Annotated in this window: 151 protein-coding genes and 1 tRNA gene; 120 read left to right on the forward strand and 32 right to left on the reverse strand. The window is 62.0% G+C overall.

The genetic code is table 11. The annotated features are described in order from the left end of the window. Window positions 1-233 precede the first annotated feature (233 nt). Window positions 234-1664 (reverse strand): aldehyde dehydrogenase family protein, encoded by a 1431-nt coding sequence (locus ISO4_RS06600; protein ID WP_194855606.1) that lies wholly within the window; start codon window positions 1662-1664, stop codon window positions 234-236. Window positions 1665-2031: 367 nt separating this feature from the next. On the opposite strand from ISO4_RS06600, the gene ISO4_RS06605 reads away from it, so the two are divergent. The 8 genes from ISO4_RS06605 (at window position 2032) to exaC (ending at window position 9801) form a co-directional block, all read left to right on the forward strand. Further along, window positions 2032-2820 (forward strand): SDR family NAD(P)-dependent oxidoreductase, encoded by a 789-nt coding sequence (locus ISO4_RS06605; protein WP_194855607.1) that lies wholly within the window; start codon window positions 2032-2034, stop codon window positions 2818-2820. 187 nt (window positions 2821-3007) lie between these two features. Then, on the forward strand, window positions 3008-3814 hold the full coding sequence (locus ISO4_RS06610) for an IclR family transcriptional regulator (RefSeq protein WP_142948351.1): 807 nt from the start codon (window positions 3008-3010) through the stop codon (window positions 3812-3814). Between the two features lie 9 nt (window positions 3815-3823). Further along, on the forward strand, window positions 3824-4294 hold the full coding sequence (locus tag ISO4_RS06615; protein WP_083209795.1) for a PaaI family thioesterase: 471 nt from the start codon (window positions 3824-3826) through the stop codon (window positions 4292-4294). A 98-nt stretch (window positions 4295-4392) separates the two neighbouring features. Continuing rightward, window positions 4393-4818, forward strand: a complete 426-nt coding sequence (locus tag ISO4_RS06620; RefSeq protein WP_194855608.1) for a host attachment protein — start codon at window positions 4393-4395, stop codon at window positions 4816-4818. Between the two features lie 110 nt (window positions 4819-4928). Next, window positions 4929-5618, forward strand: a complete 690-nt coding sequence (locus tag ISO4_RS06625) for a response regulator (protein WP_142948354.1) — start codon at window positions 4929-4931, stop codon at window positions 5616-5618. Then, window positions 5615-6778, forward strand: coding sequence for a nitric oxide-sensing protein NosP (gene nosP / locus ISO4_RS06630; RefSeq protein WP_194855609.1), 1164 nt, complete (start codon window positions 5615-5617; stop codon window positions 6776-6778). The genes ISO4_RS06625 and nosP overlap by 4 nt, the downstream gene beginning before the upstream one ends. Further along, window positions 6750-8195, forward strand: a complete 1446-nt coding sequence (locus ISO4_RS06635; RefSeq protein ID WP_228547969.1) for an ATP-binding response regulator — start codon at window positions 6750-6752, stop codon at window positions 8193-8195. The genes nosP and ISO4_RS06635 overlap by 29 nt, the downstream gene beginning before the upstream one ends. Window positions 8196-8280: 85 nt before the next feature. Next, window positions 8281-9801, forward strand: coding sequence for an acetaldehyde dehydrogenase ExaC (exaC, locus tag ISO4_RS06640; protein WP_142948356.1), 1521 nt, complete (start codon window positions 8281-8283; stop codon window positions 9799-9801). A gap of 100 nt (window positions 9802-9901) precedes the next feature. Here the strand turns inward: exaC and ISO4_RS06645 are convergent, their stop codons facing one another. The 5 genes from ISO4_RS06645 to ISO4_RS06665 form a co-directional block, all read right to left on the reverse strand. Next, window positions 9902-11986, reverse strand: coding sequence for a TonB-dependent receptor family protein (locus ISO4_RS06645; protein ID WP_194855610.1), 2085 nt, complete (start codon window positions 11984-11986; stop codon window positions 9902-9904). 49 nt (window positions 11987-12035) lie between these two features. Beyond that, window positions 12036-12575: an acyloxyacyl hydrolase gene (locus ISO4_RS06650; protein ID WP_194855611.1), complete on the reverse strand. Its 540-nt coding sequence runs from the start codon at window positions 12573-12575 to the stop codon at window positions 12036-12038. 268 nt (window positions 12576-12843) lie between these two features. Continuing rightward, window positions 12844-14274 (reverse strand): efflux transporter outer membrane subunit, encoded by a 1431-nt coding sequence (locus ISO4_RS06655; protein WP_194855612.1) that lies wholly within the window; start codon window positions 14272-14274, stop codon window positions 12844-12846. Beyond that, window positions 14271-17423, reverse strand: a complete 3153-nt coding sequence (locus ISO4_RS06660; protein ID WP_194855613.1) for an efflux RND transporter permease subunit — start codon at window positions 17421-17423, stop codon at window positions 14271-14273. The genes ISO4_RS06655 and ISO4_RS06660 overlap by 4 nt, the downstream gene beginning before the upstream one ends. Before the next feature lie 12 nt (window positions 17424-17435). Further along, window positions 17436-18704 carry an efflux RND transporter periplasmic adaptor subunit gene (locus ISO4_RS06665; protein ID WP_194855614.1) on the reverse strand — a complete coding sequence of 423 codons (1269 nt, stop codon included), beginning with the start codon at window positions 18702-18704 and terminating at the stop codon, window positions 17436-17438. 124 nt (window positions 18705-18828) lie between these two features. Between ISO4_RS06665 and ISO4_RS06670 the strand changes: the two genes are divergently transcribed. From ISO4_RS06670 to vapC, 20 genes are all read left to right on the forward strand, one after another. Beyond that, window positions 18829-19464 carry a TetR family transcriptional regulator gene (locus ISO4_RS06670; RefSeq protein WP_067610008.1) on the forward strand — a complete coding sequence of 212 codons (636 nt, stop codon included), beginning with the start codon at window positions 18829-18831 and terminating at the stop codon, window positions 19462-19464. 110 nt (window positions 19465-19574) lie between these two features. Beyond that, entirely contained in the window at window positions 19575-20777 is a 1203-nt protein-coding gene (locus ISO4_RS06675) for an acyl-CoA dehydrogenase family protein (protein ID WP_194855615.1), read from the forward strand. Between the two features lie 94 nt (window positions 20778-20871). After that, complete coding sequence (locus ISO4_RS06680) at window positions 20872-21636, forward strand: SDR family NAD(P)-dependent oxidoreductase (RefSeq protein ID WP_194855616.1); 765 nt, start codon at window positions 20872-20874, stop codon at window positions 21634-21636. A gap of 199 nt (window positions 21637-21835) precedes the next feature. Then, window positions 21836-22891 carry a phosphotransferase family protein gene (locus ISO4_RS06685; protein WP_194855617.1) on the forward strand — a complete coding sequence of 352 codons (1056 nt, stop codon included), beginning with the start codon at window positions 21836-21838 and terminating at the stop codon, window positions 22889-22891. 136 nt (window positions 22892-23027) lie between these two features. Then, complete coding sequence (gene surE / locus ISO4_RS06690; protein WP_267254087.1) at window positions 23028-23801, forward strand: 5'/3'-nucleotidase SurE; 774 nt, start codon at window positions 23028-23030, stop codon at window positions 23799-23801. Window positions 23802-24168: 367 nt separating this feature from the next. Beyond that, window positions 24169-25845: a long-chain fatty acid--CoA ligase gene (locus ISO4_RS06695; RefSeq protein ID WP_194855619.1), complete on the forward strand. Its 1677-nt coding sequence runs from the start codon at window positions 24169-24171 to the stop codon at window positions 25843-25845. 117 nt (window positions 25846-25962) lie between these two features. Beyond that, on the forward strand, window positions 25963-26826 hold the full coding sequence (locus tag ISO4_RS06700) for a branched-chain amino acid ABC transporter permease (protein WP_142948366.1): 864 nt from the start codon (window positions 25963-25965) through the stop codon (window positions 26824-26826). Further along, the gene (locus tag ISO4_RS06705) at window positions 26826-27860 is read left to right on the forward strand and encodes a branched-chain amino acid ABC transporter permease (protein WP_194855620.1); all 1035 of its coding nucleotides are present in this window, start codon (window positions 26826-26828) and stop codon (window positions 27858-27860) included. The genes ISO4_RS06700 and ISO4_RS06705 overlap by 1 nt, the downstream gene beginning before the upstream one ends. Then, window positions 27853-28620, forward strand: coding sequence for an ABC transporter ATP-binding protein (locus ISO4_RS06710; protein ID WP_142948368.1), 768 nt, complete (start codon window positions 27853-27855; stop codon window positions 28618-28620). The genes ISO4_RS06705 and ISO4_RS06710 overlap by 8 nt, the downstream gene beginning before the upstream one ends. Then, window positions 28607-29314 carry an ABC transporter ATP-binding protein gene (locus ISO4_RS06715; protein ID WP_142948369.1) on the forward strand — a complete coding sequence of 236 codons (708 nt, stop codon included), beginning with the start codon at window positions 28607-28609 and terminating at the stop codon, window positions 29312-29314. The genes ISO4_RS06710 and ISO4_RS06715 overlap by 14 nt, the downstream gene beginning before the upstream one ends. Before the next feature lie 66 nt (window positions 29315-29380). Next, window positions 29381-30544 (forward strand): ABC transporter substrate-binding protein, encoded by a 1164-nt coding sequence (locus ISO4_RS06720; RefSeq protein ID WP_194855621.1) that lies wholly within the window; start codon window positions 29381-29383, stop codon window positions 30542-30544. 227 nt (window positions 30545-30771) lie between these two features. Then, window positions 30772-32856 (forward strand): 3-hydroxyacyl-CoA dehydrogenase NAD-binding domain-containing protein, encoded by a 2085-nt coding sequence (locus tag ISO4_RS06725; protein ID WP_194855622.1) that lies wholly within the window; start codon window positions 30772-30774, stop codon window positions 32854-32856. Between the two features lie 39 nt (window positions 32857-32895). Then, on the forward strand, window positions 32896-34095 hold the full coding sequence (locus ISO4_RS06730; protein ID WP_142948372.1) for an acyl-CoA dehydrogenase family protein: 1200 nt from the start codon (window positions 32896-32898) through the stop codon (window positions 34093-34095). A gap of 275 nt (window positions 34096-34370) precedes the next feature. Then, on the forward strand, window positions 34371-35522 hold the full coding sequence (locus ISO4_RS06735) for an acyl-CoA dehydrogenase family protein (RefSeq protein ID WP_142948373.1): 1152 nt from the start codon (window positions 34371-34373) through the stop codon (window positions 35520-35522). Window positions 35523-35727: 205 nt separating this feature from the next. After that, the gene (locus tag ISO4_RS06740; RefSeq protein WP_194855623.1) at window positions 35728-36759 is read left to right on the forward strand and encodes an NADP-dependent oxidoreductase; all 1032 of its coding nucleotides are present in this window, start codon (window positions 35728-35730) and stop codon (window positions 36757-36759) included. Window positions 36760-36771: 12 nt separating this feature from the next. Further along, window positions 36772-38205, forward strand: a complete 1434-nt coding sequence (locus ISO4_RS06745) for a DHA2 family efflux MFS transporter permease subunit (protein ID WP_194855624.1) — start codon at window positions 36772-36774, stop codon at window positions 38203-38205. Window positions 38206-38217: 12 nt separating this feature from the next. Further along, the gene (locus ISO4_RS06750) at window positions 38218-39138 is read left to right on the forward strand and encodes a ketopantoate reductase family protein (protein ID WP_194855625.1); all 921 of its coding nucleotides are present in this window, start codon (window positions 38218-38220) and stop codon (window positions 39136-39138) included. Between the two features lie 86 nt (window positions 39139-39224). After that, entirely contained in the window at window positions 39225-39707 is a 483-nt protein-coding gene (locus tag ISO4_RS06755) for an REP-associated tyrosine transposase (RefSeq protein WP_067608354.1), read from the forward strand. Window positions 39708-39756: 49 nt separating this feature from the next. Beyond that, window positions 39757-39993, forward strand: coding sequence for an antitoxin (locus ISO4_RS06760; RefSeq protein WP_228547970.1), 237 nt, complete (start codon window positions 39757-39759; stop codon window positions 39991-39993). Further along, on the forward strand, window positions 39990-40397 hold the full coding sequence (gene vapC, locus ISO4_RS06765; protein WP_067608358.1) for a type II toxin-antitoxin system tRNA(fMet)-specific endonuclease VapC: 408 nt from the start codon (window positions 39990-39992) through the stop codon (window positions 40395-40397). Before ISO4_RS06760 ends, vapC begins: the two co-directional genes overlap by 4 nt. A gap of 4 nt (window positions 40398-40401) precedes the next feature. Here vapC and ISO4_RS06770 read toward each other — a convergent pair whose 3' ends face one another. Together ISO4_RS06770 and ISO4_RS06775 are read right to left on the reverse strand one after the other, a co-directional pair. Continuing rightward, complete coding sequence (locus ISO4_RS06770) at window positions 40402-41160, reverse strand: class II aldolase/adducin family protein (RefSeq protein WP_194855626.1); 759 nt, start codon at window positions 41158-41160, stop codon at window positions 40402-40404. 167 nt (window positions 41161-41327) lie between these two features. Continuing rightward, window positions 41328-42293, reverse strand: a complete 966-nt coding sequence (locus ISO4_RS06775; protein WP_194855627.1) for an NAD(P)H-quinone oxidoreductase — start codon at window positions 42291-42293, stop codon at window positions 41328-41330. 29 nt (window positions 42294-42322) lie between these two features. Between ISO4_RS06775 and ISO4_RS06780 the strand changes: the two genes are divergently transcribed. Then, window positions 42323-43348, forward strand: coding sequence for an MBL fold metallo-hydrolase (locus ISO4_RS06780; protein WP_194855628.1), 1026 nt, complete (start codon window positions 42323-42325; stop codon window positions 43346-43348). 257 nt (window positions 43349-43605) lie between these two features. Here the strand turns inward: ISO4_RS06780 and ISO4_RS06785 are convergent, their stop codons facing one another. Both ISO4_RS06785 and ISO4_RS06790 read right to left on the reverse strand, forming a co-directional pair. Then, complete coding sequence (locus ISO4_RS06785) at window positions 43606-44994, reverse strand: hypothetical protein (RefSeq protein ID WP_228547971.1); 1389 nt, start codon at window positions 44992-44994, stop codon at window positions 43606-43608. A 98-nt stretch (window positions 44995-45092) separates the two neighbouring features. Next, window positions 45093-46244: an acyl-CoA dehydrogenase family protein gene (locus tag ISO4_RS06790; RefSeq protein ID WP_194855629.1), complete on the reverse strand. Its 1152-nt coding sequence runs from the start codon at window positions 46242-46244 to the stop codon at window positions 45093-45095. Window positions 46245-46547: 303 nt separating this feature from the next. On the opposite strand from ISO4_RS06790, the gene ISO4_RS06795 reads away from it, so the two are divergent. Continuing rightward, window positions 46548-47753, forward strand: a complete 1206-nt coding sequence (locus tag ISO4_RS06795) for a 3-oxoadipyl-CoA thiolase (RefSeq protein WP_194855630.1) — start codon at window positions 46548-46550, stop codon at window positions 47751-47753. Between the two features lie 81 nt (window positions 47754-47834). Here the strand turns inward: ISO4_RS06795 and ISO4_RS06800 are convergent, their stop codons facing one another. Continuing rightward, window positions 47835-48566: a nucleotidyl transferase AbiEii/AbiGii toxin family protein gene (locus ISO4_RS06800; RefSeq protein ID WP_228547972.1), complete on the reverse strand. Its 732-nt coding sequence runs from the start codon at window positions 48564-48566 to the stop codon at window positions 47835-47837. Next, window positions 48559-48783: a hypothetical protein gene (locus ISO4_RS16970; RefSeq protein ID WP_228547973.1), complete on the reverse strand. Its 225-nt coding sequence runs from the start codon at window positions 48781-48783 to the stop codon at window positions 48559-48561. The genes ISO4_RS06800 and ISO4_RS16970 overlap by 8 nt, the downstream gene beginning before the upstream one ends. A 194-nt stretch (window positions 48784-48977) precedes the next feature. Here ISO4_RS16970 and ISO4_RS06805 point away from each other — a divergent pair, with 194 nt between their 5' ends. The 5 genes from ISO4_RS06805 (at window position 48978) to hepT (ending at window position 51789) form a co-directional block, all read left to right on the forward strand. Next, entirely contained in the window at window positions 48978-49430 is a 453-nt protein-coding gene (locus ISO4_RS06805) for a MarR family winged helix-turn-helix transcriptional regulator (RefSeq protein WP_194855631.1), read from the forward strand. A gap of 100 nt (window positions 49431-49530) precedes the next feature. Beyond that, window positions 49531-49959: an organic hydroperoxide resistance protein gene (locus tag ISO4_RS06810; protein WP_194855632.1), complete on the forward strand. Its 429-nt coding sequence runs from the start codon at window positions 49531-49533 to the stop codon at window positions 49957-49959. Between the two features lie 49 nt (window positions 49960-50008). After that, window positions 50009-50983, forward strand: coding sequence for a quinone oxidoreductase family protein (locus tag ISO4_RS06815; protein WP_142948381.1), 975 nt, complete (start codon window positions 50009-50011; stop codon window positions 50981-50983). An 18-nt stretch (window positions 50984-51001) separates the two neighbouring features. Then, complete coding sequence (gene mntA / locus ISO4_RS06820; RefSeq protein WP_142948382.1) at window positions 51002-51397, forward strand: type VII toxin-antitoxin system MntA family adenylyltransferase antitoxin; 396 nt, start codon at window positions 51002-51004, stop codon at window positions 51395-51397. Next, window positions 51382-51789, forward strand: coding sequence for a type VII toxin-antitoxin system HepT family RNase toxin (gene hepT / locus ISO4_RS06825; RefSeq protein WP_142948383.1), 408 nt, complete (start codon window positions 51382-51384; stop codon window positions 51787-51789). Before mntA ends, hepT begins: the two co-directional genes overlap by 16 nt. A 160-nt stretch (window positions 51790-51949) precedes the next feature. Here hepT and ISO4_RS06830 read toward each other — a convergent pair whose 3' ends face one another. Continuing rightward, window positions 51950-53194 (reverse strand): Ig-like domain-containing protein, encoded by a 1245-nt coding sequence (locus ISO4_RS06830; RefSeq protein WP_194855633.1) that lies wholly within the window; start codon window positions 53192-53194, stop codon window positions 51950-51952. A gap of 100 nt (window positions 53195-53294) precedes the next feature. On the opposite strand from ISO4_RS06830, the gene ISO4_RS06835 reads away from it, so the two are divergent. After that, the gene (locus ISO4_RS06835) at window positions 53295-53909 is read left to right on the forward strand and encodes an IMPACT family protein (RefSeq protein WP_194855634.1); all 615 of its coding nucleotides are present in this window, start codon (window positions 53295-53297) and stop codon (window positions 53907-53909) included. 145 nt (window positions 53910-54054) lie between these two features. On the opposite strand, the gene ISO4_RS06840 is transcribed toward ISO4_RS06835, so the two are convergent. Beyond that, window positions 54055-54210: a hypothetical protein gene (locus ISO4_RS06840; RefSeq protein WP_194855635.1), complete on the reverse strand. Its 156-nt coding sequence runs from the start codon at window positions 54208-54210 to the stop codon at window positions 54055-54057. Between the two features lie 253 nt (window positions 54211-54463). On the opposite strand from ISO4_RS06840, the gene ISO4_RS06845 reads away from it, so the two are divergent. From ISO4_RS06845 to ISO4_RS07050, 42 genes are all read left to right on the forward strand, one after another. After that, a complete protein-coding gene (locus ISO4_RS06845; RefSeq protein ID WP_194855636.1) occupies window positions 54464-54862 on the forward strand; it encodes a DUF1330 domain-containing protein in 399 nt (132 codons plus the stop codon). 228 nt (window positions 54863-55090) lie between these two features. Then, window positions 55091-56542, forward strand: coding sequence for a capsule assembly Wzi family protein (locus ISO4_RS06850; RefSeq protein WP_323745348.1), 1452 nt, complete (start codon window positions 55091-55093; stop codon window positions 56540-56542). 29 nt (window positions 56543-56571) lie between these two features. Next, window positions 56572-57684, forward strand: coding sequence for a polysaccharide export protein (locus ISO4_RS06855; protein WP_194855637.1), 1113 nt, complete (start codon window positions 56572-56574; stop codon window positions 57682-57684). Further along, complete coding sequence (locus ISO4_RS06860) at window positions 57685-58113, forward strand: low molecular weight protein-tyrosine-phosphatase (protein WP_194855638.1); 429 nt, start codon at window positions 57685-57687, stop codon at window positions 58111-58113. 21 nt (window positions 58114-58134) lie between these two features. Then, window positions 58135-60345, forward strand: coding sequence for a polysaccharide biosynthesis tyrosine autokinase (locus ISO4_RS06865; RefSeq protein WP_194855639.1), 2211 nt, complete (start codon window positions 58135-58137; stop codon window positions 60343-60345). Window positions 60346-60500: 155 nt separating this feature from the next. After that, window positions 60501-62273, forward strand: a complete 1773-nt coding sequence (locus ISO4_RS06870) for an SLC13 family permease (RefSeq protein ID WP_194855640.1) — start codon at window positions 60501-60503, stop codon at window positions 62271-62273. Window positions 62274-62375: 102 nt separating this feature from the next. Beyond that, complete coding sequence (locus tag ISO4_RS06875; protein WP_194855641.1) at window positions 62376-62717, forward strand: four helix bundle protein; 342 nt, start codon at window positions 62376-62378, stop codon at window positions 62715-62717. 47 nt (window positions 62718-62764) lie between these two features. Further along, entirely contained in the window at window positions 62765-63382 is a 618-nt protein-coding gene (cysC, locus tag ISO4_RS06880) for an adenylyl-sulfate kinase (protein WP_194855642.1), read from the forward strand. A 28-nt stretch (window positions 63383-63410) separates the two neighbouring features. Further along, the gene (locus ISO4_RS06885; RefSeq protein WP_194855643.1) at window positions 63411-64511 is read left to right on the forward strand and encodes a glycosyltransferase; all 1101 of its coding nucleotides are present in this window, start codon (window positions 63411-63413) and stop codon (window positions 64509-64511) included. Window positions 64512-64571: 60 nt separating this feature from the next. Then, window positions 64572-65930, forward strand: coding sequence for a UDP-glucose dehydrogenase family protein (locus tag ISO4_RS06890; protein ID WP_194855644.1), 1359 nt, complete (start codon window positions 64572-64574; stop codon window positions 65928-65930). Further along, window positions 65917-66747 (forward strand): glycosyltransferase, encoded by an 831-nt coding sequence (locus ISO4_RS06895; protein WP_194855645.1) that lies wholly within the window; start codon window positions 65917-65919, stop codon window positions 66745-66747. The genes ISO4_RS06890 and ISO4_RS06895 overlap by 14 nt, the downstream gene beginning before the upstream one ends. Window positions 66748-66758: 11 nt before the next feature. Continuing rightward, complete coding sequence (tagD, locus tag ISO4_RS06900) at window positions 66759-67220, forward strand: glycerol-3-phosphate cytidylyltransferase (RefSeq protein ID WP_194855646.1); 462 nt, start codon at window positions 66759-66761, stop codon at window positions 67218-67220. 3 nt (window positions 67221-67223) lie between these two features. Next, window positions 67224-68372, forward strand: a complete 1149-nt coding sequence (locus tag ISO4_RS06905; protein WP_194855647.1) for a CDP-glycerol glycerophosphotransferase family protein — start codon at window positions 67224-67226, stop codon at window positions 68370-68372. Window positions 68373-68389: 17 nt separating this feature from the next. Next, complete coding sequence (locus ISO4_RS06910) at window positions 68390-69700, forward strand: oligosaccharide flippase family protein (protein ID WP_194855648.1); 1311 nt, start codon at window positions 68390-68392, stop codon at window positions 69698-69700. Window positions 69701-69938: 238 nt separating this feature from the next. Continuing rightward, complete coding sequence (gene rfaH / locus ISO4_RS06915; RefSeq protein WP_194855649.1) at window positions 69939-70436, forward strand: transcription/translation regulatory transformer protein RfaH; 498 nt, start codon at window positions 69939-69941, stop codon at window positions 70434-70436. A 175-nt stretch (window positions 70437-70611) separates the two neighbouring features. Then, on the forward strand, window positions 70612-72042 hold the full coding sequence (locus tag ISO4_RS06920; protein ID WP_194855650.1) for an MBL fold metallo-hydrolase: 1431 nt from the start codon (window positions 70612-70614) through the stop codon (window positions 72040-72042). A 91-nt stretch (window positions 72043-72133) separates the two neighbouring features. Continuing rightward, complete coding sequence (locus tag ISO4_RS06925) at window positions 72134-73141, forward strand: HD domain-containing protein (protein ID WP_194855651.1); 1008 nt, start codon at window positions 72134-72136, stop codon at window positions 73139-73141. Continuing rightward, the gene (locus ISO4_RS06930) at window positions 73104-74063 is read left to right on the forward strand and encodes a nucleotidyltransferase domain-containing protein (protein WP_194855652.1); all 960 of its coding nucleotides are present in this window, start codon (window positions 73104-73106) and stop codon (window positions 74061-74063) included. Before ISO4_RS06925 ends, ISO4_RS06930 begins: the two co-directional genes overlap by 38 nt. 59 nt (window positions 74064-74122) lie before the next feature. Next, window positions 74123-75406: a Vi polysaccharide biosynthesis UDP-N-acetylglucosamine C-6 dehydrogenase TviB gene (tviB, locus tag ISO4_RS06935; protein WP_194855653.1), complete on the forward strand. Its 1284-nt coding sequence runs from the start codon at window positions 74123-74125 to the stop codon at window positions 75404-75406. Between the two features lie 105 nt (window positions 75407-75511). After that, window positions 75512-76531, forward strand: a complete 1020-nt coding sequence (locus ISO4_RS06940) for an NAD-dependent epimerase/dehydratase family protein (protein WP_194855654.1) — start codon at window positions 75512-75514, stop codon at window positions 76529-76531. Window positions 76532-76574: 43 nt separating this feature from the next. Continuing rightward, window positions 76575-78383: an ABC transporter ATP-binding protein gene (locus ISO4_RS06945; protein ID WP_194855655.1), complete on the forward strand. Its 1809-nt coding sequence runs from the start codon at window positions 76575-76577 to the stop codon at window positions 78381-78383. A gap of 70 nt (window positions 78384-78453) precedes the next feature. Next, window positions 78454-80022: a hypothetical protein gene (locus ISO4_RS06950; protein ID WP_194855656.1), complete on the forward strand. Its 1569-nt coding sequence runs from the start codon at window positions 78454-78456 to the stop codon at window positions 80020-80022. A gap of 71 nt (window positions 80023-80093) precedes the next feature. Continuing rightward, window positions 80094-81647 (forward strand): asparagine synthetase B family protein, encoded by a 1554-nt coding sequence (locus ISO4_RS06955; RefSeq protein WP_194855657.1) that lies wholly within the window; start codon window positions 80094-80096, stop codon window positions 81645-81647. 27 nt (window positions 81648-81674) lie between these two features. Beyond that, window positions 81675-82661 (forward strand): NAD-dependent 4,6-dehydratase LegB, encoded by a 987-nt coding sequence (locus ISO4_RS06960; RefSeq protein ID WP_194855658.1) that lies wholly within the window; start codon window positions 81675-81677, stop codon window positions 82659-82661. 6 nt (window positions 82662-82667) lie between these two features. Further along, a complete protein-coding gene (locus ISO4_RS06965; RefSeq protein ID WP_194855659.1) occupies window positions 82668-83825 on the forward strand; it encodes a LegC family aminotransferase in 1158 nt (385 codons plus the stop codon). Beyond that, the gene (gene neuC / locus ISO4_RS06970; RefSeq protein ID WP_194855660.1) at window positions 83825-84991 is read left to right on the forward strand and encodes a UDP-N-acetylglucosamine 2-epimerase; all 1167 of its coding nucleotides are present in this window, start codon (window positions 83825-83827) and stop codon (window positions 84989-84991) included. Before ISO4_RS06965 ends, neuC begins: the two co-directional genes overlap by 1 nt. After that, the gene (gene neuB / locus ISO4_RS06975; RefSeq protein ID WP_194855661.1) at window positions 84988-86064 is read left to right on the forward strand and encodes an N-acetylneuraminate synthase; all 1077 of its coding nucleotides are present in this window, start codon (window positions 84988-84990) and stop codon (window positions 86062-86064) included. The genes neuC and neuB overlap by 4 nt, the downstream gene beginning before the upstream one ends. After that, window positions 86061-86729 carry an acetyltransferase gene (locus tag ISO4_RS06980; protein WP_194855662.1) on the forward strand — a complete coding sequence of 223 codons (669 nt, stop codon included), beginning with the start codon at window positions 86061-86063 and terminating at the stop codon, window positions 86727-86729. Before neuB ends, ISO4_RS06980 begins: the two co-directional genes overlap by 4 nt. After that, complete coding sequence (locus ISO4_RS06985) at window positions 86726-87781, forward strand: nucleotidyltransferase family protein (RefSeq protein ID WP_194855663.1); 1056 nt, start codon at window positions 86726-86728, stop codon at window positions 87779-87781. The genes ISO4_RS06980 and ISO4_RS06985 overlap by 4 nt, the downstream gene beginning before the upstream one ends. After that, window positions 87774-88466: an acylneuraminate cytidylyltransferase family protein gene (locus ISO4_RS06990; protein ID WP_194855664.1), complete on the forward strand. Its 693-nt coding sequence runs from the start codon at window positions 87774-87776 to the stop codon at window positions 88464-88466. Before ISO4_RS06985 ends, ISO4_RS06990 begins: the two co-directional genes overlap by 8 nt. Beyond that, window positions 88459-89496: a polysialyltransferase family glycosyltransferase gene (locus ISO4_RS06995; RefSeq protein WP_194855665.1), complete on the forward strand. Its 1038-nt coding sequence runs from the start codon at window positions 88459-88461 to the stop codon at window positions 89494-89496. Before ISO4_RS06990 ends, ISO4_RS06995 begins: the two co-directional genes overlap by 8 nt. A 751-nt stretch (window positions 89497-90247) precedes the next feature. Continuing rightward, window positions 90248-91273: an NAD-dependent epimerase gene (locus tag ISO4_RS07005; RefSeq protein WP_194855667.1), complete on the forward strand. Its 1026-nt coding sequence runs from the start codon at window positions 90248-90250 to the stop codon at window positions 91271-91273. A 330-nt stretch (window positions 91274-91603) separates the two neighbouring features. Next, window positions 91604-92698: a glycosyltransferase gene (locus tag ISO4_RS07010; protein ID WP_194855668.1), complete on the forward strand. Its 1095-nt coding sequence runs from the start codon at window positions 91604-91606 to the stop codon at window positions 92696-92698. Between the two features lie 7 nt (window positions 92699-92705). Then, on the forward strand, window positions 92706-93917 hold the full coding sequence (locus ISO4_RS07015) for a glycosyltransferase (RefSeq protein WP_194855669.1): 1212 nt from the start codon (window positions 92706-92708) through the stop codon (window positions 93915-93917). Further along, window positions 93892-94590, forward strand: coding sequence for a haloacid dehalogenase-like hydrolase (locus ISO4_RS07020; protein ID WP_194855670.1), 699 nt, complete (start codon window positions 93892-93894; stop codon window positions 94588-94590). Before ISO4_RS07015 ends, ISO4_RS07020 begins: the two co-directional genes overlap by 26 nt. Window positions 94591-94620: 30 nt before the next feature. Next, window positions 94621-95451 (forward strand): hypothetical protein, encoded by an 831-nt coding sequence (locus ISO4_RS07025; RefSeq protein ID WP_194855671.1) that lies wholly within the window; start codon window positions 94621-94623, stop codon window positions 95449-95451. Window positions 95452-95704: 253 nt separating this feature from the next. Continuing rightward, window positions 95705-96748 (forward strand): EpsG family protein, encoded by a 1044-nt coding sequence (locus ISO4_RS07030; RefSeq protein ID WP_194855672.1) that lies wholly within the window; start codon window positions 95705-95707, stop codon window positions 96746-96748. A 190-nt stretch (window positions 96749-96938) separates the two neighbouring features. Next, window positions 96939-98939 (forward strand): acyltransferase family protein, encoded by a 2001-nt coding sequence (locus ISO4_RS07035; RefSeq protein ID WP_194855673.1) that lies wholly within the window; start codon window positions 96939-96941, stop codon window positions 98937-98939. 7 nt (window positions 98940-98946) lie between these two features. Next, window positions 98947-100059, forward strand: coding sequence for a glycosyltransferase family 4 protein (locus ISO4_RS07040; protein ID WP_194855674.1), 1113 nt, complete (start codon window positions 98947-98949; stop codon window positions 100057-100059). 11 nt (window positions 100060-100070) lie between these two features. Continuing rightward, on the forward strand, window positions 100071-100742 hold the full coding sequence (locus ISO4_RS07045; RefSeq protein ID WP_228547975.1) for a hypothetical protein: 672 nt from the start codon (window positions 100071-100073) through the stop codon (window positions 100740-100742). Continuing rightward, window positions 100714-101103, forward strand: a complete 390-nt coding sequence (locus tag ISO4_RS16975) for a hypothetical protein (protein WP_228547976.1) — start codon at window positions 100714-100716, stop codon at window positions 101101-101103. Before ISO4_RS07045 ends, ISO4_RS16975 begins: the two co-directional genes overlap by 29 nt. Before the next feature lie 274 nt (window positions 101104-101377). Continuing rightward, the gene (locus ISO4_RS07050) at window positions 101378-101875 is read left to right on the forward strand and encodes a hypothetical protein (RefSeq protein ID WP_194855675.1); all 498 of its coding nucleotides are present in this window, start codon (window positions 101378-101380) and stop codon (window positions 101873-101875) included. Between the two features lie 21 nt (window positions 101876-101896). Here the strand turns inward: ISO4_RS07050 and ISO4_RS07055 are convergent, their stop codons facing one another. Continuing rightward, window positions 101897-102400: a type II toxin-antitoxin system YhaV family toxin gene (locus ISO4_RS07055; protein WP_194855676.1), complete on the reverse strand. Its 504-nt coding sequence runs from the start codon at window positions 102398-102400 to the stop codon at window positions 101897-101899. 2 nt (window positions 102401-102402) lie between these two features. After that, complete coding sequence (locus ISO4_RS07060; RefSeq protein ID WP_194855677.1) at window positions 102403-102732, reverse strand: type II toxin-antitoxin system PrlF family antitoxin; 330 nt, start codon at window positions 102730-102732, stop codon at window positions 102403-102405. 45 nt (window positions 102733-102777) lie between these two features. Between ISO4_RS07060 and ISO4_RS07065 the strand changes: the two genes are divergently transcribed. From ISO4_RS07065 to ISO4_RS07080, 4 genes are all read left to right on the forward strand, one after another. Further along, on the forward strand, window positions 102778-104031 hold the full coding sequence (locus tag ISO4_RS07065) for an O-antigen ligase family protein (protein ID WP_194855678.1): 1254 nt from the start codon (window positions 102778-102780) through the stop codon (window positions 104029-104031). 298 nt (window positions 104032-104329) lie between these two features. Next, on the forward strand, window positions 104330-105295 hold the full coding sequence (locus tag ISO4_RS07070) for an MraY family glycosyltransferase (RefSeq protein ID WP_194855679.1): 966 nt from the start codon (window positions 104330-104332) through the stop codon (window positions 105293-105295). 174 nt (window positions 105296-105469) lie between these two features. After that, complete coding sequence (locus tag ISO4_RS07075) at window positions 105470-105784, forward strand: type II toxin-antitoxin system RelE/ParE family toxin (protein ID WP_194855680.1); 315 nt, start codon at window positions 105470-105472, stop codon at window positions 105782-105784. Further along, window positions 105777-106079: a helix-turn-helix domain-containing protein gene (locus ISO4_RS07080; RefSeq protein ID WP_228547977.1), complete on the forward strand. Its 303-nt coding sequence runs from the start codon at window positions 105777-105779 to the stop codon at window positions 106077-106079. Before ISO4_RS07075 ends, ISO4_RS07080 begins: the two co-directional genes overlap by 8 nt. Window positions 106080-106091: 12 nt before the next feature. On the opposite strand, the gene ISO4_RS07085 is transcribed toward ISO4_RS07080, so the two are convergent. Both ISO4_RS07085 and ISO4_RS07090 read right to left on the reverse strand, forming a co-directional pair. Then, window positions 106092-106598: a GNAT family N-acetyltransferase gene (locus tag ISO4_RS07085; RefSeq protein WP_194855681.1), complete on the reverse strand. Its 507-nt coding sequence runs from the start codon at window positions 106596-106598 to the stop codon at window positions 106092-106094. Next, the gene (locus ISO4_RS07090; protein WP_194855682.1) at window positions 106570-106881 is read right to left on the reverse strand and encodes a type II toxin-antitoxin system TacA family antitoxin; all 312 of its coding nucleotides are present in this window, start codon (window positions 106879-106881) and stop codon (window positions 106570-106572) included. Before ISO4_RS07090 ends, ISO4_RS07085 begins: the two co-directional genes overlap by 29 nt. Window positions 106882-107000: 119 nt before the next feature. On the opposite strand from ISO4_RS07090, the gene ISO4_RS07095 reads away from it, so the two are divergent. From ISO4_RS07095 to ISO4_RS07105, 4 genes are read left to right on the forward strand one after another with little or no spacing between them, the layout of a single operon-like run. Beyond that, the gene (locus ISO4_RS07095) at window positions 107001-107273 is read left to right on the forward strand and encodes a type II toxin-antitoxin system Phd/YefM family antitoxin (protein ID WP_194855683.1); all 273 of its coding nucleotides are present in this window, start codon (window positions 107001-107003) and stop codon (window positions 107271-107273) included. 2 nt (window positions 107274-107275) lie between these two features. Further along, window positions 107276-107656 carry a type II toxin-antitoxin system VapC family toxin gene (locus ISO4_RS07100; protein WP_194855684.1) on the forward strand — a complete coding sequence of 127 codons (381 nt, stop codon included), beginning with the start codon at window positions 107276-107278 and terminating at the stop codon, window positions 107654-107656. A gap of 23 nt (window positions 107657-107679) precedes the next feature. Further along, window positions 107680-107961, forward strand: a complete 282-nt coding sequence (locus ISO4_RS16980) for a hypothetical protein (RefSeq protein ID WP_228547978.1) — start codon at window positions 107680-107682, stop codon at window positions 107959-107961. Further along, entirely contained in the window at window positions 107954-108685 is a 732-nt protein-coding gene (locus ISO4_RS07105) for a nucleotidyl transferase AbiEii/AbiGii toxin family protein (protein WP_228547979.1), read from the forward strand. Before ISO4_RS16980 ends, ISO4_RS07105 begins: the two co-directional genes overlap by 8 nt. Before the next feature lie 104 nt (window positions 108686-108789). Here the strand turns inward: ISO4_RS07105 and ISO4_RS07110 are convergent, their stop codons facing one another. From ISO4_RS07110 to ISO4_RS07145, 8 genes are read right to left on the reverse strand one after another with little or no spacing between them, the layout of a single operon-like run. Continuing rightward, window positions 108790-109494, reverse strand: coding sequence for a TetR/AcrR family transcriptional regulator (locus tag ISO4_RS07110; RefSeq protein ID WP_194855685.1), 705 nt, complete (start codon window positions 109492-109494; stop codon window positions 108790-108792). Continuing rightward, on the reverse strand, window positions 109491-111179 hold the full coding sequence (locus ISO4_RS07115) for a long-chain-fatty-acid--CoA ligase (RefSeq protein ID WP_194855686.1): 1689 nt from the start codon (window positions 111177-111179) through the stop codon (window positions 109491-109493). Before ISO4_RS07115 ends, ISO4_RS07110 begins: the two co-directional genes overlap by 4 nt. Then, on the reverse strand, window positions 111176-112174 hold the full coding sequence (locus ISO4_RS07120; protein WP_194855687.1) for a branched-chain amino acid ABC transporter permease: 999 nt from the start codon (window positions 112172-112174) through the stop codon (window positions 111176-111178). The genes ISO4_RS07115 and ISO4_RS07120 overlap by 4 nt, the downstream gene beginning before the upstream one ends. Beyond that, window positions 112171-113052 carry a branched-chain amino acid ABC transporter permease gene (locus ISO4_RS07125; RefSeq protein ID WP_067605397.1) on the reverse strand — a complete coding sequence of 294 codons (882 nt, stop codon included), beginning with the start codon at window positions 113050-113052 and terminating at the stop codon, window positions 112171-112173. Before ISO4_RS07125 ends, ISO4_RS07120 begins: the two co-directional genes overlap by 4 nt. A 19-nt stretch (window positions 113053-113071) precedes the next feature. Further along, a complete protein-coding gene (locus tag ISO4_RS07130; RefSeq protein WP_194855688.1) occupies window positions 113072-113794 on the reverse strand; it encodes an ABC transporter ATP-binding protein in 723 nt (240 codons plus the stop codon). Then, window positions 113791-114564: an ABC transporter ATP-binding protein gene (locus ISO4_RS07135; RefSeq protein ID WP_194855689.1), complete on the reverse strand. Its 774-nt coding sequence runs from the start codon at window positions 114562-114564 to the stop codon at window positions 113791-113793. Before ISO4_RS07135 ends, ISO4_RS07130 begins: the two co-directional genes overlap by 4 nt. Before the next feature lie 13 nt (window positions 114565-114577). Continuing rightward, window positions 114578-115813, reverse strand: a complete 1236-nt coding sequence (locus ISO4_RS07140) for an ABC transporter substrate-binding protein (RefSeq protein WP_194855690.1) — start codon at window positions 115811-115813, stop codon at window positions 114578-114580. A 41-nt stretch (window positions 115814-115854) separates the two neighbouring features. Beyond that, the gene (locus ISO4_RS07145; RefSeq protein WP_194855691.1) at window positions 115855-117993 is read right to left on the reverse strand and encodes an alpha/beta hydrolase fold domain-containing protein; all 2139 of its coding nucleotides are present in this window, start codon (window positions 117991-117993) and stop codon (window positions 115855-115857) included. Window positions 117994-118291: 298 nt separating this feature from the next. Between ISO4_RS07145 and ISO4_RS07150 the strand changes: the two genes are divergently transcribed. From ISO4_RS07150 to galE, 24 genes are all read left to right on the forward strand, one after another. Continuing rightward, window positions 118292-118567, forward strand: a complete 276-nt coding sequence (locus ISO4_RS07150) for a hypothetical protein (RefSeq protein WP_194855692.1) — start codon at window positions 118292-118294, stop codon at window positions 118565-118567. After that, window positions 118560-119141, forward strand: coding sequence for a DNA-binding protein (locus ISO4_RS07155; RefSeq protein ID WP_194855693.1), 582 nt, complete (start codon window positions 118560-118562; stop codon window positions 119139-119141). Before ISO4_RS07150 ends, ISO4_RS07155 begins: the two co-directional genes overlap by 8 nt. Before the next feature lie 112 nt (window positions 119142-119253). Continuing rightward, window positions 119254-120381, forward strand: coding sequence for a non-hydrolyzing UDP-N-acetylglucosamine 2-epimerase (gene wecB / locus ISO4_RS07160; RefSeq protein ID WP_194855694.1), 1128 nt, complete (start codon window positions 119254-119256; stop codon window positions 120379-120381). A 39-nt stretch (window positions 120382-120420) separates the two neighbouring features. Beyond that, window positions 120421-121074, forward strand: a complete 654-nt coding sequence (locus tag ISO4_RS07165) for a type IV toxin-antitoxin system AbiEi family antitoxin domain-containing protein (protein WP_194855695.1) — start codon at window positions 120421-120423, stop codon at window positions 121072-121074. Beyond that, complete coding sequence (locus ISO4_RS07170; RefSeq protein WP_194855696.1) at window positions 121067-121939, forward strand: nucleotidyl transferase AbiEii/AbiGii toxin family protein; 873 nt, start codon at window positions 121067-121069, stop codon at window positions 121937-121939. Before ISO4_RS07165 ends, ISO4_RS07170 begins: the two co-directional genes overlap by 8 nt. Window positions 121940-121945: 6 nt before the next feature. Next, window positions 121946-123070, forward strand: coding sequence for a glycosyltransferase (locus ISO4_RS07175; RefSeq protein WP_194855697.1), 1125 nt, complete (start codon window positions 121946-121948; stop codon window positions 123068-123070). Next, window positions 123067-125220: a bi-domain-containing oxidoreductase gene (locus ISO4_RS07180; RefSeq protein ID WP_194855698.1), complete on the forward strand. Its 2154-nt coding sequence runs from the start codon at window positions 123067-123069 to the stop codon at window positions 125218-125220. Before ISO4_RS07175 ends, ISO4_RS07180 begins: the two co-directional genes overlap by 4 nt. Beyond that, on the forward strand, window positions 125217-126506 hold the full coding sequence (gene wecC / locus ISO4_RS07185; RefSeq protein ID WP_194855699.1) for a UDP-N-acetyl-D-mannosamine dehydrogenase: 1290 nt from the start codon (window positions 125217-125219) through the stop codon (window positions 126504-126506). Before ISO4_RS07180 ends, wecC begins: the two co-directional genes overlap by 4 nt. Before the next feature lie 12 nt (window positions 126507-126518). Next, a complete protein-coding gene (locus ISO4_RS07190) occupies window positions 126519-127595 on the forward strand; it encodes a glycosyltransferase family protein (protein ID WP_194855700.1) in 1077 nt (358 codons plus the stop codon). Then, window positions 127592-128893 carry a lipopolysaccharide biosynthesis protein gene (locus ISO4_RS07195; RefSeq protein ID WP_194855701.1) on the forward strand — a complete coding sequence of 434 codons (1302 nt, stop codon included), beginning with the start codon at window positions 127592-127594 and terminating at the stop codon, window positions 128891-128893. Before ISO4_RS07190 ends, ISO4_RS07195 begins: the two co-directional genes overlap by 4 nt. Window positions 128894-128895: 2 nt before the next feature. Next, the gene (locus ISO4_RS07200; RefSeq protein WP_194855702.1) at window positions 128896-129870 is read left to right on the forward strand and encodes a sulfotransferase; all 975 of its coding nucleotides are present in this window, start codon (window positions 128896-128898) and stop codon (window positions 129868-129870) included. 8 nt (window positions 129871-129878) lie between these two features. Continuing rightward, entirely contained in the window at window positions 129879-131729 is a 1851-nt protein-coding gene (locus ISO4_RS07205) for a heparinase II/III family protein (RefSeq protein WP_228547980.1), read from the forward strand. Further along, window positions 131726-132991, forward strand: a complete 1266-nt coding sequence (locus ISO4_RS07210; RefSeq protein ID WP_194855704.1) for a glycosyltransferase family 4 protein — start codon at window positions 131726-131728, stop codon at window positions 132989-132991. Before ISO4_RS07205 ends, ISO4_RS07210 begins: the two co-directional genes overlap by 4 nt. Beyond that, window positions 132984-133583: a sugar transferase gene (locus ISO4_RS07215; protein WP_194855705.1), complete on the forward strand. Its 600-nt coding sequence runs from the start codon at window positions 132984-132986 to the stop codon at window positions 133581-133583. The genes ISO4_RS07210 and ISO4_RS07215 overlap by 8 nt, the downstream gene beginning before the upstream one ends. After that, window positions 133580-134359 carry a formyltransferase family protein gene (locus ISO4_RS07220; RefSeq protein WP_194855706.1) on the forward strand — a complete coding sequence of 260 codons (780 nt, stop codon included), beginning with the start codon at window positions 133580-133582 and terminating at the stop codon, window positions 134357-134359. Before ISO4_RS07215 ends, ISO4_RS07220 begins: the two co-directional genes overlap by 4 nt. A gap of 4 nt (window positions 134360-134363) precedes the next feature. Then, window positions 134364-135539, forward strand: coding sequence for a DegT/DnrJ/EryC1/StrS family aminotransferase (locus ISO4_RS07225; RefSeq protein ID WP_194855707.1), 1176 nt, complete (start codon window positions 134364-134366; stop codon window positions 135537-135539). Further along, entirely contained in the window at window positions 135539-136321 is a 783-nt protein-coding gene (locus ISO4_RS07230; protein WP_194855708.1) for an ElyC/SanA/YdcF family protein, read from the forward strand. The genes ISO4_RS07225 and ISO4_RS07230 overlap by 1 nt, the downstream gene beginning before the upstream one ends. A gap of 97 nt (window positions 136322-136418) precedes the next feature. After that, window positions 136419-138395, forward strand: a complete 1977-nt coding sequence (locus tag ISO4_RS07235) for a polysaccharide biosynthesis protein (RefSeq protein WP_228547981.1) — start codon at window positions 136419-136421, stop codon at window positions 138393-138395. Window positions 138396-138871: 476 nt separating this feature from the next. Then, entirely contained in the window at window positions 138872-139834 is a 963-nt protein-coding gene (locus ISO4_RS07240) for a UTP--glucose-1-phosphate uridylyltransferase (protein ID WP_194855709.1), read from the forward strand. A gap of 2 nt (window positions 139835-139836) precedes the next feature. Next, entirely contained in the window at window positions 139837-141117 is a 1281-nt protein-coding gene (locus ISO4_RS07245; protein ID WP_194855710.1) for a UDP-glucose dehydrogenase family protein, read from the forward strand. Window positions 141118-141151: 34 nt separating this feature from the next. Then, on the forward strand, window positions 141152-142783 hold the full coding sequence (pgi, locus tag ISO4_RS07250) for a glucose-6-phosphate isomerase (RefSeq protein ID WP_194855711.1): 1632 nt from the start codon (window positions 141152-141154) through the stop codon (window positions 142781-142783). Window positions 142784-142818: 35 nt separating this feature from the next. Next, a complete protein-coding gene (locus ISO4_RS07255; RefSeq protein WP_194855712.1) occupies window positions 142819-144213 on the forward strand; it encodes a phosphomannomutase/phosphoglucomutase in 1395 nt (464 codons plus the stop codon). A gap of 113 nt (window positions 144214-144326) precedes the next feature. After that, on the forward strand, window positions 144327-145292 hold the full coding sequence (locus tag ISO4_RS07260; protein WP_194855713.1) for a phosphohexomutase domain-containing protein: 966 nt from the start codon (window positions 144327-144329) through the stop codon (window positions 145290-145292). Between the two features lie 57 nt (window positions 145293-145349). After that, window positions 145350-146366: a UDP-glucose 4-epimerase GalE gene (gene galE / locus ISO4_RS07265; RefSeq protein ID WP_194855714.1), complete on the forward strand. Its 1017-nt coding sequence runs from the start codon at window positions 145350-145352 to the stop codon at window positions 146364-146366. Window positions 146367-146607: 241 nt separating this feature from the next. Here galE and ISO4_RS07270 read toward each other — a convergent pair. Together ISO4_RS07270 and ISO4_RS07275 are read right to left on the reverse strand one after the other, a co-directional pair. After that, window positions 146608-146683 (reverse strand) — tRNA-Asn (locus tag ISO4_RS07270). 68 nt (window positions 146684-146751) lie between these two features. Next, window positions 146752-147942: a pyridoxal phosphate-dependent aminotransferase gene (locus ISO4_RS07275; protein ID WP_142948450.1), complete on the reverse strand. Its 1191-nt coding sequence runs from the start codon at window positions 147940-147942 to the stop codon at window positions 146752-146754. An 86-nt stretch (window positions 147943-148028) separates the two neighbouring features. Between ISO4_RS07275 and uvrB the strand changes: the two genes are divergently transcribed. Then, window positions 148029-150044: an excinuclease ABC subunit UvrB gene (gene uvrB / locus ISO4_RS07280; protein ID WP_194855715.1), complete on the forward strand. Its 2016-nt coding sequence runs from the start codon at window positions 148029-148031 to the stop codon at window positions 150042-150044. Window positions 150045-150049: 5 nt separating this feature from the next. Here the strand turns inward: uvrB and ISO4_RS07285 are convergent, their stop codons facing one another. Continuing rightward, window positions 150050-150376, reverse strand: a complete 327-nt coding sequence (locus ISO4_RS07285) for a four-helix bundle copper-binding protein (protein ID WP_142948452.1) — start codon at window positions 150374-150376, stop codon at window positions 150050-150052. Between the two features lie 188 nt (window positions 150377-150564). On the opposite strand from ISO4_RS07285, the gene cysZ reads away from it, so the two are divergent. Continuing rightward, window positions 150565-151359 (forward strand): sulfate transporter CysZ, encoded by a 795-nt coding sequence (gene cysZ / locus ISO4_RS07290; protein ID WP_194855716.1) that lies wholly within the window; start codon window positions 150565-150567, stop codon window positions 151357-151359. 96 nt (window positions 151360-151455) lie between these two features. On the opposite strand, the gene dbpA is transcribed toward cysZ, so the two are convergent. Then, window positions 151456-152838, reverse strand: coding sequence for an ATP-dependent RNA helicase DbpA (dbpA, locus tag ISO4_RS07295; protein WP_194855717.1), 1383 nt, complete (start codon window positions 152836-152838; stop codon window positions 151456-151458). A gap of 156 nt (window positions 152839-152994) precedes the next feature. Between dbpA and ISO4_RS07300 the strand changes: the two genes are divergently transcribed. From ISO4_RS07300 to ISO4_RS07335, 8 genes are all read left to right on the forward strand, one after another. Then, complete coding sequence (locus tag ISO4_RS07300; RefSeq protein ID WP_067606708.1) at window positions 152995-153243, forward strand: AbrB/MazE/SpoVT family DNA-binding domain-containing protein; 249 nt, start codon at window positions 152995-152997, stop codon at window positions 153241-153243. After that, window positions 153243-153572 (forward strand): type II toxin-antitoxin system PemK/MazF family toxin, encoded by a 330-nt coding sequence (locus ISO4_RS07305; RefSeq protein WP_142948458.1) that lies wholly within the window; start codon window positions 153243-153245, stop codon window positions 153570-153572. Before ISO4_RS07300 ends, ISO4_RS07305 begins: the two co-directional genes overlap by 1 nt. Before the next feature lie 154 nt (window positions 153573-153726). After that, a complete protein-coding gene (gene smc, locus ISO4_RS07310) occupies window positions 153727-157224 on the forward strand; it encodes a chromosome segregation protein SMC (protein ID WP_194855718.1) in 3498 nt (1165 codons plus the stop codon). Between the two features lie 78 nt (window positions 157225-157302). Then, complete coding sequence (zipA, locus tag ISO4_RS07315; protein ID WP_194855719.1) at window positions 157303-158361, forward strand: cell division protein ZipA; 1059 nt, start codon at window positions 157303-157305, stop codon at window positions 158359-158361. Window positions 158362-158600: 239 nt separating this feature from the next. Continuing rightward, window positions 158601-160967 carry an NAD-dependent DNA ligase LigA gene (ligA, locus tag ISO4_RS07320; RefSeq protein ID WP_194855720.1) on the forward strand — a complete coding sequence of 789 codons (2367 nt, stop codon included), beginning with the start codon at window positions 158601-158603 and terminating at the stop codon, window positions 160965-160967. A 277-nt stretch (window positions 160968-161244) separates the two neighbouring features. Further along, window positions 161245-161820 (forward strand): transglycosylase SLT domain-containing protein, encoded by a 576-nt coding sequence (locus tag ISO4_RS07325; protein ID WP_067608221.1) that lies wholly within the window; start codon window positions 161245-161247, stop codon window positions 161818-161820. 30 nt (window positions 161821-161850) lie between these two features. Further along, complete coding sequence (locus tag ISO4_RS07330) at window positions 161851-162279, forward strand: hypothetical protein (RefSeq protein ID WP_142948463.1); 429 nt, start codon at window positions 161851-161853, stop codon at window positions 162277-162279. 115 nt (window positions 162280-162394) lie between these two features. Continuing rightward, the gene (locus tag ISO4_RS07335) at window positions 162395-162634 is read left to right on the forward strand and encodes a YheU family protein (protein ID WP_194855721.1); all 240 of its coding nucleotides are present in this window, start codon (window positions 162395-162397) and stop codon (window positions 162632-162634) included. Here the strand turns inward: ISO4_RS07335 and ISO4_RS07340 are convergent. Next, window positions 162631-163011, reverse strand: a complete 381-nt coding sequence (locus ISO4_RS07340; RefSeq protein WP_194855722.1) for an MAPEG family protein — start codon at window positions 163009-163011, stop codon at window positions 162631-162633. The genes ISO4_RS07335 and ISO4_RS07340 overlap by 4 nt on opposite strands. Further along, the coding region (gene mnmC / locus ISO4_RS07345) for an FAD-dependent 5-carboxymethylaminomethyl-2-thiouridine(34) oxidoreductase MnmC (protein ID WP_194855723.1) at window positions 163002-164112 on the reverse strand (1111 nt) is incomplete at its 5' end. The genes mnmC and ISO4_RS07340, both read right to left, overlap by 10 nt.

The following is a 164112-nucleotide window of genomic DNA, read 5'->3' on the forward strand; positions in this document are numbered from 1 at the left end:
CCCGATACCGGCGCTCCTTGGAAAATTCACCGCCGAGGGCGGCTACGAAGCGAGGTTTGTGGGAGCTTGCCTGCAAGCGAAAGGTCGGCATCAGCCGGCCGGCAGGATTCCAGAGACCTTGTTTGAGCTACCGTTAGACATGTCTCTGGCATCCTGCCGGGAGCTTCGCTCCCTTTCGCGGGCAGGGCCCGCTCCCACAAGGCCCGCCTTTACAGGCCAGGGAGCGGTGCGCTTCAGGCGCTGTAGAAGACGGACTTCACTTCGAGGAATTCCTCGAGGCCGTAAACGCCCCACTCGCGGCCCACACCGGAGTGCTTGTAACCGCCGAAGGGCGCCGGCGGATCCAGCTGCGCGCCGTTCAGATGCACCATGCCGGTCCGCAGACGGGCGGCCACCTTGGCGGCGTCCTCTTCGCTGGCACCGTACACATAGCCGGACAGGCCGTAGTCCGAATCGTTGGCGATCGCCACCGCGTCGTCCACGTCCTTATAGGGCAGCATCACCAGCACCGGCCCGAAGATCTCCTCGCGGGCGATCAGCATCTGGTTGTTCACCTCGCTGAACACCGTCGGCCGTGCGTAGAAACCGGTTTCCAGACCTTCCGGCTTGCCGGTACCGCCGCACACCAGCTTGGCGCCTTCTTCCTGACCCTTCTCGATCATCGACTGCACGCGCTTGAACTGGCGCTCGTTGGCGATCGGGCCGATCACCGTGTCCTTATCCGCCGGGTCGCCGACCTTCAGGCTCTCGCACACCTTGGCGGCGATCGCCTCGGCCTCGGCCAGCTTGTCCGCCGGCACCAGCATCCGCGACGGCGCGTTACAGCTCTGCCCGGTGTTGTTCATCATCGACGCCACACCGTGCTTCACCGCCTTCTCGAAATCCGCGTCCGGCAGAATGATATTGGCGGACTTGCCGCCCAGCTCCAGCGACACCTTCTTGAAGGTATCCGCCGCTTCCTTGCTCACCGACGCCCCGGCACGGGTGGAACCGGTCAGCGACACCACGTCCACGCGCGGATCGGAAGAGAGCATCGGGCCCACTTCCGCGCCGTCGCCGTAAATCATATTGAACACGCCCTTGGGCAGGCCCGCCTCGTCGATGATCTCCGCCAGCACATGGGCGGACAGCGGCGCGAACTCACTGGGCTTGAGCACCATGGTGCAGCCCGCCGCGATCGCCGGCGCCACCTTGCACATCACCTGGTTCATCGGCCAGTTCCACGGCGTGATCAACGCGCACACACCCGCCGGCTCACGGCGCACGGTGGCGCGGCCCAGCTTCTGCTCGAACGGAAACTCCCGTGCCGCGCCCAGCGTCGCCTTGGCGTGGCCCAGACCCATCGGCGCCTGCACCTTCGCCGCCAGCCCGTGACGGGGCGCGCCCATCTCCCGGCTGATCGCCTCCGCCATATCATCCAGACGCGACTGATAAATCCCCATGATCTTCTCAAGCATCGCCAGACGCTCTTCCAACGGCGTCGCCGCGAAACTCTCGAACGCATCCCGCGCCGCCTGAATCGCCGCGTCCACATCCGCCTTACCGGCCAGATACACCGTCCCCTCGGACGCCTCCGTGGCCGGATTGATCACCTCATGGGGCTTAGCGTCGCCGCTGGGCTTCACCCAACCGCCGTTAATATAGAACTGGTCCAGATGTTTCATGAAACACTCTCCCGAAAAACGAAACACAAAAAGTCGGCCGCAAGCTTCAAGCCGCCAAGCGGCAAGCTAGAACCAAACAACCGCACTTTGAAAGTCACAAGTTGAAAAACCAACCCAGGATGCCCCATCCCGAGTGAACGGGCCAGCAACCCAAGGCCACAGCAACGGCACCATCCACGCCTCTGGGATCCTGCCGGCCGGCAAGGCCGGCCTTTCGCTTGCAAGCAAGCTCCCACAAGTCGGGCCCCGCGCCGTGCTACGGAGTCCTGAGCCAGCTATTTAGTGAAACAGCATTCCAAAATCTTGACCCCCCGTCCAGCTCATGTCATCTTCCAAAAAAAGCACAAACAAACTCCAGGAGACCCCCATGCAGCGTTTCGACCAGCGCAACGTCCTGATCACCGGTGCCGGCAGCGGCATCGGCCGCGCCGCCGCCCGCCGCTTCGCCGAAGAGGGCGCCCGCCTGGTGCTGGTGGACCGCAACCAGGAAGGCCTGGAAGAGACCGCCGTCAACCTGCCCGAAGGCACGCAGGTCACCCTGCGCACCGTGGACGTCTCCGACGAACAGGCGGTCAACGCCCTGGTGGAAGAGGTGCTCGCCGCCCACGGCACCCTGCACGCCCTGGTTAACAACGCCGGCATCGCCGGCCGTGACTACTCCACCATCACCGACAGCGACACCGAAACCTGGCAGGCGATCCTGGGCGTCAACCTGATGGGGCCGATGTTCTTCATCCGCGCCGTGGGCAAGCACATGCAGGCCCAGGGTGGCGGCGCCATCGTCAATACCGCGTCGGTGGCCGGCATCCGCTCCGGCGCCGGCGGCAACGCCTACAGCGCCTCCAAGGCGGCGGTCATCAACCTGACCAAAACCGCCGCCTGCGATCTCGGCCAGTACAACGTGCGCGTCAACGCGGTCTGCCCCGGCCTGATCGAAACCGGCATGACCAAGCCGGTGTTCGATTACGCTCGCGACAACAACAAGGAACAGAAACTCGGTAGCCGCTGCGAATTGCGCCGCTACGGCCGCCCGGAAGAGATCGCCGCGGCCATGGCGTTCCTGGCCAGCGACGACGCCAGCTACATCACCGGCCAGGCGCTGGCGGTGGACGGTGGCAACACCGCCTCGCTCAACCTGCCGGGCATGAAACACTGAGCCTGTACAGGACGGCTTGGCCGAATGTAGAACGCCCGTGCCCTCCTAAGTGAAATGGGTTTTTGTTATATTTGCGGGCTTTATGCACAACTATAAAAGCGACGAATAAAAGCAACAGCGGGCCCGATGCTTGTAACTTGCGAGCCGGGACCCACTGATCCCGAAGCCTGAATCGAGGAAATGCCACATGCGACGAGCCGCTCTTGGAAAGGACGGGTCCGCGGATAAGGACCGTAATTTTGTCACCGCGCTGGCGCGCGGCCTGGAAATCCTGCGCTGTTTCGGTCCCTCCGACGAATACCTGGGCAACGCGGAACTGGCCAAACGCACCAGCATTCCCCGTCCCACCGTATCGCGGATGACCGCCACGCTGACCCAGCTCGGCTATTTGCGTTACGCCGAGAACCTGGAGAAATACCGGCTCGGCCCCGGCGTGCTGGATCTCGGCTACCGCTATCTGGCCAGCGAAGGGGTGCGCGACATCGCCCGGCCGTTCATGCAGGAGCTGTCCGACGCCACCGACTGCCTGGTGGCCATCGGCGCCCCGGACGGCGCGTCCATGACCTACATCCAGGTGTGCCAGGGCTCCGGCCCGCTGGTGCTGCGCCTGACCGTCGGTTCGCGCGTGGCGATCGGCACCTCCGCGGTGGGCCGCGCCTTTCTGGCGGCGTTGCCGCCCAAGGAGCGCGAGCCCTATTACGAAGCGATCCGCGCCCAGAACCCGGACGCCTGGCCGGACATCCAGCGCGGCCTGGAGCGCGCCTTCAAGGAGTACGAGCAGTACGGCTTCGTCACCTCCGACGGTGAATGGAACCGGGACGTGAGCGCCGTGGGCGTGCCGCTGATCCTGGATAACGGCGGTCAGGTAGTGCCGTTCAACTGCGGCGGTTCATCGCTGCGGCTGAGCCGCCGCATCCTGATCGAAAACCTCGGCCCGCGCCTCAAGGAAGTGGTCGAGCAGGTCCGGCAAATGGTGCAGGGCCGGGATATTTGAGGACAGTGAATGAGCAGCAGCAGTAGCGCCACGCCGGCGTCCGAATACACCATGGCCACGGCCACCGCCAAGTTCAGCCATGGTTTCCCGGCCCTGTTGGGGCTGGAATTTCTGGAATGGGAAGAGGGCAGGGTCGTGGTCGGCATGCAGGTCGACGAGCGCCACCTCAACCTGGGCCGCCGGGTACACGGTGGCGTGCTCGCCACCCTGCTGGACGTGGCCGGCGCCTGCGCCGGCACCTTCTGCCCCTACCCGGACCGGATCCGCAAGGCGCTCACCCTGTCCATGACCACCACCTTCACCGGCCAGGCCGGCCCCGGCTACATCCGCGCCATCGGCGTTAAACGGGCCGGCGGCAGCCGCATCTTCAACTCCACCGTGGAAGTGTACAGCGAGGACGACACCCTGCTGATCCTCGGCGAGGGCACCTTCCGGCTGCGCAGCGACTCTCAGGACCCGCGCGGCGCCCCCATCGCTTAAACCTCTTTTACACCAACGCGGCCGGTTCCGCTTGAAGGGCGCCTCCTTGACCCGCAATGCTGTGTTCAGGAACACAGTGATTGCCGAAAGGAGGCACCATGACTACTTATATCGTCGCCAGTAACGCCGCCCACGCCCGGGTGTTCGCCCACGAAGTGGGTACCTTCAAGGAAATCGACCAGCTCGATCACCCGGAAAGCCAGGCCCACGTGGGCGATCTGCGCACCGGCGGCAAAGGGTCCGAGGGCAGCGGCGCCCTGCACGGCAACCCGCGCGCCACCGGCAACCAGCAGGCGACCTCGGACAAACACGCTGCCTTCTTCGCCAAGGAAGTGGCCGAGTACATGAAACACAACCTGGAGCAGGGCCGCGCCGACCGCTTCATCCTGGTCGCCGAGCCCCGTTTTCTCGGCGCCGTGCGCGACAAGCTCGACCCCACCACCCGCGACGCGGTCAGCCGCGAAATCGACAAGGACCTGACCAAGCAGAGCGCGGACGACATCCGCAAAAAGCTGGCGCTGTGATGCGTCTACGACTTTAGGCGCATATTCACGCCACAGTGCCGCCGGGGCGCGTCCGGTCGTGGTAAATTCGGGGTTATGAGCCTGATAAGAATTCCAACGAGCCGATAACCATGTACCAGGTGCTGATCGCCGACGACCATCCCCTGTTCCGCGAGGCCATCGCCCGGGTGATCGACGATGGCTTCCCCGGCAGCACGCTGCTGGAGGCCTCCGACCTGGACTCCGCCCTGGCGGTGGCCGGCCGCCACGACGACCTGGATCTGGTGTTGCTGGACCTCAATATGCCCGGCATGCAGGGCCTCGGCGGCTTGGTGCGGCTGCGCAATTTGTTTCCCACCCTGCCGGCGGTGATCGTCTCCGCCGAGGAAGAGAAACGGGTGATCCTGCAGACCATCACCTACGGCGCGGTCGGGTTTATTACCAAGTCCACCCCCCGCAAGCAGATGATCCAGGCCCTGGAGCAGGTGCTGGCCGGCTCCATCTACCTGCCGGCGGACATCATCCGTGCCGGGTCCGGCGCCGGCGAAGAAAGCACCGCCGCGCGCCGCGAGCCGGAGGACCTTTCCGACGTGCTCGCCACGCTCACCCGCAAGCAGCTGCAGGTGTTCGAGCGCATGTCGCGCGGCGATTCCAACAAGGTGATCGCCTACCAGCTCAATATCGCCGAAAGCACCGTGAAGGCCCATGTGTCCGCGATCCTGCGCAAGCTCGGCGCCACCAACCGGGTGCAGGCGATTCTGTCCGCCGGCGACATCGACTTCGCCGCCTATCTGCGTGCCCCGAAGGTGCCGGAGCGATGAACGCGATCCCGCCCAGTGCCGTAATCACCGCGTTCAGCGACGCCCGCGACGAGCGGCTCGCCGCCCGTGACCTGGCGCAAAAGCTGCGCCACGACAATCTCGGCTGCGTGCTGTTTTTCTGCTCCATCGACTACCGGCTCGACCGCCTGGCCGGCGCCCTCGCCGAAGCGTTCGGCGACCTGCCGCTGTGCGGCTGCACCTCCGCCGGCGAGATCACCAGCCGCGGCTACGACAGCGGCACCATCGTCGCCATCGGCTTTGATCGCCGTTTCTTCTCGGTGGGCGCGCGCCTGATCGAGCGGCTCGACGGCTTCAGCCTGGCCGACGCCCAGCAGCTCACCGACAGCCTGCTGTGCGAGTGCCGCGCCGCGTCCGTGGCGCGGGTCGACGCCGACAACACCTTCGTGCTCACCCTGCTGGACGGCCTCTCGGTGAACGAAGAGCTGGTGCTCGCCACACTCAATTCGGCGCTCGGCAGCATTACCAGCCTGGGCGGATCCGCCGGTGACGACTACCGGCTGTCCGGCACCTACGTCTACAGCGACGGCGCCTTCCACAGCAACGCCGCCATGGTGCTGATGATCAACAGCGCGCTGGATTTCGAAGTGTTCAGCTTCCACCACCTGCGCCCGGCCACGGTGAAACTGGTGGTCACCGCCGCCGACGCCGAACGGCGCGTGGTCCAGGAGCTCAACGCGGAACCGGCGGCGGAAGCCTACGCCCGCCTGGTCGGCGTGCCGGTGGCGGAGCTGGACGACGTGGTGTTCGCCCGCTACCCGCTGGCCGTGCGCATCAACAACGACTACTACGCCCGCTCCATTCAGCGCGTCAACGACGACCTCAGCCTGTCGTTCTATTGCGCGGTGGAAAACGGCATCGTGCTCACCGCCATGCACACCGGCTCGATTCTCGACGAGCTGGACCAGACCCTCAGCGACATCGAAGAGCGCCTGGGCCCGGCCTGGGTGACCCTGGGCTGCGACTGCTGCCTGCGCCGTCAGGAGATCGAAGCGGACGGCACCGTCGACCAGGCCTCGGCGCTGCTGCGCCGGCACAGCGTGGTGGGCTTCAACACCTACGGCGAGCAATTCAACGGCATGCACATCAACCAGACCATGACGGGGGTGGCGATTGGCCGAAGACAACGCAGCCGACGGTGACAGCGCGTCCCCCTGGGATCTTCACGAAGCGCGCCTGATGGCGGAAAACGCCCGCCTGCGGCGTATTTGCGACGCCCTGATCGAACGGGTGGAAGAGAGCAACATGGCGCCCACCGCGCCCTACGCCGCCTTCCAGCACTCGGTGGTGCTGGCCGAGCAGGTGCGCGAGCGCACCCAGGCCCTGCGCGAAGCCAACCAGCAACTGCTGGACGAAATCGAAGAGCGCCGGCGGGTGGAATCGCGGCTGCGCGAAGCCACTGAAAAAGCCGAGCGCGCCAACATCTCCAAGACCAAGTTCGTGGCCGCCGTCAGCCACGACCTGATGCAGCCGCTCAACGCCGCGCGCCTGTTCACCAGCGCCCTGCAGGACCAGCCCGACCACAACACCCAATTCATGCTCAGCCACATCGACACCGCGCTGCTCGATCTGGAATCGCTGATCACCACCCTGGCCGACGCCTCCAAGCTGGACGCCGGCGTGGTCAGCGCCGAGCCCGGCGTGTTCCCGCTGCGCCGGCTGCTCGACGTGCTCGCCGAGGAGTACCGGCAGATGGCCGCCGCCAAGGGCTTGCGCCTGCGCTACGTGCCCAGCTCCGCAGTGGTGCGCTCCGACCCGCAGCTGCTCAGCCGGGTGATGCGCAACCTGCTCTCCAACGCGGTGCGCTACACCGATCGCGGCTCGATCCTGCTCGGCTGCCGCCGGCGCGGCGAGCGGGTGGAAGTGGTGGTGGCGGACACCGGCATCGGCATCGGCGACGATCAGATCGGCGATATTTTCCAGGAATTCAAACGCGGCGCCCGGGCGGTCAAATACCACGAACGGGGCCTCGGCCTGGGCCTGTCCATCGTCGAAAAAATCAGCCGCATCCTTGATCACCCCCTGACCGTGCGCTCGCGGGAAAACCGCGGCTCGCGCTTCGCTCTGCAGCTGCCACTGGCGCGGCTCAGCGCCGCCGAGGCCCGCGCCATGGAGCCGGCCGCCGACGCCGGACGCACCCTGGCCGGGCGCCGCGTCTGGGTGGTGGATAACGACCGCGCCATCTGTTCCGGCATGCGCACCCTGCTGGAACAATGGGGCTGCCGGGTGGCGGCGGCGGAATCCGTGCAGGCGCTGGCCGAACACCTGGACCCGCGCCGCGACCCGGCCGACGTGCTGCTGATGGACTACCACCTGGACCCGGGCGGCGACAACGGCATGACCGTCGCCGACGCCCTCAACCGGGACCGCCGCCGGGCCGGCGCCGAGGCGCTGCCGGTGATCATGCTCACCGCCGACCGCGGCCCCTACCTGAAACAGCGCTGCGCCCGCGACGGCCACACCCTGATCTACAAACCGGTCAAACCCATGAAGCTCAAACTGGCCCTGCAGCACACCCTCACGCGGGCGCCGTCGACCACCGGCCCCGCGACTAAATAAGGGGCTTTCTAGTACCGAAGTAGCATTCGGCCCACCCGGCATCGGCGCTAACCTCAAGGAAATACACGCCACGAGGTGTCCCGACATGATCTATCACAATCCCGGCAGCGAAGGCGCGGTGGTCGCCTTCAACGAACGCTACGAAAACTACATCGGCGGCCAGTGGGTGGCGCCGGTCAAAGGCCAGTACTTCGACAACGTCAGCCCGGTGAACGGCCGGGTGTTCTGCCAGATTCCCCGCTCCTCCGCCGAGGACATCGACCTGGCACTGGACGCCGCCCACCGCGCGGCGCCCGCCTGGGGCAAAACCTCCGCCGCCGAGCGCGGCAACCTGCTGCTCAAGATCGCCGACCGCATCGAGCAGAACCTGGAAGCCCTGGCGGTGGCGGAAACCTGGGACAACGGCAAAGCGGTGCGCGAAACCCTCAACGCCGACATCCCCCTGGCGGTGGATCACTTCCGCTACTTCGCCGGCTGCATCCGCGCCCAGGAAGGCACCGCCGCGGACATCGACGCCAACACCGTGGCCTATCACTTCCACGAGCCGCTGGGCGTGGTGGGGCAGATCATCCCCTGGAACTTTCCGATCCTGATGGCCACCTGGAAGCTGGCGCCGGCGCTGGCCGCCGGCAACTGCGTGGTGCTCAAGCCCGCCGAACAGACCCCGGCGTCGATCCTCAAGCTGATGGAGATCATCGGCGACCTGCTCCCCGAGGGCGTGCTCAACATCGTCAACGGCTACGGCGAGGAAGCCGGTCAGGCCCTGGCCAGCAGCAAGCGCATCGCCAAGATCGCCTTCACCGGCTCCACCCCGGTGGGCTCGCACATCCTCAAATGCGCGGCGGAAAACATCATTCCCTCCACCGTGGAGCTGGGCGGCAAATCCCCCAACATCTACTTCTCCGACATCATGAAGGCGGAGCCGGAATTCATCAGCAAAGCGGTGGAAGGCCTGGTGCTGGCATTCTTCAACCAGGGCGAAGTGTGCACCTGCCCGTCCCGGGCGCTGATCCAGGAAGACATGTACGACGAGTTCATGGCCATGGTGCTGGAACGCACCAAAACCATTAAGCGCGGCAACCCCCTGGACACCGACGTGCAGGTGGGCGCCCAGGCCTCCCAGGAGCAGTTCGACAAGATCATGTCCTACATGGAAGTGGCCCGCAGCGAAGGCGCCCAGTTCCTCACCGGCGGCGACAAGGAAACCCTGGACGGCGACCACGGCCAGGGCTATTACATCCAGCCCACGCTGCTCAAGGGCGACAACAAAATGCGCGTGTTTCAGGAGGAAATCTTCGGCCCGGTGGTCGCCGTCACCACCTTCAAGGACGAAGCGGAAGCCCTGGCCATCGCCAACGACACCGAGTTCGGCCTCGGCGCCGGCGTCTGGAGCCGCGATATGAACGTGGCCTTCCGCATGGGCCGGGGCATCCAGGCCGGCCGCGTCTGGACCAACTGCTACCACGCCTATCCGGCCCACGCCGCCTTCGGCGGCTACAAAAAATCCGGCATCGGCCGAGAGACCCATAAGATGATTCTGGATCACTATCAGCAGACCAAGAATCTGCTGGTCAGCTACGACATCAATCCGCTCGGCTTTTTCTGAACCGGCTCGGGAGAGCCGACCCGCTAAGGCTTGTGTTTGCCTTGACCCCTTTCCCCGCCCCATCCCCTGGGGCGGTTTTTTTTGGCTGCATCACCAAGACTTACCAGGCGTAGGAGGCGCCGGCGTAGAAGTGGCGGCCGGGGGCGGGCTCGAAGTAGCCGCGGTCAGCCGGGTCGGGCCGGTCGCTGTTGGCGTTGATGCGCAAGTTGCTGAAGTACTCTTCGTCGAACAGATTGTTGACCCCGGCGTGCAGGGTCAGCTCGCCGCTGTTCAGCCGCCACGCCTTGCCGCCGCGCAGGCCGGCCACCACGTAGTCGTCCACTTCCGTTTCGTTGGTGTTCTCGGCGAACACGTCGCTGCTGTACTGGGCGTTGGCGATCAGGAACAGGCCGTCCAGGCCGCGCCAGGCGGCTTCCGCGAACAAGTGGTGGCGGGGCAGGCCGGGCAGCCGGTTGCCGCTCACGTCCTGGTCCTGCTGGTCGTCGTAGAACCGCTGGAACTGGTAGTCGGAGTAGGTGTACGCGAGTGTCAGCGTCAGGGTGTCGGTGGTGAGGTGCTCCAGCATCAGCTCGGCGCCGTCGCGGCGGGTGCGCGCGGCGTTGTCGTAGAAGGTGCGCCCGCCCAGCTCGTAGGGGGTGATTTCGTCGCGCACCTCCACGCGGAACAGCGCCAGCTCGTAGAACAGCCGATCGCCCAGCTGGCCGCGACCGCCGATTTCCCGGTTCAGTGCTTTCTGCGGCTCCAGATCCGGGTTGAAGCCGCCGGCGCCGGAGGGGTTGGCGAGCTCGGTGAAGGTGGGCGTTTCGAAGGCGTTGCTGACCGTGGCGTAGACGCCGTGGCGGGGGTGGTAGCGCCAGTTCAGGCCGGCGCTGTAGCTGCTTTCGGTGAAGTCCTGGTCGCCGCTGTTGTCGCCGTCGGCGAGCAGGTCGTCGTCGATGTCCAGGCGCACCCGGTCGGCGCGGGCGCCCAGGGACAGGGTCAGGGTGTCGCTGAGGTCCGTGTCGGTCTGCACGAACACGCCGCCGGCGGTGGCGGTCTGGTCCTCGTCGGCGGTCAGGCCGGTGACCTGGCCGTCCGCGTTCACCGAGCGGCGCCCCCGGTCGTCGCGCTGCTGGTCCGCGTCCACGCCCACCAGGAAGCGGTGCGCCAGGCCGAACGCCTGCACCCGGTCCACGTACTCCAGGCGCACGCCGTAGAACAGCCGCTCATAGTCGATCAGGCTGCTGCCGGGGAACGGCAGTTGCTGGGTGAAATCGCGCTGCGTGACGAACGCGCGGGCACGCAGCTCGCCGCCCAGGCTGCGGTCCCGGTAGAGCACGCCGAGGCGCTGCTGGCTGACTTCCTGGCCGGCGTCCAGCAGGTTGGCAAAGCGCGTCGCCTGGTCCCGGTCCTGTTCCACCTGGGCGTGGGTCAGCCCGCCCGGGTCCTGGGCCGTCGGGGTGTCCATGGCGGTGAAAAAGAACTCGATGTCGCGGTGCTCGGAGAGCGCGCGGCCCACCCGCGAAGTGAGCAGATACTTCTCCATCTCGCTCTGCTCGCGCTGGCCCTGATAGCGCACGCCGGTGAGGCTCAGGTAGTGATGGTTGCCGCCGTCCGCGCCGCCCAGCTGCAGGTTGGTCTTGCGGAAGCCGTCGCTGCCGCCGGACACGCTGAAGCGCTGCGGGTAGACCAGGTCGGCGCCGCTGCGGGTGGTCATGTCCACCACGCCGCCGCTGGCGTTGCCGTACAGCACCGACGCCGGCCCGCGCAGTACGGTGATGGATTCCAGGGCGTCCAGGTCGATGGCGTCCACCTGGGACTGGCCGTCGGGCAGGGTTTCCGGAAAGCCGTCCACGTTGAGGCGCAGGCCGCGCACCCCGAACGGCGCCCGCGCGCCGAAGCCGCGGCTGGACAGGCGCAGACCCTGGGCGAAGTTGTAGCGGTTCTGCAGATAGAGGCCCGGCACCCGCGCCAGGCTTTCGTCCAGTTGCAGGCCGGGCTGGCCCTGCTGGGTTTGCCGGGCGTCCACCACCGTGGCGGCGCCGGGCAGATCGGCCAGGTCGCGCTCCAGGCGCGTGCCGCTCACGGTCACCGTGTCCAGCCGGTTGCCGCCGTCGGCCGGCGGTTGCTGGGCCGTCGCCAGCGCCGGGAAAACAGAAAGTAGAAGGGCGGTCAGGCGCAATGACGGGCGATCCGGATGGCCCATGGGCGAACTCCTTGTACGGCGTAGGGGCGGAAACGCCAGTGTGTTGGATCTAGAAGTTATAGGCCAGGGTCACCGACGCCAGATTCATCCCCGGGTTGGGCTTGTAGAGCCGCGAGTTGGAGGTGTGCTGGCCGCGCAGCCCCAGTGTCAGCCGGTTGATCGGCGTCCAGGCCAGCTCCGCGTGGCTGGTGAACTGCAGATTGCCGCCCATGTCGTCATCGTCGATCACGCTGTGGGTCATATAGGAAGGCTGCACGCCCACCAGCAGGAACAGGCGCCGGCTGGGCCAGTTGATGCGCACCACCGGGCCGACGATGTACACCTCGCTGCTGTTGGCCTCGCCGGCGGTGTCCTCGCCCTCCCAGCGCTCCACGCTCAGGTCCCAGTACGCCTGCACCCGGTCGGAGAAGAACGGCGCCACCGCATGCTCCTGCAGCCACGGCGACGGCCAGCGCCCGAACAGACTGTACAGGCGCAGGCCCTCGCCGCCGCCGGCGCGGACGCCCACGGTGGGGTCGGCATGGGCCGGTAGGTAAAGGGTCAATCCCAAAGCGATCAGACAAAGGCGCAAAATAAATGAAGGGTGCATGTCCGTTCCTAACCCAGCGCGGTGGTGGCAGGGGAGAGTGCTAAATGGCCTTGTGGGAGCTTGCCTTGCAAGCGAAAGGCCGGCTTTGCCGGCCGGCAGGATGCCAGAGAGGGTGTTGTTTCCCGTTAGAGATGTCTCTGGGATCCTGCCGGGAGCTTTGCTCCCTTTCGCGGGCGGGGCCCGCTCCCACAAGGCTCGTCCCCACCAGGCAAGCAAGAAGCTTGCCGGCAGGATGCCCGAGACGCTGTTCGATTATTGTTTTTATTTTTTAAGGGTTTCGGCCCGACAGCTGGATGGCGCGGTCGGGGAACACGCCGCCGCCCAGGGCCCGGTACAGGGTGATGCGGTTGGCCAGCTTCTGCAGGCGCACGGAAACCAGCTCCTGCTCCGCGCTCAGCAGCTCGCGGCGCGCGTCCAGCACCGCCAGGTAGTCGTCGGCGCCCTGTTCATAGCGGGCCTCCGCCAGGGCCAGACTGCGTCGGGTGGCGGTCACCAGCGCCTGTTGGGCCTGCTCCTGCTCGGTGAAGCTGCCGCGCGCCTGCAGCGCGTCGGAGACTTCCTGGAACGCGGTCTGGATGGTCTGCTCGTAGCGCGCCACGTTCTGGTCGCGGCGCACTTCCGCCACGTCCAGGTTGGCCCGGTTACGGCCGCCGCTGAAGATCGGCAGGGAGATGCTCGGCGAGAACGACCAGCTCTCCGAGCCGCTCTCGAACAGACCGGACAGCTCGCTGCTGGCGGTGCCGGCGGAGCCGGTCAGGGCGATGCGCGGGAAGAACGCCGCCCGCGCCGCGCCGATATTGGCGTTGGCCGCTTTCAGGCTGTACTCCGCCTGCTGGATATCCGGCCGCTGGCGCAGCACCGCCGAGGGCACCCCGGCGGGGATTTCCGGCAGCGCCGCCAGTTCCGTGTCCAGGTCCTCCGCCGGGCTGTCCGGCAGCGGCGGCAGCGGGGCGCCCACCAGCACCGCCAGGGCGTTGCGGTCCTGGGCCACCAGCCGTTTGAAGCGGGCCTGGTTGGCGCGCGCGGTTTCCAGCGCCACTTCCGCCTGGCGCACTTCCAATTCCGAGCCCAGGCCCAGATCGAAGCGGCCTTTCACCAGGTCCACGGATTCCTGCTGCGCTTCCACGGTCTCCCGGCTGATGCGCAGATTACGGCGGTCCGCCTGCAGCGTCAGGTAGGCGTTCGCCACCTCGGACACCAGGGTGATGTGGGCGCTGCGGCGCGCCTCCTCGGTGGCCAGATACTGCTGCAGCGCGGATTGCTTGAGGCTGCGCAGGCGGCCGAACAGGTCCACCTCGTAGGCGGCCACGCCCAGACCCACGCTGTACTGGGTCTGGATCTCGCTGTCGCCGGTCTGGCTCAGGTCCGCCGGCAGGCGCTGGCGGCTGCCGTCGCCGTCCACGGACAGCTCCGGGTAGAGCGCCGCGCCCTCGATGCGGTACTGAGCACGGGCCTCGGCCACGTCCAGCAGCGCCAGGCGCAGGTCCCGGTTGTTGCTCAGCGCGGTGCGGATCAACTGCTGCAGCTGCGGATCCTGGAACAGGGCTTCCCAGCCCGGCAGCACCAGTTGCTCGGCGATGCGTTCATCGTCGCCGGCGGTGGCGGGCACCGGTGAATCCGGCTGCTGGTAGTCCGGCGCCAGGGTGCAGCCGGCTACCGTCAGCGTGGCGAGCAGCGCGGTCAGGGCTTTACGGTTCATTCTCGCGTCTCCGTCGATGGGCTGCTGCCCGCACCGGCTTTCTTGCCGGTCAGCGGCACGCCGGACAACCTGCGCACCACCACGTAGAACAGCGGGATAAAGAAGATCGCCAGCACCGTGGCGGCGGTGATACCGCCGAACACGCCGGTACCGATGGCGTTACGCGCGCCGGAGCCGGCGCCGCTGCTCAGCATCAACGGCGTCACACCGAGGCCGAACGCCAGCGACGTCATCAGAATCGGACGCAACCGCATGCGGGTCGCTTCCAGGGTGGCGTCGAGCAGGGCGCGCCCCTGGTCCTCCAGATCCTTGGCGAATTCCGCGATCAGAATCGCGTTCTTCGCCGACAGGCCGATGGTGGTCAGCAGCCCCACCTGGAAGAAGACGTCGTTTTCCAGCCCGCGCAGGGTGGCGCCGAGCACCGCGCCGATAATGCCCAGCGGCACCACCAGCATCACCGCGAACGGAATCGACCAGCTCTCATAGAGCGCCGCCAGGCTCAGGAACACCACCAGCAGCGACAGCGCGTACAGCAGCGGTGCCTGGTTGCCGGACTGGCGCTCCTGGAACGACAGCCCGGTCCATTCGTAGCCGATGCCCGCCGGCAGGTCCGCCGCCAGCGATTCCATCGCCGCCATGGCGTCACCGGTACTGTAGCCGGCCGCCGCGTTGCCCTGGATGTTCATCGACGAGAGGCCGTTGTAGCGCTCCAGCTGCGGCGAGCCGTAAATCCACTCGCCACTGGCGAAGGCCGAGAACGGCACCATTTCGCCGGTGTCGTTGCGCACGTACCAGTCGCCGATGTCCTCGGGCAGCATGCGGAAGGGCGCGTCGCCCTGCACATAGACCCGTTTCACCCGGCCCCGGTCGACGAAGTCGTTGACGTAGCTGGAGCCCCAGGCCACCGCCAGGGTGTTGTTGATCTGCGACAGCGAGATGCCCATCGCCTGCGCTTCCGCGCGGTCCACGTTGAGCTTGTACTGGGGCGTATCCGCCAGGCCGTTGTGGCGCACGCCGGTCAACGCCGGGTGCTGATTGGCGGCCGCCAGCAGCTGGTCGCGGGCCTCGGACAGCGCCTCGTGGCCCAGCCCGGATTGATCCTGCAGCTGGAAGTTAAAGCCGTCGGAGGTGCCCAGCGCCGGAATCGACGGCGGGTTGAGGGCGAAGATCACCGCCTCGCGAATGGTCGAGAAGTAGCCCATGGCGCGCTGCACCACATGCTGCACGCCGTCCTCGGAGAGGTCCCGTTCCGACCAGTCCTTCAGGCGCACGAAGGCGATGCCCGAGTTCTGGCCCCGGCCGGCGAAGCTGAAGCCGGCCACGGTGAAGATCGATTCCACCGCGCCCTGTTCCTCATTGAGGAAGTAGTTCTCCATCTTCTTCAGCACTTCGATGGTCTGCCCCTGGGTGGAACCCACCGGCAGCTGCACCTGGGTCAGCATGATGCCCTGGTCTTCCTCGGGCAGGAACGCCGAGGGCAGGCGCATGAAGGCGAACGCCAGCACGCCGACAATCGCCACGTAGATCAGCAGGTAGCGGCCACGGCGGCCGAGGATCTTCTCCACCTTGCCCTGGTAGCCGCGGCTGGCGCGGTCGAAGTTACGGTTGAACCAGCCGAAGAAGCCCTTGGTTTTCTGATGGTCGGCGTGGATCGGCTTGAGCATGGTGGCGCACAGCGCCGGCGTCAGGATCAACGCCACCAGCACCGACAGCACCATGGCGGAGACAATGGTGATCGAGAACTGGCGGTAAATGGCGCCGGTGGAGCCGGGGAAGAACGCCATGGGAATAAACACCGCCGACAGCACCAGGGCGATGCCCACCAGCGCGCCGGTGATCTGGCCCATGGATTTGCGCGTCGCTTCCCGTGGCGAGAGGCCGTCCTCCACCATTACCCGTTCCACGTTCTCCACCACCACGATGGCGTCGTCCACCAACAGGCCGATGGCCAGCACCATGCCGAACATGGTCAGGGTGTTCACCGTGAAGCCGAACGCCAGCAGAATCGCGAAGGTGCCCAGCAACACCACCGGCACGGCGATGGTGGGGATCAGCGTGGCGCGGAAATTCTGCAGGAACAGGAACATCACCAGGAACACCAGGGCGATGCCTTCAAACAGGGTTTTCACCACCTCCATGATCGAGATTTCCACGAACGGGGTGGTGTCGTAGGGGTAGGAGACCTCGATGTTGTCCGGGAACAGCGGGCGCAGCTCTTCCAGCTTGGCGCGCACCGCCTCGGCGGTGTCCAGGGCGTTGGCGCCGGTCGCCAGGTTGATACCCAGGCCCGCCGCCGGCGAGCCGTTGAAGCGGCCCTGCACCTGATAGTTTTCCGAACCCAGCTCGACCCGGGCCACGTCACCCAGCAGCACCCGCGAGCCGTCGTCGTTGACGCGCAGCAGAATCTGCTTGAACTCGTCCGGGTCCTCCAGCCGCGTTTGCGCGATGATCGAGGCGTTCAGCTGCTGGCCTTCCACCGCCGGGGCGCCGCCCAGCTGGCCACCGGCCACCTGGTTGTTCTGCGCTTCCACCGCGGCGATAACGTCCGCCGGGGTCAGGTTGTACTGGTTCAGGTCGTCCGGGTTCAGCCAGATGCGCATCGCGTACTGCGAGCCGAACAGCTGGATCTGGCCCACGCCCTGCACCCGGCTCATCGGGTCCTGCACATTGGCGGCGACGAAGTCGGCCAGGTCCGAACGGCTCATGGAGCCGTCCTTGGAGTTGAACGCCATCACCATCAGGAACGAGTCCGAGGACTTGGTCACCTGCACACCCTGTTGCTGCACTTCCTGCGGCAGCAGCGGGGTGGCCAGCTGCAGCTTGTTCTGCACCTGCACCTGGGCGATGTCCGGGTTGGTGCCCGGCGCGAAGGTGATCGCGATCTGGGCGTTGCCCGCCGAATCACTGGTGGAGGTGATGTACAGCAGGTTGTCGATGCCGTTCATCTGCTGCTCGATCACCTGGGTGACCGAGTCTTCCACCACCTTCGCCGACGCCCCCGGGTAGGTGGCCTCGATGGTCACTTCCGGCGGCGCCACGGTGGGGTACTGCTCCACCGGCAGGTTGTAGATCGAAAGCACCCCGGCGAGCATCATCACGATGGCGATCACCCAGGCGAAAATCGGTCTGTCGATAAAAAAGCGTGCCATGATAATCCCCGATTACTGGTTGTCGCCGCCACCCGACTGGGTGCCGCTGGACGCCGGGTTTTCGCCGTCGAGCCCTTCCTGCTGCTCTTTCTGCTTCTGCTCCGGCGGGGTTTCGCCTTTCTCCATTTGCGGGCCGGCTTCGGCGTCTTCCTCGTCCACTTTCACCGGTTTTACGGTCATGCCCGGCTGGATCTTCTGCAGACCCTCCACCACCAATCGGTCGCCGCCGCTCAGCCCTTCGGCGATCAGCCAGCGGTTGCCCACCGCGCGCTCGGTGGTCACGTTGCGGCGCTCCACCTGGTCGTTCTCATTGATCACCATGGCCGTGGCCTGGCCGGTGGAGTCCCGGGCGATGCCTTTCTGCGGCACCAGAATCGCTTCGCTGCGCTCGCCCTCGGGCAGCTTGGCGCGCACGAACATGCCCGGCAGCAGGTCGCCGTCCGGGTTGGGGAACAGGGCCCGCAGGGTCACCGAGCCGGTGCTTTCTTCCACCGCGTATTCGGAGAACTGCAGCACGCCTTCTTCCTGATACTCGCTGCCGTCTTCCATCAGCAGGGTGACCCGGGCTTTGTCCTCGCCGACCTTTTCCAGCTCGCCGTTTTCCAGCGCCTGGCGCAGGCGGCGCAGCTCGCGGGCGGACTGGGTCAGGTCCACGTAGATCGGGTCCAGCTGACGAATGGTCGCCAGGGATTGCGCCTGGTTGGCGGTCACCAGCGCCCCGGCGGTCACCGTGGAACGGCCGATGCGGCCGCTGATCGGTGCTTCCAGGGTGGTGTAGTCCAGGTTGGTGCGGGCGCTGCTCAGCGCCGCCCGGGCCGCCGCCACCTGGGCCTCGTTTTCGCCCAGTGCCGCTTCCGCCTCGTCATACTCCTGCTGGCTCACCGCTTTCATATCCAGCAGCTTCTCGAACCGCTGGGCGCGCAGCCGGGTGGACTTCAGGGTCGCCTGGGCGCGCGCCAGCTCGGCCCGGGCGCTCTCCACATCCGCCTGGTAGAGGCTGTCGTCGATGCGGTAGAGCGGCTCGCCTTTTTCCACCAGCTGGCCTTCCTCGAACAGCCGCTCTTCGATGATGCCGTTGACCTGCGGGCGCACCTCGGCCACCTGGTGCGGGGTGGTGCGGCCGGGCAACTCGCTGGTGATGGTGAACGGCTCCGGTTCAACGGTGATAAAGCCGGCTTCCGGCGGCGGCCGGTCGCCGCCCGCCTGGTCGTCGCCGCCGCAGGCCGCGAGGGCGAGACTGAGAAATAGGGCAATCGGTAAAGCAACCGGAGCTGTGCGCATGGGAACCTCGGTTTTTCTATTAAAAGCGGATGGAAAAACAGCTTGGGAGTATACATACATTCAAAAACGTATGTATAGTGAATAAAGGATGAATCCTTAGCCACGAACGACCCAGGAGCAGCCGATGGCCAGGCGCACCAAGGCGGAAGCCCTCGAAACCCGCGAGCAGATCATCGATGCCGCCGAGCGCGTGTTTCACAAGAAAGGGGTGTCCCGCTCTTCCCTGAGTGACATCGCCGAGGAGGCGGGCGTCACCCGTGGTGCGATCTACTGGCACTTCAAGAACAAGCACGATGTCTTCGTCGCCATGACCGAACGGCACCGTCTGCCCATGGAGTCCCTCTCCCAACAGGCGGAAAGCCCGGACGAGACCGACCCGCTGGGCAAGCTCCGCGAGCTGCTGGTTTACGTGCTCCACGATACCGTGCGAGATCCGTGCCGGAAACGCGTGTTTGAAATTATCTTCCACAAATGCGAGTTCACCGCCCAGACCGACCCGCTCATGGCCCGCCAGCAGGAAACCTACCTGGACGGCTCGGACAAGATCCGCCGCACCCTCAATAACGCCATCGCCCAGGGCCAGCTGCCCGACACCCTCAACATCGAGCGTGCCATCACCATGTTGCACGTGCAGATGACCGGTATGCTCTACACCTGGCTGCTGATCCCCGACTCCTTCGATCTGGAAGCCGAGGCCGAACACTTCGTTGACTGCTACCTCGGCAGCCTGCGCGAATGCCCCTCCCTGTCCGGTCAGTAATTTCGGAACATCGTTCCGAAAAATTTGACGCGACCATCCGGTCATGCCACATTTCGGGGCCGATTCGAATGCCAGAATAAACACGAGATAACCTCGAGGAGAGCCCCCCGATGTTGCCCCTTTCCGACCGGGCCCAGGCCCTGTATGACCAGCTCGTCGCCTTCATGGACGCCCACGTGTATCCCGCCGAGGCCGTCTACGCCGAACAGCACGGCAACAGCGACGACCGCTGGACCCCGCCGCCGATCATCAAGGAACTGAAGAACAAGGCCAAAGCCGAAGGGCTCTGGAACCTGTTCCTGCCGGAAAGCGAGCACGGCGCCGGCCTCAGCAACTACGACTACGCCCACCTGTGTGAAGTGATGGGCCGCAGCGCCATCGCCCCGCAAATCTTCAACTGCGCGGCGCCGGACACCGGCAATATGGAAGTGCTGGCCCGCTACGGCACCCCGGAACAGCAGGAACAGTGGCTCAAGCCGCTGCTCAACGGCGAAATCCGCTCCTGCTTCTCGATGACCGAACCGGCGGTGGCCTCGTCCGACGCCACCAACATCTGCACCGAGATCAAGCGTGACGGCGACGACTACGTGATCAACGGCCGCAAATGGTGGTCCTCCGGCGCCATGTCCAGCGAGTGCAAGATCGCCATCGTGATGGGCAAGAGCGACCCGGACGCGCCGCGCCACCAGCAGCAGTCACAGATTCTGGTACCGCTGGACACCCCCGGCGTGAAGATCGAGCGCGCCCTGCACGTGTTCGGCTACGACCACGCCCCCAAGGGCCACGCGGAAATCACCTTCACCGACGTGCGGGTGCCGGCCAGCAACCTGATTCTCGGCGAAGGCCGCGGCTTCGAAATCGCCCAGGGCCGCCTGGGCCCGGGCCGTATCCACCACTGCATGCGCTCCATCGGCGTCGCCGAGCGCGCCCTGGAAGCCATGTGCAAGCGGGTGGAAGAGCGCGAAGCGTTCGGCCGCAAGCTGTCCCAGTTCGACTCGATCCGCAAGAACATCGCCCGCTCGCGCCTGGAGATCGAGCAGGCCCGGCTGATGACCCTGAAAGCGGCGCACATGATGGACACCGTCGGCAACAAGGTGGCCCGCCAGGAAATCGCCATGATCAAAGTGATCGCCCCGGAAATGGCCGCCAACGTGGTCGACCGCGCCATTCAGGTGCACGGCGCCCTGGGCGTCTGCCAGGACACCTTCCTGGCCAGCGCCTGGGCCAACCTGCGCACCCTGCGGCTGGCCGACGGCCCCGACGAAGTGCATCTGGACTCCATCGCCAAGCTGGAACTGGGCCGCTACCGATAAACCAGCTGCAAGCCACGAGCCGCAAGCTACAAGCCGGCACGGGGCCGCTTGCCGCTTGTAGCTTGAGGCTTGCAGCCCTCCGAAGGAGATCCCTATGAGCAAGCTCTTCGATCTGAAAGGCAAGGTCGCCCTGATCACCGGCTCCACCAAGGGCATCGGCAAGGCCATCGCCGAGGAAATGGCCGCCGCGGGCGCCAAGGTGGTGATCTCCAGCCGCAAGCCGGAGCCCTGCCACCAGGTCTGCGAGGCGATCAAGGCCGCCGGCGGCGAGGCCATCGCCGTGCCTTGCAACGTGGGCAAGAAAGACGACCTGATGAACCTGGTGGATGAGACCCTGGCCGCCTTCGGCCGCATTGATATTCTGGTCTGCAACGCCGCCACCAACCCGGTCTACGGTCCCACCTCCGAGCTCACCGACGAGGCCTGGGACAAGATCATGGACACCAACGCCAAGGGCACCTTCTGGCTGTGCAACCGGGTACTGCCGGAAATGGACAAGAACGGCGGCGGCAACGTGATTATTATTTCCAGCATCGCCGGCCTGCGCGGCAACGCCACCATCGGCACCTACGGCGTCTCCAAGGCCGCCGAAGCGGCCCTGGCGCGCAACCTGGCGGTGGAGTGGGGCCCGCGCAACATCCGCGTCAACAGCATCGCCCCCGGCCTGGTGCGCACCGACTTCGCCAAGGCGCTCACCGAGGACCCGGTGCGCCGCCAGCGCGCCGAAGAGCGCACCCCGGTGCGGCGCATCGGCGAGCCGGTGGACATCGCCGGCGTGGCGCTGTTCCTGGCCAGCCCGGCCAGCGCCTACGTCACCGGGCAGACCATCGTCGCCGACGGCGGCGAAACCATTTGTTAGCGACCGGCGTTATGGAACAGCTCTTGTGGGAGCGGGCCCTGCCCGCGAAAGGCCGGTAACGCCGGCCGGCAGGATACCAGAGGCTTTATAAAGCGGATTACCAACAAGGTCTCTGGAATCCTGCCGGGTGGCTTCGCCACCCTTTCGCGAGCAGGCTCGCTCCCACAGCGGCGCCGCGAACTTGATTCGAGGAAGAGTTATGGAAGGTCAACCGGAAATCGTCCCTGTGCTTGAGGCGCACCGCCTGGATGAGGCGCGTCTCGCCGAGTACCTGGAACAGCACAATCTGCTCGACGGCGCGCTCAAGGTGCGCCAGTTCCAGGGCGGGCAGTCCAACCCCACCTACTTGCTGCAGAGCGGCGACCGCGAGTACGTGCTGCGCAAGAAGCCGCCGGGCAAGGTGCTGCCGTCCGCCCACCAGGTGGACCGGGAATACCGCGTCATGAAGGCGCTCGGCGAACACAGCGAGGTGCCGGTGCCGGCCATGCACCTGCTGTGCGAAGACGATGACGTGATCGGCACCAGCTTCTACGTGATGGATTTCGTGCCCGGCCGGGTGTTCACCCAGCCGCAGCTGGAAGCCCTGCCCAAGGATCAGCGCGCCGACCTCTACAACGACAAGATCGACACCCTGGCCAAGCTGCACAGCGTCGACTACCAGGCCGCCGGCCTGGGCGATTTCGGCAAGCCCAAGGGCTACGTGGAGCGCCAGGTGAAACGCTGGAGCGCCCAGTACGAAGCCTCCAAGACCGATGAAATGCCGGCCATGGACAACCTGATGGCGTGGCTGGCGGACAATATTCCCCAGGACGACAGCGCCGCCATCGCCCACGGCGACTTCCGCCTCGGCAACCTGCTGGTGGATAACCGCACCCCCGACGTGGTGGCGGTGCTCGACTGGGAACTGGCCACCATCGGCCACCCGCTCGCCGACCTGGCCTACTGCTGCCTGCCGTACCACATGCCCCACGGCGTCAACGGTGTGCGCGGCCTCGACGGCCTGGACCTGCGCGCCCGCGGCATCCCCGACGAGCAGAGCCTGCTGCAGCGCTACTGCGAAGGCGCCGGCCGCGACGGCATCAACGACTGGCCGGTGTTCCTGGCCTTTGCCTTGTTCCGTTCCGCCGCTATTCTGCAAGGCGTTTACGCCCGCGCCCTGCAAGGCAACGCCAGCAACCGCAACGCCCTGGAAGTGGGCAAGCGGGCCGGGCTGATCGCCGAGCGCGGCTGGCAGATCGCAAGAACATACAAGTAACAGTGAACAGTGAACAGTTAAAAGTTGGGCGGCTCCGTGGCACGGCTACAGCGACGGAGCCGCCCCGCTATTCACTATTAACTGTTAACTATTAACTTTTTTTGGGGTTTATATGAAGCCGTTTGGCAGGATTTTGTTGACCAATGATGACGGCATCGACGCGCCGGGCCTGAAGGTCGCCGAGGACATCGCCGCGCAGCTCGCCGAGGAAGTCTGGGTGGTGGCGCCGGAGCACGACCAGAGCGGGGTGGGGCAGGGCATTTCCCTGCACACGCCGCTGCGGGTCTACCACCACGGCGAGCGGCGCTTCGCGGTGTCCGGCACGCCGGCGGACTGCGTGATGTTCGCCATGGCGGAATGGTTCGAGGAGGAGGCGCCGGATCTGGTGCTCTCCGGCGTCAACTGCGGCGCCAACCTGAGCGATTCGGTGATGTATTCGGGCACCGTCGGCGCGGTGCTCGCCGCCGCCCACCTGGGCCTGCCGGGCATCGCCCTGAGCCAGGCGTTCGTCGACCGCGCCGCCATCGATTACGCGCCCACCACCCGCTACGCCGCCGGTCTGATCCGCGAGCTGTGGGAAGCCGGCGCCGACCGCGACGGCTACCAGCGCGCCTGCTGGAACATCAACTTCCCCGACCTGCCGGTGGCGGAGCTGCGCGGCAGCCGCTTCACCCGGCAGATCGGCGGCGGCATCGCCGGGCCGCGCCTGGTGCACGGCACCGACGGCCGCGGGCTGGCCTACCACTGGCTGTCGTTCGAGCGCCGTCCGTCCAGCATCGACCACCCGCAATCCGACGTGGTCGCCCTGCGCGATGGGCACATCTCGGTGATGCCCCTGCAGCCCACCCGCTGCGATGACGTGCTGGCGGATGAATGCTTCCAGCAAGGCGACCGGCCTTTGCCCCGCTAAGGTAAGAGCGAAGCACCTTGTAGGAGCGGGCCCTGCCCGCGAAAGGCAAGCTCCGCTTGCCGGCAGGATCCCAGAGACCCAAGAAAGCGGGGCTCCGATGACGTCTCTGGAATATGGCCTCTGGCATCCTGCCGGGAGCTGCGCTCCCTTTCGCGGGCGGGGCCCGCTCCCACAGGATCCGCTTCCACGGGCCAAATGCGAAACCATATTCCAAAATAGTATTGACGCCCCAGGGGCGCCATGTCAGATTGACCGCTTGGTCAACTTCAGTATCGGTTATGTATCCGCGTTAACAAAAGCGCGGGTCAGGGTCCGGTACTGTCCGCGTCTCCGCGGGCCTTACAACAATTCAAGGGAGAGCACAGGCATGTTTGATCGGCATTTTGCCGTCTGGCCGGAGGGGCTGCCTCACCAGCTCAAGCTTCCGGAAACCAGCCTTTACAGCAACCTCGAAATTTCCGCTCTGCGCTACCCGGATGAGAACGCGATCATCTACTACGATGCGCCCATCACCTACCGGGAACTCAAGCAGCAGGTGGACGCCCTGGCCGGCGAACTGCAGCACCTGGGCGTGGAAAAAGGCGACCGGGTGATGCTGTTCATGCAGAACGCACCGCAGTTCATCATCGGTTACTACGCCATTCTGCGCGCCAACGCCATTGTCGTGCCGATCAACCCGATGAACCGCAGCGCCGAGCTCGAGCACTACCTGCAGGACACCCAGGCCTCCGTGTGTATCTGCAGCCAGGAAGTGTTCCCGCACATCGAGCCGCTGATCGGTCATGAGCGTCTGCGCCACGTGATCGTCGCCGCCTACAGCGACTACATTCACCCGCAGACCGACCTGGAGCTGCCCGCCGAAGTGGCCGCCCCGGCACAGCCGCTGACCACCGCCGGCACCATCGCCTGGGGCGACGCCCTGGGCGCCGGTCACCAGCCCGGTGAACTGCTGGTGGGCCCGGACGATCTGGCCGTGTTCCCCTACAGCTCCGGCACTACCGGCGCGCCCAAGGGCTGCATGCACACCCATCGCTCGGTGATGGCCACCTGCGTGCACGGCGCCGCCTGGCGCTCCGGCGGCGGCCGCGAGGGCGTGACCCTGTCGACGCTGCCGTATTTCCACGTCACCGGCATGCAGGGCGCCATGAACGGCCCCATCTTCCTGGGCTCCTGCATCGTGCTGATGACCCGCTGGGATCGCCGCACCGCGGCCAAGCTGATCGAGCGCTACCGGGTCACCAGCTGGACCAACATCGTCACCATGGCCATCGATCTGCTTTCCGACCCGGACGTGGAAAGCTTCGACCTCTCCAGCCTCGAGAACATCGGCGGCGGCGGGGCGGCCATGCCCGAAGCGGTGTCCGATAAGCTGTTCAAGCTTACCGGTCTGCGTTACATCGAAGGGTACGGCCTGTCCGAAACCATCGCCGCTACCCATATCAACCCCTCCGAAAAACCCAAAAAGCAGTGTCTGGGCATTCCGGTCTTTGACGTGGATTCACGGGTGATCGACGTGGACACCGGCAAGGAAATGGGCGTCGGCGAAGTGGGCGAGATCATCTCCCGCGGGCCGCAGATCTTCCAGGGTTACTGGAACCGCCCCTTGGAAACCCAGAAAGCCTTCATCGAAATCGACGGCGAACGTTTCTTCCGCACCGGCGACATGGGCTACTACGACGAAGAGGGCTACTTCTTCATCGTCGACCGGGTGAAACGCATGATCAATGCGTCCGGTTTTAAAGTTTGGCCCGCCGAGGTCGAAAGTCTTATGTACCGGCATCCCGCGATCCAGGAAAGCTGTGTCATCTCCGCACCCCACGAGCGCCGCGGCGAAACCGTGAAAGCCTGTGTGGTGCTGGCCGCCGACCACAAGGGCAAGGTCAGCGAAGACGAGATCATCGCCTGGTGCAAGGAACAGATGGCCGCCTACAAGGTGCCTCAGATCGTCGAGTTCCGCGATGAGCTGCCGCGCTCGCCCACCGGCAAGGTGATGTGGCGTGCGATGCAGGAAGAGGAATGGGCTGACCAGAAAAAAGAAGCCTGACAATTCCAAGAAATCCAAAAAACCTGAAACAACTTCCCGCAGTTCGACCGACGCGGATGGGACCTCGCCGCTCGCTGGGAGGTTGTTTCTTAAATAAAACGAACAGGAGGCTCAGCCTTGGACGCGTTTCTTCAGCAAGCGCTTAATGGCCTCACCCTGGGCAGCATCTACGGCCTCGTGGCCCTGGGTCTGACCCTGGTGTACGGCATTTTGCACGTTCCCAACTTTGCCCACGGTGCTCTCTACATGGTGGGCGCCTACATCAGTTACTACATCATGGTGGATCTGGGGCTCAACTACTGGATCGCCATGCTCGGCGCCGGCCTTTTCGTGGCCGTGCTGTCGGTGCTCTGTGAACGCCTGGTCTTCCACCCGCTGCGGCACGCGCCGCCGATCCACGACAAGATCGCCGCCATCGGCATCCTGTTGTTCCTGGAAGCGGTGGTGCAGATGCACTGGGGTTCCGATTTCCGCCGCATGCCGACCCCCTACACCGGCATCCTCGAGTTCGGCGGCCTGGTGCTGCCGGCCCAGCGGCTGCTGATCATTGTCGGCGCCTTCTCGATCATGGGCGCGCTGCACCTGTACCTGAAGAAGACCATGACCGGCTCCACGATCATCGCCATGGCGCAGAACCGGGAAGGCGCCTTCCTGGTCGGCATCGACGCCAACCGCGTGGCCATGATGACCTTCGCCATCGCCGGTTTCCTGGCGGCGGTGGGCGCCAGCCTGTTCGCGCCGATCAACCTGGTGTACCCGGCCATGGGCCACCTGGTGATCATGAAGGCCTTCGTGATCATTATTCTCGGCGGCATGGGCAGCATCCCCGGCGCTATCGTCGGCGGTCTGATCATCGGCTTCGCCGAAGCGCTGGGCGGCTACTACGTCTCCAGCACCTATAAGGATCTGATTGCCTTTGTTCTGCTGGTGGTGATTCTCTCCATCAAGCCCACCGGCCTGTTCACCAAGGGGGTGCGCTAATGGATCGCATTGCCAACTTCTTCGCCAGCCCGGCCATGAAAGTGGTGCTGTTGGCGTTCGCCCTGATTTTCCCGCTGATCGCGGGCAGCGAATACCAGATCTACGTGATGGCTCTGGCCTTTATCTGGGCCATCGCCGTGTACGGCCTGAACATCATCACCGGCTTCTGCGGCCAGTTGAACCTGGCCCACGGCGGCTTCTTCGCCATCGGCGCCTATGTGGTGGCGATCCTCACCGTGGATCACGGCTGGGCGTTCTGGCCCGCCTTTGTCGCCTCCGGCGTGTTCTCGGCGGTGTTCGGTTTCCTGGTGGGCATCGTGTCCCTGCGTCTCAAGGAACACTACTTCGCCATCTTTACCCTGTGCGTGGGCTTCATCATCTACCTGCTGCTGGATAAGTGGGAAGCGCTCACCCACGGTTCCCTGGGCATCATCAACATCGCGCCGCCGGAAGGCTTCGGGCTGATCGATTTCACCCGCACCATTCCGTTCTACTACCTGGTGCTGTTCTTCCTGGTGCTGGCGATCGTGCTGGTGAGCCGGATTTCCAGCTCCCTGGTGGGCCGCACCTTCCTGGCGATTCGTATCAGTGACGACCTGGCCCAGTCCCTGGGCATCAACCTGATGCGCAACAAGGTCCTGGCGTTCGTGCTCTCCACCGTCTACGCCGGCCTCGCCGGTGGCCTGTACGCCGGTGTGGTGCGCTTTATCGGCCCGGCGGAAGCCGAGGTGGTGCACACCTTCGACATCATCACCTACCTGCTGGTGGGCGGTATCGGCACCCTGATGGGCCCGCTGGTGGGCACCATGGCGATCACCTGGCTGACCCAGGCGGTGCAGTCCTTCGAGGAGTATCGGATGATCGTCTTCGGTCCGATGCTGGTATTGCTGGTGATCTTTATGCCCAAGGGCGTGGTCGGCACCTTCCTGACCTGGCGCGGCCGCCGTCTGGCGAGCAAAGCGCCGGCCAAAGAAGGCCAGACCCGTGTCGGCGACAGCGCCACTTCGTCCAAGGAGGCCAGCGACAATGCTTAAGATCAATAATCTCACCAAGCGCTTCGGCGGCCTGGCCGCGGTCAACGACGTGAGCGTGGAATTCGCCGCCGGCCAGATCAACGCGATCATCGGCCCCAACGGCGCCGGCAAGACCACCTTCTTCAACCTGGTGGCCGGCGCCATGCCGCCCACCTCCGGCAGCATCGAGTTCAACGGCATGGACGTCACCGGCATGGCGCCGGACCGCATTGCCCGTCTCGGTATCGCGCGGACCTTCCAGACCACCAAGCTGTTCGAGCAGTCCACGGTGCTGGATAACCTGATCGTCGGTCACCGGCTGCGTACCCAATCGCGGCTCTGGGACGTGATCATCAACTCCAAGCGGCTGCGCGACGAAGAGAAGAAGTGCCGGGCGAAAGCCGCCGAGGTGCTGGACTTCGTCGGTCTCAGCCACATCGGCCACCGCTACATCGCCGACACCACCCAGGAAGAGCGCAAGCGGGTGGCGTTCGCGCTGGCCATGGCCACCGATCCGGAACTGGTGCTGCTCGACGAGCCCGCCGGCGGCATCAACCCGGAAGAGACCGAAAACCTGGCGGCGCTGATTCGCAAAATGGTCGACCACGGCATCACCGTGTGCCTGATCGAGCACAAAATGGACATGATCATGAGCCTGGCCGACAAGATCATGGTGTTGGACCACGGCGAGAAGATCGCCGAAGGCACGCCGGAACAGATCAAGACCAATCCGGTGGTCATCGAAGCTTATCTGGGGAGTGAAGAAGATGTTGAAGCTTGAGAACGTGGACGCCAAGTACGACAGCTTCAAGGCCCTGGACGGCGTTTCCATGAGCGTGGAGCAGGGCGAGCTGGTGGTGCTGCTGGGCGCCAACGGCGCCGGCAAGAGCACCCTGTTCAACACCATCAGCGGTTTGCTCAAGGCGTCCGCCGGCAAGATCAGCCTGAACGGCGAGGACGTGACCGGCCGCAAACCCTCCGCGCTGGTGCAGGCCGGCGTGGTGCAGTGCCCGGAAGGCCGCAAGCTGTTTCCCGAAATGTCAGTGCTGAAAAATCTCTGGCTGGGGGGCTACGTACACCGCCGCGATAAGGCGGGTATGAAAAAAACCCTTGAGCATGTCCTTGCAATGTTCCCCATTTTAGACGAGAAAAAGGATCAGCCCGCCGGTTCCCTGAGTGGCGGTCAGCAGCAGATGGTGGCGATCGGCCGCGCCCTGATGGGCCGTCCCAAGCTGCTGCTGCTGGATGAGCCGTCGCTGGGTCTGGCGCCGCTGGTGGTCAAGCAGGTGTTCGAAGCCGTGCAGACCATCAACAAGGAAGGCACCTCGGTGCTGCTGGCGGAGCAGAACGCGTTCGCGGCACTGAAAATCGCGACCCGAGCCTACGTGATGGAGAACGGCCGTCTGGTGATGGAAGGCGACCGCGACGCCATGCTGGGTAACGAAGAAGTACGCAAAGCTTACATCGGCGCCTGAGGGCGCCGTGCAACACACTTAATTTCCGACCACATCCCAAACAATAAAGAAAGGGAGAGAAAGAGCATGAAAGTATTGAAATCCTTCCGTCGCCTGGCCGCCGCCAGCGCCGTAGCCCTCGCCATCGGTGGCGCGGCCCATGCCGACGAAGTGAACATCGGCTTCACCGGCCCGCTCAGCGGCGGTGCCGCCCTGTACGGTGAGAACACCCTGGAAGGCCTGCGCATGGCCGCCGAGGAAATCAACGCCGCCGGCGGCATTACCGTCGATGGCGAAGAGTACACCATCAACATCCAGGCCCTGGACGACAAGTACTCGCCCAGCCAGGCGGCCGTGAACGGCAAGCGTCTGGTGCAGCAGTACAACGCGCCGGTGATCTTCACCCCGCACTCCGGCGGCACCTTCGCCCTGCAGGCGTTCAACGAGCGTGACGGCTTCCTGGTGATGTCCTACACCTCCGTGCCGGCGGTGACCTCCAAGGGCAACAAGCTGACCGTGAAGATTCCGCCCAACTTCACCGACTACATCGAGCCGTTCTCGCGCATCACCATGGACCGCTTCGGCAACAAACTGGGTGTCGCCAACGCCACCCACGACTACGCCAAGTATTGGACCAAGGAGTTCGTGCCGGTATGGCGTGAGCTGGGCGGCGAAGTCGCGGCCATGAACCCGATGGACTACAACAAGTCCGCGGACTTCTACACCGGCGTCAGCAAGGTGCTGTCCGAAGATCCCGACGTCATGTTCGTCGGCGGTGCCTCCGAGCCCACCGGCCTGGTGGTGCGTCAGGCCCGCGAACTGGGCTTCAAGGGCGGCTTCATCCTGATGGACCAGGCCAAGATGGACGAAGTGGCCAAGGTATCCGGCGGCATCAAGTCCCTGGAAGGCTCCGTGGGCGTGGTACCCCTGGACAAGTACGAGAACGAAGGCGCCAAGCTATTCCTCAAGAAGTGGCAGGAAGACCACAACGGCGTGGCCACCTCCGAAACCGCGTACAACTACTTCGCCATGTACCTGATCGCCCAGGCGATGCAGGAAGCCGGCACCGTGGACGACGCCAAGGCGATCCGCGCGGCCATCGCGTCCGCCATGGATAAAGTGTCCGTGGAGCACAACCCCTACGACGTGGACGGCATCGACGAAGCCGGCAACCTGGGCGCCGACCCGCAGATCGCCGAAGTGGTCGACGGCGAAGTGGTGCTGCGCAAGTTGTCCGAAATCACCGAGTAAACGCCGCGCCTCACACTGTGATGCAACGCCATAAAAGGGCACCCTGATGGTGCCCTTTTTGGTTACGGCTATTGTCCGCTAGATAAAACCTAATTCCGAAATAATTGATAATGGCCCGGATTTTCTTATACTGAAGCGTCCGGGAGAGAACCGTTTCCACGGGATGCGCGGCGCCGTCGCGGCCCCTCCGGCCGCCGCACCGCGGGTCCCCCGCTGAAGGAGGAATCATGAGCGAGGTAGTGAGCTACCGTCTTGAAGGCGACATCGGTGTTATCGGCGTCGACTATCCGCCGGTCAACGCCCTGGGTCAGGGTGTACGCGAAGGGCTGGTCAACTGCCTGCGCCAGGGCCTGGAAGACGACCAGGCCAAAGCCCTGGTGGTGATCGGCGAAGGCCGCACCTTCCCCGCCGGCGCCGACATCCGCGAATTCGGCAAGCCGCCCGCCGGGCCCGCCCTGCCGGACGTGATCAGCGAATACGAAAGCAGCGACAAGCTGGTGATCGCCGCCATCCACGGCACCGCCCTGGGCGGCGGCCTGGAAGTGGCGCTGGGCTGCGACTACCGCGTCGCCCTGGAATCCGCCAAGGTCGGCCTGCCGGAAGTGAAGCTGGGCCTGCTGCCCGGCGCCGGCGGCACCCAGCGTCTGCCCCGTCTGGTCGGCGCCAAGGCCGCCCTGGACATGATCGTCGGCGGCAACCCGGTGAAAGCCAAGGACGCCTTCAAGGTCGGCATCGTCGACGAAGTGGTCGGCGGTGATCTGCTCGAAGGCGCGCTCGCCTACGCCCGCAAGCTGGTGGCCGACAACGCCCCGCTGCGCAAGATCCGCGACCTCGACGTGAAGAAGGAAGACGCGGACCTGTTCACCAACTACGAGAAGTCCATCGCCCGCAAACAGCGCGGCTTCAAAGCGCCGTTCCACTGCATCAAAGCGGTCCAGGCCGCCGTGGAACTGCCCTTCGACGAAGGCATGAAGCGCGAGCGCGAGCTGTTCGCCGAGCTGCTGGTGAGCCCCGAGTCCCGCGCCCAGCGCCACGTCTTCTTCGCCGAGCGCGAAGTGGCCAAGGTACCGGGCCTGCCCAAGGACACCGCCAAGCGTGACGTGAAAAGCGCCGCCATCATCGGCGCCGGCACCATGGGCGGCGGCATCGCCATGAACTTCGCCAACGCCGGCATCCCGGTGAAGATTCTCGAGGTGAAGGAAGACGCCCTGGAACGCGGCATCGCCGTGATCCGCAAGAACTACGAGAACACCGCCAAGAAAGGCCGCATCACCCAGGAACAGGTGGAGCAGCGCATGGCGCTGATTCAGCCCACGCTCAGCTATGACGACCTGAGCGACGTGGACCTGGTGATCGAAGCGGTGTTCGAGAACATGGACGTCAAGAAAGCCGTGTTCACCGAGCTGGACCGGGTCTGCAAGCCCGGCGCCATCCTCGCCACCAACACCTCCACCCTGGACGTGAACCGCATCGCCTCGTTCACCAAGCGTCCCGAGGACGTGGTGGGCATGCACTTCTTCAGCCCCGCCAACGTGATGAAGCTGCTGGAAAACGTGCGCGGCGAGAAAACCTCCGACGAGGTGGCCGCCACCGTCATGGACCTGAGCCGCCGCATCGGCAAGGTCGGCGTGCTAGTGGGCGTATGCCACGGCTTCGTCGGCAACCGCATGCTGCACAAGCGTCAGGCGGAAGCGGTACAGCTGGTCAACGAAGGCGCCAACCCGGCGCAGGTGGACAAAGTGCTGTTCGACCTGGGCTTCCCCATGGGCCCGTTCGCCATGTCCGACCTGGCCGGCATGGATGTGGGCTACCGCATCCGCGAAGAGCTGCGCAAGGAAGACCCGGACAACGCACCGCCGCGTAACTGGACCGACGATCTGGTGGAGCAGGGCCGTCTCGGTCAGAAGACCCAGGCCGGCGTGTTCGACTACAAGGAAGGCGACCGCACCCCGGTGCCTTCATCCGAAGTCGACGCCTTGATCGCTAAATTCCGCGAAGAGAACGGCATCCAGTCCCGGGACATCTCCGACCAGGAAATCCTCGAGCGCTGCATGTACATCATGGTCAACGAGGGCGCCAAGATCCTGGAAGAGGGCATCGCCGCCCGCCCGCTGGACGTGGACGTGATCTGGATCTACGGCTACGGCTTCCCGGTGTACCGCGGTGGCGTCCTGTTCTGGGCCGATTCCGTGGGCCTCAAGACCATTTACGACAAGGTGAGCCAGATTCACCAGGAAACCGGCTCCGACACCTGGAAGCCGGCCGCGCTGCTGGAAAAACTGGCTAAAGAAGGCAAGGGCTTCTACAGCTGAACGCGAAGCCCCTAAGCCGCCTAAGACACAGAGGTTATTATGGACATTAATTACACCGCCGAAGAGCGCGCCTTCCGTGACGAAGTGCGTACCTTCCTGAACGAAAAGCTGCCCAAGGACATTTCCAGCAAGGTGAAAGAGCACAAGCGCCTTGGCAAGGAAGACACCATCCGCTGGCAGAAAATTCTCAACGAGCAGGGCTGGCTGGCCCTGCACTGGCCGAAAGAGTACGGCGGCACCGGCTGGAGCCCGATCCAGAAGCACATCTTCGAAGAAGAGTGCGCGGAAGCCGGCGCCCCCACCGTGCTGCCGTTCGGCGTCAACATGGTCGCCCCGGTAATCATCAAGTTCGGCACCCAGGAACAGAAAGACTACTACCTGCCGCGCATCCTGCGCAGCGACGACTGGTGGTGTCAGGGTTACTCCGAGCCGGGCGCCGGTTCCGACCTGGCCGGCCTGAAAACCCGCGCCGTGCGCGACGGTGACCACTACATCGTCAACGGCCAGAAGACCTGGACCACCCTGGGCCAGCACGCCAACATGATTTTCTGCCTGGTGCGCACCGACCCGGACGCCAAGAAACAGGAAGGCATCTCCTTCCTGCTCATCGACATGGAGAAAAGCGAAGGCATCACCGTGCGTCCGCTGATCACCCTGGACGGCGAGCATGAAGTCAACGAAGTGTTCTTCGACGACGTCAAAGTGCCGGTGGAAAACCTGGTCGGCGAAGAAAACAAAGGCTGGACCTGCGCCAAGTACCTGCTCACCTTCGAGCGTACCGGCATCGCCGGCGTGGGCAGCTCCAAGGCCGCCCTGGCGCACCTCAAGCAGGTGGCCCGCGAGCAGCAGGTCAACGGCAAGCCGCTGATCGAAGAGCCGCACTTCCGCAGCCGCCTGGCGGACGTGGAAATGGAGCTGATGTCCCTGGAAATGACCAACCTGCGCACCGTGGCCGCCGCCGAAGCCGGTGGTGTACCGGGCGCGGAAAGCTCCTTCCTGAAGATCATGGGCACCGAGCTGCGCCAGGAAATCACCGATCTGTTCCGCCGCGCCGCCGGCCCGCACGCGCTGCCGTTCCTGCCGGAACAGCTGGCCGGTGATTTCGACGGCGAGACCGTCGGCCCCGAGTTCGCCGGGTCCGTGGCCAGCCGTTACTTCAACTTCCGCAAGCTCTCCATTTTCGGGGGCTCCAACGAAATTCAGAAGAACATCATCTCCAAGATGATTCTCGGTCTGTGAGCCTGATCGACATTATTTCAGCTTTGCGACGGAGCCAGTTTCCGCGCAGAGCAAGGAATGAGGAGAGAAGTTTGGTTATGCCAAATGAACGACGAATGACGCCGCGCTGCGCGGAAACTGGCCCGTCCCTCCGGGCTGCGCCCGAAAACGCGGCAGCCCGCGTTGCGCGCTTTGCCCTTGGCGCCACCAAGGGCTGCACCACGCGCCTTGTCTGCCACGTTTTCGGGCAGCAGCGCAAAGATGAACTAATGCCGATCAGGCTCTAGGAGACGAACATGGATTTCAAATTCAGCGACGAGCAGCGCATGCTCGAAGAGACCGTGGGTCGTCTGGTCCGTGACAGCTACACCTTCGACGCCCGCAACAAGGCACTGGAATCAGAGCACGGCTTCAGCACCGACACCTGGACCCAGTTCGCCGAACTGGGCCTGCTGGGCGTGCCGTTCTCCGAAGAGGCCGGCGGCTTCAACGGCGGCGGCCCGGAACTGATGGTAGTGGCCGAAGGCTTCGGCCGCGGCCTGGTGGTGGAACCCTACCTGGCCACCGTGGTGCTTTCCGGCGTGCTGATCGACAAGCTCGGCAACGACGCCCAGAAAGAGCAGTACCTGCCGGCCATCATCGGCGGTGAAACCCGCTTCGCCCTGGCCAACTACGAAACCAAGGGTCGCTACGACCACCGCTTCGTGGAAACCAGCGCCAAGAAAGACGGCGACGGCTATGTGATCAACGGCGAGAAAGCCGTGGTCCTGCACGGTGACAGCGCCGACCAGCTGGTGGTGATCGCCCGCACCGGCGGCAGCGGCAACGACAAAGACGGCCTCAGCGCCTTCATCGTCGACGCCGGCGCCGACGGCGTCAGCCGCCGCGGCTACCCGACCATCGATGGCCTGCACGCCGCCGACATCACCTTTAAAGACGTGAAAGTCGGCGCCGACGCGCTGCTCGGCGACGAAGGCAAGGCCCTCGACGCCCTGGAAGCGACCCTCGACCTGGCGTTGATCACCCTGTGCGCCGAAGCCTCCGGCGCCATGGAAGTGGCCTGCGACCAGACCCTGGACTACATCAAGGAACGCCAGCAGTTCGGCGTGCCGATCGGTAAGTTCCAGGCCCTGCAGCACCGCATGGTGGAAATGCGCATGGAGCTGGAAAAAGTACGTTCCATCACCATGCTCGCCGCCTGCAGCCTCGACGTGGAGCCGCAACTGCGCAAAAAACGCATCTCCGCCGCCAAGGCCCAGGTCGGCAAATCCGGCCGCAAGGTCGCCGAGGAAGCGATCCAGCTGTTCGGCGGCATGGGCATGATGGAAGAGACTCCGGTCTCCCATTACGCCAAGCGCATCGTCATGATCGACCACTGGTTGGGCGACCGCGAATACCACCTCGGTGTTCTCGAAGACCTGATCGACGTGGACGACCACGCAGCGTGAAAAAAGGGCGGCCTTCGGGCCGCCCTTTTTAGTTAACAGTTAAGAGTGAACAGTTAACAGCTGGGGAGGCGCTTCCAGGCTTTCCCGCGCCGGCAGGCGCGTTGTTTCGCTATTAACTATTCACTGTTAACTATTAACTATTCACCACCGTTTTCTTATAACCGCCAAGCGCGAATAACAATTCAGCTTCAGGGAGAGCTCCACAATGTCCGTCAATCGTCAGATCATTCTCGCCAAACGCCCCACCGGCATGCCCGGTGACGAAAACCTCAAGCTCCAGGAAGGCGCCGTGCCCGAAGTGGGCGAGGGCCAGGTGCTGGTACGCACCATCTATCTGTCCCTGGACCCCTACATGCGCGGCCGCATGAGCGCCGCCAAGTCCTACGCCGCCAGCGTCGAGGAAGGCTCGGTGATGGAAGGCGCCACCGTCGGCCAGGTGGTGGAATCCCGCAGCGGCGACTTCAAGCAGGGCGACTACGTGCTGTGCCCGGGCGGCTGGCAGGAATACTCCGTCAATTCGCCCAAGGCGATGCGCAAGCTGGACCCGGCCCAGGCGCCGATCAGCACCGCCGTGGGCGTGCTCGGCATGCCCGGCTTCACCGCCTACGTGGGCCTGGATGAAATCGGCAAGCCGCAGAAGGGCGAAACCGTGGTGGTGTCCGCCGCCGCCGGCGCCGTCGGCCAGGTGGTCGGCCAGATCGCCAAGCTCAAGGGCTGCCGCGTGGTCGGCGTGGCCGGCGCCGAGGACAAGTGCAAGCACGTGGTCGGCGCCTACGGCTTCGACGCCTGCGTCAACTACAAGGACGCCGACTTCCGCGAGCAGCTCGCCAAGGCCTGCCCGGACGGCATCGACGTCTACTTCGAGAACGTCGGCGGCGAAACCTTCGACGCGGTGATGGAACTGGTCAACGATTTCGCCCGCATCCCGGTGTGCGGCCGCATCGCCCACTACAACGACACCGCCATGCCGGAAGGCCCGGACCGTCTGCCCGGCTTCATGGGCAAGGTGCTGGTCAAGCGTCTGCTGATCAAAGGCTTTATCCAGTTTGATTACATCCACCGCCAGGGCGACTTCCTCAAAGACATGCCGGTGTGGATCAGCGAGGGCAAGGTCAAATATCAGGAAGACGTGGTCGAGGGTCTGGAAAACGCGGTCAGCGCCTTCCAGGGTCTGTTGCAGGGTAAAAACCGCGGCAAGCTGCTGATCCAGGTCGGCGACGACCCGACCAAAAAATAACGGGCACCTCCCATGCCCGAAAATCCCGCCATAGAGCGTCTGTTCGAGCGCTATGGGCCGGCCTATCGATGGTACGCCACCGTCACGGTGATGCTCGGCACCCTGTCCGTGGTGCTGGCCTCCACCATCATCAATGTGGCGGTGCCCACCATCATGGCCGAGTACCGTCTCGAACAGGACCAGGTGCACTGGATCGCCACCGGCTTCCTCGCCGCCATGACCGTGGGCATGCTGCTCAACGCCTGGGCGGTGGCGCGGTTCGGCTCCCGGCGTGCCTTCCTGCTCGCCATGGCGATCTTCATCATTGCCTCCCTGGTGGGCGGCGTCAGCAACAGCTTCGGCCTGCTGGTGCTCGCCCGCGTGGTGCAGGGTGTGACCGCCGGCATGATCCAGCCCCACGCCATGATCACCATCTTCCAGGTGTTCCCGCTGCACAAACGCGGCCAGGCCATGGGCATTTACGGCATGGGCGTGATCCTCGGCCCCGCCATCGCCCCCGCCCTGGGTGGCGTGCTGGTGGACGCCTGGTCCTGGCGGGCGGTGTTCTTCGTGGTGCTGCCCGCCTGCCTGCTGGCCATGGTGATCGCCGGGCGCTTCCTGCCCGACCACCGTGAGGACGAGGCGCCGCGTCTCGACTGGGCCGGGCTGATCCTGCTCAGCCTGGGGCTGGTGGCCACGCTCTGGGCGCTGGCGTCGGGCCTGCGGCGCGGCTGGCTGGACCCGCTGCTGTTCAGCGCCCTGCTGGGCGGGCCGCTGCTGTTGCTCCTGTTCGCGCTCTGGCAACGACGTTGCCCGAACCCGCTGTTCGATCTGCGCGTGTTCGGCGCGCCGGGCTTCACCGGCGGCTTCCTGCTGTCCATCGTCATGGGTGCCGGCGTGTTCGGCTCCACCTATATGATGCCGCTGTACTTCCAGCAGGTGTCCGGGTTCAGCGCCTCCAGCGCCGGCCTCATGCTGATGCCCGCCGGCCTCGCCATGGCGTTCGTGTTTCCGTTCGTCGGCTACCTCACCGACCGCATCCCCCTGGCGCGGATGATCGCCGGCGGCCTGGCGTTCTTCATCGCCAGCATGGTGATGATGCGCGCCGCCGACCAGACCACCGCCGCCGTCTGGCTGGTGGCCTGGGCCGCCCTGGGCCGGGTCGGGTTGGGGCTGATCATGCCGCCGGTGACCACCGGCAGCCTCACGCTGCTGCCGCCGGCGCTGATCCCCCAGGGTTCCGGGATCATCAATTTCGGGCGCCAGACCGGCGGCGCCATCGGCGTTAACCTCAGTGCCATCTGCGTACAATTCTTCAGTGACCGTTACTGGCAAGCTCACCCGGAGGCCGGTCACCCGCACGCCTTCGAGGTCGGGTTCGATGACGCCTTTCTGATGTTGTTGATTGTTTATCTGCTGGCGCTCTGGCCGCTGCGCTCCATGCGGCGAGGGCTTATTGCCAATTAGGAGAGTTTTTCAATGAGTAACCTGAAACCCCACGCCTTGATCATCGGTGCCGGCGCCATCGGCAGCTTCTACGGCGCCATCCTCAAGCGCGCCGGCTGCACCGTCAGCGCCGTGGTGCGTTCCGAATACGACGCCGTCAAAGCGCACGGCTTCCGCTTCGAGAGCCCGCTGGGTGACATTTCCTGGAAACCGGATCACCTCTACAAGGACGGCGACCGCCCGGACAGCACCCCGGACTACGTGATCCTCGCCACCAAGGTCCTGCCCGGCAGCGACCGCGCCGGCCTGGTCCGCCCCTGGGTGGGCGAGGGCACCAACATCGTGCTGATCCAGAACGGCCTCGACATCGAACGGGAACTGGCCGACGCCTTCCCCGACAACCCGATCATCAGCTGCCTGGCGTTCATCGCCGTCAGCCGTGTCGCCCCCGGTGAAATCAAACACAACGCCTACGGCCGGCTGGTCATGGGCCGCTACCCCAGCGGTCTGGACGACCACTGCCAGGCCCTGAGCGACCTGTTCGTGGAAGGCGGCATCGACATCAAACTCACCGAGGAAGTGGTCCGCGAACGCTGGCTCAAATGCGTCTGGAACACCCCCTTCAACCCGCTCTCCGTGCTCGCCAACGGCGCCGACACCTACACCATGCTCGACACCCCCGGCGGCGAAAAACTGGTGCGCGAAATGATGCAGGAAGTGATCGACGCCGCCAAAGCCGACGGCTACGCATTGCCGCCGGAGATCATCGACAGCAACATCGACGGCACCCGCAAGATGCCCGCCTATAAAAACAGCATGGCGCTCGACTACCTCAACGACCGCCCCATCGAGCTCGACGCCATCCTCGGCAACGTGGTCGCCATCGCCCGGAAGCACGGCGTCCCCGTCCCCCGCCTGGAAACCATGCTCGCCGCCCTCCGCATGCGGGCTTAATGACTACAACAAAATCAGCCTCGGCTGACAGAGGAAGCGGCCGTCACGGGCTAGGGTGATACCTCCACCAACAAGGAGGTATCACCATGCCAAGGAAGGCTAAATTTTACCGCTTGCGTAACGGCCGCGCTCGCGGGTCCGGACGCATCTACCTGATTACCATCACCTGCCACGGTCGGCAGGCGCATTTTGCCACGCTACAAAGCGGCCGCTGTTTCGTGCAGGCCCTGCGCGCTACCCGGGCGCACGCTGTCACGCTCGGCTATGTGGTTATGCCTGATCACATTCACTGGTTGCTGGTGTTGCGTGAGCATGCGGATCTGGCCACTACGGTCCAGAAAGCGAAATCCGTTGCTACCCAGCGCTGGCGCCGGGCGGGCAGGGGTGGCAACGAGCGACTCTGGCACGTCGGCTTTCACGAGCGCGCCCTGCGCCGGCAGGACGACCTCGCCGCAATGGCGCGCTACATCGTGGCCAACCCCCTCCGCGCCGGTCTTGTTGATTTCCTCGGCGATTATCCCCACTGGGATTGCGCCTGGCCCCCGGAAAACTTGATTCAGGAGAAATAAGATGATATCTATCATTGGTATATATCATCAGCCTCCGGGAGGCCTCTTGATGACGATGCTAGCCAAAGTATTTATGTCGGGCCGCAGTCAGGCGGTGCGGCTGCCCAAGGAGTTGCGGTTCGAGGGGACGGAAGTGATTGCCCGGCGCTTCGGCAATGGCGTGTTGTTATTGCCAGCGGAAGACCCCTGGGCGGTGATGCGTGAGGCTCTGGACGAGTTCGAGACCGGTTTTGAGATCGAGCGAGAGCAGCCGGACAGTCAACAACGGGACGAACTCTTCCCATGACTGATCCGCTCTACCTGTTGGATACCAACATCTGCATCTACATTATCAACCGCAAACCGGAACGGGTGTTTCAGCATCTGCGAGGGTTGCGGGCGGGGCAGGTGGCGCTATCGAGTGTCAGTGGCGCGGAACTGGCTTTCGGCGTTGCGAAAACCGGATCGCGACGTAATCGTGATGCGCTGGAGAAGTTTCTGGCACCGCTGGATATCCTGCCGTTCGACGAAACCGCCATGGGGCGCTACGGCGAGCTGCGCGCCCACCTGGAGCGCGCCGGCACGCCCATCGGTCCGATGGACACGCTGATTGCGGCGCAGGCGCTGGCTCTCGGCGCCACTCTGGTCACCAACAACCAGCGTGAATTCCAGCGTGTGCCCGATCTCTTCCTCGAGAACTGGGCCGCCTGAGTAATCAGGTGGCGTAGTCGCTGCCGATACGCTCGAGTTTGCGGAGCAGGGCGGGCCAGGTGAGCTGGCTGGCCATGCCGAGCTGCTTGGACTGGTCGCTGGTGGTGTCGATGGCGGCCTGGGAGGGCAGGTAGGGCTCGCCCTGGCCCAGGGTGCGCACCTGGATCTCGCTGGCCTTCATCAGGAAGTACATGTAGGTGAAGGCTTCCGCGACGGTCTTGCCCACGGTCAGGGTGCCGTGGTTGCGCAACAACATCATGTTCTTGTCGCCCAGGTCTTTGACCAGCCGCTCGCGCTCGTCCAGGTTCAGCGCCACGCCTTCATAGTCGTGGAAGCTGATGTGGTCCAGGCACAGCATGGCGGTCTGGCTGAGCGGCAGCAGGCCTTCCTCGTGGGCGCTCACGGCGACGCCGTCGGCGGCGTGCAGGTGCAGCACCGCGCCCGCTTCCTCGCGGGCCATGTGCACCGCGCTGTGGATGGTGAAGCCGGCCGGGTTGACCCGGTTGGTGGCGCCGGGATCGACGATCTCACCCTCGGAATCCACTTTGATCAGCGACGACGCGGTGATCTCGTCGAACAGCCAGCCGTAGGGGTTGATCAGGAAATGATGCTCCGGCCCGGGCACGCGCGCGGACAGGTGGGTGAACACCAGATCTTCCCAGCCGTACAGGGCCACCAGCCGGTAGGCGGCGGCCAGGTCCTTGCGCACTTCCCACTCGGCCTGGCTCATCTGGCTCTGGCGAGTCGCGGTAGCTTCGGTCATTGCGGCACCTCTTTTGTTGTGAAATAGTATTTCATTAATATAACAATGATATTGACGTTATGGGTTGTCGCATAGCGCCCTGCGGGCGCGATACAGGATTCAGGATGCAGGATTCAGGGGAACCCGCAGTGCGTGATCTTCATCCTGTATCCTGCATCCTGTATCGCTCATTGGATTTCCAACACGCGTTTGCCGCTGAACGCGTCCTCGATCATGTGCGCGTGCGCCGCCGGCGCATCGCTGAACGGGAACGTCTTCAAGGGCAGCGGCCGCAGGCGGCCGTTGGCGAACAGCGGTGCCAGGCGGTCGTTGAACACATTGGCGATGGCGATGCGCTTCTCCAGCGGCTGGCTGCGCATGGTCATGGCGGTGAGCGTCTGCCGGCGCTGCATCATGCCGCGCAGGTCCAGCTCGGTCTTGGTGCCGCCCAGCACGCCGATCATCACCAGCGTGCCTTCGATGCGCAGGCCCTTGAGCAGCTGGTTCCAGTCCGGGCCCACCATGTCGAAGATCACCGCCACGCCCTCGCCGGTAATCTCTTTCAGGCGCTCGGGCAGGGTGTCGTCCTCCAGCACGCCCTCCACCAGCCCCATCTCGCGGGCGGTGGCCAGGTTGTCCAGGTTGCGGCTCGAGCCGATCGGCCGCGCGCCCAGCGCGTTGGCCAGTTGCACGCCCGCCAGGCCGACGCCGGCGGTGGCCGGGCGCACCAGCACCCACTGCCCCGGCTGCAGGCCGCCTTCCAGGAACATCGCCCGGTAGGCGGTCAGAAACGCTTCCGGAATGGTGGCGCCGGTGGCGAAGTCGATCTCGTCCGGCAGCGTCAGGGTTTCACGCTCGTGGGTCACCAGGTATTCGGAATAGGCACAGCCCGGAATCAGGCCCATCACCCGGTCGCCGACCTTGCGGCCCATCACCTGGCTGCCCACCGCCTCGATTTCACCGGCGTATTCCAGGCCCGGCACGCTGCTGTCGAAGCCCGGCGGCGCCGGGTAAAGCCCCTTCACTTGCAAGATATCCGCCCGGTTCACGCCCATGGCGCGCACTTTCACGCGCACCTGGTCCGGTCCCGGCTCCGGTGTGGTCATGGACGCCAGCTTAATCGTGTGGTCGTCTTGGATTTGCCACGCTTGCATTCTCGTCTCCCTGCTACGGATGTTTTGTTATGACCGACCCGCTTCGGTACCCGTTCGATCAGGCCCCGGAACCCGGTCAGCGCCGGGAAGTGGCCCCCGGCGTGCACTGGTTGAACTTTCCTCTGCCGTTCGCCCTCGACCACATCAATTTGTGGCTGCTCGAGGACGGCGACGGCTGGACCCTGGTGGACACGGGTTTCTCGTCCCGTCACACCCAGGAAATCTGGCGCACCGCCTTCCAGGATGCCCTGGGCGGGCGGCCCATCCACCGTATCATCGTCACCCACTACCACCCGGACCACATCGGCCAGGCCGGCTGGCTGGCGCGGCAGTTCCAGGCCCCGGTGTGGATGACCCGGGGCGAGTGGGCGCTCACCACCCAGCTGCACGCGGCCAGCGACCAGGAGATCGGCGACAACTTCCGCGCCTTCTTCGGCCGCCACGGCGTGCCCGGTGACGACCTGGACGCCCTGGCCGGGCGCGGCAACACCTTCCGCAAGATTCTGCCGGAACTGCCGCCGCAACCGGAAACCCTGGCCGCCGGCGACGCCGTCACCGTCAACGGCGACACCTGGCGGGTGCACATCGGCCGCGGCCATGCCCCGGAGCACATCTGCCTTTACCGCGAGCGCGACCAGGTGCTGATCAGCGGCGACCAGGTGCTGCCGAAAATCTCCAGCAACCTGACGGTGCGCGCGCTGGATCCGGAGGACGACCCGGTCACCGCCTTCACCGACTCCCTGCGCGCCCTGCGCGACGCCATGGACGAGGACACCCTGGTGCTGCCCGCCCACGGGCTGCCGTTCCACGGCCTGCACGCCCGGGTGAACGACCTCTGCGATCACCACCGCGAGCAGCTCGACGCCGCCGAGGACGCCTGCCGGCAACAGCCGATCACCGCCCACGATCTGCTGCCGGTGCTGTTCAAGCGCAAGCTCGACAGCCACCAGCTGATGTTCGCCATGGGTGAAAGCATCGCCCACCTCAACTGCCTGCTCGCCACCGGCCGCGTTACCCGCCAGGAGCGCGACGGCCGCCTCTATTTCAGCGCCTGACCGCACTTTGTGGGGCCGGGCCTTTGTGGGAGCGGGCCCAACCCGCGAAAGGGTGGCTTACAGCCACCCGGCAGGATTCCAGAGGCCTTTCTAACGGTGGCACAAACAACCTCTCTGGGATCCTGCCGGCAAGCAAAGCTTGCCTTTCGCTTGCAGGGCAAGCTCCCACAAGGCGCGCTCGCACAAAATCAGCTCTCAACATACCGCCGAGAATGTCGGTTGCATTGTATAAATTGGCTGGGCGGCGCTCCGCCGGCTCAATAAAACGCATCGACCACAAACAACCAGCCGCTGATCAGCGGCAGCAGCAGCAAAAAGAACAACCCGTCCCAGCGCCAGGCCAGGGTATAGGGCGAGCGCCCGGTGAGTTGCGCCAGCACCATCATGGCGGCGGTGAACGGCGACGAGATCATCGCCAGGCTCCAGGCGCTCATCAGCGCCACGGCCAGCACCTGCGGCTCCAGGCCGATCACATGGGTGTCGGCGAACAGCCCGGCGATCAGCGTCACCGACACGATCGGGTTGAGCCCCACCTGGGCCAGCAGCAGCACCACCAGCATCGCCGTCACCGCCGCCGGCGCGCCGTGCAGGCCGGTGGCGATCAGCAGGTCGCCGAGCCACGCCTGGTCCACCAGCGGAATCAACAGCCCGCCGAGAAACGCCGAGCCGCCCAGCACCGCGATCTCATTGCGGCTGGCGCCGAAGATCAGCCGTGAATGCCGGCCCAGCAGGGTCACCGCGCGCACCACCCCGGTGCCGCCGCCCAGCCGCCGCCGCTGCACCGCCATCCAGCCCACCGCGCTCAGCGGGCAGGCGATCAGCACCGCCACCGGCAGCCGCACGTCCAGGCCCAGGCTCACCACGAACACCAGCACGGTGATGCCCAGCGCCAGCAGAATAAAACGGTAGAGCGGCCCGGAAGCGGGGCGGGATGCGGTCGGGGCGGTCAGGTGGCGGGGCCGCAGCAGCCAGTCCAGCGCCCAGCCGAGGAAGAACACCAGGCCGGCGGTGGGGAACGCCACCGGCGCGATCGTCGACCAGGTCAGTTGCGGCATGGTCGACAGAATCACCGCCAGGGTAATCCCCAGCGGCGACACCAGCGGCGCCAGCGAAAAGCCGCGCAGCATCGCCATCATCATGCGCCGCTCGCGGATCGACTGAATCGCCTTAACGCCGCCGGCCGCCCTCAGGCTGTTGCTGCGCTGCACCATGGCGCCGAACAGATTGAGCACGCCGATATTGACGATCATGCCGAACAGGGCGCTGCCCAGCGAAAGAGTAGGGTAGCGCCACGTCGGGCGCTGGCGGATCAGCACCTGGCCGGCGTCGCGGATCAACCGCGAACGCATCGCCGACACCCGCAGCAGCCCCAGGGCGGACACGAAGGTGGCGAAGAAGCAGAAGCGGTCCCAGGCGTCGAGGAGAATCGGCAGAGGGTCGGAGTGGAACGCCGCCACCGAGGTCGCCAGGGTCAGCGCCACCAGCTGCAGCCCTCGGGCCAGATAGCCTTGGCGGGGCCATTGAACGATCAGATAGATAAGAAGTGCGGGGCGGGCCATCCATAGCCCGATGTCTTGCAACCCGCTGTCGGCGGTGAGCGCCATCAAGGTGCCGATCATGCAGATCGGCAGGGAGAATCTCAGCATTGTCATTGCGATACAGGATGAAGGATACAGGATACAGGAGGCGGCGCGGTGCTAACCCTTAACCCTGTATCCTGCATCCTGAATCGCGGCGTCAGCCGCTATTGCGCGTCGCGAACCATGCCCCTGGCGATGACGATCTGCTGGATCTGGGTGGTGCCTTCGTAGATCCGGAACAGGCGCACGTCGCGGTAGAAGCGCTCCACCGCGTACTCGGCCATGTAGCCGGCGCCGCCGTGAATCTGCACGGCGCGGTCCGCCACCCGGCCCACCATCTCGGCGCAGAACAGCTTGCAGCAGGAGGCATCGAGGCTGACGTTCTTGCCGGCGTCCTTACTGCGCGCCGCTTCCAGCACCATGGAACGGCCGGCGAACGCTTCCGCGCGGGAATCGGCCAGCATCGCCTGGATCAACTGATGGTCGGCCAGCGGCGCGCCGAACTGCTTGCGCTCCATGGCGAAGCGCAGCGCGTCCTCGATCAGACGCTCGGCCACGCCCACGCACACCGCGGAGATGTGCAGACGGCCCCGGTCCAGCACCTTCATGGCGGTCTTGAAGCCCTGGCCTTCCTTGCCGCCGATAATGTTCTCGGCGGGCACCCGGCAGTCCTCGAAGGTGATATCGCACACATGGGCGCCTTTCTGGCCCATCTTCACGTCCGGCTTGCCGCGGATCAGCCCCGGCGTGTCGCCTTCCACGATAAAGGCGGTGATGCCGCCGGCGCCCTTGTTGTTCTGGTCGGTGCGCGCCATCACCGTGTACAGGCCGGCTTCCGGGCCGTTGGTGATGTAACGCTTGGTGCCGTTGAGAATGTAGTGGTCGCCGTCCTTGTCCGCGCGGGTCTTCAGGCTCGCCGCGTCGGAGCCCACGTCCGGCTCGGTCAGACAGAACGAGCTGATCACTTCGCCGGTGGCCAGGCGCGGCACGTACTTCTGCTTCTGCTCTTCGGTGCCGTCGATCAGAATGCCCTGGGCACCGATGCCGTTATTGGTGCCGAAGAAAGAGCGGAACGCCGGCGAAGTGTGGCCGATCTCGAACGCCACCAGGGCTTCCTCTTCCATGGTCAGGCCCAGGCCGCCGTACTCCTCGGGAATCGACAAACCGAACAAACCCATCTCTTTCATTTCCCGGGCGATGTCCTCGGGAATGGCGTCGTTCTCGGCCACGGATTGCTCCGCCGGAATCAGGCGGTCGCGGACGAAACGGTGGATGGTATCGACGAGCTGGTTGAGTACTTCCTGGTCGCGAATCATGGGCGTTGTTCTGTCGTTGGTTTTAGTCAGCGTATTGCATCAAACTCTGTCACGACCTATGCTTTTCGTCAAGTTTCGGAATTGTGTTCCGCTTAGCGGACATGCGCCTGGCGGCGCGATACAGGATGCAGGATTCAGGGTACAGCGCGGGGACGGCACAATGTCTTCGGGATGCCTGCGCCCGCGCTTGAACGTTCGTGCGCGGCCACGGTGGTTTTCGTTCGGCACGGCCCGATTCGCGCTGAATCCTGCATCCTGAATCCTGAATCGGCGGCGTAGCCGCCTGACCAACGAGGACCAACCATGCTCGACGCCTACATTTATGACGGCCTGCGCACCCCCTTCGGCCGCCACGCCGGTGCTCTGGCGCCGGTCCGCCCGGACGACCTGCTCGCCCACGTGGTTCGCGCCCTGATTGAGCGCAACCCGTTCGACACCGCCCTCTATGAAGACCTGGTGGCCGGCAACACCAACCAGGCCGGTGAAGACGCCCGCAACGTGGCCCGCCACGCGGCGCTGCTGGCCGGGCTGCCGGAATCCGTGGCCGGCCTCACCGTCAACCGCCTGTGCGGTTCCGGCCTGGCCGCCACCCTGGACGCGGCGCGCATGGTCACCGTCGATGAAGGCCAGCTGGTGATCGCCGGCGGCGTCGAATCCATGAGCCGCGCCCCGTTCGTGATGGCCAAGGCGGAAAGCCCCTACAGCCGCAGCATGCCGATGTTCGATTCCACCATCGGCGCGCGCTTCCCCAACCCCAAGATCCTCAAGCAGTTCGGCGGCGACACCATGCCGGAAACCGCCCAGAACGTGGCCTCCGATCTGGGCATCAGCCGCGAGCAGGCGGACGCCTACGCGGCCCAGTCCCAGCGCCGCTACGAAGACGCCCGCGTGGACGGTTTCTTCAAAGAGGAAATCCTGCCGGTGGAGGTGCCCCAGGGCCGCAAGAAGCCGCCGCTGTCGGTCAGCGAAGACGAGCACCCGCGCCCCGGTACCGGCGTCGATAAGCTCGCCAAGCTGCCCGCCATCGTTGAAGGCGGCGTGGTCACCGCCGGTAACGCCTCCGGCGTTAACGACGGCGCCGGCGCCCTGATCATCGGCTCCCGCGCCGCCGGCGAAAAAGCCGGTATCGCCCCCCGCGCGCGCATCATCGCCGGCGGCGTCGCCGGCGTACCGCCCCGCGTCATGGGCCTGGGCCCGGTGCACGCCTGCAACAAGGTCCTGGAACGCGCCGGCCTCACCCTGGCCGACATGGACGTGATCGAAATCAACGAAGCCTTCGCCGCCCAGGTACTCGGCTGCTGCAAGCAGCTCGGCCTGCAGGGCGACGACGAGCGCCTCAACCCCAACGGCGGCGCCATCGCCGTCGGCCACCCGCTGGGCGCCTCCGGCGTGCGCGTGGCCCTCACCGCCCTGCGCCAGCTCGAGCGCACCGGTGGCCGCTACGCCCTCGTCAGCCTCTGCATCGGCGTCGGCCAGGGCGTCGCCATGCTCATCGAACGCCAGGCCTGAAGCGCTTGTGCGAGCGGGCCTTGCCCGCGAAAGGCCGGCTTCCAGCCGGCCGGCAGGATCCCAGAGAGCCTGTTTGTGCTGTTAGCGGTGAAGTTCGTCGCGTGATCTTTGGGTAACAGGAAGTTCTTGATCGCTTGCAAGCAGATCAATGCCATCCAGAATCAACGCTCGATCCCGGACTTCGAGAGCACTGAAACACTTGCGCCTGTAGTCGTCGGAGCCTTGAAATTTTTTCAGCGCGTTTTCCAGTGGAACCAGCACGGGATAAGCATCTTCCGCCTTGGCGATGGCCTGTTCGCTCGAACCTTCGTTGAGCCTTAGCACGGCGAGATCGATAAGGTCCCGCGACTCAATGCTGGAGTCGTTCCATCGGTCCGCGTTGGCAAGCAGCTTTTCCGCATACCGGTCGATGGTGCTCAGACAAGGTATATTGAGCCAATCGGGTTGCTCCGGCGATTCCAGGTCGATTCGAGCTTCACAGACGATCTCGAATTTGATCGGCGTGTCATCCGCGACGACTAGAAAGCGAATGCCGTATTGGTCGGCTTTGATATCCCGGGGAAATTCCAGTCCCGTCGTTTTTTTGAAAAGGAACTCGGGCTTGCCCGTGGCTTCCATGACGGCCTTTCGCAATGTTCGGTAGCCGCTGCCCACCGGGCAAAGAAAGTCGATATCTTTGCTCCAGCGATACTCTCCGTGGAGCAAAGAAATCAGTGTCCCGCCCCCGAAACAGGCTTCGGCTTCAACAAAAAGGGAAGAGTCGAGGGAGGTCAGGATGTGATGGATTTTACGGTGATGCGGATGATCAAACATCGACCTGGAGCCAAGACCCTTTGCGGGCGGCGAGTTGCTTCACGAACCCGCGCTCCGTGCCTTCCAGATCGGCAAGCACGCCGCGATAGGCCCAGCCCCGCTCGTAACGGTTGAGCATTTCATCGTTTGTAAGCACGCGAACGTTACGCAAATCCCAGCAAATTGCCTCCAAAAAAGGCAGATGCTGTGGTACGCGAACTTCAATGTGCTGTTTCATCTCTGTAACCCTTTGATTTTAAAGGATTTTTTTATCTGGCACTGCTAGCGTCTTCCTCGTGCGGAAGACGCTAGCAGTGCCAGAGTTAAATGTCAATTTGCTCTCTTACACTACACAAAGTGCAGGTGATCGTCCACATACCATAATGACTCCGTGGGCTTGCCATTAGATAGCGCGCTATTTAATATCGCCCTATGAATAATCGCACCGACACCCTGCTCAAGCTCGACCTGCAGGTCTGCTTCGCCCTCTATTCCACCAACCTGGCCATGGCCAAGGTGTACCGGAAACTGCTGCGCGAGCTGGACCTCACCTATCCCCAATACCTGGTGATGATGGTGCTGTGGGAGGAGGGCGCCGATGACAACGCGCCGCTCAGCGTGTCGCGCATCGGCGAGCGCCTGTTCCTGGATTCCGCCACCCTGACGCCGCTGCTCAAGCGCCTGGAAAGCGCCGGGCTGATCGCCCGCCGCCGCGCCGCCGACGACGAGCGCCGCGTGGAGGTGCGCCTCACCGACCAGGGCCGCGCCCTGCGTGAGCGCGCCGAAGCGATCCCCGAAGCGGCGGCCTGCGCCAGCCAGTGCGAGCCCGAAGAACTGGCGGCCCTGAAAGCCCAGCTCGACGACCTCCGCCAGAAATTATCGTAGGAGCGGGCCCTGTGGGAGCGGGCCCCGCCCGCGAAAGGGTGGCTTATAGCCACCCGGCAGGATTCCAGAGCCATCTCTCAAACCCAAAAGGAGAACCACCATGTCCGTAGAAAAAATCCTCTACCAGGCCGAAGCCCGCGCCACCGGCGGCCGTGACGGCCGCGCCGTCTCCAGCGACGACCAGCTCAACGTCAAACTCACCACCCCCAAGGCCCTCGGTGGCGCCGGCGGTGAAGGCACCAACCCGGAGCAACTGTTCGCCGCCGGCTACGCCGCCTGCTTCCTCGGCGCCCTCAAGCTGGTCGCCGGCAAAGCCAAGGTGAAGCTGCCCGAAGACACCCACATCGACGGCAAAGTGGGCATCGGCCCGGACGGCCAGGGCTTCGGTCTCGCCGTCACCCTCAGCGTCACGCTGCCCGGCCTGGAGCAGGCGCAGGCCGAAGAGCTGGTCAACACCGCCCACCAGGTCTGCCCGTACTCCAACGCCACCCGCGGCAATATCCCGGTGGACCTGGAAGTACACGTTTAGTAAAAGAGATCACCGCTACCATAAGGCCAGTCACCCATCAGGAGACCCCATGGCGACAGCGATGATCATGCACGAAGCGGGCGGGCCGCAGGTGCTGCGGCCGGAAACGGTCACGGTGGGTGAGCCCGGCCCCGGCCAGGTGCGTCTCAAGCAGACCGCCATCGGCGTCAACTTCCACGACATCTACGTGCGCTCCGGGCTCTACCAGACCCTGACGCTGCCGGGCATTCCCGGACTGGAAGCAGCTGGCGTCGTTGAGGCAGTGGGCGAGGGCGTCACCGCCTTCGCCGCCGGCGACCGGGTCGCCTATACCTCCGGCAACTACGGCGCCTACGCCGACCAGCGTCTGATCGACGCCGGCCGGCTGGTGCGCCTGCCGGACGACATCGACGACGTGCTAGTGGCCGGCATGATGGTGCGCGGCCTCACCGCCCGCATCCTGCTCACTGACGTTTTCCCGGTCCGCGAGGGCAGCGTCATCCTGGTCCAGGCCGCCGCCGGCGGGGTCGGGCAGTTGCTGTGCCAGTGGGCGCGCCACCTGGGCGCCACCGTGATCGGCACCGTCGGCAGCCAGGACAAAGCCGAGCGCGCCCGCCGCCACGGCTGCCACCATGTAATTCTCTACCGGGAACAGAACGTGGTGGACACCGTCAAGCAGCTCACCGACGGCCGCGGCGTGGACGTCGCCTACGATTCCGTCGGCAAGGACACCTTCTACGATTCCCTGGCCTGCCTGGCCCCGCGCGGCCACCTGGTCAACTTCGGCCAGTCCTCCGGCCCGGTGGAGCCGCTCGCCATGCCGCGCCTGGCCGCCGGCTCCTTCACCGTGGTGCGGCCCATGCTCGGCCACTACACCGCCGACCCGGCCGACCGCGACGCCGCCGCCGACGCCTTCTTTCAGGCCCTGCGCGACGGCATCCTCACCCCCGACGACCCGGTCCGCTACGCCCTCCAGGACGTGGGCCAGGCCCACGACGACATGGAAGCCCGCCGCACCCACGGCGCCGTCGTCCTGATGCCATAGAGATGCTATTCTCGGACAATGATACCGACAGACACAGACCAATTTATTAAAGCAGCACTCCAGCCGTTCAGTCCCCGGCTGGTAGTGGTGTTTGGTTCGATGGCTCGTGGTGAAGCGACTGCCGCCAGTGATTTGGATATCGGTGTGATGCTGGAAAGTCCGCTAACCGTTGAGCAGCGGCAGGCCATGATCAAGGCGCTCGCCGGTGCTTTGGGACGTTCTGTGGACTTGGTGGATTTAAACCGTGTCGGAGAACCCCTGCTCGGACAAATCTTGAAAGAAGGGCGGCGATTGCTGGGCGCGCCGACCCATATGGCGATATTGCTAAGCCGCCACCTAACCAATGGCGAGGATTTTATCCCGCTGCAGAAACACATTCTGGAAACACGGCGGCGCGCATGGATCAAGTCATAATCGACCAAAAACTTGAGTCGCTGCGACGTTGTGTGCGCCGGCTCCATGAGCGTTGTCCGGATACGCCTGAGTTGTTGTCCGAGGACCTGGACGCTCAGGATATTGTGTCGTTGAATCTTACCCGGGCGATACAGCTTTGCGTTGATATAGCGGCCCATTGGCTCGCGGATCAAGACGATCTGGGTGCGCCGCAAACCATGGGCGAGACCTTCTCGCTGTTGGCGCAGGGCGACAAAATTCCCCAAGAGCTGGCTGACCGTCTTAGAGGCGCGGTCGGTTTTCGCAATATCGTCGTCCATAATTATGAAGCGGTGAACTGGAACATCGTCTTCCAGCTTTGCCACGAACATCTGGATGATTTCCGGGACTTTGCCCGCGCCTTCTCGGCCTGAACCCTCCAACCCTGATCCCAGAGACCTCTGGTATCCCGCCGGGAGCTTCGCTCCCTTTCGCGGGCGAGGCCCGCTCCCACAATTTCGCTCGCACAAATAAAAACGGCCCGCCGAAGCGGGCCGTGGTGCGCCCCCAAGGCGCGTAACCGGCAGGTCGGGATCAGGGCGCGCCCGCAGGGCAGCCACCGTCATAGTCGGTGGGAAAAATCCGTGAGATCAGACCGTGCAGCGCCGGATCGTAGCTCTCCAGCTCCGCGCGGGTATTGACGCTGTTGTGCAGCCCGTTAGGCGGATCGGACTCCAGGTTGGTGTTGAACCAGGTCTGCACCCCTTCCGCCCAGTACTCTTCCACGGTGTCGTCGGCGTAGGTGTTCTCGAACAGGTTATTGGCCAGCGCATCGTCGTAGGCGGCCTGCACCTCATCGAGAAAGTCCGGGTCCAGATCTTCCAGCGCCATCAGGTCCACCGAGTGGGCGAACTCATGCAGGAAGATGTCCTCGTGCACGCCGCCGGCCTGGTAGGGGTCGTTGCCGTAGCACAGCACGTTCTCCTCGGTGCCGCTGCTCACCGGCCGCGCCTTGGTGGCGCCCAGCCCGCCCCGGGCGCGGTTATCCCAGGTGTCGCCGGTAATCGGGAACACCGTATCCAGGTCCGAGTAGGCGGGGATCTGCGTGATCCCCTCGCCGTCGCCGGTCACCGCCGCAATGGTGCCGTTGGCGATCATCCGCTCAAGCAGATCCTGGCGCAGGCTCATCATCCCCAGAATGGTCTCGCAGGCGTGGGTCAGCGCCGCCGCCGACACCAGATTACCGCCCAGCACCGGCAGGCCGTTGGCGTCCGCGTATTGAGAGTAGTAGGCGTCCTGTTCCGCGTTCAGGTTGAGGCTCGCGGGCACCGCGCCCACCGCGCAGTCATAATTGGCCACCGCGTTGGCGGTGAAGGTCCAGGTCTGTTCCGCGTTCAGCGCGTCGCCGGACTGGTCGGTAATGCCGTTGAGCGTCACCGTGTAGTCCTGGCCGTCGACCAGCGCCGCGTTCGGCGTAAAGATCACCACCGAGCCGTCGTCGCTGTAACTGAAGGTGCCGTCCACCTCATTCACTCCGGCGGTCACCGCGAAGCTCTGCATGTCCACGCTGGCCGGGTCCACCGGCGCCGAGAACACCGCCGCCACCGGGTAATCCGCCTTCTGCGTGGCGCCGTCGCCCGGGCTGTTGGACGCCAGCGTCAGAGAGCCGGGCGTGCCGCCGCCCCCGCCGCCACTGCCGCCGCCCGTGCCGCCGCCCGTGCCGCCGGTGCTACCGCCGCCACTACTGTTACCACCCCCGCCGCAGGCGGCGACCGCCACTACCAGGGCGCCCATCAGCACGGTGCCCGCGCCCCGTTGCATAAACATCGTCGTTCGCATGTCGCTTCCAATTTTCAGCTTTTGTTGTGCCGAAAACCCTACGGGCCAGCGACGACCGGTCACATCCCCTAATCAGGTAGGGCCGTGATAACCTCCCCCGATGACCTACCCAACCCCCGCCGGCCCCGTCGACCGCGAACTGATCATCAACAAAAGCCGCTTCATCGCCTGGCTGCGCCCGGTCCAGGACCGCGACCAGGCCCAGGCCGTGCTCGAGCAGGCCCGCGCCCGCTACCCGGACGCCAGCCACCACTGCCACGCCTGGCTGATCGGCGACCCCCAGTCCGGCCAGGGCGCCATGAACGACGACGGCGAGCCCTCCGGCACCGCCGGCAAGCCGATCTTCAACGTGATCCAGCACAAAGGGGTGGGGGACGTCATGGTGGTGGTCAGCCGCTACTTCGGCGGCGTCAAACTGGGCGCCGGCGGCCTGGTGCGCGCCTACGCCGGCGCCGCCGAAGCGGTGCTCTCCGCCATGCGCGTCACCGAACAGATCCCCGAGCAGACGCTCACCCTGCAGCTCGGCTTCGCCGACGAGCAGCCCCTGCGCCACTGGTGCGACCAGCACGGCGCCCGCCTGGAAGAGATCCAGTACAGCCAGCACGTGACGGCCCGCGTCACGGTGCCGGAGCAGTACCTTGACGACCTCCGCGCCTTCTGCGCCGCCAACGGCCTCCTTGTAGGAGCGGGCCCCGCCCGCGAAAGGCCGGCCTAGCCGGCCGGCAAGATTCCAGAGAGGTTCCTTGATAGTCCGACCCATTGCCTCCGGTGGCGCCCATAGAATTGGCACCGGCGGGGAGAGGTTTAAAATTGAGGATAGAGCCGGGGGAAGAGCGGGAGTGCTGCGCCCGCTGAACAGGCTATTTAGCGGCTTCAGCTTCAGCGATCAGACGCTTCTGCCGTTCGGTGGCCCGCACCAGCACGTCTTTATAGACCTGCTTGCGCTCAGCCGAGGAGGCATTGCGGATAAAATCCGAGAAACGGGTGCTGGAAACGGTCTTGGGCTTGTCTGACATAACTGACACCTATCTCGGGAGGAGCATCTTCTACATGCCACTATCACAAAGGAATCCTACTAGAGAGAGGCTTACCTATCTATTGTGCTCGTTGTGATCCGAAATGTAGAAATCTTACATGATCTTATCAATCTATCGTGTCCTTCTGCTCCCGCCGCAAGGCCGCCCATGGAATTGGCGCATCTCACCATTGGCGGCGGGGCGGGGAAGGGGCAACCTGATTGCCAATAATCACAATCAAGGAGAGCACACCATGCCCGTCGTCGACCCGGATCCGAAACGCCTGCCGCACATCCTCAAGAGCATTCCCGCCGACACCCCCATCGTCATGCTCAACCTGCTGCGCTTCCGCGACAAAGCCCGCTACAAGGACGGCGAAGCCGACTACGACGGCCGTGAAGCCTACCGCCGCTACTCACTGGTGGCGTTCGAGAAGGTCAAAGGCGTGGGCGGCGAGATGCTCTGGGCCGGCGACACCCTGGCCGGCGTGATCGCCCCGGAAGAGGAGCGCTGGGACGAAGTGCTGTTGGTGCGCTACCCCTCCATCCAGGCGTTCGCCCAGATGCTCGCCGACCCGGAGTACAAGCAGGCCACCAAGCACCGCACCGCCGCCCTGGAAGAGGCCCGCCTCATTTGTAACCAGGAGAAATAGCCGCATCCTGTCGCCGCTCTGTCACCCGGGGTTAGCAATATAGTAAACACAATGTAAAATGCCGCTCCGTGTCATAGGCATGACAAAACTTGCGGGTGATAATCCTCGCCCCAGGGACCGGGGAAACAAATCAATCATCAGGATAGGAAGCCGCCAGTGTTAAGTGGGTTCAAGCGGGCCTTCTGGCCCCGAGCAGTCAAAGGCGGAGCCCTGGGTGTACTGCTAAGCGTGAGCGCGACGGCCGCCGCCGCCCCCTGGGCGGAGACCGGGGATCTGCGCGCCCGGCACCATCTGGAAGCGCTCTCCGCGCTGGGCTGCTTCGACGGCCTCACCACCACCTGGCCGGTGAACTGGTCGGCCGTGGCCGAAGGCCTGCGCGGCGCCAGCGACACCTGCCGCACCAGCGAGCACGCCGCCTACCTGCGTGCCGCCCTGGACCGCGCCAAAACCGAAACCCGCACCGCCACCGTCACCCTCGGCGGCGCCAATGAAGAGCCCCTGTTCCGCCACTTCGGCGCTCAGCCCGCCGGCCAGGTGGACAGCTCGGCGGCGGTCTCCTTCACCGGCCGCCGCTACGCCGCCCGCATCCAGGTCGGCTACACCGACACCGACGACCGCGAAGACACCAGCGAGCTGCGCGCCGACGGCAGCTTCGTCGCCGGCCGCTTCGGCAACTGGCAGCTCGGCGCCGGCGCCATCGACCGCTGGTGGGGCCCCGGCCACCACAGCTCCCTGGCACTCTCCAACAACGCCCGCCCGGTGCCCGGCCTGTGGTTTGGTCGCCAGACCCAGTACGCGCCGCGCTCGCCGTGGCTGAACTGGATCGGCCCCTGGGACTTCCAGGCGTTTATCGGCCAGCTCGAGCAGGACCGCGCCATTTCAGACGCCAAGCTGGTCGGCGGCCGCCTCACCTTCCGGCCGGCCAGCTTTCTGCAGATCGGCCTGACCCGGCTGTTCCAGTGGGGCGGGGAAGGGCGGCCCGACGGCCTGGATTCCTTCGGCGACGCTCTGATCGGTAAGGACAACGGCCAAAGCACCGGCTTTGCCGAGGAAGACGACCCCAGTAACCAGGTGGGCGGTTTCGATTTCCGCGCCGGCTTCCCGGTCTTTGGCGTGCCCACCGGCTTCTACGGCCAGATGATGGGCGAGGACGAAGCCGGCGGCCTGCCGTCCAAGTACTCCGCCCTGGTCGGCTTCGACGCCCTCACCGGTTTCGGTACCGGCAGCCAGCGTTTCTTCCTGGAAGGCACCGATACCGTCGCCGGGCGTGCCGTCAGCGACGCCCGCTTTAACACCGCCTACGAACACAGCACCTACCGCAGCGGCTTCCGCTACTATGGGCGCAGCCTGGCCTCCACCTTCGAGGGGGACGCCCGCGCGCTGACCCTGGGCGGCCAGCAGTTTTTCCGCAACGGCGCGGTATTCACCGCCTCGGTGACCACCGCCACCCTCAACGCGGAAGGCGGCAAACGGGCTCAAGTTGAGCCCGACGGTGCCGAAATACTGCAAGCCAATGCGGAACAAGATATCGTGCTGGCTGAATTACGGCTGGAACACGGCCTGCTGGGCGGGCGGCTCACCTGGGCCCTGGCCGCCACCGACGAAGCGGTGGACACCTTCGCCGGTGAGCGCGAACAGGTCACCGCCATGGCGCAATGGCGCCGCACGTTTGACTGGTAAAGGACTCCCAAACGGTTATGACAGCAATAATGAAAACACTGGGTACATGCGGCCTGCTGCTGGCCGTTGCCGGCTGCACCATCGTGCCCGGGTCCGACCGCGACGCGGAGCCGGGCTGGTTCGCTGAAGACGAACAGCCGGACGCCGCCGACCTGCCGGACGTAATTAAAACCCACACCATCACCACCGCCATCCTCGATCAAAAACAGGCGCCAGCACCGGAATTACCGGACGCCCTCGCGGACTCGCCGGAAAATTACGACTACGAAGTGGGCGTCGGCGATGTCCTGCAGATCACCGTCTGGGATCATCCGGAGCTGACCATCCCCGCCGGCTCCCAGCGCAGTGCCCAGGAGTCCGGCAACCTGGTGCACAGCGACGGCAGCATCTTTTATCCCTACGTGGGCAAGGTCCATGTGGAGGGTATGAAGGTCACCGAAATCCGCGAGATGATCACCAAGCGCCTGGATGAGTACATTGAATCCCCCCAGGTGGACGTGGCCGTGGCTGGCTTCCGCAGTAAGAAAATTTACGTCACCGGTGCGGTGGGCAGTCCCGGTACCTACCCCATTACCAACCTGCCCATGCGCCTGGTCGATGCGGTCAGCGCCGCCGGCGGCATCAGCGACAACGCCAACTGGTCCCAGGTGATTCTCACCCGAGGTGGCAAGGAATTCCGGCTGTCTCTGCGTGATATTTATCAAAACGGCAATGCCGCTCAGAATGTGTTGTTGCGTCCTGGTGATGTGGTCAACGTCTCCCGGGCGGAAGACAACAAGATATTCGTGCTTGGAGAGGTGAGCCGGCCGCAAAGTGTGCCCATGGGCCGTAACGGCATGAGCCTGGCGGAAGCGCTCTCTGACACCGGCGGCCTGGACGAGCGGGAAGCGGACGCCTCCGGCATCTTCGTCTTCCGCAAGGCGCAGCCCGGCCAGGAGCACGGCATCGACGTCTACCAGCTTAACGCCAAGGACGCCGCCGCCCTGGTGCTGGCGGACAGCTTCCAGCTCCAGCCCCGCGATATCGTCTACGTCACCGCCGCGCCGCTGGCCCGCTGGAACCGCGTGCTGAGCCTGCTGGTACCCAGCGTCACCGCGCTCTATCTGGGCGGTCGCGCCGAAGATCAGCTGGGAAGCGACTAGATGTTCGAGCGTATTCTGGTGGTCTGCGACGGCAATATCTGCCGCAGCCCCACGGTGGCGGCCATGCTGGCCGCCGCCCGGCCCGACAAACGGATCAGCTCCGCCGGCCTGGTCGGCCTGGAGGGCCACGATATGGAGCCCACCGCCCGGGACGTGGCCGCCGCTCAGGGGTTGGAGTGCGGCCCCCATCAGGGCCGCAAGCTTGACCGGGCACTGTGCCAGGACGCCGATCTCATCCTGGTCATGGAAGGGCGCCAGCGCGACCGCATCATCCAGCAGTTCCCGGAAGCCAGCGGCAAGACCTTTCTGCTCAGCCATTGGAACGGCGGCCAGGATATCCCCGACCCCTACCGGCGGGGCCGGGAAGTATTCGAGAGAATCTATCCGCTGATGCGCCAAGCCACGGACGCCTGGCTGAAAAAAATATGAACACAGGAATGACGACACCCCATGAGTAACGAGTCCACCACTTCCCGCGCCCGCTCCGGCCCCCTGGACGACGAAATCGATCTGCACCGCCTGTTCGCGCTGCTGATCGACGCCAAGTGGCTGATTCTCGGCACCACCGTGCTGGCGTTGCTGTTGGGGGCCTTGTACGCGGCCCTGGCCACGCCAATCTACAAAGCGGATGCGCTTCTGCAAGTGGAGAAGAAGCAGGCCGGCCTGCCCGGGTTTGAGGAGCTTAACGAGGCCCTCGGTCAGGAATCCTCGGCGGCGGCGGAGATCGCCATCCTCACCTCGCGCATGGTCCTGGGGAACGTGGTCGAGCAACTGCACACCGATATCCTGGTCTCACCGGACCGCACACCGGTATTGGGCGCGTTCAACGCCCCGGACCCGGCGCCGCCGGGCACGCCGCGACCGCTGTTCGCGGGCTACCGCGACAGCCAAACTCTGGTTACCGTCAAACGCTTCACGATGCCGGACAATCTGCGCGGCGCGGCGTTCACTCTCACCGCCGACGACCAGGGCCATCCCGCTCTGTATTACCAGGGGCAAAAAGTGCTTGGCGGTCCCGCTGATCAGGTGCTTACTAGCGACGACAAAACCATCGCCCTGGAGCTGGGTGAATGGCAGTACGGCGGAGAAAATCTGACCCTGGTGCGCCAGTCCCGGCTGTCCGCCATCAACAGCCTGCGCGGCCGCATGGAAGTGCTGGAAAAGGGCAAAGAGACCGGCATCCTTACCGTCACCCTCACCGGCCCCAATCAGGCGCGCATCCAGAAAGAGCTGGACGCGGTGGCGGAAAACTATCTCCTGCAAAATATTAATCGCCAAGCCGCCGAGGCGGAAAAGAGCCTTCAATTCCTGGATGAACAGCTTCCGGAGCTGAAAGCCAAGCTCACCGCCGCTGAAGAAAAGCTCAACGAATACCGCCTGCAAAGGGACTCCGTGGACATGGAGCTGGAGACCCGGTCCCTGCTCGGCCGCCTGGTCTCCATGGAAGCCAAGCTCAACGAACTGAAAATCAAAGAGAGCGAAGTCTCCGCCAAGTTCACCCAGGAACACCCCGCCTACCGCACCCTGCTTGAGCAGCGCCGCTCCCTGGAACAGGAAAAGGCCCAGCTTAACGATCAGATCGGCAACCTGCCGGAAACCCAGCAGGAAATCCTGCGCCTGATGCGCGACGTGGAACTCAACCAGGAGATCTACGTCGGTCTGATGAACCGGGCGCAGGAACTGCGCATCATGAAGGCCAGCACCGTGGGTAATGTGCGGATCATCGACGATGCCGTGGTCTACCCGTCGCCGGTGAAGCCGCAAAAAGGCCTGGTCACCGCCCTGGCCGGTGCTCTCGGCCTGATTCTCTCCGCCGGCTATGTGCTCGGCGCCGGCCTGCTGCACCGCGGTATTGAAAGCCCGGATCAACTGGAAGAGCAGGGCATCCCGGTCTACGCCGCCGTGCCCCTTTCCGAGCAGCAGCAAAAGCTGGACCGCATCGTGGCGATGATGCGCCGCCGCAAACGCTCCAAGCATGAGCCGATCCCGCTGCTGGCGGTGAGCGACCCGGCGGATCTGGCCATCGAAGCTTTGCGCAGCCTGCGTACCAGCCTACACTTCGCCATGATGGAGGCCTCCAACAAGGTGATGATGATCTCCGGCCCCAGCCCGGAGGTGGGCAAATCCTTTATCTCCGCCAACCTGGCGGCGGTGCTCGCCCAGGTGGGCCAGAAGGTGGTGGTGATCGACGCCGACATGCGCAAGGGCCACCTGCACCGCTACTTCGAAAACCAGAACGACGTGGGCCTCTCCGATCTCCTGTCCGGTCAGGCGGAGCACGAGCAGGCCATCCACGAAACCAAGGTGGAGAACCTGCACTTTATCCCGCGCGGTCAGATTCCGCCCAACCCGGCGGAGCTGCTCATGCACGCCCGCTTTAAGGCGCTGATGGAACGGCTCTCCGCCGAGTACGATCTGGTGCTGGTGGACACCCCGCCGATCCTCGCCGTCACCGACGCCGCCATCATCGGCCAGCAGGCCGGCACCAGCCTGATCGTCGCCCGCTACGGCGTGAACTCCGCCAAGGAAGTGGACGTCAGCGTGCACCGCTTCGAGCAGAACCGCGTCGAGATCAAAGGCGCTATCCTTAACGCCATCGAACGCCGCGCCAGCAACGAATATGGCTACTACGCTTATCACTACAACAGCGATAAAACCTGACGCCTGCGGCGTCAGGTTGCTTCAAGCCTCAAGCTGCAAGCTACAAGCAGGGGTCCAGCTTGCGGCTTGAAGCTTGAGGCTTGTAGCTGTTCCTTATAAGCAAAGAACAAACCCAAAGTTGCAGGTTATAAGCCCCCAGGTACCATTCCCGCCTTATGACACCTGAAATGATCTACACATCGCTGGTGGTGCTTGCGGTGCTGGCGGCGCTGGCCTCCAACCGCGTGCCCGCGGAGGTCACCATGATGGCCGCCCTGGTGGCGGTGCTGGTGGGCGATGTGATCACCGTGGAGCAGGCCCTGGCCGGCTTCGCCAACCCGGGGCTGATCACCGTGGCGGTGCTCTATGTGGTGGCCGCCGCCCTGCGCGACACCGGCGCCATCTACTGGGTGGCCCACAAGCTGCTCGGCCAGCCCAAAAGCGCCCTGGGCAGCCAGGCCCGGCTGATCCTGCCCACTTCCATCCTCAGCGCCTTCCTCAACAACACCACCGTGGTGGCGATGATGATCCCGGCGGTGCAGGAGTGGGCCCAGCGCCTGAAGCTGTCCGCCTCGCAACTGCTGCTGCCGCTCAGTTACGCCGCCATCCTCGGCGGCACCTGCACGCTGATCGGCACCAGCACCAACCTGGTGGTGGACGGCATGATGCAGAACCGGGGCATCGAAGGCTTCCACATCTTCGACATGGCCTGGGTGGGCGTACCGCTGCTGGTCGCCGGTTCCGTATTCCTGCTGCTGTGCGCCCGCCGCCTGTTGCCCGAGCGCGAAGGCCTGGTGGAGCAGGTCGAGCAGGCCCGCGAATACCACGTGGAAATGGTGATTCCCGAAGGCAGCCCGCTGCACAACAAAAGCATCCAGGACGCCGGCCTGCGTAACCTCACCCACGGCTACCTCACCGAGATACAGCGCGGCGACAAGCTGTTCACCGCCGTCGGCCCGGACCAGCTGCTGCAGGCCGGCGACCAGCTTGCCTTTATCGGCGCCCCGGAGTGCGCCCGCGAGCTGCAGCGGGTCAACGGCCTGATCCCCGCCCACGGCGGCGCCCACAAGCTGCGCCTGAACAACCACCAGCGCTGCCTGGTGGAGGTGGTGCTCGGCCCCGAGTTCCCCGGCGTTAACAAAACCGTCAAGGACACCGGCTTCCGCACCCGCTACCAGGCCGCCATCCTCAGCATCAGCCGCGGCGGCCGCCGCCTGCCCGGCAAGGTCGGCGAGCAGGTGCTGCGCACCGGCGACACCCTGCTGCTGGAGACCAGCGACACCTTCGTCGAGCAGTACCAGTACCGCCGCGACTTCATGCTGGTCAGCCCGCTCAGCGACTCCACCCCGCCGGACTTCAGCCGGGCGCCCCTGGCCACCGTGATCCTGGTGGCCATGGTCGGGGTCAACGTGATCGGCCTGGTGTCCGTGCTGGAGGCCGCCTTCCTGGCCGCCGGCCTGCTGCTGGTCACCCGCTGCGTCACCGTCAACCGGGCGCGCATGAACGTCAGCGTCAATCTGCCCGTGCTGGTGGTGATCGGCGCCGCCTTCGCCCTGGGCACCGCCCTGGAGCAGAGTGGCACCGCCGCCTGGCTGGTCGACGCCATGCTCGCCGACAGCATCCAGAGCCCCTGGCTGGCCCTGCTGCTGGTGTATCTGATCACCGCCCTGTTCACCGAAGTGATCACCAACAACGCCGCCGCCGTGCTGGTTTTCCCGATCGCCACCGGCGTCGCCGAGAAGCTCGGCGTCAGCCCGCTGCCGTTCATCGTCGCCGTCATGTTCGCCGCCAGCGCCAGCTTCATGACCCCGCTGGGCTACCAGACCAATCTCATGGTCATGGGCCCCGGTGGCTACCGCTTCACCGATTACCTTAAGATCGGCATCCCGATGAGTTTGGTGGCCGCGACTGTCAGTGTTGGCCTCATCCCGCTCGTTTGGGCGTTCTAGCGGCCGGCTGCAAGCTACAGGCTTCAAGCTGCAAGCGGGTGGGGGAGAGCTGAGGGGGGATCGTGTAGAATTCGCGGTCTGGAATTACAAGAGGACGCAAGGATGCGTTTTGAGGAATTGTCCGTATGGAGACGGGCGGCGCGGTTGAGCGCTGACATATACCGGCATTTCGCACAGTGTCGGGATTTTGGGTTTCGAGATCAGATCACCCGGTCAGGGCTGTCGATTCCCTCGAATATCGCCGAGGGGTATGAGCGGGCGTCTGACAAAGAGAAAGCGGTGTTTCTGAACTACGCAAAAGGCTCATCCGGTGAGTTGCGTACCCAGATATACATTGGGATAGAAATTGGCTACATCAGCCCCGAAGTGGGCCACCGCTGGAAACGCGAAGCCCAGGATATCTCGAAGATGCTGCACGCGCTGATAAGCGCGATGCGAACTTAGCTTGAAGCTTGCAGCTTGTAGCTTGCAGCTTCCCGAACGGAGGCAACATGACTGATACGCCCTACCAACGCCGAGAGAATGAGTCCCAGGCCGAAGTGATCTGGCACCAGACCCACATCACCAAGGACGACCGCGCCAAGCAGAAGAACCAGGTGCCCAAGTGCATCTGGCTCACCGGCCTGTCCGGCTCCGGCAAATCCACCCTGGCCAACGCCCTGGAAGTGGCGCTCACCGAGCAGGGCAAGCACACCTACCTGCTGGACGGCGATAATGTGCGCCACGGCCTGAACAAGAACCTGGGCATGAGCGACGAGGACCGCACCGAGAACATCCGCCGGGTGTCCGAAGTGGCCAAGCTGATGGTCGACGCCGGCCTGGTGGTGATCACCGCCTTCATCAGCCCGTTCCGCGCCGACCGGGACGCCGCCCGCGCCCTGTTCGAGGACGGCGAGTTCGTGGAAGTGTTCGCCGACGCCCCCCTGGAAGAGTGCGAGAAGCGCGACCCCAAGGGCCTCTACAAGAAAGCCCGCGCCGGCGAGATCAAGGAATTCACCGGCATCGACAGCCCCTACGAAGCCCCGGCCAACGCGGAAGTGGTGATCAACACCGCCGAGCACGACATCGGTGAGTGCGTGCGCCAGCTGATCGAGAAAATCGGCGTCTGAGTCCGAGACCCCCACCGTTGGGAGCCCCATGAAAGGCATCGTCTGCAGCAACCTCTATGCGATCACCGACGAGCGCGATCTGACCAGCAATACGCTGGCGGTTCGCGAGCTCGTCGACGGCGCCATCGCCGAGGGACTGGAAGTCACCGCCGTGCTGCGCTTTCTGCCGCTGATCGTTAAAGGCGGCCCCTACTGGCCCAGAAAGCGCGTTCTGAACGGCTTGCCGGTGTACGACGTGCCGACCATCGGCTTCCGGTTTATCTATTCAGCCCTGCTGACCAGGCTGGTGCTGTTCCTGATGGGCTTTCGCGGGCGCTTCGACTTCGCCATCTGCCACCAGAGCTTTAACTTTATCGCCGCGAAGCGGGTGCTTGGTCGCAGGCCGGCGAAGAAGTACTTCGTGGTCCACGGCTCCGACCTGGGCAAGCCGCAGCTACGCCGATGCCTGGATGCGGCGGACAAGACGTTCGTCCGCTCCCATGCGCTCGCGCGCCAACTGAAAGACAACTACGGCGTCGAGCCGTCCGGCATCGTCTACTCAGGCATCGACGCGGCGGAGATCATTGACCTGGAGAGCAAGGACATTTCCCTCGAAGGGGGCCTGGTGATTACCATGGCCTCCTTAATGATACCGAGAAAGAACGTTCAACCTTGTCTGCGTGCCTTCAGGGCTCTGATCGACCAGGGTGTCCGTCTGACGGTCCATCTTTACGGAGACGGCCCGCTTAGCGCTGCCATCACCCGTGACATTGAGCAACTCGGACTAACCAGGGCGGTGCGCCAATACGGCTTCACGCCACGAGCGGAGGTGCTGAAAGCCATGCGTGCCTCGCATCTCTTTTTGATGCCCAGTGTCCAGGAAACATTTGGGCTGGTCTATCTGGAAGCGATGGCGTCGGGCTGCGTGGTGATTGGCCACCAGGGCTGGGGTATTGATGGTGTGGTCGAAGAGGGTGTAAACGGTTATCTGGTCGCGGCGCCCACGGAGGCGGAAATTGAATCCAAGATCCAGATCTACCTGTCCGCACAGGACAGGGAGGCGCTGCACCGTGAGTCTGTTAAGGTCGCTAACGCTAATACCCGGAACAGCGCCGTAAAAAACTACCGTATGTTACTAGGGCCGAGTTGACCAGATCCCGGTAGTGTCGGTTGCCGCGCGAAGGAAACGTGTTCTGCAAGGAGACTTAGATTGAAAATCACTGTATTCGGCACCGGCTATGTGGGCCTGGTCACCGGGGCCTGTCTGGCGGACGCAGGCCATGATGTGCTGTGTGTTGATGTGGACCCGGCCAAGGTGGAAGCCCTGGAGCGCGGAGTGGTTCCGATCTTTGAGCCGGGGCTGGAGGCCTTGGTGGCGCGGAACCGCGAAGAAGGGCGGCTTGGCTTCACGGTCGATGCCGCACAGGGTGTTGCCTTTGGAACCATGCAGTTTATCGCCGTGGGCACCCCGCCGGACGAAGACGGCTCCGCCGACATGCAGTACGTACTATCCGTGGCCACCACCATAGGCCGGCATATGGACGGCTATAAGTTGGTGGTCAACAAATCCACCGTGCCGGTGGGCACCGCCGACCGGGTCCGGGCCACTATTATCGCCGAACTGGCGGGCAGGGGCGTCGAGCACGACTTCGACGTCTGCTCCAACCCGGAATTCCTCAAGGAAGGGGCCGCCATCGAGGACTTCACCCGTGGTGCCCGTATCGTCGTCGGCACGGAGTCGGATAAGGTCCGTGAACTGATGCGTGAGTGCTACGCCCCTTACAACTGGAACCACGACAAGCTGATTTTCATGGATGTGCGCTCCGCCGAGCTCACCAAATACGCCGCGAACGCTATGCTGGCCACCAAAATCAGCTTTATGAACGAGATGGCCAATCTGGCCGAGCGGCTGGGGGCGGACATTGAGAATGTTCGCCTTGGCATCGGTTCCGATCCGCGCATTGGCTATCACTTTATTTATCCCGGGTGCGGCTATGGCGGCTCCTGTTTCCCCAAGGACGTGCGCGCACTGGAGCGCATCGCCCATGAAGTGGGCTATGAGGCGCGCATGCTGAGCGCCGTGGAAGCGGTCAACGATCATCAGAAGTCCACGCTCTTCAACAAGCTGAGCAATGCCTTTGACGGCGACCTGAACGGTAAGACCATCGCGGTCTGGGGCCTGGCCTTCAAACCCAATACCGATGATATGCGTGAAGCGCCTAGCCGCACGTTGATGGAAGCGGTATGGGCCGCTGGAGGCCATATTCAGGCCTACGACCCGGAGGCGCGCGACGAGTGTCGCCGCCTCTACGGCGACCGTAACGACCTGACCTTGGCGGAGCATCGCGTGGACGCGCTGGACGGTGCCGACGCCTTGGTAATCTGTACCGAATGGAAGGAGTTCCGAGTCGCGGACTTCAAGGCAATACGTGACGCCCTGCGCACCCCCGTAATGGTGGACGGCCGTAATATCTATGAGCCGGACTCCGTACGTGCCGCCGGTCTGCTTTATTTTGGTGTCGGCCGGGGCGACAGCGTTCTGACGGAGATATCTGGTGCTGCTGGTTAGTCTCACCACCACTGCCCAACGGTTACCGCTGTGCAGAATGGCCCTGATGTCCATTGCCACACAGACGTGTCTGCCCGACAAAATTATCGTCTGGGTGTCCGATCAGCCCTACCTGCGCGATACCGGCATCGCTGACCCCGCGGTTCTCGAGACGGTTACCGGAGACCTTGGAGCCCTGGCGGACCGTGTGGAATTCCGCTGGACGGAAAACCAGGGCCCGTACAGGAAATTGATGCCGCTGCTGAGAGTCTGTGAGGATGAGGATCTGATCGTCACCGCCGATGACGATATTTTTTATGGTCGAGAGTGGCTGGCGACTCTCGTGGCAGGGTTCGATAGCGACAAACGGCAGGTGCCCGCCCTCCGTGTCCGGGCCGTCCGCCACGGCCCGACGGGCAAACCACGAACATACCTGTCCTGGCCGATCATCAAGGAAGCGGGCGTGCGGCAACGGGATCTGATCATTACCTTCGGCGGTGGTGCGGTACTAAAAAAAGACTTCTTCTCGCCCGGGGATTTGGATAATCAGGATTATATGCGGGTGGCGCCCACCGCCGACGACCTGTGGTATTCACGTCTGCTTTTAAACAACGGCGTATCGGTGCGCTGTTTGCCCGGCGGGCTGGACGAGCTCGGGTTCGTCCTCCACGGCGAGGGTCTGAGAAACGACAATCTCCCACGGGTGCGCAGTTTTATCCACTTATGGAAATGGCGGCTTATCGATAAGCCGAGGGAGTATCTCGGATATCCGGTCTGTGAGAACGACTGGGTCTACCGTCGCATCCAGGCCTATTTCAATGACAAACCGCCGGCGTGAAGGGCTAAGCAATGAAAGTGGTACTGACATACGGGACGTTCGATATTTTCCACGTTGGCCATGTACGGCTGCTGCGGCGCTTAAAGGCGCTGGGTGACCGTTTGATCGTGGGCCTCTCGACGGACGAGTTCAATGCCCTGAAGGGCAAGAGCGCTTTAATGCGCTTTGAGGACCGCCGCGAGGTGCTTGAGGCCGTGGACGCGGTGGATCTGGTGATACCCGAGTCGTCCTGGGACCAGAAAATCGACGACGTGCGCGAGCACAATGTGGATATCTTCGGTATCGGTGACGATTGGGAGGGAAAATTCGACTTCCTTAAGCCGCATTGCGAGGTCGTGTATCTGAGCCGTACCCATGGCATTTCATCGTCTTCGATAAAAGCACTGACATCGGGGCTCTCCATCGAAAATATTCAGCAGATGCGCGACTCGGTCGAGGTCTTGAGAAACGTACTGAAAACGTTCGGCGATTAAGCCATGAAGAAGCTGTTGTTCGTCATTTTGGCATGGACGTTGGGGGTGCTCGGCATGTTGATTCCGCGCAAACCTGGCCTCGTTGTCTTTTCGCAAGCGAGAAACCGCTACTCGGGGAACTCACGCGCTCTGTTCGAGTGGATGACGCGGAACGATCATCAAGCGTACTGGTTATACGCTCGCGGCTTTACGCCGGTGGAGTTGCCGGAGGCTTCGTCGCGTTTCGTCGCAAGGGCCGGCCTGGCCGGATTCCTGCTTTGCGCCCGTGCCGAGTTCGCGGTCATCTCCCACGGCGGTTCCGATTTCGGTATATTCTGGCCGCTCGCGAAACGCGCCAGGGTGATCATGCTTTGGCACGCGATAGGTATTAAGCGTGCCGGCCTTACCGATCATAAGGCGACTCCGGCCGGCTGCCGCGAGCGGCTGCGTGAGACGCGTTTCTACTCCATGTGCATCGCCAGCTCCGACATCGATTGCTACAACACCGCCGCGTTTCAGGGCGTGGATGTTCGCCGTGTTTCCGTCACCGGCCTACCGCGCGCCGATGTTTACCTTCACAACCGTGAGAGCGAGATTACGCACGCGGATCGCTTTAAGGTGCTCTATGCACCTACGTTTCGGGATTACGATCTCGACAGGCCGCTATTCTTCCCGTTCGACGACCTGGATGACGCCGCACTGCGTGGTTTCTTCGCTGAGCAGCCGGATATGGAAATCCACCTAAGACCTCATCCTAACGACACGGATTCCAACATCCAGGCGGAGCAGCTCGCGGCCGGATTTCCCGATAACATTAAGCTGCTTACGGAAAAAATAGTGGGCGATGTCGATTCGGTACTCCACCAGTACGAAGCCATCGTCACCGATTACTCGTCGATCTATATGGAACCGTTGCTGGCTGACGTACCCCCGATTTTCGTCAACTTCGATCTGCGGGAGTATTTGAGCACTCGGGGCATGGCCTACGACTACGATCTCGTGACACCCGGCCCCAAGGTCGGCTCGACGACAGAGATGCTGAAAGCGTTAAGCGACGCCCGACGGGGCGCACCCGGCTGGGCTGAGCACCGTGAGCAGGTGAGAAAGATGTTTTTCACCCACCGAGACGCCAACGCCTGCTCACGGGTATTCGACGCTATGAAAGCCCTATGAAGGGGCCCGGGCTCGGTTTGAAGAAGCTTACCGGCAATATTGCCGCGACTTTGGCACGGCAATTGGGCGCCGGGGTGCTTCAGTTGCTGACTCTGGCGTTGATCGCCCGGGTGTTCGGCCCGCAAGGCAACGGTGCCTACGCAGTCGCCCTGTTACTGCCCACCACCTTGGCATCGCTGTTGAACCTGGGTATCGGCTCGGCGAACATCTACTATCTCGGCGCCGCGCGCGTTGGGGCCGCGGCGGCGCTACGAACCACGTTCAAGCTGTACGCTGTCATCGCGCTGCTGGGCCTCGCAGTGGGAGCCACGGTGGTGCTGCATTTCGCCGAACGGTGGTTCCAGGGCGTACCCGAGGAGCTGTTATGGGTCGCGTTGGCGGTATTCCCGATCTCTCTTTTGTTGGCGTTGATTTCCAGCGTTTTTCAGGGTCTTCAGCAGTTCAAACGATTTAATTTGATTCTGCTGTTGCAGCCGTCACTGACCCTGATTTTCGTGATACTGCTCCTTCTCGGGGGCGTGGATGCCATTGAGTGGATGCTGGCCGCCTATCTCGCCGCCGCCCTGGCGACACTTATCGTGGCCCTCTTTACCGTCAGAGGTTATTGGGTCAAAGGTGAGGGGCCCGCGTTTCCGCACTATGGGCGGGCCCTGTTGACCTACGGTTACAAAGCCCACCTCAGCAACATACTGGCGTTCGTGAACTATCGCGCGGATATCTTTCTGGTGAACTTTTTCACCGGTCCGGCGGCCGCCGGGGTATATGTCATTGCCGTCCAACTCTCCGAGCGTCTGTGGCTGCTCTCCCGGGCGGCGAGCACGGTACTCCTCCCACGGTTGTCCCAGCTCTCCAGCGATGAAGCCAAGCGTAAGCAACTCACCCCCATCGTCACCCGGTGGGTGCTGTGGATTACCCTGGCAGCGTCGTTGTTGACGGCACTCGTCGGTTACCCGTTTATTCTGCTGGTTTTCGGCACGGATTTCGTTGCAGCCTACTGGCCCCTGGTGCTGTTGTTGCCCGGCATTGTGTTGGGGTCCGCTTCCCGCGTTCTTGCCAACGACATCGCCGCCCGCGGGCGACCCGAGTTGAATATGTACACCTCGATAGTGGTGGTGCTTATTAATGTGGCCGGCAACGTGGCACTCATCCCGGGTCACGGGATCCATGGGGCGGCCGTCGCCACGTCTTTGGCTTATGGCATCAATTTTGCGTTGCGTCTGGCGATGCACCGTTATTTTACCGGTACGCCGATATGGCGAAACATCCTGATAGGCCGGTCTGACCTGGCGATATTAAATTCGCTGCGGAAAAAGGGTGGTAAACAGTAATCCCTATTTGTGATGTTGATCACATAAACTATTTGCACTAGGATCACGAGGCTATATTCCGGGGGGAATGTAAAAAATCGCAACAAAAGACAACCTGAGCACTACGGCAAGGCGGACTCCGCCCGGCTAACGTAGGCTCCGTCACGCGAGCGTCACCTCCCCGCGCGAAGCTACTCGAATACGGACACTCGGCCTCACAAGGGCCGGGCACGGGCAGAGCCCCGAAAAGGATAACGGCATGAGCGATTCAGGCTGGTACGTGGTTCAGTGCCGCGCCAACCAGAACTACAGGGCCCAGGAAAACCTGGAAAATCAGGGGTTTACCTGCTTTCAGCCCCAGCTCTGCCTGGAAAAAGTACGCGCCGGCCGGCGCGTGCAGCGCCAGGAGCCCCTGTTCCCCGGTTACCTCTTTATTCAACTGTCCGAGCAGGGCAGTGGCTGGCACACCATCCGCTCCACCCGGGGCGTGACCAAACTGGTGGCCTTCGGCGACCGCCCGGCGGCGGTGCCGCCCTCCGTAATCGATGCCCTCAAGCTGCAGACCCAGACCAGCGCCAACGACGACCGCCCCGCGCTGCGCCCGGGCGACCGCCTGCGCATCGAACACGGCCCCTTCGCGGACATGGAAGCGGTGTTCCACCGCTTCGACGGCCAGGAGCGCGCCATCGTGCTGCTCAGCATGCTCCACAAGCAGCACCGCCTCACCCTGGCCCTAAGAGACGTAAGCACGTTGTAACCCTTTTTGGTTGTGAGAGCGGGCCTTGTGGGAGCGGGCCCAGCCCGCGAAAGGCAAGCCCAGCTTGCCGGCAGGATCCCAGAGATCTGCCAAAAAAAGAAACAGGCACCGATCCGTCCTCAGGGAATCGACGGCAAACCCTGCGGCGGTAGCGTGCCTGAACGGGGGACAGATAGTGAACGATTCCAATAAGAGTGTGATAAAACACCACGGCGCCGCCACCGGCGTCACCGGCTCATGCCACGAACTGACGCTGGACGACAACGCGGGGCTGCTGATCGATTGCGGCCTGTTTCAGGGCGGTGACCGGGGGGCGGACGGCGCCGACGCCGGGCGCCCCGAAATCGAATTCGACATCCGCCACATCCGGGCGCTGGTGGTCACCCATGTGCATCTCGATCATGTGGGGCGTATTCCCTGGCTGCTGGCCGCCGGTTTTGACGGCCCGATCTATTGCAGTGAGCCCAGCGCCGAGTTGCTGCCGATCATGCTGGAGGACGCCTTTAAGCTGGCCGTCAGCCGCCAACCGGAGGCGATAAACTGGTACCTGCGCCGCGTACAGCGTCTGCTGCGGCCGCTGCCCTTCGGCCAGTGGCACAGTGTTTATCAGGGCGCGGGCAAAGAGGCGGCGATCCGCCTGCGCCGCGCCGGGCATCTGCTCGGCTCCGCTTATGTGGAGTGTGCTTTGACCGGTGAGGCCCGCGGTCAGGACACCAGGGTGATCTTCAGTGGTGACCTGGGCAACAGGGCGTCGCCGATACTGCGGCCACCCGAACAGCCGGACGGCTGTGACATCCTGGTGCTGGAGAGCACCTACGGCGACCGGGAACACGACGACCCGGGCGCCCGCCGTCACCGCCTGCGGACCCTGATCGAGCGCGCCCTGGTGGACCGGGGCACGGTGCTGATCCCCGCGTTCAGCATCGGTCGCACCCAGGAACTGCTCTACGAGCTGGAAGACCTGATTTATGAGAACCAGGGCAAGGAAGCCGCCGGCGGGCTCCACTGGAATGATCTGCCGGTGATCCTGGATTCGCCGCTGGCCAGCCGGTTCACCCGGGCCTACCGGGGCCTCCGTGAGCACTGGGACGAACAGGCGCTGGAACGGGTAGGCCAGGGGCGTGGCCCGCTGGCATTCGAGCAGCTGTTCACGGTGGACGACCATGAAACCCACCAGCGCATGGTCGCCCACCTGGCCGGCACGGGCCGCCCGGCGGTGGTGGTCGCCGCCAGCGGCATGTGCGCCGGCGGGCGCATCGTCAATTATCTCAAGGCGATGCTCGGCGACCCGCGCCACAACGTGCTGTTCGTCGGCTACCAGGCCGCCGGCACCCCCGGCCGGGAGCTGCAGACGCAAGGGCAGGGCGGCCAGCTGGAACTGGACGGCGAGATTCACGAGATAAAGGCCGGTGTCGACACCATCGGCGGCTACTCCGCCCACGCCGACCGCCACGGATTGCTCCGCTTCGTCACCGGTATGACCCGGTGGCCCCGGGAAATCCGCCTGGTGCACGGTGATGACCAGGCCAAGCGGGGGCTGGCGGAATCGCTCAGACAGCGCTATCAAGACAGTGGTCAAAAATGCAAAATTAACACATCTCCCTGAGATGACAGGATGAGTTAGTAAAGGAATTGGACGCCAGCCAAATGTATGATAGCTATACAGCGAAACTTAAAAACCTAGAAGAATAGTCGCCATGTCTTATATTTCAGATCGTTATATCGAGTTTTGGCTATCCAAATGGCGCTCGGACTCCATGATCCGTCGTGTTTTGGAGAGTCGCCCGGTCAGACGGCTTAAAGACATCTCCTTTCTGGGAGCAATCGACTACACATCCTTGGTACATAAGGGGCCCCGGATAGGGCGGGATCGTCTTCATCACACCTTGGGGGTGGCGGCTCTTGCCGATTTTATCTCCGAGCATCGTAATTATGACGAAGAGACCCGGAACCACGTCGTCGTTGCCGCCCTTTTACACGATATTGGGCACGCACCCCTTTCACATAGTGCTGAACCCTACTTTAAGCGCCGTCTGGGGATAGGTCACCATGAGCTTGGTGAGCAGTTCATGGAGGAGGACAAGCAGCTATCCTGGTGGCTGGCAAAGTATTTTGATCGGGAAAGAATCAAGTTATTGATCGCCGGGGATGCGGGCGGTGGGCAAGGCGCGGACCTGTTCGAAAGCCCCATCAACATCGATACCATTGACGGCATACTACGCAGTTTTGAGAGTTTTCGAGGACACAAGCCAGCCTGTCCGCTTGACATTGCTCGAGCCGCTTTTCTGGAATCGAGTGAGGCTGGCAAAAAGTCTTTGGATTGGTTCTGGCAATTGAAAGGCAGTGTATACAACTCTTTTATTACTAGTCTTGAGGGGCTCCAAGCGGACCAGTATTGCCAGCTTTATTTTGAAAAAAATGAAGTTGAACTAAGTAGAGAAAAACTGTTGTCCACCGAAAAAGAGTGGCTGTTGGAGTTTCCGGATTTATTTCATGCCCTCCGAAATTCGAGTATGGATGATGCTGTCACGACTTACTGCCAGCGCGACTACTACATCGTGTTTGAAAGTGAAGATATTGCCGAAAGATATAAGGTTAATAAGAAAGAAGTAACGAAAGACGGTTGGGATGTGAAAAGTGCCTTGGCGCACAGGGAGGATGATAACAATGGATTATATAAGGGAGACTCGCAGGTTTACCACTGAAAAGCTTGCCGAAATAAGAGACGATATTCATCGTGTACTGAAGAAAAGTAAGAATAATGAAAAGATTACTATTGTCGCTACTGGCTCTTATGGAAGGGAGGAAGCTTCTTCCAAATCTGATATTGATCATTTTATTATTTACGACGCCGATGAAGCTGCCGATGACGCAATCAAGGTCGAACTAGAACAAATCGAGGCGGTTATAAAGCAGCATGTGCCGGAACGCTCTGGTAGTACAGGGACGTTTGGAAAAGACGCTGTCATTCAGTTTTCGGAAATGAAGACTAATATCGGTGGTGAGTACGACGACAACAAGAGCTTGACCAGGCGTATGCTCTTCCTGCTGGAGGGAACCTGGCTATACGGTGAAGATAGATTTGAACGCTATCAGCGCTCGTTGCTGAAGCGCTACATGGAGAACAGCTCCGAAAAAGCAGAGCTGCCCAGGTTTTTGCTCAATGACGTTATCCGTTATTACAGAACGATCGCGACGGATTTTGAGCATAAGGTGTTCGAAGATGGAAAAGAATGGGGTTTAAGAAGTATTAAGCTTCGATTTTCCAGAAAGATACTTTACTTCGGAGGGATTCTTACCATTGCAGAGATGGCTGATGCCGGTTATCGCCAATGGGAGGAAAGAGCCATAGAACTATTTGGCATCCCGGTTCTGAGCAGGATCGAGCGGCTTATCGATGATCGATGTGGCCAAGAAGTACTCGAAATCTATGACCAGTTCTTGGCAAAAATTAGCGACCCTGAGATTCGCGAAGCGTTAAAACGAGTCGAAAAAGAAGAGCGTACTCAAAGTGAAGAATATCAAACTCTTAGACAGTTGAGTGACGACTTTTCAGCGAAACTGTCTGAGTGCTTGGACATCAAATATAGCGCAGACCACTCCATCCATCACGCATTGTTGTTCTAGATCAGGCCGATGGCTGGCCGTAACTCGACATCCCTGACAAAAAGCAAGGTACTGAAAGAATGACCCACCCCTCCCTGGAAGACATCAAACTGGCCGTGATCGGCCTCGGTTATGTGGGCCTGCCCCTGGCCGCGGAGTTCGGCAAGCACCGCCCGGTGGTGGGCTTTGACGTAAACCGCGACCGTATCCGCAATCTGCGCGAAGGGCACGACTTTACCCGGGAGCTCAGCGACGCGGAGCTGGCCGCCTCGGAGGGCCTGGCGTTCAGCGACGATCCGATGGCCCTGGACGGCTGTAACGTCTACATCGTCACGGTGCCCACGCCCATCGACGAGCACCGCCAGCCGGATCTGACGCCGCTGATCAAGGCGTCCGAGACCATCGGCAAGACCCTCAAGCCCGGCAACATCGTGATTTACGAGTCCACGGTGTTCCCCGGCGCCACCGAGGAGCACTGCGTGCCGGTGCTGGAGCGGGTCTCCGGCCTCACCTTCAACCAGGACTTCTACGCCGGCTACAGCCCGGAGCGCATCAACCCGGGCGATAAGCTCCACCGCGTCACCGACATCATGAAGGTCACCGCCGGCTCCACCCCGGAAGTGGCGGACACCGTGGACCGCCTCTATGCCTCCGTGATCACCGCCGGCACCCACCGAGCCTCCAGCATCAAGGTGGCGGAAGCCGCCAAGGTGATCGAGAACACCCAGAGGGACTTGAATATCGCTCTGATCAACGAACTGGCGATGATCTTCAAGCGCATGAACATCGACACCCAGGAAGTACTGGAAGCCGCCGGCACCAAGTGGAATTTCCTGCCGTTCCGCCCCGGCCTGGTGGGTGGCCACTGCATCGGCGTGGACCCGTACTACCTGACCCACAAAGCCCAGGCGGTGGGCTACCACCCTGAGGTGATTCTCTCCGGGCGGCGCATCAACGACGGCATGGGCCGCTTCGTGGCCAGCGAGCTGGTCAAGGCCATGCTGGACCGCTGCATCCAGGTCAACGGCGCCCATGTGCTGGTAATGGGCCTGACCTTCAAGGAAAATTGCCCGGACCTGCGCAATACCCGGGTGATCGACGTGATCCGCGAACTCCAGGACTACAACGTCACCGTCGACGTCTACGACCCCTGGATCAACCCGGACGAGGCCTACCGGGAATACGGCATCCAATCCATCGAAAAACCGATGGTGGCCAGCTACGATGGCATCGTCCTGGCCGTGGCCCACAACGAGTTCAAGGCGATGCCCGCCAGTGAGATCCGCCAGCTGGGCCGCGACCCGCACGTGCTCTACGACCTGAAGTACGTGCTACCCAAAGAAGCCGTCGACCTCCGCCTGTAGGGGTATGGACTACCTCTCTGTGTGGGAGCGAACTTGTGGGTACGGGCCTTTGTGGGAGCGGGCCCAGCCCGCGAATGCTAGAAGTCACTACCAAACTGGAAGAAAATGACCCGCTACGACGAAGTAAAAGCCGACCTCCAAGCCAACCCCAAAACCTGGCTGATCACCGGCGTGGCCGGCTTCATCGGCTCCAATCTGCTGGAAACCCTGCTAAAACTGGACCAGACAGTAGTAGGCCTGGACAACTTCGCCACCGGTTACCAACACAACCTGGACGAAGTCCAAACCCTGGTCTCCGAACAGCAATGGGCTCGCTTCAGCTTCATCGAAGGCGACATTCGCAACCTGGATGACTGCCGTGAAGCCGTAAAGGGGATAGACTATGTGCTTCACCAGGCCGCACTTGGCTCCGTGCCGCGCTCTATCGAGGACCCCATCGCCACGAATCAGGCCAATATCGACGGCTTCCTGAATATGCTGGTGGCCGCTAAAGACGAAGAGGTCAGCAGCTTTACCTATGCCGCCTCCAGTTCCACCTACGGCGATCAGCCGGATTTGCCCAAAGTTGAAGACAAGATTGGTAATCCGCTGTCACCCTATGCAGTAACCAAGTACGTGAATGAGCTATACGCCAGCGTCTTTGCCCGTACCTACGGCTTCAACACCATCGGCCTGCGCTACTTTAACGTGTTTGGGCCGCGCCAAGACCCTAATGGCGCTTACGCAGCCGTAATCCCAAAATGGGTGGCCGCAATGATAAGGGGAGAAGCAGTAAGCATTCATGGTGATGGAGAGACGAGCAGAGATTTTTGCTACATAGATAATGCCATTCAAATTAATTTGCTTGCAGCCACGGCGAGCGGCGCAAGTAAAAACCAAGTTTACAACGTCGCGTACAGCGCTCGCACCACATTAACAGAACTGTTTGGATTAATTTGTCATGAACTGGGTAGCGTGAACAAGTGGTATGACGAAGCTCCAAGGTATAGCAAGTTTCGACCAGGCGATGTGCGTCATTCCCAGGCGAATATAGAGAAGGCGAGGGTGAATCTCGATTATAGGCCAGTGCATGATGTTCGTAGTGGATTGTCCAAGGCTATGCTTTGGTATGCGTCCCACTGTTAACAGATTATCAATAGTTATGATATTACTTTTAGAAGTCGTATAAATGTTGAGTCAAATCAGAGAGCTTTATTCTTTGCTCACTCGCGAACAGCGAAGAAAGCTTTTGCGATTGCAGGTTTTAGTAGTATTAATGTCATTTGCTGAGATAGCCGGAGTCGTAGCAATAGGCCCATTCATGACCTTGGTTGGGGACATGTCCCAGTTGGAGGGTGAGGGTCTAATAGCTCAGCTATATAATTTTTCTGGCATCTCCGACCATCGCACATTCCTCTTCTGGCTTGGTATAGGCGTTCTATTAGTGCTCGCTGTCGCGGCGACGATTTCGATGACAACGATTTGGCGCTTATCTATGTATGGGGCGCAGGTTGGGGCGGAGCTCAGCAGCAGACTTTTTAAACACTATATGCACCAGTCCTGGCTTTTTCATGCTGGTGGGAGTAGCAGCCAACTCACAAACCAAATCGCTCAAGAGTGCCAAAGAGTAACAAACACTATCATTAGCCCTTTAATGCAAATGAATGCTAAGATTTTCATGGTCATGTTCATGGCGCTAGCCATTTTCATATATAATCCGATTGTGGCGATGACCGGAATTTTGGTGTTTTCCATAGCTTATTTGTTACTCTATAGAACGGTGCGCCGCCGATTAATGGCAAATGGCCGGACAGTTACGGATGCTCAGAGATTTCGATTCAAATTGATGGGCGAGGGATTTGGCGGCATCAAAGATGCCTTGTTGCTGGGAAGGCAGCTAATTTTCACACAGCGTTTCGAGGCCGCTAGTCGGCGTCTTGCGAAGGCGCAAGGTAAAAATCAAGCTATGAGCCAGGTTCCTCGTTATGCTATGGAGCTGGTGGCATTTGGAAGTATTATATTTCTAATTCTGTATTTGCTTGCAGTATATGAAGGCGATCTCGGCGCAATATTGCCAATCCTTTCGGTCTATGCACTAGCAGGTTTCAAGTTGTTGCCAGCGTTCCAACAAATTTATACGGGTGTATCTCAGATCAGAGGCAATATGGCTGCCTTTGAAAACCTTCGTGACGACCTGCGTGCTAGTGCGACGATGCCCTTAACCAGAGCTTCGGACGAGGAGAGAGAGCGGCCCAAAGAATGGAGTCCTAACGATAGTATAGAGATTGCTAATGTCTTTTTTACGTACCCTGGGAAGACCGAGCCGGCTCTTAAAGGTTTGACGTTAACAATACCAGCGAATCGTATAATAGGGCTGGTTGGAGCATCTGGCTCTGGTAAATCGACTGCGATTGATATGTTGCTTGGTTTGATTTCGCCTTCCTCCGGGCAAATGTTGGTGGATGGCCTCCCCTTGGATACTGATAGCATCCGCGCTTGGCAGAACAGCTTGGGTTTTGTCCCCCAGTCAATCTTTCTCGCAGATAGTAGTATCCGTGAAAACATAGCTTTTGGACTGCCATCCGATCAAATAGATAATAATCGTATTCGTCAGGCCGTCACTACGGCGCATCTCGATGAACTGATATCCAGTCTTCCAGATGGACTCGACACTAGGGTCGGCGAACGTGGGGTGCAGCTCTCTGGAGGCCAGCGCCAAAGAATAGGTATAGCGCGTGCTTTATACTACGACGCTGAGGTTCTGATATTAGATGAAGCCACTAGTGCGTTAGATGGAATAACAGAAAAACGCATTATGGATGGTATACATGAGTTATCAGGAAAGAAAACGATCGTTATGATCGCACACCGGCTAACGACTGTTAAAAAATGTGATCACATATATCTCTTGGAAAGCGGGAGAGTTCTTGACAGTGGGTCCTACGATGAGCTGATAAAGAGAAGTTCGATATTCGAAAGAATGGCCAACCATCAATGAGCCTTGGGTGCCTTGTTCTTCCTTCAAAGTTAAGCGTATTGTGTGCCTTTTAGCTCCCACCGAGGAGAGTATGAAAGATAATAATCGATGTGAAACTTTTCCGCCGTTAGAAGCACCAACTGATACGCTAATAGCGTCAGGTGGCGATGATAGATTGGATGTTGACCTCGAAAACGGTTACAACAATTATGGGTGTTCGTCTGTGCCCGGATTCAGACTGAGCTACTCTTATTCTACGGCGAGTAGTATATCAACCGCGGCCTTTAGTCACGTTTCTGCTATGCATCGCGGCCTTCAGCAAAGCGCTAAAGCGGATGATCTTCGAACCATATACTTTAATAAGCACAATGAATTTCGTCGGCGGCTACTTAATGTTTTAAATTTGCCTCCTGCGGTTAGGGTTGTCTTCGGTCCTTCTGGCACCGACCTTGAGCTGGCAGTTCTCGCGCTGGCTGGTTTTTCTAGGGAAAGAAAGGTTCACAATATAGTACTGGGTGTGGATGAAGTCGGCAGTGGGATTCGTTACGTAGCACAAGGCAAATACTGTAAAAGCCAAACGGTGATGGGCACCCAAGTAAAAGTTGGTGAGATGGTGCCAGGTTTTCTTGAGGAAGATATTTCTTTAAGCGAAGTAAGTGTTCGCTCCGATGCCGGCAACCCAAGGACATCTAAAGAAGTACTGGATGATCTAGTTGCTCAGGTTGATTTCGCGCTCGGCCGAAACATGCGTCCGCTTATTCATATAGTACACAGAAGCAAAACAGGTCTAATCTTACCAGATTGGGACGATGTTAAAGAGGCGCTTGAGAGCAAGAGAGGGCAGGTAGATTTAGTTGTGGATGCCTGCCAGGGAAGAACTTCAAAGGACGTATTGGCGAATTATCTCTCCTGGGGCGCCCTCGTGTTGTTTACAGGATCGAAGTTCTTCGGCGGCGCGCCGTTCAGTGGTGCCCTTCTGATTCCGGACAGCTACGATGCCAGGATTAAAGGGAAAATGCTGCCTGGTGGGCTGGCTGAGTTTTTCACGAAGGCCGAATGGCCTGATTGTTACCAAAGCGAAGCCTCCATACTAAGTGAAGCATTGAATTTCGGCTTGGTTTTGAGATGGGAGTCGGCGCTCTATGAGATGGAACGGTTCTTTGGTATACCCTCCAGCCGGGTTGCGAAAGTCGTTGATGCTTTCCAAAATGCTGTTGCTTGGATGTGCGAAACGTATCTGTTTATCAAGCAAGTCGCACCAGCCGTCCCGGCAGTAAAAACGGCGTCTGGGCCATCCGATCCACTTGAAAGAGAAATGATTTACACTGTAGAGCTACGAGACATCAATAACGTAGATCCGTTGACGTCTGACGACGCTCGGAGAATCTACAAATATCTGTACAGTTGTTTTGAGAGCGAAGAGTGTGAAGAAGAAGATAGAGAAACTTTAAAGACGGTAGTCCACCTAGGTCAGCCGGTAAATTGCTATCCTTTCGGGAACGATGATTGGCGTGCGACGTTACGTATTTCTTTAGGGGCGCCCATAATAAGTGATATTGCCTTTCTTGACGCTAGTTCAATTGAGCAGCGCTTTAAAGCTGATATGTCGTTAATAGCAAAAAAGGTATCGCTCGGAATACATTATCTTAAAAAATTCTGATTGGAGCGGCGATGTTTATCGCGGAGTTCACCTATGATAACGGGGTCCGAAGGGCTCACACGACAGGGAAAGTGGAAGAAATCGATGTTCCGGGAGGTTCGATCCTTCTGGATGGTTGGGTGAAGGAGCCGGTATCCTCTATAGATCCGCGCTCCAGCGATCCGGTCACGGGAGTGTATAATTACATATTTTTAGATGATAAAGTAGACACTATAACTATTAAAAACGATTCACTGGGCCAGAGACCTCTGTACTTCACCGTGGGCCCAGGAAGGGTTGTAGTCGGCACGGTGTTTTGGGATGTCGCGAAGAAAGCGAAAAAGTCGTCTGCGGATATATGTTATGAATCAATTCGTCAGTTACGTTTATATCGTAGATTGACTCCCCCAAGTCGAACTCTTCTCGAAGGCGTTTTTTTACTTCCGGCCGGCAGCAAGCTAGAGATTTTTGACCGCGGAGCCAACTATAAGCTCACCCAATCATTAACGATGAAGCAAGATCCGGATCATGGTATAGACGAAGTTGTGGCTGCGCATCAGCTTGATAAAGCAATTCACAAAACGTTCGAGTACATCAAAGGAGTATGTGGGCCATCTGATGTTTGGTTTGGTAACAGTGGCGGCTTAGATTCACGGCTAATTCCAGCCTATGCGGAGAGGGTCGGCCTCCCTGTTAAAGGCTATATTGTTTCCGAGGCGAGACCGCGTGGGTTTTTAAGTCAGTCCGAGTTATCTTCTGATCTCGTGTCTAAGCATTTTAATCTTGAAAATAAGAAGATTAATTTTGACGAAGGCGATCCTTGGGGTAGGTTGATCCGCGATATTCACGTTAATCCGTTCGGACCTGCTAACTTCCATAAGAATGCAGGGTTCGAAGGTTTTCATGGCGATATTATACTCACTGGCGGTAACTCGTTCGTTATTGCGAATGATAATAATGCCTGGCGAGATCTTGCCGAGATCGATGGAGACCCCGTTGAAAACTATGCTAGAAAAATTTTTTTTAGAGGGTTTTCATCTGAATGTGATGATAAAGACTACATTTCCAATCTAAAGGAATGTATACAAGTAGCCATACCAAATGGCGATAACTTTTCTTCTTTTAGGACTTTGCATCAGCTTTATCTTAATAAGACATCACCTGCCGGTGCATTCGAATCCATGAGCATGGCCGGTGAGTTTCAGTACATATACCACCCTTTTATAACGGAAGAATCGAAGCGTTGGCCGGAGCATATTTTTTATGATCGAAAGGTCCAGTCTGCGTTGTTTGAAGGCTTTTTCCCCGAATTGTTGAGCTTTCCAGACCAAAGCGGGAAAGTCTGGAGAAACGACGGCCAAAAGTTGGGTAGATTTGCTCGCGTGAAGAGCAAGATCCGTTTGAAGGTTAGAACCGACGGCTTAAATTACCCTAGATGGCTAGCCTCGTCTTGGTATAGGGGGCTCATGAAGTTGGTTGAATGTGAGGTGTCGCGATCTCAGAGTGGTTTGCCGTCGGAACTCTTACGGGAAGCTTCTATACACAAACGAGCGCAGGATTCAGTAGATCTTGTGAAATTAGCAATTATGGTTCGCTATCTTGAAGCTGGCGATTTCTCTTTAGGAGGTAATCGCGATGCCGGCTAGTAACTATGCAAATATCTAGGTGAGTCGATGGCAAATAAAAAAGTTTTGATTACTGGGGCAGACGGCTTTATTGGCTCGCATTTAACCGAGTGCCTAGTGAATGAGGGTTTCAGCGTCAAAGCTCTTTCCCAGTATAATTCCTTCAACTATTGGGGCTGGCTAGAGGACATAAGTTGTTTGGACGCCGTTGAGGTGCTTAACGGTGATGTCCGTGACCCACACTATTGCAAGCATATCACCAAGGATGTCGATGTCATCTATCATTTGGCGGCTCTGATCGCCATTCCATATTCCTATGTGGCGCCGGACAGCTATGTTGATACCAATATCAAAGGAACGCTGAACATATGTCAGGCTGCCCTTGAGAATGGTGTTAAGCGGATTATTCATACTTCGACAAGCGAAGTGTACGGTACGGCTCAGTATGTGCCGATTGATGAAGCCCATCCACTACAGCCACAATCTCCTTATAGCGCTTCGAAGATAGCCGCTGATGCGATGGCGATGAGTTTCTATAATGCTTTTGATTTGCCCGTGACAGTGGCCCGACCTTTTAACACCTATGGACCTCGTCAGTCCGCTCGGGCGGTGATTCCAACGATTATTAGTCAGATCGCTAGTGGAATGAAACAGATTAAACTGGGAGATGCGTCACCCACTCGCGACTTCAATTATGTGGAGGATACCTGCCAAGGGTTTCTCGCGCTTGCCAACTGCGATGCCGCTGTGGGTCAGACCGTCAATATTGCTTCCAATTATGAGATTTCCGTGGGTGAGACTTTGAATATTATCCGCGAGCTTATGGGTAGCGAGGTTGAGTTCATTACCGACGAGCAGCGCCTGCGTCCCGGTAAGTCAGAAGTTTTCCGGTTGTGGGGTGATAATGCCAAGATCCGTGAGTTGACGGGGTTTGCTCCCCAGCATGATATCCGCGCCGGCTTACAGAAGACCATCGACTGGTTTACCCAGCCCCATCAATTGGCTAAATACAAGGCCGATCTCTACAACGTGTGAGAGCCCATGCTGCAACCGCTCATCGAGTTCGTCCGCGATCACTACCGCAGCGCGAAATTTGTTCCCCTGCACGCCCCGGTGTTCCGCGGTAACGAGAAGTCCTATGTGGGAGAGACCATCGACTCCACTTTTGTTTCCAGCGTGGGCGCCTTTGTTGATCGCTTCGAACAGGACATGGCAGCCTATACCGGTAGTCCGCGTGCAGTCGCCACGGTTAACGGCACTGCGGCGCTTCATGTGGCGCTGCGCTTAGTGGGTGTGGGGCAAGGCGATTATGTAATCACGCAGCCCTTGACCTTTGTCGCGACGTGCAACGCAATTGCCTACTGTGGGGCGATGCCGATCTTCGTCGATGTGGATCGCAATACTTTGGGCTTGTCACCCATGGCAGTGGAGGCCTGGTTGGCCGAAAACGCGTATCGTGATGATGCTGGCCAATGCCGCAGGTGTGAGGACGACCGTGCCATCCGGGCTTGTTTGCCGATGCATACCTTTGGCCATCCTGCGGATATTAATGGTTTACTGCGTGTCTGTAGTGACTGGGGACTGCCTCTGGTGGAAGATGCCGCCGAGTCTCTGGGTAGCACCTATCACGACCGACATACCGGTACCTTCGGTGACCTGGGCGCTCTCAGCTTCAATGGCAACAAGATCATTACAACCGGGGGCGGGGGTATGCTTCTGGCCGATGAGGCGCTGGGCGAGCGGGCCAAGCACCTCACTACTACCGCTAAGCAACCACACAGCTACGAATATGTGCATGATGAGCTGGGCTACAACTACCGACTTCCCAACCTCAATGCCGCCCTCGGTTGTGCCCAGTTGGAACAACTGGACGCCTACGTTGCCGAGAAGCGTGAGCTGGCCGCCGGTTATGCTGCGTGCCTGTCGGGAAGCGAGTTCGCCTTCTTCAGCGAACCACAAGGGTGTCGTAGCAACTATTGGCTTAATGCATTGGTTTGCCCGGACCGGGCCGCACGCGATCGGCTACTTCAGGTGACCAACGAGGAGGGCATCATGACACGCCCGATTTGGCAGTTGATGACTCGCTTGCCGATGTATGCTGACGCGCCTGCCGGTGAGCTACCTAATGCTCTGTGGCTGGAAGCTCGTATCGTCAACCTACCCAGCAGTGTACGCGACCATGCTGAGGAGGAAGCCTGATGCGCCGAATTGCCGTGTTTACTGGTACCAGGGCTGAATATGGCCTGCTGTACTGGCTAATGAAGGATATTCAAAGCCATCCCGAACTTGAGCTCCGGTTAGTGGCCGGCGCCGTGCACCTGTCGCCTGAGTTCGGCAGTACCTGGGAGGCAATTATCGATGACGGTTTTACCATCGACGCTAAAGTGGAAATGCTGCTCTCATCGGACAGCCGTGTTGGCATCGCGAAGTCCATGGGGTTGGGCGTGATCGGCATAGCCGATGCGTTGGAACGTCTGGCGCCAGATGCCTTGGTGATCCTCGGTGATCGTTTTGAGGCCTTGGCCGCAGCTCAAACCGCGCTTGTTATGAATATCCCCATCGTGCATCTACATGGGGGGGAAGTGACCGAGGGCGCCTATGACGATGCTATCCGGCATGCGATCACCAAAATGGCTAGTCTGCACTGCGTGGCTGCGGAACCCTATCGCCAGCGAGTGATTCAAATGGGGGAAAGGCCGGAGCGAGTACTCAATGTCGGCGCGCTGGGGTTGGATCATCTCACCCGGTCACCACGGATGACCCGCCAGGTTCTCGCCAAGAGCCTGAACTTTTCTCTAGATGCGCCATATCTGCTTGTCACCTACCATCCGGTGACCCTGGCCGACGAACCTCCAGTCGAGAGCTTCCGGGCGCTGTTGGGCGCACTCGATCGTTGGCCTGATCATAAGATCATCCTGACCTACCCCAATGCCGACAATGGCGGCCGCGCTATCGTCCCCTTGTTAGAGGCCTACGCAGCCCGGCAGCCGGAGCGGGTGTTGGCCGTTCCTTCGTTGGGGTTTCAGCGTTACCTCTCAGCGGTCGCCGAGGCCGACGCTGTTGTCGGTAATTCCTCCAGTGGCTTAATAGAAGTGCCCAGCTTTGGTGTGCCGACGGTCAACATTGGGCAGCGCCAGAGTGGTCGACTGGCGGCAGACTCTGTCCTGCACTGTGCGGCTGAAGAGGCGGCTATCGACGCTGGCGTGCGTCGGGTGCTCGCTCCGTCGTTCAGAGATAAGTGCCGCCACGCCTCCAACCCTTATGGCCAGGGGCATGCCGCCGAGCAGATCATCGAGGCACTTGTTACCCAACCCCTCAATACACTTAAGTCTTTTCATGACCTGTCAGTGAGCGCCGCCCTATGACATCCAGTCCCGCCGTTTACGTCATCGCCGAAGCCGGAGTTAACCATAACGGTGATCGGCAGCGGGCTTTCGAGCTAGTCGATGCGGCGGCCCGCGCCGGTGCTGACGCCGTAAAGTTCCAGACCTTTAATGCCAAGCGGCTGGCTGCATTGACTGCTCCCAAGGCTGCCTATCAGCAGCGGACGACCGAGGCGAGCCAGAGCCAGCTTGAGATGCTTGAACCTCTTGAGCTACCTCTTGAGTGGCATGCACCGCTGCAGGCCCATGCGCACCGGCGGGGCATTGAATTTCTATCCACGGCTTTTGAGACCCAGAGCCTGGCGTTTCTGGAAACTCTGGATCTTCCGTTCTACAAAGTGCCCTCTGGTGAGCTGACCAACGGCCCGTTGCTCTGGGCCTTTGCGCAAACTGGCAGACGGCTAGTCATCTCCACGGGCATGGCGACGCTCTCTGAGGTTGAACAGGGCTTGGCGGTGGTCTGTCACGGCCTTAGCCAGGACAAGCCTCCGGCCTCGTTGCGTGAAGTTTGGCAGTACTGGAGCAATCCGGAAGCGCGCGCCGCCTTGTTGGGACGTGTCAGCCTGCTGCACTGTACCTCTCAATACCCCACGCCTATTGACGAGGTCAACCTAAAGGCCATGGACACTCTCGCCGAAGTATTTCGGCTACCGGTCGGCTATTCCGACCACACGGAAGGCACGCTGATTCCTGTAGCCGCCGTGGCGCGGGGTGCGACGATAATCGAGAAGCACTTCACCCTTGATCGTGAGCTCCCTGGTCCGGACCATAGGGCGTCGCTGGAGCCCGATGAACTGACACGCATGGTCCAAGACATCCGTTCCATCGCCCAGGCCCTTGGAGACGGCCAGAAGGTGCCGCAGTTGAGTGAATGGGATACCCGTCAAGCCGCCAGGCAGAATCTCGTTGCCGCAGCGCCGATTCGACGGGGGGAACCTTTCACCAAGGATAATCTTACTACGGCGCGTGCTGGACAGGGTGAGCTAGCCATAGCGTTCTGGGATCGCCTGGGTCAGGTGGCGACTCAAGACTATGAGCCCGGGGATGCTTTGTGAAACAGGTGCCGATCATTCTTCTGGGTGCCGGAGGGCACGCCAAAGTCGTACTCGATCTGCTCCATGCTCTTGATCATGAAGTCCTGGGCGTCTGTGATCCAGAGCTTGCTAATAGGAGCACTTCCCAGTGGAGAGGATTATCGGTGCTAGGCGACGACGAGGTGATCGAAGAACACCAGCCAAACAGCATCGCACTCGCTAACGGTCTAGGCAGCTTGCCGAATAGTCATCTGCGACACCGCTTACACCAGCGATTCAAGGGAAAAGGGTATCGTTTCATCACGCTGGTTCATCCCAGCGCTATCGTGGGCTCCGGTGTTGAATTGGGCGACGGTGTACAGATCATGGCCGGCGCCATCATACAAGCGGATACCCATATCGGTAATGACGTTATTCTTAACACCGGCGCCCGGATCGACCATGAAAGTGTGATTGGTGATCATGTGCACGTTGCTCCCGGCTCTGTGCTCTCTGGAAATGTGAAGGTTGCCGACGGTTGCCATATCGGCCCCGGCGCCGTGGTCATTCAGGGCATTAAGCTAGGGCAGGGCGCGGTGGTGGGCGCTGGAACCACCGTGCTTTCTGATTTGCCGGCCCACTATCAGCTCACAGGTCAGCCGCCGAGACCGCCTGTCGAGCTTAAGAGGAAGAAGAACACCCCATGAAGCACTGGAAAGATACTATCGTGGCACCGGGCACCCCGCTTGAGCAGGCAATCCAGACACTGGATCGTGCTGCCCTGAGGATAGCCCTGGTCGTGGATGCACAGGGGTACTTACATGGCACCCTGACCGATGGTGATATCAGACGAGCGCTTATTCGCCATCAATCTCTTGCGGTCTCTGTTGACGAAGTAATGAACCCTAGCCCGCAGACGGCCACTTCTGATTGGAATAAGGACCGTATGCTGGCCACTATGGAGAAACGCCAGATACTGCAGTTGCCGATCCTCGATGCTGAGGGGCGAGTCGTTGGTTTGGAAAGCCTCCACAATCTCCTCAATCAGCCCTTACATGACAACCCGGTGTTCCTGATGGCGGGCGGTTTCGGGAAACGGCTACGGCCGCTGACCAACGATTGCCCTAAGCCCATGCTCAAGGTCGGTGGCAAGCCTATCCTGCATCTCATCCTTAACCATTTCATCCAGGCGGGCTTTCATCGTTTCTTTATCTCCACCCACTATATGCCTGAATTAATTCGCGATTACTTCGGTGATGGCAGCCAATGGGGTGTCAGCATCCAGTACATCCATGAGGAAGAGCCTCTGGGAACCGGCGGCGCGTTGGGACTGCTACCCCATCATGAAATCGACATGCCGATGTTCCTGATGAATGGCGATCTGCTGACGTCGGTTAATGTTCATAGTTTGCTAGAGTTTCATCGGGAGCACCCCGCTAGCGCCACGATGGGCGTGCGTGAATACGATTATCAGGTTCCCTACGGGGTGATAGAAAGTGAAGGCCATCATATTCGGTCCATGGTCGAGAAGCCCACCCAGCGCTTTTTCGTTAATGCTGGAATCTATCTGCTGGAGCCAGAGCTAGTCCACGGCGTCGAGCCAAGCACCCATATCGACATGCCATCGCTTCTCGAGAAAGAGATAGCCGAAGACCGCAAGGTGAATATGTTCCCCGTGCATGAATATTGGCTTGATATCGGCCAAATGACCGATTTCCGGAAGGCCCAGGACGACTGCATGGATTTGTTTAATGAGTAAAGACTTAAAAGCTATTGCCCTAATACCCGCTAGAGGCGGAAGTAAGCGTTTGCCCGGGAAAAATTTAATAGACTTAGCGGGAAAGCCGCTGATCGCATGGACGATAGAAGCGGCGATTAAATCGGGTGTTTTTGACGACATCGTGGTCTCAAGCGATGATGGGCACATCCTCGCGGTGGCATCGAAGTATGACGACATCATCACCCTAAAAAGACCGGATCATTTGGCTTCGGATACGGCTACGACAACAGATGCCGTTGCACATGCGCTTGAGGAATTAGAAGCTAGAGGAACCCGAGCGCATGATGTTGTCGTCGTGCTGCAGCCGACGTCTCCCCTGCGTCAGGCCGAAGACATCATCGCCGCCTTCAAGCAGTTTGTTCACGGCCAGAGCCCAGCGCTCGTATCTGTATGCGAACTCGACCACCCTATTGAATGGAGCGGGACATTAGACAGCAATGGTCGCCTAACAGGATTGAGCAGCGCGCTCCACAGGTCCCAGGATTATAAAAAACGCTACAGGTTAAACGGAGCGATCTATATTTGCCATCGGGACGATATCCAGTTTGGCGGCCCGCTCCTTACGGGAGAGCCTTTGGCGTACGTTATGCCTCGTTCTCGTTCTTTAGATATCGATACGTCCATAGATTTTAAGTTATGTGAGTTAATACTCAACGATGATTGATCTGTACGTTGTCGAATCACCGCTCCAGGCACTTTCTGCTGCGGAGGCTAAAGCTGTAAATGGTGATGAGGTTGGCAGTGTGATTTTCATAAAGCCCGGGTCGCCATCCCGGAGAACTCATTATTCGCATCTTGAACAGGCTGTTTCCTTCGGGAAATGGGAGAACTTTGCATGGCTAAGCTTTTCTAACTATAGCGGATTAAAATATCATTTATCATTAATCGTTTCGTTATTAAAGATGAAGAGGCGATATCGAGGCAAAGTAAGGAATTTATATCTGGGTGAATTTCGGTCTGACTGGATGTTGTATCTACGTTGCGCAGTAGACCCTGCTGAAACTTATCTTCTGGACGATGGCGCAGCGACGTTGTCAGTACAGAATAATTTTCTATCGCGGTTGATATTTTGGCCTACATATAATTCTCCGCTTGGTATTCGAGAGTTAGTAAAAAAGTTTTTGTACGCTCCGGTTTACAATCGGCGTGTTGCGGAAAAAATGATACATTTATTTACCGCATTCGACTTGCAGCCTATGCCCGGCCAAATCCTGAAGAGGCATTCCTTTGAGTTTGCTCGGAGAAACATCAAGGAAAGCAAGGTGGTCAACGAGGTTTACTATTTTGGCGCCAAGTATAGTGAGGCTGGTATTATGACGCTGTACGACGAAATGAATTTTCTGGAAAAGATATTTGATTACTATGAAGGGGCTAACCTCCAAGTCGTCTATGTTCCGCACCGAGATGATTCCTGTTTTAAGCTTAAGATCATATCGGAACGTTTCGGGGTGTCGATTAAGCGTCTAGGCTGTGCGGCTGAACTTTATTTTTCTATTTCGGATTATAGACCGTCTCGTATTTCCGCCGCGTACTCTTCCGTCTTGAATAATTTGCGCCACTTTTGGGGGGGCGAGGCTTGTGATAGTTTCGTAATCCCTGAATCCATGCTTAATGATGATTATAAACACGCTATTAGAGATGTTTACTCCTACTACCAAAGTGTCGGAATAAATCTAATTCAGGTCGAAAAATGAAAATTGGCTTTAGTCGATTTGGAATCCGGATGAGTTGTACGTGAGTAGAATAGCGACACTCATGGCTAAGTATGACATTACTTGTATTTTGCCGGTCCCTTATAATACATCGGCGGCCCATGGTTCACTATCTAATAGGGCAATGCCCGGCGACCCGCGCCACAACGCCCTGTTCTTGTCGGCTGTCAAATGTTGACACCCAAAGGCAAAGCGTGATCTCCCAGCCCCATAGCCCTAAAGCTCACTATGTTGCGCGCCATGCGCTACTGACCCGGACAGATCAAGATCGTGAATGCTGATAACTGCATTAAAAGGGCGTTGGTCAGTGAGTCACGCCAAGAAAGGTGGAGACCTGAGGCGGCGATCGTGGGTTGATTACAGCTCTCGTGAAACTAGGAATTATAGCACCCAATTTGGGACTTGCTCAATGATAGAGGTGTTTTGGGTACGGGCTACGTCGCTTAGATACAATGCGTTGTAGTGACACAGGTTGATCATGATGTCATCTGTGTCGACGTCGATCTGGATAAGGTTGGACGTCTCCACCGGAGGGATCCCCATGAGGAGCCGGACCTGGAAAGTCTGGTTAAGGAGAAAGTGGCGGTCTAAGGACTGCACTTTAGCACCGATGAAAAGGGGCGGTATCACAGGCGAGTTGAAGTTTATTGCCGTTGCTGCCCCGTCTGGTGAAGATGGCAGTGCGGATCTGAAGCATGTGCATGGACGAGACCATTGAACTGGAAGGTAGACAATGAAAGTACTTGTGACAGGTTGCGCCGGCTTTATCGGCTTCCACACCGCCCAACGATTACTTAAGCGAGGCGACGATGTGGTCGGTATAGATAACGTCAATGATTACTACGACACGAGCCTTAAAGAGGCCCGGCTGAAAGAGCTGGATACGACCGCTGCCCAGTCGGAAGGTCGGTATGAGTTTGTTCGCGGAGATCTGGCGGAGCAAACAGTGGTTGATGACTGCTTCAAAGCACACAAGTTTGACCGAGTCATTCATTTGGCGGCTCAAGCGGGTGTTCGCTATTCGTTGGAAAATCCTCACAGCTACGTGCGCAGCAATATTGTCGCCTTCACTAACATCATTGAGGCCTGTAGGTACGCCGCGACGCCACATCTTACCTATGCCAGCACCAGCAGCGTCTATGGCGCCAATACCAAGATGCCGTTTTCCGAGCACGACGGCGCGAACCACCCTTTGCAGTTCTACGCAGCAACAAAAAAGGCCAACGAAATGATGGCACACAGCTATAGTCATCTGTTCGGTTTGCCCACCACCGGGCTGCGATTCTTTACGGTCTACGGCCCATGGGGCCGGCCCGATATGGCGTTATTTAAGTTCACCCAGAAGATTCTCGCAGGCGAACCGATTCCCGTTTTCAACCACGGTAACCATACCCGTGATTTTACCTATGTGGATGATATCGTCGAAGGGGTGCTGCGGGCTAGCGACGACATCGCGGCCCACAATCCTGATTGGTCAAGTGGCGACCCCGACCCCGCTAGTAGTAACGCCCCGTTTCGCTTGTTCAATATCGGAAATAATAACCCGGTAAAGCTGAGTGCCTACATTGAAGCGATAGAGTCATCTCTGGGAATTAAAGCTCAGAAAGAGCTACTCCCGCTCCAGCCAGGCGATGCTCCGGATACTTTTGCAGACAGCACCGAACTGAAAAAGGCTGTAGGGTATAAAGCAAAAACTTCAGTCGAAATCGGTGTGGCCAACTTTGTGAGCTGGTATAAAAGTTTTTACAACGGTAGGTAGCACTGGACTATCGTTTACGATTGTCTTGGCACATCGGTTCTGTGTACAACAATATAATTCTATTACTGGTGCTGTCGGCGATGAAACTGGATTGAAGATCAATTTTGTGAGCGGGTGCGGAGCCGGTAACAAAGCTTAAAACTTCGTAAGTGGCTTTATCAACAGGTATGAACAGGTTATAACAAATAACAAAAATTAAGAAAAGTACAGGTTTTAAAATCTATGCCGACCTTCTGTCAGAACTGTTTTATTAATGCTGCGTTACACTTTAACCCTTTAGGTTAAGTCAACTTATTGATTTTATTTCTTTCACGAGGCACTTGAGAGTTCATGCAGGAGACTATTGTACATGTTATATCATCCACCCAATTAGGGGGGTTGGAGCGTCGGCTCGAAATGCTTTCCGAAAATTCAGGAAAGTCTTCATATACGCATGTGTTTATTTCGGTAGGTGGGGTGGCTTTAAAAAAGAGTTCGGCATGTAGACATTCAAGTGTTTTCTTTGTTTCTTCTGGCCGACCGTATACATACCGTCTAATGACGGTTTTGAGATTGTTTCTGCTATTTAGGAAGATATCTCCGCTGGCTGTACATGCCCACGGCGTTCACGCAATGATTCACTCTATGCCTGCAGCCCTGCTTTCCGGGGTCGATACTCGCATCGCGGAGTTCATAGGTATGGAAAAGACTTCAAAAAAAATTCGTTTTCTTCTGCGTATGATCCTTTTTCTTTCCACGACGATGTTAGGAATATCCCGCTCAGTGGCAGATTATCTGCGTGCAGAGTTCCCTATTCACGAAAAAAAAATAGGTTATATTTATAATCCGGTCTATCTTAGAAGCATGCCCGGTGAGCCTTTAAGTTCCGACGTCTTCCGTATTTGCGTGATAGCTAGGCTCGAACCCGTAAAAAATGTCGGAGCGTTGATAGAAGCCTTTGCTAGGTTTTCGTTGTCTGTGAAATCTTCTGAGCTCTGGATCATCGGTAGCGGCTCATTGGAAAGCAAGATTAGAGAAATGGTAATAAAAAGAGGTCTAGAGAAAAATGTAACGCTTTTTGGATCTTTAAGAAATCCGACATCGAGACTATCTCAATCAAGTGTGTACGTGCAGCCATCTCTAACAGAAGCTTTTGGGATAGCGATTGCGGAGGCTATGCTATGCGGGATCCCGGTTGTGGTACCGGCGAATGCGGGAGTGGCCGATTTCATACAGGATGGAATTAACGGGTGGGTAGTGCCCGATGTTTCAGTTGAGACCTTGACACATCATCTGCACCAAGCCCATGCCTGCTGGCCGGACAGACTTCAAAGTATGGGACGACGAGCAAAAACACAAGCCCAACTGAGTTTCTCTATTGAAAGTTACATTCGTAAACTAGACGATTTATATACTCACGGCGCTTTGCGCACAGTAGATTTTTAGGTTTCTTATGAGTAAAAGAGTCATATTTGTTACCAACAACGGCCTCACCGACCATATAGGTGCCGCCCAGATCTTGCCCTATCTGGAAGGGCTTTCGAGGAAAGGGCATCGGATTGGGTGCATTTCAGTAGAACGAAATTGGGAAGAAGATGCTTACGTAGATGAGTTAAATACAAGAATCACCGATTCGCTTTCTAGTTACGAACCTATCTTTACAAAAAAAAATTTAGTAGCGAAGCTATTTTCTCCAATCTTTCTGATTTCTAAGGTTTTTAAATTATGCAGAACGGTCCGCCCCGACTTTCTGCACTGTAGAAGTTATATGCCGCTTGTCGCAGTTTTGCTAGCAAATTTTTTTTATAAAATCCCGTTTGTTTTTGATATGCGTGGATTTTGGATTGATGAACGTTTAGAAAGCGGCTTGTGGGACGAAAAAAAAATATGTTGGCGCATAATAATTTTTATTTTTAGGTTTTTGGAAAGAGAGGCTATACGAAAAGCTAGTTATATTATCGTATTAACTCATGATGCAGAAGAAGTGATACGAACGCATCCGTCCTATGATGGAGCGATGCTCAAGGTAATCCCTTGTAGTGTGGATCAAGATGTTTTCTGCGTTGATAAAAAAGAAAGACTGAGAAAGAGGGCGGAGTTAGGCTTCAAGGAGAACGAAATAGTATTAGCTTACTTAGGGTCTGCTGGACCCTTGTATCGCGTCGATATAGTATACCAGTTGTATGCTAAAATGAAGAATGCGGGTCTTCTTCCGAAGCTCTTGTTTATTGGATCGCATGAGTCCAAAGCCCATGTGGTCGATGCTGCTGCTATAGGCATCGATATTAACGAGGACGACCTAATTTGCAGAAGAACGCCTCATAATCAAGTGCCTGTTTTACTCAACGCAGCAGATATAGGGTTATCTTTTAGGCTGCAATCTTTTTCTAGTTTGGGCGTTTCCGCAACCAAGGTTGGTGAATATTTGTCATGTGGATTGCCAGTTATTTCATGCACGGGGGTCGGTGATATAAAAGAGATAATAGAGGATTTTAAGAATGGATACGTTCTAGAGAGCTTGGATGAGCATGAACTGAACGAGTTCGTTAATAAGATGCTGAAAGTCTCATTCTTCCCCCGTGATGATGTTCGGATGAGCTCAAAAAACTATTTCGATATGAACTTGGCGGTGAACAAATATGACGATATCTATCGAGGAATTTAATCCAGGGCCGAGTGATCACAATGTTCTATGCGTCGACGTATGCGGCACATTATATAATCAAAATACTACTGCCGATTTTGTGAAGTTCCACCACGATATTGTTGGCAATCGGTTGAGGAAATTTTTCTTGAACCTCATTAGTGGAGAAAGGAATCCACTGGTTTATGCGATGGTTTTAATTGGTAAAGTCATCAAAAAAGATATCCATAGAGATTTGTCTATTTTCTCACTTAAAGGAGAGGCAAGGTCATCCTTGCAAAATTCATCGCGTTTATACGTTCTACATCTAAAAAAGTACGAAATAAGGCCTATCCACTCTTTTGTGGAGAGAATGCGCAAGGAAGGCTGGAAGCCCATCTTGGTATCTAATAGCTTAGATATCGTTATTGAAGCAATCGCTGAACAAATGTCAGTAGACATGGTCGCTTCTAAGCTCTCATGGTCTAATCACTGGTGTACCGGCCACATTGCTACCGACTTAACTGGAGAAAAGAGACGCCATGTCGAACTTCTTCTGGGGTTATCATTAAGTGCCATAAATTGTGCTGTTGTTACCGATAACCGAAGCGATTCCGATTTGATTGCTGTGTCCACGGCCGCTTGGTTAGTTGCAAAGAAGAGTTGTCGTAAATGGATGGCCGCGTATCCCGAAGCGGACATTGTTATCATTTAAAATACAGTTTTGTTGCAGGAGATTATAAGCGTGTCCTCGCATCGATTGTTTTTCCCTTTTTTTTATCTGTTTATAAGTAGACTGAAGACTTTACCAGAGAAGGTCTCGTGGTTGCTCGTAAATCCTGTTCCGATTTTTATTACATCATGGCTTGTTTGCAAAAGCTTTTCGGTACCGCTTGTCGCTTGTTTTATACTTGGATTCTTAGCTTGGCAGTCTTTGTATGAAATAGGCTATTTGCAGAACGATGCGCTCACGACGGAGAAAGAAGCATGCCCAACGCTTAGGGTTTCTGAGTCCGTTCGTGAATATGTGCGAAGAAATTTTTTAGCGATTTCTGTTTTTCGTTTAACTTTGGCTGCTTTCTTGGTTTCTGCTATTGATATTGTGTCTTTAAACGGAATTGCTGTGAATTTGAAGGCTTTTTTTGTCGTTGCGGGTATAGGCTCGATATCCTTTTTATGTCACAACTTGGTTAGATCTAGGATTAATATTATTACTTACTTTTCCCTGAGCGCAACGAAGTATCTGGCGCTACCCCTGCTTTTTTACACAGGGGAGAGGCTTTCTATTCTCATTCTTGTTATTATTATGATTTTTCCGTTTCTTCGCACTTTGGAGCATGCACGAAAAAGAAAATATAGGTTCTTCTTTTTGAGATCAATCTTTAAGAATGTTGACCTTGTCCGGCCTTTCTATTACTTTTTAGGGTGCCTTATTTTTTGGCTCTTTTTCTCCGTTGATGGGTCTCTTGAAAGCCAAGTTGGCGCAGCGCTATTCACCTATTTTTTCCTGTTTAGAGTTTTGGCGTTTTTTTATTCTATATTTTTTAAACGAAGTGTGCCAGAGGCTTACAGATGAAATGGGGTTGGGTAAATACTTCTTTAGGTTGTTGTAGGAGGTCCGGATAAGCTTTTAAAATTGGATTATGAACTGTGAGATTTAGCCAAACTAGTTTTGCTTTTTAAAGCGGCTAAATCGTGTAGCGCGGGTGCCGTTTTTTGGTGCTTAAGGTCTTTTACCTAAACTATCGTCGTTAAAAACGCACAGATGGGTCTGCAACGGGATTTGCTGCTCGATATTTGATATAAAGTTCTGTTAAAGGTTTTCCCTCATGTTGCCCTACTGGATCCTTTATTTTATTCCACTGATCGGCGTTCTTTTTGGTCGACGATTGGCTTCAGGTGCCCAACCCTTGATATGGGCGACTGTGGGTATAATTTTTACCTTTGTCGTCGGCCTGCGATACCAGGTCGGCGGTGATTGGTTTTCTTATCTTGACCATTTACAACGCGCTTCGATGATGTCTCTAATAGAGGCACTATTTCATGGCGACCCAGGTTATTACTTGGTAAATTGGGTGGTAGCCGCTATAGGTGGTGACATTTATGCAGTTAATCTGATATGTGGAGCCATATTGATGGCCGGCGTAGTGATATTTTCTCGTCGACAACCCATACCCACACTTGCTTTGCTCGTAGCTGTGCCTTACCTCATCACCGTAGTTGGGATGGGCTATACCCGCCAAGCTGTGGCTCTTGGTTGTGTTTTGCTGGGTCTGGTCGCTCTTTCCGACGGTGGAATGCGTCGGTTCGCTATTGTGGTATTGATCGGAGCCGCGTTTCATAAGTCGGCCGTTTTGATGCTGCCTATAGCTGCATTGGCGTCCAGCCAGAAACGAGTTTGGAATTTTTTCTGGGTTGGCGTTGTCTCCCTGGTGGGTGGCTATCTTTTTCTCTTCGATTCCGTCGATACCCTCTGGGAAAATTATGTGGAAGCGGAATACCATTCCGAGGGCGGGCTAATTCGTGTTCTTATGAATGCCGTTCCGGCGATTTTGTACTTGTTGGTACACCGCAAGCTCTCGCTTGGAGAGCAGGCCCGTCGACTTTGGTGGTGGATGTCGGTATTCGCGCTGGCATGTATTCCGCTGGTTCTAATCTCTTCCACGGCTACAGACCGTGTTGCGCTGTATCTAATCCCGTTGCAGGTTTTCGTATTTTCACGGTTGCACGTGATCACTAACGACACTCTTCTCCGCGCCTACATCGTTACGGGTGTAATCGTGTATTACACTGCTGTGTTGGCCGTGTGGCTGTTCTTCGCTGCTCACGCCCATGCCTGGCTCCCCTATCAAATGTACCCCTTCGCCTCTTAATATTTCTATGTCCCCAGAAATCTATTACTGTTGTCTAATTTGGGGGCAGATAAGTAGTGTGGGAGCTTTATGTTGCGCGCGGGATGATATGACGCGGGAAGCTGAGAGTATACTTTAAAAATACTGCACTCCGAGCGTCCTGACGTTAGACTGTAAGACTGTATAAATCGGTAGATGGAAGGCCTTTTGAATGAAGTATAGACCTGAGATTGACGGGCTGCGTGCCGTGGCAGTACTCCCCGTCATCCTTTTCCACGCTGGATTTTCATGGTTTTCGGGCGGCTACGTGGGTGTGGACGTTTTTTTTGTTATCAGTGGATACCTTATTACCTCAATATTGGTTGATGAGATGGAGAATGGGAGTTTTTCCATTCGTCGATTTTATGAGCGTCGCGCAAGGCGTATTCTACCAGCACTTTTCTTCGTGGCTTTGTGCAGTGTTCCATTTGCATGGATGTGGATGCTGCCGTCGCAGTTTAAAGATTTTTCACAATCATTGGTGGCAATAAGTTTATTTTCTTCAAATATTCTTTTCTGGCGAGAGTCGGGCTACTTTGCCCCTGCGGCTGAAGAAAATCCGATGCTTCATACGTGGACTCTCGCTGTCGAAGAGCAGTTTTATATCTTGTTTCCTATTCTGCTTTTAATGCTTTGGCGTTTTGGTCGAGACCCCATTTTTTATATTATCATCTTCATTTCAGCTGTTAGCTTGCTTTTTTCGGAATACGGTTGGCGCCATCATCCTACTGCGAATTTTTATCTTTTGCCTACGCGCGCTTGGGAGCTCGGTGTCGGTGCGGCTTGCGCTTTCTTGCTGCACAATAAAAATCCGACGAACAACTCTTTTTTGTCTTACATCGGTTTGGTGATGATATGCTCATCGATTTTTTTGTATGACGAGACTATACCTTTTCCTTCGTTATATACGTTGGTGCCGGTTCTGGGTGTGGCATTGATAATATTGTTCTCCTCCACTCAAAGTTTTGTGACAAAAGTCCTTTCAATGCGGCTTTTAGTGGGAATTGGTTTGATTAGCTTTAGCGCATATCTTTGGCATCAGCCGATGTTTGCGTTCGCACGAATAAGAGCGCTGGAGCCGCCTTCGTTGGGATTAATGTTTATCCTGTCTCTTGCCTCCCTGGCCTTGGCGTATTTGACGTGGCGGTTTATTGAAGTTCCTTTTCGGAAAAGGAAAGGTGGACCTGTCGGGCAGTCAATTAATAAGGTGTTTTCAGTTGCGGCGCTCACGTCGTTTTGTTTTATCGCATTTGGCTTGTATGGCCATTTTAAAAATGGGCTTCCGTGGAGAGAATCACCCGCGGGTGAGCCTTTTTCATATTTTGAAATCGATGGATTATTGGCAGCAAATAACGGTTTGAGTCCAAAATGCGAAGGAGGTTTCGATTCGACGGGCAGCTGTGCCACAGGCGATGAGCCGGAAGTTATGATCTGGGGTGACAGTTACGCCATGCATCTTGCTGATGCCATCCTGGCCAGCGAAGGTCTCGGCAAGGCGCACATTGTACAGTTTACGAAATCAGTATGCGCCCCCATCTATGAGATAGCACTTACCAATCAAAATTATGCTCCAAATTGGTCTAATGGGTGCGTTGAATTTAATGAAAGAGTGAAAGAATGGCTTTCTAATAACAAGAGCATTAAATACGTGGTGATGTCATCACCGATGGGAATAATCTATAGCGATATCTATTATAACGGTGAGGTCGTCGGTGTTGCCCCATCTTTGGTGTTAAAGAAAATGAATGAAACGGCGTCGCATATCCGCTCTCTGGGTAAAATGCCTGTTTTTGTATCGCCTCCGCCAAGAACCGGTCATGATCTTTCACAATGTACTACCCGATCACAAATAATGGGCGTCGAGAGAGATTGTTCTTTCGCTACTAATAGTATATCTGAAGACCATAAGAAAGTCATGGCGTTTTTGAATGATGAGGCTTTGTCGGTTCCCGTAATTGATCTGTCCAGATATTTCTGTGAGCGCGACAAATGCAAAACTTCTTCAAATGGTATCCCGTTTTATCGAGATAAAGGTCACTTGTCGAAGCCAGGCTCTTCGCTGATCGGATCTCAGTTTGACCTTTTTTCTGATATAAAAAGAGCGGCGCATGCGAAAATGTTTAGTCCAAAGGGCGAGACTGACGTCAGCCAGATCGAATTGGGTCATTGGTGAGCTTTGGATGCAGCCCACTGTTCTCGTCTCCAACACGGCATGGTACCTCTACAACTTCCGGCGCGGCACTATTGCTGCGCTGGTGGCGACAGGACGACCGATTGTCGCCATGGCGCCGCCGGATCGCTACGCGACCAAGCTGGTGGAGGAGCTGGGTGTTACGTTTGTGCCGCTGCGGCTGGAGGGTAAGGGCACCCGTTTGGTGGGCGAGGCGCGCAGTGTGCTCCACCTGTTTGGGGCTTTGCGGCGTTTGCGGCCTGCGTTCGTGTTCAATTTTACCGTTAAGGCCAATATCTACTCCGGGTTGGCGTGTCGTCTGCTTGGTATTCCGTACGCTAACAATGTTTCCGGTCTGGGGACGGCTTTTATTCACGACTCCTGGTTGTATCGCCGGGTGCGGTCGCTGTACGGCTTTGTGAACCGTGGGGCGCGCTGCGTGTTCTTTCAGAACCAGGAAGATATGGCGCTGTTTCGTGATCGCGGCCTTTTGAAGGATAAGCCTACGGTGCTGTTGCCAGGCTCAGGGATGGATACCGCCCGGTTTGCCTTTCAGGCGCTGCCGGCGGGTGGCGACTTCACCTTTGTGATGGTGGCCCGCTTGATTGCGGACAAGGGCGTGCGTGAATACGTGGCGGCGGCGGAGCGCGTTGCGCGTACCCATCCGGGCACCCGTTTTGTGTTGATCGGCCCCCAGGGGGTGAGCAATAGTAGCGCCATTGATGACGCCGAGGTCGCCGAATGGCGGCGCACTGGCGTGGTGGACTACGTGGGTGAACAGGACGATGTGCGCCCCTGGCTGGCGAAGAGCCATGTGCTGGTGCTGCCTTCCTATCGGGAGGGTATGCCGCGGACGGTGCTTGAGGCCGCCTCCATGGGCCGGCCGGCCATCGTTACGGACGTGCCCGGTTGCCGCCAGGCGGTGGTGGACGGCGAGACCGGCTGGCTGTGTCAGGTGCGGGATGCGGAATCTCTGGCTTCTTGCATGACCGCCTGCCTAGATATGAGTTATGACCAGTTGGCGGAGGCGGGCAGGGCGGCGCGCCGCCGTATTGAGAATGAATTTGACGAACGTATCGTGATCCAGGCGGCGCTGGATTGTCTTGATCGTGCCGTCCCGTAGTCGAGTTTTAGATGTTCGAGTCATTGTTTGACCGTATTGCCAACGAAGGCACCTCGGAGCTGTTCTTCCTGCTCACCGGCTCTGTGATCCTGCTTTTTATCCAGCAGGTGTATCTCGGTACACGCCGCGCCTTGTTCCGCAGAAAGGTGCGCTCCGAAATCTCGGCTTACCGTCAGCGTAAGGACGCCATTAACGTGGTGGACCTGGCCACCGGTGATCCCGAGTTCGCCAAGCGGAATATATTCTCCAGGGATGTTTCCCACTTCGGCGAGAAGCAGTGTCTCTATATCGATATGCCCGCCCGCCTGAAGGCCGCTCTCAGGGAGAAGGAAAAGCAGAGGGGCTATATGGACTCTCAATGTACAGAGTTCCACGAAGATCGTTCCTTCGACGATGGCCGGACGTTCGAGGATCTCGCCGAAATGACGGGGATCGCCGCGCTGCCTGAGCTCATCGACAAGCATCGCACCCTCGTCGGCGAGAAGTTCGTAAGCAATGCGGACGGCATGATTTTCAACGGCAAGAAGTATGGTGTGTATAACCTGCGCTTCACCCGCTTTGGTGAGGAGGAAAGCCCCGGCGTCGAGGTGGATCTGTTCGAGACGGACTATTTCACCCATAAGGTATTCCGGTCGCTCCCTCTACCACATCACCATGAACGAGGGGCTCTCCAGGACCGATAAGGACCCCTTCGGAAAGGTCGACATCGAGCTGTGTTTCAAGCGTGGTTTGCTGGAAGAGCTGGGCATTGACGAGAATATCTACCAGCTTTCGGTGAAATCGGCCTTTTATGACTTCTTCCTGGAGAAGAACAACTTCGAGATCGGTGTTTCCTCGGTTTTTGAGCTTGAGCTCGATTTTGAGAAAGATATCGCTCCGTTGATCGCCAGAGACAAGCAGCTGGAGGTCGACTCGTTCTTATCGCTGCCTATGAGGCCGAAGGACATCAACACCTTCGTCAGGGATCATGATTTCGTGCCGCACGGGCTCTACGTCTTCGAGCGGGTGTTGCTAAGAAAAGGCGTGCAGTTGCGTCAACGATGAGTCGTTTCCCTTAAGCCGGCATAGGCGCCCTGGCCAGGCCGCAGAAATAGCGGTTGGGCGAAGATAGCCCCACCCGTTAACGACGACATCGCTGGCGTTGGCCTACCGGCGGCTGTACTCTTCTGGGGCCTGTCTGGGCCGCCTTCCTGACCAAAATAATTATTTATAATCAACGAGTTATAGGTTTCGTCCTGTGCGGCAGTCTCGTTGCGCCAGCTGATGCGGGGATGTTATAATCCGATCAATTATTAGCCACTGGCACTACGGTTGTATCATGACTTCGCTGAAGATTTGGAGTGAAACGACACCGCGCCGATACATCAGCGGTATCGTGGCACTGAACCTGCCTACCTCGCCGGATTCCGGTGACTGGCACACTGTGGAGATGCTGAGTGCGCTCAATCGTGGCGCGCCTATTCCTCTGCGTTTGGCCGGTGAGAACACCGAGTTTGACGGGTTCGGTTACTTCGGTAGCGAAGGTGTGATTGAGGCTTCCGAGGTTATCAAGCATTTGGGTGAAACCGTACAGGGGCCGGTGCATGTGGCCACACATCCCCGCGCCATTGCAGATATGCTGATGTTCCGCCTTCCGGGGGGGGCGTCCGCTCTAGCCCATTTAGACCTGGACGCCTGGCTTCCCGAGGGCGGAAAAGCGAGCGTCGCGCGCTTGCTCTGGAAAGCTCGCAGGGGGCTTTCCAATGAACAAGTGATTCTGTTGGAGCGCTTGTTAGGTCGAAGACTGAGCAAGGGAGGCGTTGACGAGGCCGCGTGAGCAAGGATCTGCTTGAGGCCGCTACTCATCGTTGAGTCGCTCTAAGGTGCGCTGGAAGGCGCCTGCGTCCTTGCGCGCTTGCTCATAAAGTTGGTCCCAGTCGTCCGGTGGATGTCCGCTTTCCAGCATCTTTTCGAAGGTCGTGTAGGCGTCGGTGCGGCTGCCATAAGCCCGCTTATGGTGCTCGTCGTTGACCCACGCGTAGATGATCACTTTGGCTTCCGAGTGGAAGCGGAAGAATAGCCGGTACTGCTGAAAGAACTTCGCCCGGAACCAGAACTTCCGTCCGTCGCCGAGTGTGTCCCCTTGCCGGTATTTCGGATCGGCGGGATCCTGTGGAATGTCCGTGAGCGCCAGCTTCAGGATCGCCGCCAGACGTTTACTGGCGTTCTTCTTTTTGTAGGTGCCTGGGTCTTTGGCTTTGTGCCTCTCGACTTTTTCAGTCAGCTCAAGCACTTCATCCAGAAACAGCGGGTGGGCGAAGATAGCCCACCCGTTAACGACGATACCGCTGGCTTGTGGCACACCTACTCATCCTCGTCAGGAAGTGGGGCGTCGAGATCGACATCAATGTCGCCTACCAGACTCTGAATGCGGTGAACCAGACGTTCATCGATTGCCTGGATCCGCTCCGGATGACGTTGCAGGTCGTCCGCGAGGAAGTTCAGGAAGCCGTCGAGAACCGGGTCCGGCTGTTCCTGCTCTGCACGGGACAGCACTACTTCGCCGTTCGGGCGGACGGTATAGCGGATTTTGGCCCGCTTGGTCAGGTTGAGTGTCCGGCGTACCGCTTCCGGGACGGTGGTCTGGTAGCGGTCGGTGACGGTGGATTCGGCGGTCAGTACGGTGTCCGTCATGGGAACCTCCAATGAGGTTAAATAATATACGGTATAGTAATGCGAATGCATTGTAGGTTCAAGAGCCACAAAAGTGATCCCTTGAACTCCCTGGCTTTGGCCGGCTTTTTGGCCGGCCTGGTCATTCTGCCGCTCGGCTATGCCGCCTTCGCTGCTTTAATTGTGGTGCTGGCTCTACCAGGGGCTTTGCTTCCCCGTCGTGATTCTCGGTTGTGTCCAGAGGACCGCTGGTTCCTGCTGGCGTTGCTGCTGTTCGGGCTGCACCTGGTGCTGGATGCCTGGCGTGGTGGGGCGCCGGTGGGGCATCAGACGGCCTCGACGCTGCCCTGGTGGCCGCTGGCGGCGGCGTTGGTGCTCGTGGGCTGGCGGCGGTTGCCGCCGGCGGGCGTGGCGCTGTGGTGGGGCGCGGCGTTCGGTGCGTTGGCGGCCTGCGGCATTGTGCTGGTGCGTTGGCTGGCACTTGGCGTGGACCGCGTTCACGTGCCGGGCATTAACGCTATTCCGTTTGGCAATCTCTCGCTGGTGCTGGGTGTGCTCTCCCTGGTGTGGGCCTTGCGGCTTTCGCAAATGCCGCTGCTGTTTGGGGTGGCGGCGCTGGCCGGTCTGGTAGTCTCTCTGTTGTCCGGGACGCGGGGCGGCTGGGTGACGCTGCCTGTGGTGGCCTTGGTTCTGCTGCTTTGTCAGGGCGAGGAGATTCGGCGCCTCTGGTTGGCGCGGCCGCTGCGGACGCGGCTTCTGGCTGTCGCCGGGGTGGTGCTGGTTGCCGCTTTCGCGGTGTGGCAGGCGCTGCCGCGCGCCGTGGCCCTGGTTGAGGATCTGCGTGGCTACCTGCATCAGGGTGTCACTCGCACCTCGGTGGGCTTGCGTCTGGATATGTGGCACGCCGCCTGGACGTTGTTTCTTCAGAAGCCGCTGCTGGGCTGGGGGGAGGGCGCCATGATGCCGGAGCTCAGGCGCTTGATCGCCGCCGGCGAGCTCAATGAGCAGGCTCGCTACTTCGGCTTTCAGCTGCACAGCGATGTGCTGGATACGCTGGCGCGCCGTGGTTTGCTGGGCCTGATCACGTTGCTATTGATGTACGCGGTACCGCTCGCCGGCTTTGTACGCCGCCTTAGATGCGCGGATGTTGACGTGCGGACGTTTGCGTTGGCGGGCACGCTGGTGGTGCTGATGTTCGCGGGGTTCGGGCTGACGCAGAGCCAGTTCCGCGACGAGCGGAGTTTCGCGGCTTACCTGGTTTTGGTGGTGACTTGTTGGGTGTTGATGCGGCCCAAGCCGATCGACCCACTAAAAAGTTGAGTCACTATGATCAGCCTCTCAAGACCCCGTAATTCCTTGTTCTTAGAAGGTTTGAGCAACTTATACTGATTAAATCTGTATTTTGTTCACGTTTTTATTTTTGTAATATTGACAAATGTAAAATAAGATAGGAGGCCGCAGCGCTGCCTTGCTGTTAAGCCTATAGTTCTTTTCTCGCTTGTTTGAGGTTATCGGCATGGATGTCGTTTTATTTGTTCATTTTCCGGCCGTTCTGGCCAGTGTTTGCCTTGCCATACGCTATTTGTTCCCCGTTGCCCGTCGTTACCGCTTCGTGGACATGCCCGATACGCGTAAGCGCCACCGGCGCCCGACGCCGCTGATCGGCGGTTTCGCGGTGCTGATCGGCCTGTTCGTGGCGCTGTCCGTGAGCGGTCTGCTCGCGGAACCCCTCTGGCTGATCTTCTTCGCGGCGGCGTTGACGCTCACCGTGCTCGGCTCGGTGGACGATGTGCTGGATATCAGCCCGCGCCTGCGCTTCGTATTGCAGGGCCTGGTGGTGACGGCGGCGCTGTTCGGCGCCGATCTGGCGATCGAGCAGCTGGGCCTGCTGCTGGGCACCGAGACGCTCTACCTGGGCTTCGCGCTGGGGCTGGGCTTCACGGTGGTGTGCGCGCTGGCGTCGATCAACGCCTACAACATGATCGACGGCATCGACGGCCTGGCCGGCTCGGTGACGGCGGCCACCTTGCTGGGCGTGATGGTCTTGTCGCTGCTCAGCGGGGCGACGGAGCTCGCTCTGGTGGCCGGCTCCCTGGCACTGGCACTGCTGGCGTTCCTGGCCTTTAATCTTGAGCTGCCGTTTTTCCGGGGCCGCAAGATTTTTCTGGGCGACGGCGGCAGTACCTTCCTGGGCTTTCTGGTGCTGTGGTTGCTGGTGGTGGCTTCGCAGAAGGACATCAGCTTCCGGCCGATCACCGCGGTGTGGCTGGTGGGCCTGCCGATCGTGGACATGCTCACCGTGTTCGCGCGCCGTGCCTTCGCCGGTAAGTCGCCGTTCAGCGCCGACCGCACCCATATCCATCATTTGCTGATGGAGAGCGGCATGTCCGCCCGGCAGACGCTGCTGGTGCTGCTCGGCTTTCACGCCAGCCTGGTGGCCTTCGGTGTGGCCGGCGAAATGCTTTACTGGTCGGATATGACGATGACACTTGGTGCCATCGGCGCCGGCGCTCTCTACGGCGCCGCCAATATCTCCCTCACCTCCCGGCAGCAGAAAGCCGCCGCCTCCCCTCAGCAGCAGTAACTCTCCTGGCCGCCGCCTGCTAGGCGGCGGTACCCAGCATCCGACGAATCAGAATACGGACCTGCTCGAGCGCCTGTGCCGGCGTCATCGATCCGTTGGGGTCGTCCAGTAGGCTATGCGGTCGCACTGGCGGGCTTCTATTGATAATCTACGTCAAAGACGTATGCTGTCCGGATGTACACGGTAGTTGAGACACCAACATTCGCAAAGGATGCGGACAGGCTTTGGACCCACGACGAGCGCGCTGAGTTTTGTGTTTGGATAGCCGCGCACCCCGGAGCCGGTCAGGTGATACCGGGCAGCGGTGGTTGTCGTAAGATTCGCTGGAGCAAGGCGCAAAGCGGGAAGCGTGGGGGCGTTCGCGTGATTTATTTCACACGGCTTCCCGAGGGGCAGATCTGGTTATTGGTTATCTATGCCAAGAACGTGATGGTGAATATCCCAGCCCATTTGCTAAAAGCGATCCGCCAGGAGTTGGAAGATGGGTAAAATGAAAGAAGACATTACGGGTGAAGAGCTAGGAGAAAAGTTACTTCATGCCGTGCGCGAAATGAAAGCAGGTTATGCCGCCAGGACCACCGAGGTCAGTACCAATGAAGTGGCTTCGGCTCGCCTGCGTACCGGGCTTTCCCAGGCACAATTCGCTCGTGCTTTGAAGATTTCTCCACGAACATTACAAGAATGGGAGCAGGGTCGGCGTAGACCCTCCGGAGCTGCCCAAGCTCTTATTCAAATCGCCTTTCGTCATCCGGAAGTGATTGTGGAGTCGCTGAGCGAGTCTTAGGGCTGGTGCCTGCTACGCGCCCATAAGCGAGATGCAATCTTTAATGGGTAGGAAAAGCTGGAGCCCGTTTTCTTCGATCCTGATGAATTCGTATTTCTCGTAGAACGCGGCGGCCTGTTGATCCTTGGCATCCACCACCAAACCACCGATGGCGGTGAAGGTTCGGGAGATGGTCGCCGCGTCGTCGATGGCGGAGAGTAACGCCACCTCACCAAACCCCTGGCCCTGAACACTCCGGTGCGTGGCTAGCCGCGCCATTCTCAGAAAGGGAACCGGGTGCGGGTAGTTCTTCCAGGCGGTGACGCCTGGCGGGGGCGCGATCTCGCAGGGCGCGGTCGAGTAGAAAGCCAGAATGCGCTCCGGCTGGTCGGTATCGACCAACACCGTTGTGCGCACCAGGTGTCGTTCGTCCTGCCGTCGTGCGGTCTTCTGAATAAAGGTGTTGAGTTCCGCGACCCCGCAGTCGAAGCCGGCCCGGTCGTGTTTCTTGCTAAGTGGCTGCTTTCGGATCCGAGTCATGCACCACGTCCTTGTAGTGTTGTGCGGCCCGCTTCAGGCGGGGCAGTTCGCGAGCCGGCTGGTCCAGGGCCGTCATCATGTTCTCGAAGGCGCCGCGGCTTGCACTGATCCGTGTGGCTCGCTCGGTGACCTCGGCGGCGCGCTCCAGGGCAGCGTCCAGCAGGAACTGCGAGACCGTGGAGCCTTGCAGCTCCGCCGCTTCCGCAATCCGTTGGTGGATCTCGGGCTTGGCGCGTGCCACCAGCCGCTTCTCTTTTTCATGGTCTGTCGCTGCTGTCGTCATGCGACACCTCTTCGTTTGAATATGGTGCCAATATGGCACCGCCTTGGGTGAAAATCAATCTCGCCCTGGACTCGGGCCTGCAATTTGTTACACTCCGAAGTGTAACAAGGAGAATTCCCATGGAAGCCACTACCAAAGACCTACGCCTGCACACCCGCACGCTGATTGCGGCCACCGACCGTGGGGAAGAGGTCATCATCACCTACCGGGGGAAGCCCCGTGCCCGCCTAATGCCCCTGGGCGGCGCTAATGAGGTGCGTGAGAGTGAGCCGGTTCCTTACGGGGATACATCCGGAGAGGCGGCATCGAATCCCCTGTTCGGGCTTTGGCGTGATCAGGACGAGCCGGTTGATGACTATGTGCGCCGACTCCGCCAGCCCCGGGAGTTTTGATCGTGCTGGTGGATACGGATGTCCTGATCTGGAACTTGCGTGGCGACCCGGCGGCGGCCGAAGCGCTGGACAGTGCGCCGGGCTTCTGGCTGTCTGCGGTGACCTACATGGAGCTTCTGCAGGGGCTGAGAGACACCCGCGAGCTGCGGCTGCTGCGTCGGTCTCTGCGGTATTGGGATGCCCGGGTTCTGCATGTCAATGAAGAAATCTCCGCCCGTGCCATGTTCTTGGTGGAGGAGTACGCGCTCAGCCACAACATGCGGATGGCGGATGCCTTGATTGCCGCCGGCGCCCAGTACGCCGGCTTACCCCTCTTTACCGCCAACGACCGTCATTACCGCCATATAGACGGCCTGGACCTGCGAATCTTCCGCCCGTCCTAGCCGCCGCGAACGGTGGTAATTGAATGTCGAGACATGCTTCCGGTAAGCTAGAAACCGTTGAAATGAGTGGGTTGAGAGAAATGCATCAGCGCAATGATTACCATATTCCGGAACAGCTGCCGTTTTTGACGGCGGTATGTTGGGATTTGGCTGATGTGCACGCTCTGACCATTGACGAGATGCTTAACCGCTACGAGCGCGGCTGGGACTATCGCGGTACTTTGGCCGATCTGGAAGGCCAGGAAAAAGTGTTCGTGCGTGAGTTGGCTATCGCCAAGGGCTCCTGGCTCCAAGTTGATGTTTAAGTACGAGCATCACAACAAGATCCACCGTATTCTCAACTCGCTGGATACCGTTTTATTTCGCGATATCGGTGCCCACTTTGGTGGTGGTACCTGGATTTCCCTGCTCCATGGCGAATATCGTTGGAGCAAGGACGTCGATTTTCTTTGTCCGATCGGGGCGGGTTACAAGCGACTACGCCAAATAACCGCGGCTTCCGATCCCGCCGTTTTGTTTTCCCAAACTTCCTCTTTCACTTTTCCCAGATCGCTGACCGCCAATCAGTATGGCGTTCGTTTCTTGGTAATAGTTGATGATACGCCTATCAAATTTGAAATCGTGGCGGAGGCCAGGATCGCGTTAGCGGCACCTGAATACCCCACGTGGTTGGACGTTCCCTGCTTGGCTAAAGTGGATCGCCAAGCCGAGAAGCTGCTTGCCAACGCGGATCGTTGGGCCGATCCAAGCATCGAGTCACGGGACCTGATCGATCTTGCGGTGTTGAGGCTGCATGAAGGTAAGTCAGACGAAGCCATGTGCAAGGCTGAAGCGGCTTATCCCGTGAGGGAGCCGCTTCGGAAGGCGCTGGTGAAATTTCAGGGGTCCGAAGAGTATCGCGACAAGTGCTTTTCCGCGCTTCAGATAGCAGACCGTGCCATGGTCATTGATGGTGTTGATTTGCTGGCGGCTGATTGTGGTTTGGAGGGGACTCGTCGATCCCACTATGAGTTCCGTCGGGAGTTTTAGCGGCTTGCCGGGAGCTTCGCTCCCTTTCGCGGGCGAGGCCCGCTCCCACACAAAGCCCGCTCCCACAAAAGCCCGTTCCCACAAAGCCCGTTCCCACACAGGGCTCAGGCGGCGGTGCCCAGCATCCGACGAATCAGGATACTGACCTGCTCAAGCGCCTGTTCGGGGGTCATCTGGCCCTTGGGGTTGTACCAGTAGGCCATGCGGTCGCACTGGCTGAGCAGGGCCAGGGTGACCACCTTGGGGCTGACCGGGGCGTCGTCGGCGACGTAGTCGCGCACCAGGTCCTGGACGGTGTGGCGGTAGCCGGCCATGCGGCCGCTGAAGTGCCGGGCGGTGTCCTCGGGCAGGAACATGCGCGCGAATTGCGGATCGATCAGGCGGTCGTTGGCGCGGGCGATCAGCCGGTGGCGCATCTTGTAGCCGGCGTGCCGGTGGACGATTTCGAACAGCCGTTGCTCGCGGGGCACGTCGTCGATGCCTTCGAGGATGTAGCTGAAGAAATCGGTCATGCCCAGTTCGATGGCCTCGACCAGCAGTTGCTCCTTGGAGGCGTAGTAGTTGTAGAGGGTGGGGGCCTTGAGGCCCACCCAGCCGGCCAGGGTGCGCATGTTGAGGTTTTCGTAGCCGCGTTCCGCGAACAGGGCGATGGCGGCCACCAGGATGCGGCTTTGCATGGTGCCGCCGTCGGCCCGTTCGCTGACTTCCCGCAGGTCTTTCTCGATGTTCTCGCCGAGGTAGCGCGGTGTCGCCTGGTCGGCCGGCAGACGGGCGCCGTTGCGGGTGCGCCGTATTTTCGGTTCGCTCATAGGTCCTGTACTTCCCGCCACATGATCTTGCCGCTGCCGTTCTTGGGCAGGGCGTCCACGAAGTCGACGATTTTCGGCACTTTATACGCGGCCATATTTTCGCGGCACCATTCTATCAGGGTCTCGGCGTCCAGGCCCGGGTGAGAGGCGCGGCGCACCACCACGGCGCGTACGGTTTCGCCCCGGTAGGCGTCCTGGCTGCCGACCACGCAGGCTTCCTGGATGCCCGGGTGGCGGAACAGCAGGTTTTCCACTTCCGCGGGCCACACCTTGAAGCCGGAGGCGTTGATCATGCGTTTGATGCGGTCGGTGATGTAGAAGTAGCCCTCGCCGTCGCGCCGCCCCAGATCCCCGGTGAGGAAGTACTTACGGCCGCCGATGTAGACGAAGCTTTTGGCGGTGGCTTCGTCGTTGTTCCAGTAGCCCTGGAACACCTGCGGGCCGTGGATGGCGATTTCGCCGGGCTGGTTGTCGGCGCACTCTTCGCGGGTGTCCGGGTCCAGCACTTTCACGTCGGTGCTCATGAATGGAATACCCAGGCACTGAAGCTTCGGCCGGTGGCAGGGGTTCATATGGGTGGGGCCGGAGGTTTCGGTGAGGCCGTAGCCTTCCACGAAGTTCAGCCCGTAGGTGTCCCTGAGGCGTTCGGCCACGGCTTCCGGCATGGCCGCGCCGCCGCCGCCGATGAACGCCAGCCGCGACAGGTCGTAGCGTTCCAGATCCGGTGAGGCGAGCAGGTCCACCACCATGGTGGGGATGCACAGCCAGTGGCTGATGCCTTCTTTTTCGATCAGGTGGCTGGCCAGGTCGCGCTGCCAGCGCGGCAGGATCACCAGGGTGCCGCCGCCGAAGATCGTGCCGTGCATCACGCACACCAGTCCGGTGATGTGGAACAGCGGCAGCACCGCCAGCATCACGCTTTCCGGGTCGCCGTTGATCCAGTGCCAGCTGGCCACGGCGTTGTGCATGATCGAACCGTGGTGGTGCACGCAGCCCTTGGGCGCGCCGGTGGTGCCGCTGGTGTAGGGCAGCAGGCAGGGCGTGTCCGGGTCGCCGATCAGCACCGGCGGCGGCAGGGTGGTGGCCAGCGCCTCCAGCCAGGGGGTGACGGGCGTGTGTCCGTCCAGGGGCAGGTTGCAGGTGTAGAGCCAGTCGTTCCACTCTTCGGGCACCGGCAGGTCCTGGCTGGCGCCGCGGTCGAAGGCGTCGGCGTAGCGGGTCACCAGCAGCCGCTGCAGTTGCTCGTCGCGGGGCAGCGCGTTGTTGGCGTCGGTGAGTTCGCGGGCCAGCTCCGCGGAACAGATCGCCGCCTTGGCGCCGGCGTTGTGGATGTAGTGGCCCAGCTCGGAGGCTTTGTTCATCGGGTTGATCGGCACCACCACCGCGTTGGCGCGCATGATGGCGTAGTGGGCGATCACCAACTGCGGGCAGTTCTGCATCATCACCAGCACCCGGTCGCCGGGGCGCACGCCGGCGCCGCTGAGCCAGGCCGCCAGGGTTTCGCACTGGCACAGCAGCTCGCGGTAGCTGAGCGCGCGGTCGAAGAAGCGGATCGCGATTTTTTCCGGATAGCGCCGCGCGCTGGTGACCAGGTTGTCCCACAGGGTGGTGCGCGGCGGCCGCAGGCTTTTGGACAGCCGCGGCGGCCAGTGATGGTGAAACGCGTCGGGGGTATGGGTGGTCATGATTGAGACTCCGGTGCCGGGTTGGGGGTGCGGACACGGCGGCGCAGGGCGTCGAGCTCGCCCATGATGCCGCGCCGGAAAGCGAGCACGCAGATCACGAACACGATGCCCATGATCATCATCACCGACTCGCCGAGGGTGGCGAACCAGCCGATGCCGGTGACGCCGGCGAGCAGCGCGCCCAGCTCGCCGATCTTGTTCTCCAGGGTGACCAGCACCACGGCGCCGACCACCGGGCCGGACAGGGTGCCCAGGCCGCCCACCAGGGTCATCAGCAGGGCGTGGCCGGAGGTCATCCAGTGCACGTCGGAGAGCGTCACGAAGCCCAAGCCAATGGCCTTGAGCGCGCCCGCCAGGCCGGTGAGCGCGGCGGACAGGGTGAACACCAGCAGCTTGTAGCGGTCCGGGTGGTAGCCCAGCGATACCGCGCGCGGCTCGTTGTCCTTGATCGCGGTGAGCGCCTGGCCGAACGGCGAGCGCACCACCCGGGCGATGAACAGGAACGCCGCCACGCCGATGGTCAGGGTGGTGTAGTACATGACGCGGTCGTTGTGCAGATCGATGAAGCCGAACAGCATGCCCCGGTCGATGCCCTGCAGGCCGTCCTCGCCGCCGGTCTGCGGAATCTGTACGCACAGGAAATAGACCAGCTGCGCCAGCGCCAGGGTGATCATGGTGAAGTAGATGCCGGAGCGGCGGATCGACACATAGCCCATCACCAGCCCCATCAGCGCGCCCACCGACAGGCCGGCGAGCAGCGCCAGTTCCGGCGACAGCGCCCAGGCCTTGATGCCGTAGCCGGCCACATAGCCGCCGACGCCGAGAAAGGCGGCGTGGCCCAGGGACGCCAGGCCGGTGTAGCCGAGCAGCAAATGAAACGCGCAGGCGAACAGCGCGTAGCAGAGAATCTTGGTGCCGAGCACCGGGTAGAGCCCCATCCAGGGGGCGGCCACCAGGGCCAGCAGCAGGAAGCCGTAGCACATCGGGCGAGTCATTCCACACCTCCAAACAGGCCGTTGGGCCGCACCAGCAGCACCAGCACCATGACCAGGAACATCACCATGGAAGAGGCTTCCGGGTAGTACACCTTGGTGAGCGCTTCCACCAGGCCCAGCCCGATGCCGGTGACCACGGTGCCGGCGATGGAGCCCATGCCGCCGATCACCACCACCGCGAACACGATCACGATCATGGTCTGGCCGGTGAGCGCGGAGACCTGCATGATCGGCGCGGCCAGCACCCCGGCGAACGCCGCCAGGGCGACGCCGAAGCCGAAGGTCAGGCTGACCAGCACCGGCACGTTGATGCCGAAGGCTTCCACCAGCTTGGGGTTCTCGGTGGCGGCGCGCAGGTAGGCGCCCAGGCGGGTGCGCTCGATGGTGTACCAGGTGGCGGCGCACACCAGCAGCGAGGCGACGATCACCCACAGCCGGTAGTTGGGGATCATCAGAAAGCCCAGGTCGGTGACGCCGGAGATCGGCGCCGGGCCGTAGGGCTTGCCGGACACGCCGTAAACGGAGCGCACCGCGCCTTCGATGATCAGCGTCAGGCCCAGGGTCAGCAGCAGGCCGTACAAATAGTCGAGCTTGTAGATGCGTTTCAGAAACAAACGCTCCAGCACGATGCCGAACACGCCCACCACCAGCGGCGCCAGGAACAGCATCACCCAGTAGTTGAGCTCGAAGTAATAGAGGCCGGCCCAGCTGAGCAGCGCGCCCAGCATGAACATGGCGCCGTGGGTGAAGTTGATCACGTGCAGCATGCCGAAGATGACCGCCAGCCCCAGGCTCAGGACCGCGTAGAAGCAGCCGTTCACCAGGCCGATCATCAGTTGCGCCATGAGTGCCTGCACCGGCACACCGAATATATCCATAGCCTTCCCTTTATTGTTTTCAGACGCTGAGCATGCGCGCCACTTCGTCGGCGTTGTCGTCCAGTTGGTCCGGGGTCAGGGTGTCGATGATGCGGCCGCTCTCCATGAACAGCAGCCGGTCCGACAGCGCCGCCGAAAAATGAAAATTCTGCTCCACCAGCAGGATGGTGTAGCCGCGCCGGCGCAGCTCCTGGATCGCCTGGCCGAGGGTGTCGACGATCACCGGCGCCAGCCCTTCGGAGATTTCATCCAGCAACAGCAGCCGCGCGCCGGTGCGCAGAATGCGCGCCAGGGCGAGCATCTGCTGTTCGCCGCCGGACAGCGCCATGCCCGGGCTGTGCTTGCGCTCTTCCAGGTTGGGGAACAGCCGGTAGACCTCATTCAGCGAGAGCCCCGCTTCGCTGCCCTTGAACAGCGGCGGCAGCAGCAGGTTTTCCTCGCAGCTGAGGCTGGCGAAAATCCCCCGCTCTTCCGGGCAGTAGCCGACGCCGAGCCGGGCGATGCGGTGCGTGCTCGTGCCGATTACTTCCTCGTCGAACACCCGTATTGACCCGCTGCGCCGGCCGGTGAGGCCGAGCAGGGCGCGTAGCGTGGTGGTGCGCCCGGCGCCGTTGCGGCCCAGCAGGGTGACCACCTCGCCGTGCTGAACGTCGAAGTTCACGCCCTGCAGCACGTGGGATTCGCCGTACCAGGCGTGCAGATCACGCACCGCCAGGGCCGCTGTTTGCGTTGCGGTGTTCATGCCACGCTCTCCTTGCCGTGCCCGGGGGCGGTGCCCATGTAGGCCTCCATCACCCGGGGGTTGGTGGACACCTCCTGGTAGCCGCCGCTGGCGATCAGCCGGCCGCGCTGCAGCACCGACAGGGTGTCGGCGATGGACGCCACCACCTTCATGTTGTGCTCCACCATCAGCACGGTGCGGCCGACGGCCACCTGCTGGATCAGCGCGGTGACCCGGTCCACGTCCTCGTAGCCCATGCCCTGGGTGGGTTCGTCCAGCAGCATCAGCACCGGGTCCATGGCCAGGGTGGTGGCCAGCTCCAGGGCCCGCTTGTGGCCGTAGGGCAGGCTACCGGCGGCGTGCGAGGCGACGCCGGTGAGCCCCACGGACTCCAGCAGCGCCATGGCACGGTCGTTGAGCCGGTTGAGCACCCGGTCGCTTTTCCAGAAGTGAAACGACATACCCAGCTCGCGCTGCAGCGCCAGCCGCACGTTGTCGAGCACGCTCAGGCTGGCGAACACCGCGGAGATCTGAAACGAGCGCACCATGCCGCGCCGCGCCACCTCGCGGGGCGGCAGTGCGCACACTGACCGCCCGTTGAAGTGGATCTCGCCGGCGCTGGGCTCGGTGAAGCGGGTGAGCAGGTTGAACAGCGTGGTCTTGCCGGCCCCGTTTGGGCCGATCAGGGCGTGGATGTGCCCCTTTTTTACGGACAGATCCACGTTGTCGACGGCGGTGAAGCCCTTGAAGCGTTTGCTCAACCGCCGGGTGCCCAGTACCTCGTCCGTCATGTCTGTCCCCTTTTTAACCGGTCACCAGAGGGCAGCGTGACTCGGAGAGCGGCTGGTAGGCTTTTTCCGCCGGCACGGTTTCGCGCAGCTTGTAGTAGTCCCACTCGCCGTCGGACTCTTTCGGGCTTTTCACTTCGTAGAGATAGACGTCGTGGACCATCTGGCCGTCCGGGCGGATGCGGCCGTTCTTGGCGAACAGGTCGTTGATCTCCTGCTCGTGCAAGTGGGCCAGCACCGCGTCGGCGTCGTCGGTGCCCAGCTCCTGGGCGGCGCTCAGGTAGTTGGTGACCGCCGAGTAGGTGGCGGCGTTGAGCATGTTGGGTATCTTGCCGGTCTTTTCCTTGAAGCGTTTGCTCCACTCGCGTGCCGCGTCGTCCTGATCCCAGTAGAACCCTTCCACCAGCAGCATGCCCTGGGTGACTTCCAGGCCCAGTGCGTGCACGTCGGTCATGCTGGCGGCCAGGCCGACGATTTTCTGCGACTGGTTGATGCCGAACTCGTTGGCCACGCGCACTGCGTTGTGCAGGTCGCCGCCGGCGTTGGCGATGCCGATCACGTCGGCGCCGGAGCTCTGCGCCTGCAGCATGAAGGAGGCGAAGTCGGAGGCGCCCATGGGGTGGTGCAGGGAGCCGAGCACTTCACCGCCGGCGTTTTCCACCGCCTTGGTGGCGTCGTATTCGATGGATTTGCCGAGCGCGTAGTCCACCGTCACGAAGTACCAGCTGTCGTGGCCCTGTTCGGTGATGGTGCGGCCCAGGCTGTTGGCCAGGGAGTAGGTGTCCCAGGCGTAGAGGATGGTGTTGGGCGAGCACTGCTCGTTGTTGATGGTGGTGGAGCCGGCGCCGGTGACCATCAGCACGCGGTCCTTGTCGCGGGTCACTTCGGACACCGCCAGGGCCACCGCGGAGTTGATCACGTCGGTGATCATGTCCACGCCTTCGGTGTCGTACCACTCGCGGGCGCGGCTGGCGGCCACGTCGGTTTTGTTCTGGTGGTCGGCGGTGACCACCTCCACCTTGAAGCCGGGTTTCTGCTCGGCGACGAAGTCGTCCGCCGCCATGCGCGCGGCGGTGACGGCGCCTTCGCCGCTCAGGTCGGAGAAGATGCCGGACATGTCCGCCAGCACGCCGATTTTCACGGTGTCGCCGGAGATGCCCTTGGCGTTTGGTTTGGCACCGTCGGCGGCGCCGGCCACCCCGCTGGCGAGCAGGGCGATGGCGAAGAGGCTGGTTGTTATTGGCTTATGCATGATGCGTCCTCGTTTTGTTGTTGTGGTTCTGATCGTTTGGTTCAGCCGGTGACGCGGCGCGCCCAGCGGCTGATTTCATTGAGGGTCTCAGTGGTCTCCGGCAGGAACGGGAACAGGGTGTAGACGTGCACCGAGTCCTTCACCGGCACCATGGTCACGTCCACGTCCGCTTCCCGGGCGCGTTCCAGCAGGCGGCTGCTGTCGCTGTAAAGGGACTCGCCCTCCACCGCGGACAGGAACAGCGGCGGCAGGCCCTTGAGGTCGCCGAACAGCGGTGACACCAGCGGGTCGCGGGGCTCGTGCTCCTGGAAGTAGGAGGCCGCCATGAACGCCAGGGTGTCGCGGTTGGCCGCCGGGTCCTGGCCGGCGAACTCCTTGATGCTGGCGCCGGACAGGGTGAGATCGGCGAACGGGCAGATGGCGATGATGCCGGCGGGCTGTTTGTCACCGGCCATCTTCAGGGTGAGCGCCAGGGCCAGCGCCAGGCCGGAGCCGGAGGACTCGCCGCTAAGCAGAATCCGCGACGGGGCCACGCCGCTGTTGACCAACCCGCGGTAGGCGTCCACCGCGTCGTCGAGCGCCGCCGGGTAGGGGTTTTCCGGGGCCAGCCGGTAGTCCACGGTAACGCAGTCGCCGCCCACCGCCTTGGCCAACCGGCCGGCGTATTCCACCGACCCCTTGGCGGAGCCGAGCATGTAGCCGCCGCCGTGGAAGTGCAGCACGGTGGTGCGGTTGTCGGCGGCGGTGGCGCCGGCGGCGCGCACGCGCAGCGCTTCCACGCCGCCCAGCTCGGCGTTCTCCACGGACAGGTCGTCCGGGGCCGGGAAGTGGGTGGTCAGGAAGCGGTCGTAGCCTTCGCGCATGCCGTCGTGGCCGCGCGCCACGTCCTCGGCGGTGAACGCGGACTTCCACATATCGAAAGCGCGCTGGCTTTCGGGGCGTTCCATCTTTTTGTCTTCGCGGGTGGCGGACAGGCCCTGCACTTCACCGGCCGGACGCTTCACCTCTTCCAGCACGTTGTAATCCCAGACGAACGCCCAGGTGGCCTCGGTCATCGGGTCGATGTGCTGCATGCCTTTCCAGCGCCCGTTGCGCGCCTTGATGCGCTCCGGCTCGGACTCGTGCACCAGCTTGACCATGGCGCGGGCGCCGGACTGAACCCGGGTGGTGCGCGGGCGGCGGCGCTGCTCGTACTCTTCCAGCGCGGTTTCCAGATTGTCTTCGCCGTAGTGCTCCAGCATGGTCGCCAGCACCCAGGCGTCCTCGATGCCCTGGCAGGCGCCCTGGGCCAGGAACGGCACCATCGGGTGGGCGGCGTCGCCCATCAGCGTCACGCGGCGGTCGGTCCAGCGGTCGATGGGGTCGCGGTAGAACATGCCGGTGAGGAACGCGGTGTCGATCTGATCCATCATCGCCTGGGCGCGCGGCTCCAGGTCGGCGAAGGAGGCGCGCAGCTCGTCGATGTCGCCGCTCTCGGTCCAGGACTCGCGGTGCACCTCGCCGGAGGGCACCGAGGCGAGAATGCTGTACAGGTTCTTGGGGCGGATCCAGTAGGTGATCAGGGTGCGGCCGGGGCCGAACCAGTAGTTGCCGCGCTCATCCAGATCGATGCCTTCCAGCTTCTCGGCGGGAATCAGCGCCCGCCACATCAGGATGTTGGAGAAGTGCACGTCGTCCTCGCCGAACAACTGCTTGCGGATCACCGAGTGGATGCCGTCGGCGGCGATCAGCACATGGCCGTGCAGGTCGTCGCCGTCTTCCACATGCACGGTGACGCCCTTGTCATCCTGGGTGAAGCCGGTGCAGTGCACCCCGAGCCGCACCGACTCGGAGGGCAGGGCGTCGGCGAGAATCTCGATCAGGTCGGCGCGGTGGATGTTGTACAGCGGCGCGCCCCAGCGCTGCGCGCCTTCCTCGCCCAGCGGCGACACGTACAGCAGCTTGCCGTTGCGGATATCACGCATGTCGAACGACTTCGGGATCACCGACTTGGCCGCCACGGCCTGCTCCAGGCCGAGCTCGCGCAGCACCACCGAGCCGTTGCTGGCGATCTGGATGCCGGCGCCGATCTCGGAAAGCTGCGGGGCCTGCTCAATGATGGTCGCGTCGATGCCCTTGTGGCGAAGCGCGATGGCGGCGGTCAGGCCGGCGATGCCGGCGCCCACGATCAAAACGTGCATGGTTGCTCTCCCTTGTTATTCTGTTTTGTGGGTACGAACGAATGTTCGTACGTAGTAACCGGCAGTGTTCCCCAACCGTGAAAGCTCTGTCAACACTTTTGCTTTGTGGCGGTTCTGGTGGGAGCGGGCCCCGCCCGCGAAAGGGAGCGAAGCTCCCGGCAATCTCCTACATTCACAATCGCCCCTGACCGACAGACCGGACGGCACGGCTTTGCCATAGTCAGTCTTTCGTACCCGCCAAAAAACTGTTGTCATTTGACAACAATAAACTTCTATGGGACGCTTCCAAGGACATGCAATGGCACGGAAAAAACACCCGAAAGCAATTATCGAGCGGGCGATTCAGTACGCGGAAAAGCACGGTTGGCAGGTGAAGGCCTCAGGGAAAAGCGCCCATGCCTGGGGCATTCTGCAATGCCCGAACAACGACCCGGCTTGTCGATGTGGGCGTTTCTGCCGCAACAGCATTTGGTCGACACCTCGAAATGAAGAGGGGCACGCCAAAAGCATCAGGCGATGGGTCGATAACTGCGAATTCGGCCTGCGATACGTGGGAGATTTGGACGATGAATGAATACGTATTTCAGTTGTACTACCAGCTCCCGGAAAGCGAACCTGATCCGGAAGCTTGGCTTGATGCCCTGTTCGAAGCCGGTTGCGATGACGCGCTTGTCGGGGTCGCTGTTGCCGGCCATACGGCGCTCGATTTTACCCGGCAAGCTCAGGGCCCGCTGGCGGCGCTACGTTCCGCGATTGACGATGTGGAGCGTGCGATTCCCAATGGACGGCTGGTCTGTGTCGGACCTGACTTGCTGAATCTTTCCGAGCTTTCAGCATTACTGTCTGAACGTCTCTCGAAAGTCAGTCGTCAGGCGATGAGGAAATACGCGACCGGCGATGTGCGTAGGATCAAAACCCGCTTTCCTTCCGCACGGGTATCCGGTTCAACACCGTTATGGCACCTCGATGAGGTTATCAAGTGGATGAGACACAACGGCAAATTCGAACCGGAAATGGCCGAAAGCGCGGACGCGCTCATCGAACTTTCGGCCGCGATCAGGACACTTAATGCTCTCGACGAGTATGCGGCCAGCCGTGCCGCTTATCCGGACCTGGCTGAACAGGCGCTCGACCTGGCCCGGTCCTGAAGGTAGGGGCGAGTCCCGCGCCTACAATTACACCGCGATTAATGAGAAAATAGCCGGCTTTCGGGCGCGTGGCCCCAAATGACTGGCGAAAAGGCGTTTTTGTGAGCAGACAGTGTTGAGCGGAAAGCGGATTCTCAGTGTCTTCGGCACCCGCCCGGAGGCCATCAAAATGGCGCCAGTGGTGAAAGCCCTGGGCGCCGACCCCCGCTTCGACAGCCGGGTGTGCGTGACCGCCCAGCACCGCGAGATGCTGGATCAGGTGCTGGCGCTGTTCGAGATCACGCCGGACCACGATCTGGATATCATGGCGCCGGGCCAGGATCTCTACGACATCACCACCCGCATTCTGCTCGGCCTGCGCGACGTGATCCGCGCCGAGAAGCCGGATATGATCCTGGTGCACGGCGACACCACCACCACGCTGGCGGCCTCGCTGGCCGCCTTCTACGAGAAGGTGCCGGTGGGCCATGTGGAAGCGGGGCTGCGCACCGGCAACCTGCTTTCCCCCTGGCCGGAAGAGGCCAACCGCAAGCTCACCGGGGTGCTCGCCGCCGCCCACTTCGCGCCCACCGCCAGCGCCCGCGACGCCTTGCTGGCCGAGGGCGTGGACGAAGCCCGCATTCTCACCACCGGCAACACCGTGATCGACGCATTGCTGTGGGTGCGGGAGCGCATCGACGGCGACGCCGCGTTGCGCGATGAGCTGGCGGGGCGCTTCCCCTACGGTCTGGAACGGCCCATGGTGCTGATCACCGGCCACCGCCGGGAGAGCTTCGGCGGCGGATTCGAGCGCATCTGCCAGGCGGTGTCGCGGCTTGCCGAGGCGCACCCGGGCACCGACTTCGTCTACCCGGTGCACCTCAACCCGAACGTGCAGGAGCCGGTGAACCGGCTGCTCAGCGGCCGGCCCAACGTGCACCTGATCGAGCCCCAGGACTACCTGCCGTTCGTCTGGCTGATGAGCAACGCCACGCTGATCCTCACCGACTCCGGCGGCATCCAGGAAGAGGCGCCGTCGCTGGGCAAGCCGGTGCTGGTGATGCGCGACACCACCGAACGCCCGGACGCGGTGGACGCCGGCACGGTGAAGCTGGTGGGCACCGGCGCCGACGCCATCCATGATGAAGCCCTCCGCCTGCTTACCGATCAGGCCGCGTGGGACGCCATGAGCCGCGCCCACAACCCCTACGGCGACGGCCGGGCCTCCCAGCGTATCGCCGACTACCTGGCCGGCAATTAGTGTTGGATACTTTCAAAAAATGAAAGTATCCTACATTTTATGGAGACATTGACCCGGACTCTGATCGATCAAGGACTGACGGAGCAGGTGCTGACCGAGAAGCAGCTGGCCCGCTTGCTTCGGGGTACCGATCAACGGCGCTACAACCTGGTGAACCGCGCATTGCACGCCCAGGAACTGTGGCGGCTGCGTCGTGGGCGCTATTTGTTGTCCCCGGTGGTGTCGGGCTACCGGCCGCACCCTTTCGTGATTGTTCAGTCTCTTCATCCGGGGGCCTATGTGTCGTTCGAGGCCGCGCTGTCGCATCACGGCTGGATTCCTGAATCAACGCCTTTGGTTCAGGCGGTCACGCCGGGGCGGCGCCGGGATTTGGTTACTGTCACCGGGGTTGGAGAGTTCCGTTTCTATCCGTTGGCGTTGAATCCTGGCGGTTTTTTGCGCGGTGTTGAACGCTCTGTCTTGTCCGGCCATCCGGCACTAGTGGCCAGGCCGTTGCGCGCGTTACTGGATTTGCTCTGCTTGCGTAAGGAAGAGTGGCCGGGAGAAACCGCCCTTCTTCAGGGCCTGCGCATTGATGAGCAGGCCTGGAAGTCGGTGGACGTTTCAGAAATGGACGCATTGCGGGCGGTGTATAAACATCGCCGCATGCAGCGTTTGATCGACGCTCTACAAAAGGATTTGGCCGATGATTGATCTGTTGCGTCAGCGCCTGGAGCGCTACGCGTGCACGGATGCTCTTCAGGAGGAGCACGCCCTAAAGGAGATTCTTCAGGAAGTCGCGCTGTATGGCTTATGGCGGGCGAATTTCTATGAAGTGGCGGCGTTCCAGGGTGGCAGCAGTCTGCGAATACTGCATGGTTTGCCGCGCTTTTCGGAGGATCTGGATTTTATTCTTATCGAGCCCGACAAGGATTTCCAGTGGCAGCCGTATTGTGATGAGCTTCAAGAGGTTTTGCTTGAGTTTGGTGTCCGAGCGGAGCTTTCCGACCGGGGAAAGATGGACCGCGCCGTTCAGCAGGCGATGCTCAAGGACGACTCCATCGGTCGACAGCTGGACCTCTCTTTCATGCAAACCGATTCCGGAAGAAAGCTACGGGTTAAACTGGAAATCGATACCCGGCCCCCGGCAGGCAGTGGTTTTGAATCCCATTACCTGGATTTCCCTCTCGATTTCGAGGTGCGCAGCCAGGACCTGGCCAGTAACTTCGCGTTGAAAATCCACGCCCTGCTTTGCCGGGACTACCTGAAGGGGCGGGACTGGTTCGACTTCAATTGGTATATCAAGCAAGGTGTGGCGCCGAATTTGAGCCACCTGCAGGCCGCGCTGCGACAGACCGGTCCATGGCAGGGGGCGGATCCGGTGGTCGATGCGGCCTGGTTGGACGCGGCACTGACGGAAGCCGTGAACGCCATCAACTGGCGACAGGCGGCGGACGACGTCGCCCCTTTTCTGTCGGCAGTGGAACGTCATGGCCTTGCCCTATGGAAGGCGCCGTTTTTCTTGGATAAGGTTCGCAAACTCGGCGCTTTGCTTTCCACCCCCGCGACTAGGAATTAGTACCTTATGAATGTTTTGGGGTTGCTGCCGGTGGTGGGGCAGCCGCGTTTCGCCAAGCGGATCGCGATGATGCGGGAGCAGGGCGCCGAGGTGCGCTGCCTGGCGTTTGACCGGCCTTACCACAAGGGACGCCCGCCCGACTGTGCGTTGGAAGTGCTGGGCCGTATTCCCCATGGCCGCTATTTGTTCCGGCTGCGTGTTTTTTTGCGGTCCATCGGCGTCATTCGCCGGCGGATTAAAGACACGGATGTGGTCTATGCCTTCGGGCTGGACATGCTGCTGCTGGGGTGGCTGGCTTCGCTGTTTTTGAACAAGCCGTTGGTGTTGGAAATCGGTGATATCCGCGCTGTCCAGACGGCGGGTGGATTGAAGGGCCGCCTGTTTCGCGGGCTGGATAAATGGCTGGTGCGCCGCGCCGACTTGGTGGTGTTCACGGCCGAGGACTTTTGCCGCCGCTACTACCGGGACTGGCTGGGGCTGCACCTCAATCACCGGGTCATCGAGAATAAAATCGATTTTCCGGTTACGGCGACAGCGCCGAAGCCGCTGGCCGATGGCGATACGCTGGTGATCGGGTATTTCGGGGTGCTGCGTTGCGAATGGTCGGTGCGTGCCCTGGCCGCGCTGGCGGACGCTTACCCTGATCGGCTGCGCATAAAAGTAGCCGGCTTCAGCCTGCTGCCGGCGGCGTTGCTGGAAGACCTGGATCGGCGCGCCAACGTGACCGTTCAGGGGCCTTACTGTTCGCCACGGGATCTGCCGGCGCTCTATGGTGACGTCGATATGATCTGGGCCAGCTACGCCCCGATCGCCGCCGATGACTGGAACCTGCGGTGGGCCCGTACCAATCGGTTCTATGAAGCCTGTGCCTTCAGTCGTCCGCTGGTCACGCGGCAGGGCAGTAACGACGGTAAGTGGGTGGCCGAGTATGATATCGGCCTGACGCTGGACGCGGTGGAGTCCGATCAGGTCGTGACACGCTTCAAGGAAGTCAGCCCGGCGGTTCTGCGCCGCTGGCAGGAAAATATGCGCGCTCTGCCGTCGTCGGTGTTTGCCTGCACCGACGAGGCGTCTTCACTGCATGAAGCCATGCGGGAATTGGTATCACAGGGACGGGATCATCGCCCATGAAGCAGGTTCTGCAAAGTCTGTCCGACGGCTCGACCGTGATCACCGAGGCGCCGGCGCCGCTGGTGACGCCCGGCACGGTGCTGATCAACAGCACGCAATCACTGATCTCCGCCGGCACGGAACGCATGCTGGTGGACTTCGGTAACGCCTCTTATCTGGATAAGGCCCGGCAACAGCCGGAAAAAGTGAAGATGGTGCTGGAGAAAGTGGCCACCGACGGCCTGGCGGCCACGGTGGACGCGGTGCGCTCCAAGCTCGCCGAGCCACTGCCGCTGGGCTATTGCAATGTGGGTGTCGTGGCCGCCGTCGGCGCCGGGGTGACCGATCTCAAGCCGGGGGACCGGGTGGCCTCCAACGGACCCCATGCGGATGTGGTGCGGGTAGGCCGGAACCTCTGTGCCCCTGTTCCTGATGCGGTCAGCGATGAGGCCGCCGCGTTCACGGTGGTGGCCAGTATCGGTCTCCAGGGTATACGGCTGGCACGCCCGGACCTCGGTGAGGCCTTCGTGGTGACCGGCGCCGGCCTGATTGGTTTGCTCACTATTCAGCTGTTGCGCGCCCACGGTTGCCGAGTGCTGGCGATTGACCCGGACCCCGCCAAGCTGGTGCTGGCGGAGCGGTTCGGCGCGGCGGTGTGCAACCCCGCTAACGGTGAGGATCCGGTGGCGGCCGGGCTGCGTCTGAGCCGGGGCAAGGGGGTGGATGGCGTTATCATTACCGCGTCCACGTCCTCCAATGATCCGGTGCGCCAGGCGGCCCGGATGAGCCGTACCCGTGGCCGCATCGTGCTGGTGGGCGTGACCGGCCTGCAGCTGGACCGCGCGGATTTCTACGAGAAGGAACTCTCTTTTCAGGTGTCCTGCTCCTACGGCCCGGGCCGTTACGACCCGAGCTATGAGGAACAGGGCAACGACTACCCCTATGGCCTGGTGCGTTGGACCGAGCAGCGTAATTTTGAGGCGGTGCTGGACATGATGGCCGATGGCCGTCTCGACGTCGCGCCGCTGATCAGTCACCGCTTTCCGTTCGACCAGACCCCGGAAGCGTATCGGACGCTTACCGGTAGCCGCGAGGCGCTGGGTATTCTTTTGCAGTACGACACCGGGGCCGAGAGCGCCGGTAGCCGGGTGGCGTTGCGCGCGCCCGGGCGGTTTGACCCTGCCAGGCCGGTGGTCGGTTTCATCGGCGCTGGAAATTACGCCTCACGTATTCTGATTCCTGCTTTCAAGGCCGCCGGCGCGCAGTTTTCCAGCATCGCGACGTCCGGCGGTATCAACGGTGTCATCCACGGCGCGAAAGCGGGCTTCGCCGAGGCGACCACGGATGTGGAAGCGCTGCTGGCGGACCCGCAGACCACCGCGGTCGCGGTGGCGACCCGGCATAACAGCCACGCCGACTTCGTATGCAGGGCGCTTGATGCGGGTAAGCATGTCTTCGTTGAAAAGCCGCTGGCGTTAACCGGCGAGCAGCTGGATCAGGTGGAGGCGCACTGGCGCCACAACCTGGATCAGGGCCGGCCTTGCCATCTGATGGTGGGGTTCAACCGGCGGTTCGCGCCGCAGGTCCAGACGCTGCGCGTGTTGCTCGATGCGGTGGCCGATCCGAAGTCCTTTATCATCACCGTTAACGCCGGGGCGTTGCCGGGCGATCACTGGACTCGCGATCAGGACGTCGGCGGCGGCCGCATCCTCGGTGAGGCCTGCCACTTCATCGATCTGATGCGTTACCTTGCCGGCGCCGAGATTGTCTCGGTGCAGGCCAGGGGCATGGGACCGACCGCCAACGGTGACGGCACCGAGGATAACGCCACGGTGACACTCGGCTTCGCCGACGGCTCGCTGGGCACGGTGCATTATCTGGCCAACGGCTCCTCCCGCTTTCCCAAGGAAAGAGTGGACGTGTTCGCCGCCGGCGGCACTCTGCAACTGGATAACTTCCGCACCCTCCGAGGTTTCGGTTGGCCGGGCTTCAAACGGCATCGCTTGTGGCGTCAGGATAAGGGCCAGCGCGCTTGCGCGGCGGCGTTTCTCAAAGCCCTGCAGGAGGGCGCCGAAAGCCCGATTCCCGCCGATCAACTGTTCGAGGTTTCACGGGCGACCATCGAGGCGGCACAGCAGCTAAGAACTCAACAAGGAATGCATTGGTTATGACCTTCGATACCGTATGCGTCGTCGGCCTGGGCTATATCGGCCTGCCCACCGCCGCGGTCTTCGCCGGCCGCCGCAAGAAAGTGATCGGCGTGGACGTGAACCAGAACGCGGTGGACACCATCAACCGGGGCGAAATCCATATTGTCGAGCCGGAGCTGGATATCGCCGTGCACGCGGCGGTGAAAGAGGGCTACCTGCACGCCACCACCGAACCGGAGCCGGCGGACGCGTTTTTGATCGCGGTGCCGACGCCGTTCAAGCGGCAGGCGGACCCGGACGCGGTGCCGGAACCGGACCTGAGCTTTATCCGCGCGGCGGCCCGTTCGGTGGCGCCGGTGCTGCGCCAGGGCAACCTGGTGATTCTGGAATCCACCTCGCCGGTGGGCGCCACCGAAGCGATGGCCGCCTGGCTGGCGGAAGCCCGCCCGGATCTGAGCTTTCCCCAGGACGCGGGGGAGGGCGCCGACATCCGCGTGGCGCACTGTCCCGAGCGGGTGCTGCCCGGGCGCATCATGCACGAGCTGATCGAGAACGACCGCATCATCGGCGGCATGACGCCGGCCTGCGCCGAGGCCGCCGCCGAGCTGTACCGCACCTTTGTGCGCGGCGACTGCCTGACCACCACGGCGCGCACCGCCGAGATGGCCAAGCTCACCGAGAACGCCTTCCGTGACGTCAACATCGCCTTCGCCAACGAGCTGTCGATTATCGCCGAGCGGCTGGACATCAACGTTTGGGAATTGATCGCGCTGGCCAACCGCCATCCGCGTGTCAACATTCTGCAGCCGGGCCCGGGCGTGGGCGGCCACTGCATCGCCGTGGACCCCTGGTTCATCGTCAGCGAGACGCCGGAGCTGGCGCGGCTGATCCGCGCCGCCCGGGAGGTGAACAGCGGCAAGCCGGACTGGGTGGTGGAAAAAATCAAAACGGCGGTGGGCGAGTTTCTGCAGGCGAACCCGGACAAGCGCGCCGGCGACGTGACCATCGCCTGCTTCGGCCTGGCGTTCAAGCCGGACATCGACGACCTGCGCGAAAGCCCGGCGCTGGATATCGCCACCCGGGTGGCGGCGGAACACCCCGGGCCGTTGCTGGCGGTGGAGCCGAACATTCATGCACTGCCGGATCTTCTCTCCGGCCACGGGGCTCGACTCTGTAGTGCCGACAATGCTCTGGCGCACGCCGACATCGTGGTCGCCCTGGTGGCGCACCGCTCGTTCCGTGCGCTAACCACTGCACATTTACACAATAAAGCAGTGGTGGACGCTTGTGGGCTTTGGACGACCTGAGAAGGGGTTTCAATGAAAGGGGATATTCTCTACGTCCTGACCACGCCGGCTTTCTTTGTTGAAGGCCGTTGTGGTCGGGTCAGCCATGCTTGCGGTTTCGTCGCCGGCGCGGCCGCTCACGGTAGCCGGATCACGCTGCTTTCCGGGCCGGGCGCTGCGGACTATGTGGCGACACCTGAGGGCGTCGCCTTGCGCTCTTGCCGGCGCGGCATGTTGTGGTGGCCGAGGTTGATGCTCGAAACGCTACGGTTGTTATTCTCCCACCGGCTGATGGTGGTGCGCTGGCGTCCGGTGATTCCGTTTCTGTTCTGGCCCGTGCTGTTGATCAACCGCAACGTCTGGGTCGAAGTGAACGCTTTGACGGGTATTGATTCCAACAAGGCCCCGGTGCGGCTGGGGGTGCGTTTGGCGGTGTGGCTCACGACCCGTCTGTTCAACATAATCACCGTCTCCGAAGTGTCGATGGATCGTATCAAAACCCTCGCGCGGCCGTGCCGGCGCACCTATGTGATGCCCAACGGGTTTGATCCGGATCAGCTGATTGATTTCGAACCGCTTTGCGACCCCCGGGTGCCGCCCTGGCTGGTTTACTTCGGTAAGGAGCAGCCGTATTACGATTGGGAGCTGTTGTACCAGGCCGCCTCTGAACTAACGGAAAGAGGCGTGATCAGCGGGCTGAGGTTGTTCGGTGTTGATCAGGCGCCGTCGTCTTATCCTTCGGTGTTCGCCCATGGTGCTTTTGACCGGGGGTCGCTGGTGCGGGCGTTGTCCGACATTGAGAACCCCATTCTGGTGGTGCACTCCTCGGCGTCCGATGCCGCCCGCGCCACCAGTCCGGTGAAGCTGTTCGAGTATGCGGCGCTGGCTTTGCCGATCGTGTGCTCCGGGTCGATGAGCCGGCAGGCCGGCCGGCTGCACGGCGTTTGGTTTTATCCGGCGGGCGATCAATCCGGGTTGGTCGAGGCGATCCATGAACTGGCCGTGGATTACCCGCTGGCGCGCGAGCGTGCCGCCGGGTCCAGGGACGTGGCCATGGCGCACTACACCTGGCCGGCGGTGGTGGGCGACTGGCACAAAGGCGCGTTATGAAAGCGGGCCGGTTGCGCGGCACCCTGGTGCGGACCTTCCTGGCCCGGGGGCTGGCCGTATCCGGCAGCCTGTTGCTGATCGTGGTGGCGGGGCGTCTGTACGGCCCGGCCGGGGTCGGGGTGCTGGCCCTGGCACAGAGCCTGATCCTGGGCGTCGGCACCCTGGCCCGGTACGGGATGGGCGGCACCCTGATGCGCTACGTCGGACGTGAGCCCGGCGACCCGAACAACCGGATCTATCTGCGCCGGGCGTTGTTGACCGCCTTGTTGGCCAGTGTGCTCGGTGGCGGGCTTCTGTGGGCCTTCCGGGAACCGCTGGAAGATCTCTTCCAGGCGCCGGGGCTGGCTTCGGCACTCGCCGGTGTCGCCCTGGCTACGCCGGCCTTCACTCTGGCGTTTGTTTTATCCGGCTTTTTCAAAGGGCTGCGCCGACCGGCTGCCGCGTCTCTGTTAGAGAACGGCGGTATCGCTCTCGGCGTGGTGCCGTTCTTGTTCTTGCTGCGCGGGCTGCATCCGGAGGGCGAGCTGGCCACGCTGGGTTGGGCCTATGCTCTTTCCTCATGGCTTGTGCTGGCCTTGGCGGCCTGGCCGTTGCGGCGTTGGCACGGCTCACTGGCCGCTGGCCCGGCGGCGGCCGGGAGGCTTGAGACGCCGCGTGTATTCTTCGCCACCTCGCAGGCGTTCTTTTTCACCAACCTGGCGGTGCTGCTTCAGTCGGTGGTCGGCATTATGCTGGCCGGCTGGCTGCTGGCCAGTGCCGAGCTCGGGCTGTTCAAGGCGGCGCAGCAGCTCGCGTCCGCGGTGAGTTTCGTATTGGTTGGGATTAACGCGATTTTCCCGCCGTTGTTCGCCGAGAGCTACCACCAGGGGCGCCCGGAGCGGCTGGCGCGCCTGGCTCGGCAGGGTGCGTTGCTGGGCATTCTGATGGCGGCGCCTTTGTTGTTGGTGCTGCTACTGTTTCCCGCCGCCGCTCTGGCCCTGCTTGGCGACGGCTTCGAAGGCGCCGTGCCGCTGTTGCGGGTGATCGCCGTGGCCCAGCTGGTCAATGTGGCCTGCGGATCCGTGGGTTTTGTTCTCAATATGACCGGCCATGAGGTGCTGATGCGTAATATCAGTCTGATTTGCGCGCTGCTCAGCCTGAGCCTGTTCCTGATACTGATACCCTGGCTGGGCGCATTGGGCGCGGCTCTGGCGCTGGCGGCGGCTCTGGTGGCCCAGAATCTGGCGGCGGTTTACTTTGTATGGCGCAGGCTCGGCATCTGGACCCTGCCGGGCTTTAACACGCGGGAGCATCGTTAGGCATGTCGGAGTCCTCAAGCAACGCCAAGATTATCTATATTGTCGCCCACGGGCATTCCGGGACCACGCTGCTGGATACCCTGATCGGCAATATGCCCGGGGCCGTCTCTACCGGCGAGGTGGAACGTATCGCCCAGTGGGCGGTATCGGATGATCCGGATAAGGTCTGCACCTGCGGCGCGCCGATTACCGAGTGTGAGCTTTGGGGGTCCTGTTGTGACCGGCTGCGCAGTAACGCCGGCGAAGAGACGCTGACACGCCGCTCGTTCTGGGCGCGTTTCCCGGTGCACCTGGGTGACCATGGCAAGCGATTCTATGTGGGTTTCCTGCTGCCGTTATTATTGCTGCTGGGTTCTTCGCGCCTGCTGGGTCTGTTCCGGCGTTATGCACCGGTCAGCGCGGCTCTGCGCGCCACCGATAACAGCTGGCATTTATTCCGTGCTCTTCAGTCGGTGAGCGGGGCACGGATTATTGTCGACTCTTCCAAGTCGCCGCTGCGTATGAAGGCGCTCTATCTGACTCGCCGGGCTCTGGGCCAGCGGCAGCCTTTGTATGTTATTCATATGGTTCGTGACGGTCGGGCTATCGTTTCCTCTTATCAGCGCCGGATACCGCGCAGCGTGGCTCACTACGCCAACGAATGGCGGCGGCGGCTGTTGTACCGGACGGCCATGCTGTTCACCGTATCCGGGCAGGACAGGCTGACCCTGAAGTACGAGGATCTGGCCTCGTCTCCGCTGGTGACGTTGCAGGCAATCTGCACCTTCATCGGCGAGCCTGAATCGCTTGCCGGCGAGGCGTTCGAGAACGCCGGTGCGGTGAAGCATAATGTCAGCGGCAACCCGGCGCGGCTCGATCGCGACGCCCTCGCTCAGGTGCGTCTGGACGAGCGCTGGCGGCAGGAATTGAGCACCGAGGATTTGTCGGTTTTTCGTCGCCGGGCCGGTCTTTTAAACCGCTGGCTGGGGTATCGATGACACTGGCGATGAAGATTCGTACCGCCTGGGCGCTCGGTCCGCTGAATATCGCCCGGGTGCTGGTCTACCGGTTGAGCCTTAAACTCGGCATCAACCGCGCGGTGCGTCGGCCACCGGCGGCGGTGACCGGGCCTTTCTTCCGCGCCCCGGACCGGCTTCGCCTGGAGCTTGCCCCCCGCCGGGGATGGTATCAGTGGCGCGAGGCGTTCGGTTTGCGTGTCGACGACGGCGCCGACATGGAAGCGCCGCCGGAATGGGCACGCAGCCTTGTTACCGGCGTTGCCGTCCCCGACACGGATCGGCCCTGGTGGCGGATCGCGGATTTCGATCCTCGTGTCGGCGACATCAAGGGGGTTTGGGAGGCGTCCCGCTACGATTGGGTGCTTGCCTGTGCCCAGCAGGCTCTGGCCGCCCGCGACGCTCGTGAACGCGGCCGTGCGCTGGACCGGCTTAATGCCTGGCTGAGTGATGCGGCGGAGCGAAACCCGCCATGGCGGGGGCCGAATTGGAAATGCGGTCAGGAAGCGTCGATCCGCGTCATGCATTTGGCGGCGGCGGCGCTGATGCTGGGACAGGTTTCGCGGCCGGAGCCGGGCTTGCCGGCGTTGTTGGCGGTGCATCTGAAACGCATTGCGCCGACGCTGCATTACGCCATGGCTCAGGACAATAATCACGGCACTTCCGAGGCGGCGGCGCTGTTCATCGGCGGCAGCTGGCTGGCGTCCCTGGGGTTGCCCGGCGGCGAGCGCTGGGCCCGGCGCGGGCGTTACTGGCTGGAAAACCGCGCCGAGCGCCTGATCGGCGCCGACGGCAGCTTCAGTCAGTACTCGGTGAACTATCACCGTGTGATGCTGGATACCCTGTGCCTGGCGGAATGCTGGCGCCGACAACTGGCCGTGGCGCCGTTCTCTTCCCGCTTTTACGAGCGTGCCCGCGCTGCCACCGGCTGGCTGGGTAATCTGGTCGACCCCGGCAACGGGGACGCGCCCAATCTGGGTGCCAACGACGGTGCCCGCTTGATCCCCCTGACTGACAGCGACTACCGGGATTACCGGCCGACGGTGCAGGTCGCCTCTGTTTTGTTCGCCGGGGCGCGGGCCTACCCGGACTGCCCGTTGGCGGACCAGGCGCTGCTTTGGCTTGCTTTGCCGGTACCGGAACCGGTGCGCTCCTGGCAGCATAGCGCGCTTTACGCGGATGGCGGCCTGGCGGTGGCCCGCAGCGGGCCGGCGATGGTGGTGCTACGCTTTCCCAATTTCCGGTTTCGTCCGGCGCAGAGTGATCTGCTGCATTTGGATCTGTGGCGTGGTGGGGAAAACCTGCTGCGTGATGGCGGCACTTACAGCTATAACCCGGGCCAGGAGGACGGCGACTGGCAGGACTATTTTCCGGGCGTGGCCTCTCACAATAGCGTGCAGTTCGACGGCCGCGAGCAAATGCCGAGGCTGGGCCGCTTCCTGTTCGGCGCCTGGCCTTCGGTGCGGAATCTGGACGGCCCGCGTGCCGATAACGGCGACCAGACCCTGGCCGCCGGTTACCGTGACTGGCGGGGTGCCGGTCACTATCGGCGGGTGTGGTTGGAGGCCGGGCGGTTGAAAGTGGAAGACCGGGTCGACGGCTTCAGGGGGGAGGCGCGTCTGCGCTGGCGGCTTTGCCCCGGTGATTGGCAATGGCGGGGCGACGATCTGGTTAACGGCACGCTTCGCATTCGTGTCGGCGCTGATGTCCGGGTGCGCGAGCGACGCCTGGTGCAGGGTTGGGAGTCCCGTTATTACAGCCAAAAAACGCCGCTACCGGTGCTGGAAGTGGTGCTTGAGGAAGCCGGTGTGTTCACCACGGAGTTTGAATTTCCGACATGAAGGTTTTGTATTTCCATCAACATTTCTCGACCCCCAAAGGCTCCGCGGGCACCCGTTCCTATGAGATGGCGCGTCGGCTGCTGGCGGAAGGGCATCAGGTCACCATGGTGTGCGGCTCCTACCATGGTGGTCAGACGGGCCTGCAGGGGGCGTTCCGCAGGGGCCGCCGCGAAGGCGAGGTGGACGGTATCCAGGTGGTGGAGTTCAACCTGGCCTACTCCAATGCCGACGGCTTCCTGAAACGCGCCGGGCTGTTTCTGTTGTTTGCGTTGCGCAGTGTTCTGGTCGCTTTAACCCGGCGGTACGACGTGGTGTTCGCTACCAGCACGCCGCTGACCGCCGGTATTCCGGGTATCGTGGCGCGCTGGCTGCGCGGCAAGCGCTTTGTTTTCGAAGTGCGTGACCTGTGGCCGGAGCTGCCCAAGGCGATGGGCGTGATCACCAACCCGCTGGTGTTGTGGTTGATGTCCGGGCTGGAGTGGCTCTCCTATCACTCCGCGCATCGTCTTGTGGCGCTGTCGCCGGGCATGGCCAAGGGAATCCGGGCGCGCGGTATCGACCCGGCGCGCATCGCCATGATCCCCAACGGCTGTGACTTCGGCATTTTCGCGGCGCCCGGGCCCGGTTGGCGCCCCGAAGGCGTGGAAGCGACCGATCTGATGGCGATTTTCACCGGCACCCACGGTATGGCCAACGGTCTGGATGCAGTGCTGGACGCGGGCGCCGAGCTCAAACGCCGTGGCCGTACCGATATCAAGCTGGTGCTGGTGGGGCAGGGCATGCGTAAACCGGCGCTGCGCGAGCGCGCCGCCGCCGAGGGCCTGGACGGCGCCGGTGGCGGCCCCCTGGTGTTCCATGATCCGGTTGATAAGGCGCGCCTGGCCGGCCTGATGGCGGAAGCCGACCTGGGCATGCAGATTCTGGCGAACGTTCCCGCCTTCTACTTCGGCACCTCGCCGAATAAGTTTTTCGATTATATTTCCGCCGGTCTGCCGGTGCTGAACAACTATCCGGGTTGGCTGGCGTCGATGATCGAAGAGAGCGGGTGTGGTTTTTCCGTGCCCCCGGATGACCCGGTCCGCTTCGCCGACGCCCTGGAAGCCGCGGCCGACGACCGCGACGCCCTGGCCGCCAAAGGCGACGCCGCCGCGCAACTCGCCCGGGAGCGTTTCGACCGGGATACACTGGGCCGTGATTTCGTGGCCTGGGTGACCCGTGGCGAGCCGCCCGCCGGCCGCGTTCAGGAGGGCCCCGATGCTTAAACGCCTGCTTGATATATGCATATCCGGTCTGGCCCTGCTGCTGTTGTCCCCGGTGCTGGTGGTGCTCGCCATACTGGTGCGGGTTAAGCTGGGCTCGCCGGTGTTGTTTCGTCAAACCCGGCCCGGCCTGCACGGCGAACCGTTCGAGATGATGAAGTTCCGCACCATGACCGATGGCCGAGATGCCAACGGTGAGCTGTTGCCGGACGACCAGCGGCTGGTTCCATTCGGTCGTTTTCTGCGCAGCTCCAGCCTGGACGAACTACCGGAGCTGCTCAACGTGCTGCGCGGTGACATGAGCCTGGTGGGGCCGCGTCCCCTGTTGATGGCCTATCTGCCGCTCTACAACGCCCACCAGCGCCGCCGTCATGAGGCGCGCCCCGGTATTACCGGCTGGGCGCAGATCAACGGTCGCAATAACGTCACCTGGCAGGAAAAATTCGATCTGGATGTGTGGTATGTCGACCATGCGGGTCTGTGGCTGGATCTGAAAATACTGCTGCTCACGGCCTGGACGGTGCTGCGCCGCGACGGCGTTTCCAAGGACGGCCACGCCACCACGGACTATTTCAAAGGTAATGACGACGAATGATTAACGTACTTTTCATGGGCCGCAAGCCCGTGGCCGCCAAGGCGCTCGCCTGGCTGCTGGAACGCGACGACGTTTCGGTGGTGGGTGTCATCACCGACAGTCACCTGGCGGTGTCTCCGACCAGCGAGGTGGCCCGCGATGCCGGCGTGCCGATACTCAGCCGTGAGGAGGTGGAGGCCGGGGTGACCGACGGCTCCTTGTCCGTGGATCTCGGGCTTTCCATGCTCTACTGGCAGAAGATCCGCGCTCCTTTGCTGGAGCATTGCGGTCGAGGGGTGGTTAATTTCCATCCCGCGCCTCTGCCGGAATACAAAGGCACCGCCGGCTATAACCTGGCGATTCTCGAAGACCTTCCCCGTTGGGCGGTATCCGCCCATTACGTGGATGAGGATATCGATACCGGCGAAATCATCCAGGTGCGTGAGTTCCCGGTGGATCGACAGCGCGAAACCGCCCGCACCCTGGAGGCCAAGGCGCAGCCCCTGCTGCTCGCCCAGTTCCAGGAGATCACAGAGCGACTATTGGCGAGCGAACAGCGCCTGGCCACCACGCCCAATACCGGTGGCCGCTACGTCAGCCGGGCACGGATGGAGGCGATGAAGGAGGTGAAGGAGGGCGATGACGTGGAGCGTAAAATTCGCGCCTTCTGGTTCCCTCCTTATGACGGCGCCTATAAAGTCATCAACGGGGTGAAGTGCACCCTGGTCAGCCGCACCATTCTGGAGTCCCTGGCCGACCCGTCCACCAGCAGCCTGTTTACCCAGCCCTCGGATTGAATCTATGTTGAACGGACCTTTCCCGCCCTGGCCGAGCTATAGCGAGGAAGAAGCGGACGCCGCCCGCCGGGTGCTGCTCTCCAACCGGGTCAACTACTGGACCGGTGAAGAGGGGCGTCATTTCGAGCGCGAGTTCGCCGCTTTTGCCGGCACCGAGCATGCGGTGGCCGTGGCGAACGGGACCCTGGCGCTGGATCTCGCGCTGCGTGGGCTGGACATCGGCCCGGGCGATGAGGTGATTGTCCCCCCGCGCACCTATCTCGCCACTGCCAGCGCGGTGGTGAACGCCGGCGCCCGGCCGGTATTCGCCGACGTGGACCGGGATTCCCAGAATCTCACCGCCGCCACTGTGGCGGCGGCACTGACGCCGGCGACGAAAGCCATCCTGTGCGTGCATCTGGGCGGCTGGCCCTGCGATATGGACGCCCTGGGCGCGCTGGCGGAAGAACACGGGCTGTGGCTGATCGAGGACTGCGCCCAGGCCCATGGCGCCACCTGGAAAGGCCGCCCGGTGGGCAGTCTGGGACATGTGGGCTGCTGGTCGTTCTGCCAGGATAAGATTATGACCACGGGCGGCGAGGGCGGCATGGTCACCACCAACGATGCGGCGCTGTGGTCGCGGATGTGGAGTCTCAAGGACCACGGCAAGAGCTGGGAGGCGGTCTACGAGCGTGACCATCCCCCCGGTTTTCGCTGGCTGCACGAAAGCTTCGGCCATAACTGGCGACTCACCGAAATGCAGGCGGCCATCGGCCGCATTCAGCTACAGCGCATGGGCGAGTGGACCCGGCGCAGACAGGCACATTGTCAGACCCTGTGGGAGGCCGGCCGGCGTCTGCCGGGCCTGCGCGTCCCGGCACTGCCGGAAGCCGCGGCGCACGCCGGGTATAAAGGCTATGTGTTCGTGGAGCCGGAAGCATTGAACCCGGGCTGGAGCCGTGACCGGATCATGACCGCCGTGGTGGAGCGGGGCGTGCCATGCTTCTCCGGGTCCTGTTCCGAAGTGTACCTGGAGCGCTGTTTCCAGGACGCGGGGCTGGCGCCCGCACGGCCCCTGCCGGTGGCCCGTGAGCTCGGCGAGACCAGTCTTATGTTCTTGGTTCATCCCACCCTGGAGGACGCCCACATGCAACGCACCGTGGACGCTCTCGGTGAGGTAATGAACGAGGCCGCCCGCTGATGTCCTTCCAGCTGACCAAGCTGGCGGGCGCGCTGTTGATGCCGCTGCCGCTGATTCTTGGTCTGCTGATCCTCGGTTTGGTGCTGTTGTACCTGAACCGTGCCCGCCGGCTGAGTCTGGTGGCGCTTACGTCCGGGACGCTCCTGCTGTTGCTGTTGTCGGTGCCGCTGCTGCCTCGACAGGCTGCCACCGCCATAGAGAACGACTACCCGCGTCTCTGGATGCCGCCGGACGCTTCCTGGGTGGTGGTGCTCGGCGCGGGCTCGCGGCCCGACCCGTCTTTATCTCCGGTGAGCCGCCTGTCCACGAACTCCCTGCACCGACTGGCCGAGGGGGTGCGGCTTTACCGGCAGTTGCCGGCGGCGACATTGATCGTGACCGGAGGTGTACCGGATGTCACCGAGCACACCTTGACCACGGCGGACGATCTGGCAACCGTGGCGGCGTCCTGGGGCGTGCCGCCGGAAGCTATTTTGCGTGCCCGCGAGCCGGTCAATACTGAAGCTGAGGCGGACGCGGTGGCGCGCTGGGTAAAACCCGGCGAACTTATGATTCTGGTGACCTCGGCCCTGCATATGCGCCGTGCGGTGGCACTGTTCGACGAAAAAGGGCTGGCGGTGGTGCCGGCGCCTACTCAGGGTCTGGTGCCGGACGGTGTGGTCGGCAATCAGATACCCAGATCAGGCAACATCAGTCTTATGGAACGAAGTCTCAAAGAGATCATCGGCCTGTGGTGGGCGAGGCTGAGGGGGGAGGCCGGGGCGCCGCGGGAGACCGAGTAGCTGAAGCGCCTGCTGCCAAGATGCGCTAACCTTGCTTGTAAGGTGTGTATCGGGTGAAGATGCGCGCCGCCGGCCCCGGATGTGGAGTGAATCGCCGTTGAAAGCGCTGTTGTATAAGGTTGCTGCCCTGGTGCTGCGCTGTAATAGGTCGCAGAAGCGGGCGATTATGATGCTCTGCGATGCCGTGGCGCTGCCGATACTGCTGTGGGTGGCCTTCGCCCTGCGCTACAGCTCCGTGACCCCGCCGGTGGACGGCAACTGGATATTCGCCGCCGCCACCATCTCGTCTCTGCTTTCGCTATACGCCTTCGGCTTCTACCGGCCGATGGTGCGCTATTTGGGCGCTGAGGCCGCCAAGTCCGTTTTCACGGGCATGGCCGCCTCCGTCGTGGCTCTGGCGGCTCTCTCCTACATGGTACCGGTCATGGTGCCGCGCTCGGTCTTCATTATTTTCTGGCTGTTGGGTTGCGGTTATCTGGGTGTGAGCCGTTATCTGGCGCGTCGCTGGCTGGGGCGCTTGTCCACCCGTGGACTGCAGCGGCGCCCCGTGGCGGTGTTCGGCGGCGGCAGTGCCGGTGCTCAGCTCGTCGCCGCGCTGCAGGCGGGCCGCGAATTGTGTCCGGTGCTGGTGGTGGACGACGACCTGGGTAAGCAGGGCACTCTGCTGAGCGGTGTGCCGGTGGTCAGCCGGCAAGGCTTGAGCGAGGCGGTCCGCCGCGGCCGCTTGGACACCGTCCTGCTGGCAATGCCCACCATGCCCCGGCACCGGCGTATTGCGCTGGTCAACTGGCTTGAGCAGCTTAATGTTCGGGTGCAGACGGTGCCCACTTTCAGCGATATCGCCAGCGGTCGCGCCCGTCTCACCGAGATCCAGGACGTGGTGATCGAGGATCTTCTGGGCCGCGATACCGTTCCGCCGAGGCGGGATTTGCTGGGTCGCTGCATTACCGGCAAGAGTGTGGTGGTCACCGGAGCGGGGGGCTCCATCGGTTCCGAACTCTGCCGTCAGATCATCAAGCTGGCGCCCAGCCACCTGGTGCTCCTGGAACAGAGCGAAGTGGCCCTCTACAACATAGAGATGGAACTGGCGGACCTGATCCAGCGCCATCACTTCGACCTTAAGCTGGTCGCCATGCTCGGTTCCGTGGTGGATCCGGGGCATGTGGAACGGCTATGCCGCGAATTCGACGTGGATACGCTGTATCACGCCGCCGCCTATAAACACGTCCCCATCGTTGAGGAGAACCCCGCCGCCGGCGTGCGCAACAATATTCTGGGCACGCTGGCCGCGGCCCAGGGCGCGGAAGCCGCCGGCGTCAGCCACTTCATCCTGGTTTCCACCGACAAGGCGGTGCGCCCCACCAATGTGATGGGCGCCACCAAGCGCTTCTCCGAACTGGTTCTGCAGGCCATGGCGGGGCGGGGCAGCAGCACGGTTTTCTCCATGGTCCGCTTCGGTAACGTGCTGGGCTCCTCCGGATCGGTGGTGCCGCTGTTCCGCGAGCAGATCCGCCGTGGTGGGCCGGTGACGGTGACGCACCCCGATGTGATTCGCTACTTCATGACCATCCCCGAAGCCGCCCAGCTGGTGATCCAGGCCGGTGCCATGGCCAAGGGCGGTGAGGTGTTCGTGCTGGACATGGGCGAGCCGGTGCGGATTCTCGATCTGGCGCAGACCATGATCCGCCTGATGGGGCTGTCGGTGCGCGACGAGTCCAACCCGGACGGTGATATAGAGATTGTATTCAGTGGCTTGCGGCCCGGGGAGAAGCTCTTCGAAGAACTGCTGATCGGTGACGCCAGTGTGCGAACCGAGCATGAAATGATCATGCAGGCCCACGAAGAGGCGCTTTCCAGCGAGGAAGTCGCGGCGGCCTTGCAGGCTTTACGCGCGGTTCTGGATCGGGGCCAGTCGGCGTCGTTGAAAGCGCTGCTGTGCCGGTACGTCAACGGCTACCGGCCCCGCGAAGAGGTCGAGGGCGAGGATCCGGAGTTGCCCTGCATTGAGGCCGATGAGACGGCCGCCGGCGCCACCACGACGGCCGCGGCCGCGTCCGGAAAGGGCGTCCATTAAAAAAGGGCGCCATAAAGGCGCCCCGGGCTCGAAGTGACGGAGACTCTTAAGACATCACTACGATACTTCGCGGTCCGGCCACGTCCCTGTCGTTACTGTCCATTCCGCGAAGCGCAAGAGCCTGCCACTATGAGACTCCGGTCTCAATTCACAGCCTGATACTTTCTGTATACCCCCTGCCTGCTCCCTGCCTTCTTCCCGTCCATAAAAAAGGCGCCCGTGGGCGCCTGAAGTCACACAAAACGACTGTGAAACGATGCCCCGGGGCCTACGGGAAGGGGGTAAGATAACCCCGGGACACTCTGGAATTCTGGCATTTTGTGATGTGTATCACAATATTAAACTCCTTTACTGATGGGCAGGTGTGGCCGTGATACCTCGACAACTGACATTTGCAGCGGCATGCTTTGCTCCCGCGCTTGGTGGCGTCCCGATTCGGTTGGGCGCCTTATTCTGACAAGGAGGTAAGCGACCCCGTGATTCGTAAAGCGGTGATTCCCGTGGCCGGCTTCGGCACCCGCATGCTGCCGGCGTCCAAGTCGATCCCCAAAGAGATGCTGCCGGTGGTGGACCGGCCGGCCATCGCCTATGTGGTGGACGAAGCGGTGCGCGCGGGCATTACCGAAATCATTCTGGTCAGCCACGCCAGCAAGAGCGCGGTGGAGAATTATTTCGACGGCCATCCGGAGCTGGAAGCGCAGCTGGAAGCCAAGGGCAAGACCGACCTGCTGGAGCAGGTGCGCCACCCGCTGCCGGACGGCGTGCAGGTGGTGAGCGTGCGCCAGGGGCCGCCGCTGGGCCTGGGCCACGCGGTGCACGCCGCCCACCAGCTGGTGGGCGATGAGCCGTTCGTGGTGATTCTGCCCGACGTGCTGGTGGACGCGCTGGACGACACCGACGACCTGACCGCCATGGTGCGCCGCTTCGAGGAGAGCGGCGCCGCCCAGATCATGGTGGAGGCGGTGCCCGACGACCGCGTCGACCAGTACGGCATCGCCGAGCTGGACGGCCCATCGCCGGCGCCGGGGGCGAGCGCGCCGATGCGCGCGGTGGTGGAGAAGCCCAAGCCCGCTAACGCGCCCTCCAACCTGTCGGTGGTGGGCCGCTATGTGCTGCCCGCGGGCATCATGGGCCTGCTCGCCGAGACCGCGCCGGGCGCCGGCGGCGAGATCCAGCTCACCGATGCGATCGCCGACCTGATCGCCCGCCAGCCGGTGGAAGCCTACGCCATGCGCGGCCGCACCTTCGACTGCGGCAGCAAGGCCGGCTACCTCCAGGCGATCCTCCACTACGCCGCCAAGGACCCTGATCTGGCAGAGATCGTTGTGGGAGCGGGCCTTGTGGGAGCGGGCCCAGCCCGCGAAAGGGAGCAAAGCGACCGGCAGGATCCCAGAGCCCCCTCTAAAGACGCTCCGTCAGGCGATGGGAGCAGGGACTAGCCATGCGAATCGATGTGTTCGGCGATACGCTCTGTGCGTCCGTGACCGCCGCCGCCTTGGCGCAGAGCGGCCATGAGGTGTGCTGGTTCATCCCCGAGGGCCGGGTGCTGGACGCGGTCAACGAGGGCCGGGTGCCGTACCGCGAGCCGGGGCTCGGCGAGCTGCTCGGTGAGCAGCGTGCCGCCGGGCGGCTGCGCTGCGAGCCGATGACGCTGAACGGCGCGCCGGCGGCGCCGGCGGTGTTCCTGGCGCTGCAGCCCGGCGCCCAGGCGCTGGCCGGGGAGATCGCCGACTGGCTGGCCGGGTCCGGCGCCTGCGGTCTGCTGGTCAACCAGAGCGTGTTCCCGGTGGGCACCAGCGAGGCCCTGCAGGGGCGGCTCGCCGAGGCGCGCAGCCCGGCGCGGGTGGTGGCGCTGCCGGAGACCCTGCAGGAAGGCGTGGCGATCGACAGCTTCCTGCGCCCGCACCATATTCTGCTGGGCTGCGACGACCCCCAGGCGGAAACCCTGATGCGCGAGATCCTGCGCCCGTTCAACCGGCGCCGCGATGTGATCCGCGTGATGGGCCTGCGCGAAGCGGAATTCACCAAGCTGGCGATCAGTGGCATGCTCGCCACCCGGCTCAGCTATATGAACGACATGGCGCTGCTGGCGGAGCAGCTCGACGTGGACATCGACACGGTGCGCCAGGGCGTCGGTTCCGACCCGCGCATCGGCGAAGCCTATCTGTACGCGGGCTGCGGTTTCGGCGGCTCCGGTTTCAGCCGCGACGTGATGAGCCTCACCGACACCCTGCGCAGCAAGGAAGTGAGCGCCAAGCTGCTGGAACAGGTGATGGAGATCAACGAGCGCCAGAAGGAGGTGCTGTTCCGGCGCTTCTGGCGCCACTTCGAAGGCGAAGTGGCCGGGCGCCGGGTGGCGATCTGGGGCGCCGCCTTTAAGCCCGGCTCCGACCGGGTGGACAACGGCCCGGCGCTGAAGCTGATCGAGGCGCTGTGGGCCCAGGACGTGCAGGTGCACGTGCACGACCCGCTGGCGCTGCCGGAACTGGAGGCCTGGGCCGGTGGCCACCCGGATCTGATTCTGCACGACGACCCCTATCAGGCGGCGGCGGAGGCGGATGCGCTGATGCTGGTGACCGAGTGGAAACAGTACTGGAGCCCGGACTGGTCGCGCCTGCGCGACAGCATGGGCACGCCGCTGATCCTGGATGGGCGTAATATTTACGACCCCGACTATGTGCGCGGCCAGGGTCTGCTGTATCACGGCATCGGCCGGGGCTGACCCGCCGCCGAGCGAGACGAAGAGGAAAGACAGGATGTTGCCCGACCACTTCAGCGCCGCGGAACGGCCGGTGCGCCAGGCCCTGGCGGACCACGCCGGCAAGGCGCGCCACTGGCACCTGGCGGATCTGTTCGCCGACGACGCCGGGCGTTTCGAGACGCTCAGCCGGGAGTGCTGCGGCCTGCTGGTGGACTACAGCAAGCAGCGCCTGACCGGCGAGACCCTGGATCTGCTGCGGGAACTGGCCCGCGCCCGCGACCTGGAGGGCTGGATCCGCGCCCTGTTCGAGGGCAGCGACGTGAACTGGACCGAAGCGCGCCCGGCGCTGCACTGGCGTCTGCGCGAGCAGGCCGCCGCCGCGCCGGAGGTGCACGACCAGCTGGCGCGCATGGGCGAGATCGTCGACCAGGTTCTGCGCGGCCAGTGGCGCGGCTGCCACGGCGACGCCATCACCGACGTGGTCAACGTGGGCGTGGGCGGCTCGGACCTGGGGCCGCTGATGGCGTCCTACGCGCTGGCTGATTTCCGCCCGGAGCACGGCCGCCGGCCCAACCTGCATTTCGTGTCGTCCATGGACGGCAGCCAGATCGCGCCGCTGCTCAATGATCTCAACCCGGCCACCACGCTGATCGTGGTGTCGTCCAAATCCTTCACCACCCTGGATACCCTGGCCAACGCGGAGACCGCCCGCGCCTGGCTGGAGCGGGCCTTCCCCGACCAGCAGCGGGCGCTGATGCGCTGCCATTTCGTGGGCGTGTCCGCCAACCCGGAAAAAATGAGCGAGTGGGGCATCCACCCCTGCAACCAGCTGCTGTTCTGGGAATGGGTGGGCGGCCGCTTCTCGCTGTGGTCGGCGATCGGCCTGCCGATCGCGCTGACCGTGGGCATGCAGGGTTTCCACGAGCTGCTGGAAGGCGCCCGGGAGATGGACCGGCACTTCCGCGAGGCGCCGCTGGCGGACAACCTGCCGGTGATTCTCGGGCTGGTGGACGTCTGGAACATTAACTTCCTGGACATCACCGCCCGGGCGGTGCTGCCCTACGATGGCCGGCTCAAGCATTTTCCGTCCTACCTGGAACAGCTGGAGATGGAATCCAACGGCAAGTCGGTGACCCGCGACGGCACGCCGGTGGATTACCACACCTGCCCGGTGATCTGGGGCGAGGTGGGCTCCAACGCCCAGCATGCGTTCTATCAGCTGCTGCATCAGGGCACCCAGCCGGTGGCCTGTGACTTTATCGTCGCCGGGCGCTATGTGCCGCCCCACGGCGATGCCGAAGGCGGCGAGCACCAGCGGCTGGCGCGCCAGCACCGGCTGACCCTGGCCAACTGCCTGGCGCAGTCGCGGCTGCTGGCGCTGGGCGGCCGGGCGCTGCCCGACGACCAGCACGACCAGCCCGCCTTCAAGCAGTACCGGGGCAACCAGCCCAGCACCACCCTGATGCTGGACGAGCTGTCGCCGCGCCGGCTGGGCAGCCTGGTGGCGCTCTACGAGCACAAGGTGTTCGTGGAATCGGTGCTGTGGGGCATCAACCCGTTCGACCAGTGGGGCGTGGAGATGGGCAAGGTGATCGCCCGCGACATGGTGCCGGTGCTGGAAACCGGCGACGGCCTGGACGGGCTGGACGCCTCCACCCGGGGCCTGGTGCGCCGCGCCCGCTCCTGACTTTTGACGCCAACGTTTTCGGTAAAGGACACAGCATGGCTTCCGATTTTTCCGCCTCCGAGCTTTCCGACTCCCTGTTCCGCGCCTACGACATCCGCGGCATCTTTGATGACACCCTGACCCTGGAGGCGGCGCGCCTGATCGGCCGCGCCATCGGTTCGGAAGTGCGCCGCCAGGGCGGTGACACCCTGGCGCTGGCCCGTGACGGCCGCCTGTCCGGCCCGGCCCTGCTGGATGCCCTGGCGGAAGGCGTGCAGGCCTGCGGCTGCGCGGTGGTGGACCTGGGCATGGTGCCCACGCCGGTGCTGTATTTCGCCACCTGGCACTACCCGGGGGTCAATTCCGGGGTGATGGTCACCGGCAGCCACAACCCGCCGGACTACAACGGCTTCAAGATCGTGATCAACGGCACCACCCTGTCCGGCGACGCCATCCAGGCGCTCAAGCAGCGCATCCACGACCGGGATTTCAGCGAGGCGGACCGCCCCGCCGGCCGTGAGACGCGCGACGTGCTGCCGGCCTACCTGGACGCGCTGCTGGCGCGCCACCGCGCGCCGCGCCCGCTCAAGGTGGTGGTGGATTGCGGCAACGGCGTGTCCGGCGTGATCGCGCCGCGCGCGCTGCGCGAGATCGGCTATGACGTGGTGCCGCTGTTCGACGAGGTGGACGGCACCTTCCCCAACCACCACCCGGACCCGGGCGACCCGGAAAACCTGCGCGACCTGATGCGGGTGGTGGGGCAGGAGCGCGCCGACCTGGGCCTGGCCTTCGACGGCGACGGCGACCGGCTGGGCGTGGTGCTGCCCAACGGCACGGTGATCTACCCGGACATTCTGCTGATGGCGCTGGCCGAGGACATGGTGGCCCGCCACCCGGGCGCCAAGGTGATCTTCGACGTGAAGTGCACCGGCGCCCTGTTCGAGGTGATCCGCGCCGCCGGCGGCGAGCCGGAAATGTGGCGCACCGGCCACTCGCTGATCAAAGCGCGCATGAAGGAGACCGGCGCGCTGCTGGCCGGCGAAATGAGCGGCCACATCTTCTTCGGCGAGAACTGGTACGGCTTCGACGACGGCCTGCTGGCGGCGGTGCGGCTGCTGGACGTGCTGGGCCGCCAGGAGCAGGACGCCCAGGCGTTTTTCGAGCGCTTCCCGGCGCTGTGCACCACCCCGGAGATCCCCATCGAGGTCACCGAAGAGAACAAATTCCGCATCGTCGAATACCTGCAGAGTGAAGTGGAGTGGGGCGAGGGCGCGCGCACCGTGCTGGACGGCATCCGCATGGACTACGAGGACGGCTGGGGCCTGTGCCGGGCGTCCAACACCTCGCCCAAGCTGGTGACCCGCTACGAGGCCCGCGACGAGCGTGCGCTGGACGCCATCCGCGCCCGCTTTGAGGCGGCCATCCGCGAGGCCATCGACGCCGTCGGCTGATAACGGCCTTCCATCGGAAAATTGCAAAATCGAATCGGTTTGCGGCGCAATTCCCGCTCTTAACGGTCGGGAATTGCACAATGGCCCCCTAGCCATTGCGAAAGGATTCGATTATGAGCATTGCGGTTTTCGAGGCCGTACCGGACGACATTCCCCATGGCGTGCCGGACCAGGTGTTCCGCCGCCGCGACGTGCGCGGCCGCTACGGCGACACCCTGACCCTGGCCGGCGCCCGCCTGATCGGGCGCGCTTTCAGCGCCCAGGCGCGGGCGGAGGGCACCCTGCGGGTGCTGCTGGGCCGCGACGGGCGGCTGTCGTCGCCGGCGCTGGCCGAGGCGGTGACCGAGGGCCTGCGGGCCGGCGGCTGCGATGTGATCGACCTGGGCCTGGTGCCCACGCCGGTGCTTTATTTCGCCACCCACCACTACCCGGACACCAACGCCGGGGTGATGGTCACCGGCAGCCACCATCCCGCCGACTTCAACGGTTTCAAGTTCGTGCTCGGCGGTGCCGCCCTGGGCGGCGCCGGGCTGGCGTCGCTGCGTGAGCGGGTGCGCGGGCGCCGTTTCAGCGAGGGCGCCGGCGTCTACGAGCGCCGCGATGTGCTGCCCGCCTACCTTAACGCCATGCAGCGCCGCCACGAGCTGAGCCGGCCGATGAAGGTGGTGGTGGACTGCGGCAACGGCGCCGCCGCCGTGGCCGCCCCGGAAGCGCTGATGCTGATGGGCTGCGATGTGGTGCCGCTGTTCCTGGACGTGGACGGGCGCTTTCCCAACCACGCGCCGGACCCGGCGGACCCGGACACCCTGCACGATTTGCGGGTGACGGTGCGCGACGTCAACGCCGACCTGGGCCTGGCGTTCGACGGTGACGGCGACCGGCTGGGCGTGGTGCTGCCCGACGGCGAGCTGGTCTACCCGGACCTGCTGCTCAAGGCCGGCGGCGCCGGCAGCCCGCTGTTCTTCGGCGAGGAGTGCTACGGCTTCGGCGACGCCACCTTGGCCGCCGCCCGACTGCTCGGCCTGCTCAGCCGCCACCCCGGCCCCGCCGCCGACTTCTTCGCCCACGCGGACCTGTAGCGCTTGCCACCAATCCGCCTACAATAGCCCCACATTTGAAGGCGGAAAGGACACGCAATGAACACGGTTCTGGTTACCGGCGGCGCCGGTTACATCGGCTCGCACACGGTACTGTTGTTGCTGGAAGCGGGGCGCCGGGTGCTGGTGCTCGACAACCTCAGCAACAGCAGCCGCGAAGCCCTGGAGCGGGTGGCGGCGATCACCGGCAAGCGGGCCGAATTCGTGGAAGGGGACATTCGCGACACGGCGCTGCTGGACCGCCTGTTCCAGGAGCATGAGATCGGCTCGGTGATCCATTTCGCCGGGCTCAAGGCAGTGGGCGAATCGGTGGCCCAGCCGCTGCGCTACTACGACTGCAACGTGACCGGCTCGCTGCGCCTGCTGGAAGCCATGGACCGGGCCGGGGTGCGCAACCTGGTGTTCAGCTCCTCGGCGACGGTGTACGGCGACCCGGCCTCGGTGCCGATCCGCGAGGACTTTCCGCTCAGCGCCACCAACCCCTACGGCGCCACCAAGCTGCACATAGAGGACATGCTGCGCGACCTGCACCGCGCCGACCCGCGCTGGTCGGTGGCGCTGCTGCGCTATTTCAACCCGGTGGGCGCCCACGAAAGCGGCCGCATCGGCGAAGACCCCAACGGCGAGCCCAACAACCTGATGCCCTACGTGGCCCAGGTGGCGGTGGGCAAGCGCGAGCAGCTGCGGGTGTTCGGCGACGACTACGACACCCCGGACGGCACCGGGGTGCGCGACTACATCCACGTTATGGATCTGGCGGAAGGCCACCTGGCGGCGCTGGACGCCCTGGCCCGGGACGGCGGCCTGATCACCACCAACCTGGGCACCGGGCGCGGTTACAGCGTGCTGGAAATGGTGCGCGCCTTCGCCGCCGCCTCCGGCCGGGAAGTGCGCTACCAGATCGTCGAGCGGCGGCCCGGCGACGTGGCGTCCTGCTACGCCGACCCGGCCCACGCCAAACAGGTGCTGGGCTGGGAGGCGAAGCGCGGCATCGACACCATGTGCGCCGACCACTGGCGCTGGCAGAGCGAGAACCCCAACGGCTACCGCGGCTGACTTGTGGGAGCGGGCTTGTGGGAGCGGGCCCTTGTGGGAGCGGGCCCCGCCCGCGAAAGGCAAGCGGAGCTTGCCGGCAGGATTCCAGAGCGCGCTCTAACGGGAGCATGATCAGCGTTTCTGGGATCCTGCCGGGTGGCTATTGCCACCCTTTCGCGGGCGGGGCCCGCTCCTACGGACTTTTAACAGGCATTGGCCAAACAAAAAAAGGGCCTACCCGATGGGTAGGCCCTTTTTTGTTTGGCTCCGCCTGCTGGGCTCGAACCAGCGACATGCTGATTAACAGTCAGCTGCTCTACCAACTGAGCTAAGGCGGAATAACTTAAGGCGCGTATCTTAGTGTCGGTCCCGGGGGGCGTCAACCTCCCCGGGGCCTGTTTGCTGCTTATTTGCTCAGTGCTTTCTCGATACGGCTGATCGCTTCCACCAGCGTGTCCATGCCCACCGCGAAGGACAGGCGCAGGCAGCCCGGGGCGCCGAAGGCGGAACCGGGTACCAGGGCCACTTCGGCGGTTTCCAGCAGCTGGGCGGCCAGGTCGGTGCAGCTTTCCACACCGTCCATGTCGGCGATGGCGCCGGAGAAGTCCGGGAAGGCGTAGAAGGTGCCGTCACCGGGGGCGCAGGTGACGCCGGGCAGCTTGTTGAGGGCGTCCACCACATAGTCGTGGCGTTCCTTGAACGCTTTGACCATGTCCTTGACACACTGCTGGTCGCCGGACAGCGCCGCTTCGGCGGCGGCCTGGCTGATCGAGGCCGGGTTGGAGGTGCTCTGGCTCTGCACCTTCTTCATGGCCGCGATCAGCTTCTGCGGGCCGCCGGCGTAGCCGATCCGCCAGCCGGTCATGGAGTAGGCCTTGGAAACGCCGTTCATCACCACGGTGCGGTCGTACAGCTCCGGGCAGGCGTTGACGATGTTCACGAACGGCTGGCCGGTCCAGAGGATGTGCTCGTACATGTCGTCGGTGGCGATGACGATGTCCGGGTGCTTTTTCAGCACCTCGCCCAGGGCGGCCAGTTCCTCTTTGGAGTAGGCCATGCCCGACGGGTTGGAGGGGCTGTTGATCACGAACAGGCGGGTTTTCGGCGTGATCGCCTGTTCCAGCTGCTGCGGGGTGATCTTGAAGCGGCTGTCCAGGTCGGTTTCCAGGATCACCGGAACGCCGCCGGCCACTTTCACCATGTCCGGGTAGCTGACCCAGTAGGGCGCCGGGATGATCGCTTCGTCACCGTCGTTGAGCAGCGCCAGGGCCATGTTGAAGAAGCTCTGCTTGCCGCCGCTGGAGACCAGGATCTGGCCGGCTTCGTAGTCCAGGCCGTTTTCACGCTTGAACTTGTCGATCACGGCCTTCTTGAGACCGGGAGTGCCGTCCACCGGGGTATACTTGGTTTTACCGGCGTTGATCGCCTCAATGGCGGCCTGTTTGATATGATCCGGCGTATCGAAGTCCGGCTCGCCCGCACCCAATCCAATGATGTCCTTACCCTGGGCCCGTAATTCCGCTGCTTTGGAAGTAATCGCCAGAGTGGGGGAAGGTTTGATGCGTTGTACGCGGTCGGAGAGGTTGATATCGGACATGCACTCCTCATTTCTCTAATGAGTTCGGGCCGCGCCGGCGGCGCGGGTAGGGGAGGCCAATACTAACGCATTCGGGACCAGGAATCATGTCAGACACCGCGTTCAAACTGCATTCCGACTACCAGCCGGCCGGCGACCAGCCGACCGCCATCGCCGGCCTGATCGAGGGTATCGGCGACGGTCTGGGCCACCAGACCCTGCTCGGGGTGACCGGGTCCGGCAAGACCTTCACCATGGCCAACGTGATCCAGGCGATCCAGCGGCCCACCATTATCCTGGCGCCCAACAAGACCCTGGCGGCCCAGCTCTACGGTGAGTTCAAGGAGTTCTTCCCGGAGAATGCGGTGGAGTACTTCGTCTCCTATTACGACTACTACCAGCCGGAAGCCTACGTGCCCAGTTCGGACACCTTCATCGAGAAGGACGCCTCGGTGAACGAGCACATCGAGCAGATGCGCTTGTCGGCCACCAAGGCGATTCTGGAACGCCGCGACACCATTATCGTGGCCACGGTGTCGGCGATTTACGGCCTCGGCGACCCGGCCAGCTACCACGCCATGGTGCTGCACCTGGTGCGCGGCGACCACATCGACCAGCGCGACCTGCTGCGCCGGCTGGCGGAGCTGCAGTACACCCGCAACGAGATGGATTTCCGCCGCGCCACCTACCGGGTGCGCGGCGACGTGATCGACATCTTCCCCGCCGAGGAAGAGAAAGAGGCGGTGCGCATCGAGCTGTTCGACGACGAAATCGAGGACATCAGCATCTTCGACCCGCTCACCGGCGAGGTGATCAAGCGGGTGGGGCGCATCACCATCTACCCGAAGAGCCACTACGTGACGCCCCGGGACACGGTGCTGGCGGCCATCGAGATGATCAAGGTGGAGCTGGAGGATCGCCTCAAGCAACTTAAGGACAACAACAAGCTGGTGGAGGCGCAGCGCCTGGAGCAGCGCACCCGCTTCGACATCGAGATGCTGCAGGAGCTGGGCTACTGCAACGGCGTGGAGAACTATTCCCGGCTGTTTTCCGGGCGTCAGCCCGGAGAGGCGCCGCCCACCCTGTTCGATTACCTGCCCGACGACGCCCTGCTGATCGTGGACGAGTCCCACGTGACCATTCCGCAGCTGGGCGGCATGTACAAGGGCGACCGCTCGCGCAAGGAAACCCTGGTGGAGTTCGGCTTCCGGCTGCCCTCGGCGATGGACAACCGGCCGCTGAAGTTCGATGAATGGGAACGGCTGGCGCCGCAGATGGTGTTCGTGTCCGCCACGCCGGGCCCCTATGAGGAGGCGCACGCCGGCCAGGTGGTGGAGCAGGTGGTGCGGCCCACCGGCCTGATCGACCCGGCGCTGGAAGTGCGCCCCGCCGGCAGCCAGGTGGACGACCTGCTCGGCGAAGTGCGCGAATGCGTGGAAAAAGGCGAGCGGGTGCTGGTCACCACCCTGACCAAGCGGATGGCCGAGGACCTTACCGAGTACCTCAACGAGAACGGCGTCAAGGTGCGTTACCTGCACTCGGACATCGACACCGTGGAGCGGGTGGAGATCATCCGTGACCTGCGGCTGGGCAAGTTCGACGTGCTGGTGGGCATCAACCTGCTGCGCGAGGGCCTGGATATGCCCGAGGTGGCACTGGTGGCGATCCTGGACGCCGACAAGGAAGGCTTCCTGCGCTCCGACCGCGCCCTGATTCAGACCATCGGCCGCGCGGCGCGGAACCTCAACGGCCGGGCGATTCTCTACGGCGACAAGATCACCGGCTCCATGCGCCGCGCCATCGACGAGACCGAGCGCCGCCGCGAGAAGCAGGTGCAGCACAACAAGGAGCAGGGCATCACGCCCCAGGGCCTGAAGAAGATGGTCCGCGACATCATGGACGACGCCTACACCACCGGCGCCGGCCAGCCCGAGCGCAAGCGCACCCGCAAGGTGGCCGAGGACAAGGCCCCCTATGTGGCCCGCTCACCGGCGCAGGTGGCCAAGGACATCGAGAAGCTGGAAGCGGAGATGATGAAGCACGCCAAGAACCTGGAGTTCGAGCAGGCCGCGGCGGTCCGCGACCAGATTCACAAGCTCCGCGAAGAAGGCTTCATGCGCTAGCGGCGTTAGGCCGCCATCTTGCGGCATTCACGGACGCAGTCCATGCACGCATCGGCGCATTGACGGCAATGGTCGTGATCGTGCTTGCCGCATTCCTCGCCGCAGGCCTGGCAAACCTCCGCGCACAGGGAACAGAGCTGGGCGGCGAATTCGCTGCCCTGGGCCATGTACTGGGCGGCCAGGCGGCAGATAGCGGCGCATTGCATGTCCAGGCGGATGCATTCCGCCATCATCTTGGTGTTCTCTTCCTGCAGGCAGGACGCGGCGCAGAAATCGCAGTAGGCGGCGCAGCGGTTGCAGGCTTCGATGCACTCAGCGTGGTTGATCGCCATGATTCTCTCCTTGAATGACGTACGGGGATGAGCTGAAACGCCCCTTCGACGCTAGTCCTGTGCGTCGGCGTCAACAAGCCGTGAAGTGCCAGGATCGGCCACCGCCGGGTAAAAGATTGTGGAATTGAGCGGCGCGGTGGCGATGCTACACTCCCTGCTTTACCCGACAGCCGACTCAAGAGGTCTCCGTGTCCCAAGTCACCGCCGCCCTCGATTACCTGAAACAGGGCCTGTCCCTGGCGAAAAGCCCGGGCCTACGCCCCTACGTGATCATCCCGATGGTCTTCAACGTGCTGGTGTTCGGCGGGCTCTACTATTTCTTCGGCCAGTGGATCGGCGGCTGGGTGGCCGGCCTGGCCGCCGGCTGGGAATTCGGCGGCGCCTGGAGTTTCCTGAACCCGGCGGTGGACTTCCTGGTGGGCGCCGCCGTGGTGCTGGTGTGGATCGTGCTGCTGGGGCTGTTCGCCAGTGTGTTCACCCTGGGCGTGCAGCTGATCGCCGCGCCGTTCATGGGCTTCCTGGCGGAGAAAGTGGATATCCGCGCCACCGGCCGGCCGATGCCGGAGGAATCCATCCCGGCGATGACCGTGCGGGTGTTCAAGCGGGAGCTGCGCAAAACCTGGTACTGGCTTTGGCGGGCGGTGCTGATCCTGTTCGTGGTGCTGGTGATCTACTTCATCCCGGTGGTCAACGTGCTGGCGTCCACGGTCTGGTTCCTGTGGTCCGGCTGGTTGCTGGGGATGCAGTACATCGACTTCGCCGCCGACAACCGCCAGGTGCCGTTCACGGTGATGCTGGAGCGGCTCAAGAGCAAACGCTGGATGGTGCTCACCTTCGGCTCGGTGGTGCTGGGTTTGACCATGCTGCCGCTGGTGAATCTGGTGATCATGCCGGTGGCGGTGATCGCCGGCACGCTGATCTGGGTGCACGAGCTGGCCGAACCCGGTGGGAGCGGGCCCAGCCCGCGAAAGGGTGGCTTCTAGCCACCCGGCGGGATACCAGCGGCCTTATTCTATTCTTGTTGCTCTCTGGGATCCTGCCGGCCGGCGTTGCCGGCCTTTCGCGGGCAAGGCCCGCTCCTACAAGGCGCGTACCCTTAGCGAGCGGCCCTTGATCTTGCCTTGGCTGAGGCGCTGCAGGGCTTTATCGGCAATCGCGCGCTCCACCGCCACATACGCCTGATTATCGAATAGCGTGATCTTGCCCACCCGCGCGCCGGGAATACCGGCGTCGCCGGTGAGGGCGCCGAGAATATCGCCCGGACGCAGCTTCTGCTTGCGGCCCGCACCGATGCACAGGGTCGCCATGGGCGCCTGCAACGGGCCACGGTCCACATGGGGCCGCACCTCGTCCAGCGGCCGCCACTGAATCGCGCCTTTCTGCTGATCCTCGATGGCCAGGGCGCGGCGCATTTCCTTGGGCGCCACCAGGCTCACCGCCAGGCCCTTTTCACCGGCCCGCCCGGTGCGACCGATGCGGTGGATGTGGGTTTCCGGGTCACGGCCCAATTCCACATTGATCACCAAGTCCAGCGAGGCGATATCCAGCCCGCGTGCCGCCACGTCCGTGGCCACCAGCACCGACAGGCTGCGGTTGGCGAACATGCCCAGCACCTGATCCCGGTCGCGCTGGTCCAGATCGCCGTTCAGCGCCATCGCCGAGACACCCTTGGCGGCAAGATGGTCCGCCACCTCCTGGCACTGCTGCTTGGTAAAGCAGAATGCCACGCAGGACGTGGGGCGCAGGCTGTAGAGCAGCCGCGTCACCGCCTCCAGCCGGGTCTCCGGCGTCACCTCGTAGAAGCGTTGCTCGATCTGCTGATCGTCGTGCTGGGTGGCCACCTCGATCCGCGCCGGGTCGCGCAAGAAACGCCCCGCCAACGCCTCGATGCCGGCCGGGTAGGTGGCCGAGAACAGCAGCGTCTGCCGGCGCGCCGGCGTCTGCCCGATGATCTCCGCGATGCTGTCCACGAAGCCCATATCGAGCATCCGGTCCGCCTCGTCCAGCACCAGCGTGTTCAACCCGTCCAGCGACAGCGTGCCCTTGCTCAAATACTTCTGCACCCGCCCTGGCGTGCCCACGATCACCTGGGCGCCGTGCTCCAGCGACCCGATCTGCGGCCCCATCGGCACGCCGCCGCACAGCGTCAGCACTTTCACGTTGTCCGACCCCCGCGCCAGCCGGCGCAGGTCCTTGGCCACCTGATCCGCCAGCTCGCGGGTGGGGCACAGCACCAGGGCCTGGCAGCCGAAAAAGCGCGGGTTCAACGGGTGCAGCAAGCCCAGCCCGAACGCCGCCGTCTTGCCGGACCCGGTCTTGGCCTGGGCGATCACATCCCGCCCCTGCAGGATCAACGGCAGGCTCTGCGCCTGGATCGGCGTCATCTCGGCAAAGCCCAGCGACGCCAGCGTCGCCAGGGTCGGCGCGGAAAGGGGGAGGGAAGCGAAATTGGTATCGGTCACGGGTGGGCCTGCTATATGAAGGAGGCGGCAGTGTAGCACTGGCCGCGCGGGTCCGGCAGCGACTGTTGCGCCCCAGGAATGGATATCCAAAGTATATACATTGACGTGTCTGGTTGATAAGATATCCGCGTCAATCACACTTCTCAGGTAACCGTGATGGAAGTGCAAATCCGAAAGTGGGGTAACAGCTCGGCGGTGCGTCTGCCCAAGGCGCTGATGGAGCAGCTCGGCCTGGACGCGGGCAGCACTCTGGCCGTTGAGATCCGGGACGGCGCTTTGGTGATGCGGCCCAGCGGGCCGACGCTGGAGGAAATGCTGGCGACCTGCACCCCTGAAAAGATGGCCCTGACCGAGGAAGACCGGCAGTGGCTGGACAACGATCCCGTGGGTAACGAGGAAATCTGATGGCTTATATCCCAAGGAAGGGAGACATTGTCCGCCTGAATTTCGACCCGGTGGCGGGCCATGAACAAGCGAAGCAGCGCCCGGCGCTGGTGGTGTCCCCGCAAGCGGTTCATGAGACCTTCGGCTTGTGTTGGGTGCTGCCGATCACCACGCGGGTCCGGGGCACGGCCTTCGAAATCCCGGTCACCGGTGGTGAGACGAGCGGCGTGGTGCTCACGCAGCAGATCCGCACCGTGGATTTCCGGGCCCGCGGCGCCGAATTCATCGAAGCGGCCGGTGAGCAGACCCGTGAGCAGGCCCTGCATGCGGTGCGGATGATCCTCGGCTGAGCCGGCCCGTACTCCGATCCCGTGTAACCGCACGTAAAACGGGCCCTCCGTGGATGAATTCACCCTCTCTTCCCGCTAGACTAGCGCGTTTGAACCGTCCGCCGGGTCGCGGGCGCTTTGGGTTAGGAGCGGCCTGGGCCGCCATGCGAGCACTATGAGACTGAAAACAATCAAGCTGGCCGGGTTCAAGTCCTTCGTGGACCCGACGCCGGCCTCGTTCCCGGAAAATCTGACCGCCGTGGTGGGCCCAAACGGGTGCGGCAAGTCGAACATCATCGACGCGGTGCGCTGGGTGATGGGCGAGTCCTCCGCCAAGCACCTGCGCGGTGAGTCCATGGCGGACGTGATTTTCAACGGCTCCAATGCGCGCAAGCCGGTGGCCCAGGCCTCCATTGAGCTGGTGTTCGATAACTCCGACGGCACCGTCACCGGCGAGTACGGCAAGTTCAACGAAATCTCCGTGAAGCGCCAGGTGACCCGGGACGGCCAGTCCAACTACTACCTGAACGGCACCAAGTGCCGCCGCAAGGACATCTCCGACATCTTCCTGGGCACCGGCCTGGGCCCGCGCAGCTACGCGATCATCGAGCAGGGCATGATTTCCCGGCTGATCGAGGCGAAGCCGGAAGAGTTGCGCGTCTATATCGAGGAAGCGGCGGGCATCTCCAAGTACAAGGCGCGGCGCCGGGAGACCGAGAACCGCATGCGCCGCACCCGCGAGAACCTGGAGCGGCTCACCGACATCCGCGACGAGCTGGAGCGCCAGATCGAGCGCCTGAGCCGCCAGGCGTCCGCCGCCGAGAAGTACAAGCAGTATAAAGAGGAAGAGCGCCACAAGAGCGCGCAGCTCAAGGCGCTGCGCTGGCGCGGGCTGAACGGTCAGGTGAAGCAGCTGGACCAGATTATCGCCGAGCTGGAAGTGGCCATGGAGGCGCGCATTGCCGAGCAGCGCCACGTGGACGCGGAGATCGAGCGGCTGCGCGAGAGCCACAACGACGCCCAGGAAGGCTTCAACCAGGTGCAGCAGAAGTTCTACGCACTGGGCGCCGAGGTGGCGCGCCTGGAGCAGAGCATTCAGCACCAGCGCGAGCGCCGGCAGCAGCTGTTCGAGGAGCTGGACCAGGTGACCGCCAGCTGGAAAGAGGCGGACGCCCACCAGAACACCGACGCGGAGAAGCTTGCCGAGCTGGAGGAGCGGCTGGCGGCCCTGGAGCCGGGCCTGGAAGAGGCCCACGAGCAGCAGGAGACCTCCGCGGAGGCGCTGGCCCGTGCCGAGGACGCCATGCAGGAGTGGCAGCAGGCCTGGGAAACCTTCAACAGCAAGGCCGGCGAGTCCCGCCGCCAGGCGGAGGTGGAGCAGTCCCGCATCCAGCACCTGGAAAAGTCCATCGAGCGCCTGGGCGAGCGCATGGAGCGCCTGCGCAAGGAGCAGGAGTCCCTGGATTCCGGGCCGCTGGCCCGGGAAATGCGCGAGTTCGAAGAGCAGGTAGCCGAGTACCAGGAGCAGCGCGAAGAAAGCGAAATGCGCGCCGAAAGCCTGCAGGAACAGATTAACCAGCTGCGCCGGGACAACGGCGAGCGCGGCCGCGAGCTGGACGAGGCCCGCGACCAGCTGCAGAGCCACAAGAACCGCCACACCTCCCTGGAAGCCCTGCAGAAAGCCGCCATGGGCGACGACGGCGCGGTCAGCGACTGGCTGGAACGCCACGACCTGGACCAGCGGCCGCGCCTGGCGGACCGCATCGAAGTGGCCGAGGGCTGGGAAAACGCCGTGGAAGCGGTGCTCGGCGACGCCCTGCAGGCGGTGTCCGTGGACGGCCTGGAGGAAGTCAGCAGCTGGCTCGGCGACCTGACCCATGGCCGCGTGGCGCTGGTCCATGAGAGCCCGGTGCAGGCCTCCGGCGACGCCGGCGATCTGCTGCGCTCCCACGTCACCGGCCAGGTGCCGGAAGGGCTGCTGGCCGGGGTCTACGCCGCCGACGACCTGGGCGCCGCCCTGGCGCTGCGCGGCCGCCTGAAGGCCGGCGAATCCGTGGTCACCCGCGACGGCATCTGGCTGGGGCCGGACTGGCTCACCGTGGCCCGCGAGCAGGACCAGGAAGCCGGGGTGCTGGAGCGCCGCCGTGAGCTGGAAAGCCTGGCCGGGCTGATCGACAGCGGCCAGCAGCGCGTCGACGAGCTGAAGGCCAAGCTGGAAGAGACCCGCGAGCAGGTCGCCGAGCTGGAAGAGGAGCGCGAGGAAGTGCAGCGCCAGGCGTCGCGCATCAGCCGCGAGCTGGGCGAGGTGAACGCCCAGGTGAGCGCCCGCCAGGTGCGCCTGGAGCAGATCACCATGCGCCGCGAGCGCCTCGGCAAGGAGCTGGAGGAAGCCGGCGGCCAGCTGCAGCAGGAACAGGAACAGATCAAGGAGTCCCGCGCCATCCTGCAGGAGGCCCTGGACGCCATGGAGCAGGACTCCGGCGAGCGCGAAGCGCTATTGTCGCGCCGTGACGAGACCCGCATGGCCCTGGACGAGGCCCGCCAGCAGGCGCGCCAGCACCGCGACCACGCCCACCAGCTGGCGATGGACGCCCAGGGCGCGCGCACCCAAGCGGACGCGCTGCGCCAGAACCTGGCGCGGCTGGAATCCCAGGTGGCCAGCCTGCGCGAGCGCAAGGCGCAACTGGAAGAGCAGGCCGGCGAAGACGGTGATCCGGGCATCGAGCTGCAGGAGCAGCTGGAAGAGAAGCTGGAGCAGCGTCTGGAAGCGGAGCAGCAGCTGATCGAAGCGCGCCGCCAGCTGGAAGACGTGGAACACCAGATGCGCGACCTGGAAGGCCGGCGCGGCCAGCATGAGCGTCAGGCCCAGGAAGTGCGCGACACGATCAACAACAAGCGCATGCAGTGGCAGGACCTGAGCACCCGCCGCCAGACCGTGGCCGAGCAGCTCAACGAGCAGCACTTCGACCTGGACACGGTGCTCAACAACCTGCCCGAGGACGCCGACGAGAAGCAGTGGTCCGACGACCTGGAGCAGATCGCCCAGCGCATCGGCCGGCTCGGCCAGATCAACCTGGCGGCCATCGACGAATACCAGCAGCAGTCCGAGCGCAAACAGTATCTGGATCAGCAGAACGAGGATCTGGAAGACGCGCTCCGGACGCTGGAAAACGCCATCCGCAAGATCGACCGGGAAACCCGCACCCGCTTCAAGGAATACTTCGACCGCATCAACAAGGGTCTCCAGGAGCTGTTCCCGAAGGTGTTCGGCGGCGGCCACGCCTACCTGGAGCTGACCGGCGACGACCTGCTCGACACCGGCGTGGCGATCATGGCGCGGCCCCCGGGCAAGCGCAACAGCACCATCCACCTGTTGTCCGGGGGTGAGAAGGCGCTCACGGCCCTGTCCCTGGTATTCAGTATTTTTGAACTGAATCCGGCGCCGTTCTGTCTGCTCGATGAGGTGGACGCGCCGCTGGACGACGCCAACGTGGGCCGGTTCTGTAATCTGGTCTCGGAGATGGCCGAGCGGGTGCAATTTATTTACATCACCCACAACAAGATCGCCATGGAAATGGCGCGTACCCTGATGGGCGTTACCATGCACGAACCGGGTGTCTCGCGACTGGTGTCCGTGGATGTGGAAGAGGCCGCCGAGCTGGCGGCCATGTAAGCCGCCGCCGGCGTTTTGACAGGCGCCGGCGGCTGACCAATGATGACTGAAACTGGCGCGAGCTAAGGAAGAGGCAACATGGGCCTGAATCTGGAAACATTGATCGGCATTCTGGTTATTCTGATCCTCCTGATTCTTGCCGATGGCGTGCGGCGCATGATCCGCGAACGCCACGGCCGGTTGCGCATGCGCATCGACCGCCGGTTCGGCAAAGGCCCGGCGGCGGACGACGACAGCGACGACGATTACCCCAACGAACTGATCGGCCGTCCGCGCGTGCGCAGCCGCGAAGAGCAGGCCCGTATCGATATGGACGGTGTCGACGAGGACGGCGACCGCGCCGACCCGCCGATCATGATGGACACCGCCGAAGCGCCGCCGGAAGCGCCCACCCGCCGCGCCGAGCAGCAAACCCTGTTCGACGCCGACAACAGCGACGACGACGCCTCCGCGCCGGAAAGTCCGGTGGCCGGCTCCGCGAAAGCCGGCGCCGCCACCTCCGGGTCCGCCGCCTCCGGCGTCACCGACACGGACGACGTGGACGAGCCGCCGGCCCGCCCGGTGACCCGCCGGCCCGAAGCCACCCGCGAGCCTGCCACCGGCTCCCAGCGCGAAGAGCTGCGCCGCGAGGAAAGCCGCAAGCAGTCCGCGCCGCGCCCGTCCGTCGCCCGTCAGGAGCCGAAACCCAAGGACCCGGGCCCGGTACTGGAAGTGATCGTCTTCCACCTGATCGCCCGCCGCCCGGAACGCTTCGACGGCCAGGACATGCTGCGCCTGCTGCTGGAAAACGGCCTGCGCTACGGCGACATGCACATCTTCCACCGCCACCGCGACGTGGACGGCCGCGAGCAACTGGAGTTTTCCGTGGCCAACGCCGTGGAGCCGGGCACCTTCGACATCGATACCATGGAAGACGAGCAGTTCGCCGGCATCACCTTCTTTATGAAGCTGCCCGGCCCCCGTGACCCGCTCGCCTCCCTGGAGCGCATGCTCACCGCCGGCCGCCGTCTCGCCGAAGGCATGAACGGCGACCTCAAGGACGAGCAGCACAGCGTGCTCACCCCGCAAACCATGGAGCACCTGCGCCAGCGCGTGCAGGAATTCGAGCGCCGCCAGCGCGTCTCCCACGGGGCCTGATCACTCCCGGTGACAGGCGGACCGTTGTGGGACGGGCTTTTGTGGGAGCAGGCCTTGTGGGAGCTTGCTTGCAAGCGAAAGGCCGGCAAAGCCGGCCGGCAGGATTCCAGAGACGGTGTTGCTGCCGCCGTTAAAAAGGCCTCTGGGATCCTGCCGGGCGCTTCGCGCCCTTTCGCGGGCTGGGCCCGCTCCCACAAGGCCCGCTCCCACCCCCGCATTAACCAACGGACCAGGCAACAGTGACCGCAAAGAAAGACACTTCCCCAGCCGAAGAGATCAAAACGCTTCGCGATCAGCTCAATCAGTGGGCGCATGAGTATTACGTCCTTGATGATCCGTCCGTGCCTGATTCGGAATACGACCGTGCTTTTCAACAATTGCAGGCTTTGGAAGAAGCGCACCCCGATCTTGTTACCGCCAATTCGCCCACGAAAAGGGTTGGCGGTAAGCCCCTGGAAAAATTTGATGAAGTAAAGCACCAGGTACCCATGCTGAGTCTTCAGACGCTGACCGATGAAGATCAGTTTTCCGCGTTTGATTCCAGGATAGCCAAACAGTTAAATCGGAAATCGAATAACCTCAGCCTTTTCGACAGCGAGAGCGTCGAGATTGAATACTGCTGTGAACTCAAATTCGACGGTCTTGCGATCAGCCTTTTGTACGAAAATGGCCAGCTGGTACGGGCAGCGACCCGTGGAGACGGCGAAGTCGGTGAGGATGTCACCGCTAACGCCATGACGATCCGCTCGATACCCCTGGAGCTTTTGGGAAAGGGCTGGCCGCGCACCTTGGAAGTCCGGGGTGAGGTCTGTGTTACTAAGCATGAATTCGAGAAGCTGAATAAAAAGCGCGCTGATGCCGATGAAAGGCCTTTTGCCAACCCCCGCAACCTCGCCGCGGGCAGCATGCGTCAACTTGACTCAAAGCTGGCTGCCCAGCGTCCGCTGGTCTTCTTTTGTTACGGCATAGGGCATATCGAGGGCGGCCGTGTCAGCGACCGGCAGAGAACCAGGCTGAGCCACTTGCAGGACTGGGGATTCCGCGTAGCCAAGGAAGTGAAAACGGCAAAAGGCACCGCCGGGTGTCTGGCGTATTTTCATGATATCGGTGAGAAGCGGGACCGCCTGCCCTACGAGATCGATGGCGTGGTCTTTAAAGTGAACTCTATCGAGTTCCAGGACATGCTGGGCTTTCGGGCCAGGGAACCGGCTTGGGCGGTGGCACTGAAATACCCGCCATCGGAAGAGATCACCGTGCTCAACGAGGTGGACTGGCAGGTGGGCCGCACCGGCGCGCTGACCCCGGTGGCCAAGCTGGAGCCGGTTCAGGTGGGCGGCGTCACGGTCAGCAACGCCACCCTGCATAACATCGACGAGATCCGCCGGCTGGACATCCGCGTCGGCGACAGCGTGGTGATCTACCGCGCCGGCGACGTGATTCCCAAGGTGGTGCGCACGGTCCCCGAGCGGCGCCCCAAGGATGCCGGGGAAATCAACCTGCCCACCGAGTGCCCGGTGTGCGGCAGCGAGATTCTGCGCGCCGACGACGGCGTGGTGGCGCGCTGCACCGGCGGCCTGATCTGCGGCGCCCAGCAGCGCGAGGCGATCAAGCACTTCGCCTCGCGGCGCGCCATGGACATCGACGGCCTGGGCGACAAGCTGGTGGACGCCCTGGTGGATCAGGGGCTGATCGAGACCGTGGCCGACCTCTACCGCCTCAAGGCCGAGGACGTGGCCGGCCTGGAGCGCATGGGCGAGAAGTCCGCCGCCAACCTGATCGAGGCCCTGGAAGCATCGAAAAAAATGCCGCTGAGCCGCTTCCTGTTCGCGCTCGGCATCCTGCAGATCGGCGAGGAAACCGCCAAGGCCCTGGCGGACGCCTTCGGCGATCTGGAAAGCATCCGCAACGCGCCGCTGCTGTTGTTCCTGCAGGTGCCCGACGTGGGCGGCGAAGTGGCCAAGGCGATCGCCGCCTTCTTCGCCGAAGAACACAACGAGAAGGTGATCGACGGCCTGCTCAACGCCGGCGTCGAGCCGCAGTCCAACGGGACGCCGTCACGCCGCTTCGTGGACACCCTGACCCTGGCCAACTTCCTGAGCAGCGCCAAGACGCTGGGCATGCCGCTCAGCGGCGTGGGCACCAAGACCCTGGAGACCCTGGGCCGCCACTACCGGCACCTGGACGCGCTGCTCAAGGCGGTGGACGACGGCGAGGACGACAGCGGCGTCAAAGCCGGCACCCTGGACAAGCTGGCCGAGGGCCTCAAAGCCGACCAGTGGCGCGCAAAGCTACAGGACGCTCAGGCCTACGCCGACGCGCTGGCGGAAAAAGCGCCCGCCGGTGGCGCCGACCAGCGCCCCCTGGAAGGCCAGACCTGGGTGCTCACCGGCACCCTGGCGCGCCTGACCCGGAGTGAGGCCAAGGAGCATCTGGAGGCTCTCGGCGCCAAGGTGGCCGGCACCGTCTCCGGAAAGACCGCCCGCGTGGTGGCCGGCGAGTCCGCCGGCTCCAAACTCGACAAGGCCCGCAGCCTCGATGTCGATGTGATTGATGAGGAGGAATTTATCGGCTTCCTCGCCGAACACGGCATCAAGCTCGAAGACTGAACAACGCTGGGAACGGGCCAAGCCCCTGAAACGGAGCTCTTGTGGGAGCGGGCCTTGCCCGCGAAAGGGAGCAAAGCTCCCGGCAGGATGCCAGAGGCCTCGCTAACGACAGCACCAACAACCTCTCTGGGATCCTGCCGGCAAGCTGCGCTTGCCTTTCGCGGGCGGGGCCCGCTCCCACAAGGCCGGGTCCCACAAGGCCGGGTCCGGTAAGCCATCGCTTGCAGCGTTCCCTCAACCCGCTACCATGACTCAAACCCAAACCCCGAGGTCGCCCATGCGTGCCGCAGTTCTGGCTTTGATCCTGGCATTGGGGGGCTGCGCCTCCACGCCCACCCACATCGACGACGTTTGCGCGGTGTTCGACCAAAAAGGCGGCTGGTTCAACAACTGGTACAAGGCCGCCAAGCGCAGCGAAAAAGAGTTCGGCGTGCCGGTGGCGATTCTGATGGCCACCATCTACAAGGAATCCGGCTTCCAGGCGGACGCCCGCCCGCCGCGCACCAAGCTGCTGGGCTTTATTCCCTGGAAGCGTCCTTCCAGCGCCTACGGCTACCCCCAGGCCCTGGACGGCACCTGGGACTGGTACCGCCGTGAAACCGGTCACGGCGGCGCCGACCGGGACGACTTCGGCGACGCGGTGCACTTCGTCGGGTGGTACCATTATCAGAGCCATGTGCGTAACGGCATCGCGCGCAACGACGCCTACCATCTGTATCTGGCGTACTACGCCGGCCACGGCGGCTACGCCCGGGGCACCTGGAAAAGCCGGCCCTACATGAAACGCTCGGCGCAGCGCGCCCAGGACATGGCCACCCGCTACGCGGTGCAGATGGAACGCTGCGGACGCTGACGCGGCGCTCTCTTTGGAACGAGGTTTGAATTGGACAACGAATCGATCGTCTACGGGTGCATCAAGCACCTGCCGTTCGGTGACCGGCAGCAGCGCCAGGCGAGCTGCTTCCACAACCGCCGCGCCATCCGCACCCTGCCGGAATCCGATCAGTGGCCGTTTCTCAGCCAGGACATGTTCGCGATCTCCGGCGACCAGGCCTCCGGCGGCAGCTACCAGACCCAGGTGATCCACTTCGGCATGTCCTACCGGGCGGTGGAGTACGAGTGGGAGCACTGGATCGCCAAATTCGAACGCCTGCTCAAACAGATGTACTGGGTGGGAGCGGTGGTGCACCTGGAAACCGATTTCGCCGGCTTCCACACCTTCATGTGGGACAGCGCCGACGACTACCACGAGCCCTCCGACGAGCCCCTGCGGGTGCGTTGCGAATGGTCCCGCGAAGGCACCATGGTTTAGAGCAGTTAATAGTTAACAGTTAACAGTGAATAGTTAAAACACCTTTGCAGCGAGGCTTGGCGCGCGGACAATACGCATTGTTTCACTATTCACTGTTAACTATTAACTGCCTTCTATGATTGTTCCCTGGCAAGAGATCCCCCCAGAAACCCTGGACAACCTGATCGAGGAGTTCGTCACCCGCGACGGCACCGATTACGGCGAGCAGGAAATCGGTACCGACACCAAGGTGGCGCAGGTGCGCGAGCAGTTGCGGCGAGGCCAGGCCTCGGTGGTGTTCGACGACGTCACCGAGACCATCTCCATCTTCACCCGCGAACAGCTCGACGAGCTCGACCGCTCGTCATCCCCTTAGGCGAACACAAGCACCAGCAGATGGATGGCGCCGGCCAGCAGCGCGACCCAGTTGGCGATGATGCCCAGCTGGCGCGCCCGCACCGGGCCGCCCATCAGGCCCCAGGCGTGGGCCAGCCGGCCGCCCACCAGCAGGCAGCCGTAGAGGTGCAGCGCCAGGTGGTTGCCGTTGTTGCCTTCCAGCAGTGCCATCAGAATCAAAATCACCGGGGTGTATTCCACCGCGTTGCCGTGGGCGCGGATGGCGCGGTTCAGTTCGCCGCGGCCGCCGTCGCCCAGGGACACGCCGTGGCGCAGCCGCAGGCGCACCACGTTGGCGGCCAGGGCGAGGATGATCAGCGCGGCAAGCGCCGCGTACAGGGCGGTGGTCAGGAACATGGTGGACTCCAGTCAGGTTGTTTTTTGCGTTTGCGGAGAATGAAGCGTTCCGGCGCCAGGGCGGCGACCAGCGCCTGGTCCGCCGGCGGCGCGCGCCGGCTCAGTTGGTCGGCGAGCAGGTCGGCGCACAGCGGCGTGCCGGTGATGCCGCGGCTGCCGTGGGCGATGTTCAAGTATAGGCCGGGCAGGGCGGTGTGCGGGTTGGCCATGGCGTCCGGCAGCGGGCCCACCAGGGGCAGGAAGTCCAGGCTCTGACAGCGCATGGCCACGCGCCGGTCCACCACCTCGATGGATTCGCCGCCCAGTTCTTGCCACTCCCGTGGCAGGTGGTGGCGCAGCTGCGCCAGGTTGGCGGCGTCGTCGCTGTCGCGGGGCGCCGGGTCCAGCTGGTGCAGGTCGAAGGTGGCGCCCACGCAGTGCACGCCGTCCAGGGTCGGGGTCAGGTAGCCGCCGTGGCAGTGCGCCTGTTGCCAGGCGGCGCTGGCGGCGGTGGGGCGGCAGTAGCTGACCTGGCCACGGATGGTTTTCAGCGGCAGCCACGCCAGGCCGGCGAGATCCCGGGCGGCGCCGGCGGTGGCCAGAATCAGGGCGTCCGCCTCCAGGGTGTGGTCGTCGCTCAGGCGCACCCGCACCGGCCGGTCGTCGGTGGCGGGCTGGAACTCGCTGACGGCGGCAAGCCGCGGTTCGATGGCCGGGTGGTCCAGCAGTTGCCGGCACCAGGCCGGCGGTGACAGATAGCCGCCGCCCACCAGCTCCATGCCGTGTTCCCCCAGCGGCTTTAGCAGCGCTTGCGGCCAGGCGCCGCTGTCCCGGGCGGCGCGGATCTTGTCCGCCTGCTTGTCGTCGACGAAGTGCTGGGGCACACCGTTCAGGCGGCCCTGGTCCGGTCCCGGGAAGCGGTGGCGTTGCAGCCAGCGCAGGGCGTGCACATAGCTGAGCTGGTAGAAGCGGTTCTGTTCGGTGAGGTGGGCACTGGGCGTGCTGTAGACCACCCCGGCCCGGTTGCCGGAGGCGCCGGCGGCGATGCCGGCCGGGTCCAGCACGGTGACCCGCCAGCCCCGTTCCGCCAGGGCGCGGGCGGTGGTGGCCCCGGCCAGGCCG

The sequence above is a fragment of the Alloalcanivorax venustensis ISO4 genome, assembly GCF_015356855.1.
Taxonomy (GTDB): Bacteria; Pseudomonadota; Gammaproteobacteria; order Pseudomonadales; family Alcanivoracaceae; genus Alloalcanivorax; species Alloalcanivorax venustensis.

What these genes read in the sequence shown, in the direction of transcription:
- ISO4_RS16980 (WP_228547978.1), top strand. Translation starts at nt 107,680, where the DNA reads ATGTCGAGACATGCTTCCGGTAAGCTAGAAACCGTTGAAATGAGTGGG.
- ISO4_RS07190 (WP_194855700.1), top strand. Translation starts at nt 126,519, where the DNA reads ATGAAAGGGGATATTCTCTACGTCCTGACCACGCCGGCTTTCTTTGTT.
- ISO4_RS06615 (WP_083209795.1), top strand. Translation starts at nt 3,824, where the DNA reads ATGAGCAGCAGCAGTAGCGCCACGCCGGCGTCCGAATACACCATGGCC.
- ISO4_RS06925 (WP_194855651.1), top strand. Translation starts at nt 72,134, where the DNA reads ATGTCTTATATTTCAGATCGTTATATCGAGTTTTGGCTATCCAAATGG.
- ISO4_RS06720 (WP_194855621.1), top strand. Translation starts at nt 29,381, where the DNA reads ATGAAAGTATTGAAATCCTTCCGTCGCCTGGCCGCCGCCAGCGCCGTA.
- ISO4_RS07110 (WP_194855685.1), bottom strand. Translation starts at nt 109,494, where the DNA reads ATGAGCGAACCGAAAATACGGCGCACCCGCAACGGCGCCCGTCTGCCG.
- ISO4_RS06745 (WP_194855624.1), top strand. Translation starts at nt 36,772, where the DNA reads ATGCCCGAAAATCCCGCCATAGAGCGTCTGTTCGAGCGCTATGGGCCG.
- cysC (WP_194855642.1), top strand. Translation starts at nt 62,765, where the DNA reads ATGACTGATACGCCCTACCAACGCCGAGAGAATGAGTCCCAGGCCGAA.
- ISO4_RS07180 (WP_194855698.1), top strand. Translation starts at nt 123,067, where the DNA reads ATGAAGCAGGTTCTGCAAAGTCTGTCCGACGGCTCGACCGTGATCACC.
- ISO4_RS06770 (WP_194855626.1), bottom strand. Translation starts at nt 41,160, where the DNA reads ATGACCGAAGCTACCGCGACTCGCCAGAGCCAGATGAGCCAGGCCGAG.
- ISO4_RS07050 (WP_194855675.1), top strand. Translation starts at nt 101,378, where the DNA reads ATGACTTCGCTGAAGATTTGGAGTGAAACGACACCGCGCCGATACATC.
- ISO4_RS06795 (WP_194855630.1), top strand. Translation starts at nt 46,548, where the DNA reads ATGCTCGACGCCTACATTTATGACGGCCTGCGCACCCCCTTCGGCCGC.
- ISO4_RS06990 (WP_194855664.1), top strand. Translation starts at nt 87,774, where the DNA reads ATGAGTAAAGACTTAAAAGCTATTGCCCTAATACCCGCTAGAGGCGGA.
- ISO4_RS06790 (WP_194855629.1), bottom strand. Translation starts at nt 46,244, where the DNA reads ATGATTCGCGACCAGGAAGTACTCAACCAGCTCGTCGATACCATCCAC.
- ISO4_RS07340 (WP_194855722.1), bottom strand. Translation starts at nt 163,011, where the DNA reads ATGTTCCTGACCACCGCCCTGTACGCGGCGCTTGCCGCGCTGATCATC.
- ISO4_RS07095 (WP_194855683.1), top strand. Translation starts at nt 107,001, where the DNA reads ATGGAAGCCACTACCAAAGACCTACGCCTGCACACCCGCACGCTGATT.
- ISO4_RS07045 (WP_228547975.1), top strand. Translation starts at nt 100,071, where the DNA reads ATGTTCGAGTCATTGTTTGACCGTATTGCCAACGAAGGCACCTCGGAG.
- ISO4_RS06815 (WP_142948381.1), top strand. Translation starts at nt 50,009, where the DNA reads ATGGCGACAGCGATGATCATGCACGAAGCGGGCGGGCCGCAGGTGCTG.
- ISO4_RS06705 (WP_194855620.1), top strand. Translation starts at nt 26,826, where the DNA reads ATGGATCGCATTGCCAACTTCTTCGCCAGCCCGGCCATGAAAGTGGTG.
- ISO4_RS16975 (WP_228547976.1), top strand. Translation starts at nt 100,714, where the DNA reads ATGAACGAGGGGCTCTCCAGGACCGATAAGGACCCCTTCGGAAAGGTC.
- ISO4_RS06855 (WP_194855637.1), top strand. Translation starts at nt 56,572, where the DNA reads ATGAAAACACTGGGTACATGCGGCCTGCTGCTGGCCGTTGCCGGCTGC.
- tagD (WP_194855646.1), top strand. Translation starts at nt 66,759, where the DNA reads ATGAAAGTGGTACTGACATACGGGACGTTCGATATTTTCCACGTTGGC.
- ISO4_RS07005 (WP_194855667.1), top strand. Translation starts at nt 90,248, where the DNA reads ATGAAAGTACTTGTGACAGGTTGCGCCGGCTTTATCGGCTTCCACACC.
- ISO4_RS06740 (WP_194855623.1), top strand. Translation starts at nt 35,728, where the DNA reads ATGTCCGTCAATCGTCAGATCATTCTCGCCAAACGCCCCACCGGCATG.
- ISO4_RS07275 (WP_142948450.1), bottom strand. Translation starts at nt 147,942, where the DNA reads ATGTCCGATATCAACCTCTCCGACCGCGTACAACGCATCAAACCTTCC.
- ISO4_RS06650 (WP_194855611.1), bottom strand. Translation starts at nt 12,575, where the DNA reads ATGCACCCTTCATTTATTTTGCGCCTTTGTCTGATCGCTTTGGGATTG.
- ISO4_RS07105 (WP_228547979.1), top strand. Translation starts at nt 107,954, where the DNA reads ATGTTTAAGTACGAGCATCACAACAAGATCCACCGTATTCTCAACTCG.
- ISO4_RS06950 (WP_194855656.1), top strand. Translation starts at nt 78,454, where the DNA reads ATGAAAGATAATAATCGATGTGAAACTTTTCCGCCGTTAGAAGCACCA.
- ISO4_RS07285 (WP_142948452.1), bottom strand. Translation starts at nt 150,376, where the DNA reads ATGGCGATCAACCACGCTGAGTGCATCGAAGCCTGCAACCGCTGCGCC.
- ISO4_RS06685 (WP_194855617.1), top strand. Translation starts at nt 21,836, where the DNA reads ATGGAAGGTCAACCGGAAATCGTCCCTGTGCTTGAGGCGCACCGCCTG.
- ISO4_RS07075 (WP_194855680.1), top strand. Translation starts at nt 105,470, where the DNA reads ATGTACACGGTAGTTGAGACACCAACATTCGCAAAGGATGCGGACAGG.
- ISO4_RS07195 (WP_194855701.1), top strand. Translation starts at nt 127,592, where the DNA reads ATGAAAGCGGGCCGGTTGCGCGGCACCCTGGTGCGGACCTTCCTGGCC.
- ISO4_RS07260 (WP_194855713.1), top strand. Translation starts at nt 144,327, where the DNA reads ATGAGCATTGCGGTTTTCGAGGCCGTACCGGACGACATTCCCCATGGC.
- ISO4_RS06845 (WP_194855636.1), top strand. Translation starts at nt 54,464, where the DNA reads ATGCCCGTCGTCGACCCGGATCCGAAACGCCTGCCGCACATCCTCAAG.
- ISO4_RS07140 (WP_194855690.1), bottom strand. Translation starts at nt 115,813, where the DNA reads ATGCATAAGCCAATAACAACCAGCCTCTTCGCCATCGCCCTGCTCGCC.
- ISO4_RS06905 (WP_194855647.1), top strand. Translation starts at nt 67,224, where the DNA reads ATGAAGAAGCTGTTGTTCGTCATTTTGGCATGGACGTTGGGGGTGCTC.
- ISO4_RS07165 (WP_194855695.1), top strand. Translation starts at nt 120,421, where the DNA reads ATGGAGACATTGACCCGGACTCTGATCGATCAAGGACTGACGGAGCAG.
- ISO4_RS06810 (WP_194855632.1), top strand. Translation starts at nt 49,531, where the DNA reads ATGTCCGTAGAAAAAATCCTCTACCAGGCCGAAGCCCGCGCCACCGGC.
- ISO4_RS06680 (WP_194855616.1), top strand. Translation starts at nt 20,872, where the DNA reads ATGAGCAAGCTCTTCGATCTGAAAGGCAAGGTCGCCCTGATCACCGGC.
- ISO4_RS07155 (WP_194855693.1), top strand. Translation starts at nt 118,560, where the DNA reads ATGAATGAATACGTATTTCAGTTGTACTACCAGCTCCCGGAAAGCGAA.
- ISO4_RS06660 (WP_194855613.1), bottom strand. Translation starts at nt 17,423, where the DNA reads ATGGCACGCTTTTTTATCGACAGACCGATTTTCGCCTGGGTGATCGCC.
- wecC (WP_194855699.1), top strand. Translation starts at nt 125,217, where the DNA reads ATGACCTTCGATACCGTATGCGTCGTCGGCCTGGGCTATATCGGCCTG.
- ISO4_RS07245 (WP_194855710.1), top strand. Translation starts at nt 139,837, where the DNA reads ATGCGAATCGATGTGTTCGGCGATACGCTCTGTGCGTCCGTGACCGCC.
- smc (WP_194855718.1), top strand. Translation starts at nt 153,727, where the DNA reads ATGAGACTGAAAACAATCAAGCTGGCCGGGTTCAAGTCCTTCGTGGAC.
- ISO4_RS07020 (WP_194855670.1), top strand. Translation starts at nt 93,892, where the DNA reads ATGACGATATCTATCGAGGAATTTAATCCAGGGCCGAGTGATCACAAT.
- ISO4_RS06875 (WP_194855641.1), top strand. Translation starts at nt 62,376, where the DNA reads ATGCGTTTTGAGGAATTGTCCGTATGGAGACGGGCGGCGCGGTTGAGC.
- ISO4_RS07255 (WP_194855712.1), top strand. Translation starts at nt 142,819, where the DNA reads ATGGCTTCCGATTTTTCCGCCTCCGAGCTTTCCGACTCCCTGTTCCGC.
- exaC (WP_142948356.1), top strand. Translation starts at nt 8,281, where the DNA reads ATGATCTATCACAATCCCGGCAGCGAAGGCGCGGTGGTCGCCTTCAAC.
- ISO4_RS06865 (WP_194855639.1), top strand. Translation starts at nt 58,135, where the DNA reads ATGAGTAACGAGTCCACCACTTCCCGCGCCCGCTCCGGCCCCCTGGAC.
- ISO4_RS06940 (WP_194855654.1), top strand. Translation starts at nt 75,512, where the DNA reads ATGACCCGCTACGACGAAGTAAAAGCCGACCTCCAAGCCAACCCCAAA.
- ISO4_RS07215 (WP_194855705.1), top strand. Translation starts at nt 132,984, where the DNA reads ATGCTTAAACGCCTGCTTGATATATGCATATCCGGTCTGGCCCTGCTG.
- ISO4_RS07125 (WP_067605397.1), bottom strand. Translation starts at nt 113,052, where the DNA reads ATGGATATATTCGGTGTGCCGGTGCAGGCACTCATGGCGCAACTGATG.
- ISO4_RS07305 (WP_142948458.1), top strand. Translation starts at nt 153,243, where the DNA reads ATGGCTTATATCCCAAGGAAGGGAGACATTGTCCGCCTGAATTTCGAC.
- ISO4_RS07325 (WP_067608221.1), top strand. Translation starts at nt 161,245, where the DNA reads ATGCGTGCCGCAGTTCTGGCTTTGATCCTGGCATTGGGGGGCTGCGCC.
- ISO4_RS06620 (WP_194855608.1), top strand. Translation starts at nt 4,393, where the DNA reads ATGACTACTTATATCGTCGCCAGTAACGCCGCCCACGCCCGGGTGTTC.
- ISO4_RS06675 (WP_194855615.1), top strand. Translation starts at nt 19,575, where the DNA reads ATGTTGCCCCTTTCCGACCGGGCCCAGGCCCTGTATGACCAGCTCGTC.
- ISO4_RS06610 (WP_142948351.1), top strand. Translation starts at nt 3,008, where the DNA reads ATGCGACGAGCCGCTCTTGGAAAGGACGGGTCCGCGGATAAGGACCGT.
- ISO4_RS07060 (WP_194855677.1), bottom strand. Translation starts at nt 102,732, where the DNA reads ATGACGGACACCGTACTGACCGCCGAATCCACCGTCACCGACCGCTAC.
- ISO4_RS06625 (WP_142948354.1), top strand. Translation starts at nt 4,929, where the DNA reads ATGTACCAGGTGCTGATCGCCGACGACCATCCCCTGTTCCGCGAGGCC.
- ISO4_RS06835 (WP_194855634.1), top strand. Translation starts at nt 53,295, where the DNA reads ATGACCTACCCAACCCCCGCCGGCCCCGTCGACCGCGAACTGATCATC.
- ISO4_RS06760 (WP_228547970.1), top strand. Translation starts at nt 39,757, where the DNA reads ATGACGATGCTAGCCAAAGTATTTATGTCGGGCCGCAGTCAGGCGGTG.
- ISO4_RS06725 (WP_194855622.1), top strand. Translation starts at nt 30,772, where the DNA reads ATGAGCGAGGTAGTGAGCTACCGTCTTGAAGGCGACATCGGTGTTATC.
- ISO4_RS07080 (WP_228547977.1), top strand. Translation starts at nt 105,777, where the DNA reads ATGGGTAAAATGAAAGAAGACATTACGGGTGAAGAGCTAGGAGAAAAG.
- ISO4_RS07070 (WP_194855679.1), top strand. Translation starts at nt 104,330, where the DNA reads ATGCCCGATACGCGTAAGCGCCACCGGCGCCCGACGCCGCTGATCGGC.
- ISO4_RS06645 (WP_194855610.1), bottom strand. Translation starts at nt 11,986, where the DNA reads ATGGGCCATCCGGATCGCCCGTCATTGCGCCTGACCGCCCTTCTACTT.
- ISO4_RS07115 (WP_194855686.1), bottom strand. Translation starts at nt 111,179, where the DNA reads ATGACCACCCATACCCCCGACGCGTTTCACCATCACTGGCCGCCGCGG.
- ISO4_RS07120 (WP_194855687.1), bottom strand. Translation starts at nt 112,174, where the DNA reads ATGACTCGCCCGATGTGCTACGGCTTCCTGCTGCTGGCCCTGGTGGCC.
- ISO4_RS07130 (WP_194855688.1), bottom strand. Translation starts at nt 113,794, where the DNA reads ATGAACACCGCAACGCAAACAGCGGCCCTGGCGGTGCGTGATCTGCAC.
- ISO4_RS07035 (WP_194855673.1), top strand. Translation starts at nt 96,939, where the DNA reads ATGAAGTATAGACCTGAGATTGACGGGCTGCGTGCCGTGGCAGTACTC.
- neuC (WP_194855660.1), top strand. Translation starts at nt 83,825, where the DNA reads ATGCGCCGAATTGCCGTGTTTACTGGTACCAGGGCTGAATATGGCCTG.
- ISO4_RS06995 (WP_194855665.1), top strand. Translation starts at nt 88,459, where the DNA reads ATGATTGATCTGTACGTTGTCGAATCACCGCTCCAGGCACTTTCTGCT.
- ISO4_RS06670 (WP_067610008.1), top strand. Translation starts at nt 18,829, where the DNA reads ATGGCCAGGCGCACCAAGGCGGAAGCCCTCGAAACCCGCGAGCAGATC.
- ISO4_RS07300 (WP_067606708.1), top strand. Translation starts at nt 152,995, where the DNA reads ATGGAAGTGCAAATCCGAAAGTGGGGTAACAGCTCGGCGGTGCGTCTG.
- ISO4_RS07150 (WP_194855692.1), top strand. Translation starts at nt 118,292, where the DNA reads ATGGCACGGAAAAAACACCCGAAAGCAATTATCGAGCGGGCGATTCAG.
- ISO4_RS06775 (WP_194855627.1), bottom strand. Translation starts at nt 42,293, where the DNA reads ATGCAAGCGTGGCAAATCCAAGACGACCACACGATTAAGCTGGCGTCC.
- ISO4_RS06870 (WP_194855640.1), top strand. Translation starts at nt 60,501, where the DNA reads ATGACACCTGAAATGATCTACACATCGCTGGTGGTGCTTGCGGTGCTG.
- ISO4_RS07210 (WP_194855704.1), top strand. Translation starts at nt 131,726, where the DNA reads ATGAAGGTTTTGTATTTCCATCAACATTTCTCGACCCCCAAAGGCTCC.
- vapC (WP_067608358.1), top strand. Translation starts at nt 39,990, where the DNA reads ATGACTGATCCGCTCTACCTGTTGGATACCAACATCTGCATCTACATT.
- ISO4_RS07090 (WP_194855682.1), bottom strand. Translation starts at nt 106,881, where the DNA reads ATGACGACAGCAGCGACAGACCATGAAAAAGAGAAGCGGCTGGTGGCA.
- ISO4_RS06860 (WP_194855638.1), top strand. Translation starts at nt 57,685, where the DNA reads ATGTTCGAGCGTATTCTGGTGGTCTGCGACGGCAATATCTGCCGCAGC.
- ISO4_RS06750 (WP_194855625.1), top strand. Translation starts at nt 38,218, where the DNA reads ATGAGTAACCTGAAACCCCACGCCTTGATCATCGGTGCCGGCGCCATC.
- hepT (WP_142948383.1), top strand. Translation starts at nt 51,382, where the DNA reads ATGGATCAAGTCATAATCGACCAAAAACTTGAGTCGCTGCGACGTTGT.
- ISO4_RS06945 (WP_194855655.1), top strand. Translation starts at nt 76,575, where the DNA reads ATGTTGAGTCAAATCAGAGAGCTTTATTCTTTGCTCACTCGCGAACAG.
- ISO4_RS07205 (WP_228547980.1), top strand. Translation starts at nt 129,879, where the DNA reads ATGAAGATTCGTACCGCCTGGGCGCTCGGTCCGCTGAATATCGCCCGG.
- ISO4_RS06805 (WP_194855631.1), top strand. Translation starts at nt 48,978, where the DNA reads ATGAATAATCGCACCGACACCCTGCTCAAGCTCGACCTGCAGGTCTGC.
- ISO4_RS06780 (WP_194855628.1), top strand. Translation starts at nt 42,323, where the DNA reads ATGACCGACCCGCTTCGGTACCCGTTCGATCAGGCCCCGGAACCCGGT.
- ISO4_RS07230 (WP_194855708.1), top strand. Translation starts at nt 135,539, where the DNA reads ATGTCCTTCCAGCTGACCAAGCTGGCGGGCGCGCTGTTGATGCCGCTG.
- ISO4_RS07175 (WP_194855697.1), top strand. Translation starts at nt 121,946, where the DNA reads ATGAATGTTTTGGGGTTGCTGCCGGTGGTGGGGCAGCCGCGTTTCGCC.
- ISO4_RS07065 (WP_194855678.1), top strand. Translation starts at nt 102,778, where the DNA reads ATGCATTGTAGGTTCAAGAGCCACAAAAGTGATCCCTTGAACTCCCTG.
- uvrB (WP_194855715.1), top strand. Translation starts at nt 148,029, where the DNA reads ATGTCAGACACCGCGTTCAAACTGCATTCCGACTACCAGCCGGCCGGC.
- ISO4_RS06985 (WP_194855663.1), top strand. Translation starts at nt 86,726, where the DNA reads ATGAAGCACTGGAAAGATACTATCGTGGCACCGGGCACCCCGCTTGAG.
- ISO4_RS07200 (WP_194855702.1), top strand. Translation starts at nt 128,896, where the DNA reads ATGTCGGAGTCCTCAAGCAACGCCAAGATTATCTATATTGTCGCCCAC.
- ISO4_RS06960 (WP_194855658.1), top strand. Translation starts at nt 81,675, where the DNA reads ATGGCAAATAAAAAAGTTTTGATTACTGGGGCAGACGGCTTTATTGGC.
- ISO4_RS06710 (WP_142948368.1), top strand. Translation starts at nt 27,853, where the DNA reads ATGCTTAAGATCAATAATCTCACCAAGCGCTTCGGCGGCCTGGCCGCG.
- ISO4_RS06600 (WP_194855606.1), bottom strand. Translation starts at nt 1,664, where the DNA reads ATGAAACATCTGGACCAGTTCTATATTAACGGCGGTTGGGTGAAGCCC.
- ISO4_RS06605 (WP_194855607.1), top strand. Translation starts at nt 2,032, where the DNA reads ATGCAGCGTTTCGACCAGCGCAACGTCCTGATCACCGGTGCCGGCAGC.
- ISO4_RS07170 (WP_194855696.1), top strand. Translation starts at nt 121,067, where the DNA reads ATGATTGATCTGTTGCGTCAGCGCCTGGAGCGCTACGCGTGCACGGAT.
- ISO4_RS07030 (WP_194855672.1), top strand. Translation starts at nt 95,705, where the DNA reads ATGTTGCCCTACTGGATCCTTTATTTTATTCCACTGATCGGCGTTCTT.
- ISO4_RS06800 (WP_228547972.1), bottom strand. Translation starts at nt 48,566, where the DNA reads ATGTTTGATCATCCGCATCACCGTAAAATCCATCACATCCTGACCTCC.
- zipA (WP_194855719.1), top strand. Translation starts at nt 157,303, where the DNA reads ATGGGCCTGAATCTGGAAACATTGATCGGCATTCTGGTTATTCTGATC.
- ISO4_RS06755 (WP_067608354.1), top strand. Translation starts at nt 39,225, where the DNA reads ATGCCAAGGAAGGCTAAATTTTACCGCTTGCGTAACGGCCGCGCTCGC.
- ISO4_RS06830 (WP_194855633.1), bottom strand. Translation starts at nt 53,194, where the DNA reads ATGCGAACGACGATGTTTATGCAACGGGGCGCGGGCACCGTGCTGATG.
- pgi (WP_194855711.1), top strand. Translation starts at nt 141,152, where the DNA reads ATGTTGCCCGACCACTTCAGCGCCGCGGAACGGCCGGTGCGCCAGGCC.
- galE (WP_194855714.1), top strand. Translation starts at nt 145,350, where the DNA reads ATGAACACGGTTCTGGTTACCGGCGGCGCCGGTTACATCGGCTCGCAC.
- ISO4_RS06840 (WP_194855635.1), bottom strand. Translation starts at nt 54,210, where the DNA reads ATGTCAGACAAGCCCAAGACCGTTTCCAGCACCCGTTTCTCGGATTTT.
- ISO4_RS06785 (WP_228547971.1), bottom strand. Translation starts at nt 44,994, where the DNA reads ATGCTGAGATTCTCCCTGCCGATCTGCATGATCGGCACCTTGATGGCG.
- rfaH (WP_194855649.1), top strand. Translation starts at nt 69,939, where the DNA reads ATGAGCGATTCAGGCTGGTACGTGGTTCAGTGCCGCGCCAACCAGAAC.
- ISO4_RS07040 (WP_194855674.1), top strand. Translation starts at nt 98,947, where the DNA reads ATGCAGCCCACTGTTCTCGTCTCCAACACGGCATGGTACCTCTACAAC.
- tviB (WP_194855653.1), top strand. Translation starts at nt 74,123, where the DNA reads ATGACCCACCCCTCCCTGGAAGACATCAAACTGGCCGTGATCGGCCTC.
- ISO4_RS06665 (WP_194855614.1), bottom strand. Translation starts at nt 18,704, where the DNA reads ATGCGCACAGCTCCGGTTGCTTTACCGATTGCCCTATTTCTCAGTCTC.
- nosP (WP_194855609.1), top strand. Translation starts at nt 5,615, where the DNA reads ATGAACGCGATCCCGCCCAGTGCCGTAATCACCGCGTTCAGCGACGCC.
- ISO4_RS07010 (WP_194855668.1), top strand. Translation starts at nt 91,604, where the DNA reads ATGCAGGAGACTATTGTACATGTTATATCATCCACCCAATTAGGGGGG.
- ISO4_RS07135 (WP_194855689.1), bottom strand. Translation starts at nt 114,564, where the DNA reads ATGACGGACGAGGTACTGGGCACCCGGCGGTTGAGCAAACGCTTCAAG.
- ISO4_RS06715 (WP_142948369.1), top strand. Translation starts at nt 28,607, where the DNA reads ATGTTGAAGCTTGAGAACGTGGACGCCAAGTACGACAGCTTCAAGGCC.
- ISO4_RS07335 (WP_194855721.1), top strand. Translation starts at nt 162,395, where the DNA reads ATGATTGTTCCCTGGCAAGAGATCCCCCCAGAAACCCTGGACAACCTG.
- mntA (WP_142948382.1), top strand. Translation starts at nt 51,002, where the DNA reads ATGATACCGACAGACACAGACCAATTTATTAAAGCAGCACTCCAGCCG.
- neuB (WP_194855661.1), top strand. Translation starts at nt 84,988, where the DNA reads ATGACATCCAGTCCCGCCGTTTACGTCATCGCCGAAGCCGGAGTTAAC.
- ISO4_RS07225 (WP_194855707.1), top strand. Translation starts at nt 134,364, where the DNA reads ATGTTGAACGGACCTTTCCCGCCCTGGCCGAGCTATAGCGAGGAAGAA.
- ISO4_RS06735 (WP_142948373.1), top strand. Translation starts at nt 34,371, where the DNA reads ATGGATTTCAAATTCAGCGACGAGCAGCGCATGCTCGAAGAGACCGTG.
- ISO4_RS06695 (WP_194855619.1), top strand. Translation starts at nt 24,169, where the DNA reads ATGTTTGATCGGCATTTTGCCGTCTGGCCGGAGGGGCTGCCTCACCAG.
- ISO4_RS06965 (WP_194855659.1), top strand. Translation starts at nt 82,668, where the DNA reads ATGCTGCAACCGCTCATCGAGTTCGTCCGCGATCACTACCGCAGCGCG.
- ISO4_RS07085 (WP_194855681.1), bottom strand. Translation starts at nt 106,598, where the DNA reads ATGACTCGGATCCGAAAGCAGCCACTTAGCAAGAAACACGACCGGGCC.
- ISO4_RS07220 (WP_194855706.1), top strand. Translation starts at nt 133,580, where the DNA reads ATGATTAACGTACTTTTCATGGGCCGCAAGCCCGTGGCCGCCAAGGCG.
- ISO4_RS06655 (WP_194855612.1), bottom strand. Translation starts at nt 14,274, where the DNA reads ATGAACCGTAAAGCCCTGACCGCGCTGCTCGCCACGCTGACGGTAGCC.
- ISO4_RS06885 (WP_194855643.1), top strand. Translation starts at nt 63,411, where the DNA reads ATGAAAGGCATCGTCTGCAGCAACCTCTATGCGATCACCGACGAGCGC.
- ISO4_RS16970 (WP_228547973.1), bottom strand. Translation starts at nt 48,783, where the DNA reads ATGAAACAGCACATTGAAGTTCGCGTACCACAGCATCTGCCTTTTTTG.
- ISO4_RS07015 (WP_194855669.1), top strand. Translation starts at nt 92,706, where the DNA reads ATGAGTAAAAGAGTCATATTTGTTACCAACAACGGCCTCACCGACCAT.
- ISO4_RS06930 (WP_194855652.1), top strand. Translation starts at nt 73,104, where the DNA reads ATGGATTATATAAGGGAGACTCGCAGGTTTACCACTGAAAAGCTTGCC.
- ISO4_RS06730 (WP_142948372.1), top strand. Translation starts at nt 32,896, where the DNA reads ATGGACATTAATTACACCGCCGAAGAGCGCGCCTTCCGTGACGAAGTG.
- ISO4_RS07145 (WP_194855691.1), bottom strand. Translation starts at nt 117,993, where the DNA reads ATGCACGTTTTGATCGTGGGCGCCGGCATCGCCGGCCTGACCGCCGCC.